Source organism: Streptomyces sp. WMMB 322 (genome assembly GCF_900090145.1).
GTDB lineage: Bacteria > Actinomycetota > Actinomycetes > Streptomycetales > Streptomycetaceae > Streptomyces.
In genome coordinates this window covers 54,707-219,009 of the sequence record NZ_FMHI01000012.1, presented here as the reverse complement: position 1 = coordinate 219,009, position 164,303 = coordinate 54,707, and the positions used below count along the sequence as shown (strand labels likewise).

Genomic DNA, 164,303 nt, shown 5'->3' with positions numbered 1-164,303 from the left:
CTGACGCGCCGACTCACTGCGCACATACCCCAGCTGCTGGATGGCGGAGAGCACGCGGGCGCGGGTGGACTCGGAGACGGCGTCCGGTCTGTTGATGACGTTGGAGACCGTCCCGACCGAGACGTCGGCGGCACGCGCCACGTCCTTGATGTCCACCGGGCGGCCGTTCATCCAGGCCGGACCACGGTCAGTTCCAGGCCGGTCAGGTCAGCCAACGCACGCAGCCCGGGCAGCAGTTCACCTACGGCCAGGGCCCAGTGGTGGCCGACGCCGCTCGCGCTCCACGCGTCGGTCCACTCGCCCGGGTCGCACCCGAAACCGACGCGGGAAGTGGTGTTGCCGATCTTCAGCAGGGGGCCGGGAACGGCCTCCCCCTCCGCGGCCACGATCCGGTAGCGGCCGGCGCGGGTCTGGCCGATGCCCACGAGAGTGACGGGACCGTGTCGCGCGGTGCATTCGACGGAAACGCCCCAGCCGCGCTTGCCGTGGTAGACGCCGAGCCCGCGCAGCAGCGGGCGGCGCCCGCCCAGGCCGAGGTGAGCGGGGCCGTCGTGACCCATCTCGACGACGCCGTCGCGGAAGTCGAGCGCCTGGAACTCGGTGAACGAGCCCGGCACGCCGAGGCGTTCGCATATCAGCATGGCCAGCGACGTGCGCAGCTCGTACTCCCCGGCGGCCGGGACACCGCGGGAGGTCAGGAGCGAGGCGCCGAGGATCATCCCCGCTCCGAGCCTCTCGTGCACCTCTCCGTCCAGGCCGCGGTGGAAGTAGGCGAGCGAGTCCAGGCCGAAGTCGGCGACGAGGCGGTCGAGTCCCGCCGATACGCGTGCGGCCCAGGCCAGGTCGTCCTCGTCGACCGAGGCGTCGGACTCGAAGGTCTCCTTCGCCTCGGCGACGCGGGCGGCGGCCTCCTTCTCCCCCACGCCCTCGACCCTGACCCGCAAGTCGTCGAACTCCAGGACCTCCACGTGCCCGCCGAACGAGGCGGGCACCATCGTCAGATCCGTCGAGACGTCGTACATCCCCGGGTAGAGGTGTCCCATCAGGCCGTGACGGGAGGTGCGCAGGGCGCCGCTCACCCCCGCGGCGCGTATCCAGCCGCCGATGCGCTCCCAGGCGCGCTCGTCCTCCAAGTGACCTGAGACGGAACGGAATTCGACACCGACGCGCTCGAAGGCGTTGGCCATCTCGGGCAGCGGACAGGCGCCGCAGTAGGCCAGCCACTGCCCGGTGTCGAAGGTGTCGTGGTCCATGGCCTCGGTCGGCTGGAGGTTGATCAGCAGGACGGGCGCGCCGCTGCGCTGGGCGACGGGCACGAGCATCGTGGCCGTCATGTAGGTGGTCAGGAAGCCGACGATCAGGTCGCATCCGGCGGCGCGCAGCTTCTCCGCGGCCTGCGCTCCCTCCTGGGCGTCGGAGACGAAGCCGGCGTCGACCACGTCGGCGTCGAACCGGTCCATCCGCTCGGCGACCCGGGCCGCGGACCGGCGCAGCTGTGGAAGCAGGCCGGGGAGCTGGGGCCAGTAGGCGCCGAGTCCACCGGCGACGAGCCCGATCCGGGGCCGGTGAGCGGACGCCGGTCCCGGACCGGCGGGCGGTGTTGCGGGGACCGTGCCCGGCGTGGTGCCGGCGGTGGCGGATGTGTTCATGAGCGGACGCTCCTCGCTGTGTGTGCCGCTGCGTCAGTCGAGGTGGAAGACCTCGGTGAGCGGAGCCATCGCCTCGTCGGGCCGCGGGGCGCCTGTGATCTGCGGTGCCCCGGTCGTCTCCGGTGCTCCGGCGGGCTCGAAGAAGGGGGCCATCTCCCGCTGCCAGCGGTCGTTGACTTCCGTCTTCTCCATCGCGGCACGTGCCGCGCCGAAGTCGTCGGTCTCGAGGTAGCCCACGAGCAGTCCGTCCTCGCGCAGGAAGAGTGAGTAGTTGCGCCAGCCGCAGGCGGAGAGCGCTTCGAGCATCTCCGGCCAGACGGCCGAGTGCCGCTCGCGGTACTCGGCCACCCGGTCGGGGCGGACCTTCAACAGGAAGCAGACTCGCTGCACGGTTCCGGCCTCTTTCCAAGAGTTCCTAGAAGTCGTACTCGCCGATGTTCTTCTCGTCGAAGACGGTGGGCGGGCCCAGGATGACCTCGCCGTCCTTGCCGACGGTGCGCTCCCCGAGCTTCCCCGCCTCGAACTTCTCGCCCTCCTTGCCGGTGATCCGGCCGGAGGCGAGGGAGGCGGCGGCGTAGGAGCCGAGGTAGCCCAGCTTCTTGGGGTCCCAGAGGGAGAACTCCTCGACGGTGCCGTCCTTGATGTACTTGCGCATCTGGTTGGGAGTGCCGAGCCCGTTGAGGACGACCTTGCCCTTGTAGGAGGAGTCGCTGATGTAGCGGGCCGCTGCGGCGATGCCGACGGTGGTCGGTGAGATGACGGCCTTGAGCTTCGGGTAGGCCTTGAGCAGACCCTGGGTCTCCTGGAAGGACTTCTGGTCGTCGTCGTCCCCGTAGGCGGTCTTGACCAGCTTCATGTCCTTGTACTCGGGCTTCTTCAGCTCCTTCTTCATGAACTCGATCCACGCGTTCTGGTTCGTCGCGTTCTGCGTGGCGGAGAGGATCGCGATCTGGCCCTTGTGGCCGGTCTGTTCGGCGGTGCGGCGGATCAGGGAGCGGCCGATCTCCTCGGAGCTGGCCTGGTTGATGAACAGCTGCCGGCAGTCCTTGTCGGTGTCGGAGTCGTAGGAGACGACCTTGATGTTCTGCTTCATCGCCTGCTTCAGCGGCCCGCACACGGCGTTGGGGTCGTTGGCGGCGATGAGGATGGCGTCCTGCCGTTGCTGTACGAGGGTGTTGATGTAGCTGACCTGGGAGGAGGCCTTCGCGTCGGAGGGGCCGACCTCCTTTGCCTTTCCGTCGTACTCCTTGGCGGCGGCCATGCCTGCCTCGTCGACGATCTTCTCGTACGGATTGTTGATCTGCTTGGGCAGGAAGGCGATCTTCAGCCCCTTCTTCAGCGGCGCGTCGGGGTCGGCCTTCGCTCCCTGAGCCTTCTCCTCGGCGTCGTCCTGTGCGTCGCCCTTGGTGGTCCCGGAGCATCCGGCGAGGGCGATCGAGAGGGTGCAGACGGCCGCCACGGCGGTGCGAAGCGGGGTGCGTGAGCGTGTCGTGGGTCGCATGTCGGGGCCTTTCAACTGAGGGGCACGGAACGGAGGTTGAGCCCGGGCAGAGGAGGAGCAGCGGTTCGGTCTGCACGGGGCGGGGCGCGCGGCCGCGTCAGACGGCGGCCGACCGGCGTTCTCTCCGCTCGGTGACGAGGGCGATCACCCGCGGCGTGAGCACGGACGCCACCAGCAGCACACCGGTGACGATGACCTGGATCTCGTTGGAGATGTCGTTGAGGGTGAGCAGGTTGTTGAGAACGCCGATCAGCAGCACACCGGCGACGGCACCGCCGAGGGTGCCCCTGCCGCCGTTGAAGTCGATGCCGCCGAGAAGGACGGACGCGATGACGACGAGTTCGAGCCCGAGCCCGTTGTCGGCGCGTGCGCTGCCGTAACGCAGCGTGTAGACGATCCCGGCGAAGGAGGCGACGAAGCCGGTGACCGCGAAGAGCACGAGCTTGATCCGCCTGACGCGGATGCCCGCGAAGCGCGCCGCGTCCTCCTGCGCCCCGATGGCGAACAGAGCCCGCCCTGCGGCGGTGCAGTGCAGCACGACCGCCGCGAGAACGGCGAGCACGATGAACACGGCGACGGGGTAGGGGATGAAGGTGCCCGGCACGGGTTCGGTGTAGGAGGCCCACTGTGCGTAGGACTCGGGGAAGTCGGAGACGGCCTTGTTGCCGAGTACGACGGAAGCCAGTCCCCGGTAGAGGGTGAGGGTGCCGATGGTCACGGCGAGCGAGGGCAGCCCGATGCGGGTGACGAGCCAGCCGTTGAGCAGTCCGCCGAGCACACCGACGACGAGGCACAGCGGCACGATGAGCTCGAAGGCCCAGCCGGCGTCCCACAGCGCGCCCGCGAGCGCGCTGGAGAGGCCGAGCATGGACGCGACGGACAGATCGACCTGCCCGGCGACGACGAGCAGAGTCATGGGCAGGGCGATGAGGGCGATCTCCGCGGTGTCGTTGAGGGCCGCGGAAAGGTTGGTGATGTCGGCGAAGCCGTCGGTGGTGCCGGCCCCGGCGAGCATCACGGCGACCAGCAGAACGCCGACGGCGGCGTCCCAGCGCAGGAACCTGCCGGCGCGACCGGTGCCGCTGTCGCGGCCGCCGCCACCGCCCGGAGCCGCGGCGGCGTCCGTGGCGGCGTCCGTGGCGGCAGCCTCTTCCGCCGCTGGTGTCATGGGCGTCGGGGCGTTCAATTCCTGCTCCTCTTCCGCAGCGCCTCGGTCGTACGGCTGCGTACGACGCGGTCGGTGCTGATTGCCGCGAGCAGCAGCGCACCCGTGATGGCCTGCTCCCAGAAGGGGTTGACCTTGAGTACGACGAGGGCGCTGCCGATGGTCGTCAGCAGCAGGGCCCCGAGGGCGGCTCCCCACACGGTGCCCACACCGCCGGTGATGGCGATGCCGCCGACGACGACGGCACTGACGACGGTCAGTTCCCAGCCGTTGGCGGCATCGGCGACGACCGTGCCGAACCTGGCGAGCCACAGTGCGCCCGCGAACCCGGCGACGGCGCCGGAGAACGCGTAGGCGGCGAGCACCCGCCGCCGGATGGGTATACCGGCCAGGCGCGCCGCCTCGGGGCTGGAGCCGATGGCGTACAGTTCGCGTCCGCCACGGGCGTTGCGCAGGTAGTACGCGGTGGCGGCCAGCACGACGGCGGTGATCAGCGGAAGATACGGAACCCCGAGGAGGCTTCCGCTGCCGAGCCTCAGCACTCCGTCGGGGACGTCGGCAGCGTTGATCTGCCGGCCGTGCGCCCAGACGTGGCCGGCGCCCTGGATGACGTAGAGCATGCCCAGGGTCACCACCAGGGCGGGGACCTTCCCGAAGCTGACGAGCAGTCCGCTGACCAGCCCGCACAGCACCCCGAGTCCGGTGCCCAGCAGCAGCACGGTGAGCTCGCTGTGCTGCGTGCCGGAGACGAAGCTGCCGCAGGCGAAGGCGGTCAGGCCCACGACGGAGCCGACCGACAGGTCGATGTTCCGGGTGAGCACGACGACGGACTGGCCGGTCGCGAGCAGGACCAGAATCGCCGAGTTGAGCAGGAGGTCCCGCACGCCCTGCCCGTCGAGGAAGCCGGGGTTGACCAGCCAGGTGCCCAGTATCAGCAGCACCAGTGCGCCGCCGATGCTCAACTCCCGTATGCGCAGGACCATGTCGGCCAGGGCCCGGGCGGACCGCCGGGGCGGCGCGGGAGGGTCGCCGGGGGATGCTCCCGGCGGCTGCTGCGGCTTCTGCAGGGTGTCGCTCACGCAGCCTCCTTGGCGGTGCGTCCGGTGGCGGCGGCCATGACCGACTCCTCGCAGGCCTCCGCGCGGGGTATCTCCGCCACGAGCCGCCCCTCGTGCATCACGAGCACCCGGTCGGCCATGCCGAGGACTTCGGGAAGGTCTGAGGAGACCATGAGCACTGCGATGCCCTCCTCGGCGAGGGAGGTGAGCAGCCGGTGCACCTCGGCCTTGGTGCCGACGTCGATGCCTCGCGTCGGTTCGTCGACGATGAGGACGCCGGGCTCGGTGGCCAGCCACTTGGCGAGCACGACCTTCTGCTGGTTGCCGCCGGAGAGCACTCCGACGGTGTCGGTGAGGCGGTTGTACTTCAGCCTCAGCCGCACAGCCCAGCCGGCGGCGCGGGAGCGCTCCATGGTGCGCCGCACCATGCCCGCTCTGCCGAGCCTGTCGAGCCCGGTCAGTGCGATGTTCCGCTCGATGGACATCTCCATCACCAGTCCGCGCTGCCGCCGGTCCTCCGGCACGAGCGCGACTCCCGCGTCCATGGCGGCGCTCGGCGAACCGGGTTTCAGCGCCGCTCCGTCGACCTCGACCTCGCCGGCGTCGGCGCGGTCGACCCCGAAGACGGCCTGCACGACTTCGCTGCGTCCGGCTCCCACGAGGCCGGCGAGGGCGACGATCTCGCCGCGACGCACCTCGAACGAGATGTCGTGGAAGACGCCTTCGCGGGTGAGCCTGCGCACCGTGAGGGCTCGCGCCCCGGGTGTCGTGTCCTGCTTGGGGTACAGCTCGTCCAGGTCGCGGCCCACCATTCGGCGCACGAGGTCGTCCTCGGTGAGCCCGTCGAGGGATTCGGTGGCCACGAGCCTGCCGTCGCGCAGCGTGGTGACGCGGCGGCAGAGCCGGAAGATCTCTTCCAGCCGGTGCGAGATGAACAGCACCGCGGCGCCCTGCGCGCGCAGCGATTCGACGACTGAGAACAGCCGCGCGGTCTCGCTGCCGGTGAGCGCCGCGGTCGGCTCGTCCATGATCAGCACACGTGCGTCGAAGGAGAGGGCCTTGGCGATCTCGACGATCTGCTGGTCGGCGATGGACAGTCCGCGGGCCGGGCGGTCCGGGTCGAGGTCGACTCCGAGCCGCCGCATGAGCGCCGCCGTCGCCTCACGTACGGCCGAGTGGTCGATGCGTCCGAGGCCTCTGCGTGGCTGACGGCCCATGAAGATGTTCTCCGCTATGGACAGGTCCGCGAAGAGCGTGGGCTCCTGGTAGATCACGGCGATGCCCGCGTCGCGGGCGTCGGCGGGGCCGGCGAAGCCGACGGGACTTCCGTCGAGCCGTACGGTGCCCGTCCCGGGCGGGTGCACGCCGCCGAGGATCTTGATGAGCGTGGACTTGCCCGCCCCGTTCTCCCCGGCGAGCGCATGTGCCTCTCCCGCGTGCAGCGCCAGGTCGACGCCCTGCAGGGCGCGAAGGTTGCCGAAGGACTTGCTCACCCCCTCCAGGGCGAGGACCGGCACCGGGGCCGCTCCCGGTTCTGGCTGGGTCATGTCGTGCTCCTTCTTTGCTGCCGGTTCTGCACTACCGGTTCTGCACTGCCGGCCGCCGTTGCGCGGGGGGGGTGCGGCCGGGGTGTGATCCGCGTGGCCCCGGAGGGGTGGGCACCTTGCGTTCGGAGTGAGCGGGAGTGGAGTCGACCGCGAAATGAAATGTTTCAATCAGCTTCCGGGGAAGCTAGCCCCGCACTCCAGGTGCGTCAAGGGTCGGGCACCAGGTGATTGCCCTGCATTCCGGCCCTGTTGCGGCCCCTGACCGGGGGTTGGGGTCTTGCGGCAACGCACGGTTGAAACGTTTGCCTCACACCCGGTGAGCGGTGAGGCGGCACCCTCACAGGGGGTGCTCATCGACCAGCGGACGTGACCTGCTCCCGCCGGCGTCCATCTCCGGCGCCCCGGGCCGACCGGGGAACCGCCATGCCCGCCGCGCCCGCCGCCGGCGCCGGTTCCGCCGGGGGTGAAGGGAGGCGGGGACGGGAGGGCCTCGCTCCTCACCCGCACCACGACGGAGTCCGCGCAAGCGAGCGCGAGCCCGCGGCGCACGGGTGCCCGCATGCCCGGCAGGGCGGCACGGCCCTCACAGCCGGCCGGGGCACGTGCCGGTTCGCGCCGGACGACCGAGGAGCCCGGCCGCACGGCCGGGGGCGCGGGCTATTGACGGTGGTCACCTGTGCAAGTAGTTTTCCTGAAACGTTTCATGGCATGGCGCACGGCGGACGGTGCCCCGGTCCCCGCCCGCCGTGCCGCACAGAGGAGACGCATGTCAGAGCCGGACAGGGCGAGCGTGAAGGCCGCCCTCACCTCACAGCGGATCGAGACTCCCTCGTGGGCCTACGCCAACTCCGGAACAAGGTTCAAGGTGTTCGCGCAGCCCGGAGTGCCGCGCACGCCCGAGGAGAAGCTGGACGACGCCGCACGCGTCCACGAACACACCGGTGTCGCTCCCACCGTCGCCCTCCACATCCCCTGGGACAGGACCGCGGACTACGGAGCGCTGGCCTCGTACGCGCAGGAGCGCGGGCTGCGTCTGGGCACCATCAACTCCAACGTCTTCCAGGACGACGACTACAAGCTCGGGTCGGTGACCCACCCCGAGGCGGCCGTGCGCCGCAAGGCACTGGACCACCTGCTGGAATGCGTCGACATCATGGACGCGACCGGCTCGCGCGACTTGAAGCTGTGGTTCGCCGACGGCACCAACTACCCCGGCCAGGACGACATAAGGGCCCGTCAGGACCGGCTGGCCGAGGCCCTCACCGCCGTCCGCGACCGGCTCGGCGAAGACCGGCGGATGCTGCTGGAGTACAAGTTCTTCGAACCGGCCTTCTACACCACCGACGTTCCCGACTGGGGCACCGCCTACGCCCACTGCCTCAAGCTCGGGCCCAAGGCGCAGGTCGTCGTCGACACCGGCCACCACGCCCCGGGCACCAACATCGAGTTCATCGTGGCGCTGCTGCTGCGTGAGGGGAAACTCGGCGGCTTCGACTTCAACTCCCGCTTCTACGCCGACGACGACCTGATGGCGGGCGCGGCCGACCCCTTCCAGCTCTTCCGCATCATGTACGAAGTGGTGCGCGGCGGAGGGCTGGAGGAGGAGGCCGGGATCGCCTTCATGCTCGACCAGTGCCACAACATCGAGCCGAAGATCCCCGCCATCATCCGCTCGGTGATGAACGTCCAGGAGGCCACGGCGAAAGCGCTCCTCGTCGACCGCGGCGCGCTGGAGCGCGCTCAGCTCTCCGGTGACGTGCTCGGCTCCAACGCGGTGCTGATGGACGCCTACAACACCGACGTGCGGCCTCTGCTCGCAGAGGTGCGCGAGGAGAACGGGCTGGATCCCGACCCCGTCGCCGCATACCACCGCTCGGGATGGGCCCGGAGGATCACCGATGAACGCAAGAGCGGCCAACAGGCCGGCTGGGGAGCGTAGTTCAGCATGACGGCACAGCAGCACACCACGGTCGGCGAACTCCTCGCGCGCTCGCACCGCCTCGGCGCCGATCCCCGCAACACCAACTACGCGGGCGGCAACACCTCCGCCAAGGGCCTCGCGCCCGACCCCGTCACGGGGCAGGACACCGAACTGCTGTGGGTCAAGGGTTCCGGCGGCGACCTCGGCACACTCACCGAGAACGGTCTCGCCGCGCTGCGCCTGGACCGGCTGCGGGCGCTGAGGGACGTCTACCCCGGCGTGGAACGCGAGGACGAGATGGTCGCGGCGTTCGACCACTGCCTCCACGGCAGGGGCGGGGCAGCACCGTCCATCGACACCGCAATGCACGGTCTGGTGGACGCGCCGCACGTCGACCATCTCCACCCCGACTCCGGCATCGCGCTGGCCTGCGCCGCCGACGGGGAGAAGCTGACGCGCGAGTGCTTCGGCGAGACGGTCGTGTGGGTGCCCTGGCGCCGCCCCGGCTTTCAGCTGGGCCTGGACATCGCCGCCGTCAGGGCCGAGCACCCGCAGGCCATCGGCTGCGTACTGGGCGGGCACGGCATCACGGCGTGGGGCTCGACGAGCGAGGAGTGCGAACGCAACTCGCTGCGCATCATCGACGGCGCGTGTGCCTTCCTCGCCGAACACGGGGCGCCGGAACCGTTCGGCGCCGTGCTGGAGGGATTCGAGCCGCTTCCGCCGCAGGAGCGGCGGGAGCGGGCAGCGGCACTCGCCCCGCTGGTGAGGGGACTGGCCTCGGCGGACAGGCCGCAGGTCGGTCACTTCGACGACTCCGCGGCGGTGCTGGAGTTCCTCTCCCGCGAGGAGCATCCGCGGCTCGCCGCCCTCGGCACGTCCTGCCCCGACCACTTCCTGCGCACGAAGGTCCGCCCGCTCGTCCTCGATCTGCCCGCCACGGCTCCCCTGGAGGAGGCCGGGGCCAGGCTGCGCGTGCTGCACGAGCGGTACCGCGACGACTACCGCGCCTACTACGAGCGTCACGCCGGACCGGGCACGCCCGCCATGCGCGGCGCCGATCCCGCGATCGTGCTGGTGCCCGGCGTGGGGATGTTCTCCTTCGGCAGGGACAAGCAAACAGCGCGAGTGGCGGGCGAGTTCTACATCAACGCCGTCAATGTGATGCGCGGTGCCGAATCGGTGTCGTACTACTCCCCCATCCCGGAGCCGGAGAAGTTCCGCATCGAGTACTGGGAGCTGGAGGAGGCCAAGCTGCGCCGCATGCCGGCGCCCAAGCCGCTGGCGACGCGCGTCGCGCTGGTGACCGGGGCCGCCTCGGGCATCGGACGGGCGATCGCTCAGCGGCTGTCCGCCGAAGGCGCGTGTGTGGTCGTCGCCGACCGGAACGAAGCGAGCGCCGGTGAAGTGGCCCGCGAACTGGGCGGTCCCGACAGGGCAGTAGCCGTCGCCGTCGACGTCACCTCCGAGGAGGAGATCGCGGCGGCCTTCCGCGAAGCGGCGCTCGCCTTCGGCGGCATCGACCTCGTCGTCAACAACGCGGGCGTCTCCCTCTCCAGGCCCCTGCTGGAGACCAGCGCGCAGGACTGGGACACACAGCACAGCATCATGGCCCGCGGCTCCTTCCTCGCCTCCCGTGAGGCGGCTCGGGTGATGAAGACGCAGGGAATGGGCGGCGACATCGTCTACATCTCCTCCAAGAACGGCGTCTTCGCGGGCCCGGACAACGTCGCCTACGGAGCAGCGAAGGCCGACCAGGCACACCAGGTCCGGCTGCTCGCGGCCGAGTTGGGAGAGCTGGGCATCCGCGTGAACGGCGTCAATCCCGACGGCGTCGTGCGGGGTTCCGGGATCTTCGCGGGCGGCTGGGGAGCGCAGCGCGCAGCGGTCTACGGGGTGCCCGAGGAGAAGCTCGGCGAGTTCTACGCCCAGCGCACCCTGCTGAAGCGGGAGGTGCTTCCCGAGCACGTCGCGAATGCCGTCTTCGCCCTGACGGGAGGCGATCTGAGCCACACCACCGGACTGCACGTCCCCGTCGACGCCGGAGTCGCCGCGGCGTTCCTGCGCTGAGCAGCCCGCGGGGAACCGGCCGGCCGGAAACACAGACCCGCGGACCGGAACCGGCAGAACCGGCCCGGCGCCGTCCCGGCACCGAGAGCCGGCCCCGAACCCCGGAATTCCGGCGGCGCCCGTACCGGAACCGCCGCAGTGCACAGCCGAAGCCACCGTCCGATGCCACCGCCCGAAGCCACCCGCGAGGACCACCGCCGTGCCGCCTTCCGCATCCCCACTCCCCCTCCGGTCACCCGCCCGGTTCGCCGCCGTCGACCTCGGCGCGTCGAGCGGGCGCGTCATGACGGGCTCCGTCGGGCCGTCCTCGGTGGACCTGCGCGAGGTGCACCGCTTCCCCAACAGACCGGTCCGTACGGGCGGAACGCTGCACTGGGACATCCTGGTCCTCTACCGGGGCGTGCTCGACGGGCTGCGCGAGGCCGGGCCCGTCGCCTCGGTCGGAGTGGACTCCTGGGCCGTGGACTACGGACTGCTGGACGCCGACGGCGAGCTGCTCGGGAACCCCGTCCACTACCGGGACGGGCGGACGGAGGGCATGGCCGCCCGCCTCGCCGAGTCGCTGCCGCCGCCGGAGCTGTACGCCCGCACGGGCCTCCAGTACCTGCCCTTCAACACCGTGTACCAGCTCCTCGCCGCCCGCGGCTCCGCTCAACTGGCGGCGGCCCGGCACCTGCTGCTCATTCCGGACCTCGTCTCGTACTGGCTCACGGGCGAGCTGGGCACGGAGCTGACCAACGCCTCCACCACGCAGCTCATCGACCCGCGTACCCGCGACTGGTCACGGCCCGTCGCCGACGCCGCCGGCATCCGCCTGTCACTCTTCCCGCCGCTGCGCCGCCCCGGCGACCCGGCCGGACAGCTGCTGCCCGCCGTGCTGGACGAGACGGGACTTCAGGGCCCGGTACCGGTGACGGCCGTCGGTTCGCACGACACGGCCTCGGCGGTCGCGGCCGTCCCGGCCGTGACGGACCGCTTCGCGTACATCGCCACCGGCACCTGGTCGCTGGCAGGGCTGGAGCTGACCCGGCCCGTGCTGACGGAGGCGAGCAGGCAGGCCAACTTCACCAACGAGCTCGGCGTGGACGGCACCGTCCGCTACCTGCGCAACATCATGGGCCTGTGGCTGCTCCAGGAGTGCCTGCGCTTCTGGGAGTCGGAGGGCAGGCCCCTGGATCTGGGGCCGCTGCTGCGCGAGGCCGGATCCCGCGCTCCCCTGAAGTCCGTTCTCGACGCGGGCGATCCGGGCTTTCTGGCCCCGGGCCGGATGCCGCAGCGCATCGACGAGGCCTGCCGGCGTGCGGGGCAGCCCGTGCCGGACGGACCGGCCGGAACGGCCCGGTGCGTGCTGGACTCGCTTGCGGTCGCGCACCGGCTGGCGATCGAGGACGCCGGGCGTCTCGCCGGCACCGACATCGAAGTGGTGCACATCGTCGGCGGCGGCGTGCACAACGAGCTGCTGTGCCAACTCACCGCCGACGCCTGCGGGTTGCCCGTCATCGCGGGTCCCGCGGAGGCCGCGGCGCTCGGCAACGTCACCACGCAGGCACGTGCACACGGAGTGATCGGTGACGATGCGGGGCTGGTGCGGCGGCTGCTGTATGACACGCTGCCGCTGCGGAGGTACGAACCCTCCGGCGAGCACGGCAGCAGACAGGCCTGGGCCCGGGCCGCGGCGGCGGTCCGGGCCGGCAGCTGACACGGACGCCCCCGGCGGGCGAGCGGAGAGACAAGGAGGGACCGTGCGGGTCGCGCTCTTCATCACCTGCATCAACGACACGCTCTATCCCCGTACCGGGCAGGCCGTCGTCACCCTCCTGGAACGGCTCGGCGTCGAGGTCGGCTTCCCCGAGGCCCAAAGCTGCTGCGGACAGCCGCAGTTCAACACCGGCTACCGGAAGGAGGCCGTGCCGCTGGCCCGCCGCTACGCAGAGGTCTTCCGCGGCTACGACCACGTCGTCGTGCCGTCCGGCTCCTGTGCGGCGATGGTGCGGGACAACTACCCGCGGATCGACGCCGGGGCCACGCAGGAGGTCGTCGCCCGCACCTGGGAACTCACGGAGTTCCTCGTCGACGTCCTCGGCGTGACCGACGTCGGCGCGTACTACCCGCACACCGTCACCTACCACCCCACCTGCCACGGGCTGCGCATGCTCGGGCTCGGGGACCGCCCGCGGCGGCTGCTGCAAGCCGTGCAGGGGCTGCGGCTGGTGGAGCTGGAAGGCGCCGAGGAATGCTGCGGTTTCGGCGGCACCTTCGCGGTGAAGAACGCCGACGTGTCCGCCGCCATGGGTGCCGACAAGGCCCGTCACATCGAGCAGACCGACGCCGAGGCGGTCTGCACCGTCGACAACTCCTGTCTCATGCACATCGGCGGCACCCTCACGCGGCGCGGCGCCGCCACACGCCCCGTACACATCGCCGAGATCCTGGCGGGCACCGAGGAGGCACCACTTTGACGTCCTCCCCTCGCCCTCGACGAGGGGATTCCAACCCATCCCTCAGCCATTCATGTGACGGAGGAGACGAGTTGAGGTTCGCGGTTCTTCGGCCCGGCAGCCCGGGTACCCTCCCCGCGCTGCACCACCGCATGTCCTGCGGCTGTATCGATGTTCTTCGCCGAGTTCACATCCGCGTTGACCGCGTATCCACACGCGCGGCAAGCGAAGACCGATTGGCTCTCTCGGTTCTCTGCTGCCACGTGCCCGCATGCGGAGCAACGCTGGGACGTATAAGCCGCAGGCACCAAAATCACCCGGCCTGGTGCCTTGTTCTTGGTGCGCTGGAGCAGGCCGCCCCAGGCATGTTGCAGGATCGACCGGTTCAACCCGGCCTTCTGGCGTACATTCCATCCGGGCGCTTCGCTAGTGCCCTTCGCACTAGCCACCATCGCTGTCACCCTCAGATCCTCGAATGCCATCCGGTCGAATCGCCTGGCCAAGTCGGTGGAGATCTTCTCGGTCCAGTCCTTGCGCCGGTCTGTCTGGCGGGCCTTGGTGCGGCCGATGGCGGCCTTGAGCCGGGCTCGCCGCTTGGATCCGCGTGTGGCTTTGGCAAGGCGTCTCTGAAGCCGCGCCAGCCTTGCAGTCTCAAACTTCGATGGCACGGGGCAGGACAGCAGTTGTCCGGTCGACAACGCTGCAGAGACGGAGATGCCGCGGTCGATACCCACTGTCGCACCACTGTCAGGTGTCGTGATCGGGGCCGGTACCACTGCGAACGCAATGTGCCAGCGTCCGGCGCGATCCCTCGTCACTCGGTAGGACTTGGCCCCGGGTACGGCGCGGGACCAACGAAAGCGCACCCAGCCAACTTTCGGGACTCGAACCTCTCCCACTCTGCGGGACAGTCGCCGTACGTCGGAAGGCTTGACGGCGGTGATCCGGAAGCTCTCATGCCTGCCAGCCTTGCGCCACGTCGGCCTGCGGTGAGTCCCTGCGAAGAAATTGGACATCGCCTGACCGAAGTCTCGCAGCGCTTGCTGCTGCACCGTGACCGATCCCGCAGCCAGCCAGCCGAACACGGACCGGGCCTCAGTCAGTTGACGGCATCTCTCGGCGAAGCCCGGCGCCGCACCACGCCACTGTGCCCACCAAGACTGCTGCTCAACGCACAGATTCCACACGTACCGGGCATGACGGCAGTGCCCAACGAGCCCCATCACCTGATCGGACGTGGGCTGCAACCGGAAACGGGACATAGCAAGAATCTATGGCTTGGCAATGACAAGTCCCTCTGCAAGGACACCGAGGCACCCCGAATCGAATTCCGCTCTGGCCTCAGCGTTGGAGCTTCACCGAAAGGAGTCCGGTGAGCGGTACGTATCTGGGCATGCCCTCCTTCCCCCGGGCGGCGGCCTCCTCCACGCGGGACATGAGGCTGCGCGGCAACCTGCGGCACGCGACGCACACCATCCGCGCCAAGCGTGCACAAGCCGTCGAAGAGCTCGGCGACTGGGCGCAGTTGCGCGCGGCGGGCGCGGCCCTCAAGAACCGCACCCTGCGCCATCTCGACCACTATCTGGAGCAGTTGGAGGCCGCCGTGACCGCGGCGGGCGGCCAGGTGCACTGGGCTCGCGACGCGGAGGAGGCCAACAGGATCGTCACCGGCCTCGTCCGGGAGACGGGCGAGAGCGACGTCGTCAAGGTCAAGTCCATGGCCACGCAGGAGACCGGGCTCAACGAGGCGCTCGCGAAGGCGGGTATCTCCGCGTACGAGACCGACCTCGCCGAACTCATCGTGCAGCTCGGCGACGACCTGCCCTCCCACATCCTCGTCCCCGCCATCCACCGCAACCGCGACCAGATCCGCGACATCTTCCGCGAGAAGATGGGCAGTTGGGGGCGGGCGGCGCCGAAGGGCCTCAGCGACGACCCCGGCGAACTGGCGGAGGCCGCGCGCCTGCACCTGCGGGAGAAGTTCCTCAGTGCCAAGGTCGGCATCTCCGGCGCGAACTTCATGGTCGCCGAGAGCGGCACCCTCGTCGTCGTGGAGTCCGAGGGCAACGGCCGCATGTGCCTGACGCTCCCCGAGACACTGATCTCGGTCGTCGGCATCGAGAAGACCGTGCCGACGTGGCAGGACCTGGAGGTCTTCCTGCAGACGCTGCCTCGCTCCTCCACGGCGGAGCGGATGAACCCCTACACCTCCACCTGGACGGGCACGACTGACGAGGACGGGCCCTCGGCCTTCCACCTCGTCCTGCTGGACAACGGCCGCACGGACGCGCTGGCCGACACCGTCGGACGGCAGGCCCTGCGCTGCATCCGCTGCTCGGCATGCCTGAACGTCTGCCCGGTCTACGAACGCGCCGGCGGCCACGCCTACGGCTCGCCCTATCCCGGACCGATCGGCGCCATCCTCACTCCCCAACTGCGCGGAGTGCAGAGCGAACTGGACGCCTCGCTGCCGTACGCATCGTCGCTGTGCGGGGCCTGCTACGAGGTGTGTCCCGTCGCCATCGACATCCCGGAGGTGCTGGTGCACCTGCGCGAGCGCGTCGTCGAGGGCGGCACCGTCACCGTCCGCGGGCAGCGGACCTCCGTCAAACCGGCGAAGGGGCACGCCGCCGAGCGTGCCGCCATGCGCGCGGCGCGCTGGACGTTCGAGCATCCGGGTGCCCTGCGCGCAGGCCAGCGGATCGCCGCACGCACGCGGCGTCTGACGCCGCGGCGCCTTCCGCTGCCGGGACCGGGCAGAGCCTGGTCCGACAGCCGGGACATTCCGCGGCCGGCGCCGGAGTCCTTCCGCGACTGGTGGAGGCGGACCCGAGGCGGCGGAAGCGCCGCTCCGCGCACGGAAGGGGGCGGCGCCGAGTGAACAGCCGCGATGTCGTCCTCGGCCGCGTACGGCGCGCGCTCGCCGACGTGCCGCGCGACGAGGGACCGCAGGAGGCGGCGGTCCCCCGCGACTACTGGACCACCCACGCCGAGCGCAGCGACGCCCAGCGGCTGGACCTGCTCGCGGAGAACCTCGCCGACTACCGCGCCCTCGTGCACCGCTGCACACCCGCCCGGCTGCCCGCCACGATCGCGGAACTGCTGAGCGCGCGCGGTGCCCGCAGCGTCGTCGCGCCGCCGGGCCTCCCGGCCGGCTGGCTGCCGGGCGAAGTCGAACGCGTCGCCGACGACCCTTCGATGTCGCCACGCGAACTCGACGCCCTCGACAGCGTCGTGACGTGCTGCGCGGTGGCGGTCGCCGAGACCGGGACCATCGTGCTGGACGCGGGAGAGGACCAGGGCCGGCGCCGCATTTCCCTCGTGCCGGACCACCACATCTGCGTCGTACGCGCCCCGGAACAGATCGTGGATTCCGTGCCGCAGGCGCTCGGCAGGCTCGACCCGGCCCGTCCGCAGACCTGGATCTCCGGCCCGTCGGCCACCAGCGACATCGAGCTCGACCGCGTGGAGGGCGTCCACGGCCCGAGGACCCTGGAGGTGATCATCACCGCGCCGGGAGGATGACGGACGGGCAGACCGGCACGCGTCCAGCGCAGCACGTTGATATCCGCTGGACAGGTGCGGCGGACCTCAGAACACTGAGCCGGTGAAGTCAACTCTCAAGAACATCGCGGTCGATTGCGCCGACCCGTACGCCCTGGCCCGCTTCTGGGGCGAGGTCCTCGGCATCCCGGTCCACCCCGACGACGAGCCCGGTGAGGACGAGGTGGGCGTCCCCCTCGACGGAGGACGGGAGCTGCTGTTCCTCAAGGTCCCCGAGCCCAAGGCCGTGAAGAACCGCCTGCATCTGTGCCTGGAGCCCGACGGGCGGCGCGACCGCGAGGTCGAACGGCTGCTGGCGCTGGGGGCGACCATGTGCGATGACCGCCGGGCCGACGACGGCACCGGCTGGGCGGTGCTCGCCGACCCCGAGGGCAACGAGTTCTGCGTGCTGCGCAGCGCGGCCGAACGGCAGGCCACGCCGGCGACGCCGGCCACGTCGGCCACGGCACCGGATGAGGCCTGACGCCGCTCCGTCGAGGCCGCGCCGCCGCACCGGCGGTGTTCGCGGTGGATCGCCGTATCGCTGTACCGGTGCGAGGAGCCCCGAGACGAAGGGGAAGGCACCGCCTGCCCCGAGCCCGGGCGCCTGCCGCGGCCGGCTGAGCCCGGGGCGTTCTCCTGGTCAGCACAGAAGCTCCGGGAGGACGCCCCAGGTCTGCCTCCGCGAGGCCTACGCCCCGCGTCCCGCGCACACCGGTCCGGCGGCCCAGGTCGGCAGCCCGTTACGCACTGCGCGGCGGCGGCCTAGCGTCAGCCGGCATGGACACCCACCGAACCGACAGCAGCGGCACACTGGACGAGGCACTGGAGCGGCTGCACCGCAGCGGCCCCGAGCGCGAGGACTGGCTCAGCAACCACGCCCCCATGGCCGTCGAGGCGCTGGTGCGGCACGGTCAGGCCCCCGGTGTGCACCGCTGGCTGGACCGGTACGAGGACAAGCTGGAAGACCTGCCCGTCCCGTCGTCCCCCGTCACCGACGCCGGCTGGCGTGAGGCGCTGGGAGACCCGCGGCGCCTGGCCGACTGGATCGCCCGCTTCACGCGGGAGCTGGAGGAACGTCCCTGGCGGGAGGTGCTCGCCGAATGGTGGCCACGGCTGCTGCCGGGCATCAGCGCCGCGGCGACGCACGGCGTGATCCGCGTGGGCCACGCGGTGCGCACGCTTCTCGACGAGCGCGCCGCCGACGGCGGCCGGGGAGCAGTCGCCTCGCGCCCCCGGCTCGACGAGCTCGCCCACGCCCTCGGCTACTGGGCGGGCCGGCACCGGCCGCTGCCCCGCCTCAGCCTCTTCCCCGGGCCGGGTCCGGCCGCGGCGGGCCTCGACGCCGTCCCCCGCATCGGTGATCAGAGCGGCGGATTCCGGGACCGCGTTCCCCGGATCACCACGCTTCCCGCCCTTCCCGGCTCGTACGGGACCGGCACCGACGGTCCGGGCCGCACCGGCCCGGTGGGAACGGCCCCGGACGGAACGGACTCCGGACCGGCCGGCGCCGGTCGGGCACGTGCGCTCCTGGAGGACCTGGTGCGGGCGGCCACGCACCGGTACGCGACACACGCCCACGGGCAACCAGTGATGCTCGTGCACGCGGCGACCGCGCCGAACGCCGTGCTGCGGACGCTGCCCGCACTGCCCGAGGCACTGTGGTTGCCGAGCCTGGAGGCAGCATGGTCGGCGGCCACCGTGGTGACCGCGGCCTACGCGCCGGCTGCCGCGTCGCCCGCGCCTCTCGACGCCGCTGCGCGCCTCACCTCCGAGGAGGTTTTCGAGCGTGCGGCGGCACACGGGGACGAACACGCCATCAAACTCACCGACACCGCCCTGGACGTCGCGGCCCGGGATGCGGCCGCGACCGGCGGTGGAAGCGTGCACGCGCTCGCCGCGGCGCTGCGCTCCGTCGAACTCATCGACCCCGCCTGAGCAGAAGGCGGCGGGAGCGGACCCGGGCCGGGGAACGGACCCGGGCCGGCCCTACATCTCGGCCGCGAAGGTGTCGTAGGAACGCCGGTCGAAGAGTACGAACCGCACTTCGTCGAAGCGCCCGGCCTCCTCGCGCACGGTTTCGACGGCGATGCGGGCCCCGTCGTCGAGGGGCCAGCCGTAGACGCCGGTGGAGATCGCCGGGAACGCGACGCTGCGGGCGCCCAACTCACGGGCGACGCGCAGAGATTCGCGGTAGCAGGACGCCAGCAGCTCCGAGCGGTCCTCGCTCTTCGCCCAGACGGGACCGACGGTGTGGATCACCCAGCGGGCGGGCAGCCGCCCCGCCGTCGTGGCCACCGCCTGCCCCGTCGGCAGCCCTTCCTCGTAGCGGGACGAGCGCAGCTCGCGGCACTCGGCGAGGATGTCCGGGCCGCCCTTGCGGTGGATGGCGCCGTCGACTCCGCCGCCGCCCAGCAGCGAGGAGTTGGCGGCGTTGACCACCGCGTCGACGTCCTGTTCGGTGATGTCGCCCTGCACGATCGTGACAGCGGCATTCGTCGGATTCGGCATACGGGTCATCCTCGCACCGCGCCGCGGGCCCTAGTGCGCATCTCCGCGGCGCCGGCCCCGGGACTCCGGGTGGCCCAGGGCGCCGGCCTCCACGCACCGGCCTGAGGGAGCCGAGCTGAGAGAGCCCCCGCCGCGTCGGGCCTACTGGGGGAGAAAACCCGACGCGGCGGGGACCGGCCCTGAGGGCTGAATTCGAGAGTGCGCCCGTGATGTCCGGATAACAAGGCTTTGAGGGAAACTTTCACAGTCTGATGAGTCGCGCGCTTCTGTCCGAAGGCGGAGCAGGCTCCCCCGCTGCCAGGAGCTCTTCGCCGTCAGGACGGTTCCGCGGTCGGGGCGCACACCGCAGGCCCGTCGGCCGGTTGCTCCGCACAAGGGTGAGCGGGCCTTTCATTGCGCGTACCACTGGCGGCGTGCACGCACACTGGTAGGCGCTGTGGCCGTGGGATAACTTGCGTCACCTGCCGTGCCCTGAGCACCCGTCTCCGGAAGGACACCTGCCGATGTCCAGCACCCCCTCCCGCCGCTCGGTCTTCCTCGGCGGCACAGCAGCCGCTCTCGGCGCCCCGCTCCTCACCGCCGGCAGCGCCTCCGCCGCCGCTCCTCCCGGCGGCGCCGCGCACAGCCGGGTCACACCGGGTGCCGACGTGGCCGCGGCGTCCGGCTGGAAGATGCTGCGAGGCCGCAAGGTCGGGGTGGTCAGCAACCCGACGGGGGTTCTGCGGGACACCAGCCACATCGTGGACTCCATGGCGGCACGCAAGGAGCTGAACATCGTGGGGGTGTTCGGGCCCGAGCACGGCTTCCGCGGGAGTGCGCAGGCGGGCGAGTCCGAGCCCGAGTTCGAGGACCCGCGCACGGGCCTGACGGTCTACGACGCCTACGGCGCGGACGCCGCAAAGATGGCGCAGCTGTTCCGCAAGGCAGGCGCCGACACCATCGTCTTCGACATCCAGGACGTGGGAGTGCGCTTCTACACCTACATCTGGACGATGTATCAGGCGATGGTCGCCGCCCGCGACATCGGCGCCTCCTTCCTCGTCCTGGACCGTCCGAACCCCGTCGGGCGGAGGGCGGACGGGCCGATGATGACGAAGGAGTACACCTCCGGCGTCGGCCTGAAGCCCATCATCCAGCAGCACGGTCTGACGGTCGGTGAGCTGGCGGGCTACTTCAACGGCGAACTGCTGCCGGACGAGGGCAAGGGCGGCAAGGCGGAACTCGACGTCGTACGCGTCCGCGGCTGGGACCCCGAGGCGCCCGCGCAGGAGACGGGCCTGCCGTGGGTGCCGCCGTCGCCGAACATGCCGTTCCCGGACACGGCCACCGTCTACTCGGGCACCGGCTACTTCGAGGGCACGAATCTCTCCGAGGGACGGGGCACCACCCGGCCCTTCGAATTCATCGGCGCCCCCTACCTGGACCACCGTTACAGCGACCGGCTCAACGCCCGCAAGCTGCCCGGGGTGCGCTTCAGGGAGGGCTACTTCGTGCCCACCTTCAGCAAGTACCAGGGCAAGACCTGCGCGGGCGTCCAGCTGCACGTCACCGACCCCCGCAGCTACCGGCCCATTCCGACGGCCGTGGCGATGCTCGCCGAGGCGATGAAGTACGACGGCTTCGCCTGGCGCAAGGACAACGACCCGCGCCCGTACTGGATCGACAAGCTGTCCGGGTCGACGCGGCTGCGGACGATGCTCGACGCGGGCAAGAGCACGGACGAGGTCGTCGGCGCCTGGAAGGACGAGGTCCGCGCCTTCGACCGCACCCGCCGCCAGTACTTCCTCTACCGCTGAGGCCCACTGCCGGCGCCGAAACACCCGACGTGGCCGCGGCCCCGGTTCGCACCGGGGCCGCGGCCACGTCGGGTCGGCGTCGGAGTTGCCGTCGGGTTGCGGGCCCGGGCCCCTACCGGTCGAGCGGCTTTTTCGCACCCTCCGGCAGCTTCAGGTAGACGACCGCGGAGATGAGGCACAGCGCGGCCACGTACCAGGGAAAGGCGCCCGGCCGTCCCAGGTCCTTGAAGAGGGTTCCCATGTAGGGGGCGGTGCCGCCGAAGAGGGCCACCGTCACGGAGTACGGGAATCCGATGCCTGCCGCGCGCACGCGGGCGGGGAAGACCTCGGCGTTGACGGCCGCGGCGATCGAGGTGTAGCCGGTCAGCAGGACCATGCCCGCGCACTGCACGAGCAGCAGCGACATGAACGACGTGGTGATCGAGTTCAGCAGCGGGACGCACAGCACGGCGAAGCCCACGGAGAAGGTGAGCAGCAGTGGCTTGCGCCCGACACGGTCGGAGAGCAGACCGCCCAGCGGCTGCAGCAGCGCGAAGAACGCCAGCGAGATGGTGCCGATCAGCAGCGAATCGCCTTTGTCGAAGCCGACGTTGACCTGTGCGTACGTCGGCAGGTACGAGGTCCAGGTGTAGTAGGCGATGGTCGCGCCGGTCGTGATGCCGCAGATGAGCAGCGATTCTCGCGGGTGCGTGCGCAGCGCCTCGAAGAGCCCGGGGCGTGACGCGGCCTGCTGTTCGGCGCTGCGGGTCTCCTGCGAACCCCGCCTGATCCAGAAGCCCACGAGGCTCAGCACCGCACCGAGCAGGAACGCCGCCCGCCATCCCCACTGGTGCATCGCGGCGTCGTCGATGCTTGCGACCAGCAGCGCCGTGACGCCGGAGGCGATGAGCTGTCCCACGGTGGTGGAGACGTACTGGAAGCTGGAGAAGAACCCGCGCCTGCCGGGGCCCGCCGACTCCACGAGGAAGGTGGTCGCCGCAGCGAACTCGCCGCCCACGGACAGACCTTGCAGCAGCCTGGCGATCACCAGCACGACCGGGCCGAGCAGTCCGGCGGCCGCGTAGCTGGGGGTGAGCGCCAGCAGGAGGCTGCTGCCGCCCATCAGCAGGATCGTGGCGGTCAGTGCGGCCCGGCGTCCGCGGCGGTCGGCGATGGCTCCGAGCAGCAGCCCGCCGATGGGACGCATGAAGAAGCCGACGGCGAAGACGGCGAACGTCGAGAGCAGCGGAACGAGCGAGTTGCCGGCGCTCCGGGGGAAGATCTCGTCGGCGATGAATGTCGCGAGAAAGGTGTAGGCGAGCCAGTCGTACCACTCGACGGCGTTGCCTACGGAGGCGGCGAGAAGCTGGCGCCCGGGGCGCATCGGTGGGGCCTCGCCGGCTGCCTTCGCGGGCCCGGCGGCATCGGTCGGCTGCGTCATGGGCCGTCCCCTCCCCAGAATCCACCTGTGCACACGCGTGTGAACACATGCTCACCAAACCCGACGGGGCGTCTGCGGAGCGGTACCTTCCGTGCGTCGGGCCATCCCGGTGCCCGTGAGGCATGAGGGCACCGCGCCCGCTACCCCTCGGCGCCGTCCGCGAGCATCCCGGCCACCTCTTCCGCCACCGTGCGGTGCCAGTCGGCACGCCGCCGCAGCATCGCGTGGTCGCCGCCGGGTACCGGGACGAAGCGGGTCTGCGCTCCTGCCTCACGTGCCCGCACCAGCAGCCGGCGGGAGGCGCCGGGATCGGTCACGCGGTCCCGGTCTCCGTGCAGCACGACGACACGGCGCCCGGAGAGCTGACGCACGGGCTCACCCTCCGGGCACCACGGGGCCAGGGCCACCACGCCCCGCACCGCGGCGTCACCGGCGACGCGCAGCGCGGCCCGTCCGCCCATCGAGTGTCCGACGACCACGACCGGCAACCCGCCCACGGTCCGGGCCAGTTCGCCGAGGGCCCAGCGGGCGTCGCGCGAGGCGTCCTCCCGTTCTCCGTTCCAGCCGCGGCACCGGTACCTCACCCGGCAAAGCAGCACCGATCGTCCCGCAGTGGCCCTGATCAGGGACGGGACGAAGAGCCGCATGCGGGCGCCGGGAAGGTTCCACGGCGGCGGGGCCTCCAGCCCGTCGGAGCGGCCGCCGTGCAGCATCAGCACGGCGGCCTTCGGCTCCTCGACGGTGGTGTGCGGGAGCAGAGCCGGGGCCGCCTGTGCCTCACACTCCGTCACCGGGCCGCCCGGCGACGGCGAGAGGTGCGGAAGCCGGCGGAACCCCGCTCGCCGCGCCGGCCTCCGCGGGCGCACAGTCCCGCGACCGACAGCGAGGCCCAGCCCACCGAGACCGCGACGGCCTTGGCACGGGCCTGCTTCGGAAGGGTGGCTCCCAGAAGAAGGGCGTCCCCCAGGTCGGAGGCGATCCGCACGAGCGTGGCCGTGCGCAGCGCGGGCCCCTCCGGTGCGTATGCCATCGCCAGTCCGTCGGCCGCGTCGCGCAGCGCCAGCGGACGCAGCGAGATCCGTGTCCCTTCCGCGGCCCGTCCGTCGGCGCCGGTCAGGCCCGAGGGTTTCGCCAGCAGTTCGGGCCTGGCCGCCACCGCAATCCCGTACAGGGCGGTGGCCGCGCCCACCAGCCGCAGCATCTTCACGTGCACAGTCTCCGCCTCGCCGTTCCTCGCCGTCGTTGTCACCGTTCCTCTTCCCCCACGGGCCGGCGCGTGAGCCCGGCCGGACGCCGTCCGGGGACGTGTACCCCCAAGTCGCGGAGGGACGCCGAACGACGGCGGGCAGGCGTGTCCGATGCGTGCGCGGGCACGTGGCGGGGCAGGCGTCCGCCGTCGCCCTTGGGTGCCAGGGTGCCCGGGGCGCGGCCGGAGCCTCCTCCGGAAGCCCGGGTGGTCCCGCCGCATCGCGGGCCGGACAAGCGGGCCGGACAAGCAGGAATCGCACTCCGTCTTCACGGTGCCCGGGCTCGCCGCGCCCGTGGAGGTGCGCATCGACCGGTGGGGCGTACCGCATCTGTACGCCTCGTCCCGGCGGGACCTCTTCCTCGCCCAGGGCTTCAACGCCGCCCGTGACCGCCTCTTCCAGATCGACCTGTGGCGTCGCCGCGGGCTGGGACTGCTCTCGGAGGTCTTCGGCGAGCGGTACCTCGAACACGACCGCGCGGCCCGGCTGTTCCTGTACGGGGGTGCGATGGAGGAGGAGTGGCGTTCCTACGGTCCGGACGTGGAGCCGGCGGCCAGGGCGTTCACCGCGGGCGTCAACGCCTTCGTGGAGCTGTGCGGACGTCGACGACAGCTGCTGCCCGCGGAGTTCGGCCTGCTCGGCTACGAACCTGCGTTCTGGGAGCCGTCCGACGTGGCCGCATCCGCAGCCACGGACTCCACTACAACCTGGGCGAGGAGGTCGCGCGGGCGCTGACGCTGCGCGACTTCGGGCCGCAGGTCGAGGAGTTGAGGCGGGTGCTCCTCTACAGCCGCTCCGCGGTGGAGGAGCACACGGAAGCGACCATCACGCTGCGGCCCGCGCCGCACGGGGCGTAGGCATGCAGGCGTGACCGTGGCCGCCGGGCGGCTGATCCCCCCTTTGCCACCGGGCGCTCCACGGTGACGGCACACTCCGCCTGTTCCGGGCAACGGGCCGGGACCGCTCGCCCCCTGCTCAACTTCCTTTTCCCTGCCGGGTTTCAATGTCGCGCCTCCGCTGTGTACGCGGACGGAAGCACACGCGCCAAAGCACGCGGACAGGAGCACAAAGACGCATCGGCGTGCGACTGTGCGCCGGTCAAGCGGCTGATCATCCCGGCTACGCTCGTTCAATGGCAAACCTTCTGCCGGTTGCCCGCCCGTTGCCGCCCAAGGGGAGGCAGTTCGCCCTGACCTGGAGCATCCCCGACCAGTTCGGCGGCATGACGAGTGCGATACTCCACCGCTCGCGGGCTCTCGTCACCCTCGCGCGACGCCCCGTCGATGTCCTCACCTTCGACGACCGTCCCGACTACCCGTCAGTCGAGGCCGAGCTTCGCTCGTCCGGCGAACTCATCGACGGCATGCGGCTGATCAACCTCTACGACTTCTTCCGCGGCCGCGAACTCCCGGCCTCCGCGGCCGGTTCACCCGACCTGCGCCGGCACCTCTTCACACCGCTCAGCCCCGGCGGCTCCCATGTCCCGGCGCTGCGCGACGGTCACGTGCTCAGCCGGAGGCGGTGCGCCGCGGACGGGACGGTGCTTCAGACCGACCACTACCGGGAGGACGGCTCGCTGCTGCTGAGCGACCGGCGGGACATCCTCGTCCCCGGCAAGGAGGGCGGCAGATCCGTCGTCCTGTGCGACCGGGACGGGAACCCCGTGCGCTCCTGGAGCCGGATCTGGTCGTTCTACCGGTTCTGGCTGGACCTCGTCCGGAACCGCGAACCCTCGATCATGATCGTCGACAGCAAGACCGTTGCCGCGTTCATGCTCACCTACCGGCGCAAGCTCGCCACCACGATGCACGTGGTCCACAACTCGCACCTCGCTCCGGACGGCGGACCCACCGGGTTGCTGAAGGAGTCGCGGCGCCCGGTCTTCGAGCGCCTCCAGGACTTCGACTCCGTCGTCCTCCTGACTCCCCGCCAGAAGCAGGACGTCGAGTCTCTGCTCGGCCCCGCCGGCAACCTGTGCGTGATCCCCAACAGCAGAAGCCTCTGCCGTCACTCCCGGCCCGAACGCCCCAGGCCGGCGCGGCGAGGCATCGTCGTCGCCGCGCTCATCGGCCGCAAGCGCGTCGATCACGCCGTCCGCGCAACGGTCCGCGCCGGGCGGCTCACCGAGTGCGCGATCAGTCTCGACATCTACGGCGACGGACGGGAACGGGAGCGCCTGGAGTCGCTGATCGACGGACTCGGCGCGGCCGGCAGCGTCCGGCTGCACGGCCACCGGTCCGATGCCCGCGCCCGTCTCCGCGAGGCGTCGTTCATCGTTCTGACCGGACGCACTGAGGGCCTCCCGCTGGTCCTGGTGGAGGCGATGGCCGCAGGCTGCATCCCCGTCGCCTACGACATTCCCTACGGCCCCGCGGACGTCATCACTCACGGGCACAACGGGTTCCTCGTCGAAGCGGGCGACGAGCAGGCGCTGGCCGGGACGGTCGCCGCGCTCGTGACGACGGCGCCGGAGCGGCTGACGCGGATGCGCCGGGAGGCCCGCCGGGCCGCGGGGCGGTTCTCCGACGCCGCCGTGACCAGGCTCTGGGTCCGGGAGATGCGCGCGGCGCAACGGCGGCACCAGGCGGTCTTCGGCCGCCCCGCCGGCCGCGTCCGGAGGCTGGCGCGGCAGGGGCGGCGAGCCCTGGCGTGGCCGGTCCGGCGCCTCCGGCTGCGCACCGCGCGGCGGCGTGCACAGGCCGCTGCCGACGCGTGAGCGCGTCCTGTGTGCGCCCGTTGCGTGACCGGAAGACGCTGCCCGGGCGGCGCGGGACCGCGGTGGCCGGGCCAGGGCCGAGCCGGGCGAGGCCGGACCGGGCCCACAGCGAACGGAAGTTACCGTAGCGTAACCGACCGACGGGTTACCGCCGGTACGCCAGCACGGCTAGTTTTCCCTCGCCCGGCATCGCGAGCAGAGCGAGGAGAGAGCCATGGCAGAACCGTCGAGGCCCGCAGGGGACAGCCCGGCCTTCGGCCGCAGGGACCGTGGTCCGGTGACGGCGCGGCCGGTCGCTCCCACCGCCCCTCCGCGGAAGGCCGCAGGCCACGGCCGCCTCCTGACCACCGCCGTCGCGGTCGCCGCCTGCCTCGGCGCACAGGCCGCACCGGCCTGGGCGACGGGGGCGCAGCCCGACCGCGAGCAGCGGGACCGAACGGTCTCGCGGGGCGTGCCCGTCCCGGCGTTCTACGACCCGCCCGCGCAACTGCCGGAAACCGACGGCGCCCTGATCCGGACCGAGACGCTTCCGCTCGGCCTGAGCCTGCCCGGCCCGCACGGAACCCTCCCCGGCACCGCGACCCGCATGATGTACAAGTCCACGGACTCCGGCGGGGATCCGGTCGCGGTGACCGGCGCCTACATCGAGCCGTCGGCCGGGTGGAAGGGCGGCGGACCCCGCCCGCTGGTGGTCCTGGCGCCGGGCACGATGGGCCAGGGCGACCAGTGTTCGGCATCGCTCGCCCTCGAGCACCCGGTGACGCTGAACGGCCGGACCGTCTCCGTCGGTTACGAGGACGTGGCCGTCTACCGGCTTCTTGCGGCGGGCATCGCGGTGGCCGTCACCGACTACGCCGGCCTCGGCGCGACCGACCGGCTGCACACCTACGTCAACCGGCTCGACGAGGCCCACGCGCTGCTGGACGCCGCACGTGCGGCCCGCACCGTGGACGGATCGTCAGTCGTCTCCGCCTCACGCGTGGGCATGTACGGCTACAGCCAGGGCGGAGGCGCGACCGCCGCGGCGGCCGAACTTCAGCCCTCCTACGCTCCCGACGTGAAGCTGGCCGGCACCTACTCGGGCGCACCGCCAGCCGACCTGGCCGAGGTCGTCAAGGGCATCGACGGCAGTGCCCTCGCCGGCGCCCTGGGCTGGTCGATCAACGGGTTCGTCCAGTCGGATCCCTCTCTCCGGAAGATCGCGGACGCCAACATCAACGCGACGGGCAAGGCCGCGCTCGAGGACCTGTCGACGATGTGCGTGGGCGACGCGATCCTCAGGTACGGCTTCAGCAGGAGCACGCGGTGGACGACCAGCGGCAAGTCCCTCACCGACATCGTCGAGGCGGAGCCGGAGCTCCGGGCGACCCTCGACGAACAGCGGATCGGCAGGCTGAAACCGGCGGGCCCGGTACGTGTGGCGACCGGTGTGCAGGACGACATCGTGGGGCACGCCCAGGCACGCCGGCTGGCCGTGGACTGGTGCCACAAGGGCGCGGACGTCACCTACAAGCCGGTCGAACTGCCCAACCTGGGCGACGGACTGCTCACGAACCACCTCGCACCGCTCCTCGTCGACCAGGGCAGCGCCGTCTCCTGGCTGACCGACCGCCTCTCCGGCAGGCCTGCCTCCTCCAACTGCGGATCCCTGCCTGCCCGCAGGTGACGGAGCCTGCCCGGCGGTGGACGTGACGTGTTGTCTCAGCCTTCGTACTCGTCGGCGGGAGCCTTGACGGGGCGGGCCCGGCTGACGTCGAAGTAGGGAATGACGCCGTCGTTGACGGGGTCATCGGTGCGCTTGCGCGAGTACGTGCCGGTGACTTCGAGCCACGTGTCGGCCTGGAGCGTGGGAGGCAGCCGGCCCGCGAGGCCGACCTTGACCGGCGCGGCGTCCGCGGCACAGCAGTTGAGAACCATGCGGGTCAGGTACGGGGCGCCGCTGCGGTCGAGGGCGACGAACCCGGTCATCCTGATCCGTCGGTCGCCGAGCGAACGTCCGTGGTCGTAGACCGCCCGCGCGGCGTAGTCGCCGACGCCGAGCCGGAGGGGGCTGCCGTCGGGGAGGCTCGGGAAACCGGGAGGCTTCTGCAGGGCCGTGCCTGCGCGCATCGCACTGTAGGAGCCCGGTGCGGGCGGTGCGACCAGGATGAGGGCGAGCAGGGGGAGGACGAGAAGCCACGATATTCGCGGTTCCCGGTGCCCGTGCCCGCCCCCGTGCCGCTCGTGGTCCTCGTCTGCCGCGCTCCCTTGTTGCCCGCGCAGCCGCCGCAGTTCGTACCAGACGGTGGCCGCAGCCGTGATGACCAGGACGATGCCCGCGGCGAGCAGCAGCGGACGCAGACCTTCCTTGACGTAGCGCAGGTAGAGGTCGGTGACCCCGGCGCGCAGCACGGCCACGCCGGTGAGGAACAGCACCGCTGCTTGTGCGTACCGGTTCACAGGAGCACCGCCCCGGTCAGGACGGAGACGAGGACGGCCACGGCGAAGGTGACAGGCGCGAACCGCATCGCGAATCCGCGTCCGAACGTGGCGGCCTGCATGGCGAAGAGCTTCAGATCGATCACCGGGCCCACGACGAGGAACGTCAGCCGGGCCGTGAGTGAGAACTGGGAGAGGGACGCGGCCACGAACGCGTCGGCCTCGGAACAGATCGACAGCAGCACCGCGAGGAGGCCCAGGGCGAGAACTGCCACGACAGGGTTGCCGGCCGCGCTCTGCAGCCATCCGGCGGGCACCACGGCCTTGAGGGTGGCGGCAGCCATCGCCCCCACCACGAGGAAGCCTCCGGCGTGCACCACGTCGTGCCGCACGGAACCCCAGAACGCAGCCCCTTTGCCGAGGCCCTCGAACGAGGGGCGGTCCGGCGGCCGCAGCCAGTCGGTGCGGGCCCACCGCTGCCACATCCAGCCCATCGCGCACGCCACCAGCAGGCTCGCGGCGAACCGTGCGAGCACCATCTCCGGATTGCGCGGAAACGCAACTGCGGTGGCGGTCAGCACGATCGGGTTGATCGCCGGGGCGGAGAGCAGGAAGGCCAGGGCCGCAGCGGGGGTGACGCCCCGCCGCACGAGCGCACCGGCCACAGGAACCGAAGCGCACTCGCAGCCGGGCAGGACCGCCCCGCCCGCTCCGGCGACCGGAACCGCCAGGGCGGCCCGCCGCGGCAGCGCACGGACGAAGAACGAGGGCGGGACGAAGACCGCGATGGCCGCCGAGAGGAGCACGCCGAGCACGAGGAAAGGCAGAGCCTGTACGACCACCGCGACGAACACGGTCATCCAGCTCTGCATCACCGGGGCGGACAGGGCCCGGCCGACGGGTGCCTGCAGCAACATCACCAGGAGCAGCAGCATCGTCAGTACGAGCGAGGAGCTGACCCGCCGGGGCTGCGGAGTGTCCGCGTCGCGTCCGCCGGCCCGCGAGGGGGCTGCTTCGGTGGTCGGCACGGGTCGGGATACCTCCGGGTCGGGCGTTCGCGCCGCAACGGCCCGGGGTGCGGCACGCTCCGTCAGCGTAGCCGCGCCTCCTCGCTGCGTCCTTCGAACCGGATGAAGCGATGCGGGAGCAGGCCCGCGGCCACGGGCAGTGCCTCACGGCGGCGCGCCGGAGACGAAGCCCGACGAGCACCGGACTCCCTTGGATCCGGCTCCCGTTCAGCCGTCTGCGGACCGTCGGCGTACCGTCGCGACCACGGCTGCCCGCGGCACGGCAGCACGGGGATGTGACGCAGCTGTGAAGTCCTTTCCGTGCTGGTCAGCGATCTCTGTGAGGAGATCGGGAACCCGCCTGTCCCGTCGGGGATTTCGCGCCTGCGGAACAGTACGGTGCGGGCATGCGCATCGTCTCCCTGCTTCCCGCGGCGACCGACATCGTCGCCGAACTCGGCCTGGCCGGCGCCCTGGTGGGCCGTACGCACGAGTGCGACTGGCCGCCCGAGGCAGTACGGGACACCCCGGTCGTCACCTCTGCGGGCCTCGACGCGCAGGGCATGGGCAGCAAGGAGATCTCGGAGGCCGTCGGCGGCGCGCGTCACAGCGGCTCCTCGCTGTACGCGCTCGATGTCGGGAAACTGACCGAACTCGCGCCGGATGTGGTGCTGACCCAGGAGCTGTGCGAGGTGTGCGCCGTCTCGTACGGCAGCGTCGCCGGAGCCGTGCGCACGATGGAGAGCGGGCCGACGGTGCTGAGCCTGGAGCCCCGCACGCTCACGGACGTCCTCGGCTGCGTGGAACGCCTCGGCGCGGAGCTGGGGGTGCCCCTGGAGGGGTCGAGGCAGGTCTCGGCACTGCGGGGACGGCTGGAGCAGGTCCGCAGGTCCGTCGCGGGACGGCCCAGGCCCCGGGTGGCCGCGATCGAATGGCTGGACCCGCTGTGGCCGGCGGGCCACTGGGTGCCGGAGCAGATCCGCACGGCCGGCGGTGAACCGCTGCTCGCCGAGCCCGGGGAGCACACCGAACCGGTCGACTGGGAGACGGTACGGGCCGCGCAGCCCGAGGTCCTGCTGCTGATGCCGTGCGGCCTCAGTCCCGAACGAACCGAAGCCGAGCAGGAGTTGCTCACCGGGCTGCCGGGCTGGGCGGAGCTGCCCGCGGTGCGGAACGGGCAGGTGTGGGTGGTGGACGGCCCCGCGTACTTCAACCGCCCGGGGCCGCGCGTGGTGCGGGGCACGGAAGTGCTCGCGCACATCCTGCACGGCGTCACCACGGGCGAGGAGGTCACTCCTGCCGAGGCCCGGCGCGGAGACAGATAGGGCGACCACCCTCGGCGAAGGTGCGGTGGGGCTTCCGCACGTGGGCCGTGGGATACGAGCAAGTGTGCCGCCCGCCGAGCGGGCGCCGCCCTCGGCCCTCACATCAGCCGGACCTGCCCGTCCTGGACGCCGCCGTACCGGCCGGCGTCCAGGACGAGACCGCTGCTCACTACGGTGCGAGCGGTTCCCGGTGGTCGACCGTCAGTGTCGCCGCTCCTTGGAGTACGCCGCGACCACGTGGAAGCCGCGGTCCGTCAGTGTTCCTGCGGAGTTGAACGTCTGGATGTACAGGCAGTTGTCGGTGTTGACCCGGCCCACGACGCTGATCTCTCCGGCAGGGGGAACGCCTACGTTGCCGGGAATTCCGATGCTTGCGACGTAGGTGCCCTTGTTGATCGGGACGGCGAAGCAGACCTGGTAGACGCCGGTGCCGAGCTTGGTCGCCGAGGTGGCACCGAAGCTCTGCTTCTTGACGAGGGTCGCGTCGCTTTCCACGACGGCCCGGACGATCTTCTGCGACTTCCTCTTCTCGTGCTCACCGAGCCCCTTGGCGGGTGCCGCGGGCTTCGGGTTCGTCGTGTTGGGCGGGACGGGCTTGTCGGCTGCTGCCGCGGGCGAGGCGATGAGAACCCCGGCGATCACGGTTCCGGCAACCGCCGAAAGACCTCTTGCGGCCCAGGTGATGCTCCTGGACCGGCCGTTGACACGTCGTGAAGTCCTGACCTCGGATTCCATTCCTGCGCTCCTTGTTCCGTGCGTGCGTGAGCCACTCAGAAAAAGCGAGGGAAGTCTTCTTCCGGGCCGCCGTCCGCGTACCTCACACCTGGACGTTGCCCGGAGCACATCCCTCCGGAAGCCATGCGGAATTGGTTGAATGCCTGGCCGGCCCGACGGGCGCGACGCTCTATTGCTAAATCGACAATTACCCGGTCCGCGCAACCGGTTTCGCGCAGACCCGGCGTGCCACCTGTGCGGGCCATCGAAATGCGCCGAACGGGCAGGACGGCCGGCCACGGGCCGGGCCCTCGGCATGACGCACACCACCGGACCGACACTGCCGGGAACTTCGGGATCTGCCGGGCTCTGCGTTCACCCCGCCGGGTCGGCCTGGCCGATGCAGCCCCACGTCGGCGCCCGGCCCTTTCGCCGTGGACACTCCCCTGTGCCCGCACTCGGCCGACAAGTCCCTGGTGCGACCGCCCCGCGGCGGTTTCCCGACCGCGGGGCCGCAGATGCAGTTCGGGTACGGTGACGCCGCCCCGCCCGGACCAGCTCACCGGAGGATGCCGACCGTGCCTTTCGAACCTCTTGCCGCCACGCCCGTCACGCGGATCGGGCTCGGCCTGGCCGCTCTCGGACGTCCCGGCTACATCACCCTGGGACGGGACTCGGACCTGCCCGCCGAGCGGACGGTCGAGGCCATGGAGGCCCGCTCGCACGAAGTCCTCGACGCCGCGTACGCGCACGGGGTGCGGTACTTCGACGTCGCCCGCTCCTACGGAAGGGCGGAGCAGTTCCTCGCCGGCTGGCTGCGGAAGCGTCCGGAGGCCGACGATGTCGTGACCGGCAGCAAGTGGGGCTACACCTACACCGCCGAGTGGCGCACGGACGCGGCGGTGCACGAGGTCAAGGATCACGGCCGGGCCACGTTCGAGCGGCAACTGGCCCAGACGCGGCAGCTTCTCGGCGACCGCCTCGACCTGTACCAGGTGCACTCCGTGACGCCGGAGAGCCCCGCCCTCACGGACCGCGCGCTGCAGGACGAACTCGCCGCCCTCGCCGCCGAAGGCGTCACCGTCGGCCTGTCCACGAGCGGGCCCGAACAGCCCGCCGCCATCCGTGCCGCACTCTCGGTCGAGGTGGAGGGCGTACCGCTCTTCTCGACCGTCCAGGCCACGTACAACCTGCTGGAACCCTCGGCAGGCCCCGCCCTCGCCGAGGCGCACGACGCGGGACGCACCGTCCTGGTCAAGGAAGCCCTCGCCAACGGCCGTCTCGTGCACGAGGCCGTCCCGGAGTCGCCCCTCGGCATCCTCGCGAGGCAGACCGGCACCTCCCCCGGCGCCCTGGCGCTGGCCGCCGTCCTGCACCGGCCCTGGGCGGACGTCGTCCTCTCCGGCGCCGCCACGACGGCCCAGCTCGACGACAACGTCTCGGCCTCCGGCGTCCACCTCGGCGACGGCGATCTGGACCGGCTGGCGTCCATGGCCGGGCCGGCGCCCGCGTACTGGCAGCACAGGTCGGCCCTGCCGTGGACGTAGCCGGGATGCCTTGAACCGCCCCGTTCGGGGCCCGTCCGCGAGGTTCCGTCGATCCGCAACAGGTCAACTGAACGGTTTTCGCCATGCGTTGGCCATGTGGGCGGCGTCGCAGCGGGAGCCTCACACGGTCGCGCCCAGCCGGTCGCCTCCCGGTGCGGCCGCGCCCCGGCCGCACCCCGGCCGCCGCCCGGGCCGGCTCCGGAACACGCCGCGGGCGGCGGCACCTGCCGCCGCCCGCGCGGAAACCCGGCCCCGTGCCGGGTGAGGCTCAGCGGACCCCGAGGTCGCGCAGGACCTTGCGCTGCCCGGCCGTCAGGCTGGTCGGGAAGTACAGGTAACACACGCCGCCCGTACCGGACTTGACCTTGCCGTCCGCGTCCTTGCGCTTGGTGCGCAGCCAGATGTTCTCCCACTGGCGGCGCTTGTAGACGCGGCGCACGGCCTCGTTGTCTTCGGAGGCAGGGTCGTTGGCGATGACGTCACCGTCCTGCGTGAAGCCGATGACGGTCATCAGATGGCCGGCGGTGCCGTAGCCCGCCCCGTCCAGTTCCGACTCGATGAAGGACTGCGAAGTGATGACGGGGATCCCCGCCGCCACGAGACGCTCCACGTCGGTGAGGCTTCCGAGCCGGGTGACCACGGCCTCCATGTCGCGGTAGGTGGAGGCGTACGCCGCATTGAAGGGCCAGTTGCCGCAGCCCTCGTACTGGTAGTCGAAGGTGTAGCGCGCCGCGTGGCACACCTGCGGGTCGGCGAAGTCCGGGTCGACCCACTCCAGATCCTTCTCCGAGGGCGTGCGGCCCCAGTATTCGAGGATCATCGTCGACGAGGTCGGGCTGCACCATGCCTCGCCGCCGCCGTCGTACTCCGGGTACTGGCCCTTGTGCACCTCCTGCGAGAAGCGCGGGACCTCCAGCTCGATGCCGCGGCCCGGGCCCGGCTCGGAGGCCGGGACCTCGAAGCGGTCGGGAACATCCGAACTCATCGCGCTCAGCCGCCACACGGCAGGCTTCGCCCCGCCGGCCAGTGCCCGGTAGAGCGTCAGGCGCAGCTTGTAACCCATCAGCCGCAGGCCGCTGTCCAGTTCGTCGAGGGCGAGGGTGTCCGTCCACACACTGGACTTGCCGTCGCTCTGGTCGTCGACGGAGGTGCGCCGCGGAACGTCCTTGCCGTCGCCGGAGGTCCAGATCCCCATCGTGTACCAGGGCGTCTTCGTTCCGTCCGAGTAGCGGCCCTCGATCTCGACGCGCAGCCAGGTGCCCTTCGGGGTGTGCGCGTTCCACGAGGCGATGATTTCGCCCGCGGCCACTTCGGTCGGCTGCAGCGGCGAGGTCCAGGTGGCGTACTCCCAGGTGGCGACCTCGCCGGTGTGCGGGTCCTTGTACTTGGCGGTGCCCTGCGGGGTCTCGAAGACGACGGCGGGACGGCCCCGGCCGACCACGCGCGTGCCCTTCGCCGTGCCCGCCTTCCAGTCGCGCCGGGTGTTCCAGCTGTGCAGCGAGATCTTCGGCCTGGCGGCTGCGGTCCGGCCGGGCCCGGCGGCCCGCTCCGAGGCGGAGGCGGGCGGGGCGGTCGCCATGGCGGCTGTGGCGACGGCGGCGGCGAGTACGGTACGGCGCGTGGTGGGTCTGCTGTTCATGGCCATAGATCCCTCAACCTCGGTTCCCCTGCGGCAGGTGCGCGTCAGATTGCCACTATCCCCGCTCCGGCACCGACCCGGCCACCGGTCCGGCTGCGACGCACACACCAATATTGGAGTGGACCACTGACACGGCTGACGCCGCGGCACATCCCGGCGGACCGTAGGCTGGCAGAGTGTCCGGTTCCGACGCCCCTCACATACCCCTCCCCGTCCTCGCCGAACTGCTCCGGGAACTGCCGCCTTCGTGCGGGCCCGTACGGCTGGTCGCCGTGGACGGTCACGCGGGCTCGGGCAAGACCACGTTCGCGGGACGGCTCGCCGCCGGCCTGGGCGGAGCACCCGTGCTGCATCTGGACGACCTGGCCAGCCACGACGCCTACTTCGACTGGACCGGGCGGCTCGACGAGCAGGTCCTCACGCCCCTCTCCCGGGGCCGCACGGCGCACTACACGCGGTACGACTGGACACGCGCGGCCTTCCCCCGGGGAGAGCACGCGTCGACGCCGCTGCCGCCCGCACCGGTGATCCTCGTCGAGGGCGTCGGGGCGGGCCGTCACGCGCTGCGTCCGTACCTGTCCCGTCTGCTGTGGATGGACATGGCGCCGCAGGACGCGTGGCGGCGCGGCCGCATGCGGGACGGTGCGGAACTGGCGGAATTCTGGGATTCGTGGACGCGGAGCGAGAACAGGCATTTCGCGGAGGACCCCTCGTATTCGTCTGCGAATTACCTGGTGCGTCAGGGAGAGCTGGGGTTCGAGGTTCGGGTGGGACCTGCGGGAGACCGCTGACAGTCCCAACTCCTCACACTCAGTTACGCGTTGGCGGATTCCGGCCGCTCCTCACGGTGCCGGTCCCCGGAGTCGCTTGACCCGGGAGGCTCACAGGAATTACTTTTCCAACAGGCGCTCTGTACAGGTCGCCTGCAGACGCGAAGCCCCCGGTTGTTCCCCCGTGATCGGGGGCTTCGTTCTGTCTTCCTCCGCTCTCGCCGTATCCCCGCCCGCGGAACGCCGTTCACCGTATGTGACCGCATCCGACCGTACCGGCATCTCCCACGGCTTCCTTCCGTACCGCGTGCACCACCCTTCGGCCGCGACGATCTCGCGGGTACGATGCGTAGGGAAGCAGGACTTCGGGCAAACCAGGGTCAACGAGCCTCAAGTCCCGCCAGGAGTACGGACGTTCGTCCCACACCTCATCCGGCTGCCCGGCGCCGGGGTCCGGGGTGCCGATTCCCGGGGATGGAGCGGGCAGGCCGTCGGCGGATGACGGGGGACGTTTCGTGGGGGACGTGATGGATTACGGCACGCAGAGCGGCCCGCCTCTGCACACCCCTGCCGACCTTGCCTGGCTGCGGGGCGTGGACGCCTACACCGTGGGCCAGTACGCCCAGGCCGAGGAGGAGTTCACCACGGCGGTGCGGCTCGACCCCGGGATGGCCGACGCCTGGCTGGGGCTGCACGCGCTGCGCGCCGACACCGCGACGGCCCTGCTTCGCATGTACCACAACCGCAGCCGTTTCGGAGAGCAGCGCACACGCCACGGCCGCAACCTCAACTCCTGGTACTGGCTGGGCTGGTGGGTGCAGCCGGTACTCGAGAGCGAACGCGATCTGCTGCTGGCGCACGCGTCGCACTGGCTGGACGGGCGCCACGTCGCGGAGCTCGACAGGGCCCTCGCCGACTGCCCGCCGGTGGAGACCGATCCGCAGGTGCGTTTCCTGCACGCCTGCCGGGCGTATCTAGCCAAGGACTGGGAACGCCTCGTCGCACACACCGAACCCCTCGTCGACGACACGCTGCTGGGCATCGAGGCGGGTCTGTTCGCGGGTATGGCGCGGGTGCGTCTGGAGATGTTCGGGCAGGCGGAGCCGCTGCTGGCCGCCGCGCTGATGCGCTGCCGCAGCGAGCAGCCTCAGCGCAAGGAGCTGCGCTACTGGCTCGCGCGCGCCCGCGAGGGCACCGGACGCAGCGCCGCGGCCCTCCCGTTGTACCGCGCGGTGCACCGCATCGACCCGGCCTTCATGGACACCGCCGCGCGGCTGACCACGATCGCCGAGGGCGACGGCCTCGGCGACACCGGCGACCTCGCCACCGCCGTCACCCTCGCGGGAACCGACACAGGCGCCGGCGGCCGGGCCGGCACGGACGGCCTGGAGGGCGTCGACGGCGCGATCGAGGCCGGGGTGGACATGGACGGGCCGGCTGCCACGACCGAGGCGTCCGCCGCGGGGACCGGTCCGGGAGGCGGCGCCCCGGCCGCGGCGGGCCTCGACGGGCTGGGCGGCGGGCCCGCTGTGCCGGACCCGGCGGAGAGCGCCGACCCGGACGTCGACCCGGGTGCGGACGCCCTGCGGCTGGAGGACTCCGGAGATCCCGCGGAGCCGGTGCGGGTCGACTCGGACGCCGTACGGGACCGGATGGTGCCGCATGCCGCAGGCGCTGCGGCCGACCGTGTGCTGACCGGCCCGTCGGATCCGGTGCTGCTGGCGCAGGCGCTGGACGAGCTGGAGCGGATGGTGGGCCTGGAGCCGGTCAAGCGGCAGGTCCGGGCGCTCTCGGCGCAGCTGCACATGGCGCGGCTGCGGGCGGCCCAGGGGCTTCCGGTGCAGCCCCCGAAGCGGCACTTCGTCTTCTCGGGCCCGTCCGGCACGGGGAAGACGACGGTGGCGCGCATACTCGGCCGCGCGTTCTACGCGCTGGGACTCCTGGGCGGCGACCATCTCGTGGAGGCCCAGCGGGCCGATCTCGTGGGCGAGTTCCTGGGTCAGACGGCTGTGAAGGCCAACGAGCTGATCGACTCGGCCATGGGCGGCGTGCTCTTCGTCGACGAGGCGTACTCCCTGTCCAACTCCGGCTACAGCAAGGGCGACGCCTACGGCGACGAGGCGCTGCAGGTGCTGCTGAAGCGGGCCGAGGACAACCGGGACCAGCTCGTGGTGATCCTCGCCGGTTACCGGGAGGGCATGGACCGGCTGCTGGCCGCCAACCCGGGCCTCTCCTCGCGCTTCACGACGCGCGTCGACTTCCCCAGCTACCGTCCGCTGGAGCTGACCGCGATCGGTGAGGTCCTCGCCGCCGAGAACGGCGACGCCTGGGACGAGGAGGCCCTGGAGGAGATGCGCAGCATCAGCGGCCACGTCGTCGACCAGGGATGGGTCGACGAGCTGGGCAACGGCCGCTTCCTGCGCACCCTTTACGAGAAGAGCTGCGCCTACCGAGACCTCCGCCTCACCGGATACCCGGGCACGCCGACGCGGGACGATCTGGCCACGCTGCGGCTGCCCGACCTCATGCAGGCGTACGGTGAGGTGCTCTCCGGCCGGGGCCCGGACGGTCCGCGTCCGGATTCGCCGCCTCCGCTGTCCTGACCGGCTCCTCCCCGCTGGCCTCTCCGGCCGCCTCACGCCCGTGGGACGCGGCCGGTGCGCCGGGACGGGAGCCTGCGCTGCCCGTAGTGGCCGTGCTGCCGCAAGTGCCACCGCCGCTGCGCTGTTTCGGCGGGACGCCCGCCGACTCGTGCGCAGGGTCGTGCACTTCGCCGACGAGCATCTCCAGCACGTCCTCCAGCGCCGCCAGACCCAGCACCCGTCCCGACGCGTCGGCGACGGCAGCAAGGTGCGAGGCGGCTCCCCGCATCGCTGCCAGCGCGTCGTCCAGGGGCAGTTCGGCACGGAGCGTCGTCATGGAACGCCACAGGTGCTGCGGTACGGCGCGGTCGTGCTCGCTGGGCTCCTCCGTCAGATCGAGTATGTCCTTCACGTGCAGATAGCCCATGAAGGCCCCGTCGGGTGCGCAGATCGGGAAGCGTGAGAAGCCGGTGCGCACGGTGAGTTGCTCGACCTGCCGCGGTGTGACGTCCGGGCCCACCGTCACCAGGGAGTCCGTGGTCAGAAGCACGTCCGTGACCGGCCGGGAACCGAGTTCCAGGGCGTCGGAGAGGCGTTCGTGTTCCTCGTGGTCCAGCAGTCCCGCCTGCCGGGAGTCCGCGAGGAGGTCGGCGAGCTGTTCGCTGGTGAACGCCGACTCCACCTCGTCCCTGGGCTCGACGCGGAAGAGCCGCAGCACGACATTGGAACAGCTGCCGAGGCCGGCCGTCACCGGCCGGCACAGCCGGGCGAAGGCCACCAGCGCGGGACTCAGCCACAGTGCGGTCCGCTCCGGTGCGGCCATGGCGAGGTTCTTGGGCACCATCTCGCCGATCACGAGGTGGCAGGTGACGACCACAGCCAGCGCCACGACGTACCCGACGGGGTGTACCAGCGCCTCGGGCAGCCGCACCGCGTCGAAGAGGGGCTCCAGCAGATGGGCGATGGTCGGCTCGGCGACAGCGCCGAGCGTCAGCGAGCAGACCGTGATGCCGAACTGCGCGGCGGCCATCATCTGGGGCAGGTTCTCCAGGCCGTTCAGCACGCGGCGGGCGCGGGCCGATCCGGCCGCCGCGAGCGGTTCGATCTGGCTGCGGCGCACCGAGACCAGTGCGAACTCGGCGCCGACGAAGAAGCCGTTGCCGAGTACCAGCAGCGCCGCGAAGAGAAGTTGAAAGGCGCTCACAGGGTGCTCCCCTCCGCGTGCGGGGTCCGCGGGCGCGGCGCGCCGGCCCGCCCGCTCTCGTCGGTCCGTACGATGCGGACGCGTTCGGCTCGGTGGTGGTCGACGAGGCGCACCCGCAGCTGCCAGCCGGAGGCACCGGGACCGCCGGGAAGGTACGCCGTGTCGCCGGGCGCCGGGATGCGGCCCAGGAGATCGGCGACGAGTCCGGCGACCGTCTCGTACGGCCCCTCCGGCGCGTCGAGGCCGATGCGCCGCAGCAGGTCGACTCGGCAGCCGCCGGCGGCCTCCCAGGCGGGCCGGCCCTCCGGGTCGGGTGCGGCGGGGGCGAGCGCCGGCAGGTCGTCGCCGTCGTGCTCGTCGCGCACTTCGCCGACGAGTTCCTCGACGATGTCCTCCAGGGTGACGACCCCGGCCGTTCCGCCGTATTCGTCGACGACGACCGCGATGGGTGCCTCGCTGCGGAGCCTGGCCAGCAGCGGCTGCACGGGCAGCGTCTCCGGGACGAGCAGGGCGGGAGCGGTGATGTCGTCGACGGGCGTGCGCAGCCGCTCCTGAGCGGGAACGGCGAGCGCGTCCTTGAGGTGGGCGGTGCCGGTGATCTCGTCGAGGCGTTCGCGGCAGACGGGGAAACGGGACAGACCCGTGGCGCGGGTCAGGTTGACGACGTCCTCGACCGTGGCGCCGCTCTGCAGCGCGCTCACCCGCACCCGCGGCGTCATCACGTGCTGCGCGGTCAGTCCGGCGAGGGAGAGCGTCCGCACGAACAGGTCCGCGGTGTCCTGCTCGATGGCTCCGGCACGTGCCGAGTGCCGGGCGAGGGAGATCAGTTCGACCGGCGTGCGGGCCGAGGCCAGCTCCTCTGCGGGCTCCACACCGAAGGCGCGGACGATGCGGTTGGCGAGGGCGTTGAGCGTCGTGATCACGGGGCGGAGGGCGGCGGAGAAGAACCGCTGCGGCCCCGCGACGAAACGGGCGACGGCCAGCGGCCGCGAGACGGCCCAGTTCTTGGGGACGAGTTCCCCGATGACCATCTGCACGGCCGAGGCGAGGAACATGCCTATGGTCACGGCCGTGCCGGGCACGGCGTTCGCGGGCAGGCCCGCCGCCGTCAGCGGACCGCTCAGCAGATGGGCGAGCGCAGGCTCGCAGAGCATGCCGACGACGAGGGAGGTCAGCGTGATGCCGAGCTGGGTGCCGGAGAGCTGGAAGGAGAGTTCGCGCAGGGCCGCGGTGACGGAGCGCGCCCGGCGGTCCCCGTCGGCGGCGGCCCGTTCGGCCTCCGGGCGCTCCACCGTGACGAGGCCGAACTCGGCGGCGACGAAGAAGCCGTTGGCGAGGATCAGCACGAAGGCGGCGGCGAGGAGCGCGAGCGAAAGGGTCATGCTGTGTCTCCCCTGAGGTGACGGGGGGACACAGCGCAGGTACTACAGGACGATCCGTCCATCTCTGACGGGGGTCACTCCTCGGGTAGCGGTTGGTGGTCGAGGGCGGCTGGACGCGCCGTTCGACCAGAGTAGACACGTCCATGAGCCCTGCGGCAGAGGCAGCGGGCGGACGAGTTGGTTCCGCCGGGGGCGCCACAGCGGGCTGTGACGGTCCTGCGGCGGGGCGTGGCGGGGCGCCTGTCAGTGCATCAGCGCACCGTCTGCCCGGTGCCGCGGGTCTCGGCGAGTGCACGGAGCGCGCCGGCGTCGGCGATGGCCCGTTCCCTGGCGATTCCGGGCTGGATTCCCATGACGGGCAGGCTGGTGCCGTCGGCGAGGTCGAGACTCACCCACGGGTCGCCCTGGCGCAGGTTCACTCGGAGCACTTCCGCCCATTCGAGGCGCCGCCTGGTCGTCAGGTTGACGACGGTGACGCCGCCCTCGTCCGCGGTCACATGCGGACGGGACAGAAGCAGCAGCACGCCGAGGAAGAGCAGCCCGGTGAAGACGAAGCTGACCCGCTCCCCCGCGCCGATCGCCGGCACAGTCACTGCGACGACGGTGAGCACCACGAACAGCGCGACACCGACGGTGACGAGGACGGCACGCGTGCGCTTGGGGCGGAACGTCACGGGCAGAGGGGGCAGTTCGGTCATCCGGGGTCTCCTGGAGGACACACGGCAGTCAGATGCGGCAGGCGTGGATACCGGTGGTGAGGATGGCGCGGGCGCCCAGGTCGTACAGGTCGTCCATGATGCGCTGCGCCTCCTTCGTACGCACCATGGAGCGTACGGCGACCCATCCCTGATCGTGCAGCGGGGACACGGTGGGCGATTCGAGGCCCGGAGTCAGCGCGACGGCCGCTTCCAGGTGCTCGGCGCGGATGTCGTAGTCCATCATCACGTACCGGCGGGCGACGAGAACGCCCTGCATGCGGCGGAGGAACTGCTGGACCTTGGGGTCGTCGACGGGGGCGTCGGTGCCGCGCACGACGACCGCTTCGGAGTGCAGGATCGGCTCGCTGATGATCTCGAGCCCCGCGTTGCGCAGCGTGCTGCCCGTCTCCACGACGTCGGCGATGACTTCGGCGACGCCGAGCTGGATGGCGGTCTCCACGGCGCCGTCGAGGTGGACGACGGAGGCCTCCACGCCGTGCTCGGCGAGGTGCTTGCCGACGATGCCGGCGAAGGACGTGGCGACGGTCATGCCGCCGAACTCGCTCACGTCCTTTGCGGTGCCGGGACGGGTGGCGTAGCGGAACGTCGAGCCCGCAAAGCCCAGTTGGAGGATCTCCTCGGCCTTCGCCCCGGAGTCCAGCAGCAGGTCCCTGCCGGTGATGCCGATGTCGAGCTTGCCGGAGCCGACGTAGATCGCGATGTCGCGGGGGCGCAGGAAGAAGAACTCGACGTCGTTCTCGGCGTCGGTCAGCACCAGTTCGCGGCGGTCCTTGCGCTGCTTGTAGCCCGCTTCATGGAGCATCTCCACCGCAGGCTCGGAGAGAGAACCCTTGTTGGGGACGGCGATGCGCAGCATGGTGCGGGATTCCTTTGCGTGGGACGGTCTGGGTTGCGGGAGCTTGCGTCGGTGTGCCGGGCGGCGGGTGCGCCGGCCGGCGGCTGCGCAGCGGCGGCCGGGCGGTCTGTGGCCGTGGCCGCCGGGCGCGGGACGGATCAAAGATGAGCGTATACGTCCTCGAGGGTCACGCCGCGGGCGATCATCATGACCTGCACGTGGTAGAGGAGCTGCGAGATCTCCTCGGCCGTGCGCTCGTCCCCCTCGTACTCGGCGGCCATCCACACCTCGGCGGCCTCCTCGACGATCTTCTTGCCGATGGAGTGCACGCCCTGGGCGGCGAGTTCCGCCGTGCGTGAGGTGATGGGGTCGCCGTTGGCGGCCTTGTGCTGGAGCTCGGCGAAGAGCTCCTCGAATGTCTTGTTCGCCATGGTGTCCCAACTCTACGTGGAGGCCCGGCGGCCCCCCGCGCCCGGGTGGGGCCGCTCAGGCCACCGTGCGCAGGGCGGCGGCGGTCGCCACGGCGGCGGTGGCGGCCTCGTGGCCCTTGTCCTCGCGGGAGCCGGCCAGTCCGGCACGGTCGAGGGCCTGTTCCTCGTCGTCGCAGGTGAGGACGCCGAACCCGATGGGGACTCCGGTCTCGACACCGACCTGCGTCAGCCCCTGGGTGACTCCCTGGCAGACGTACTCGAAGTGCGGTGTGCCGCCGCGGATGACGACGCCGAGCGCGACGACCGCGTCGTACCCGGCCCGGGCAAGGGCCCCGGCCGCGACCGGCAGTTCGAAGCTGCCGGGGACGCGGATCAGCGTGGGTTCGGCGGTGCCCAGTTCCCGGGCGGCGCGCAGGGCGCCGTCCACGAGGCCGCCCATGACGGTCTCGTGCCACTGCGCTGCCACGACGGCCACGCGCAGATCGCCGCACTCCTCGACGGATACTTGGGGGGCGCCCTTGCCGCTCACGTTCCTCGCTCCTTGCTTCTGGCGGCCGATGTCCTCGGCGCCGTCGGTCCTTGTGATGCGCTGCGCCCTCGTCCGGGCGTCGCTTCGGTGGTCACTGGTTCCCGCAGGGTGAGGCGTTCCGCGCCTCCAGCCACGGCAGTTCGTGGCCCATCCGGTCGCGCTTGGTGCGCAGGTAGTGCAGGTTGTGCTCCCCGGCCTCCACGGGCATGGCCACGCGCTCGGTGACGCGCAGACCGTGGCGGGCGAGCGCGTCGGACTTCTCCGGGTTGTTGGTCATCAGCCGCAGCGACCGCACACCCAGGTCGTCGAGCATCCGGGCGGCTGCCGCGTAGTCGCGCGCGTCGGCGGGCAGCCCCAGTTCGAGGTTGGCGTCGAGGGTGTCGCGGCCGCGTTCCTGGAGCTCGTACGCGCGCAGCTTGGACAGCAGCCCGATGCCACGGCCCTCGTGTCCGCGCAGGTACACCACCACGCCTCGGCCCTCGGACTGCACGCGCTCCAGGGAGGAGTCCAGCTGCATTCCGCAGTCGCAGCGCAGCGACCCGAAGACGTCGCCCGTGAGGCACTCGGAGTGCACCCGTACCAGGACGTCCTCGCCGCCGCCCTCGGCGAGATCACCGGTGACCAGCGCGATGTGCTCCACGCCGTCGGCGGTGGAGCGGTATCCGTACGCCCGGAACTCGCCGTGGCGGGTGGGCAGCCGCGTGGCGGCCTCGCGCCGTACGGGGGGCTCCACGGTGGCGGCCGCGGGCACGGCGGGCTCCGCGGGCATTGCCCGGTGGGCGGCTTCCGCGGGCATCTCCGGCACGACGGCTTCCGCGGCCGCGGCCGGCTCCGCGGGGGCGGCGGGCCCTTCAGACACTGCGCCCTCGGCCCCGGCCCGCCCCTCGGTGGCTTCACGGTGGGCGACCAGGTCCTCGATGGAGATCACCGCGAGGCCGTGCTTGCGGGCGAACGGCAGCAGCTCGGGCAGCCGCAGCATGGTGCCGTCCTCGCCGGCGATCTCGACGATGGCCGCCGCAGGACGCAGCCCCGCCAGCCTCGCCAGGTCCACCCCGGCCTCGGTGTGCCCGGCCCGTTCCAGCACGCCGCCGGGCTTGGCACGCAGCGGGAAGACGTGCCCCGGGCGGACGAAGTCGGACGGCGCGGAACGCGGGTCGGCCAGCAGCCGGATGGTGGTGGCCCGGTCGGCGGCCGAGATGCCGGTGGTCACGCCGTGGCTGCCGGTGGCGTCCACGGAGACGGTGAAGGCCGTTCCCATCGCCTCCGAGTTCCGCTCGACCATCTGCGGCAGGTCGAGCCGGTCGAGTGCGGCGGGCTCCATCGGCGTGCAGATCAGGCCGCGGCACTCGCTCATCATGAAGGCGACGATCTCCGGGGTGACGCGCTCCGCGGCGACGATCAGGTCGCCCTCGTTCTCCCGGTTCTCGTCGTCCACGACCACAACGGGACGGCCGAGAGCGACGTCGGCTATGGCGCGCCCGACCGGGTCGAGGCTGAAGTCGTCGGGGCCGCTTCCGGGAAACCCGGGGTCCCCGCCGGTCTCTGCGTCCGTGTACCAGCCGGTGACGGCTGCGCTCATTCCTGCGCCTCCTTGCTGAGGCCCGCTCGGGCCGTTGGTGCCGGGCAGCGGCCCGGCGGTGCTGCCGGGCCCGTTCATGGACGTGCTCCTTCGACGGCGGACTCCCGCGTGGCGGAAGCCACGGGGGTGCTGATGCGGGTCCTCAGCCACCAGCTGCGCAGGCCCCACAGCACGAGCCCCAGGTAGAGGACGTAGACGAGGCCGGAGAAGGGAAGGCCGCTGCTGAAGGCCAGCGGGACGCCGACGATGTCGACCAGCAGCCAGGCGAACCAGAACTCCACGAGTCCGCGGGCCTGCGCCGTCATCGCGGCGAGGGTGCCGACGAATATGTAGGCGTCGGGCCAGGGGTTCCACGACAGTTCCGGCACGAGCGTGAAGAGCGAGCCGACGGCGAGGGTGCCCGCGACGGTGCCGGCCAGCAGCACCACGCGCTCACGCGGCCGCGCGAAGCGGACCGTGATCGCGCCGTCCTCGGCCGTGCGGTTGCCGCGGCGCCACTGCCACCAGCCCCACAGCGCGACGACGATGACCAGCAGCTGCTTGCCGACTCCGCCCGCGAGCTGCGCCGAGTAGTAGGCGCACACGAGGACGAGGCCGGCCAGCACCTGCACGGGCCAGGTGAGGACGGAGCGGCGCCAGCCCAGCGCGAGGGCGGCCAGGCCGATGACGTTGCCGATGAGGTCGGACCAGATGACGTCCTGGCCGAAGGCCGTGAAGGCCTCGGTGTTGAGCAGTCCGGGAGCGTTCACCGCACGGCTTCCTTCTCGCCGGAGGCCTCTTCCCCACGTTCCCCACGTTCCCCTCGTTCCCCACGTTCCCCTCGTTCCCCTCGGGCCACTGCCGCCGCCGTACCGGGCCCGCCGTGCGTCAGCAGCCGCTCGACGTACTTGGCCAGCACGTCGACCTCGAGGTTGACCGGGTCTCCCGGCTGCTTGATGCCGAGCGTGGTCAGCGCGAGCGTCGTCGGGATCAGGCTGACGGTGAAGTGGGTGTCACCGGCCTCGACGACGGTGAGGCTGACGCCGTCGATGGTGATGGACCCCTTCTCGACGATGTACCTGGCCAGGTCCGGGGGGATCTCGACCCGCACCGTCCCGTCCTCGGACCGCTCGGCGAGGGTGCCGGTGCCGTCGACGTGGCCCTGGACGAGGTGCCCGTCGAGCCGCCCGCCCAGCGCCATGGGCCGTTCGAGGTTGACGCGGGAGCCGGCGGTCAGGGCGCCGAGGCAGGAACGGGCCAGGGTCTCGCCGATGACGTCGGCCGTGAACTCGCCTCCGGACGTCTCGACGACGGTGAGGCAGACGCCGTTGACGGCGATCGACTCGCCGTGCCGCACGCCGTCGGTGACGAGGGGGCCGCGCAGCCGGAAGCGGGCTGCGCCCGGCAGTTCCTCCACGGCGACGACCTCACCCAGTTCTTCGACGATTCCGGTGAACACTCAGGACTCCTCGGTGGAAGCGGTGGAAGCGGGGGACGCGGTGGAAGCGGTGACCGCGGCGGAAGCGCCGGAAGCCCTGGCGCGCAGCGCCGTCGGGGGAACCGCGGTGATGCGCAGGTCCGGGCCGACGCGCACGGTCTCGGTCACCTTCAGCCGCAACGCCTGCGCGATGGTGGCGATTCCGGCGTCGCCGAGTGCGGCGGGCCCGGCGCCGAGCAGTACGGGAGCGACGTAGCCGATGACCTCGTCGACGGCTCCGGCCCCGACGAAGGCCCCGGCCAGCGCCGGACCGCCCTCGACGAGCACCGAGCGGACCTCACGCGCGTACAGGTGCTCCAGCAGCGCCGCCAGGTCGAGCCCCGGCCGGCCGCCCCCGGCGCGCGGCAGCCTCAACACCTCGGCGGTGCCTTCGAGTTCGACGGCGCCTTCGAGTCCGGCCGCGTCCTCCGCGACGGCGACGAGCGTGGGCGCGGCGTCGTCGAGGACGCGCGCACCGGGTCGTACGGCGGAGGCTTCCGTGTCGAGGACGACGCGCAGCGGCTGCACCGCCCCGGGCACGCCGCGCACGGCGAGGTGCGGGTCGTCCGTGCGTGCCGTGCCCGAGCCGACGAGCACCGCGTCGGTGCGGGCGCGCAGCCGGTGCACGTCAGCACGCGCCTCACCGGAGGTGATCCAGCGGCTCGAGCCGTCGGCTGCGGCGACGCGCCCGTCGAGCGTCGCCGCGTACTTCCAGACGACGTACGGGCGTTGCTCCCGCACGGAGGTGAGCCAGGCTGCGTTGCCGGCGGCCGCCTCGTCCGCGAGCAGTCCGTGCACCACGTCGATGCCGGCCCGGGCGAGGGTGCCCGCTCCGCCCGGCGCCGAGGGGTCGGCGACGGCGTACACGACGCGGGCGATGCCCGCCTCGATGAGGGCGAGTGAGCAGGGGCCCGTGCGGCCGGTGCGGTCGCAGGGTTCGAGGGTGACCACGGCGGTACCGCCGCGTGCGTCGTCGCCCGCTTCGGCCAGGGCGTGGATCTCGGCGTGCGGGCCGCCGGCACGCTGGTGCCACCCCTCGCCGACGGGATAGCCCTCGGAGTTGAGGACGACGCAGCCCACGACAGGGTTCGGGCTGGTGGAACCGAGTCCGCGGGAGGCGAGTTCGACGGCGCGGCGCATGGCTGCCCGTTCGGCCGGTTCGGCGGAAGGGCCTGACACTGCGGCTGCTGCGTCGGTTGCCACCGGGTCTCTCCTGCCTCTTCGGGCACGGACTCCGGGGCATGCACGGACCGTCGGGGCCGGGACACCACCACTGGGGAAGGCCGCTTCCGTGCAAAGCACGGCAGCGCCCGCCGGACGGGGCGGTGTACCGGTCTCGGCCCGCCGCGCACTGCCTCCCATCCGGACTTTCACCGTCGGTCCAGGAATTTCACCTGGTCAACCGGCCGCTGGAGGCGACCGGGTCGCGGACTGTAACCGCCGGTTCGGACTTTCACCGACCCCGGAGTGCGCTGACGTCACTGGTACGCATGCAAGTCTGCCACGGACGGGGGCGGGTCATGCTCCGGTCACCTGTGGGCTCACTCACAGCGCGTGCACGGAAGTGCATCGAGGGTGTGCGAGCGCTTTCAGTCTCTTGCAAAGACCTTGCGAAAACCCCTTGTTCGGACGGCCGAGGCCCCCCGTACAGTGGCCCGGATCGCGCAGGCCGAAGGAGTACGGGCGCGGGGGAAGGGCGCTGAAAAGGCAGCTGCCGGAGACACACGTACAGGCCGGAGGGTCCCGCATATGCAGCAGACCGCCATGGACGGCGAGACCCGCCGGGCACGGCGAGCGATCTCAGCCGTCTTCGCCGTCCACGGCGTGGTGAGCGGCAGTTTCGCAACGGCCATCCCGTGGATCCGTGAGCACCTCCAACTCGGCCACGGCTGGCTGGGGATGGCGCTGGTGTTTCTCACGGTCGGCGCCTCGGCGGCGATGCCGCTCTCCGCGCGCCTCGCTCATCGTCACGGTCCGCGCCGCTCGCTGGCGTGGCTGTCGCTGATGTGCTGTGCGGGTCTTGCGCTGCCCGCGCTCTCGCCCTCCCTGCTGTGGCTGTGCCTGATCCTCTTCGTCTACGGGTGCGGCCTCGGCCTGATGGACGTCGCGATGAACGCCCACGGTGTGCAGATCGAGGAGCGGTACGGGAAGTCGGTGATGTCCGGCCTGCACGGCATGTGGAGCGTGGGGACTCTGCTGGGCGGTGCCGGCGGCGCGCTCGCCGCGCACTCCGGTCTCGACGGGCGCGTCCATCTGGGCGTCGTGGCCCCGCTGGCCGCCGCCGCGGCGCTCGTCTCGTCCCGCTGGACGCTGGATGTGAGGGAGAAGCCGACCCCCGCGGCCGCGGAGTCGGGGGAGACCGCGGCGGCGGAGGAGCCGCCCCGGTTCGCCCTGCCGAGCCGCGCGGCGCTCACCGTCGGGCTCATCGGTTTCTTCGCGGTGTTCGCGGAGGGCTCGTCGATGGACTGGTCGGCCATCTACCTGCGCGATGTGACGAACGCCGATCCGGGCGTGGCCGCCTCGGCGTTCACCGCCTTCGCCTGCACGATGGCCGTCGCCAGGCTCCTGGGCGACGCGGTGGTGCGGCGGCTGGGGCCGGTGCGCACGGTGCGGATCAGCGGGCTGACGGCGGCTGTCGGCGCAGCGCTGGTGATGGTCGCGCGCACACCCGCGCTGGCGATCACGGGCTTCGCGCTGATCGGGATCGGCGTGGCCGTGGTGGTTCCGCTGTGCTTCGCTGCGGCGGGCCGCATTCCGTCGGCGTCGCCGGGTCAGGAGATCGCGGGCGTGGCCACGCTCGCCTACGCCTCGGGGCTGGCGGCTCCCGCCGCGGTCGGCTGGATAGCGGAGGCCACTTCGCTGTCCGCATCGTTCGGGCTGGTCACCGTGCTGCTGCTGGGGCTGGTGCTGGGCGCGGGCGTGCTGCGTCCCGAAGGGCACACGACGGCCCCGGTCGCGGGCGAGGGCTCCCCCGGGAGGCCGCAGAGCCGGCCGGCGTCCGCTCCCGAGACTTCCTGACTCCAGGGGCACTTCCCGGTCTCCCGCCCGAACGTCGCGGCCGGCCGGGCCCGTTCGCGCGCCGGTGTCCTCCGTCCGAGCGCCACGGACGCCGTATTCGCCACCGCACGCCACCGCGCCTGGCACGCTGCACCCATGACGTCAGCTGAACGGACACCCCTGCGGGAGACGGCGCCGTCGCGGCCGTACGAGACCCTCGGCCCGGTGGTGCGGCGCATGCGCGGCGTCGGTGCCCGGGTACCGCAGGGCGACGGTGTCGCGGTCTTCGGGCGGGTCTATCTCTCGGTGACGCTGGAGCTTCAACGGCGCCTGGAATCAGGCTGGTTCGGCGACCGCGCCTCCGCCGAGGACCTGGGCGCGCGCTTCGCGGGCCGCTATCTCTCAGCGGTGGAGGCGCACGGTTCCGGCCTCCGCCCTCCCGCGTCCTGGCGGCCGCTGTTCCAGATGCGCCGCCATCCCGATGTGCGTCCACTCCAGTTCGCCCTTGCGGGGATCAACGCACATGTGGGCTACGACCTGCCGCTTGCGCTGCTGGCCACCTGCGAGGTCCGGCAGGCCGAACCGTCCGCGCTGGAGGGCGACTTCGAGCGCGTCGGCGTTCTGCTGACGCTTCTGGAGGAGCGCATCCGTGAGGAGCTGATGCCGGGTCCGGACGTCCTGGACGTGGCCGATCCGCTCACGCACCTGCTCGCTTCATGGAGCCTGGAGATGGCCCGTGCGGGCGCGTGGATGGCTTTCCGCACCCTGTGGGGCCTGCGCGAACAGCCCGAACTGGCCGGGGAGTTCACCGAAGCGCTGGACGCGGGAGTCGGCCTCGCCGGGCGGTGTCTGCTCACTCCCCTGCCGCGCGGCCACTGACGGCCACGGCGGATGCCGGAGATGCGGGAAGGGGTCACCGGAGCAGAAGGGGGCTGAGGTTCTCTGGCTTCCATCTCGGATGTCCGGGGGGACTCACAACGCGCCGCGGCCATTGCCGGGCTTGCGGTTCAGCCCAGGTACGGCGCCTTGCGGTTCTCCTGGAAGTGCCGCAACCGAAGCTGCTGTGTGTGGTGCATAGGCAGCGAGTCAATGTCCTCCGGCGCGACGAACCGCAGCTCTTTGGACTCGTGCGAGACCGACAGTTCCCCTCCGACGATCCGCGCCGTGAAGCAGACATTGAACTGACGCCGCACCTCCCCATCGCTGTAGGCGATGATGTGCCGAGGGTCGGTGTAGGTGCCGACAAGGCCTGTGATCTCCACATCAAGACCAGTCTCTTCCCTGACCTCCCGCACAGCCGTTCCTGGCAGCGAGTCGTCCATCTCCATGCCCCCGCCGGGCAGGGCCCACAAGTCGTTGTCTGTCCTGCGCTGCAACAGGATGCGCCCTTGCTCGTCTGTCACGACAGCGGAGGCAGCGACGACCAGACTGTTGGGCGCTGGGGCATCGGGATCGTCATAGAACTCCGTGCGTGTCACTCGCTGCCTTCCTGTACCGGCTGCGCCGTCTCCCACACCGCGTCAAAACTCGCAGTGTAGGCGTCGAACATGCGGCTGCCCTTGTTCCGGCGAAGGTGCCACACGGGGGCCCCGTAGGCGTTGACGCCCCACATGTGCGCGTTGACCAACATCTGATCGTCAGCGCGATAGATGCTGTTGTAGAGCGTGGTGCCGTGCGTTCGCAGCTCGATGCCGGACACCCCTGTGAGCGGCCGGTAGTGCATGACGGCAAGGCGGCAGCGGGACTCGATTCCGTGCCCGAACTTCTCTTCCCTGCCGCGCTGCTGGATCTTTTCGCTGTCTGCGTCTCCCACGGCAACTCGCACGATGCAACCCTCCGCAGCACGCTCGCGCAGCAGCTCATTCAGTCCCGGGTACGCCTCGTGCAGGAACACAGCGGCGTAAACGAGAACGTCGATCCGCTCCCGTGCTGCCGCGAGCATGTCCACGAAGGCTGTCGTTGGCACGTCTGCGCGCTGCTCGTACAACGCAACCAGTTCAGGGCTCACCGCCCGTGCTGCGCGTGCCTGCCTCAGGGTCGGCCAAAGAGCGAACACGTCTTCCCCTATCGCCTCGGCGGCGCGCATGGCGGTCTCTCGGCGAGGGGTACGGCCCAAGTTCACCCAGCGCTCAACTGACTTTGGGTCAACGTCGACCTTCGATGCCAGGCCGGCATGAGTCCAGCCCCCTGCCGCCAAAGCGGCCCGCAATCTTTCGTTCGACACGCAGTCTCACCCCGGAGCACAGGACGTTGGTAGGGACGTTCTATCCACTGTGGGACGTCCCGAAGTGCCGATTGTCCATGGTTTCAACGTCCCTCGGAACCGCCGCAAGCTTGCAGCTGAGAGCGACCCGGAAGGCAAGCAGCGATGGATGCCAGCGGCAGGGGGTGCGCTGCATGCGCACGGATCACACAGCAGATGGACAAGGCAGCGCGGGAATGCGACAGGAGCGCGGAGGCGGACGCACGCGTGAAGCTGCGCCTGCACGTCAGGGAAGTGCATGGGCAGGAACTGCCGTGGCCGTGGTGAACCCGGGTTCCCTGTCCGTCCTCGCCACGCTGCTTGTCGTCGCCCTGATCCTCGCCAGTACGCCCGACTGATCAACAGGGAGAGAACATGGCCGATGTACGCGCACTACTTACGCCCGACCAGTTCGAGGACATTGCCGCGACTGTGCGGGACAACAACACCGGCATGTCCGAAGGCATGGCCGTCCGCATCGTGACGGAGGCGTTGAAGTACGTAGACGCCGTGACGCAGTTCCCTACGGTGCGCACAGCACCGTCCCGTGTCGTTGACGAGGGCTGGCATGCGCTGATCCTCCACACGGAGACGTACGCCGACCTGTGCGCACGTCTCGGTGGTTTCGTTCACCACCACCCGGAGCGCCCCGACGCTGAGCGGTTCGACCCGGACGTGCTCACGCGCACCGTGGCGGTCATCGAGCAGTCCGGGCACAGCGTCGATCAAGAGCTGTGGACGGGGCCGACCAAGGCACTCGTCGATGTTGCTGCGAAGTGCTCCCACACCCCCGTGCCGGGCGGATGCGGCCCTATCCAGCCGATGCCCAAGCCGAAGAGGGCCTAGGCTGACACTAAGGCGCAGCAGGAGAGAGGGACCGTGACGGCAGACGAGGCAGGACGCGTTGACAGGGTGATGCGCTCGCTGGGCATTCCGGGGGTAGTAGCGCCAATCGACCCGGAGGCGCCGTCCGGTGAGTGGCGCGTGTACGACCATGCAGACCCCGAGACCCGGAGCGACACAACGGCGGACGTGCTCGCTGCCATCGCTGAGCATGTGCCCGCGAAGGGTCCCGGAGGTGACGGGCCCACACGGGGCTTCATCGGCCTACCTCCCTACAACTGAGCACACAGACGGGCCCCCGGCCCCTGGTCACTTCCTCTGACCGGGACGGGGGCTCTTTGCCGTCCGGTTACTTCACGGTGCCCGTCCACACAGCTGTGCTCTCCGAACCCGTATGGGCCTGTAGGTCATGCTCGCGACTCCCGCACCGGGGCTGATGACCGCGCCGTCCTCGCGGCTCACGGTTGGCTAGGAGTCGTCCCAGGTCGAACCCCGTAACGCCCCCGTGCCAGCGTGATGAGCCTGCACATGCCTTCTGCGGAGAGAACCGGTTGTCGAACCGGAGCGGCGGGAGCGAGCCGGACGTGGATGCCTCAGTGATCTTGAAAGTGTGCTCTTGCCGGGTCCGGACGTCCTGGACGTGGCCGATCCGCTCACGCACCTGCTCGCTTCATGGAGCCTGGAGATGGCCCGTGCGGGCGCGTGGATGGCTTTCCGCACCCTGTGGGGCCTGCGCGAACAGCCCGAACTGGCCGGGGAGTTCACCGAAGCGCTGGACGCGGGAGTCGGCCTCGCCGGGCGGTGTCTGCTCACTCCCCTGCCGCGCGGCCACTGACGGCCACGGCGGACGCCGGAGATACGGGAAGGGGTCACCGGAGCAGAAGGGGGCATCCATGCAGGGCGGGAGATCCCCGTACGGACACGACCCTCACGGAGGACGACATGACGCTGCGACTGGGTCTGGGGCTGCCACAGATGAAGCACTACGCACCCGGACGCGATGTGACGGCCGTGGCACGGGAGGCGGAGGAGTGCGGCTACGACAGCCTGTGGGTCTTCGAACGCACCCTGATCCCGCAGGACCCGGTCGACGGCATGTACGGCATCGAGGGCCGCCCGTGGCCGGAGTCCTTCCGGCACGTCGCCGACCCGCTCGTCACGCTGGCCCAGGCCGCGGCGGTCACGGAACGGGTGCGTCTGGGCACGTCCGTGCTGGTGGGCCCGCTGCACGCGCCGTTCGACCTGGCCCGTGCTCTCGGCACGCTGAGCGCCGCGAGCGGCGGCCGCCTTCTCGCGGGCTTCGGCACCGGCTGGTCCCGCGACGAATACGCCGCTGCGGGCGCGGACTTCGGCCGGCGGGGCGCGCTGCTGGACGAACTGCTGGACGTGTGCGAGACGGTGTGGGGCCCCGGCACGTCGGCATACGAGGGCAGCCGCACGCAGATCGCCCCTGCGGACGTCGGACCCAAGCCGCACGACGGAGGCATCCCCGTGCTGCTGGCAGCGAGCAACTCCCGCACCCTGGAGCGGATCGCCCGGCGGGCCGACGGCTGGGCGCCCTCTCTCACGCCTCACCCCGTCGTGGCCCGCAACCGGGCGAAGCTGAGGGAGATGGCCGAGCGCAACGGCCGCGATCCGGACTCGCTCACCGTCGTGCAGCGGTGCAGCGTGAGCCTCACGGACAAGCCGCTCGAAGCCGGGCGCAGGACGCACCAGGGCACCGTCGAGCAGGTCGTCGAGGACCTCGCTGAGGGCGTGGCGGCCGGTGTGGACGAGGCGATCCTGGACGTGCAGGCGGTTTCGCGCGACACGACCGAACTCACGGACGCGGCACGTGCGTTGTTCGCGGCGGTGCGGGAGGCCGGCATGTGAGCGGGTGACGCCCCGCGCTCGCGTGGCCCACGCGCGTCGCCGCGGGCGCGGTCCGCACCGCGCCCGCCGCCGACGTGTGGTGGGCCATTCGAAGGGGCGGCAGTGATCGCCCGGTACGCAGTCGCACAACAGTCGAGTGACTGCTCGACCATCCACTCGTTTGGCGTGACACGACATCGACACGCCGCCCGAGGTGGCGAGGGCCGTGCGCGACTACCTCACTGTCTTCGATCTGACCTACGGGGCCTTCGACTTCGGGCTTGACGCCGTCGGCGTCTGGCACTGGCATGAGTGCAGTCCGAACGGGCAATTCGCATGGTTTCCCGAGCCCATCACCAGCCGGATCACTGCCGCCATCGCCGACCGACTCCAGCACCCCGACCGGGAGCACCCTGGATGAGCAGCACATCCTTCCGTCAAGACCTCGTCGACGAACTCAGAGCCCAAGGCCGGCTCACCGACCCGGCGTGGCAGGCCGCCGTTGAGGCCGTACCGCGCGAGGTGTTTCTCGGCGACGCGGTCTTCCGGCCCGACGGAACGCAGTGGAGGCCGGTGTGCCGCGAGGAGTTCGACGAGGAGGACTGGCTCCGCATGGTGTACGCCGATACGACCTGGGTGACGCAGGTCGACGGCATGAACGCCGCCGAGGCCACCGGCCGCCTGGCCGGGCGGCCCACCTCGTCGAGCACCCTGCCCTCGCTGGTGGTGCGCATGGTCGAGCTCGCCGAGATCGGCGACGGCGACAAAGTGCTGGAGATCGGCACCGGCACCGGCTATTCCACCGCTGTGCTGTGCCACCGGCTCGGCGACCACCTCGTGTACTCCGTGGAGTACGACGAGGAACTGGCGACGAGCGCGGCGCAGCACCTTCACGCCGCCGGGCGGGCACCGACCGCCGTGGTCGGTGACGGCCTGCGCGGTCATCAGGACGGCGCCGAGTAAGACGCCGTCGTCGCCACCTGTGCCGTGCGCAGCATCCCGCCGTCGTGGCTCTGGCAGCTCAAGGACGGCGGCAGCATCACCACCACGATCAGCGGATGGATGCTCGCATCCGGGCTCATCCGCCTCGCCCTCGACGACGAGGGAGTCGCCAGCGGCCGGTTCGCCGGCGACCCCGTCACGTACATGCTCGCCCGCCCCCATGAACGCCCGCCGCGTCCCACCTTCTACCAGCACCCCGGAACCACCCGGTCCGCCCGCGTGAGCCCGGACCTGCTGGAGGACTGGACTGCGCACTTCGTCGCGCAACTGGGCGCTCCGTCGGCAGAGTTGACGCGTTCGGAGGACGGTGTCGCCTTGGTCGACGCCGCTACCGGGTCACAGGCATGGACCGAGCCGGACGGCAACGGCTGGACGGTGCATCAGGACGGCCCGCTGCGCCTGTGGGATCAGGTCGAGGACGCGCTGATGGCGTGGCAGGCGGAGGACGCACCCGATCAGACGGCGTTCGGCATGACCGTCACGGAGTGGGACCAGGTCGTCTGGCTCGGCGACGCCGACGGCCCGCGCTGGCGTCTGCCGACCTGACGCACTGTCCGCGGGCGGCGGCGCCGTCGGCCTCGCCCCGTCACCTCAGTCCTCCGGCAGCAGCACCGGGGCGATCTCGTCGTAGACGTCGCCCGGACCCGGGTTGGCCGGGTCGGTGCCGCCGCCGAAGTGGTGCAGCACTCCCCACACGGCATTGAGCGCGGTCTGCACGGCGCCCTCGGCCCAGCCCGCCGTCCAGGAGATGTCGTCGCCGGCGAGGAAGAGCCCGCGCTTGTCCTCCGGCAGGGAGTCCTGCATGAAGTGCGTGAACAGCCGCCGCTGGTAGCGGTAGTGGCCGGGCAGGTTGGCTTTGAACGCGCCCATGAAGTACGGCTCGTTCTCCCAGGAGACGGTGACGGGGCTGCCGGTGATGTGGCTGCGGATGTCGACCTTCGGATAGATCTCCCCCAGCGACTTCAGCATCACCTCCATGCGCTGACTCGCGTCGAGCGGCAGCCACTTGAGGCTGTCGTCGCACCACGTGTACGAGAGGCAGATGACGGCGGGCCGGTCCGGGCCCTCGTCCAGCAGGTAGGTGCCGCGCGTCATCCGGTCGGTGAGCGTCATGCTCATCTTGTCGCGGCCGGTCGGCTCGCCGCGCTCATCGACGTCCTCGTCGAGCCAGAACGGCCGGTCCACGGGCACGAACAGCTTGGAGGACTCCATGTAGTGGGTGCGCTCCACGGCCGTCCAGTGGTCGATGGGCAGCAGGTCGTCATCGCAGTCGATCTTGCTCAGCAGCATCCATGACTGGGCCGTGAAGACGGCCGCGCGGTAGGTGCGGATCTCGCCTCCGGCGTCGGTGACGGTGATGCGGTTGCCGGCGATGCGGCGCAGCCGGGTCACGGCGGGACGGTGCCCGCCGCGGGTGCGGCCGCCGCGGTCGGCTCCCGCGTCCTGGTGGAGTGAGGCCAGGGAGGTGCCGGCGGGCCAGTGCACGAGCTTGTCGGGCTCCAGCTGCCACAGCCGCTCGGGAAGCTGCTGGCTTCCGCCGACGATGCTGCGGTGGTCGTCGTCGGCACCGGTGTAGACGACGCGCAGGATCTCCAGGATGGAGTTGGGGAAGTCGGTGTCCCAGCCGCCGGTGCCGAAGCCGACCTGCCCGAAGATCTCGCGGTGGCGGAAGGAGCCGAAGGACTCCGAGTCGCAGAGGAAACCGTAGAAGGTCTGGTTGTCGAGCCTGTGCACCAGGCGGGACCAGATCTCGCGGATGCGCGGCACGTCGCGCTCCCGCAGCGCCCGCTGCATGGCGGAGAATTCGGCGCCGTCCTCCAGGCAGGTGTTCCACGCGTCCATGACCTGGTGGAAGACCGGTGGCAGGTCCTCGAGCGTACGGGCGTAGTGCGAGGTGCCCTTGAGGTCCACGACCGTCGAAGGAGCCGCGGGCGAGAGGGGGTTGGGGAACGGCCGCGTCTGCAGGCCGGTCAGTTCGACGTAGTGCTGGAAGGCGGTGGAGGACGGCGGGAAGCGCATGGCTCCCATTTCGGCCGTCAACTCGCCCTCGCAGCCCTCGAACCGTTCGGTGCGCAGCCGCCCGCCGATCCGGTCGGCCTCGTAGACGACAGGCTTGAGGCCCGCCTTCATCAGCTCGTAGGCGGTGACCATGCCGGAGAGTCCGCCGCCGATGACGGCGACCTCGGTGCCGTGTTCGGTCGCGGGGACCGACCCCAGGCCTGCGGGGTGGGCGAGGTGGTCGTCGTAGGCGAAGGGGAAGTCCGGGCCGGACATGGTCAGCGGCCTGACGGCCGGCGGCTGCGGTTCCTCGTGTACGGCTGTGGGCACCGTGGACGTCATCGGCGCGCTTCTCCTCTCCCGGGTTCGGGTGACTGCTCGGGCAGGGACGGTGTTCGGCGTGCGGGTGCGGGACGCGGCGGCGCGGCCGCCGGCCGGGCGGCGTCGTGCGGGCCGGGCGGGGCGGCCCGTCAGGTGGTGTACAGCTCGGGCCGCCGGTCGGTGAGATAGCTGTTCCGCTCGCGCGAGGTGTGCAGCACGGCGGTGTCGGCGACGGCCGTCAGCAGCCCGGACTCCCGGCCGGCGCGCGCCGGGACGGTTCCGTCGGGGGCGGCGAGACAGCTGAGGCCCGCGAAGTCGAACTCCCCTTCGCGGCCCACGCGGTTGGCGTACGCCACATACAGCTGGCTCTCCCACGCCCGGGCGGGCAGGAGCGTCTCCGCCACCATGTCGTAGGGGCGCATCAGCGCGGTCGGGACGGCCAGCAGCTCGGTGCCCGCGAGCGCGTGGGCGCGCACGGCTTCGGGGAACTCCACGTCGTAGCAGATGAGCAGCCCGACGCGGACGCCGTCCACGTCGGCCTGCACCACGAGCCGGTCGCCCGGGGTGAAGTGGCGCTTTTCGTAGCCCCCGTAGAGGTGCGTCTTGCGGTACCCGGCCAGACGGGTTCCGTCGGGTCCGACGAGGGCGGCTGAGTTGTACAGCGCGCCGCTGTCCGGGTCGCGCTCGGGATATCCGTGGACGACGGCGATGCGGTGCGCGGCGGCGATGCCGGCGACCGCACGCGCGGAGGGGCCGTCGGCGGATTCGGCGCGTGCGGCGACGCCGTCGCCCAGCGCGTAGCCGGTGAGGGACAGTTCGGGCGTGACCAGGAGACGCGCGCCTTCGGCGGCGGCGGTGCGTGCGGCGTGGTCGAGCGCGGCGAGACCGTCCTCGACGGTGCGGGGAACGCCCGCGGGGCCCTGGTGCAGGGCGAGACGCAGCGACGGCATGGGACCTCTGGCTGTGCTCGGGCGTACGGAGGCGGGCGCGGACGCCGGGAGCCGCCGGTACGGGTGTGCTGGGAACACTTCGACGGTACGTTCCGGGAATCCGGCCGACAAGGCACATTTGTTGCGCATCGGAGGGCGTTCCGTTGCGCATCGGGGCTCGTTTGCGGGGTTTCGTTGCGCGACCCCGATGCCGTACCGGCGCGTGCTCAGCCCGGCGCCCCCGCCGGATAGCGGCGCAGCAGCGGCGAGAGCACCAGCACCGACTTGGTGCGTTCGACGAACGGCTCCCCCGCGATGCGTTCCAGCACCTGCTCGAAGTGCCGCATGTCGGAGGCGAAGACCTGCACCACCGCATCGGCCTCACCGGTCACGGTGGAGGCGGAGGCGACCTCCGGGTAGCGGGCGAGTGCGCGGCGGATGTCGTCCGGGCCGGTCTTGGAGCGGCAGTACATCTCGATGTAGCCCTCGGTCCGCCAGCCGAGCGCCGCCGGGTCCACGCGGACGGTGAAGCCGGTGATGGCGCCCTGGTCCCGCAGCCGGTCGACCCGGCGTTTGACGGCCGGCGCGGAGAGGCCCACTTCGGCACCGATGTCGGCGTAGGAGCGGCGGGCGTCCTGGGAGAGGAGGTGGACGATGCGCTCGTCGAGGTCGTTGAGAGTCACTGCGGGGCCGGTCACTCTTCCGTGCTCGCGGGGTCCGGTGCGGTCTTCAGCCGGGAGCGGCGCATCCCGTACCCGAAGTACACCACAGCGCCCACCGCCATCCAGACGCCGAACACCGCCCACGTGACGGCGTCCAGGGAGAGCATCATCCACAGGCACAGTCCCAGTCCGGCCAGCGGCAGGAGCGGCGAGAGCGGAACCCGGAAGGAGCGGCGCATCCCGGGCCGGGTGCGGCGCAGCACGATCACCGCGACGTTGACGAGTCCGAAGGCGAAGAGGGTGCCGATGCTGGTGGCGTCGGCGAGACCGCCGAGCGGCACGGCCGCGGCGAGCGTTGCGCAGAACGCGGAGACGATGACGGTGTTGGCGCGCGGGGTGCCGCTGCGGGGATCGACCCTGGAGAAGACGGCGGGCACCAGGCCGTCGCGGGACATCGCGAAGAGGATCCGGGTCTGCCCGTACAGCACGGTCAGCACGACCGACGCGATGGCGACGACGGCGCCGAAGGCGAGCACCGCGGGCCAGAAGTCCTGGCCGGTGACCTCGCGGAGGATGCCGGAGAGCGCCGCTTCGCCGCCCTCGAACCGCTGCCAGGGCATGGCGCCCACGGCCACTGCCGCGACGAGGCAGTACAGCGCGGTGACCAGGACGAGCGAGAGGAGGATGGCGCGCGGAAGGTCGCGCTGCGGGTCCTTCGCCTCCTCCCCCGCCGTGGAGGCCGCGTCGAAGCCGATGTAGGAGAAGAACAGGGTCGCTCCGGCGGCGCTGACCCCGGCCATGCCCAGCGGCATGAACGGCTGGTAGTTGCCGGCCCGGACACCTGCGGCCGCGACGGCGCAGAACAGCAGCAGCGCGAGGACCTTCACAATGACCATGACGGTGTTGGCCCGCGCGCTCTCCCGGGCGCCGCCGAGCAGGAAGGCCATGGCGAGCAGCACGACGAGGAGTGCCGGGACGTTGAAGAGCCCGCCCTCGCCCGGCGGGGCCGACAGCGCCTGGGGGAGGTTCAGCCCGAGGGTGGCGTGGAGCAGCTCGTCGATGTACTGGCCCCAGCCGACGGCGACGGCGGCGACGGAGACCCCGTACTCCAGCAGCAGGCACCAGCCGCACACCCAGGCGACGAGTTCGCCCATCGTCGCGTAGGCGTAGGAGTAGGAGGAACCGGCGACGGGGATGGTGCCGGCCAGTTCCGCGTAGGAGAGGGCGGAGAAGAGCGCCGTGAGGCCCGCGATGACGAAGGAGACGACGACCGCGGGCCCGGCGTCGGGCACGGCCTGCCCGAGGACGACGAAGATCCCCGTCCCGAGTGTCGCCCCGATGCTGATCATGGTCAGCTGCCACAGGCCGAGGCTGCGGCGCAGTTCGCCGCCGCCTCCGTGGCCGCCCTCGGCCAGGAGCATCTCCACGGGCTTGCGGCGGGTCAGCCGCGAGGCGCCGCCGTGCCGCCCGGTGGGGATCTTCGGGGTGTGCGGGCCTGCGCCCTGGTCCAGCACGGCAACGGCCTCCTCGCTGTCGGTCCTGCTACGGCGCACGACCCTACGAGCCGCGACCGGCGGCCGGTAACGGGGCAGCCTTGCGCGTTCGCGGCGATACGTTGCGCCCGAGTGGCCCTGGGAGGCGAAACGTTCAGGAGCCCGGCTGTGCACGCACGACGTGTGCGCGCACCCACGTCCGGTCGTCGGTGAGGTAGGCGTCGACGGCGAGCCCGGCGTCGGCGAGTGCCGCCTCGAACCGGGGCTCGGAGAGGTTCTGCGAGAAGAAGGTCTGCGTCCAGCGGGCGTCCTCGAAGGCGTAGCCGATGCAGGTGCGGGAGACCCCGCCACCGAGCGGTTCGATGGAGACGACGGATATCTTCATCGGGCCTCTGTCCCAGGTGTCCCCGGCGTTCAACGCCTCGTGCAGTCCGTCGCGTTCGCGCTGCAGCAGGACGCAGCCGCCCGGGGCGGTGTGCCGGCGGCACGCGCGCAGCAGCCGGCCGCGCTGTGCGTCGTCGGCGGTGTTGACGAGGAAGGACGCGAGCATCACGGCGTCGAACTGCCGCCCCAGGTCGAGGTCTTCGATGGCGGACAGCACCGTCGGCGCCGTCTCCCCGATCTGCGCGAGCATCTCGGCCGACTCGTCCACGGCGGTCACCGCCAGACCGCCCGCCACCAGGGGCCGGGTCACCCGGCCCGCTCCTGCGCCGAGTTCGAGGAGCGATGCCCCGGGCGGCACGGCCGACAGCACGACGTCCGGTTCGCCGTGGGTGGGGAGGCGGGAGTACATCTCCACCGAGCAGCCGTCGCGGGTGATCGCTCCGGGGCCGGTGCCCGAGTGTCCGTCACGCGTGAATGCGGTCATGGGGGCATGGCAGCACGGCCTCGCGGGGGCGGGTAGCAATTCGTCCGGGGACGAATCCCGGGGCGTACCCGGCACATCCCCGGATTCGCCGGGCAGAGCTCAGGCCGTCGGCCGGACGCTTCTTCACGTCCGGACATCTGCTCATCGTCACTGTCCGGGCCGGGCCGGGCCGGGCCGGGCCGGGCCGGGCCGGGAGTGCCTATTCCCGGGCCTGCCTCGGATCGACCGGAATCTCCCGCGCCGTGTCCTCGGCGCGCTTCTCGGCGGCCGACTCCCGCCCCGCGGTCCCGCAGCAGCGGTCGTACTGCTTCCGCCAGTCCGCCATGAACGTGTCGTAGGTGGACCGGCCGACCAGCTTCAGGGCCGTCTCGTCGTTGTGCCAGACGCCGTTGCTCGTCCAGTTCGAGGAACCGACGAACACGAGCCGGGAGCCTGCCTTCCCCGCGTAGGTTCCGTTGATCATCATGTACTTGTCGTGCGTGTAGTGCAGGGCGTTGCCGTTCGCGTCGGTGCCGCGGCTGGTGTCGTGCACGTGGATGTTCGGCCGGTTCCTCAGGTAGCTCTGCACGCTGTCATCGACCTGGGCGGCGGTGATCAGAATGTGGATCTTGACACCGGTTCGCGCCAGGCTCACCAGCTTCTTCGGCAGCTCAAGATAGTTCCGGCCGCCCGGCTTACCGTGAGAAGTCCACTGGAACATGGCGATGTTGACGGTGGCCGGCGCCTTGATGTTGTTCAGGAAGTCCACCCAGGTGTCGCTCCTGGAGCGGGCCTTGGGCCACTGGTAGGAGGGCGGGGAAAGTTTCCTGGCGGCCTTGGCACTGGCGGAGTTGTAGTGGTCGGGCGCCAGCGGACCCGGACCGTTGACGGCCCCCCTGGCCATGGATGCGAAGTGGCGGGCGTAGGAGTTGTACAGGGCGACGTTGCCCTTGACGGTGGCGCTGCTGTTCCACGCGGTGCCGACCTGGGCGGAGGTGGGGTTGGCGCTGCTGACGGTCACCGTCCTGTTCGCTTCGCTCCCGCCGCTGAACATGTAGTACTTCGCGTGCAGGGAGGAGCCGGCGAAGTGGGTGAGGCAGCCGCCGGGGCACATCGCGGCGAAGCTGGAGGCCCGCGGGTCGTTGCCCAGCTCGTCGACCATCGACTGCCAGACCGCGTTGTCGCTGTGGGCGTCCATCAGGGCCTTGACGACGACGCCGCGCCGGTGCGCGGCGATCAGCGCGTCGGCGAAGTCCGGGCCCGGCTGTGCCCTGCTGATCGAATACATGGCGACCCGGATGGTCTGCCCGCAGCCGGCGCTGTTGATCGACTCGATGATCGGGCCCATGACCTCCATCCGGGTGGCAGGGTCCTCGGGGTCGTTGAAGCGCGGGCCCGGACTGGAGGTGAACGTCCGGTACTCGCAACTGAGCGGGGACTTGGCCTTCTTGACCGCGGCGTGAGCCGTTGTCATCGGCAGCATGCTGACGATCAGCGCGATGATCACCGTGATGGTTCGCTTCATGTGCGGCCTTTCGCCGGGCGGTTGACGATGAGGAGTCGCGTCGCCGCAACAGGCGCGCGGGAGCGGTGCCGCCGGCGGCGGAAACCGCCTGCCGGCCGGAGGACCTCTGTCACCGCGGGCGGCGCCGGCCGCCTGGCGCAGCGATCCGGCCGCGTCGTCGCAGCGGCGCCGGCGCCCCTTCGGCCGCCGGCTTCCGGGGCGTCCGCGGGCACGACCGCGGCGAACGCTCCAACACGGAGCAAGGCCGGGAAGGGTGTACGAACTCTTCTGGCTTCTTCGGCATCAGGGCGCTGCCGCTCGCGCTGCGCCGAGGCTGTCGCAGCGATGGCGACAGCAACATGACGAACTTCAAGGTCCCCCCGGAATCTCCTGAAGGCTGCCACGGGCCGCCGTGACGACCGGCGCCTGCGCCCCCCTTGTCTTGCAACGAACCGACGGACGGAACCCAAGTGGTTCGCATACCATGACGAATTGGGCGCGCCGTCTTTCGGATGATTACCATGACAGCTTCACGTAAACTCTGCAATCGCCCCCAAGTGGGGACAACTAGGTTTTCAGCGGCTCCCAACATGACCGGTCGGCACGCCTGTTGGCGCGGGCGGCTTCGAGGAAGAGCGAAGCTCCTGGCAGGCGGCCCGTCTGCCGAGAGCAGCCTGTCGGCCCGGAGCTTCGCGAGCTTGCCCCCTGTCGGGAGCGGTCCGGTCAGCCCGACCCTGCGCCTGCCGGGTCCGGCCTGCACCCCTCCCGGCCCCCGGGGCGCCGTCGCCCGGGCGACCGGGATGTCACCAACTGGCGTGCAGCGGCTCGCCCTCCGCATATCCCGCGGCGCTCTGCACTCCGACGACGGCCTTCTCGGCGAACTCCTCCAGGGATGCCGCGCCCGCGTACGTGCACGAGGAGCGCACCCCGGCGATGATCGCGTCGATGACGTCCTCGACGCCGGGACGTGCCGGGTCGATGAACATCCGCGAGGTCGAGATGCCCTCCTCGAAGAGCGCCTTGCGGGCACGGTCGTAGGCGGACTCCTCGCTGGTGCGGTGGCGCACGGCACGCGCCGACGCCATGCCGTAGGACTCCTTGTAGGCCCGTCCGTCGGGGGTCTGCTGGACGTCACCCGGAGACTCGTACGTACCGGCGAACCACGAACCGATCATGACGTTGGACGCCCCGGCGGCCAGGGCCATGGCGACGTCCCGCGGATGCCGCACACCTCCGTCGGCCCAGACGTGCTTGCCGGACTTTCGTGCCTCCGCGGCACATTCGAGCACGGCGGAGAACTGGGGGCGGCCGACACCGGTCATCATCCGGGTGGTGCACATGGCTCCCGGTCCGACGCCCACCTTCACGATGTCCGCGCCGGCCTCGATCAGGTCGCGCACGCCCTCGGCGGAGACGACGTTCCCCGCGACGACGGGAACCCGGGGGTCGAGGGCGCGCACGGCGCGCAGCGCGTCGGCCATGCGTTCCTGGTGGCCGTGCGCGGTGTCCACGACGAGGGTGTCGACGCCGGCCTCCAGCAGCGCGCGGGCCTTGCCCGCCACGTCGCCGTTGATGCCGACGGCGGCGGCGACGCGCAGCCGCCCTGCCGCGTCCGTCGCCGGGGTGTAGAGCGTGGCGCGCAGGGCTCCCTTGCGGGTGAGGATGCCGACGAGCCGCCCGTCGGTGTCGACGGCGGGGGCGAGCCTGCGGTGTGCGCCGTCGAGCTGGTCGAAGGCCTCGCTCGGGTCGACGTCCGCCTTGAGCACAAGCAGGTCGCGGGACATGACCTCCGACAGCTGCGTGAAGCGGTCCACTCCCGTCAGGTCGGACTCGGTGACGATGCCCACGGGACGACCGTCCTGGACCACGACTCCCGCCCCGTGCGCCCGCTTGGGCAGCAGCGACAGCGCGTCGGCGGCCGTCTGGTGCGGCGTGAGCGTGATGGGGGTGTCCAGCACGAGGTGCCGGCGCTTGATCCAGGCGGTCACCTCGGTGACGACGTCGATCGGGATGTCCTGCGGGATGACGACGAGCCCGCCGCGGCGCGCCACGGTCTCGGCCATGCGCCGGCCCGCGATGGCCGTCATGTTGGCGACGACAAGCGGGATCGTGGTGCCGCTGCCGTCGGGGGATGCGAGGTCCACGCCCTGCCGCGAGGCGACCGCCGAGCGGCCGGGCACCATGAAGACGTCGTCGTACGTCAGGTCGTACGGGGGCTGCTGGTCGTTCAGAAATCGCATACCGGCTCTCTCACCTGCGTCGTCGCTCCGTGTGGGGCACTGCCCCGGCGGAACCGGGGGGACCCCGCCCAGCGGCAGCTGGGTGGGGGCACCTCCCAGCGGTAGCTGGGGGAGGGTGGGGAGTGAGTGCCGGAGGCGCCGTGTCCGGGCTGTTGCTCCTCCTCCATCATCCCCGAGGCGGCCCGCAAGCCGCACACCGGCCCTGCCGGGACGGTGGTCACAGCACCGCGGCCCCTCCTTTCCGGCCTGTTGCACGCCCGCCGGGGCCACATCTAGTGTCCCGCTTGGACTCAAGAATCCATCCATGGTGGGGGGCAGCAGGTGGGCAGGGCTCTCCCCACGTCCCAGCGCGCATACCGGTACGCGAAGGAACAGATACTCGACGGCATCCTCGCCGGGGGCGATCTGATCAGCGAAGGGACGGTCGCCGAGGCCCTGGGCATCAGCCGTACACCGGTGCGTGAGGCGTTCCTGCGGCTGGAGTCGGAAGGACTGCTGCGGCTCTACCCCAAGCGCGGCGCGGTGGTGGTTCCGGTCTCCGCGAAGGAGGTGGAGACGGTACTGGAGACGAGGGAGCTGATCGAGTCCTTCGCCGCCGAGAAGGTCTCCTCCCTCGCACCGGCGGTGCTGGCGCGGCTCGTCGAGGAGCTGCGCGGGCAGCTCCAGGAGCAGAGGAGGCTGCGCGAAGCCGGTGACGGCAAGGCGTTCGTCGCCGCCGACCAGCACTTCCACCAGCTGATCGTCCAGGCGGCCGACAATCCGATTCTGCTGGATCTCTACGCGGGGCTGCGCGACCGCCAGCAGCGCATGGGCCTGTACGCGGTCTTCAACGACAGCGACCGGCTGCGCGCCACCAACCACGAACACGTCGAACTCGTCGCGCTGCTCGAGAAGGGCGACCTCGCGGCCTACCGGAGCGCGCTGCGCGAGCACCTGCGTGGCACCCGCGCAGCGGTCCTCGGGTTTCAGGCCGGCAGCATCCAGCCCAGCACGGACGTGGACTGAAGGAAGACCAGGACGCACATCAGCAGCAGCAGAGCCAGGCTCCAGCCGACGACCTTCCTCAGCAGTTCGGGCTCCCGGCCGCCCAGTCCCGCCGCCGCGGCGGCGATGGCCAGGTTCTGGGGGGAGAGCATCTTGCCGAGGACACCGCCGGAGCTGTTGGCCGCTGCGAGGAGTTCCGGGGCGTATCCGGAGTTCTTGGCCGCGGTCACCTGGAGGATGCCGAAGAGGGCGTTGGCGGAGGTGTCGGAGCCCGTGACCGCGACTCCCAGCCAGCCCAGCACCGGGGAGAGGAAGGCCAGCGCCGCTCCGGCGCCCGCGATGAAGTTGCCGATCGTGGCCGTCTGCCCGGAGAGGTTCATCACGTAGGCCAGAGCCAGGACCGTGGCGACGGTGAGGATCGCCCACCGCAGCTGGTGCAGGGTGCGGCCGTAGGCGCGGGTGGCGACGCGGGGAGAGACGGCCAGCAGCACCGCCGTGATCACGCCGCTGAGGAGCAGCATCGTGCCCGTCGCGGGCAGCCAGTCGAACTTGAAGACCGTGGAGGCCGCCGGCTTTCCGCTCACGGGGTCGGCCACGTGCAGACCTGGCCAGTTGAAGAGGACGGTGCCCTTCTCCTCCAGCACGGTCTTCACCGCGGGCAGCTTGGTCAGGGCGAAGATGACGATGATCACGGCATAGGGCAGGTAGGCGTTGACTGCCGCGCGTGTGCTGTCCTGCGTTTCCGCGTACGGCTTCGTGCCTGTGTCCGCCGTGGTGTCCGCCGTTGTGCCCGCCGTGGTGTCCGCCGTGGTGCCCGTCTGCGGGCTCCTGGTCCGCGTCGCGGGCTCCGCGCCGGTGCCCGGTCCGGTGCCGGCGCCCGTACCGCCGGTCGCGGCGCCGCCGTCCGGGGTCGCGCCGCCCTTCGCCGGGGAGGGGCCGCCGGCCTCGTCGTCGCCGGAGATGTCCGCGGGCTCGGGTGCGGGGATCTTCGTGGTACGCATCACCAGCACCAGCATCCCGACGGAGACGAGCGCGGCGACGACGTCCGTCAGCTCGACCGACATGTAGTTGGAGCAGACGAACTGGGCCGCGGCGAAGGAGAGTCCGCACACCAGCGCCGGCCACCAGGTCTGCCGCACACCGCGCCGGCCGTCCACCAGGTAGACCAGCAGCAGGGGCACGACCGCGGCCAGCAGCGGCGTCTGGCGGCCGACCATGGAGGAGACGTCCTCCAGCGGCAGTCCCGTCAGTTCCGACAGCGTGATGACGGGGGTGCCCATGGCGCCGAACGCCACGGGCGCGGTGTTGGCCACCAGCGCGACCGTCGCCGCCTTGAACGGCTTGAAGCCCAGAGCGATGAGCATCACCGAACTGATCGCGACGGGAGCCCCGAAACCGGCCAGTGCCTCGAGGAGCGCCCCGAAGCAGAAGGCGACGATGACGGCCTGGAGGCGCTGGTCGTCCGACAGCTTGCCGAAGGAGCGGCGCAGCACTTCGAAGTGCCCCGTGTCGACGGTCATCTGGTACACCCACAGGGCGTTGACCACGATCCACATGATCGGGAACAGGCCGAACAGGGCGCCCAGGACAGCGGAGTTGAGGCTCTGCCCCACGGGCATGCCGTATGCGGCCACGGCGACGGCGATCGACGTGGCGAGTGCGGCGAGCCCGGAGAGCCACGCCTGGACGCGCAGCACTCCCAGCAGCACGAAGAAGACGACCAGCGGGAGCGCGGCGACGAGCGACGACAGTCCCAGCGAACCGCCCAGCGGATCGAGTACGGGTTGGAACACGGTGCCTCCGGTGGCGGGTTGGAACTCGGGACGGATCACCAGGGCCTGACGCCGCGTATGGAGGCGTCGATGACCTGGACGGGGTGCAGCACGGGGAGCTGTTTGTCGAGATGGCGCGAAATCTGCAGCAGACAGCCGGGGTTGGCCGTCACCACGGCGTCCGGCGCGGTGGAACGCACGTTGTCCGCCTTGCGGCGGCCGAGTTCCTCCGCGGGGCCGGGCTGGATGAGGTTGTAGACGCCCGCGGAGCCGCAGCACATGTCGGCCTCGGGGATGTCGACCACCTCGAGTTCCGGCACGCTCCCCAGGACGGCCCGCGGCTGCTCGCGCACGCCCTGCGCGTGGGCGAGATGGCACGCCTCGTGGTGTGCGAGGCGTGCGGCGACGGGGTGCCGGGGGGCGCTGGGCGTGAGTTCGGCGAGGAGTTCGGAGACGTCGCGCACCTTGGCCGCGAACGCCTCGGCGCGCTCGCGGTATTCGGGATCGTCGGCGAGCAGCCGTCCGTACTCCTTGAGCGTCGAGCCGCAGCCCGCGACGTTGACGACGATCACGTCGACGCCGAGCGGTTCGAAGGTGTCGATCAACTGCCGTGCCCGGCGGGCCGCTTCCTCCTCACGTCCTGCATGCTCGCTGAGGGCGCCGCAGCAGCCCTGCGCGGCGGGCGCGACCACGTCGCAGCCCTCGGCGGTCAGTACGCGCACCGTGGCCTCGTTGACCTGGGCGAAGAAGACCTGCTGCACGCAGCCGGTCACCATGCCCACGGTGCGGCGTGCGGTGGCAGGCTCCGTGCCCCGCTCCCCGGCGGCCGAGGCGGTCTCCGCGTGTGCCGTCCGGGTACGGCCCGTGTCCGCACGGGCCCGGCTTCGCTCGGGTGTGCGGCGCAGCGCGGAGCGCAGGGGCACGTCCGGCATCAGCGCCTCCAGCGCCCGCAGCCTCGCCGGGAGCCGCCGCAGCAGGCCCGTACGGTGCAGGGCGCGGCGGATGCCCAGCCGCTGGTAGACGGCGCCGAGGACCGCGGCGACGCGCAGCCGCCGCGGGTAGGGGAAGAGGCGGAAGATCAGTCCACGGAAGGCCCGGTCGGAGCGGGTGCGTGCCCAGTTGCGCTCGATCTGCGGACGCACCGACTCGATGAGCCGGTCGTACTGCACGCCGGACGGGCACGCCGTCACACAGGCCATGCAGCCGAGGCAGTTGTCGAAGCTGGCGACGGCGGCGGCGTCGAGCGCGGCGTCGCCCTCGTTGATGAGCTGCATCTGGTAGATGCGGCCGCGAGGTGAGTTCATCTCCTCGCCGCTCAGCGTGTACGTGGGGCAGGCCGGCAGGCAGAAGCCGCAGTGCACGCAGTCGGAGATGAGCTCGGGGGACGGCGGGTGGTGGGCGTCGAAGCCGCCGGGCGAGGCCGGCGTCCGGGGTGTTCCACCGTGCGGCGTGGTCATGCGGTGCTCCCTGGAGAAGTGCCGGGGCAGAGGAACCGGGGCGGACGGTCGGGGACGGTCGGTCGGGGACGGTCGGTCGGGGACGGTCGGTCGGGGACGGTCGGTCGGGGACGGTCGGTCGGGGACGGGGGTCGCGGCCGGGGGTCGCGGCCGGGTCAGAACCAGGGCGCGAAGCGCCCCGGTGCACACCTGTCGTCGGGGTCGAACCGCCGCTTGAGAGAACGCAGTACGGCGACCGCGGAAGGAGCGGGCCCCCACGAGGCGGCCGCGGTGTCCACACCTTCGCGGCGTCGCCGCAGCGTCACCGAGCCGCCCGCCTCGTGCACGGACTCGCGCCACGCAGTGAGGCACTCGGCGTGCTCCGCCGCGTCCCCGCCGCGCAGCACAACGGTGTGCAGCCCCTGCGCGACGCCGCTGACGAGGGCGGCCTCCACGCCTGTGCCCTCGGTCAGGTCGTGCAGCCTGCGTGTGAGGGCGGGCAGCCGCGCAGGATGCGTTCCGGCGCGCAGGACGGTCTCGCCGTCCGCCCCGTGCACGAGTGCGGACAGCCGCTGCCACGCGGCCCGTTCGGCCTCGGCGCCGAGCACACGCCCGGCCTCGAGCCCGGGGACCCGCGGGGCGAGGCGGCCGCGTTCCGTCGCGCTCTCCTCGGTGCCCTGGAAGCGGATGAGCAGTTGCTGCCCGTCCCACTCGACCGCGACCGGTTCCAGCGGGGAGCTCATCACGGCACGCGCCGCCGAGAGCGCGCGGCCGGCGTCGTCCACCGCGAGGGCGAGGGTCGTCGTGGCGGCGGGCAGGGGGTGGACGCGCAGGTTGAGCCGGGCGACGAGGCCGAACGCACCGAGCGAGCCGGCCATCAGCTTGACCAGGTCGTAGCCGGCGACGTTCTTGATGACGTCGCCCCCCGTGCGTGCCACGGTGCCGTCGGCGAGTACGAGGGTCGCTCCGATCACCAGATCGGCGAGGCCGCCGTACTTCAGGCGCCACGGCCCGGCGTCGCCGCACGCGAGCAGTCCGCCCAGCGTGGCGCCCCGGCTGCCGGTGGGCGGGTCGACGGGCAGCCACTGCCCGGCGGGGGCCAGCAGCTCCTGAAGGCGGGTGAGGGGCATCCCGGCCTCGACGCCGACCGTCCAGTCCTCGGGGGCGTGACTGATCAGGCGGTCCATGCCGGAGGTCTCCAGCACCAGACCGGTCCGCGCGACAGGCGCTCCCCACTCCAGCGCCGTGCCGGCCCCCTCGAAGAGCACCGTACGCCGCTCGCGTGCGGCGACGGCCAGCGCTTCGGAGGCCTCGGCAAGGCCCGACGGCCTTACGCGGACGGGCACTTCACCTGCGCCGCTCCCCCGCTCCGCGGCGGGCGGCGGTGCCCGGTCGGGTCCGGCGTCCGTGGGCGTGGTGGTCTCCACCGGCGTCCCGGAGGACTCCTCGGTCACCTCTGCTCACAACCTCTCGATCACGCCGGCTGCTTCCAGCGGGTGCGGGCGGTAGCGGCCGGGGGTCTCCCCGCACAGCCGTGGAGTGGGCAGCACCTTGCCGGGGTTGGCGAGTCCTTCCGGGTCGAAGGCGGCACGCAGCTGCCGCATCACCGCCAGGTCCGTCTCACCGAACATCTCCGGCATGGAGCACGCCTTGTCGAGGCCGATGCCGTGCTCGCCACTGAGCGAGCCGCCCAACTCCACGCACATCTCGGCGATTTCGGCGGCCAGCTTCTCGGCACGCTCCGCCTCGCCGGCCTGCTCGTCGAAGAGGACGAGCGGGTGCAGGTTGCCGTCCCCGGCGTGGAAGACGTTGGCCACACGCAGGCCTTCGGCGCCCGACATCGCGGCGATGCGGCTCAGCGCTTCCGACAGGCGGGTGCGGGGCACGACGCCGTCCTGCACGAAGTAGTCGGGGCTGATGCGGCCCACTGCCGCGAACGCGGCCTTGCGGCCCTTCCAGATCAGTGCCCGCTCCGCGGCCGTCGTGGCGATGCGCACGTTCGTGGTGCCCTTCTCGTGGCAGAGCGCGACGACCTTCTCGAACTGCTCGTCGCATTCGTGTTCCATGCCGTCGAGTTCGACGACGAGCGCCGCTGTGGCGTCGAGGCTGTAGCCGGCGTTCACCGCCGCTTCGCACGCCTCGATGGCGAGGGCGTCGAGCATCTCCACCGCTGCCGGCACGATTCCGGAAGCCATGATGCCGCTGACGGCCTCCCCCGCCGCCTCGACCGTCGGGAAGTCCGCGACCAGGGTGCGCACGCTCTCGGGGGTGCGCAGCAGGCGGACGGTGATCTCCGTGGCGATGCCGAGGGTTCCCTCCGAGCCGATGAACAGGCCGCGCAGGTCCGGCCCGGTACTCTCCGGCGCGTCTCCCCCGAGTTCGGCGACCGACCCGTCGGGCAGCACGACCCGCAGTGCGGTCACATGGTGCACGGTGAAGCCGTACTTGACGCAGTGGGCGCCGCCGGAGTTCTCTGCGACGTTCCCGCCGATGGTGCACACCACCTGGCTCGAGGGATCGGGCGCGTAGTAGAGGCCGTGGGGCGCGGCGACGCGGGAGATCTCGGCGTTGGTGACGCCGGGCTGGAGGACCATCCGCCGGTCGTCCGGGTCGACTTCCAGCACCTGGCGCATGCGGGCGAGAGAGATGACCACTCCCTGCGCCACGGGCACCGCTCCCCCGGAGAGCCCCGTTCCGGCCCCTCGCGCGACGAACGGCAGACCGGCCTTCGCGCACAACGAGACGGCCGCGGCGACCTCTTCGGTGCTGCGCGGCAACACGACCAGGGCGGGGACTTCACGGAAACCGGTCAGACCGTCACACTCGTAGGTCCGCAGCTGGAGCGGATCGGTCAGCACGGCGTCCGTTCCCAGTGCGGCTTCGAACTCCCGGAGCAGTGCGGAGTCGACCATGGCACCGTGCCTCCTGACCCGTAGACCCTCCGACGGAACGGCAGTTCAGCGAATTCCGGAGTCCGGTATTCAAGGACCGCGTCACGGAACCTAGGGTCCTTGTATCTATGGGTCAACCCTTCGTTGCATCTATGTCTCACAACTGCTCCGCCCAGGCCAGGGCCACTCGTTGCCCATGCGCATGCGCCGACCGGGCGCCAGGCCGTCGGCGGGCGTCGAGTCCTGTCCGCACTCCCGGCGCGGAACCGCGGGCGGTGGCGCGCGGTGCCGAGGTGCCGGCCGCCGGGCCGACCGGCCGTCCTCCCCTGCCGTCACCTGACCCGCCCGGACTCCCCCACGAGAGGCCGCCGGCCTCCGTGAGTCCCGTGAGAGGTGGCGCCGTCAGGCCCGTTCAACTCTCGCCGCACGCACGTCAGTTGGCCGCCGGACCCCTCGGACGCTGCGAGGCGGCACCCCTTCCGCGGACTCCGCCCGGCAGCCGGGGACGGGGCAGACCGGACGGCCCCTGGGTCACTCATGCGGCTCGGGGGCCTCAAGGGGCTCAGGGGCACTTCTGAGAGCCGCACGGCGACCCGTCGGCCCTGGGCCCGGAGGCAGACCTCCGCGGGGCGGAGAGAACCGCTCACGGATCGACCGTGACCGCACCGCCCGTTGGACGGGCCGCGCACGCTCAGGGCCCGCCTCCCCCGCACGCCCCGGGGGCGTTACGGGGGAGGCGGGCCCTGAGACGGGTTCCGGTGCTGCCGAGCGCCGGGCGTGCGGCCCCGGGAAGTCAGCGAGTCACGCCCGCCCTCTTGCCCTTGTCGGTGGCGGCGTGCCAAAGGCCCATCTTGCCCTGGCCGTTGATGTCGCCGGGCTTCTTGTCACCCTTGAACCAGTACAGCGGCCAGCAGTCGATCGTCATCTGCTCGGTGCCGTCAGGGCGCTTGAAGGTGGTGATCAGCTTCGGGTCGACGCCGCTGATCTTGTTCTTGTCGGCGGGCTTCGCGGGCACCCAGCTCTTGAGGCATTCGCCCTTGCAGTTGGTCTTCATCGGCCACGCCGAGTCCTTGTCGAACCGGTAGAGCGTACGGCCCTTCCCGTCGGCCAGGATCTTGCCGAGCTCCGGGTTGTCGACGGCCTTCACGTCCTTGACGTTGCGCGGGCTCGCCTTGCCGCCGTCGGGCGTGATGGCGTTCCACATCCCGCCGGAGCCGTGACCCTCCATCTCGCCGGGCTTGGAGTCCTTCGCGAAGCGGTACACCGGCCAGCCGCCGAGGGTCAGCTGCCAGGAACCGTCACTGCGCTTGACCTTGCCGATCTGCTCCTTGGAGATGCCCGCCGACGCCTTGGCGTCCTTCGCCGGCACCGGCGGCCAGGCCTTCTCGCATTTGCCGTTGCAGTTGGACTGCGAGGGGGAGGCCGTGTCCTCGTCGTAGCGGTAGAGCGTCCAGCCCTCCGAGTCGGTGACGACGTCGCCCAGCTTCGCCGTGGGTTTGACCTCCAGCGTCTTCGCCGGTGTCTCCCTCTTGCTGGTGCCGCTCGCGTCTCCCCCGCTGTCGGCGGCCTGTCCGGCCGGCTTGATCTTCTGACCGGAGTAGTCATCGCCCTGCGAGCCGCAGCCCGTAGCGAGCAACGCGACGGCGAGCGCGGTCCCGATCAGAGCCACGTGACGCTGCTTCCTCATGACCGCTCCTTCATGCTGGATATGTGTGGCTGGCATGTGAGTGTGGTGCAGGAGTGATCCAGGCGGCGGAAAGTTGTCCGATCGTGCCAATCGGACCGGTTCCGCCACGCGGCCAAATGTGCTGACCGGCCAACTTCCCTTTCACTGCAGCACGTTGAGCACCGCGCGGTCCCCCGTGACGTTCCGCCGCAGCCCCCGGCACGACCGGCCGGAGGGGACTCAGCGCTCCACGATCCGCAGCGCCAGCGCCGGGCACCGGCGCACGGCACGCTGCGCCTGCTTCTGCATGTGCGGGTGGATCGTCGCCGACGCACCCATGGGGTAGCCGTCGATGTCCAGCTCGATCATGTCCGGTACGACGCCCGCGCACAGCCCGTGCCCCTGGCACAGCGTCCAGTCCACGACGAGGCGCCGCTGCTTCTGCTGGAGCTTCGGCGCGGCACGCCGTGCGCGTTCCGGACGCGCCGGGGGCTCGTAGCCCGCGGCGAGCTGCACCTGTTCGGGAACCGCCAGGCTGCCGAAGACGGGCCTGCCGCACCCGCTGCCGAGGGCGTGCTCCTCGAAGTCCTCGGCGAAGCTCTCCAGCGCCGACTCGACGAACCGGGCCGTTCCGTCTGGGTGGCTGCACGCGCCGCGCTTCTTGACGCCCTTCGTGCGCGCCCGTATCGCCTCCAGCGCTTCCATTCCTCCGCCGTCCGCGGCCCAGGCAATCGTGTCGGCGATCGCCGGCAGCCCCAGGAAGCAGGGACCGCACTGCCCGGCCGACTCCTCCGCCATCCACCGGGCGACCAACTCGACCTCACCGACCGGGCAGGTGCCCTCGGGCAGCGCCAGTACCGCTCCGGCGCCGAGCGTGGAGCCCATCGCCTCCAGCGAGTCGCGGGAGATGCGGGCCTGCCAGCACGAGTCCCGCTCAAGGAAGCGGCCGTGGTAGCCCCCGATCAGCACACCCTGGCCCGGGTCGATGCCGCACAGCCCGAGGATGTACGGGAGCGGCGCACCGGTCGGCGTCTCCACGACCTTGTCGCCGCTCACCGTCAGGAGCACGGTGCCCGGTTCCGTGGGCAGACCCACGTTGCGGAAGTCGAGAGCTCCGAGGCGGGCACCGACGGCGAGCTGCGCGAACGTCTCGGTGTTGGACAGCAGCGTGGGCATTCCGGCGACACCGGCGTCGCTGGCGCGCACACCCGACCCCGAGGGCAGCACCGGAAGCTGGTTGAGACCACTGACGATGGAGCTGGACTCGCCCGTGACGAAGCGTTCCGGCATGCGCACGACGCGGATGCGCGGGCCTTCCGGGCCGCGCTCGGCGACGGCGTCCCGGACGGAGCGCTCGACGTCGGGCCGCGTCACGGCGACGCTGACCTCGTCCGAGTTGAGGGCTCGGGCGCAGAGCATCGCTCCGTCCAGCACCAGATGCGGGGTGAAGAGCAGCAGCGCGGTGTCCTTGAGACAACTCGGCTCGCCCTCGCTGCCGTTGACGACCACGGCCGCCCGCGCCTGCTGGCGCCGGTGGGCCGATTCGATGACGGCCTTGAGCTTCTTGGCGAAGGGGAACCCCGCGCCGCCGCGGCCACGGAGGTCGATGTTCTCCGCGAGATCGACCAGTTCCTCCAGCCGCAGCTCCGGCATCGTTCCGTGCACCGTCAGATGGCCCACGCGCTCCAGGCGCCTGGTCCATCCCGCGCCGGTGCCCAGGCCCGCGAGCAGCCGCGGCGGGCCGAACGAGGCGAGGGAGGGCACCGAGTCCGCGTTGCCCGCGGAGACGGGGGAGGGCACGAGAGCTGTCACTATTGCTCCTTCTTGCGCTTTTCGGCCGATGGGTTGCGCCCAGGGGCCAGACGCATCATCAGGACGACCGTCACTCCGGTAAGGGCCACGCCGTATCCCCAGTCCACCCAGTCGGCGACCGGACGGCCGGCACGCAGGCCGTGCACCAGCGAAGCGCCCCATGCCAGATAGGCGGTCATGTGCAGGGCACGCCACATCCGGGACTGGCCCTTGCGTGCGAAGGCGCCCCGCACGGCGCCGGTGACCATCACCGCCACGAAGAGATATCCGGCGACCGTGCCCAGGCCGATGAGGATGGGCTGGGCCCCGTCGAGCCCCGGTATCAGCGTCGCCTGCCAGGACGTGGACTGGAGCGCGAGCTTGGACCAGATGTGCAGGCCGAGGAAACCGATGCCGCCGACGGCAGAGCCCCGGTGGATCGCCTGAGCTATCAGCCGGTGGTTCGGGTCCAGCAGCATGCGGTCCGAAGCTGCGACGCCCCACAGGACGGCGAACGTGAGCAGCAGCAGGGAGAAGACACCCGAGCCGAACTCGACGAACGCCCACAGCCTCTGCATCGACTGATTGCTGATCGCAAAAACGATCGCAAGGGTCGAAACGATGATGAAGGCCGTGTAACGGGGGACGAAGCGGGCCGCGGTACCACGCCCGGGATTCTCGGCATCGAGTCTGGGAGCCGGGTTCGGGCGCTGACGGCCCTGACGAGGGGAGGAGTCACCCCGCCGCTCGTCCACGAGCGCCGTCGGGCGGCGCTTCGCCGGCGGGACACGGATCTGTTCTGGGGGCATCCGGATCTTCCGATCGCACTGTCGCCGAGTCCGACCTGACCCTCGGTCCCGCATCTGCCGTATACCGCAAAGCAGTTGAATCGGGAATGACCCGTCACGTTCCGGTGTGAAGCTCTCTACTTTGCGCGACCAGAATGCGGTGGTCGGGATGCAGAAGCATCTCGAAACTCCCCGGGACCTTCACAGGATTTATCGCTCTGTGACAAATTCTGGCAGTGGGATCGCCGCCGCACCCCGCGGTGTCGATGATGCCCCTTCAGGGGAAGCAGGGGGACCCTCAACTCCGGGACCGGGGCGGGATACCGGTTACCGGAGGCAACCTCCGCGGGCTTGTCCTCCCGTGCTCGGGCAGGCCCAACCCGGCAGGAACGAGGTAGAGATGAGCGACGTTCTCAACCGCACCCGCTCTCGCCCACGCGGCGAGTGGGTGCGTGTTCCGAGAAAGGAGCTGCCCGCCGTCGCAGACCAGGTGGTGGAAGCTCTACAGCGCAGCATACCGGCAATGTCCGCTTTTCTGCGGGAAATTGACCGCGAGGATGCCCAATGGGCCGTCGAGCAGGCATTGCTGGCGGCACTGGGACATCACTTCCCGGAGACAAAGGATACGGACACGGGAACCGCGAACCAGGCTGACAACGTCACAGCTGCGGTTCCCATCGACCGAGCCCGGCGTCAACTGTTCACGGCACTCATGGGAGAGGAGGAATTCCCGGAATCACGCCTGACGGAACTGGCCAGGTCAGCAAGGTGGCCCCTGCCCGAGACCGTGCGTGCGATAGCCCTCGCCTCACCCAGCGAGGTGCCCCAGCTCGCTGCGGCGCTCGGCAATGCGCTGGTCAGCCCCGTCGAGAGTGAACTGTGCCTTCTCGTACCCGACCCGGAAGAAGACCGCGAAGCACTGGAGAACGTGCTTCGCGGTCGTACGGCTGCGGTCGGGCACACCGTCCCGCTGAGCGATGCGGGTTCATCGGTGCGCTGGGCCCGGCGGCTGCTGGAACTGACACCCCCTCCGGCAGCACCACCGGGCGGCAGCGGCATCAACGGCGGTATCGGAAACAGCCAGGACGGCAAGGTCCTCTTCGTCGACGACCATCTGTCCATGCTTCTTCTGCTGCAGGACGAGTCACTCGCCTGTGCGCTCTCCTCCCGCTGGCTCGGCCCCCTCGCCGAGCTCACCCCGCGGCAGAGCGAGCGTCTCGAAGTCACGCTTCTGGCGTGGCTGGAGAGCGGCGGGGCACCTGAGGCGGCGAAGACGCTGCAGGTGCACCCCCAGACGGTGCGGTACAGGCTGCGTCAGATAGAGAAGCTGTTCGGCTCGGCGCTGCGCGACCCGCGTACCCGTTTCGAACTGGAGATGACCCTTCGCGGCCGCAGGCTGCTGGGGCAGATACGCCGGCAGCGCACCCGTGCAGGCCGCAGGGCGCGCACCACCACATCGGGCGTACGCCCGCTGGGTGTCGCACGTGAGGCCCGCGTCAACGGTCTGTGACCGCAGGCACCCGGTATTCGCGTGCCGGGTGCCTGCACGGGATCCACGAGTGAAGCCCTGACACAAGAGAACACCGGAGAACAACGAAGCGGCCCGGACACAGGATCTGTGTCCGGGCCGCTGTCGTGTGCTTCCGCCGCGGGGCCCGAGGCGGCCCCGCGGCGGAGTCCCTACATCAGCAGTCCTGGTCCTCGTTGATGCAGTTCACGGCTTCCGTCATCAGGTCCTCGGGCATGACGTTGATGAAGTCGCTGTGGTCGGTGATGGGCTTGTGCAGCTGCTCCGGGAAGGAGTCGACCGCGAACGGCGTATCCGCATTGAGGAGGTTCTCCTGCGGAATGTCGTACTTGATGGTCTGCTGCAGCTGCGGGACGTTCTGGAATCCCTCGGGGCAGTTGCCCTGGTCGTCCGAGAACGCCATGTGGTCGCGGTGGTTGCCGCTGTCCGTGTTCTGACCGTCCCAGCAGTTCTGGAAGTTGAAGGTACGGATCGTCGCGCTGCCCTCGGGGCAGATCGGGTACTTGTCCTCCAGCTGACGGTCCTCGAAGCCCTCGCAGCTCCAGGAGGCGTTGGCGTTCTCGTCGCCGTTGGTGAAGGACTTCGCGTCACCGGTGATGATGCGCAGGAAGCGCGGCATCTCGGCGACCTGGTCGGCACCGCCGGAGGTGAACTTCAGCGTGGCGTCGGGCGGGAGAATGGTCCCGACGTTCAGGTCGTTGGCACCGCCGTCGCCGGGCTGGGCCTCGGCCCCCTCGCCGCCGCCGACCTGGTCTTCCTCGCCTTCACCTTCGCCTTCACCCTGGCCCTGGTCCTGGCCCTGGTCCTGACCCTGATCCTGACCCTGATCCTGGCCCTGATCCTGGCCCTGATCCTGGCCCTGATCCTGACCCTGATCCTGACCCTGGTCCTGACCCTGGTCCTGACCCTGATCCTGACCCTGATCCTGACCCTGATCCTGGCCCTGATCCTGGCCCTGATCCTGGCCCTGATCCTGGCCCTGATCCTGACCCTGATCCTGACCCTGGTCCTGGTCCTGGCCCTGGTCCTGACCCTGGTCAGCACCCTGCCCGCCGTCGGCGAAGCTGTTGGTGCCGACCTCGTTCCCGGCCTGCTCACCCGAGACGTCGCTCTCCTGGACCGCGCCGCGCTGGTCTTCGTTCCCGTCCAGCGAACGGATCACGGGCCAGTAGTGCGTCGACTGGTCGCCCTTGGCGCAGGTGGTATCCGCAGCGGCGAGAGACTCGTCGCTGGAGGCCTGGTTGGTGTCCAGGTTGCCCACGTAGTCGTGGACGTGGTGGGCACCGTTGAGAACGCCCGGAGCTGCGATCACGTTGTCGGAGTTGAAGTGTTCCTCTTCGTTGTTGCCGCACTCCGTGGTGAAGCTGCCGCCCGGGTCCTCCTCCTCCGAGGCGTTGGGCTCGACGTCCTCGATGTTGACGAAGTCCTCGGCCACCGGGCCGGAAGCCTGCTGACCTTGGCCCTCGTCACCGCCCTCCTGGGCGGCCTGGTCCTGCATCATCTCGCACTGGGCCATCGAGCCCATGTCGGCGGGCTGCTGTGCGCCGGCCTGCTGCAGGTCCTGGCCGATGCTGCGGATCGTCTCGGAGCGCTGCTGATTCAGCTGACCCAGAGCCTCCTCGGAACTCTTCTCCTTGGAGCTCCACTGGCCGTAGGCCTGAGCGACCTGCTGATCCAGAGTGGCGAGCTTCTGACCCACTGACTCCTTCGCGCCCTCGGGCACCTGGTCCAGTGCAAGGCTCACATCAGGACAGTCGATCGTGCTCGCAGCAAGAGCGGGGTCTTCGTTCGACCCTGCGAAGGCACTTACACCTATCGCCGCCGCGCCACCACCACCGACCACCAGCGCTGCGACGATTGCTATCGTTTTATTCGCCGTGCGCGAGCGTTTGTGGCCTTTTTGTCTCATGTTGACTTCACTCCACTCATTTCACGTCGTTCAGCGCCTCGAAGTCCACGAGTCCCGTGTCCTCCAGGACTGTGATGTGGTCGAGGACAATGGCGTTGGCCCGGGTCGCCAACGACCGCACCATTGAGTTGCGGGTCTGATCACGTACAAGGCCGATGAGGCCGAAAACCACGCCGTGAGCCTGGCGCAGCCTTTCGACCAGCACCTTGTCGAATTCCTTGCCGTTCGCCCTGTTGATCTCGTCCAGGTAGTCCTGGTTCTTGCCGGAAGGCCGGTTCGGAAGCGAAACCTTCAGGGTGCGACCGGCATCGATGGCCCGCCGGTCCAACTCCGTGTGACCGTCGACGAGATGATCGCCCGCGATCCGCACCGACTTGGTCGTCCCGCGCTCCTGTGCGGATCTGCCGGCGGGCAGTTCCCACAAACCGGCATTCCGCACTTTGCGTATGAAGTCACGGTCCATCGGAGTAAGAGGCCCGTATTTCGTTGACCGGGTTCCCTTACCGTCGTCCTGCCATCCTGCCCGGGCGAGCGCGATGTTGCGGTTGCCGTCGAAGAACTGATTCGGCAGCAACAGCGCGCCCAGGGTTGCGACAAGCCCCAGAACGACCAGCACAGTGCCGATCGCCCGCCCGGAAGCCATGGCGGAACGCATCCGCCCCCTCCTCTCCACAGACATCTTCGAAGTGCGACGGACGCTAATGGTGTGTGTGAGGATGTGGTCGAGGCTTCGTCCCGACCTGACAAGAACCGGTCCTGCAGCGTTCAACACTGCTACATTGCCGAGTGGTAACTGCCGTGTGTTGGTGCCGTGATCGGTAAGGTCCACCGGCTCCCGGCAGACCTTCCCGGCCACAGCGCCGGGTGACGGCGGTCAGGCCGAGTAGAGTTCCTCGATCTCCTCCGCGTACATCCGCGTGATCTCCGACCGGCGCAGCTTCAAGGACGGCGTCACCAGCCCGTCGGCCATGCTGAACTCCTCCGGCAGGATGCGGAACGACCGGATCGATTCGGCGCGTGACAGGGCGCTGTTGGCCGCCACCATCGCTCGTCCCACCTCGCGTTCCAGTTCCTCGGACGGCGTGCTGCCGTAGCCGGGGCCCGAAGGACCCCACTGCTCGCGGCCCCTGCGCCACTGCTCGACGACTTCCGGGTCCAGGGTGACCAGTGCGGCGATGTAGGGACGGTCGTCGCCGACGACGAACGCCTGCGAGATGAGCGGATGGGCACGCAGACGCGTCTCCAGCATCATCGGTGACACGCTTCTGCCTGAGCTGGTGATGATGACGTCCTTCTTGCGGCCCGTGATGACGAGGTAACCGTCGTCGAGGTAGCCGAGGTCGCCCGTGCCGAGCCAGCCGTCGCGCAGGGTCTCCTCGTACGGACTCCTGGCGTGCGCGCCCCCGCCCCGGGACGAGTGGCGCCTGTCCTGCCCGTGCGCGGCCCCGCCCTCCGGATGGGCGGCGTGCCGCGTCCCGGCCTCCTCCGAGCGGCCCGTGTAGCCGGGAAAGACCATCGGGCCGCGCACCCACACCTCGCCGTCGCGGGCGATGTGCACCGAGGCGCCGGGCATGGGACGGCCCACCGTGCCGAACCGCGGCCGCCCCGGAGGCTGCGCGGTGATGGCGCACGTGGTCTCCGTCAGCCCGTAGCAGTCGTAGACGACGATGCCCGCGCCGGCGAGGGTCAGGCCGAGTTCACGGCTGAGCGGGGAACCTCCCGAGACCACGTTGCGCGTACGGCCGCCTAGCACGTCCCTGAGGTGCCGGTAGACCAGGCGGTCGTAGACCGCGTGCCGTGCCCGCAGCCCCGCGCGGGGACCCGGCCCGGCGCCCAGCGCCTGGGCCTCCGCCGCCTCCGCGTACCTCCTGGAGACGTCCATCGCCCGGGCGAACATCGCTCCGCGGCCGGCCGTCTCGGCCATCATCCGCGCACCGGAGTAGAACTTCTCGAAGAAGTACGGGACCGCGTACAGGCACGTCGGCCGGAAGGACCTGATCGCCGGCATCAAGTCCTTCGCGGAGACGGAGGGTTGATGCCCCAGCAGGTAACCACCCCGGATGCACATCACCGTCACCATCAGCCCGTACACGTGACCCACCGGCAGAAAGGCCAGCACGGAGGGCTGCTGGCCCGGTTCGCCCATCAGCGGGCCCCAGCCGGCGAGGATCGTGTCGCACTCCGAGGCCAGGTTGCGGTGCGTGATGACGCATCCGCGCGGGCGGCCGGTGGTGCCCGATGTGTAGATCACGGCGGCCGTCATCTCCGGTGTGACGGCCCAGCGGTGACGGTGGACGTCGTTGTCCTCGAGCGTGCGGCCCGCTTCCGTGAGCCACGCCACGCAGTCGGCGTCGAACTGCCAGATGTGACGCAGCCGCGGCAGCACGTCGACCACAGAGCCGACGGTCATCGCGTCGTCCTCGTGCTCGACGACGACGGCGCAGGCGTCCGAGTCGCCCAGGACCCAGCGCAACTGCTCCGGGGAGGACGCCGGATACAGCGGTACGACCTGGGCGCCGATCGACCACAGGGCGAAGCTGAAGAGGGTCCATTCGTGGCGCGTACGGGTCATGACGGCGACCCGGTCGCCGAAGCGTATGCCTTCCGCCAGCAGCCCCTTGGCAAGCCTGAGCACCTGTGAGGCGAAGGCGGCGGCGGTCATCTCACGCCACGGGCCGGTGTTCCCGTCGGGCCCCTCACGGCGTGCCAGCTGTGGCAGCCCCGGTTCCCGCGCGGCCAGTTCGTAGACCGAGTCGGCGAGCCCGCCCGATCTCAGCGGCTCCACGAGCGACGGAAGGCTGTAGTCCCGCACAGCACATCGCCCCCCACCCCGACCGCTCACATCACGACGTTCAGTGACTGACCGCGCAAATTACCTCGCTGCGCGGCCTGTTGCCTAGGGAATCCAGGATCTTCCCGTGCGTGGAATCGGAGGAGGGTGTGTGAGGGAATTCGGCCGCTCACCTGCGCAGCGCCTGTTCGGCTTCCCGTGCGGACGGCCTGCGGCGGGCACCCCGACGGGGGTAACCGCCAGTAAGCACGGTACGCCGGCGGCGGGTCCGGCGCGCTCCCGTCCCCGGGGGCCGGCACGCGGCAGACCGCACGTGGCTCCGCGCACGGGCAGGAACCAACCGCCCCTTCGTGTATGGGGGTTCGCACTCCTGACGCGCCGTCGGGCGACAGGACTCCCGCGGTGGACGAGCGTTGAGCCCGGCGAACCCCCGACGGGGGCGCATTCGCGTACGCGCCCCGAGGAGGAGATCCAGGTGACGCCGGCGAGCGCCGGGACCCCGGCGGGCCCCGGCCGAGAATCACGGCGCCCGGTTCGACCAGCAGAACGGTGGTGTCGTGCACGGGCTCGACGCGCTCCCGTCCGTGCCACCGGTCCTGCCGGGTCCGGGCTCCGGGAGGGGGCGGGAGCCGGCCGGGACGGCCCGTCCCGGGTGCGGCCCGTCAGGTGCCGCTGATGATGCGGGTGAGCTCGTCGACACCTTCGCGGGTACCGACGGCGACGACCGCGTCGCCCGCCTCCAGCCGGAACTCCGGCCCGGGAGACGGATGCGGCCCCGTGCGGCGGAGCACGGCGACGATGTAGGCACCGGTGCGGGTACGGGCGCGGGTCTCCCCCAGCGGGCGGCTGCGGAAGGGGGACTGGGTCGTGACCGCGATGCGCTCGGTGACCAGGTCGAGATCCATCTCGCTGGTGGCGAGTGCGGGCGTCTCGGGTGGTGCGAGCAGCTCGGCGAGGGATGCGGCCTCGTCGGAGTCGAGCGGCACGGTTGCCTGGCAGGCGTCGGGGTCGTCCGGCTCGTAGAAGCCGAGGAAGCGCCGCCCGTCCTGATGGGCGACGACAGAGATGTGGCGGCCCGCCCGGGTTTCGATGTCGTACTGCGTGCCGACTCCCGGCAGCTTGGTGCGCTGCGTGGTCATGGCTGCCTCTGCCTCCTCGGAGAGTGCGATACGGGCCGCACGACGCGGCGAGCACGAGAGTAACCCGTACCGCGCGCCCACCCCCAACCGCGTCCGCCGGTCCTCCGCCCGCCCAGCGGGGGGGGGAGAGTCGGGGGGACGCGTTCCGGCAAAGGCGCGGGCAGCCCGTGCCGGGCCACCGTCAAGTGACCGGCGCAGGCGACCCGTTGACGCCTACGAACCGTCCGGGTCGGCGCGCTCCAGGGCCGGCTTCGGTCCCGGCTCGGCCTCGGTCAGCAGGTAGTCGGCGGCAGCAGTGTCGGTCACGAGGCTCGTGACGAGGCCGGAGCGCAGGACCGCACCGATGGCCTCCGCCTTGCGCTGGCCGCCGGCGATGGCGACGACCTCCGGGATCCGGCGCAGCCGTTCGGCCTCGACGGTGATGCAGCGCTCCCCCAGGTCGCGGCCGATGCGCCGGCCGCTCTTGTCGAAGAGGTGCGCGGACATCTCCGCGGCGACCCCGAGCGACGAGTAGTGCTCGCGCTCGGTGTCGCTGAGCATGTCGTGGACGGTGGAGATGCCCGGCTCCCAGGATCCGATGGACACGGCGGCGACCGTCACCTTGTCGAAGTACTCGAAGGCGCGGGCGATGCCTGTCTGGCTGCGCAGCGCGGCGGCGGTCGCCGGGTCGGGCAGCAGCATCGGGGCGTAGACGGGGTGTGCCTCTCCCCCGGCGACCTCGGCCGCCCGCCGTACGGCCTCGACGGAGCCGCGGTCGGCGGTGCCCGCGTCGTAGACGCCGGTGAGCTGCACGACCGTGCACGGCGGCAGCTGGCGGAGCGCGGCGGCCATGTGGATGGTGGAGCGGCCCCAGGCCAGGCCGAGCACGTCCCCTTCGGTGACGAGCTCGCCGAGCAGGCCGGCGGCGACCTCTCCCAGGTTCTCCGGGTCGGCGCCGTCGTCGGCCGCCTCGGAGGGGGATTCGACGACGACGGCGTGCCGCAGTCCGAAGCGTGCCCGCAGAGCGTCCGAGCGGTCGGCGTCCAGTTCCGCGGGAATCCTGATCTCGATGCGGACCAGGTCGCGCTCCAGCGCCGTCTCCAGCACCCGCGCCACCTTGAAGCGGCTCACGCCGAACTCGTCCGCGATCTGGATCTTGGATTTACCCTCAAGGTAGAAGCGGCGTGCCATTGCTGCCGCCTGCATGAGCTCGGCGGGTCCCATTCGTGTGGTCCGACCCGACGACACCGCACTCACCTCACTGTCTTGCCGTACGTGCGCATCAGCGCTGGGCGTTCATCCTTGCAGATCCCGGGTGCCCCCGATCCCGTTCGTGCGCCTGCGGACAGCTCCGGCACCGTTTCCCGGAGCCTGATTCCAGTGTGCGCACACCGCGGACGCATGCCGAAGCGTCCTCAGCGGCACCGGCCTGCGGCGGGCCGCCGGGACCGCGTCCCTGGGAGAAAACCCGGGTCAGAGGGTCAGAGCCGGTCGCCGCCGGGGGCCGCGGCTGAGCGTCCGGCCGAGCGGCGGGCCGCCTCCTCCGCCTGCTGGCGCAGGCCCCGCACGGCCGCGGCCGGGTCGTCGGTCCCGTAGACGGACGATCCCGCGACGAAGACGTCCGCTCCGGCCTCGGCGCACTGCTCGATGGTCGACGCGGAGACCCCGCCGTCCACCTGGAGCCACATCTCCAGGCCGTGCCTGTCCATGAGCTGCCGGGCCCGGCGGATCTTCGGCAACATGATGTCGAGGAACGCCTGCCCGCCGAATCCGGGCTCGACGGTCATCACCAGCAGCATGTCCAGCTCGGGCAGCAGGTCCTCGTAGAACTCGACGGGGGTCGCGGGCTTGAGCGCCATCGACGCGCGGGCGCCGAGCGCCTTGATCTCCCTGGCGAGCCGTACGGGCGCGTCCGCGGCCTCCGCGTGGAAGGTGACGGAGCTGGCGCCGGCCTCGACGTACTGCGGCGCCCAGCGGTCCGGCTCCTCGATCATCAGATGGCAGTCCAGCGGGATGTCGCTGGCCTTGCTCAGCGCCTCGACGACGGGCGCCCCGATGGTGAGGTTGGGGACGAAGTGGCCGTCCATGACGTCGACATGGAGCCAGTCCGCGCCGGTCACCGCTTGGGCCTCCTCGGAGAGACGCGCGAAGTCGGCCGAGAGGATGCTGGGGCTGATCTGAGCCATGTGCCTGGTGCCTGCCTATCTGAACCGTCGGGCCGGGCCTGCCCGGCCCGCGCCCGCCTGTGCTGCCCTGAACCGTGCGGCGCGGGGCGTTCGGGGTGCCGCACGCCGGATCATGCCATCCGCGGGGCGCGGGCCCTCGCGCGGCCACCGGCTCGCACGCCCGTGCTTCCGGGGCGCGGGCCGCCATGCGGGCGGTGCGCGCCTCGGAGGCGCGGGCGGAGACGAACGCCGGGCGTGCGCCGCGGGTCCTTGTTCCGCGGCGCACGCCCGGGCGAAGGTGCGTACTCAGAGCCAGCCCGGGATGACGAAGAGCAGCCACGTCACGGGCGGCGCGACGGCGACCATGCTGAAGCCCCAGATCATCAGCTTCTTGAAGACCATCTCCCGTTGCTCCGCAGGCGCGTTCGCCGTCACGAGCGCACCGCTGGTGGAGAAGGGCGAGGAGTCGACGACCGACGAGGAGACGGCCAGCGCGATGATCATGCCGACCGCTCCGACGTGACCGCCCTGAAGGAAGGGCACGGCCAGCGGGATGAGCGCACCGAGGATTCCGGTCGTCGAGGCGAAGGCGGAGACCACCGCACCGATGAAGCAGATCAACAGGGCTGCCAGCAGCGGGGCGTTGATCCCCGCGACGCTGTCGCCGAGGAAGTCGATCGTCCCCATGTCCTCCATCATCGTGACGAAGGTGACGATGCCGCAGACGAGAAGCACCGTGGACCAGGCGCAGGCGTCCACTGCACCCTTGGCGGACGCGGGGTTCACTAGCGTGAGCACCACGCCGACGGTGAGTGCCATGAGGCCGGGGTCCAGGTCGAAGAAGAGTGTCCCGACAACCATCCCGACCAGCCCGAGCAGCGTGAGGGCCCGGATGCCGGTGAGCTGTGCGGCCTCTTCCTCCTCCTCGACGGCGGTGGTACCTCCTGCACCGGAGGGTGCAGTCACGGGCGCGGGGGCTCCGCCGCCCTTGACAGCCGTCGCTCCGGTGCCGCCGTCGGTCTCCTTTCCGGGCTTTTCGCCCGACCCGGCAGGTGCGCCCGCCGTCACCAGCGAACCGCCCTCGCCGTCCCCGGATTCCGTCGCATTCTGCGTGTCCTCAGCCCTGCGGCCCATGAGGCTGCGTCCACCGAACAGGAAGAAGACGACGAGGCTGAGAACCACGTTGAAGAGGAACGAGCTGACGAAGAGCAGCGTCGGATTTCCTGCCAGTTCGTTCCGCGACACGACGCCGTTCGTGATGCTGCCGAAGATGCTGATCGGGGAGAATCCGCCGGCGCTGGCGCCGTTGATGATGAGCAGCCCCATCAGCACCGGATTGATCCGGTAGCGGACGCAGAATCCCATGCCGATGGGAGCGATGATTCCCACGGCTGCGGGCACGACGGCCCCGGTCGCCGTCAGAACGGCCGTGACCAGGAACATCACCCAGGGTATGAGCGCGATCCTGCCGCCCACCGCCCTGGTTGCCGATTGGACGAGCCAGTTCACCGTTCCGTTGTTGTTGGCGATGGCGAAAAGGAATGTGACACCGACGAGAACGACGAACAGATCGCCCGGGAAGCCGCCGAATATGTCGTCCGCGGATCTGCCCACGAATCCACTTCCGATCACAAAGGCGGCGACGATGGCGAGCGCGCCCATGTGGACCGACGTGAAGGTGGCGACGGCGAACACCAGCACCAACCCGATGATGGCTATGACGTGATCTGGCACGAGGCTTCCTCGCCTTCGGTCGAATGGTCACTGCAAAGGCGTGCCGGCACATATCCGAACGGAAATCAGAAGCCTTTCGGGGGCCTGTGACTCCGCCCTTGCGAGCGCTTCTGGGGATTGCCCGCAAAACGCCACAGCATTCCGCGATGCGGAATCCGGTTTTCGCCTTGGGTGAGTATGTGAGGGGGGTCGGGACCCGTCAAGGGTTCGCGTGAGGATCCTTCAACTGCCGTCGGCCTCCTCGTGCGCGCGTCCCAGAGCTGTGCTGATTCTCTTGGCCGCCTCCCTGACGAGAGCGCCGTAGACGGGTCTCGACTCCTCCGTCATCCGGCTCGTGGGCACGTTGATGCTGATGCTCGCGACCGGAAGCCCACCCTCCCCGATGACCGCGGACGCGACGGCCGAGACGTCCGCGCGCCATTCGCCGCTGTTGGTCGCCCAGCCACGTTCACGGGTCCTGGCCAGTTCGGCGCGCAGCAGCTCGGGGTCCGTGATGGTCGTGCCGGTGAATCCACGGAGCCCCTGGGCGATGTAGCGCTCGACGACCTCCTCCGGATCGGCCGCGAGCACCGCCTTGCCGTTGGCGGACGCATGCACCGAGAGGTTCTGGCCCAGCGGCAGGATGATCCGTACGGGCTGCGACGTCTCCAGCCGCTCGACCAGCACCACCTTGCTGCCCTCGCGGACCGCGAGGTGGACCGTCTCGTCGGTACGGCGCCGCAGCTCCTCCATCACCGGCAACGCGATGTCGCGCAGGCCGAGTTCGTCCGTGGCGTGCCGGCCGACGTGCAGCGCCTTGGTGGTGACGACCCACCGGGTGGGGGCGGAGCCGGTGGAGCGGATCCACCCCGCCTCCTTGAGCGTGACCAGCGTGCGCTGCACGGAGGACTTGGGAAGCCCCATGGCCCGCGCCAGTTCGGCGACCCCGATCGGCTGGCGGGCGGCGACTTCTTCGAGGGCCCGGAGGGCGTTGAGGACGTTCTGCATCCATTGACTCGTTCCGTGGGGGAACCTTAGGCTCCAGCGTGCCGCGTGACGATACAGCGTGCCGCTCTACGGCACAAGCATTTGGGAGGAGCCGGACCATGACTCCGCGCACCGGTCGCCACTTCCTGCAGATCCCCGGCCCCACCAACGTCCCCGACCAGGTGCTCCGCGCCATGTCGGCGCCCACCATCGACCACCGCGGACCGGAGTTCTCGGCGCTGACGCTGCGTCTGCTGGACGCGCTGAAGCCGGTGTTCGGCACGGCCGGCCCCGTCGTGATCTATCCCGCGTCGGGAACCGGTGCCTGGGAAGCGGCCCTGGTCAACACCCTCAGCCCCGGCGACCGCGTCCTCAGCTTCGAGACGGGTCACTTCTCCTCGCTCTGGCGCGAGATGGCGACGTCCCTGGGCCTCGAGACGGGCACCGACTTCGTCCCCGGCGACTGGCGGCACGGCGCCGACCCGGACGTGCTGGCCGAGCGGCTCGCCGCCGACACCGGGCACGCGATCAAGGCGGTCTGCGTCGTCCACAACGAGACCTCGACCGGCGTGGCCAGCCGCATTCCTGAGATCAGGCGCGCCATGGACAAGGCGGGCCACCCGGCGCTGCTGCTCGTCGACACCGTCTCCTCGCTCGGCTCGATCGACTACCGCCACGACGAGTGGGGTGTCGACGTCACGGTGGCCGGCTCGCAGAAGGGTCTGATGCTCCCGCCGGGACTGAGCTTCAACGCCGTCAGCGACAAGGCGCTCGCGGCGAGCCGGACGGCCCGGCTGCCGAAGGTCTTCTGGGACTGGCGCCCTGTCATCGAGGCGAACCGGAAGGGCTCATTCCCGTACACCCCCGCGACGAACCTGCTCTACGGGCTGGAGGAGGCGCTGCGGATGCTGCGGGAGGAGGGCCTCCCGAACGTCTTCGCCCGGCACGCGCGCCACGCCGCCGCCACACGCGCCGCCGTGCGCGGATGGGGCCTGGAAGTGCTGTGCCAGGACGAGCGGGAGCACTCGGGCTCGCTCACGGCGGTGCTGATGCCGGACGGGCACGACGCCGACAAGGTCCGCGAGATCATCCTGCAGCGGTTCGACATGTCGCTGGGCGCAGGTCTCGGGCGGCTGGCGGGCCGGGTCTTCCGCATCGGCCACCTCGGGCACCTCGGCGACCTCACCCTCGCGGGCACGCTCGCCGGGGTGCAGATGGGCCTCCAACTCGCCGGGGTGCCCGTGGAACCGGAGGGTCTGGGCGCGGCCCTCTCGACGCTGCGCGACGCCGAGTGAGGGCGCCCGCACCGGAATCCCGCCTTCGCCCACGCCCCGGACCCTCGCAGCCCGACGTCGCGCCCTTGCTCCGCCGCGGCGCGCGGGCACCGGTTCCGCAGCGTCCACGAGCACTTGGAGTCCGCACCACATGACAGCGATCAGCGGCGACGCACCGTCCCCGGCCGGGACGGCTGAGACCGCCCGTCACGTCGAGGCCCGTCTGCGCGGCGAGATCGAGGGCGACGTCCTCTTCGACGAGTACACGCGGCACCTCTTCTCCCGCGACGCGAGCATGTACGCGATCGAGCCCCTGGGCGTCGTCTTCCCCCGGCATGCCGGTGACGTGCAGGCGGCCGTGACGGCGGCCGCCGAGGCGGGCATACCCGTAGTGCCCCGCGGCGCCGGGACGTCGCTGGCCGGGCAGACCGTCGGACCCGGCCTGGTCCTGGACCTCTCCCGCCACATGAACCGCATCGTGGAGATCGACCCGGAGGGCCGCACCGCGCTGGTCGAGGCGGGCGTCGTGCAGGACCAGCTCAACCGGGCCGCGGCCGCGCACGGCCTGATGTTCGGGCCCGACACCTCCACCAGCAACCGCGCCACCATCGGCGGGATGATCGGCAACAACTCCGCCGGCAGCGGTTCGATCCGCTACGGCATGACCATCGACCACGTGCGCGAACTCGACGTCGTGCTCTCCGACTCGGCCACGGCCCGCCTCGGCCCCGTCGACGAGGCCGAACGCGGACGCCGCGCCGGACTGCCGACGCTGGAGGGCCGCCTCTACCGCGAACTCCCCCGGATCGTCGAGGAGAGCGCCGAGGCGACCGCCGAGGGCATGCCGCAGTTCTGGCGCCGGGCGTGCGGCTACCGGCTGGACCGGCTCGCGGCCACCGGAGCGGAGTTCGACCTGGCGAAGTTCGTCGTCGGCTCGGAGGGCACTCTCGTGCTGGCCACCCGCGCCCTCGTCGACCTCGTGCCCAAACCCTCCCGCACGGTGATCGCGGTCGGCCACTTCACCTCCGTCGCCGGTGCGATAGCCGCCACGGACGACGCCCTGGCGTGCGACCCGTCCGCGGTGGAGATGATGGACCGTACGATCCTCGACCTGTCGCGGAAGAAGATCGAGTACGCCTCGCTCGGCTCGATCCTCGAAGGCGACCCGGAAGCCCTGCTGTTCGTCAGCTTCACCGGCGACGACGAGCACGAACTCGCCGGCCGGCTGCAGCAGCTCACGGCGCTCTGGCAGCGCCACGGCCACGGCTACCACACCCTCCAGGCCGTCACCCCCGCCCAGCAGGGCTCGCTGCTGAAGGTCCGCAAGTCCAGCCTCGGGCTGCTGATGGCCGCCAGCGAGGGGACGCGCCGCCCGCTCGCGTTCATCGAGGACACCGCCGTCGACCCGGTTCATCTCGGCGACTACACACGGCGGTTCAAGCAGGTCCTGGACCGCCACGGCCTCAACGCGGGCTTCTACGGCCACTGTTCGGTCGGCTGCCTGCACATCCGTCCCTTCGTCGACACCGCCGACCCGGTGCAGGTCGCGACGATGCGGTCGGTCGCGGAGGAGATCAAGGACCTCGTGCGGGAGTACGGCGGTGTCAACTCCAGCGAGCACGGCGACGGCCTGGCCCGCAGCGAGTTCAACCGCGAGATCTTCGGCGACGACCTGTACGAGGCGATGCGGCGCGTCAAGGGCCTCTTCGACCCGGACAACCGCCTCAACCCCGGGAAGATCGTCGACGCTCCCTCCATGACGGACAACCTCCGCGACCCGGCGCTGCCACCGGCCGGGCCGCTGCGCACCCGGCTGGACTTCGAGGTCGTCGGCGGCATGCGCGGCGCCGCCGACCGCTGCATGAACATCGGGCTGTGCCGCAAGGCCGGAGCCGGCACCATGTGCCCCTCGTACATGGCCACCCTCAAGGAGGAGGACTCCACGCGCGGCCGCGCCAACGCGCTGGTCAAGGCCCTCTCCGAACCCGACCCGCACCGGGCGCTGGGCGACGGGCGCCTCCACGAGGTCCTCGACCTGTGCCTGATGTGCAAGGCGTGCAAGAGCGAGTGCCCGCTCGGCGTCGACATGGCCACTCTCAAGGCCGAGTCGCTCTCCCACCACCACGACGAGCACGGAATCCCCCGCAGATCACGGGTGTTCGCCTCGATCCGCCGGCTGAACCGGATCGGCTCGGCCACCGCGCCGCTGTCCAACCTCCCCGGACGCGTCCCGTTCCTGCGGGCGCTGATGGACCGGTACCTGGGCATCACCCCCGCCCGGCCGCTTCCGGCCTTCGTCCGGGGCAACCTGGTGCGCTGGTTCCGGCGGCGAGGGCGGGCGGCGGCCTCCCCGGCGACGGCGACGGGACCGGCCGCGCCCGGATCCCAGGGCACCGTCACCTACCTCGCCGACTCCTTCACCACCTACACCGAGCCCGGCATCGGCCGGGCGGCTGTGGAACTCCTCGAACTGGCGGGCTGGCACGTCACGTTGGAATCCCGGGGCTGCTGCGGGCGGTCCGCCTTCTCCAAAGGGCTGCTCGACGAGGCCAAGGACCAGGCGCGCAAGCTGACGAAGCTGCTGGCGCAGAACTCGCCGGCCGGCTCACCGGTCGTCGGCTGCGAACCCTCGTGCCTGATGACGCTCCGGGACGAGCACCGCGCCATGCTGCCGCAGGACCCGGCGGTCGCGGACGTCTCCGCCCGTGTGCGCCAGGCCGAGGAACTGCTCGCCGAGGCCGTCGACGACGGGCGGCTGCGCCTGTCGCCCGACGCGTGGCCCGCCGGCCGCCGCATCCTCTACCACGGCCACTGCCACCAGAAGGCCGAGGTGGGCACCGCGGCGACCGTCGCGCTGCTGAAGCGGATTCCCGGCGCCGAGGTCGTCGAACTCGACGCGGGCTGCTGCGGCATGGCCGGCTCCTTCGGTTTCGAGTCCGAGCACTACGAGACGTCCATGACCGTCGGCAGCGACCGTCTCTTCCCCGCCGTCAGGGCCGAGGACGACACGACGGTCATCGCCGCGAGCGGGGTCTCGTGCCGGCAGCAGATCTTCCACGGCACGGAGCGCAACGCCTGGCATCCGGTCGAGCTGGTGCGCGCCGCGCTGCTGACCGGTTCCCCGGACACCGGCGGCACCGGGGACGAGACCCCCGCGACCGCCACGGAAGGAGAGGCGCCGCGGTGACGACAGGCCAGAACACGGGCGCCCTCGAAGGCGTACGCGTCATCGACCTCACGCAGGTGATGGCGGGCCCGTACTGCACGATGCTCCTCGCCGACCTCGGCGCGGACGTGATCAAGGTCGAACCGCCCGGCACCGGCGACCAGACCCGCAGTGGCTGGGACGCGCCGGCGCCCGGCCACGACAGTGCCTCCTTCCACGCACTGAACCGCAACAAGCGCAGCGTCGCCCTCGATCTGCGCTCCGACGAGGGGCAGCGGCACTTCCACACACTCGTGGCAGACGCGGACGTCCTGGTGGAGAACTTCCGTCCCGGAGTCGCCGACCGGCTGGGCGTCGGCTACGAGGCCGCACGCAGGACCAGGCCGGACATCGTCTACGCGTCGATCTCGGGCTTCGGGCAGTACGGCCCCTACGCCCAGCGTCCCGGTTACGACCTCATCGCCCAGAGCATGGCCGGCGCCCTCAGCGTCACGGGCGAAGGAGACGGCGCCCCGGTCAAGTGCGGCCTGCCCGTGGGCGACCTGGGTGCCGGGATGCTGTGCGCGGTCGGCATCCTCGGGGCGTACGTGCACCGCACGCGCACCGGAGAGGGCCAGTACCTGGAGACCTCGCTGTACGAGGCGGTGCTGGCCATGTCGGTGTGGGAGTCCACGGAGTTCTTCTCCACAGGACGGGCGCCGCGGCGCCTGGGCTCGGCGCACCGGATGACGGCCCCGTACCAGGCCGTGCGTACCGCGGACGGATACGTCACCGTCGCCGCCAACACCCAGCGCCTGTGGGAGCGGCTCTGCGGCGCGCTCGGCCTCGGACACCTCGTGGAGGACGAACGGTTCGTCACCAACACCGCGCGCATGGAGCACCGGGCGGAGCTGATCGCGATGCTGGAGGGACGCCTGGCGGCCGAGTCCACCGGCGAGACCGTGGCCAGGCTCCTCGACGCGGGCGTGCCCGCCGGGCCGATCCTGGACTACGAGCAGCTGCTCGGAGACGATCCGGACCCGCACGCCGCAGCGCGCGGCATGGTCGAGGAGTACGAGCATCCCGTGTCCGGACGCAAGCGCGTCCTCGGCTTCCCCGTCAAGCTGGGACGCACCCCGGCGCGGATGCGGCGTCATCCGCCGCTCCTCGGCGAACACAACGACGAACTCCTGGGGGACGCATGAGCGTCGAGGAACAGGCTCCGTCCGTCAGCTGGCAGGAGGAGACCGTGCCGGGGGGCGACACGTCCGTCGCCTGGCTCACCCTCTCCAATCCGCGCCGGCACAACGCCCTGACGCTGGAGATGTACGACCAGCTCCACCGGGCGTGCGAGGAGATCGACGCCGCCTGCGACGTCCGCGTGACGGTGCTGCGCGGGGCGGGCGGCCGGGCGTTCGCCGCGGGCACCGACATCCGCGAGTTCCGCGGCTTCACCGGCCGCGACGGCGTCGAGTACGAGCGGCGCGTGGGGAGCGCCGTCGAACGCCTGGCCGCCCTGCGGATGCCCGTCGTCGCCGCCGTCGAGGGTCCCGCCGTCGGCGGCGGACTGGCGCTGACCGTCTCCTGCGACATCGTCGTGTGCACCCCGGACTCCGTCTTCGGCGCGCCCATCGCACGCACCCTCGGCAACTGCCTCTCCCCCACCGTGATCGCCCGGCTCCATGCGTCCCTGGGCAGGGCCCGCACACAGCACGCCCTGCTCACCGCCCAGCTGATCAGTGCGCAGGAGGCGCACGAGGCGGGCCTGGTGGCGCAGATCACCGACGCCGAAGGGCTCGACGCACACCTCGCCGGGCTCACCGCCCGCATCGCCGGGTGCGCACCGCTGACGCTCGCCGCGCTGAAGGAGGCCGACCGGCGCGTGATCAGCGCCTCGGCGCCCGGCACGGCCGACGACCTGTACGAACTCTGCTACGGCAGCCGTGACTTCCGCGAAGGCGTCTCCGCCTTCCTCGACAAGCGGCCCCCCGAGTGGGAGGGCCGCTGAGATCCGGCGCTGCGCCTCAGCTCACGCGCCGTTCGCTGCGTCCGTGCGCCGCAGCAGCGCCAGGTACATCGCGTCGGTGCCGTGCAGGTGCGGCCAGAGCTGGACGTCGGGGCCGTCACCGAGGCCGGGCATGTCCGGCAACAGCGGGCGGGCGTCGAGGAGTTCGGCCCCGGTCTCCTTGATCAGGTCGTCCACCACGGCCCGGGTCTCCGCCGGGTGCGGCGAGCACGTCGCGTAGCCGACGACCCCGCCCGCACGCACCGCGTGCAGTGCCTGCCGCAGCAGATTCCGTTGCAGCGGCGCGAACCCGGGCACGTCCTCCGGCCGCCGCCGCCAGCGGGCCTCGGGCCGGCGGCGCAGCGCCCCCAGCCCGGTGCACGGCACGTCGACGAGGACCCGGTCGAAGGTGCCGGGCCGCCAGGCGGGCCTTGTCGAGTCCGCCGTCACCACGGCGTACGGGCCCGGGTTGCCTTCCAGCGCCCGGCTCACGAGCCCCGCACGGTGGGGCTGCTTCTCTGCGGCGACCAGCCGGGCCCCGCGCTGCGCGGCGAGGGCGGCGAGCAGCGCCGCCTTGCCGCCGGGCCCGGCGCATCCGTCCAGCCACAGCTCGTCCCGGACCGCCGCCTGCGCTCCGCCGTTACCTGCGCCGGCGGGCGCCAGCGGAGCGGCCGCCAGGGCGAGGGCGACCAGCTGACTGCCCTCGTCCTGCACGCCGGCGCGTCCTTCCCGCACGGCCTGCACCTCTCCCGGGTCGCCGCCCTCGGCGAGCCGCACCGCGTACGGCGACCAGCGTCCCGGCACTGCGTCGCCGGTGAGCAGTTCGCCGGGGGTGGCCCGGCCGGGACGGGCGACGAGCGTGACCTCGGGCCGCTCGTTGTCCGCCTCGAGAAGTTCCTCCATGCCGGCGCTGCCGCCGCCGAGCGCGTCCCACAGCGCGGAGACGATCCACCGCGGATGCGCATGGCGGATGCCCAGATGCTCCTCGGGGTCCGCGTCGTAGGCGGGGGCGACCTTCTCCAGCCAGCCGTCCAGGTCCTCGGCGGCGATCTTGCGGAGCACGGCGTTGACGAACTTGGCGCGACCGTCGCCCAGTACGACGCGGGCGAGTTCGACCGTGGCGCTGACCCCGGCGTGCGTGGGGATGCGGGTGCCCAGCAGCTGGTGGGCACCGAGCGCGAGCACGTCCAGCACGGGAGGGTCGACGTCGCGCAGCGGCCGGTCGACGCACTCGGCGATGATCACGTCGTAGGTGCCCTGCCACCGCAGGGTGCCGTAGACCAGTTCGGTGGCCAGCGCCGCGTCCCGGGCGTCGAACTCCCCCTTGGCGCGGGCCTTGTCCAGCAGCGGCGGCAGTACGAGGTTCGCGTAGGCGTCGCGCTCGTCGACGGCGCGCAGTGCCTCGAAGGCGAGGATGCGGACGGGGTCCTTGCGGGGGCGGCGGTACGGCTTGGAAGGGCGGCGCGGCCTATTGCTCACGGGGAAGGTGCTCCGGTGCTGCGATGACGAGGTGTCCGGCCGTGCGGCCGGGGTTCACGGGCCGGCGGTGCCGGCAGAGGTGCTGCCAGCGTACGCCCGCCCCGGTGGCGCGGCGGATACGGGAGGGGCCGCCCGCCGGCGCCCGACGCACCGCGGACGCCGGCGCCCGGTGTGCCTTCCGCCGGCAGCCGACCCCGCCCGGCCGCTACTCCCCCAGGCGCTCGCCGTCGCCGACGCGTACTCCGCGTGCCCAGTCCGCCGCTGTCATCGGCCTCTTGCCCTGCGGCTGCACCCACAGCAGTTCGACGGGGTGCGAACCGGTGCCCACCCACACGGAGTTCTTGTTCGCGAGCAGTTCGCCCGGGCCCGGGCCGCCGTCTCCGGCGGTGCCGCCGCCGTCGCCGCCGGGAACAGGGTGTTCCGGGTGCTGCGTCAGCGACCGGATCTTCAGCCGCTCTCCGCGGAAGAGCGTCCATGCGCCCGGCGCGGGCGTGCAGCCCCGCACGAGCCGGTCCACCCGCAGCGCCGGCGCCGTCCAGTCGACGCGGGCGTCCTCGACCTCCAGCTTGGGTGCGAGCGAGACGCCCTCCTCGGGCTGCGGAACCGCCCGCAGCGTGCCGTCCTCGATCCCGTCCATGGTGGCGGCGAGCAGCCCGGCGCCCGCGAAGGCGAGACGGGTGAGCAGGTCGCCGCTGGTGTCGGTCTCGCGCACCTTCTCCGTGATCACGCCGTACACGGGCCCGGAGTCCAGGCCCTCCTCGATGAGGAACGTGCTGGCGCCGGTCATCCCGTCGCCGGCCAGTACCGCGTGCTGCACCGGCGCCGCGCCGCGCCAGGCGGGAAGCAGCGAGAAATGCAGGTTGACCCAGCCGCGGGCGGGCACGTCGAGCGCGACTCGCGGCAGCAGCGCCCCGTACGCGACGACGGGGCAGCAGTCAGGCGCGATCTCGCGGAGCCTGGCGAGGAAGTCCTCCTCCCGTGGCCGCGCCGGCTTGAGGACCTCGATGCCCGCCTCCTCCGCCCGCTGTGCGACGGGACTGGGCACCAGCCGGCGTCCGCGTCCCGCGCGGGCGTCGGGCCGCGTCACCACGGCTGCCACCTCGTGCCGCTCCGAGGCGATCAGTGCGTCGAGCGCGGGCACGGCGACCTCGGGGGTACCTGCGAAGACCAGCTTCATCGGTGGGGAACACCTCTCACATTGCAACGGCGCCGCGTCCTGCGCCGCCGCGGACGACGACGCGCCAGTCTACGGTCCTCACGTTCCGTCACTTTCCGCCGCCAGAGGGGGCGTACGGGCCCCCGCGCACCCCTCCCCTCCCAACAACGCCCCGGCCGGGCGTGACCCGGGCCGCTGTTACCGCGTTGGTCAAGTCATATTGACCGAAACGAGCCGTTCGCGGCTCCTATCCCCTGCAAGACGGTTCGAGAGGCTTGTTCATGGCCGACCACGCAACCCACGACGCCCAGGCGAGGGCCAGCCTGCACCTGCTGGTACGGGACATCGAGCGGGTCCGCCGCCAGGTGGACGCGCTGCGTACCCTCACCGCCCAACTCGGCAACGTCTACCGCCCCCGGCGGTCAGCTCCGTCCGCGGGCTTCGTCGTCTACGGACGTGCTCCCGCCCCCACGGTGCGGCTCGCCCAGGAACTGCGGGACAGCGTCGAGACGCTGGTCACCGCCGCGGTGGACTTCGACCGGTCGCTGGGATTCTCATGGGACGCGGTGGGGTCCGCCCTCGGAGTCACCAAGCAGGCGGTGCACCGCCGTTACGGATCGCGCCGCAACGCCTCACGTGAACTGGCCGAGGCGGGCGGGCAGTCCGCCGATGCGCCCTCCTCGCCCGACGCCGTGCCGGCGTTGCCGGCTGCGGCCCGCAGCGCGAACGCGCTCCCGTCCGCAGCCACCGCCCCTCCGGGTGCTCCGGCCCGGACCGCCGCGTCGGCAGGCTCGCTGCCCGCCTCACGTCCCGTACCCGGCCAGCCCGGGCGCGACCGCGATCACAGACCGGGGGCCCTACCCGGCCCTCGCAACGGCTGACTCCTCCACGGCCGTTGCCACACCGCCCGGTGCGCGTTCCGTACGCCGCCGGGCGGTGTCATCTCCGCCCGGCACGGCGGGGCGGCGGCTCAGCCGATGTCCAGCGGGTCCACGCGGATCCACACCGGCGTCCCCTCGCGCCGCGTCAGCCGCGCCACATGCGCCGTCTTCAGCGCCGACGCCATCGCCGCACCCGAGCCCTGGGGCACCCGCACCAGCGCACGTACCCACTCCTCCCCCGCCGGCGGATCCCCGGGGCGGCGCGGCCGGCCCGGCTCGATCACGGGGACCGGCACCGGGCCGAGGACCTCGGCGTCCCCGGGCAGCCGGGCCTGGGAAAGCAGCCCGTCCACGGCCTCGGCCCTTCCGCTCACCGACGCCATCCTCGCGACCGGAGGGAAGCCGAGCTCCGCGCGGTCCGCGAGCTCACGCACCGCGAAGCCCGCCGGGTCCCAGCGCACGAGAGCCTGAACCGGACGCAGAGCGGGCTCGGCCACGACCAGCACCGTGCCCTCCACCTCCTCACCCTCGCCCCCGGGCCGTACGAGCGCGGCGGCCGAGAGCCATCTGCGCAGCGCCTCCTCCCCGGCCCGCAGATCGGGGCGGCCCAGCAGCGCCCAGCCGTCCAGCAACAGCGCCGCCGCATAACCGGGGCCCTCCGCGACGGGTTCCGCGCCCGGCGTGGAGACGACGATCGCCGGGGCGCCGGGAACGCTGTCCAGCACATGGTCACGCCCCGACGTACGCACCGGCACCGACGGAAAGGCCCGCCCCAGCTCCTCGGCCGTGCGCCGCGCCCCGAAGACCCGGCCGCGCACCCGTGTGCCGCCGCACTGGGCACAGTGCCAGTCGGGTGCCTCGCGGGCGCACCACCCGCAGCGCAGCACGGCGCCTTCCTCCAGCGCCTCGAGCGGGCCCGCGCAGTGGGCACACCGTGCGGGAGCGCGGCACTGTTCGCACGCCAGGCCGGGTACGTAGCCGCGCCGGGGCACCTGCACCAGCACGGGGCCCCGTTCCAGCGCTTTGCGGGCCGTGTTCCAGGCGAGGCTCGGCAGCCGTGCCGTGCGCGCCGCGGCGTCGCGTGCCTCGTCGAACTCGCCGACCGTGCGGATCAGCGGCGCCGTCCTGCGCAGGGTCTCCCGGTCGGCCTCGACGGGCCTCGCCCACCCGGACTCGACGATCTGCGCCGCCTCCACGGTGCAGCTGTGCCCGCCGAGCAGGAAGGCCGCGTCCTCCGTGACGGCGCGCTGGAGCAGCACTTCACGCGCGTGCGGCTGGGGTGCGTGGTCGTCGCTGTGGGCCGCGTCCCCGTCGTCCCACAGGACGGCCAGGCCCAGATCTGCCACGGGCGCGAACATCGCCGCCCGGGTCCCCACCACGGCACGTACCGATCCTCTCTTGACCGCCAGCCAGCGCGTGTAGCGCTCCTCGGGGCCGGCCCCGGCGGTCAGCAGCACGTGCTGCCCCTCGCCGAGCAGCGAGGTCAGCGCGGCATCGACCCGCTGCGCCGCGCGTCCGTCGGGCAGCACCGCAAGGGCACCCCGCCCGGAAGCGAGCGCGGACCCGACCGCACGCGCCAGTTCGCCGGGCCAGTGCGGACCGGGCAGCGCCGTCCAGACGGCGCGGGGGTTCCCTCCGCCGGCCAGGGCGCCCAGAAATGCGGGGCCCTCCGCGTACCGCTCCCAGCTCCCCGGTGCGGGCGGCTCCGGCGGCGGCTGCGGCTCCGGGGAGGGCCGCTTCTCCGCCCGCGCCATGCGTGGCGGCACCGCCAACTGCACGACGTCCGCGAGCGATCCCGCGTACCTGTCCGCGACGGCGCGGCACAGCCGCAGCAGCTGGGGCGTGAGCACACGCTCCGGCGAGAGCACCTGCGCGATGGGAGCGAGGGCGCCCGGGTAGTCGCTGCGGGCCACCCGCTCCACGACGAAACCGTTGATCAGCCTGCCGCCCTCGCGCCGGCCCTCCTTCTCGCCGGCGCCGAAGCGCACCCGCACCCGCACACCGGGCTGAGCCTCTTCGTCCATGGCGGCGGGCACCGCGTAGTCGAAGTAGCGGTCGAGGTGCACCAGGCCCTTGTCGACCAGCACACGCGCCACGGGCAGCTCCGAGGCGAGCTCCGCACCACGCCATGTGCGCGGTTTCGCCTTCGGAGACTTGCGCCTGCGCACGGTCTCCCGCAGCAGGGCAAGCTGCTCCGGCGCCTCACCGGAGGGCTCCCCCTGCTCGTTGTCGCTGCTCACAGCGTTCAGTCATAGCAGACGGCTCGGACAGCGAGGGGGCCGCGGGCGCGGGAGCCGGGCAGGCCGGCCGGGAGTCCTCCTGCTGCGTGCGATCGTGTTTCGCCGGAGTTCACTCCGGCCGGGCGCCGCCGCCGGCCGGAGCCCTCCGGCCGCGTGTCCGTTCGCGCCGACGGATCAGGTACCGCCGCAGTTCGTCCGCTCCCCACACGACGAACGGGTAGGGCAGCAGGAGCAGAAGGGTGCTCGGGGGGAGCGCGGCCGTCCCCAGCAGAGCCTGGAAGGGAGGCGCGTAGACGAAGACCGCGGCGAGCAGGAGTGCGCCCGCGATGCCGGCCAGGAGCGGCCGGTTGGACAGCACGCCGACGGAGCGCAGCGAGGCGTGCTGGGTCCGGACGGCGAACGCGGTGCCGACCTGACCGGCGATCATCCCGAGCAGCGTCATGGTGGTGGCCTGCTGGTAGGCGTGGTGCAGGGGCGTGCCGGGGCCCGTGGGATCGCCGGGATGCCACCCGGCCTCCACGAGGACGTAGAAGAAGCCCGCCATCTGGAGGGCGGCCACCAGCACCCCGAGGAAGAGCCAGGCCCGCAGCAGCATGGGGGTGCGGATGACTCCTTCGGAGCGGGGACGCGGGGGACGCCGCATGAGACCGGGTTCGGCCTTCTCCCGGCTGAGCGCCAGTGCCGGCAGGGTCTCGGTCCCGACGTCGAAGGCGAGCAGCTGCAGGATCGTCAGTGGCAGCGGCACGAGTCCCCCGGCGAGGGCGTAGACCAGGAACGGGACCACGTCGGGAGTGGAGTGGGTGAAGATGTAGACGATGAACTTCCGGACGTTGTCGTAGATGCGGCGTCCGTCCCGCACCGCCTCCACGATCGAGGCGAAGTTGTCGTCCGTGAGGACCATCGTGGACGCTTCACGCGCCACGTCGGTCCCGGAGCGTCCCATCGCCACGCCGATGTCCGCCCGGTGCAGCGCGGGGGCGTCGTTGACCCCGTCGCCCGTCATGGCCACCACGTGACCCTGGCTCTGCAGCGCGTCGGCGATGTGCAGCTTCGCCTCCGGCGAGGCCCTGGCGAAGATGATCTCCGGTTCGCTGCTCGTCAGTTCGGCGATCCGGTGCTCGTGCAGGCGGTCCAGTTCTTCACCGGTCACCACGCGGGGACGGTCGCCGGTGATACCCACCCGGCGGGCGATCGCCGCAGCGGTCAGGGGGTGGTCGCCGGTGATGACGATGATGCGGATCCCGGCCGTACGGCATGCGGCGACGGCGTCGGCCACCTCGGCTCGCGGCGGGTCCAGCAGGGCCATGAGGGCGACGAAGCACAGGTCGTACTCGGCCTCCTCCCGCCGGTGCGGGGCCGGGCGCCCGGCCGGCAGGGTGCGTCGGGCCAGGGCCAGCACGCGCAGCCCGTCCGAGGCGAAGGCGTCGGCCTGCACGGTGATGCGGCTGCGGCCGTCGTCGTCCAGCGCGGTGGGGGTGCCGCGCTCGTCCAGCATCGACGTGCAGCGTGGCAGAACCGCTTCGGGAGCGCCCTTGGTGTGCACCACGATGTCGCCGTCGCACTGGTCGAGGGTCGACATCAGCTTCAGTTCGGGGTCGAAGTGGAACTGCCACCGGCGGGCGGCCTCCCGCCGGCCCGCGTCCGTGTCGGCGCCCAGTGCCTGTGCCCCGAGCAGCAGGGCCACCTCGGTGGGGTCGCCGCTGGGCTCGTCGTCCTGCCGGATGTCGGCGTTGTTGCAGGCGGCGGCGATGCGGGCAGCGGCGCGGAGGTCCGGTCCGTCCCGGCGGGGGCTCTCGCCCGCGCCGGGCTCCGGCTCCAGGCCCGTGAGTCCCGCCGGCGTCCACACGGCCACGGGACGCATGCGGTTCTCGGTGAGCGTGCCCGTCTTGTCGGTGCAGATGACGTCCGTCGAGCCGAGCGTCTCCACCGCGCTGAGCCGTTTGACCAGCGCACCACGGGCGGCCAGCGCCCGCACGGCGAGCGCCAGGGCGAGCGTGATCACGGGCAGCAGTCCCTCGGGGACCATGCCCGCCAGCAGTCCCGCAGCGAAGATCACGGAGTTGGTCAGCGACAGGTGCGCCCCGAAGACCGCGAGGGGCACGAATGCCAGCGCCAGCACCACCGAGACCGCCGCGATCAGCCACGCCACCCGCCGGACCTGGCGCTCCAGCGGACTCGTTTCCTGCTTGACGCGCTGGGAGAGCGCCGCGATACGGCCCAGTTCGGTCGTCATCCCGGTGGCGAACACGACTCCGTGAGCTTCGCCCCCGGTGCAGTTGGCGCCGCTGAGGACCAGATCGTGAGCCTGCATCACGGGCACTTGCGTGTCCATGAGGGCGGCCGAGCGCAGCTCTGGGACGGACTCGCCCGTCAGCGCCGACATGTCCGTCTCGATCGCGCCCGCCAGCAGCCGCACATCCGCCGCGATGCGGTCGCCCTCCTCGATCACGACGATGTCGCCCGGCACCAGTTCGACCGCGTCGACCTCCACCCGCTCGCCGTCGCGCTGGACCTTGGCGCGCTGCGGCAGGTACCGGGAGAGCGCCTCCACCGCCCGTTGGGCCTGCAACTCCTGCACGAAGGCGAAGGCGGCGTTCAGCAGGATGATCAGCACGACCGCCGCGGCCACCACCTTGGAGCCCACGGCCAGCAGCAGCGCGGCCGCCAGCCACAGCAGCAGGGCCAGCGGGTGGGTGAGCTGGCGGGCCAGCTGAACCGGCCACCGCCGGCCGCGGGCACGTCGCAGCTCGTTGGGCCCGTACTGATGCAGCCGCCGCCGGGCCTCGGCACTCGAGAGCCCTCGCCGGGAGCTGTGCAGATCGCGCAGCAGCAGCTCCGCCGCCTCTTCAGGGTCCACTCCCGGTGGGCGCAGCCAGGTCTCGTGCCGACTTTTCACCGCACGAGGGTATCGGCCGAAAAGTGAACAACCCGGCACTCGGCGCTGGTCAGGTGAGGCCGTCCACGCCGTCACCGGGTCGGCTGAGGACCGGGGACGGCCCGCCGGGCGGCTGCGGACACGACGAGGCCCGGCCACCCCGTGAAGGGCGGCCGGGCCCGTGAGTCCGTGCGCGGGTGCGCGAGCTGTGGGTTACAGACCGGCGGCCTTGCGCAGCGCGTCCACGCGGTCGGTGCGCTCCCAGGTGAAGTCCGGGAGTTCACGGCCGAAGTGGCCGTAGGCCGCGGTCTGGGCGTAGATCGGACGCAGCAGGTCCAGGTCGCGGATGATCGCGGCCGGGCGGAGGTCGAAGACCTCGCCGATCGCCTGCTCGATCTTCTCCACGTCGACGGCCGCGGTGCCGAAGGTCTCGACGAAGACGCCCACCGGCTCGGCCTTGCCGATCGCGTAGGCGACCTGGACCTCGCAGCGGGTGGCCAGTTCGGCCGCCACGACGTTCTTGGCGACCCAGCGCATCGCGTACGCGGCCGACCGGTCGACCTTGGAGGGGTCCTTGCCGGAGAAGGCGCCGCCGCCGTGGCGGGCCATGCCGCCGTAGGTGTCGACGATGATCTTGCGGCCGGTCAGGCCGGCGTCGCCCATCGGGCCGCCGATCTCGAAGCGGCCGGTGGGGTTGACCAGCAGCCGGTACCCGCTGGTGTCGAGCTTCACGCCGTCCTCGTCGACGAGGCGCTTGAGCTCCGGCTCCACGACGTACTCGCGGATGTCCGGGGCGAGCAGCGAGTCGAGGTCGATGTCCGCGGCGTGCTGCGAGGAGACCACGACGGTGTCGAGACGGACGGCCTTGTCGCCCTCGTACTCGATGGTGACCTGCGTCTTGCCGTCGGGGCGCAGGTAGGGGATCGTGCCGTTCTTCCGGACGTCGGAGAGGCGCTCGGAGAGCCGGTGCGCCAGCTGCACCGGCAGCGGCATGTACTCGGCGGTCTCGTCGCAGGCGTAGCCGAACATCAGGCCCTGGTCGCCGGCGCCCTGCTTGTCGAGCTCGTCCTCGTCGCCCTCGACACGGTTCTCGTAGGCGGTGTCGACGCCCTGGGCGATGTCCGGGGACTGCGCGCCGATGGATTCCGAGACGCCGCAGGAGGCACCGTCGAAACCCTTCTTCGAGGAGTCGTAGCCGATGTCGAGGATCTTGTTGCGCACCAGCGAAGAGATCGGGGCATAGGCCTTGGTCGTCACCTCACCCGCAACGTGCACCAGGCCGGTGGTGATCAGAGTCTCGACGGCGACCCGCGAGTGCGGGTCCTCCTTGAGCAGCGCGTCGAGGATGGTGTCGCTGATCTGGTCAGCAATCTTGTCAGGGTGACCCTCGGTCACGGATTCCGAGGTGAACAGACGGCGGGACACATCGCTCCCTGGGGTTGCAGCGGCTGCTGGCTATTCATGGGCGGACCGGCCGGGGGCTGTGCACAGGGGCAAGAGCCCAAGCACGGTCCGCCGCCAGTTTATCCATCTACGGCCGCATCCAATCACGTCGTCTCGAACTTCGATACCACGGTGACCTGCGCAACCCTGTCCCGGATCGCCGCCGAGGCCCTCTTGACGCGACGCCGGAACAGCGGCCACCTCGTGACATACCACACAAGCCGGACCGCACGGAACCGTTGGTTCCGCACTGCCGCCCGGCCACCGTCCGGGTCAGGGAAAACGCAGTGCGACCAGGTCCCAAACCGTGTCGGACAGCACCTCTTTGGGGCCGTACGGAACGGGGGTCTCGCTGCCGTCGGCACCGAGCACCACGGCCTCGTTGTCCTCGGCCCCGAAAGTCCTGTGCTCCCCCACCTCGTTGACGACGAGGAGGTCGCACCGTTTGCGTGCGAGCTTGGTCCGGCCGTTGGCGAGGGCGTCCTCCGTCTCGGCGGCGAAGCCCACGACGATCTGGCCCGCGCGCGGACGGTCCGTGGACAGTTCGGCGAGGATGTCCGGGTTCTGCACGAGGGCGACCGGTTCCGGCTCGGCGCCGCCCTGCTTCTTGATCTTGCCGGCCGCGTAGACAGCGGGCCGGAAGTCCGCCACGGCGGCCGCCATCACGACGGCGTCGGCGTCGCCGGCGGCCTTCACGACCGCCTCGCGCAGCTGGGCGGCCGTCTCGACGGGGACCACGTCCACGCCGGCCGGGTCGGGGAGCGCGGTGTTCGCCGCGACCAGCGTGACGCGTGCGCCGCGGGCGGCTGCCGTACGGGCCAGCGCGTAACCCTGCTTCCCCGACGAGCGGTTGCCCAGGAACCGTACGGGGTCGAGCGGTTCGCGCGTACCGCCCGCGCTGATCACCACGTGGCGCCCGGCCAGGTCGGCCGGCACCTCGGCGCTGCCCCGGGTGAGCACGCGGCGGCACAACTCGAATACCCTCTCGGGATCCGGGAAGCGCCCCTTGCCGGTGTCGGTGCCGGTCAGCCGCCCCACGGCCGGCTCGACGACGAGCGAGCCCCGGCGGCGCAGCGTGGCGACGTTCTCCTGAGTGGCAGGGTGCTCCCACATCTCCGTGTGCATGGCAGGGGCGAAGATCACCGGACATCGCGCGGTGAGAAGGGTGTTGGTGAGCAGATCGTCCGCGAGGCCGTGCGCGGCCTTGGCGACGATGTCGGCGGTGGCCGGGGCGACCACCACGAGGTCGGCCTCCTGGCCGATCCGTACGTGGGGGACTTCGTGCACCGACTCCCACACGTCGGTGGCCACCGGCTTGCCGGACAGAGCCGCGAAGGTGGCGGCGCCCACGAAGTGCAGCGCAGACTCCGTCGGCACGACCCGTGCGTCGTGACCGCTCTCGGTCAGGCGCCGCAGCAGTTCGCACGCCTTGTAGGCGGCGATGCCGCCGGTGACTCCCAGGACGACCCTGGGCCTGTCCTGCTGGCGCTGCTCCATCGTTCGCCTCTCCCCATGCGGCGCCCGTCGCTCGGCGCGGGCCTGTCGGTGCTCAGCGTTTCCGCTCACTCGCCATGACACACCAAGAGCCCGGCAGCCGCGCTGCCGGGCTCCTGCGACAAGCCGTGTCCGCCGACTGCCTGCGCATCGCGGACGGGCGAAGTGCTACTGCGTGACCGGCATGTCGACGGCCTCGGAGGTCAGCAGGCCCGCGTTGATCTCGCGGAGAGCGATCGAGAGCGGCTTCTCGTGGACGTGGGTGTCCACCAGGGGGCCCACGTACTCGAGCAGGCCCTCACCGAGCTGCGAGTAGTACGCATTGATCTGACGGGCGCGCTTGGCCGCGTAGATCACCAGGCTGTACTTCGAGTCGGTGGCTTCGAGCAGCTCATCAATCGGCGGGTTGATGATGCCCTCGGGCGTGGAGATGGAAGAGGACACGCTCTGCCTTCCGGAGGGTGTGTGGAGGTCGTAAACAGATCAAGAATCAAGCGATCCGCATCAAGGCTAGCAGCTCGGCGCTGACGTCCTCGACCGAGGTATTGACAAGAGTGGTGTCGAACTCTTCTTCAGCCGCCAGCTCCGTGCGGGCCACCGCAAGACGGCGCTCGATCACCTCAGGAGCCTCGGTGCCGCGGCCGGTCAGGCGGCGCACCAGCTCGTCCCAGCTGGGGGGTGCGAGGAAGACGAGCCGGGCGGAGGGCATCGCCTGCTTCACCAGGCGTGCCCCTTGCAGATCGATCTCCAGCAGCACGGGCTCACCGCGCTCCAGGTGCTCCAGTACGGGCCCCCGCGGCGTCCCGTACCGGTTGCCGGCGAATTCGGCCCACTCCAGCAGTTCACCGTTGGCGACCAGCTTGCCGAACTCGTCGTCGCTCACGAAGAAGTACTGCACACCGTGCACCTCGCCGGGGCGCGGTCTGCGCGTGGTCGCGGAGACGGACAGCCAGACCTCGGGATGGACCTTGCGCAGATGCGCGACGACCGTGCTCTTGCCGACGCCCGAAGGGCCGGAGAGCACGGTCAGCCGCGGCGTGCCGGCGGGAGGTTCGGGGGTGGCCCCCCGGGGAGCTGCTGAACTCATGCAGCGATTATCCCGGTTCTCGGCGGTGCCTTGCCACCACGGCACCGCGGGCCGGAACCCACGGTGCCTCACGGGGCGGGGTCAGGCGGATGCGCCGCCGAACTCCCGCTCCAGGGCGGCGATCTGGTTGGAGCCGAGGCCACGCACCCGGCGGCTCTCGGAGATCCCGAGACGCTCCATGATCTGCTTGGCGCGGACCTTGCCGACGCCCGGCAGACTCTCCAGGAGAGCGCTGACCTTCATCTTGCCGATGACGTCGTTCTCCTGGCCCTGTTTGATCACGTCGTGCAGGGTCGCACCGGAGTGCTTCAGCCGGTTCTTGACCTCGGCGCGCTCCCGGCGAGCCGCGGCGGCCTTTTCGAGCGCGGCTGCGCGCTGTTCAGGGGTAAGGGGCGGAAGAGCCACGCCTACGTCACCTCAGTTAGAACTGTCGGAAATGGATTCTGTGAGGAACCTCGTAGCCCCGCACAGGCGGAGCAGCGAGCAACGTGCCTGTTCACGCTGCTCCCGACGGAGACTAGCGGGCGAGCGCGCCTGAGTCAGCGAGAACTGCGGAAAAGTCCTGGTCAGACTCAAGTCGATCGGTGCATAACGAGACAAATCGCTCCAGTTTTTTGCCCAACTGCGCGTTTTCGTACGGCCGTCGGGGTCACTGCGGGGCATCTCCGCAGGTACGGAGCGGGTGCGGGGCAGTCCCGCAAGCGGAGTCGCGAAGGGGCGCCCGGGGGTGGTCCGCACTCTCACGTGCGACCGCCCCGTACGGGTTCACGCACGTTCGATCGAGGGGTTCACCCGGGACCGGTCGCCTTCACGCGAGGGCCCCGGCCATCATGCGCGCCTCGGCTGCGGCGGCCTCGCGGAGTGCTCGGGCCGACGGACCGTGCTTGAGCACCCCTCTGCTGATGCTCGGCAGCACGTTGCCCACCGCGGCACCGAAGACACGTGGCAGGTCGGCCGCGGTCGCGCCCTGGGCGCCGATCCCCGGTGCGAGCAGCGGCCCGCCCATGTCGAGGCCGACGCCCTGCACGCCGGAGAGCGAACCCCCGAGTGTGGCGCCGACGACCGCGCCGAAGGAGCCGAGCGGCGTCTCCCCCGCGTTCTCCCGCGCGAGGTGGGCGAGAACGGCGGCCGCGACGCTGCGTCCGTCCGCGACGACGGCCTGCTGCACCTCGGCTCCTTCCGGGTTGGAGGTCGCAGCCAGCACGAAGAGGCCGCAGCCGGACGCGCGGGCACGGTCGACGGCCGGGCGCAGGGAACCGAAGCCCAGGTACGGGCTCACGGTCAGCGCGTCCGCGAACAGAGGGGAGGCCGGGTCGAGAAAGGCGTCCGCGTAGGCGCTCATGGTCGACCCGATGTCCCCGCGCTTGGCGTCCATGACGACGAGCGCGCCCGCCTCGCGGGCCTCGGCGACGGCCCGTTCCAGGACGGCGACACCGCGGGAGCCGAAGCGTTCGAAGAACGCCGACTGCGGTTTGAGGACCGCGACCCGGTCCGCCAGCGCCTCGACCACGGTGCGGGTGAAGCGTTCGAGTCCGGCGACGTCGTCGCCGAGTCCCCAGTCGGCCAGGAGCGCCGCGTGCGGATCGATGCCGACGCAGAGCGGGCCCCTGGTGTCCATGGCGCGGCGCAGCCGGGTGCCGAAGGGTTCGCGGCGGACGGTGTCGCGGGGGTTGCCGTTCCCGGGGCGCGCGGCGCCCGGATTCGTGAGGCTCATGCGGCTTCGGCCCTTCTGTTTCCGGCTCCGACGGCTTCGGAGAGCGTCTCGTACGGGCTCGCCGCGAGCCGCTCGGCCAGGCCCTCATGCAGTTTCCGGGCCCAGCCGGGGCCCTCGTAGACGAAGGCGCTGTACCCCTGCACGAGCGTCGCGCCGGCGAGGATGCGCTGCCACACGTCCTCGGCCGTGGTCACCCCGCCGACGCCGACGAGGGTGACCCGGTCGCCGACCCGTGCGTACAGGCGTCGCAACACCTCCAGCGAGCGCTCCCGCAGCGGGGCGCCGGAGAGGCCGCCGCTCTCCTGAACGACGGCAGGGTCGCCGGTCAGGCCCAGTCCCTCGCGGGCGACGGTGGTGTTGGTGGCGATGATGCCGTCCAGGCCCAGCTCGACGGCGAGGTCGGCCACGGCGTCCACGTCCTCGTCGGCGAGATCGGGTGCGATCTTGACCAGCAGCGGCACGCGGCGGTCCGGAACGGCCTCGTCGGCCGCCTCCCGCACCGCGCCGAGCAGCGGGCGCAGCGTCGCGGTGGCCTGAAGGGCGCGCAGGCCCGGGGTGTTGGGCGAGGAGACGTTGACCACGAGGTAGTCGGCGTACGCGGCGAGCCGCCGCGCGGACGTCACGTAGTCGCCGGCCGCCTCCTCCTCCGGGACGGCCTTGGTCTTGCCGATGTTGACGCCGACCACCGCTGTCCGTCCCGCGGAGCCGCCGCGGCGGCGCACACGGGCGGCGAGCCGCTCGGCGACCGCGGCCGAGCCGTCGTTGTTGAAGCCCATGCGGTTGATCAGGGCCCGGTCCGCCGGCAGCCGGAAGAGCCGCTTGCGCGGATTGCCGGGCTGCGCCCGCCCCGTGACCGTACCGACCTCGACGTGGTCGAAGCCGAGCATCGCCAGGCCGTCGATGCCCTCGGCGTTCTTGTCGAACCCCGCGGCCAGCCCGAACGGCCCTGGCATGCTGCACCCCAGAGCCCGCACGGCCAGCTCCCGGCGGCGGGGCGCGAACCTGGCGGCGGCCAGGCCGCGCACCACCGGCAGGCGCGCGGCGAGACGGATCAGCCCGAAGGCCGTCCGGTGGGCCGCTTCGGGGTCCATCCGCGCGAACACGGTCTTGAACAGCAGGGAGTACATGCGGGCGGGCCTTCGGTGTGGGTACGGGCAGCGGGGTCGGGTCCGGTCGGGGCGTCGGGGAGCTCCGGCCGGGACGGAGGAACGGTTCAGCCGGAGCGGCGGGCCGCGGTGAGGTGGTCGGCGTGCTCCTGGAGCGAGCGGACACCCACCTCGCCGCGGGCCATCGCCTCGATGCCCTGCACCGCCGCGGCCAGTGCCTGGACGGTGGTGAGGCAGGGTACGGCGCGGGCGACTGCGGCGGTGCGGATGTCGTATCCGTCGAGGCGGCCGCCGGTCCCCCACGGAGTGTTGACGATGAGGTCGATCTGGCCGTCGTGGATGAGCTGGACGACCGTCGGCTCGCCGTCCGGGCCGGGGCCCTGGCTGTGCTTGCGTACGACGGTGGCGTTGATCCCGTTCCGCCTGAGCACCTCGGCGGTGCCGGAGGTCGCCATCAGCTCGAAGCCCATTGCGGCCAGTTCGCGCGCCGGGAAGATCAGCGAACGCTTGTCGCGGTTGGCGACCGAGACGAACGCCCGTCCCTTCGTGGGCAGAGCACCGTACGCGGCGGCCTGCGACTTGGCGTAGGACGTGCCGAAGACGGCGTCGATGCCCATCACTTCGCCGGTTGAACGCATCTCCGGCCCGAGGACGGTGTCCACGCCGCGTCCCTGCACGTCGCGGAAGCGCGTCCAGGGCAGCACCGCTTCCTTCACGGAGATCGGCGCGTCCAGCGGCAGGTCGCCGCCGTCGCCGGCGGCGGGCAGCATGCCCTCGGACCGCAGCTGCGCCACGGTGGCGCCGAGGGAGATGCGGGCTGCGGCCTTGGCCAGGGGGACGGCCGTCGCCTTCGAGGTGAAGGGGACGGTGCGCGAGGCGCGCGGGTTGGCTTCCAGGACGTAGAGGATGTCGCCGGCCATCGCGAACTGGATGTTGATCAGTCCGCGCACGCCGACTCCGCGCGCGATGGCCTCCGTCGAGGAGCGCAGCCGCTTGATGTCGTGGCCGCCGAGGGTGATGGGCGGCAGGGCGCAGGCGGAGTCGCCGGAGTGGATGCCGGCCTCCTCGATGTGCTCCATGACCCCGCCGAGGTAGAGCTCCTCGCCGTCGTAGAGCGCGTCGACGTCGATCTCGATGGCGTCGTCGAGGAACCGGTCGATCAGGACGGGGTGTTCGGAGATCAGCCCGGCGTGCCGCTCCAGGTAGGCGGCGAGCGACTCCTCGTCGTAGACGATCTCCATGCCGCGCCCGCCCAGCACGTACGAAGGACGCACCATCACCGGGTAGTTGATGCCGGCGGCGATGTCCTTGGCCTGCCCGAAGGAGTAGGCCGTGCCGTACTTGGGCGCGGGAAGCCCGGCCTCCTCCAGGACCCGGCCGAACGCGCCGCGTTCCTCGGCGAGGTTGATCGCCTCGGGCGGCGTGCCCACGATCGGCACTCCCGCGTCCTTCAGCGCCTGGGCCAGGCCGAGCGGCGTCTGCCCGCCGAGTTGCACGATGACGCCCGCGACCAGCCCGGCCTCCTGCTCGGCGTGGACGATCTCCAGTACGTCCTCCAGGGTGAGCGGCTCGAAGTAGAGCCGGTCGGAGGTGTCGTAGTCGGTGGAGACGGTCTCGGGGTTGCAGTTGACCATGACGGTCTCGTAGCCCGCCTCGCCCAGGGCGAAGGAGGCGTGGACGCAGGAGTAGTCGAACTCGATTCCCTGGCCGATGCGGTTCGGCCCGGAACCGAGGATGATCACGGCCGGCTTCTCGCGCGGCGCGACCTCGCTCTCCTCGTCGTAGGAGGAGTAGAAGTACGGCGTACGCGCGGCGAATTCGGCGGCGCAGGTGTCGACGGTCTTGTACACGGGGCGGATTCCCAGTGCGTGCCGCACCTCGCGCACCACGTCCTCGCGCAGCGAGCGCACCTGTGCGATCTGCGCGTCCGAGAAGCCGTACCGCTTGGCCTCGGCCAGCAGTCCGGGGCTCAGCTCCCGTGCCGCGGCGAGCGCTTCGGCCACCTCGTGGATCAGGAAGAGCTGGTCGGTGAACCACGGGTCGATCTTCGTGGCCTCGAAGACCTCCTCCTGGGTGGCCCCGGCACGGATGGCGTCCATGACGGTGTTGACCCGGCCGTCGGTGGGGCGGGCGGCCTTCTCCAGCAGCGCGCTCTTCTCTCCCACCGGGGAGGTGAAGTCGAACTGGCTGCCCTTCTTCTCCAGCGAGCGCAGCGCCTTGTTGAGCGCCTCGGGGAAGTTGCGGCCGATGGCCATCGCCTCGCCGACCGACTTCATCGTGGTGGTGAGGCCGTCGTCCGCGGCCGGGAACTTCTCGAAGGCGAACCGGGGGACCTTCACCACCACGTAGTCGAGCGTCGGCTCGAACGAGGCCGGAGTCTGCTCGGTGATGTCGTTGGGGATCTCGTCGAGCGTGTAGCCCACGGCGAGCTTCGCCGCGATCTTGGCGATGGGGAATCCCGTGGCCTTCGATGCGAGGGCGGAGGAGCGGGAGACCCGCGGGTTCATCTCGATCACGACGACGCGGCCGTCGGACGGATCGACCGCGAACTGGATGTTGCAGCCGCCGGTGTCGACGCCCACTTCGCGGATCACGGCGATGCCGATGTCCCGCAGGACCTGGTACTCCCGGTCGGTCAGGGTCATCGCGGGCGCGACGGTGATCGAGTCACCGGTGTGCACGCCCATCGGGTCGAAGTTCTCGATGGAGCAGACGACCACGACGTTGTCGTTCTTGTCGCGCATCAGCTCCAGTTCGTACTCCTTCCACCCGAGGATCGACTCCTCCAGCAGCACCTCGTTCGTCGGGGAGAGCGCGAGCCCCTGGCCGGCGATGCGGCGCAGCTCCTCCTCGTCGTGAGCGAAGCCGGAGCCCGCGCCGCCCATCGTGAACGAGGGCCGTACGACGACGGGATAACCGCCCAGCTCCTCGACTCCGTCGAGGACGTCCTGCATGGAGTGGCAGATGTACGAGCGGGCCGATTCCCCGTGCCCCGTGCGGGCGCGGACGGCCTCGACGACCTCCTTGAACTGGTCCCGGTCCTCGCCCTTGTTGATGGCCTCGACGTTGGCGCCGATCAGCTCGACCCCGTACTCGGCCAGGGTTCCGGACTCGTGCAGCGAGATCGCCGTGTTCAGGGCCGTCTGGCCGCCGAGCGTCGGCAGCAGCGCGTCCGGGCGCTCCTTCGCGATGATCTTCTCCACGAACTCCGGGGTGATCGGCTCGACGTACGTCGCGTCCGCGATCTCCGGGTCCGTCATGATCGTCGCCGGGTTGGAGTTGACGAGGATCACCCGCAGACCCTCCGACTTCAGCACCCGGCAGGCCTGCGTACCGGAGTAGTCGAACTCGGCCGCCTGGCCGATCACGATCGGGCCGGAGCCGATCACCAGAACGGACTCGATGTCGGTGCGCTTAGGCACGCCGGTCCTCCATGTGCGCCTTGGTGCTGTGCTGTTCGTTTCCGCTGTGCCCGCCGTCCGCCGCACCGCTCATGAGGGCGGTGAAGCGGTCGAAGAGGTAAGCGGCGTCGTGCGGACCGGCCGCCGCCTCGGGGTGGTACTGGACGCTGAAGGCGGGCCGGTCCAGAAGCCGCAGCCCTTCGACCACGCCGTCGTTGAGGCAGACGTGGGAGACCTCCGCGCGTCCGTACGGGGTCTCGCTGACGGTGTCCAGCGGCGCGTCGACCGCGAACCCGTGGTTGTGCGCGGTCACTTCGACCTTGCCGGTCATGCGGTCCTGCACGGGCTGGTTGACGCCGCGGTGGCCGTACTTGAGCTTGAAGGTTCCGAAACCGAGGGCCCGCCCGAGGATCTGGTTGCCGAAGCAGATGCCGAACAGGGGCGTCCCGCGCTCCAGCACCGCGCGCATCAGTGCCACTGGGTGTCCGGCCGAGGCGGGGTCGCCGGGCCCGTTGGAGAAGAACACCCCGTCCGGGCGGACCGCGTAGACGTCCTCGACGCTCGCGTCGGCCGGCAGCACGTGCACCTCTATCCCGCGCTCGGCCATCCGCTGCGGCGTCATGCCCTTGATGCCGAGGTCGACGGCGGCGACGGTGAAGCGCCTGGTGCCGTGCGCGGGCACCACGTACGGCTCCCGCGTGGCCACTTCGCCGCACAGGTCGGCGCCCTTCATCGCGGGCGCGGAGCGCACCCGCTCCAGCAGTGCCGCCCCACCCGCCGAGGCCGCGTCCCCGGAGAAGATCCCGGCGCGCATCGCGCCGCGCTCACGCAGATGCCGGGTGAGCGCGCGCGTGTCCACGCCGCTGATCCCGACGACGCCCTGAGCGGCGAGCTCCTCGTCGAGGCTGCGCACTGAGCGCCAGTTCGAGGGCCTGCGGGCCGGGTCGCGCACGACGTAGCCGGCGACCCAGATCCGTGCGGACTCCGGATCCTCGTCGTTGACTCCCGTGTTGCCGATGTGCGGGGCGGTCATCACCACCACCTGACGGTGGTAGGAGGGGTCGGTCAGCGTCTCCTGGTATCCGGTCATGCCGGTGTTGAAGACGGCTTCCCCGAAGGTCTCCCCCACCGCTCCGTACGCGCGTCCGCGGAAGCTGCGGCCGTCCTCCAGCACGAGTACGGCGGAACTCCCGGCCGTCCGGTCGGTGCTCGTCATCATGTGTCCCTCTCCGGGGTTACTGCAGTGTGGTGCCTCCCGGCGACGCCGCTGTCGCCGGACGCCATTGCGCTGATGCGGTCCGCCCAGGCCCTGTGCCCGGCGGCGGTGTCGAAGCGGAAGCCGGAGTCGAGGCGGCGGTCGCCGAGCTGCCAGGTGATCACCAGCAGGCCCCCTTCGGTGAGGACCTTGCCCGCGATGCCCTTGTCGAGGCGGGCGCCGCGCAACCGCCCGGCCGGGATGAAGAAGTCCCGCGCCCCCGGCCGCACGACGTGGAGGCCCTGCGCCGTCAGCGCGAGCTCGGCACGGCTTCGCGTGCCCAGGCCGTGAGCGACGATGCGATCCAGCCACTGCCCGGCCGTGGTGGAACCGTGGTAGCGGCCGGCCGCATGAAGCAGCGTCTCTCCGGCCTCCTCGGGAGCGGGTGGGGACTCGGGCTCCGGCAGGTCGCCCTGGAGGGTGCCGCGCCACTTCCAGCCCTGCCGCATCAGCCAGTACAGCAGCGCCACGAAGAGTGCCAGCCCGACGACCCAGCCGATGCGGGCCGCCCAGTCCGTGACCTCCTGCGACCTGGGTTCGGCCGCCGCCCCGGCGGCCAGCGAAGCGAGAGATTGTGCGATCACGCCAGTTTCCCGTCGACGAGTGTTGCCCGTCCCCGCAGCCAGGTGTGCGTCACACGTCCCGGCAGTTCCCGGCCCTCGTAGGGGGTGTTGCGGCTCCGGGAGGCGAAGCCGGTGGGGTCCACCGCTCCACGGTAGTCCGGGTCGATGAGCAGCAGGTTCGCGGGTTCTCCGGCGGCGACGGGACGGCCCTGGCCGCTGAGGCGGCCGATCGCGGCCGGGCGGTGCGACATCCGTTCGGCGATGCCCGCCCAGTCCAGCAGACCGGTCTCGACCATCGTGTGCTGGAGCACGGACAGCGCCGTCTCCAGGCCGAGCATCCCCATGGCGGCCGCGCCCCACTCGCAGTCCTTGTCCTCGTGCGGGTGGGGGGCGTGGTCGGTGGCGACGCAGTCGATGGTGCCGTCCGCGAGCGCCTCACGCAGCGCACGCACGTCGGTCTCGGTGCGCAGCGGCGGGTTGACCTTGTAGACGGGGTCGTAGGAGCGCACCAGCTCGTCGGTGAGCAGCAGATGGTGCGGGGTGACCTCGGCCGTGACCTGCCAGCCCTTGGACTTGGCCCAGCGCACCAGTTCGACCGAGCCGGCCGTGGAGAGGTGGCAGATGTGCAGGCGCGACCCGACGTGGGCGGCGAGGAGCACGTCCCTCGCGATGACCGACTCCTCCGCGACGGCGGGCCAGCCGCCCAGGCCGAGTTCGGCGGAGACGGTGCCCTCGTTCATCTGGGCGCCCTCCGTGAGCCGCGGCTCCTGCGCGTGCTGGGCGACGACGCCGTCGAACGCCTTCACGTACTCCAGCGCCCGCCGCATGATCACGGCGTCGTCGACACACTTGCCGTCGTCGGAGAAGACCCGCACGCCCGCCGCGGAGTCGTGCATGGCTCCCAGTTCGGCGAGTTTCTTGCCCTCCAGGCCGACGGTGACCGCGCCGACGGGCTGCACGTCGCAGTAGCCGGACTCGCGGCCCAGGCGCCACACCTGCTCGACGACGCCGGCGGTATCCGCGACGGGGAAGGTGTTGGCCATGGCGTGCACGGCGGTGTAACCGCCCTTGGCGGCGGCCCTGGTGCCGGTGTGCACGGTCTCGGAGTCCTCGCGGCCCGGTTCGCGCAGATGTGTGTGCAGATCGACGAGGCCCGGCAGCAGAATGCGACCCCCGGCGTCGATCACCTCCGCACCCGCGGCGTCGATTCCGCTGCCGGTCTCCGCGATCTTCTCCCCGTCGATCAGGACGTCCTGGGGCTCGCCGCCGAGTACGCGGGCGCCGCGGAGAAGCGTGCGGGCGGTGGTGCTGTTCTTGCCTGCCATGGTCACTCGTTCTCCTCGGTGCGGGCGGCTTCCGTGCGGACGGCGTCCGTGTGGGCTTCCGGGTGGGCGGCGGAGGGGCCGGAGACGGCGGGTTCGGATCCGCCGAGCAGCAGGTAGAGCACCGCCATCCGGATGCTGACGCCGTTCTTGACCTGCTCGACGGCGGTGCACCGAGGCGAGTCGGCGACCTCCGCGGTGATCTCCATCCCGCGGTTCATGGGACCGGGGTGCATCACGACGGAGTGCTCCGGCATGCGGGCCATGCGCTGCCCGTCCAGCCCGTAGCGGCGTGCGTACTCGCGCTCGGTCGGGAAGAAGGCCGCGTTCATGCGCTCCCGCTGGACGCGCAGCATCATCACCGCGTCGGACTTGGCGATGACGGAGTCGAGGTCGTAACTCACCTCGCAGGGCCAGCTGTTCACGCCGACGGGGACGAGCGTGGGCGGCGCCACGAGCGTGACCTCGGCGCCGAGCGTGCTGAGCAGATGGACGTTGGAGCGCGCCACGCGGCTGTGCAGGACGTCGCCGACGATCGTGATGCGACGCCCCGACAGGTCGCCCTCACCGCCGGCGAGGCGCCGGCGCATCGTGAAGGCGTCCAGCAGGGCCTGCGTGGGGTGCTCGTGGGTGCCGTCCCCGGCGTTGACGACGGAGCCGCCGATCCAGCCGGAGGTGGCGAGGCGGTGCGGCGCCCCGGAGCCGTGGTGCCGGATGACGACGGCGTCGGCGCCCATGGCCTCCAGCGTCAGTGCGGTGTCCTTGAGCGACTCGCCCTTGGAGACGGACGAACCCTTCGCGGAGAAGTTGATGACGTCGGCCGAGAGGCGCTTGGCTGCGGCCTCGAAGGAGATCCGGGTGCGCGTCGAGTCCTCGAAGAAGAGATTCACGACGGTGCGGCCGCGGAGTGTCGGCAGCTTCTTGATCGGCCTGTCGGCGACGCGGGCCATCTCCTCGGCGGTGTCGAGGACGAGCACGGCGTCGTCGCGGGTGAGATCGGCGGCCGAGATGAGGTGACGCTTCATCTGTTGCCTTCCGTGGGTCAGTTGTCCGCGGGCGTGACGGACGGGCAGGGGTCGGTGGGGAGGGCGTGGGACGCCGGCCGGACCGGGGCGGGCGGCGGTGTGCCGCCGCGCCGTGCCGGGGCGTCGCTCGGCGGGTTCGGGGGCCGGCGGCGGGCGGCGCGAGGGACACGTCGTGGCCGGCCGGACGGTCGTGCGGTGCACCGAGGGCTCGTGCTCGTCCGGGGCGCTAGCGCTCCGCCTGCTGTGCGGGCCGGGCTCCGCCGCCGTGCGGCCGTTCACCGCCGGGCGCCGACCCGAGGAGCACCCCGTCGCGGCCGTCCTCCTCCGTGAGCTGGACCCTGACCGTCTCGCGCAGCGAGGTGGGCAGGTTCTTCCCCACGTAGTCGGCACGGATGGGCAGTTCGCGGTGGCCGCGGTCGACGAGCACGGCGAGCTGGACCGCCCGGGGCCGTCCGATGTCGCCGAGTGCGTCCAGGGCGGCACGGATGGTGCGCCCGGAGAAGAGGACGTCGTCGACCAGGACGACCAGGCGCCCGTCGACCCCGTCGGGCGGGATGTCCGTGTGCGCCAGCGCGCGGGCGGGACCGAGTCTGAGGTCGTCGCGGTACATGGTGATGTCCAGCGCCCCGTGCGGAACCGGGCTGCCGGTGATTTCCGCGAGCTTCGCCGCCAGGCGCCGTGCCAGGAAGACGCCGCGGGTGGGAATGCCGAGAAGCACCACGTCGTCGGCGCCCTTGGCGCGTTCGACGATCTCGTGTGCGATGCGGGTGAGGACGCGCGCGATGTCCGGCGCCTCGAGTACGGGGCGGCCCGCGGCCGTGCCCCTGCTGCCGTCGTCCGTACGGCTGTCCATACGAAAGGGACCTCCTTCCCCGCCTCACGGGACGGGCCTTAAAGGACGTCTGAACTGTCAGCGCAACGGTACCAGGGGGCCGGAGTCCGTCCGGATGGGGGCCGAATTCGCTCGGAAGAGTGTTCGGTATCGGAGCGAAGCCTTCAATTCCGCTCTACCTCGCAAAGCTGATCGCCGTTCGGCTTGACGGCAGACATTACGCTGCGTAACCTCACAGTGAGTTACCACTTTCTCGTCCGCGGGGAGCGATATGTCCAGCGAATACGCCAAGCAGCTCGGAGCGAAGCTCCGGGCCATCCGCACCCAGCAGGGACTCTCCCTCCACGGGGTCGAGGAGAAGTCCCAGGGCCGCTGGAAGGCGGTCGTGGTCGGTTCCTACGAGCGGGGGGACCGCGCCGTCACCGTCCAGCGCCTCGCCGAGCTCGCCGACTTCTACGGCGTGCCCGTCCAGGAGCTGCTGCCGGGCACCACCCCGGGCGGCGCCGCAGAGCCGCCGCCGAAGCTCGTGCTCGACCTGGAGCGCCTGGCACACGTGCCGGCGGAGAAGGCGGGCCCCCTCCAGCGGTACGCGGCCACGATCCAGTCCCAGCGCGGTGACTACAACGGCAAGGTCCTCTCCATCCGCCAGGACGACCTGCGCACCCTCGCCGTCATCTACGACCAGTCCCCCTCCGTGCTGACGGAGCAGCTCATCAGCTGGGGCGTCCTCGACGCGGACGCCCGCCGCGCGGTGGCCCACGAGGACGCCTGACGGCCTGACCGGCGGCTTCCGCCGGCTCCGCCGAAACGTGCCGCCGCCGGTGGTGCCTCCCTTCGGGGAGGCCCACCGGCGGCGGTTTCACTTTGCTGTCCCACCGCCCGCTACGCCCTCGGAGTCGTGAGCACATCACCACGGAAAGTGACCAACTGCTCCGGCCCAGGCCTCCGTTCACACGAACGGGGGAACGCGCCGAAACAAACTCAAATAAGCCTGCGCCGCAGGGGGCGGCCTCCTCGCGCTGCGAGCGCAAATGGCGGGTCCGGCCGAGGCGGCGAAGCGCGTCTGTGCGGAAACGAGATGCGCGACAGGGGGTGCGGAACGGGGGCCGCAGAAGCGGCCCCCGTCAGCGGCGGAGCGTCGGCTTGAGGTCCTGCAGCCGGCCGAGCAGCCCGTTGATGAAGGGCGGTGACTCGTCAGTGGAGAACTCCCGGGCGATGTCCAGCGCTTCGTCTATGACGACCGCTTCGGGAACCTCTTCCGACCAGATCAGTTCGTAGGCCGACAGCCGCAGGATGCAGCGGTCCACCGCCGGCATACGGTCAAGCGTCCAGCCCACCGAGTAGGTGGAGATCAGCTCGTCGATGCGCTCGGCGTTCGCCGCATAGCCCTCGACGAGCTGCATCGTGTACTCGCTGACGGGCGGCTGCCGCTCGTCGGTCCCGGCATGCCGGATCCAGTCCTGCATGACGGCCGTGGGGGCACTCCCCCGCTGGTCCGCCTCGAAGATGATCTGGAAGGCCCGTTTACGGGCCTTGTTACGGGCTGCCACGGTTAGCTGTTCACCCGGCCGAGGTATTCGCCGGACCGGGTGTCGACCTTGATCTTCTCCCCCGTGGTGATGAACAGCGGCACACCGACCTCGTAACCGGTCTCCAGGCGCGCGGGCTTGGAGCCGCCGGTGGAGCGGTCGCCCTGGACACCCGGCTCGGTGTGCTCGATGACCAGCTCGACCGCGGCGGGCAGTTCGACGAACAGTGCCTCGCCCTGGTACATCGCGACCGTGGCCTCGAAGCCCTCCATCAGATAGTTGGCGGTGTCGCCGACGATCTCGGGGGTGATGTGGATCTGGTCGTAGGTCTCCATGTCCATGAAGACGAAGTACTCGCCGTCCTTGTACGAGAACTGCATTCCGCGTCGGTCCACGGTGGCCGTATCGACCTTGGTGCCCGCGTTGAACGTCTTGTCGACGGTCTTGCCGGACATGACGTTCTTCAGCTTCGTACGGACAAAGGCGGGCCCCTTGCCGGGCTTGACGTGCTGGAACTCGACGACGGACCAGAGCTGGCCGCCTTCGAGCTTGAGCACCATGCCGTTCTTGAGGTCGTTCGTGGATGCCACGGTTGCGGAATCTCCTGAGACTGCTGCTGCGGAGACCAGAGGGCTGCCCGGCTCCGTCGCCCCGTCAGGAACTAGAGGGCGAGCAGCTCTTTGGTCGTGATGGTGAGTAGCTCGGGTCCGCCGTCCGCAGCGGGGCGGACGACGAGCGTGTCATCGATCCGGACACCGCCCTGGCCCGGAATGTGGACCCCGGGCTCAATGGTGACCGGCACACAAGCGTCCAGTTTACCCATGGCCCCAGGTGACAGCCGAGGGTCCTCACCGATTTCCAGTCCCACCCCGTGGCCCGTCGCCGGACCGAGCGCCTCGGCGTGGCCGGCGCCCCTCAGTACCTGGCGCGTGGCCCGGTCGACGTCACTGCAGGCCATGCCGGGCGTCAGCGCCTCCCGTCCGGCCCGCTGGGCGGCGAAGACGAGGTCGTACAGCTCGACCTGCCAGTCCTCCGGAGCGGTGCCGATCACGAACGTTCGGCCGATCTGGCACCGGTAGCCGTGGTACTGGGCGCCCAGTCGCACGGAGAGGAAATCGCCCTCCTCGACCCGCCGGTCGGTGGGACGGTGCCTGGCGAGGCCCGCGTTCCGGCCGGTCGCCACGCAGGTGGGGAAGGCGGAGCCCTCAGCACCGTGGTCGATGAGCCTGCGCTCCAGTTCGAGGGCGAGGTGCCGCTCGGTGCGTCCGACGAGGATCGACTCCAGCAGTTCACCGAGCGCCTGGTCGGTGATCTCGGCCGCGATGCGCAGCGCGGCGATCTCCTCGTCGTCCTTGATGACGCGCTGGGCCTCGACGGGGCTGTCGAGTGCGGCCAGGCGGAGCCCTGCCGCGACGGATGCCATGGCCCGGTGCCTGGCCACCGTCAGATGGTGCTCCTCGACGGCGAGAAGCCGTGCGCCCGCCGTTGCGGCCAGGTCGGCTGCGGCCACCGCCGTGTCCCCCTCCGGGTTGGAGAGGCGGCCGGTGCGCAGTTCGTCGTCGTGGTGGCTGCCGGACTCGTGCTGAGGGGTGTCGTCGCAGGAGGGGCCCAGCAGCGTGTCGATGCCGTCCGGGCCGATCAGCAGCGCGGCTCCCTGCGGCGGACGGCCGGTCAGATAGCGGATGTTGGCCGGCCGGGTGACCAGCACCGCGTCGGGAGGGCCGTCCTTCGCCGCGGTCGCGGCGCAGCGCTCGCGGAGCAGGGCACGGCGAGCCACATGGACTTCGGACATGGTTCCGAGCCTACGGAGGGCCCAGGGCGGCGGCAGTCCGTGCGGGGCCGTGCGAGCGACATCGCGTGCCGCACGGGGAGGACGGCCGCGCCACGGGCAGGTGCCGTACGGGCCGGCCCCTCCGCCGGTCCGGCGTCACCAGCGCGGCGGGCTTGCCAGGCTGCGGGCCACCACGTCGTCGAGCATCCGGGCCGTGGTTGCGACGTCCTGCCGGGAGTTGTCGATGATGGGCAGGCCCGAGCCGTACCAGCCCGCCATCCGGCCGTGGATCTGTGCGACCTCTTCGTCGCTGAGCCTGCGGTTGCCGCTGCGGGCGGCGTTGCGCTCCAGCACGATCTCCAGCCCGGGCAGCAGCACGACGGGGATCAGGCCGGGCCCCACGTGGCGTTTCCAGCCGCCCAGCCCGACGACGGGACGGTCGGGGAAGACGGCGTCGTCGAGGATGCAGGAGATGCCGTTTGCGAGGAAGTTGCGGGCGGCGAAGCCGCAGGTGCGGCGCGCCAGCCGGTACTGGGCCTCGGAGTGGTCGTTCCAGCCGCTCTGCGGGTCGGCGAAGCCCGAGCGAACCCATTCACGTACGTCGTCGAGGCTGATGTGGGACGTCGGCACGGCCCGCCGGTCGGCCCAGTAGCGGGCCACGGTGGTCTTGCCCGCACCGGCCGGGCCGATGAGCAGTACGGCCACGGCCGCCCGCGTCGCGTCGAGCTGTGCCGGGTCGGCGTCCGGTGTGGGGATCTCCACGGGAGCACCGCGGGAGAGCAGCAGGTGTCCGGTGGACTCGGTGGGGTGGACGTCGGGGTCACCGTGGTGCACCTGACCGGGCGGCCGTGCCGGAGCTGTGGGCACCGGTGGCGGCGCGGGCGCCGGGGGCCGGGCCGGGGGCGGCGGGCCCCCCGCCGGCGGCTGCGCGGGCGGTCGCGCCGGCGGCTGGAGAGGGGGCTGCGGAGGCTGGGAGTGTGCACCCGGCCAGGCCGGCTGCGGCACCGCTCTTCCGGGGCCCGGGGCGGGAGCGGGGGGCGGAGGAGGAGGCACCTGACCGTCGGAGTGCCCGTTGTACGGGGGACGCGTTTCCTGATGTCGGCCCGGAGCCGACTCCGGAGGTGGCACGGGTTGTTGCGCCCCGTACTGCTGCATCCGCTCCCCAACTCCGCTCGGGTCCGCAGGCACTGCCCCCGCAGCGCCATGATTGTGTGACAGTACCGGAAGGTACCGCCCAGGTCGTTCCTGTTGGAACGCCGGAGGACAACGGCAAGTGCCCGGTATCCGCTGCCGGCGCGGGTGCCTGCCCGCGCCCCGCCCCGGGACGCGGTCGCTACGCGGCGATCTCCGCGTGCGCGGCGAGCAGCATCGCCGGGTCGGGCCCCTCCAGCACCGAGGGTTTGGCCAGCCCGTCGAGCACGATGAAGCGCAGCATGTCGCCGCGGGACTTCTTGTCGACGCGCATCGTCTCCAGCAGCTTCGGCCACTGGTCACCGCGGTATGTGACGGGCAGGCCCACCGACTCCAGTACGGCGCGGTGCCGTTCGGCGGTGGCCTCGTCCAACCGCCCGGCGATGCGGCCCAGTTCGGCCGCGAAAACCATGCCGACGGAGACGGCGGCGCCGTGGCGCCACTCGTACCGCTCGTTCTTCTCGATGGCGTGGGCGAGCGTGTGCCCGTAGTTGAGGATCTCCCGCAGCCCGGTCTCCTTCAGGTCGGCGGAGACGACCTCCGCCTTGACCCTGATGGAGCGCTCGATCAGCTCGGCGGTGTGCGGGCCCTCGGGGCTGCGCGCGGCGGCCGGGTCGGCCTCGATCAGGTCCAGGATGACCGGATCGGCGATGAAGCCCGCCTTGATGACCTCCGCGAGGCCGCCCACGTAGTCGTGCACGCCCAGCGACTCCAGTGCGGCCAGGTCGCACAGCACCCCGGCCGGCGGGTGGAAGGCGCCCACGAGGTTCTTGCCCTCTGCGGTGTTGATGCCGGTCTTGCCGCCGACGGCGGCGTCCACCATGCCCAGGACGGTCGTCGGCACGGCGATCCAGCGCACCCCCCGCAGCCAGGTCGCGGCGACGAATCCCGCGACGTCGGTCGTGGCGCCTCCGCCGACGCCGACGATGACGTCGCTGCGGGTGAAGCCGGTCTGGCCCAGCGCCTTCCAGCAGTAGGCGGCGACCTCGGCGGTCTTGGACTCCTCGGCGTTCGGGAGCTGGACGGCGATCGCCTCGTAACCCTGCTCCGCGAGATCCTCGCGGAGCACCTCGCCGGTCTCGGCGAGTGCCTCGGGGTGGAGAACGGCGACGCGCTTGGCGGCCTTGCCGATGAGCCCGGGGAGCTCCCCGAGCAGCCGGCGGCCGATGAGCACGTCGTAGGGAGTGGTGCCGGGGTCTCCGCCGACGGTGATGCGGGTGTGGGCGTCCGGCCCGTCCGATGCCGTGGGGGCAGGGGTCTGGCTGGTCACTTCTGCTTCAGCTCCAGGACGTCGAGGATTTCGCCGGCGACCTCGTCGGGCGTGCGGTTCTCAGTGCTGACGACGGCCCTGGCAACCTCCGTGTAGAGGGGGCGGCGTGCGTCCATCAGCTCCCGCCACTGCTTGCGCGGGTTCATCATCAGCAGCGGGCGCGGTGCGTCGAGCCCGACCCGCTTGACGGCTTCCGCGACGTCCATGTCGAGGAAGACGACGGGGGTGCCCGCCAGCAGCTTCCTGGTCTCCTGGGCGAGGACGGCGCCGCCGCCCAGCGCGAGGATTCCGGTGTGCTCCGCCAGCGCCGTGCGCACGGCCTCGCGTTCCAGCGCGCGGAAGTGCGGTTCGCCCTCGTCGAGAAAGATCTCGGAGATCGGCTTGCCAGCGGCCTCGACGATGTCGTGGTCGGTGTCCCGGCAGCCCACGCCCAGCCGCTGCGCCAGGAGTTCGCCGACGGTCGACTTTCCCACGCCCATCGGGCCGACGAGGATGACGAGGGGCCCGCTCACTTGATCTCCAGGCTGTCGAGGAAGCCGTTCACGTTGCGGCGGGTCTCGGTGACGCTGTCGCCGCCGAACTTCTCGGCCACCGCGTCCGCCAGCACGAGCGCCACCATCGCCTCGGCCACGATCCCCGCGGCCGGCACGGCACACACGTCGGAGCGCTGGTGGTGTGCGCGGGTCTCCTCGCCGGTCTGCACATCGACGGTGGCCAGTGCGCGCGGCACCGTCGCGATGGGCTTCATCGCGGCCCGTACCCGCAGGAGTTCACCGGTGGAGAGCCCGCCCTCGGTGCCGCCGGACCGGCCGGAGCTGCGGCGGATGCCCTCGTCCGTGGAGACGATCTCATCGTGGGCCCTGGAGCCCGGCACCCGTGCCAGCCCGAAGCCGTCGCCCAGCCCGACGCCCTTGATCGCCTGGATGCCCATGAGGGCTCCGGCGAGCCTGGAGTCCAGCCGCCGGTCCCAGTGGACGTGCGAGCCCAGCCCGACCGGAACGCCGTGCGCGGCCACTTCGACCACGCCGCCGAGGGTGTCCCCGTCCTGGTGCGCCTGGTCGATCTCCGCGACCATCGCCTTGCTCGCGTCCGCGTCGAGGCAGCGCACCGGGTCGGCGTCCAGCCGCTCCACGTCGCCGGGCTTCGGGACGAGGCCGTAGGGGGCCTTGGCGGCGCCGAGTTCGACCACGTGGGAGACGATCTCGATCCCGGTGGTCTCCTTCAGGTACGAGCGGGCGACGGTTCCCAGGGCCACACGCGCCGCCGTCTCCCGCGCGGAGGCCCGCTCCAGTACGGGGCGCGCCTCGTCGAAGCCGTACTTCTGCATGCCCGCGAGGTCGGCGTGGCCGGGCCGGGGACGGGTGAGGGGGGCATTGCGGGCCAGGCCGGCCAGCTCCTCCGGGTCGACCGGGTCGGCGGCCATGACCTGCTCCCACTTGGGCCACTCCGTGTTGCCCACCATGATCGCGACGGGCGAGCCGAGGGTGAGGCCGTGCCGCACGCCGCCGATGAAGGTGATCTCGTCCCGCTCGAACTTCATCCGCGCCCCGCGCCCGTAACCGAGACGCCGCCGTGCCAGCTCGTCGGCCACCATCTCAGTGGTGACGGGCACGCCGGAGGGCAGCCCTTCCAGCGTCGCCACCAGTGCGGGGCCGTGCGACTCCCCAGCGGTCAGCCAGCGCAACCTGCTCAACGGTGCTCCTCGATCTCGCGCCTGGGCGCCTCTTGCGGTACGTGTTCGGCTCTGGCTCCGATCTTCCCACGTGCGCGGCCCGGAGCCCGCCCCGGTCCACTGGCCGGACGGCGCGCCGGGGCCCGCCCGGCGCGTTGTTCTCCACGCGCTGCTGTGCTTCCTCGGGGCGGGCGGGCGCGGCGGTCAGACGGTGCGCGCGTGCAGCGCCGCCTCGCCGGCTGCGCGCATGGCTTCGAGCGGCGCGGGAGCATGCCCCGTCATGAGCTCGACCTGGAGCACGGCCTGGTGCACGAGCAGGTCGAGCCCGGAGACGACGGTGCCTCCTTGTGCGGACCACTGAGCCGCAAGCCGCGTGGGCCACGGGTCGTAGAGGACGTCGAAGAGGGTGCCCGGTTCCGCGGGCACGTGCGCGGAGAGCACATCGGTGGCCCCCGCCGGGGTGGTGGCGATCACCAGGGGTGCGCCGAGCGCCTCCGCGGCGTCGGCCCACTCGGCAGTGCGCAGGTTCAGCCCGAGACGGTCGCCCCAGGCGCGCATCTCACGGGCGCGCGCGTCGCTGCGCACGTACGCCGTGACCACGCCGTCGCAGATCTGGGAGAGGGCGGCCAGCGCGGAGGACGCGGTGGCACCCGCGCCGAGGACGGCCGCGTGCTCCACGCCCATGATTCCGCGCTCCTGCAGGGCGGCCACCATGCCGGGGATGTCGGTGTTGTCGCCGATGCGCCTGCGGCCCCTGAAGACAACGGTGTTGACGGCCTCGACGGACTCCGCGGTGGGGCTGACGTCGTCCAGATGCGGGATCACGGCCCGCTTGAGCGGCATCGTCAGCGAAAGGCCCGCCCACTGCTCGTCGGTGGCGCCGAGGAAGGAGGCGATGTCCTCCTCCCCCACCTCGTACCGCTCGTACGTCCAGTCCTCCAGGCCGAGTTCCGCGTACGCGGCGCTGTGCAGCACCGGCGAGAGGGAGTGGGCCACGGGTGAGCCGAGGACGGCGGCGCGCCGTACGGACGGCGAAGCCGCGGGAGCCGGCCGTACGGGGTGGTGCCGGTCCATCAGCCGCCGCTCTCCTTCTTCTTGCGCTGCTCCCTGTTGAAGTCCTGGACGTTGCGGTCGTGTTCGGCCTTGCTCTCGGTGAAGCGGGTGTCACCGGGCTTGACCGTGACGAAGTAGATCCAGTTGCCCTTGGTCGGGTTCAGGGCTGCTTCGATGGCCTGGTGGCCGGGGTTGTCGATCGGGCCGGGCGGCAGACCGCGGTTGAGATAGGTGTTGTAGGGCGACTTCAGCCTGGTGTCCTCGACCGAAGTGTCCAGCGAGGAGCGGCCCTTGGCGTAATTGATGGTGGAGTCGAACTGGAGAAGTATGTTCTTGCCCAGCCTGTTGTAGATGACGCGGGAGACCTTGCCGAACTCGCTGTCCTGCTGCGCCTCTGCCTGGATGAGCGACGCTATGGTGACGATCTCCTCCGGGGTCTTGCCGGCCTTCTTCGCCTCGCCTGCCAGATCGACCTTGGCGTGCTCGGCCTTGGCGCGTTTGACCATGTCCCGCAGCACCTCGAGCGGATCGCTGTTCTCACCGACGCTGTAGCGCGACGGGAAGAGGAAGCCCTCCGGGTTGCCCTTGGCGAAGGCAGGAAGCCCCAGATCGGTTGAGTCGGCCTTCTTGGCCACCTTCTCCGTGGTGCCTTCGGCCTTGCCGAGCTTCTTGTCGATCAGTTCGTAGATCTTCTTCGCCCGCAGCCCCTCGGAGATGATCAGTGCGTTCTGACTGGCCGGGTCGAGCATCAGCTTCACCGCTGCGGCGCCGGACATCTTCTTGCGGAGGCTGTATGTGCCGGGCTGGATCCCGCTCGCCTTCTTCTCCGCCTGCGCCGCCTCGACGAACGCACCGGCGCTCTTGACGACTCCGGCCTTCTGCAGCTCGTTCCCCATGTCGGCGATGGAGGCGCCGTCCGGGATCCTCACCTGGGCCTGGCCCGAACCCTTGCCCGGGTAGTCGGGGGCCGGAGCGAGGTAGGTCTGGTAGAGGTCGTACCCGAAGTAGGCGGCGGTGCCGAGGCCTCCCGCGAGGAGCACCGAGACCGCCAGGCACGCGCAGCCGCTGCGGCGCTTGGTCTCGCCGCTGCCGTTGCGGCGGCCGGACCGCTTGCCTTCGTCGAGGTCGTCGTCCTCGTCGTCGCGGTCCGAGAAGAACGCGTGCTCGCCCTGGTCGGGGCCCGGATCCCAGCCGGTCTCCGGGTCGGCGTCGTGACGGGCGGGAGGCGGTGCGTCGAATCCTTCCCGGCCCGGCTGCGCGTACGGGCCGGAGTAGCCCTGGCCCTGCTGCGGGTGGTGCTGCTGCGGGTGGTGCTGCTGCGGGGGGTGCTGCTGAGGCTGGTGCTGCTGCGGGAAGCCCTGCTGACCCGCGTAGTAGCCGGGCTGCTCGCCGGTGTTGTACGGGTCCTGGACGGTCGGCATCCCGTGCGGGTCCGTCGCCCCCGGACCGTAGCCGGAATCGTAGGACTGTCCCGCTCCGGCTGTCTCGTAGCCGCCGTGGCCGTAGTACTGCTGCTGCTGTTGCCCGTAGTAGCCCTGCTGCTGCGGCACTTGATGCTGACCGGTGCCGTACGGGTCGGCGTACTGACCGGCATAGGGGTCGCCGTCGCCCTCGTAGGCGCCGTCTCTGCCACCGTCCCACCCCTTGTCTCCGAAGAGAGGGTCATCGGGATGCCACGATGGGAGGCTCTGCCCCCGGCCATACTCAGTCATCGATCCCCTAGATCCGCCGGACGGCAGTCGTCTGCCGTACGCAATTCGGGCAGTGCACCCACGGCACCCGGGGTGGGCCGACCCCCTCGGCGGTTGCGCGTGTCGCGGGAACGTTACCGTATCGCGATCAGACAACCACTTCGACGCATTCGCCGGGTGGACTGCCCGAGATCCGTTCAGTCTCCAGGGCGTTCTGCAGGATGACCACCGCCGCAGCCTGGTCGATGCGGGAGCGGCCCTTCTTGGAGTTCACGCCGGACGCACGCATGCCGTGTGCAGCCGTGACTGTACTCATACGCTCGTCCACCAGCCGAACCGGCACCGGTGTGATCTTCCTCGCCAGCTCCTCGGCGAACGCACGGACCTTGGCCGCGGCCGGCCCCTCGCCCCCGTTGAGGGAACGCGGCAGGCCGGCCACGACCTCGATCGGTTCGTACTCCTCGACCAGCGCCGCCAGCCTCCGCCACGCAGCGGGCAGATCGCGCCCCGGCACCGTCTCGACCGGCGTCGCGAGCAGTCCGTCCGGATCGCTGCCGGCGACGCCGATGCGGGCATCACCCACGTCGACGGCGAGACGGCGCCCTCGGCGCATCAGGCGCTGCCGCTGTCTGTGACGAGCCGCTCGACGGCGGCGATCGCGTCCTCCACCGCCTCCGGGTTCTGCCCGCCGCCCTGGGCGACGTCCGGCTTCCCACCGCCTCCGCCGCCGAGTGCCTTGGCGGCGGCGCGCACCAGGTCACCGGCCCTCAGACCGCGGTCCCGGGCGGCGTCGTTCGTCGCGATCACGGTCAGCGGGCGGCCACCTGTGACGGCGAACAGAGCGACGACGGCGGGACGCGAACCCGGGATGCGCTGACGGACGTCGAGCACGAGAGTGCGCAGGTCCTCCTGGGCGGTGCCGTCCGGGACACGTGCGGCGGCGAGCGCCACGCCCCGTACGTCCGTGGCGCCTTCGGCGATGCCGGCGGCGGCCTGGAGGACCTTTTCCGCGCGGAAGCGCTCGATCTCCTTCTCGGCGTCCTTCAGCCGGGTCACCATCGAGGAGATCCGCTCCGGCAGCTCCTCGGGACGGCCCTTGACCAGGTCCGTGAGCTGGGAGACGACCGTGTGCTCACGGGCGAGGAACTTGTATGCGTCGACGCCGACGAGCGCCTCCACACGCCGCACCCCGGAGCCGATGGAGGACTCGCCCAGCAGCTTGACCAGGCCGAGCTGCGCGGTGTTGTGGACGTGGGTGCCGCCGCACAGCTCCTTGGAGAAGTCGCCGATCGTCACCACACGCACCCGCTCGCCGTACTTCTCGCCGAACTCGGCCAGCGCGCCCTGCTTCCTGGCGTCGTCGATGCCCATGTACTCGGCGGAGACGTCGAGTTCGCGGGCGAGAACCTCGTTGATCCTCTGCTCGACGTCCGTGAGGACCGTGCCGGGCACGGCCGACGGCGAGCCGAAGTCGAAGCGGAACCGGCCGGGCGAGTTCTCCGAGCCGGCCTGGGCGGCCGTCGGCCCGAGGGCGTCGCGCAGCGCCTGGTGCGTGAGGTGAGTGGCGCTGTGGGCGCGGGCGATGGAGCGGCGCCGGTCCACATCGATCTGCGCGTGCGCGGACGAGCCGACGGTCACCTCGCCGACCTGGACCACGCCCTTGTGCACGAAGACGCCGGTGACGGGTTGCTGCACGTCCCGGACCTCGATGACGGCGCCGCTCTCCAGGCGGAGGCGGCCGGTGTCGGCGAGCTGGCCGCCGCCCTCGGCGTAGAACGGAGTGCGGTCGAGGACGACTTCGACCTCGTCGCCCTCGTGGGCCGCGGGCGCCGAGACGCCGTCGACGAGGAGACCCACGACCGAGGCCTCGCCGGCCGTGTGCTTGTAGCCCGTGAAGTCGGTGGTGCCGCTCCTGTCGGCGATCTCGCGGTACGCGGAGAGGTCGGCGTGGCCCTGCTTCTTGGACCTGGCGTCGGCCTTGGCACGGTCGCGCTGCTCCTGCATCAGCCGCCGGAATCCCGACTCATCGACGGAGAGGCCCTGTTCGGCGGCCATCTCCAGCGTGAGGTCGATCGGGAAGCCCCAGGTGTCGTGGAGCAGGAACGCCTTCTCCCCCGGGAGGACCGTGCTGCCGGAGGCCTGGGTCTCGGTGACGGCGGTGTCCAGGATGTTGGTGCCGGAACGCAGGGTCTTGAGGAACGCGGCCTCCTCGGCGAGAGCGACCGTCTCGATGCGCTTGCGGTCCGTCTCCAGCTCCGGGTACTGCGGCGCCATGGCCTTGATGACGGTGTCCGTCAGCTCGGCGACCGTCGGCCCGCTCGCGCCGAGGATACGCATGTTGCGGATGGCGCGGCGCATGATGCGGCGCAGGACGTAGCCGCGGCCCTCGTTGCCGGGGGTGACGCCGTCGCCGATGAGCATGATCGCGGTACGGATGTGGTCGGCGACCACGCGCAGCGAGACGTCGGTCTTCTCCGCGTCGCCGTAGCGCACCCCGGTCAGTTCGGTGGCCTTGTCGAGCACCATGCGCGAAGTGTCGATCTCGTACATGTTGCGCACGCCCTGCAGCACCATCGCCAGGCGCTCGAAGCCGAGTCCGGTGTCGATGTTCTGGCTGGGCAGGTCGCCCAGGATCGGGTAGTCCTTGCCCTCGCCCGGCCCGCGCTCGTACTGCATGAACACCAGGTTCCACAGCTCGACGTAGCGCTCGCCGTTGACGGCGGGGCCGCCCTCGGGGCCGTACTCGGGGCCGCGGTCGTAGCTGATCTCCGAACAGGGGCCGCAGGGGCCCGGGACGCCCATGTCCCAGTAGTTCTCGTCCTTGCCGAGGCGCTGGATGCGCTCGGCGGGGACTCCGACGACGTCGCGCCAGATGCGCTCGGCCTCGTCGTCCTCCTCGTAGACGGTGATCCACAGACGCTCGGGGTCCAGACCGTAACCGCCCTTGTCCTGCGGGGTGGTCATCAGCTCCCAGGCGTACTTCGCGGCGCCCTCCTTGAAGTAGTCGCCGAAGGAGAAGTTGCCGCACATCTGGAAGAACGTGCCGTGGCGCGTGGTCTTGCCGACCTCTTCGATGTCCGGCGTGCGCACGCACTTCTGCACGCTCGTGGCACGGTCGTACGGCGCCTTGACCTCGCCGAGGAAGTACGGCTTGAAGGGGACCATGCCTGCCGGGACCAGCAGCAGCGTCGGGTCGTCCGCGATGAGCGACGCCGACGGCACGACGGTGTGCCCCCGCTCCTCGAAGAAGCGCAGCCAGCGGCGGCGGATTTCAGCCGACTCCATCAGTGGTCCTCGTTTCGGTCGTGTGGTCGGTCGGGGCCCTGCCGGTGGTGCGCCGGGCCCAGTTCTGCCCTGCGGGCCTGGGCGGGGAGCCCGCGGCCCTGGCCGGCCGGCGGTGCGGACAGCCCGAGAGCGTCGTTCAACTCGCCTTCGCGCTGGGCCATTCCGGCCCGTACGTCGAGAGCGAAGTCCTTGAGGCGGTGGCCGCCCTGGACGGCCTTGTCGGCGGCACGCACCGCGAGCGCGTCGGGCGCGAGGGAGCGCAGCTTGCGCTGGACCTTGGCGGTCGCCCACACACCGGCTGCGGCGCCGGTGGTGAACCAGAAGGCTCGGCGGAACATCTGCGGATCAGCCCTTCCCTCGTTCACGCCCGCGCCCGCCGCGCCGGGCACCCGGCAGCGTGCGGGAGACGACGACGGGCGGCGGCGTCTGCTGTGCGGAGCCCTTCGCCTTCCGGCCGAGCGCACGCCGTACGCCGTAGCCGAAGGCCGCGACCTTCACCAGCGGTCCGCCGAATGTGGTCGAGACGGTGGAGGAGAGCGCAGAGGCGTTGGAGGCGACCTCCTGGACGTCCGTCGCGATCGCGTCCACCCGGGCCAGCTGGGTCTGCGCGGAGCGCACCGTCGCGGACGCCTCTCCCAGCAGGGGGACGGCCCGTTCCGTCACACCCGTCACCAGCTTGGTGGCCGCCTTGAGCGTCTGTGCGAGCCTCACCAGCACCACGGCGAGGAACGAGACCAGAATCGCCCAGAAGACCGCCACGAGGAGGCCGGCCACTTCTCCACCGGACACGCTGCACCGCTTCCCTCGGGTCGTTCGGGGTCCGCCTCCGCTCCGGGACGCGCTCGCTCGCGGACCGCGTCCGGCACCCGCTGCGGGCAGCGGAGGCTGGTACCGAGCCTATCGCGCCCGCGAGTGCCGCTCGTACCGCATAAATGACGGCATCGGAGCAGGAGGGAGGGCGTGCTCCGCCGGCGGAGCAGGTGCGGCCGTGACGGCACAGCCCGCGACGGACGCAGCGGACAGCCCCGAAAGGGCCCGTGCGGCAAGGGCGTTGCACCAGGTCGGGGTGAACATGTGCACGCCCGGGGCGGGTTGAGGCCTCACGGGTGCGCGGCAGCCCGCCGCGCCGGCGCCGGGCGCACAGGGCCCGGCGCACGCGGCAGGCGGGCTGTGCCGTCCTGTTGCGCGCTCCGCGGGCTCAGCGACGGCGAAGGGCGCCGCACGCGCGGTCCGGGCGTGCCGCCCGGCTGTGCCGCCCCCGTCGCTCCCGCGGGCTCAGCGTGCGTAGTACTCGATGACCATCTGCTCGTCGCAAACCACAGGAATCTCCTTGCGGTTGGGCGTGCGGTCCAGGCGGAACGCGAGCGCCTCCAGGTTGACCTCGAGGTAGCGCGGAGTCTCACCGTCGGGCGCGTAGCCGCCCTCGCGTGCGACCAGGAAGGGGTGCTTGGTGCGGCTGCGCTCGCGGACGCGCACCACGTCGTCCGGCTTGAGCCGGTAGGAGGGCTTGTCGACCTTCCGGTCGTTCACGGCGATGTGCCCGTGCACGACCATCTGACGGGCCTGGTAGATCGTACGGGCCAGGCCGGAGCGGAGCACGAGCGCGTCGAGGCGCCGCTCGAGCTCGATGACGAGCGCGTCGCTGGTCTTGCCTTCCGTCTTGCGGGCGCGGTCGTAGGCGCGGACCATCTGGCGCTCGCTGATGTCGTACTGGGCACGCAGACGCTGCTTCTCCAGCAGCCGGACCTTGTAGTCACTGTTCTGCTTGCGGCCCCGGCCGTGCTCCCCCGGCGGGTAGGGCCGGTGCTCGAAGTACTTCACGGCCTTCGGGGTCAGCGCGATGCCGAGCGCACGCGACTTCTTGACCTTGGGACGCGACTGGTTCACTGAACAGACCTCCATGTAAGTTAGGTGAGGCTTACCTTAGCGGAGGAGAACGTATGTTTCGACCTGGGATTCCCCGCTCCGGCATTGACACCGGCCGGGGACAGCCGCGTCCCGTGGAAGACGCCCGGGCACCTACTGCCGCAGAGCGCGTACGAACTCTCGTGGAATCCAGCGTATCGGCCGTGCTGGACATTCCCGGAGTCCGGTCGGCGGACCCGGCGCCGTCCGGACACGGCAGCCCGGAGGCCCGCGCCGTCACGGACGACGGTGACGTGGTCCTCCTCGTCCCCGCCTCCTCGCAGGCCGCACAGGTCGCGGAACACGCAAGCGGCGACGAGCTCGTCGCGGTGATGGAAATCACCGACGTCGCCCCCGTCGCGGTCCCGCGCCGCATACGGGGCAGGGCACGGGTGGCGGGCTGGCTGACCGCGGCGCGGCCCGGTGAACGTGCCGCGCTCGCACGGCTGCTGTCCGAGCGGCACCCGGCCGGGCCACCCGCCGCCGAGATGGCGTGGGTCCTGCTGCGGCTGGAGGTCGGCGAGGCGCACATCGAGGATCTGTGGGGCTCCGACGCGGTCGAACCCGACGACTTCGCGGCGGCGGCACCGGATCCGCTGGCGCCCCACGAGGCGGAGCTGCTCCAGCACCTGGCCTCCTCGCACGACGATCAGATGCGCACCCTGTGCTCGCTCCTGGGCGACTCCGGGCCGGCCTGCGCGGCCGAGGGCGCCCGGGCGGTTCCACTGGCTCTGGACCGCTACGGGATGCGGGTGCGGTTCTGCGACCTCGAGGGGCAACCCCCTTCGGCGTGCTTCGACGCCCGGTTCGAGTTCCCGGAACCGGTCGACGAGGTCGCTGGGCTGCGGCGGGCGATGCGTCTCCTCTTCGAAGCCGCCGCACAGTAACGGGCGCCGGCGCATGCACGGGGGAAGGTGTGCGGTGGTGCGCAAACCCGGCCGGCGCCCGTCCCGTCCGGCTCAACCCTCCTGCGGCTTGCGGGACTTGTGGGCCTCCTCCGCGGCCCGTGGTTCCTCGGACGCCGGGGCGGCGCCGCGCAGCCGCTCTCGAACCCGCTCGGCCACCTCGGCGTAGCGGGCCTCGGCGCCGTAGCGCGTCGGTTCGTAGTAGCGCTTGCCGTGGATCGCGTCCGGGGCGTACTGCTGTGCCGCGATGCCGCCCGGCAGGTCGTGCGGGTACTGGTATCCCTTGCCGTGGCCGAGCTTCGCCGAGCCCTGGTAGTGGGTGTCGCGCAGATGTGCGGGGACGGGCCCTGCCGCCCCGTTCCGTACGTCGGCGAGGGCTGCGTCGACGGCGAGATACGCGGCATTCGACTTCGGGGCGAGGGCGAGTGCGACGACCGCGTGGCCCAGGGTGATGCGGGCCTCGGGAAAGCCGATCATGGCGACTGCCTGGGCCGCCGCCACCGCCGTCTGGAGCGCTGTCGGATCGGCCAGGCCGATGTCCTCGCTGGCAGAGATCATCAGGCGGCGGGCGATGAACCGGGGGTCCTCCCCCGCCTCGATCATCCGGGCCAGGTAGTGCAGCGAGGCGTCGACGTCCGAGCCGCGGATGGACTTGATCAGAGCGCTCGCGACGTCGTAGTGCTGGTCGCCGTCGCGGTCGTAGGTGACGGCCGCCCTGTCGACCGCCTCTTCCAGAGTGGCGAGAGTGACGGCCCGCTCCCCCTTGGCGAGCGCGGCGCCGGCACCCGCCTCCAGCGCGGTCAGCGCACGCCGCGCGTCGCCTCCCGCGATGCGCAGCAGATGGCTCTCCGATTCGGGCGGAAGCGTGACCGAGCCGCCGAGGCCGCGTTCCTCTTCCACCGCGCGGCGCAGCAGGGAGCGCACGTCCTCGTCGGTGAGGGCCTCCAGCGTCAGCAGGAGCGAGCGCGACAGGAGCGGGGAGATCACCGAGAAGTACGGGTTCTCGGTCGTCGCCGCGATCAGGGTGACCCAGCGGTTCTCGACGGCGGGCAGCAGGGAGTCCTGCTGGGCCTTGCTGAACCGGTGGATCTCGTCGAGGAAGAGGACGGTGTCCTTGCTGTACGCACCGGTCGAACGCCGCGCGCTCTCGATGACCGCCCGGACTTCCTTGACGCCCGCGGTGATGGCGGAGAGTTCCACGAAGCGCTTCTCCGTCGCCTGGCTGACGACGTACGCCAGGGTGGTCTTGCCGGTGCCCGGCGGGCCCCACAGCATGACCGACGAAGGCCCGGCGGGGCCACCGCCGCCCTCCCCGACCAGGCGGCGCAGCGGAGACCCGGGCCGCAGCAGGTGCTGCTGGCCCACGACGTCGTCCAGAGTGCGGGGACGCATCCGTACCGCCAGCGGGCTGGCCGACGGATCCTTCTCCCGGCGTTCCTCTGCGGCCGCGGTGAACAGGTCGGGTTCCACGTCAGGAACCCTAAATCAACCCTCCGACAGCGGTGACGGGAGTGCCTCGGCCCGCGGCCTCAGCCCGTCCAGAACTCCCACCAGCGCATGAGGACCAGGAGGCCGATGACACCGATGTGCAGGACCGGCAGCACCCAGGGGAACTCGTCGAGAAAGCCCCGGGCGGGCGCCGGCGCGGGCAGGAAGCCGTGCCGCACGTTGTGCGCCGTCACGTACCAGAACATGACGATGGTGGCGACCCATGCGAGGCAGCACCACAGGCACAGGGCACCGATGTCGTACAGCGACTGGTACATCAGCCAGGTGCAGAACCCGACGCCGAAGAGCGTGCCGGCGTTGAACGTCAGCCAGTACCAGCGCGGGAAGCGAGCGCCCGCGAGCAGGCTCATCCCGACGCCGATCACGATCCCGTACGCCACGAGACCGATCATCGGGTTCGGCACCCCGAAGGCCTCGGCCTGCTCGCTCTTCATGATGTTGCCGCAGGAGATGACCGGGTTGAGACTGCACGCGGGTGTGAAGTCCGGATTCTCCGCCAGCTTGATCTTGTCGAGAGTGATCACCCAGGCCGAGAGCAGTCCCGCGGCCCCCGTGACCAACAGCATCCAGGCGAAGGCACGTCCGGCGCCGACGACGCTCCTGGGAGACTCGTCCGTGCCCGTGCGAGCGTCGTCGAGGGGTGCCGTCATGGTCATGAGCCCTAGTTCCCGTCCTCGGTCGTGTTCTGCCCCGTCTGCCGCTTCATTCTGCACCAAGGCCCACCGTCTCAGCGGAGTTTCGCGGCCACCTCGGCCACGACTCCGTCGAGCGCCACGGCGGTCTGCTCACCGGTGTGCAGGTCCTTCAACTGCGCCACGCCCTGAGCCAGGTCCCGCTCCCCGACCAGCAACGCGTAGCGCGCGCCGGAACGATTGGCCGACTTCATCGCGTTCTTCATGCCCTTGCCGCCGTACGCGAAGTCGGCCGCGACGCCCTCCCGGCGCAGCTCGGTGACCACCCGGAAGAGCGCGCGACGCGCCTCGTCACCGATCGGCACCGCGAACACGTCGGTGGTCGCAGGCAGTTCGAGCTCCACGCCCTCCGCGCGCAGCGCCAGGACGGTGCGGTCGACGCCCAGGGCCCAGCCGACGGACGGCAGCGCCGGGCCGCCGATCATCTCGGACAGCCCGTCGTAGCGGCCGCCGCCGCCGACGGCGGACTGCGAACCGAGTCCGTCGTGCACGAACTCGAACGTGGTGCGCGTGTAGTAGTCCAGGCCGCGCACCAGACGAGGGTCGTCCACGTAGGCGACGCCCGCCGCCGTCAGCAGCTCCCGCACCTGCTCGTGGTACGACTTGCACGCCTCGCACAGGTGGTCGCGCATCATCGGCGCCTCCGCGAGCTGACGCTGGACACTCTCGCGCTTGTCGTCCAGGACCCGCAGGGGGTTGATCTCGATGCGGCGGCGCGTGTCCTCGTCGAGTTCCAGACGCCTCAGGAACTCCTGGAGCGCAGCGCGGTAGACGGGCCGGCACTCCTTGTCCCCGAGGGAGTTGAGCAGGATGCGGAAGTCGCGCAGCCCGAGCGAGCGGTACGCGTCGTGCGCCAGGATGACCAACTCGGCGTCCAGCGAGGGGTCTTCGGCGCCGATCGCCTCGGCGCCCACCTGCGAGAAGTGCCGGTAGCGGCCCTTCTGGGGACGCTCGTAGCGATAGTACGAGCCCGAATACCACAGCTTCACCGGGAGGTTGCCGCTCTTGTGGAGGCTGGCCTCCAGGGCGGCGCGCAGCACGGAGGCGGTCCCCTCCGGGCGCAGAGCGAGCTCGTCGCCGCCCTTGGTGGTGAGGGTGTACATCTCCTTGGTGACGATGTCGGTGGACTCGCCGACACCGCGCGCGAACAGCTCGACCTGCTCGAAGCCCGGCGTCTCGGTGTAGCCGTACCCGGCCCGGCGCAGCGGCGCCGATAGCGCCTCACGCACCGCCAGGTAGTCCGCGGACTCGGGCGGGATGAGGTCGTAGGTGCCCTTGGGGGCCTTGAAGGTGGTCACGGAAGGTTCTCGTCACATTCCTCGTCGCGGGGCGGCGCCCGTAATGCCGCCGCCCGGCCCGGCGGCCACCTGCCGCATGAAGGGGTTGGTGGCACGCTCCCGGCCGATGGTCGTCTGGGGGCCGTGGCCCGAGAGCACCACGGTCTCGTCCTCCAGCGGCAGGCACACGCGCGCCAGCGACTGGAGGATCTCCTCGTGGTCGCCCCCGGGAAGGTCGGTGCGTCCGACGGAGCCGGCGAAGAGCAGGTCGCCCGAGAAGAACACCGGTGGCACATCGGCCTGTTCGGGCATCCTGAACGTCACCGACCCCTTGGTATGACCCGGTGCGTGCGTCACGGTCAGCTCCAGCCCGGCCAGATGCAGCGTGGTGCCGTCGGTCAGCTCCTCCACGTCATCCGGCTCGCCCACGGTCAGCTCTCCCATGAGCGGCTGCCCGATGCTGCGCCCCAGGGCCTTCTCGGGGTCGCTCATCATGTAGCGGTCCTCGGGGTGGATCCAGGCGGGCACGTCGTGGGCGCCGCACACGGGCACGACCGAGGCGACATGGTCGATGTGGCCGTGGGTCAGCACGACGGCGACCGGCTTGAGCCGGTGCTTGGCGACGGCCTCCTCGACGCCCTCGGTGGCCTGGTGGCCTGGGTCGATGATCACGCACTCCTCGCCGGCGGCGGGGGCGACCAGGTAGCAGTTGGTCCCCCAGGCCCCGGCGGGGAACCCGGCAACGAGCACGATCGTCCTTCAGTCGTCCGGAAACGGTCACGGCGCCCGGGTGTCCTGCCCGGGGGCGCCGGAGCCTGCGGCGGTCCGGCGCAATCCGCCCCGCCGATCAAGCTGGTCACAGCCTACCGGCGGCGGCAGCGCAGCGGCGAACCCGTATACGGTACGGGCGGACTCTGGTAGGTACGCACGCATCCCCACGCACGCACGCCCGAAGGAGAAGCTTCCGGTGGTCAGCAGCGAACAGCGCAGAAAGCAGCTCGCACGCGAGAAGTACCTCAGACAGCAGGAGCGCCGGGCGCAGCGCCGGCGCCGGGCCCGTCTGCGCACCATCGGGATCCTGGCCGGCAGCGCGCTCCTGATCGGGGCAGGCGCGGCCTACATGGCCTCCGGCGGTTTTGGGGGCGGCGAGAAGAAGGAGTCGTCCGCGGGCAAGGACCCGGATCCCTGCCGCAAGGCCGCGCCGGGCAAGCCGAACGGCAAGAAGTGGGAGAAGGAGCCCGCCCTCCGCATCGACGACTCCGCGACGTACGCGATGACGCTGCGAACGACTTGCGGGGACATCAGCTTCGAGATGGACGCGTCGAAAACCCCGCGCACGGTCAACTCCTTCCGCTTCCTTTCCGGGGAGAAGTTCTTCGACCACACCAAGTGCCACCGGCTCGTGAAGCAGGGTCCCTACGTCCTCCAGTGCGGCGACCCGACGGCCACCGGCAAGTCCGGCCCCGGCTACACGCTCCCGGACGAGAACCTGAAGGATCCGCGGGTGAAGGACGGCACCTACCCGGCGGGCACCGTCGCGATGGCGAACAGGTACCAGGCACAGACCGGGAAGGGCCGGGACACCGGGGGCAGCCAGTTCTTCCTGGTTTTCAAGGACAGCAAGCTGCCGCCGGACTTCACACCGTTCGGGAAGATCACCGAGGGCATGGACGTGCTGAAGAAGATCGCCGACGCCGGTTCGAGGCCGGAACCGGAGAACCGGAACACCGCCCCGATCGCGACCGTGGTGATCGAGGAGACCTCCGTGCGCAAGTCCTGACCGGCCCGGGCGTATACGCACAAGGGCCTTCGCGTGCACAATTTCGCTCCACCGGCATGCGGACAGCGCGGGCGCCGTTCGCCTATGTTGGCAGTGACGAGATCTGTGGACGATGCCGGGGGGCCCGCACCCAGCCTGGGCATCTTGTGGAGGAGGCGCTGTGAGCAGCGACCCGTGGGGCCGCGTCGATGAGGCGGGGACCGTATACGTGCGTACAGCCGACGGCGAGAAGGTCGCCGGATCGTGGCAGGCAGGCTCCCCGGAGGAAGCGCTCGCCTACTTCACGCGCAAGTACGAGGGCCTGGTCGTGGAGATCGGCCTCCTGGAGCGGCGTGTGCAGACCACCGATCTGTCCGCCAAGGACGCCACCACTGCGATCGAGCACCTGCGCGAGCAGGTTGACGCGCATCACGCCGTGGGTGACCTGGAGGCGCTCAGCAAGCGCCTCGACGCCCTGACGGTGGCCGTGGAAAAGCGCCGCGAGGAGCGCAAGGCCGAGAAGGCACAGCAGAACGAGCGAGCGCGCCGTTCCAAGGAAGAGCTGGTCAGCGAGGCGGAGGAGCTGGCGCAGAGCGAGCAGTGGCGGGCCGCCGGCGAGCGGCTGCGCACCCTGGTCGAGAACTGGAAGCGCCTGCCGCGGCTCGACCGCAAGACCGACGACGAACTGTGGCGCCGCTTCTCCCATGCCCGTTCGGCCTTCTCCAAGCGGCGCAAGGCCCACTTCGCCCAGCTCGACGCGCAGCGGGAGGAGGCCCGCCGGCGCAAGGAGAAGCTGGTGGCCGAGGCCCAGGCGCTCTCCGACTCCCGCGACTGGGGTCCCACGGCGGCCAAGTACCGCGAGCTGATGCAGGAGTGGAAGGCCGCCGGGCGTGCGCAGCGGGAGAACGAGGAGGACCTGTGGCAGCGCTTCCGCGGCGCCCAGGACGTCTTCTTCCAGGCCCGCAGCGAGGTGTTCGCCGAACGCGACGTCGAGCAGCGGGAGAACCTGGCCCGCAAGGAGGAGCTGGCCGCCGAGGCGGAGAAGCTGCTTCCGGTCACGGATCTGAAGACGGCCCGGGGCTCGTTCCGCGCCATCAACGAGCGCTGGGACGCCGTGGGACATGTGCCCCGTGACGCCCGGCCCCGGATCGAGGCCCGCATGCACGCGGTGGAGCGGGCGATCCAGGAGGCCGAGGAGGCCGAGTGGCGCCGTACGAACCCCGAGGCGCGGGCACGAGCGGCGGGGCTGACGGGCCAGCTTCAGGACGCCGTCGAGAAGCTGCGCGGCCAGGCCGAGAAGGCCCGCGCGGCGGGGAACACGGCCAAGGCCGAGAAGCTGGAGAAGGAGCTCGCCGGCCGCCAGGAGCTGCTGGACCAGGCCATGAAGGGCCTGGAGGAGTTCGGGGGCTGACCGGGAACCGGAGACTCCGCAGCCGAGAGCCGATGCGCCGTCTGCCGTGGCAGGCGGCGCACCGTCGTTGTACGCGCACCTGGGGCCGAGGGCCGAGGCACCGCGGCCGGGCCGACTCCGGGGGTCAGGACGGCCGTCGGGCCGAGGTCACCCGGTAGACGTCGTAGACGCCCTCCACGCTGCGGACCGCCTTCAGCACGTGCCCGAGATGCTTCGGGTCGCCCATCTCGAAGGTGAAGCGGGAGGTGGCGACCCGGTCCCGGGACGTCTGCACGGCCGCCGAGAGGATGTTGACGTGCTGGTCGGAGAGGATGCGCGTGACGTCCGAGAGCAGCCGCGAGCGGTCGAGCGCCTCGACCTGGATGGCCACGAGGAAGACGGACGACTGGCTGGGCGCCCACTCCACGTCGATGATCCGCTCGGGTTCCTTCGTCAGGGAGTCCACGTTGACGCAGTCCGTGCGGTGGACGGAGACGCCGTTGCCCCTCGTGACGAAGCCGATGACGGGATCACCGGGTACGGGCGTACAGCAGCGGGCCAGCTTGACCCACACGTCGTCCACGCCCTTGACGACGACGCCCGGGTCGGAGTTCGCCCGCCGCTTGGCACGGCGAGTGGCGGCCGGCATGGGCGGCGCCGTCTCGGCCAGGTCCTCGTTGGCGGCGTCCTCCCCGCCGAGGGACTGCACGAGCTTCTGAACGACGCTCTGCGCCGAGACATGGCCCTCGCCGATGGCGGCGTACAGGGCGGAGATGTCGGCATAGCGCATCTCGTGGGCGAGGGTGACGAGGGAGTCGCCGGTGAGGATGCGCTGGATCGGCAGGTTCTGCTTGCGCATGGCGCGGACGATGGCGTCCTTGCCCTGCTCGATGGCCTCGTCGCGGCGTTCCTTGGTGAACCAGGCCCGGATCTTGTTGCGGGCGCGGGGCGACTTGACGAAGCCGAGCCAGTCGCGGGAAGGCCCGGCGCCCGGTGACTTGGAGGTGAAGACCTCGACCGTGTCGCCGTTCTCGAGCGTCGACTCCAGCGGTACGAGTCGTCCGTTGACGCGGGCTCCGATGGTGCGGTGCCCGACCTCGGTGTGCACCGCGTAGGCGAAGTCGACGGGCGTGGCCTCCGCGGGCAGCGCGATGACGTCGCCCTTCGGGGTGAAGACGAAGACCTCGTTGCGGGAGAGGTCGAAGCGCAGCGACTCCAGGAACTCGCCCGGGTCCTCGGTCTCCTTCTGCCAGTCCAGCAGCTGGCGCAGCCAGGACATGTCGTTGACGTGCTCGTCGCCCTTGCCGGTGCCCTTGGGGACGTCCGTGCGCACCTTGGAGGCCCCGGCGACGGCCTGCTGCTTGTACTTCCAGTGGGCGGCGATGCCGTACTCGGCGCGGCGGTGCATGTCGAAGGTGCGGATCTGCAGCTCGACGGGCTTGCCCCCGGGCCCTATCACCGTCGTGTGCAGCGACTGGTACATGTTGAACTTCGGCATCGCGATGTAGTCCTTGAACCGGCCGGGGACCGGGTTCCACCGGGCGTGCACGGTGCCCAGCGCCGCGTAGCAGTCGCGGACGGTGTCCACCAGGACGCGGATGCCGACCAGGTCGTAGATCTCCGCGAAGTCCCGGCCACGGACGATCATCTTCTGGTACACGCTGTAGTAGTGCTTCGGACGGCCGGTGACCGTGGCCTTGATACGGGCGGCGCGCAGGTCGGCCTGGACCTCGTCGGTGACGACGGCCAGATAGTCGTCCCGCTTCGGCGCACGCTCGGCGACGAGCCGCACGATCTCGTCGTACATCTTCGGGTAGAGGATCGCGAAGGCGAGGTCCTCCAGTTCCCACTTGATGGTGTTCATGCCGAGGCGGTGCGCGAGCGGAGCGAAGATCTCCAGGGTCTCCCGGGCCTTCTGCTCCTGCTTCGCCCGCTTCAGATAGCGCATGGTGCGCATGTTGTGCAGGCGGTCGGCGAGCTTGATGACCAGCACCCGCGGGTCCTTGGCCATGGCGACGACCATCTTGCGTACCGTCTCCGCCTGCGCCGCCTCGCCGAACTTGACCTTGTCCAGCTTGGTGACGCCGTCGACGAGGAGGGCCACCTGCTCGCCGAAGTCGCGCCGGAGGGCCTCCAGGCCGTACTCGGTGTCTTCGACGGTGTCGTGGAGCAGCCCCGCCATGAGCGTCGCCGGGTCCATCCCGAGCTCCGCGAGAATGGTGGTGACGGCGAGCGGGTGCGTGATGTACGGGTCGCCGCTCTTGCGCTTCTGACCGCGGTGCCAGCGCTCCGCGACCTGGTAGGCGTGCTCGATCTGGCGCAGCGTCGCCGACTCGATCTTCGGGTCGTTGCCGCGCACTATCCGCAGCAGCGGTTCCAGGACGGGGTTGAAGGGACTGGAACGCTGCACGCCGAGACGCGCGAGACGGGCCCGTACGCGGTTGGAGGAGCCGGAGCGGCCCGAGACACCGGAGACGGCGCGGGCGGGGGCCACACGCTCGCTGTGCGCCTTGCTGTCCGAGGGGTCCGCCGCGGCGGCAGTGCCGTGCTCCTCCACGGTGGGACCGGCGGGATTGGCGCCGCTTGCGTCCTCGTACGCGGAACCGGTCGTGCCGCGGCTGCCGTGCTGCCGGCCGGCAGGCGTACGGGAAACGCGATGCTCGCGCTGCTCAGCGGCCTCGGCCCCGTCCCGAGGCAGCTCGTCCGGGGCCGCGGCGAGTGCGCCGGGCCCGCCGGGCTCGGCGTCGTGACGCTGTGCCGCCGCGTACGGCTGGGCCTCGTCTGGCAAGAGCACTCCTCGTTGGACCCCAGGTCGGACTGCTGCCATGGTATCGACCCCGGAGGCGACCCCGCCCGCCACCGGCGGTGCGGCCACAGCACGAAGGCGGTCACCCGCGTCTCCTGGGGAGAACGTACCGGGTGACCGCCTCGTTGCGTCCTGCCGTGGTCAGACCGTGACCAACGCGTCCAACGGGGCATCGTGCAGCGCGGGCTTCAGCCTGTCCCGGCCGCCGAGGAATCCGATCTCCATCAGGACCGCGATGCCGGCGACCTGCGCTCCGGCCCGCCTCACCAGCTCCAGCGAGGCCTCGGCGGTGCCGCCCGTCGCCAGCACGTCGTCGACGATCAGTACCCGGTCCTCCTCGGTGAGGTCCTCGGCGTGCACCTCCATCTCGGCGGTGCCGTACTCCAGCTCGTAGGACTGCGAGAGCGTCGCTCCGGGGAGCTTGCCGGCCTTCCGGACGGGGACGAAGCCGAGACCCGCACGCACCGCCGCCGGGGCGGCGAGGATGAAGCCCCGCGCCTCGAGGCCCACGACCTTGGTGGCCCCGCGCCGGGAGCACAGGGCGCCGAGCGTGTCGGTGAGCACCGTGAACGCCTTGGGGTCGGCGAGCAGCGGAGTGATGTCCTTGAACATCACGCCGGGCACCGGGTAGTCCGCCACGTCCCGGATACGGCCGAGCAGCATCTCCCGGACGGCCTCGGGGGCCGCGGCCTCCGGCTCACTGATGCCGGTCATCGGATCACCTGCGCTTTCCGGAGGGACGGTTGCGGCTGCGGTTCCGGGAGGGCGGCTGGCGCCGCTGGCCGCGGGAGCCGGAGGTCTCGCTCCCGCCGCGCGGGCCGACGACCCCAGCACCGGCTGCCGCGGGGGCACTGCCGTCCAGGACGGGCACGCCGCCGTCGCCGGGGCCCTCGAAGCCGTCGGGCTGCCCGTCCTCCGGCTCGTCCTCGCCGCTCGTCTCACGGTCCTCGTTCTTGAGGCGCTTGGCACGCACACGGCGGGCCAGCGCCTTCATCTCCGGCTGACGCTCCTTGAAGTCCGCGACGAGCGGCGTCGCGATGAAGATCGAGGAGTACGCCCCGGCCGCGAGGCCCACGAAGAGGGAGAGGGCGATGTCGTTGAGCATGCCGCCGCCCAGCAGACCGCCGCCGATGAAGAGCAGCCCCGCGACGGGCAGCAGCGCCACGACCGTCGTGTTGATGGAGCGCACCAGGGTCGAGTTGATGCTGCGGTTGGCGACTTCGCTGTAGGTGTAGCGCGTCTGTTTGGTGACGCCCCGGTTGCTCTCTCTCAGGCTGTCGAAGACGACGACGGTGTCGTAGAGGGAGTAACCGAGAATCGTCAGCAGACCGATGACGGTGCCCGGAGTGACTTCGAACCCGACGAGCGAATAGACGCCGACGGTGATCGTGATGTCGTGGATCAGCGCGATCAACGCAGCCAGAGCCATCCGCCACTCGAAGGCGATGGCCAGATAGATCACCACGAGGACCATGAAGATCCCCAGACCCTGCCACGCCTTGTTGGCGATCTGCTCACCCCAGCTGGGCCCGACGAGCTGGGTGTCGATCCGGTTGGGGTCGACCTTGAGCTCCTTGGCGATGGACTCCTTCACGTCGGTCGACTTGGCCGTGTCCAGACCGGCGATCTGGATGCGCATGCCGCCGTTGCCCAACTGCTGCACGATGGCCTGACGCCCGGAGTCCTTCTCGACGACCTCGGTCGTGTGCTGCACGCTGGCCGTCGTCTTGGGCGTCGTGAGGACCGCGCCGCCCTCGAACTCGATGCCCATGTTGAGGCCGCGTACCACGAGACCCACGATGGCTGTGATCGTGATCAGGATGGAGACGCCGTACCAGAACTTGCGCTTGCCGACGAAGTCGTAGCCGATGTCACCGCGGTAGAGCCGGGCACCGACGTTGCCGAGTCGCGACATCTCAGGCCTCCTTCGGGTCGGTGCGGACGGCGGACGGGCGTCGGCCGCGGCGCAGTGGAGGTTTGGCCCCGAGCCGTGTCGGATCGAGACCGGACCACGGATGGCCGCTGGCGAAGAACTTCGTGCGTGCCAGCACCGTCATCAGCGGCTTGGTGAAGAAGAAGACCACGACGACGTCGAGCAGCGTGGTCAGTCCCAGCGTGAACGCGAAGCCCTGCACCTTGCCGACGGTGACGATGAACAGCACCGCGGCGGCGAGGAACGACACGAAGTCGGAGACCAGGATCGTTCGCCGGGCTCGCGGCCAGCCGCGTTCCACGGCGGGCCGCAGCGTGCGGCCCTCGCGGATCTCGTCGCGGATGCGTTCGAAGTAGACGATGAACGAGTCCGCGGTGATACCGATGGCGACGATCGCACCGCACACGGCCGGCAGGTTGAGCGCAAACCCGATGGCCGGTCCGAGCAGCGACATGAGCGTGTACGTCATCACCGCGGAGACGAGCAGGCTGACAATCGCGATCAGGGACAGCCCGCGGTAGTACGCCACGAGGTAGATCACCACGAGTGCCAGCCCGATCGCACCCGCGATGAGACCGGCCTCCAGCTGATCGCTGCCCAGTGCGGGAGTGACCGTCGTGACGTCCGACTCCTCGAAGGTGAGGGGCAGGGCGCCGTAGGAGAGGATGTTGCCCAGCTCCTGGGCGGACTCCTGGGTGAAGCTGCCGGAGATCTCGGCGTTGGACGACAGCCGCTGGCTCACGGAGGGAGCGGAGACGACCTCGCCGTCCAGGGCGATCGCGAACTGGTTCTGCGGCTGCTGCTTCTTGGCGAGCTCGCCCGTGGTGTCACCGAAGTCGTCGGAGCCCTTGCTGTCGAAGGACATCGTGACGATCCACTGACCGCGCTGCTGGTCGAACTGGGCCTTGGCGTCGGAGACGTTCTTGCCCTCGACCCCGACGGGCCCGAGAACGTACTTGATCTTCTCCTTCGAGTCGCAGGCGAGGACCGGCTCGCTCGACTTGGCGGCGGAGGCGCGCTCGCTCACCTTGGCCTTGGCCCGCTTGCTGTTGCAGTCCAGCTTCTGCAGCTTCTTCGCCAGCTCCGCCGGGACGCCCGGCGGTTGCTGCTGCTGCGGAGGCGCGGTGGGCGGTGCGGTGGGCTTGTCCGGCTTGGGACTGGGCTTGTCGTCGGCGGGCGCGGCCTTCGCCTTGAGCCCGTCGGTGACGGCGCGGCCCTGGTCGCCCTTGCTGCCGTCCTCCTGGCCCTGGCCGCTCTCGGGACCGCTGGAGGGCGGCTTGGAGGGTGACTGCGAGGGCGACTGCTTCGGCGGCTCGGGCTGCTTGGTGGTCGGCATGTACGTCAGCACCGGCCGGAAGGCCAGCTTGGCGGTCGTGCCGACCTGTTCACGCGCCTGCTTCTCGTTGGTGCCGCGGGGGATGTTGGCGATGATGTGCCGGTCGCCCTGGGTCTGGACCTCGGCCTCCGAGACACCCAGACCGTTGACCCGCCGCTCGATGATGCCCACGGCGGTTTGCATGTTGGTCTGGTTGATCGCGTTCGGTTTCCCCGGCTGGTTCTTGGCCTCGAGCGTGATGCTCGTACCTCCGGCGAGATCGATGCCCAGCCGGGGGGTGTGGTGACCGGAGAAGATCGTTCCCCCGGTCAGGCCCACCAGGGCCAGCAGGATCAGCAACAGCGAACGCCACGGTTTCGCGTGGGTGCCCGGGCTCCTGCGGCCTTTCTTCGGTGCTGCCACCTTCTCGTCTCTCCTGTCCCAGCAGCCGGTGCCGGCCCGGGAGTTGAGGGGGGCCGCCACGCGGCGCACAAATGGTCTGCGGACGTGCTCCGCCGCCGGGCCCGGTCAGTGGCCCGGCGGCGCCGACATTACTCGGAGTCGGTGCCCTTCCGCTTGGCATCCTCGGGCCGGTCGTCGCCCTTTGTCTGCTCGTCCTTCGCGTCCGCCGCAGTCGTGGCGTCCTCGGCGGACGAGGAGTCCGCGCCGTCCTCCTTGGCGAAGTCCACCTTGGAGCCGTCGGCGTCGTCGTCCGAGGTGAGCGAGGAGGCGTCGTCCGGGACGACGGTCTCGCCGATCCCGAGCTCGCCGGACGTGCCGTTCACGATCCGCTCGTACTCCTCCTGCTCGAGCACGGCGCCGACGGCGTTCTTGGCGTAGAGGGCGTGCGTACCGGGAGCCACCTCAAGGAGGACCGTGTCGTCGCGGATCTCCTTGACGGTGGCGTACATGCCGCCGATCGTCCGGACACCGGTGCCCGGCGTCATCGCGTCACGCATCTTGGCGGCCTGACGCTGCTTGTTCTTGGCGGACCGGGTCATCAGGAACATGGCCCCGATGAGCACGATGAAGGGGAGGAGAGTAACGATATTCACGGCGGGAGAAAGTCCTTCGACGGACCGCGGGTGAAGCGGCCTGGATTCGGGGTGGGCGTGCCGCCCGTGAAGGCGCGGCGTCGGCGGAGTCTAAGCGAGCCCTCGCCAATGGAACAACGTCAAGCGTGCCACGGGGGTTCCTGGTCGGGCGAGGCTGTCCGCGTCACTCTCCGAACAGCCCCGGCTGTCCCGGTCCCGCCGCGGGATCCGGGCGGCCTGGAGCGGGCGCCGGGCGGGCCGTCCCCAGATGGTCCCAGGCGGCCGGGGTGGCGATGCGGCCCCGCGGTGTGCGGGCCAGCAGTCCCTCCCGCACGAGGAAGGGCTCGGCCACCTCCTCCACGGTCTCCCGCTCCTCCCCCACCGCCACCGCGAGCGTGGAGAGGCCGACGGGGCCGCCTCCGAAGAGCTTCACCAGTGCGCCCAGGACGGCACGGTCGAGCCTGTCCAGGCCCCGCTCGTCCACTTCGTAGACGCCGAGGGCGCGCGAGGCGATCTCGCGGTCGATGACGCCGTCCGCCTTGACCTGGGCGTAGTCACGCACCCGCCGCAGCAGGCGGTTGGCGATGCGCGGCGTGCCGCGTGAGCGGCCCGCGATCTCGGCGGCGCCCTCGGCGTCCGTGCGCACCTCCAGCAGGCGCGCGGAACGGTGGACGACCTGCTCCAGCTCGGCCGGCTCGTAGAACTCCATGTGGGCGGTGAACCCGAACCTGTCGCGCAGCGGCGGAGGCAGCAGCCCCGCCCGCGTCGTGGCCCCCACGAGGGTGAAGGGCGGCAGCTCGAGCGGGATGGCGGTGGCTCCGGGGCCCTTGCCGACGATCACGTCGACGCGGAAGTCCTCCATCGCCATGTAGAGCATCTCCTCGGCGGGGCGCGACATCCGGTGGATCTCGTCGAGGAAGAGGATCTCCCCCTCCTGCAGCGAGGAGAGGATCGCGGCGAGATCCCCGGCGTGCTGGATGGCCGGGCCCGAGGTGATGCGGATGGGGGCGCCCATCTCCGCGGCGATGATCATGGAGAGCGTGGTCTTGCCGAGGCCGGGGGCGCCGGAGAGCAGCACGTGGTCCGCCGTCCCGTTGCGCTGGCGGGCGGCCTTGAGCACCAGGTCGAGCTGTTCGCGCACCTTGGGCTGACCGATGAACTCGCTCAGCTCCCTGGGGCGCAGCGCCGCCTCCACCGCGCTCTCGTCGCTCTCGGCCTCCGGGCCGACGAGACGGTCCGTGCCGTCGTCCGCCGCGCCGGCTCCGCCGTACTCCTCACCGCTCATGGCGACTGCCTCCGACTGTGGTGGTGCACGGGCCGTGCGTGTGGTTCCCGGGCGGCGGCGGAAGCGGGACCGCGTCGCGGTGCCGCAACTGCGGCGCTCCCGGCAAAGCCTCCGCGAGGCTCCTGCGCGGCGTCACCGGGCGGCTCACCGCGCCCGGTTCAGCGTCTGGAGCGCGGCGCGCAGCAGCTGGGGCACCGGGGGTTCCGCGCCGGAGGCCGCCGCCTCCTCGGCCTGCGGGGCGACGGCCTCGACTGCCTCGTCCGCCTCCCGTCCCGCATACCCCAACCCCACGAGCGCGGAGTGCAGTTGGCCGCGCCAGCCACCGGCGCCCGCCGCACCGGCTCCCTGCCCCGGAAGGTGGGCCGCGGCGGCGGAGACGGGCTCGCCGAGGCGGTCCTTCAGCTCCAGCAGCAGCTTCTGCGCGCCCTTCTTCCCGATGCCCGGAACGGCTGTAAGAGCCTTCTCGTCGCCGCTGGAGACGGCTGCCCGCAGCGCGTCGGGCGGGTGGACGGCCAGCATGGCCTGGGCCAGACGCGGCCCGACACCGCTCGCGGTCTGCAGCAACTCGAAGGTCTGCCGGGCGTCTTCGTCGTCGAATCCGTAGAGGGTCAGCGAGTCCTCCCGTACGACGAGGGAGGTTGCGAGCCTGGCGTGCCGCCCGACACGCAGCTGGGCGAGCGTGCCCGGCGTGCACTGCACGGCCATGCCCACGCCGCCCACTTCGACGACTGCGGTGTCGGGGGCGAGTGAGGCGATCGTGCCGGATACGAAGGCGATCATCGGGCGGTGCCTTTCGGGGCTCGTGCGGTGCCGTCCGCGACGGCAGCCTGCGCGCCGGGCGTTCGGGAGGAGGCAGTGGAGTGCCTCGCGTGCGCCTGCTGGAGGCGGTTGAGGCGCTGCTGCACCGGAGCGCGCCAGATGTGGCAGATCGCGAGCGCGAGGGCGTCGGCGGCGTCGGCCGGGCGGGGTGGTCCGTCGAGCCGCAGAAGCCGCATGACCATCGTGCCGACCTGCGCCTTCTCCGCCCTGCCGGCGCCGGTGACCGCGGCCTTCACCTCACTGGGAGTGTGGAGTTCCACGGGCAGGCCGCGGCGTGCGGAGCACAGCATCGCGACCGCGCTCGCCTGAGCCGTCCCCATCACGGTGCGGACGTTGTGCTGGCTGAACACCCGCTCCACGGCGACGGCTTCGGGCCGGTGCGCGTCGAGCCACTGCTCGACCCCCTGCTCGATCAGCACGAGGCGCTCGGCGACGGAGATGTCGGCCGGCGTGCGGACGACGCCGACCGCCTTCATCGTCAGCGGCCTCCCGGCGACGCCCTCGACCACTCCGAGGCCGCAGCGGGTCAGTCCCGGATCGACACCGAGCACACGCACGCCCGTCCTCCTCGCTCACGCCTCGCGCTCCGACTGTGTTCCCGCAGGTTATCGGCAGGCACCGACAATCCGGCGGCAACCTGCCGGTACGGGCACGCCAACAGGCCCGCTCCCGGCGGCAGTTGCGGGACGTCGGCGACGGCGCGGCGCACGCGGCGGGCGGTGGCGGCACGCCCGCGCGGCGGCCGCCCGCGCGGCGGCCGCGCGGTGCCTCAGGCGTCGACCTTCGCCATGACCTCGTCGTCGACGTCGAAGTTGGCGAAGACGTTCTGCACGTCGTCGCTGTCCTCGAGCGCGTCGATCAGCTTGAAGATCTTGCGGGCGCCGTCCTCCTCCAGCGGCACCTGCACGCTGGGCAGGAAGCTGTTGTCGGCGGACTCGTAGTCGATTCCCGCGTCCACCAGGGCGGTGCGCACCGCGACGAGGTCGGTGGCCTCGCTGATGACCTCGAAGTTCTCGCCCAGGTCGTTGACTTCCTCGGCACCGGCCTCGAGGACCGCCGCGAGCACGTCGTCCTCGGAGAGCCCGTCACCGCCCTTGGGGACGATCACGACGCCCTTGCGGTTGAAGAGATACGAGACCGAGCCCGGGTCGGCCATGGAGCCGCCGTTGCGGGTCATGGCGACACGCACGTCGGAGGCGGCGCGGTTGCGGTTGTCGGTGAGGCACTCGATGAGCACCGCGACACCGTTCGGGCCGTAGCCCTCGTACATGATCGTCTCGTAGTCGGCACCGCCCGCCTCGAGGCCGGCGCCGCGCTTGACCGCGCTGTCGATGTTCTTGTTGGGGACCGAGCTCTTCTTCGCCTTCTGAATGGCGTCGTAGAGCGTCGGGTTGCCGTCGGGGTCGGCCCCTCCCGTACGGGCGGCGACCTCGATGTTCTTGATCAGCTTGGCGAAGAGTTTGCCGCGCTTGGCATCGATCACGGCCTTCTTGTGCTTGGTGGTTGCCCACTTAGAGTGGCCGGACACAGCCTCGCTCCTTCGACGTCACCGACATGAACCGACGCGGAGATCCTACCGCCAGCGGCTCAGCGCACCGACCGCCCCGCTCCCCGGCCCGGGGCCCGCGCACCTTCAGGCACGAGCGGTCGAAAACCGGCGCGCACACCGGGTGGTCAGCCCTGCGCGCTGCGCACCATCTCCACGAACATCGCGTGCACGCGGTGGTCACCCGTGAGTTCGGGATGGAAGGACGTCGCCAGCAGGGCGTCCTGGCGCACAGCGACGGTGTGCCCGTCGTGTACGGCCAGGATCTCGGCGCGCTCTCCCGTGGACTCCACCCATGGGGCCCTGATGAACACGCCCTCGACGGGGCCGCCCTGCACGCCCTTGACGTCGAGCGGAGCCTCGAAGGACTCGTTCTGGCGCCCGAAGGCGTTTCGGCGCACGAGCATGTCGATTCCGCCGATGGTCTCCTGCTCCTGCGCGCCGGATGCGACGGGGGCGGCGCCCAGGATCTTGTCCGCGAGCAGGATCATGCCCGCACAGGAACCGTAGGCCGGCATTCCCGCCCGCACGCGCTCGCGCAGCGGCTCCATCAGGCCGAAGAGGGCGGCCAGCTTGGAGATCGTGGTCGACTCGCCGCCGGGGACCACCAGGCCGTCGACCGAGGCCAGTTCCTCGGGCCGCCGCACGGCACACGCGCGGGCGCCCGCTGCCGCCAGGGCGGCGAAGTGCTCGCGGACGTCGCCCTGCAGGGCGAGGACGCCGACGGTGGGGGTGCTCACGAACAGGTCCCTCTCGTGCGGGTGTTGAATTCCTCGCCCGGGTCCGAGGGCGGGTGCGGGGCCGGCGGCGCGAAGCGCCTCACCAGCCGCGGGAGGCGTACCGCTCGCCCTCGGGAAGGGTGTCGCAGTTGATGCCCACCATGGCCTCACCGAGACCGCGTGACGCATCGGCGATGATCTTCGGGTCGTCGTAGAAGGTCGTCGCCTTCACGATCGCCGCGGCACGCTTGGCCGGGTCGCCGGACTTGAAGATCCCGGAGCCGACGAAGACGCCCTCCGCGCCGAGTTGGCGCATCAGCGCGGCGTCCGCGGGGGTGGCGACACCGCCGGCGGAGAAGAGGACCACCGGCAGCTTGCCCAGCGCGGCGACCTCCCTGACCAGCTCGTACGGTGCGCGCAGCTCCTTGGCGGCGCCGTACAGCTCGTGGCTGTCCAGCGACTTGAGCCTGCCGATGTCGCCGTTGATCTGGCGCATGTGCCGCACGGCCTCGACGACGTTCCCCGTGCCCGCCTCCCCCTTGGAGCGGATCATGGCGGCTCCCTCGGAGATGCGCCGCAGGGCCTCTCCGAGATTGGTGGCGCCGCACACGAAGGGCGTGGTGAAGGCGAACTTGTCGCTGTGGTTGACCTCGTCGGCCGGGGTGAGGACCTCGGACTCGTCGATGTAGTCCACGCCCAGCGCCTGGAGGAGCTGGGCCTCGACGAAGTGGCCGATGCGGGACTTGGCCATGACCGGGATGGTGACGGCCTCGATGATGCCCTCGATCATGTCGGGGTCGGACATCCGCGCGACACCGCCGTCCTTGCGGATGTCGGCGGGGACCCGCTCGAGCGCCATGACCGCGACGGCACCGGCGTCCTCGGCGATCTTCGCCTGCTCCGGCGTCACGACGTCCATGATCACGCCGCCCTTGAGCTGCTCGGCCATGCCGCGCTTGACACGCGCGGTGCCGGTCTCGGGGGACTGGGCGGCCGATGTGACAGAGGGCACGGAAGACGGGCTGGACACGTATGACCTCACTCGACAGGAAAAGTACGACAGGACCATGGTAGGTCCGCTGCATACACGGTCCCGGAACGGGGTGGCCTTGGAAAAGGGCCAATTCGGCTGCGGTGGACTGCCCGCCGGGCGCCCCGAAGTACCAGGCGGAGCTCCAGCCCCGCGCCCCTCTGCCCCTCTCGCCCCCTCGCCTCCCTCTCGTCCCCTGCTCGCCCCCTCGTCCGCCTGCCTCTCGCCGAGCAGCCGCCCGCCGCGGCGTCCGCCGCGTCTACCCGGGCGCTCCGTTGCCCCGGTCGGCCAGGGCCGGCGGTGGCTCGTCGTCCATCTCGAAGGCGAGGGGGAAGGGCGCGTAGCCGGCGAGGCGGAGCCAGCGGACGGTGCGGTGGCGCCGGAGCGCACGCGCGGCGCGCACCGCGTCGTTGTGGAAACGGCGGGCCATCGGTACCCGCCGTACGGCCGCGGCGAGTTCGACGGCCGCGTCCTCTCCGCCCGGCGCCGCACGTACGGCCTCGACCTGGGCGCCGGTGTCGAAGACGGCTCGCAGCGCCTGGCTGAGTTCGCTCTCGGCGACCTCACGCTGCTCCTCCGGTGCCTGTCTGGCGTCGTGCGCGGCCTGGTACAGGACCATCGACGCCGCCGGGTCGAGCACCCCGGCGGTCGCCAGCTCCTGTGCGATGGAGGCGCGCCGGAGCAACTGCGCGTCCAGCGCCGCACGCGCGGCGTCGATGCGGGCGTGCAGCCGGTCGAGGCGTCCGGCGGTCCAGCTGAGGTAGACGCCGATGAGCAGCACGGCTACGACGAGCAGGATCACAGTGGTCATGGTGGGCATCGCTGCCGCGCTCTCCCTCGTTCGTCAGCTGTCTGCGGGCACTTCGGCCGTCACCGGCCGCACGCGTGCGGGCCGCCGGGCCGCCCGGCGCGGTCCGGACCGGCGGCACACGCCCCGGGCCACCCGGCGCGTTCAGTCACGGGCCAGGCCGAAACGGGCGCGGAATCCGATGCGTTCGTCGGGCGCCACGGCGGCTGCGCCGTCGGCGACGGTCTCGTAGACGGAGAGGATGTCGGCGCCGACAGTGGACCAGTCGAAGCGCCGGACGTGGCGGCTCCCGTATGTGCGCAGCCGCTCCCGCCGCTCCGTGTCGCTCAGCAGCCGCACGGCGGCGTCCGCGAGGGCGTCGGGGTCCTCGTTCGGGAAGAGTTCGCCGGCCCCTCCCCCGTCGAGCACCTGGGCGAAGGCGTCCAGGTCGCTGGCGAGCACCGGCGCACCGGCCGACATGGCCTCGACGAGGATGATCCCGAAGGACTCGCCTCCGGTGTTGGGCGCGACGTACAGGTCGACGCTGCGCAGCAGGCGCGCCTTGTCCTCGTCGCTGACCATGCCGAGGAACTCGACCCGCTCCCGCACGTGTTCGGGAAGGCCGCCGACCGCCTCCTCCTCGTCGCCCCGCCCGGCGACCAGCAGCCGCGTACCGGGCAGCGATCGGAGAATGCGGGGCAGGGCCTTCATCAGGACGGGAAGTCCCTTGCGCGGCTCGTCGATCCGTCCGATGAAGCCGATCGTGCCGCCCTGCCATTCGGCCTTCGGCTGGGCGCGCGCGAAGAAGTCCACGTCGACGCCGTTGGGGATGACGACGGCGTCGCCGCCGAGGTGCTCGACGAACGTGCGCCGCGCGTACTCGCTCACCGCGATCCGCGCACTGATCTTCTCCAGCGCCGGCTGCAGGATCGGGTACGCCGCGATCATCGCCCGCGAGCGCGGGTTGGAGGTGTGGAACGTGGCGACGATGGGGCCCTGCGCCGCCCAGCAGGTGAGCAGCGCGAGGGAGGGCGTGGCCGGCTCGTGGATGTGCAGCACGTCGAACCGGCCGTCGTGCACCCAGCGCCGTACGCGGGCCGCGGAGAGGAAGCCGAAGTTCAGCCGCGCGACGGAGCCGTTGTAGGGAACGGGAACGGCGCGGCCCGCGGAGACGACGTACGGCGGCAGCGGAGTCTCGTCGTCCGACGGCGCCAGCACGGACACCTCGTGCCGCAGACCGTCCAGGTGTTCCGCCAGGTCGCGCACGTGAAACTGCACGCCGCCCGGGACGTCCCAGGAGTACGGGCAGACGATGCCGATCCTCATCTCTCCCGCTCCTCCCCGTACTTCGCGTGCCCGGCCGCGCCGTCCTCCTCCGGGGCGGTGGCCGCACCCCCCGCTCCCGGACGGGCCGGCAGGTCCGCGAGCCACAGCCGCTGCAGCATGTGCCAGTCCTGCGGGTGCTCGGCGATGCCCCCGGCGAATGCGTCCGCCACGGACTGCGTCATGACGGCGGACTTCTCGGCCCGCGTGCCCTGCGAGGGCACCGGGACCGGCGGATGCACCCTCCCTTCCATCCTCGGCGACTCCCCGTACCAGAGGGTCACCGGCAGCAGCGTCGCTCCGGTCTGCTGTGCGAGCAGGGCGGGACCGGCGGGCATCCGCGTCCGTTCGCCGAAGAAGCTCACCTCGATCCCGGACGAGGACAGGTCCCGGTCGGCGACGAGACACACCAGGCCGCCGTCCCGCAGCCTGCGCGCGAGCGTGCCGAAGGCGGCGCCGCCCGAGTGCGGGAGCACCTCCATGCCGAGCCCTTCCCGGTAGGCGACGAACCGGTCGAAGAGCGACTCGGGCCTGAGGCGTTCGACGACGGTGCTGAAGGGCGTCTTCAGGACGGTGGTGACGTACGCGCCTGCCAGGTCCCAGTTGGCCAGGTGCGGCAGGGCGAGGATCACTCCGCGCTCCGACGCGATGCCGTCGGTGAGCAGGTGCAGGTCGTGGATGTGCACGCTGTCCTGTATGTGCCGCTCACGCCAGACGGGCAGCCGGAACGATTCCATCCAGTACCGCAGGTACGAGCGCATCCCCGCCTGTGAGAGCTGCCTGAGGCTCTGCTGCGAGGCTCCGGGCACCACACGCGCCAGGTTCGCCTCGAGCTGCCGCACGCCCCTTCCGCGCCGCTTCCAGACGGTGTCCGCGATGCTCCGGCCCAGGGCCGCCGCTGCGGGTTCCGGGAGTCGGCGCACGCCGGCCCAGCCCAGCCCGTACAGCGAATCGGTCAGCCGGTCGCGGGCGCCGCTCACGCCGCACCCGTCCCTTCCGCCTCGGCGGCCTCGCGCCGCACGGTCACCATCCGCTGGCCGAGCGTGACGAGGCTGCCGAGCGCGACGACCCACAGCGCGACGGGCAGCAGCACGCCGATGTAGGGGACGCCGAAGGTCGTGAAGCCCGAGAAGCCGGCCAGGACGAGCGTGATCACGAGCCGCTCGGCGCGCTCCACCAGGCCGTTGACGTTCACCGGCAGCCCGATGCTCTCCCCTCGGGCCTTCGTGTAGGAGACCACCTGGCCGCTGGCGAGGCAGAAGATCGTCACGCCGCACATCAGGACGCTGTCGCCGCCTCCCGCGTACCACAGCGCGATGCCGCCGAAGACGGCCGCGTCCGCGACGCGGTCGAGGGTCGAGTCGAGGAAGGCGCCCCACCGGCTGGAGCGGCCCAGCTGCCGCGCCATGGTGCCGTCGACGAGATCGGAGAAGACGAACAGCGTGATGACGACGGTGCCCCAGAAGAACTCGCCGAGCGGGTAGAAGACCAGCGCTCCCGCAACGACCCCTCCGGTGCCGATCAGCGTGACCGTGTCCGGGCTCACTCCCAGTCGCAGCAGCAGCGTCGCGAAAGGAGTGAGAACACGCGTGAAGAACGCACGCGCGTACTTGTTCAGCATGGTGGTCCCGTTGATCGATGGCGGGCCCGGCGGCGGATACGGCCACCGGCGGGCCCATGTTAGCCAGGCGCGCCGAGCCGTGTTTCCAGGGTCCGCGGCACCGTCCCTTCCTACGTATGGACGCGTGCCGGGAGCGGTGGAAAGCTCGAAGTACCGCGGTTTTCGCGACGAAGCCAGATGAGCCGGCACGTGTCGACCGGAAGGCGGGACACATGGGCGACAAGGCGAACACACACCCCGGAGCCGCCGGCAGGGCAGCGGCGGCCGACCACCCCTCCCAGCTGCGGAACGTGGTCCTGGTCGGCCACAGCGGATCGGGAAAGACCACGCTCGTCGAAGCACTCGCCCTGGCCTCCGGGGCGGTGACGAGAGCAGGAAGGGTGGAGGACGGCGGATCCCTCTCCGACTACGACGAGATCGAGCACCGCCAGCACCGGTCGGTGCAGCTCTCACTGGTGCCGGTCGAGTGGGAAGGCATCCGGATCAATCTGCTGGACACCCCCGGATACGCGGATTTCGTCGGGGAGTTGAGGGCCGGTCTGCGGGCAGCGGACGCGGCCCTTTTCGTCGTCTCGGCGGCCGACGGTCTCGACGGCGCGACGCGGCTGGTGTGGGAGGAGTGCGCGGCGGTCGGGATGCCGCGCGCCATCGTCGTGACTCATCTCGACGCCGCACGGGCCGACTTCGAGGAAATGGTCTCGGTCTGCCAGAGCGTCTTCGGCGGGGACGACCCCGACGCCGTCCTCCCCCTCTACCTGCCGCTGCGCGGCGCGGAGGGCTCCGACGGGCACGCACCCGTGGAGGGCCTGACGGGGCTGCTCTCCCAGCGCGTCTACGACTACTCGTCCGGGACGCGCACCGAGCGGGAGCCGGGGCCCGAACTGCTGCCGCAGATCGAGGAGTCCAGGAACCGGCTCATCGAGGGGATCATCTCCGAGAGCGAGGACGAGACCCTCATGGACCGCTATCTCGGCGGCGAGGAGTGCGACGTCCCGACGCTCATCCAGGACCTGGAGAAGGCCGTCGCGCGCGGCGTCTTCCATCCCGTGCTGGCGGCGGCGCCCGCCGCCGACGGCGCACGGCACGGCCTGGGCACCGTGGAACTGCTGGAGTTGATCACGGGCGGCTTCCCCTCGCCCCTGGAGCACGAGATCCCCGCCGTCACCACGCCGGAGGGCAAGCCCCGCCCGGCGCTGACCTGCGACGCCGACGGCCCGCTGGTCGCCGAGGTCGTCAAGACCTCCTCGGACCCGTACGTCGGCCGCATCTCACTCGTCCGTGTCTTCTCCGGCACGCTCCGTCCCGACGAGACCGTGCACGTCTCCGGTCACGGACTGGAGGACCGTGGGCACGAGGACCACGACGTCGACGAGCGGATAGGGGCGCTGTCCGCACCGTTCGGCAAGCAGCAGCGTCCCCTGTCCAAGGCCGTGGCCGGCGACCTCGCGTGCGTGGCCAAGCTGACCCGCGCGGAGACGGGCGACACTCTGTCCGCCAAGGACGACCCGCTTCTGATGGAACCGTGGGTGATGCCGGACCCGTTGCTGCCGGTCGCCATCAAGGCGCACACGAAGGCCGACGAGGACAAGCTCTCGCAAGGGCTCTCCCGGCTCGTCGCAGAGGATCCGACGATGCGGCTGGAGCAGAACCCGGACACCCACCAGCTCGTCCTGTGGTGCCTGGGCGAGGCGCACATGGGCGTCGCACTGGAGCGGCTGCGTGCCCGCTACGGCGTCAACGTCGATTCCGTGCCGCACAAGGTGTCGTTGCGGGAGACGTTCGCCGAGAGCGCGGAGGGCCGCGGCAGGCACGTCAAACAGTCCGGCGGACACGGGCAGTTCGCGATCTGCGACATCAAGGTGGAGCCGCTGCCGGGCGGTTCGGGAATCGAGTTCGTCGACAAGGTCGTCGGCGGGGCCGTGCCCCGGCAGTTCATCCCCTCGGTGGAGAAGGGCATTCGCGCCCAGGCCGCAAAGGGCCTCGCCGCCGGCTACCCCCTCGTCGACTTCCGGGTGACGCTGTACGACGGCAAGGCCCACTCGGTGGACTCCTCCGACGCCGCATTCCAGACGGCGGGTGCGCTCGCGCTGCGCGAGTGCGCGTCCAAGGCGCGCATCCATCTGCTCGAACCCGTCGCGGAGTTGCAGGTGGACGTCGAGGACGAGTACGTCGGTTCGGTGATGAGCGACCTGTCCGGCCGGCGCGGAAAGGTCTCCGGCACCGAGCAGGCCACCGACGGGCACACCCTCGTACGGGCACAGATCCCGGAGATCGAGATCAGCCGCTACGCCGTGGAATTGCGCTCGCTCTCCCACGGGACGGGCCGCTTCGCCCGCTCGTACGCCTGCCACGAACCGATGCCCCAGCAGCTGGCCGGCAAGATCCTGGAAGCCGCGCAGAACGGCGGCTGACTGCGGCTACGCTGGACAAAGCACGTGAAGAGGTGTGCCGGCCACGGCAGTTGGGAATGTGCTGTGGTCGGCACCGCACGTGGGCGGGCAGCGCCGAGGCTTGACGAAGTGGGGGCTCAGTGGCCGGGTTCGAGGATTTCGAAGGGATCGAGGCCGCGTCCGATTTCAGTCCGGGCGCCCAGGTGCCCCTCTCGGGTTCGGGCGGCCAGACCGCGGCCACCCAGGCCCTCGCCTCCGCCGCGTACCGGGACGGCCCGATAACGGAACTGATCAAGGCGAACGACGGCGCGAAGGTGAAGCCCCCGCGCGTCTCGCTGTTCGAGCCGAACCTGGGCGAGGCGTTTTCGCGCGCCGTGCAGGTGCGGCTGCTGGGAGGGGCCCGAAAGGCACTCATCCAGTCCTTCGGCATCGAGCCGCAGACGGTCGTCGAGCACTGCCTGGCGGCCACCCGCATCCGTAAGGACCGCGACACCCGGCTGACCGTCATCATGGTCATCTTCGGGGTGCTGTTCCTGCCGGGGACGCTGCTGTGGCTGCTGGCCTTCCAGCTGCGCCGCGCCCTCGCCGGAGCCCAGGACAAGCGGATGGGCGCCTTCGGCATCGCCGCCATGATCGCACTGGGCGGTCTGGCGGTTCTGTTCGTACTCAAGCTCCCCTTCGACGGAGTGCTCGGCATCTACCTGCGCGGCATGCTCATCGTGCCGGTCGTCGGCTGGCTGTGGGCGAAGCAGGTCTGCGAGCGCTCGGCCAAGATGCTCCGCGGGCAGTGGGAGCAGCTGCTGGGCGGCAGCGGCGTCGGGGCGAAGATCCCCGAGGCGGTCCCGCAGGACCCGGGGGACGCGAGCGCCGAACGCATCCGGCTGGGTCTGGCCAAGCTCAGCGCCGAGCAGGCCAGCAACCTCGTCTACTACGCGGGCCCCAAGGGGATACTCGGCATGGGCACCCGCTGGGGCAGCTGGCAGCTCGCCGAGGAGCTGGTCCCGAAGGACCCGGCGGCCGACATCAACCCCTTCCGCAGCTGGGACGTGGTGCGCGCCATCCACGACCAGCTGCGCAGGCTCGAGCGCGGACCGCTGCACACCGGCGGCTTCCCCACACCGTCGATACGGCACTGGATCGTCTCCCCCATCGGCGAGGGCGCCGGCGAGGTCAAGCGCCCCGAGGGCCAGGAGGTCGAGGGGTACCGCATCAAGGACTTCGAGATACAGCGCATCTGCAACGAGCAGCAGTTCGGCGCCGGCGACAGGCACTACCTCGGCGTCCAGTTCGTCCTCTGGGACGGGCAGTTGGTGATCACGCTGCTGATCACCGTGACCGTGCTCCACCACACGCTGCGCATCGAGGTCACGGGGCATGCCCTGGGCCCCGTGCATCCGCTGTTCACCACGAAGCCCAAGGCCAAGACCAAGGAGGTCTCCAAGAGCGTGAAGTTCTGGGAGACCAAGGAGGTCAACCTGCCGCTGGTGGAGGCCAAGGAAGTGGTCCGGCTCACGGCCCGCGCGCCCTTCACCTGGTTCCCCCCGGTGCTGGACTTCCTCGGCGGCAAGCTGACGCTTCCGGAACCGTTCGGTCTGCGCCACGCCTGGGCCGACAAGCCCTGGCGGCACCGCTTCATGGCCGACGACGCGCTGCGCGCGGCCACTCCGGTGCTGCGTGTCGTGCACGCGGCGGCGATGCGCATACTCGACGAGAACGGCTGCGACACCCAGCAGTTCGGCACCCGCTCCCTCTTCCTCAGCTCTCAGGTGCAGGGCGCCGAGCCGACGAAGGCCGACGTCTACGACGCGTGAACCGGCGGCGGCGCGGCAGCCCCGCCGGCATCAGGGGCGTCGTGGCCTGCGGCCGGTCCCGGGCCGCGCGGGCGTTCGCGTCGCCCGCCGCCCGCCCCGCTCACACGTCGAGAGTGACCGAACAGATCCAGCCGTGCGGGCCGCGGCGGAAGACCAGCTCGTGCAGGGTCACCGCCTTCGGCGCTGCCCCGGTGACCGGCAGCGGGGCGACCTCGGCCATGTGCAGGGCGGCCCGCAGACCGCCGGGGACCTGGGTCAGCGTCATCTGCACCGGGATTTCGCCGTCGGTGTCGAGCCGGTAGACCAACTCCTCGAGCAGCGTTCTGAGCAGGTCCTCGTCCGTCTCCGGCCGCACCGTGACCTCCCGCTTCCGCACGGGGGCCGTCCCTCTCACGTCCAGGAACGACTCGCACACGCCACGCACCGCGTGCGCCAGGCACTCCTCACGGGTGGGGCCCCATGCCTCCACCCGCAGGTCCGCCGTGTGCGGGACGGTGCGGTGCCCGCCCCGCCCCTCGGCACTGCCGGGTGACACCATGGCGCGGCCTCCTCGTGAGTTGCCCGTCATGGTCAATGCTCCGCCGACGGGGGCGGGGCCGCGGCAGCGCGTTACTCCGGATGCGTGGCGGGAGTGGCGAGCTGAGAATGGAGTCTGGTTGAGGGCCTCAGGGGACATACGAGACCCGTGTGCCTCTGGGAACGCCGCCCTCTGTGCCTGAATCGAGGAGGCTGCCATGACCATCGCCCGAGACGTCATGCACACCGGCGCCCACTGCGTGGGCGAACACGAGACGCTGGAGACCGCGGCGCGCCACATGCGCGACAAGGACGTCGGTGTCCTGCCGATCTGCAGTGACGACGACAAGCTCCGCGGCATCGTCACGGACCGCGACATCATCGTGAAGTGCATCGCGGCCGGCGGGGATCCGAAGAAGATGACCGCCGGGGAGCTGATAGCCGGCAAGCCGGTCACGGCGACGGCGGAGATGGACATCAGGCAGGTGCTGGAGACCATGGAGGAGCACCAGGTCCGGCGCATGCCGATCCTCGACAACGACAAGCGGCTGGTCGGGATCATCAGCGAGGCGGATCTCGCCCGCAACCTGCCCGAGAGGGAGGTCGGCCGCTTCGTCGAGGCCGTGGTGGCCCGCAGCATCTGAGCCGCGAGCCGGGCCCCCAGCGCGTGCGCACACCGTGGCGGCAAGTCGCGGACCAGTTCGCGTTCGCGCGGGCCCGGTCTGCGTCATGCCGGGTGCCGGAGCGCTGGAGGCCCGGGATTCACCGGCCCGCCTCTTCGGCAGCCCGGCAGTGTCCGGGGGGCGGGCGGGGCGGCCCCGCACGTGGGCCCTTCGGCCCCTGCACGGATGACCTCCGGGCGGCCAGGGTGGAACCAGCACTCAGTGACAGGAGGCTGGCATGAGGCGAACGGTGCAACAGCGGGCTCCCGAGATCCAGGTGGCGACCCGGGGCGAACTGTCGCCGGACGCCGCCGACTACGCGC

Annotated in this window: 137 protein-coding genes, 2 pseudogenes and 1 riboswitch (1 of these 140 cut by a window edge); of the genes and pseudogenes, 38 read left to right on the top strand and 101 right to left on the bottom strand. The window is 71.2% G+C overall.

Going from position 1 to position 164,303, the window contains the following annotated elements; genetic code table 11:
- From H180DRAFT_RS19785 to H180DRAFT_RS19755, 7 genes are all read right to left on the bottom strand, one after another.
- Positions 1 to 171, bottom strand: a 171-nt coding sequence (locus H180DRAFT_RS19785; protein WP_139151412.1) for a LacI family DNA-binding transcriptional regulator, incomplete at its 3' end; no start/stop codon positions are given.
- Complete coding sequence (locus tag H180DRAFT_RS19780) at positions 168 to 1,649, bottom strand: L-fucose/L-arabinose isomerase family protein (RefSeq protein WP_079100243.1); 1,482 nt, start codon at positions 1,647 to 1,649, stop codon at positions 168 to 170. The genes H180DRAFT_RS19785 and H180DRAFT_RS19780, both read right to left, overlap by 4 nt.
- 33 nt (positions 1,650 to 1,682) lie before the next feature.
- Positions 1,683 to 2,039, bottom strand: coding sequence for an L-rhamnose mutarotase (locus H180DRAFT_RS19775; protein WP_055487418.1), 357 nt, complete (start codon positions 2,037 to 2,039; stop codon positions 1,683 to 1,685).
- 25 nt (positions 2,040 to 2,064) lie between these two features.
- Positions 2,065 to 3,150 (bottom strand): rhamnose ABC transporter substrate-binding protein, encoded by a 1,086-nt coding sequence (gene rhaS / locus H180DRAFT_RS19770; protein ID WP_055487417.1) that lies wholly within the window; start codon positions 3,148 to 3,150, stop codon positions 2,065 to 2,067.
- Between the two features lie 97 nt (positions 3,151 to 3,247).
- Positions 3,248 to 4,165: an ABC transporter permease gene (locus H180DRAFT_RS19765; protein ID WP_254666087.1), complete on the bottom strand. Its 918-nt coding sequence runs from the start codon at positions 4,163 to 4,165 to the stop codon at positions 3,248 to 3,250.
- A 167-nt stretch (positions 4,166 to 4,332) separates the two neighbouring features.
- Positions 4,333 to 5,382, bottom strand: coding sequence for an ABC transporter permease (locus H180DRAFT_RS19760; RefSeq protein ID WP_055487441.1), 1,050 nt, complete (start codon positions 5,380 to 5,382; stop codon positions 4,333 to 4,335).
- An 8-nt stretch (positions 5,383 to 5,390) separates the two neighbouring features.
- The gene (locus H180DRAFT_RS19755; protein WP_055487416.1) at positions 5,391 to 6,920 is read right to left on the bottom strand and encodes a sugar ABC transporter ATP-binding protein; all 1,530 of its coding nucleotides are present in this window, start codon (positions 6,918 to 6,920) and stop codon (positions 5,391 to 5,393) included.
- A 766-nt stretch (positions 6,921 to 7,686) separates the two neighbouring features.
- Here H180DRAFT_RS19755 and rhaI point away from each other — a divergent pair.
- The 4 genes from rhaI to H180DRAFT_RS19735 all read left to right on the top strand — a co-directional run bounded on the left by rhaI (position 7,687) and on the right by H180DRAFT_RS19735 (position 13,370).
- A complete protein-coding gene (rhaI, locus tag H180DRAFT_RS19750) occupies positions 7,687 to 8,859 on the top strand; it encodes an L-rhamnose isomerase (RefSeq protein WP_055487415.1) in 1,173 nt (390 codons plus the stop codon).
- 6 nt (positions 8,860 to 8,865) lie between these two features.
- Entirely contained in the window at positions 8,866 to 10,911 is a 2,046-nt protein-coding gene (locus H180DRAFT_RS19745) for a bifunctional rhamnulose-1-phosphate aldolase/short-chain dehydrogenase (RefSeq protein WP_055487414.1), read from the top strand.
- Between the two features lie 283 nt (positions 10,912 to 11,194).
- The gene (locus H180DRAFT_RS19740) at positions 11,195 to 12,610 is read left to right on the top strand and encodes a rhamnulokinase (RefSeq protein ID WP_079100249.1); all 1,416 of its coding nucleotides are present in this window, start codon (positions 11,195 to 11,197) and stop codon (positions 12,608 to 12,610) included.
- Positions 12,611 to 12,653: 43 nt separating this feature from the next.
- Positions 12,654 to 13,370, top strand: coding sequence for a (Fe-S)-binding protein (locus tag H180DRAFT_RS19735; protein WP_055487412.1), 717 nt, complete (start codon positions 12,654 to 12,656; stop codon positions 13,368 to 13,370).
- A 50-nt stretch (positions 13,371 to 13,420) separates the two neighbouring features.
- Here the strand turns inward: H180DRAFT_RS19735 and H180DRAFT_RS19730 are convergent, their stop codons facing one another.
- The gene (locus H180DRAFT_RS19730; protein WP_074466883.1) at positions 13,421 to 14,572 is read right to left on the bottom strand and encodes an RNA-guided endonuclease InsQ/TnpB family protein; all 1,152 of its coding nucleotides are present in this window, start codon (positions 14,570 to 14,572) and stop codon (positions 13,421 to 13,423) included.
- A gap of 149 nt (positions 14,573 to 14,721) precedes the next feature.
- Here H180DRAFT_RS19730 and H180DRAFT_RS19725 point away from each other — a divergent pair, with 149 nt between their 5' ends.
- From H180DRAFT_RS19725 to H180DRAFT_RS19710, 4 genes are all read left to right on the top strand, one after another.
- Positions 14,722 to 16,230: a lactate utilization protein B gene (locus tag H180DRAFT_RS19725; RefSeq protein WP_055487411.1), complete on the top strand. Its 1,509-nt coding sequence runs from the start codon at positions 14,722 to 14,724 to the stop codon at positions 16,228 to 16,230.
- Positions 16,227 to 16,874, top strand: a complete 648-nt coding sequence (locus tag H180DRAFT_RS19720) for a LutC/YkgG family protein (protein WP_055487440.1) — start codon at positions 16,227 to 16,229, stop codon at positions 16,872 to 16,874. The genes H180DRAFT_RS19725 and H180DRAFT_RS19720 overlap by 4 nt, the downstream gene beginning before the upstream one ends.
- 82 nt (positions 16,875 to 16,956) lie before the next feature.
- Positions 16,957 to 17,376, top strand: coding sequence for a VOC family protein (locus H180DRAFT_RS29900; RefSeq protein ID WP_055487410.1), 420 nt, complete (start codon positions 16,957 to 16,959; stop codon positions 17,374 to 17,376).
- 296 nt (positions 17,377 to 17,672) lie between these two features.
- Positions 17,673 to 18,830 (top strand): questin oxidase family protein, encoded by a 1,158-nt coding sequence (locus H180DRAFT_RS19710; protein ID WP_055487409.1) that lies wholly within the window; start codon positions 17,673 to 17,675, stop codon positions 18,828 to 18,830.
- A gap of 51 nt (positions 18,831 to 18,881) precedes the next feature.
- Here H180DRAFT_RS19710 and H180DRAFT_RS19705 read toward each other — a convergent pair whose 3' ends face one another.
- Positions 18,882 to 19,403: an O-acetyl-ADP-ribose deacetylase gene (locus H180DRAFT_RS19705; protein WP_055487408.1), complete on the bottom strand. Its 522-nt coding sequence runs from the start codon at positions 19,401 to 19,403 to the stop codon at positions 18,882 to 18,884.
- 503 nt (positions 19,404 to 19,906) lie between these two features.
- Here H180DRAFT_RS19705 and H180DRAFT_RS19700 point away from each other — a divergent pair.
- The gene (locus H180DRAFT_RS19700) at positions 19,907 to 21,199 is read left to right on the top strand and encodes an exo-beta-N-acetylmuramidase NamZ family protein (protein WP_055487407.1); all 1,293 of its coding nucleotides are present in this window, start codon (positions 19,907 to 19,909) and stop codon (positions 21,197 to 21,199) included.
- Positions 21,200 to 21,311: 112 nt separating this feature from the next.
- Here H180DRAFT_RS19700 and H180DRAFT_RS19695 read toward each other — a convergent pair whose 3' ends face one another.
- From H180DRAFT_RS19695 to H180DRAFT_RS19685, 3 genes are all read right to left on the bottom strand, one after another.
- Positions 21,312 to 22,619 (bottom strand): MFS transporter, encoded by a 1,308-nt coding sequence (locus H180DRAFT_RS19695; RefSeq protein WP_055487406.1) that lies wholly within the window; start codon positions 22,617 to 22,619, stop codon positions 21,312 to 21,314.
- 140 nt (positions 22,620 to 22,759) lie between these two features.
- Positions 22,760 to 23,332: an alpha/beta fold hydrolase gene (locus H180DRAFT_RS19690; protein WP_079100248.1), complete on the bottom strand. Its 573-nt coding sequence runs from the start codon at positions 23,330 to 23,332 to the stop codon at positions 22,760 to 22,762.
- A gap of 74 nt (positions 23,333 to 23,406) precedes the next feature.
- Positions 23,407 to 23,832 (bottom strand): hypothetical protein, encoded by a 426-nt coding sequence (locus H180DRAFT_RS19685; RefSeq protein ID WP_055487405.1) that lies wholly within the window; start codon positions 23,830 to 23,832, stop codon positions 23,407 to 23,409.
- 307 nt (positions 23,833 to 24,139) lie between these two features.
- On the opposite strand from H180DRAFT_RS19685, the gene H180DRAFT_RS30525 reads away from it, so the two are divergent.
- The 3 genes from H180DRAFT_RS30525 (at position 24,140) to H180DRAFT_RS19670 (ending at position 28,248) form a co-directional block, all read left to right on the top strand.
- Entirely contained in the window at positions 24,140 to 24,601 is a 462-nt protein-coding gene (locus H180DRAFT_RS30525; protein ID WP_055487404.1) for a penicillin acylase family protein, read from the top strand.
- A 397-nt stretch (positions 24,602 to 24,998) separates the two neighbouring features.
- Positions 24,999 to 26,582: a glycosyltransferase gene (locus H180DRAFT_RS19675; protein ID WP_139151411.1), complete on the top strand. Its 1,584-nt coding sequence runs from the start codon at positions 24,999 to 25,001 to the stop codon at positions 26,580 to 26,582.
- Between the two features lie 214 nt (positions 26,583 to 26,796).
- Positions 26,797 to 28,248, top strand: coding sequence for a lipase family protein (locus H180DRAFT_RS19670; RefSeq protein WP_079100239.1), 1,452 nt, complete (start codon positions 26,797 to 26,799; stop codon positions 28,246 to 28,248).
- 35 nt (positions 28,249 to 28,283) lie between these two features.
- Here H180DRAFT_RS19670 and H180DRAFT_RS19665 read toward each other — a convergent pair whose 3' ends face one another.
- Both H180DRAFT_RS19665 and H180DRAFT_RS19660 read right to left on the bottom strand, forming a co-directional pair.
- On the bottom strand, positions 28,284 to 29,021 hold the full coding sequence (locus H180DRAFT_RS19665; protein WP_055487402.1) for a TIGR03943 family putative permease subunit: 738 nt from the start codon (positions 29,019 to 29,021) through the stop codon (positions 28,284 to 28,286).
- Positions 29,018 to 30,028: a permease gene (locus H180DRAFT_RS19660; RefSeq protein ID WP_055487401.1), complete on the bottom strand. Its 1,011-nt coding sequence runs from the start codon at positions 30,026 to 30,028 to the stop codon at positions 29,018 to 29,020. The genes H180DRAFT_RS19665 and H180DRAFT_RS19660 overlap by 4 nt, the downstream gene beginning before the upstream one ends.
- Positions 30,029 to 30,414: 386 nt before the next feature.
- Between H180DRAFT_RS19660 and H180DRAFT_RS19655 the strand changes: the two genes are divergently transcribed.
- Positions 30,415 to 31,332: a cobalamin-binding protein gene (locus tag H180DRAFT_RS19655; protein WP_055487400.1), complete on the top strand. Its 918-nt coding sequence runs from the start codon at positions 30,415 to 30,417 to the stop codon at positions 31,330 to 31,332.
- Positions 31,333 to 31,533: 201 nt separating this feature from the next.
- Here H180DRAFT_RS19655 and H180DRAFT_RS19650 read toward each other — a convergent pair whose 3' ends face one another.
- Complete coding sequence (locus tag H180DRAFT_RS19650) at positions 31,534 to 32,067, bottom strand: hypothetical protein (RefSeq protein ID WP_055487399.1); 534 nt, start codon at positions 32,065 to 32,067, stop codon at positions 31,534 to 31,536.
- 557 nt (positions 32,068 to 32,624) lie between these two features.
- Between H180DRAFT_RS19650 and H180DRAFT_RS19645 the strand changes: the two genes are divergently transcribed.
- Positions 32,625 to 33,593 carry an aldo/keto reductase gene (locus H180DRAFT_RS19645; RefSeq protein WP_055487437.1) on the top strand — a complete coding sequence of 323 codons (969 nt, stop codon included), beginning with the start codon at positions 32,625 to 32,627 and terminating at the stop codon, positions 33,591 to 33,593.
- A 268-nt stretch (positions 33,594 to 33,861) separates the two neighbouring features.
- Here the strand turns inward: H180DRAFT_RS19645 and H180DRAFT_RS19640 are convergent, their stop codons facing one another.
- Complete coding sequence (locus H180DRAFT_RS19640; RefSeq protein WP_055487436.1) at positions 33,862 to 35,232, bottom strand: peptidase C39 family protein; 1,371 nt, start codon at positions 35,230 to 35,232, stop codon at positions 33,862 to 33,864.
- 176 nt (positions 35,233 to 35,408) lie between these two features.
- Between H180DRAFT_RS19640 and H180DRAFT_RS19635 the strand changes: the two genes are divergently transcribed.
- Together H180DRAFT_RS19635 and H180DRAFT_RS19630 are read left to right on the top strand one after the other, a co-directional pair.
- Complete coding sequence (locus H180DRAFT_RS19635; protein WP_079100238.1) at positions 35,409 to 36,023, top strand: uridine kinase family protein; 615 nt, start codon at positions 35,409 to 35,411, stop codon at positions 36,021 to 36,023.
- Between the two features lie 506 nt (positions 36,024 to 36,529).
- Complete coding sequence (locus tag H180DRAFT_RS19630) at positions 36,530 to 38,605, top strand: AAA family ATPase (protein ID WP_074466882.1); 2,076 nt, start codon at positions 36,530 to 36,532, stop codon at positions 38,603 to 38,605.
- On the opposite strand, the gene H180DRAFT_RS19625 is transcribed toward H180DRAFT_RS19630, so the two are convergent.
- From H180DRAFT_RS19625 to ribD, 10 genes are all read right to left on the bottom strand, one after another.
- Complete coding sequence (locus H180DRAFT_RS19625) at positions 38,526 to 39,788, bottom strand: hemolysin family protein (protein ID WP_055487397.1); 1,263 nt, start codon at positions 39,786 to 39,788, stop codon at positions 38,526 to 38,528. The genes H180DRAFT_RS19630 and H180DRAFT_RS19625 overlap by 80 nt on opposite strands.
- Positions 39,785 to 41,170 carry a hemolysin family protein gene (locus H180DRAFT_RS19620; protein ID WP_079100237.1) on the bottom strand — a complete coding sequence of 462 codons (1,386 nt, stop codon included), beginning with the start codon at positions 41,168 to 41,170 and terminating at the stop codon, positions 39,785 to 39,787. The genes H180DRAFT_RS19625 and H180DRAFT_RS19620 overlap by 4 nt, the downstream gene beginning before the upstream one ends.
- Positions 41,171 to 41,421: 251 nt before the next feature.
- Positions 41,422 to 41,868: a PH domain-containing protein gene (locus tag H180DRAFT_RS19615; protein ID WP_055487396.1), complete on the bottom strand. Its 447-nt coding sequence runs from the start codon at positions 41,866 to 41,868 to the stop codon at positions 41,422 to 41,424.
- A gap of 28 nt (positions 41,869 to 41,896) precedes the next feature.
- Positions 41,897 to 42,745, bottom strand: a complete 849-nt coding sequence (gene hisG / locus H180DRAFT_RS19610) for an ATP phosphoribosyltransferase (protein WP_055487395.1) — start codon at positions 42,743 to 42,745, stop codon at positions 41,897 to 41,899.
- A 137-nt stretch (positions 42,746 to 42,882) separates the two neighbouring features.
- Positions 42,883 to 43,155 carry a phosphoribosyl-ATP diphosphatase gene (locus tag H180DRAFT_RS19605; protein WP_028435962.1) on the bottom strand — a complete coding sequence of 91 codons (273 nt, stop codon included), beginning with the start codon at positions 43,153 to 43,155 and terminating at the stop codon, positions 42,883 to 42,885.
- A 55-nt stretch (positions 43,156 to 43,210) separates the two neighbouring features.
- Positions 43,211 to 43,684: a 6,7-dimethyl-8-ribityllumazine synthase gene (gene ribH / locus H180DRAFT_RS19600; protein ID WP_055487394.1), complete on the bottom strand. Its 474-nt coding sequence runs from the start codon at positions 43,682 to 43,684 to the stop codon at positions 43,211 to 43,213.
- Positions 43,685 to 43,775: 91 nt separating this feature from the next.
- Positions 43,776 to 45,263, bottom strand: coding sequence for a bifunctional 3,4-dihydroxy-2-butanone-4-phosphate synthase/GTP cyclohydrolase II (locus H180DRAFT_RS19595; RefSeq protein ID WP_074466878.1), 1,488 nt, complete (start codon positions 45,261 to 45,263; stop codon positions 43,776 to 43,778).
- Between the two features lie 74 nt (positions 45,264 to 45,337).
- Positions 45,338 to 46,012: a nicotinamide mononucleotide transporter family protein gene (locus H180DRAFT_RS19590; RefSeq protein WP_055487393.1), complete on the bottom strand. Its 675-nt coding sequence runs from the start codon at positions 46,010 to 46,012 to the stop codon at positions 45,338 to 45,340.
- The gene (locus H180DRAFT_RS19585; protein WP_079100236.1) at positions 46,009 to 46,701 is read right to left on the bottom strand and encodes a riboflavin synthase; all 693 of its coding nucleotides are present in this window, start codon (positions 46,699 to 46,701) and stop codon (positions 46,009 to 46,011) included. The genes H180DRAFT_RS19590 and H180DRAFT_RS19585 overlap by 4 nt, the downstream gene beginning before the upstream one ends.
- Complete coding sequence (ribD, locus tag H180DRAFT_RS19580) at positions 46,702 to 47,859, bottom strand: bifunctional diaminohydroxyphosphoribosylaminopyrimidine deaminase/5-amino-6-(5-phosphoribosylamino)uracil reductase RibD (RefSeq protein ID WP_055487433.1); 1,158 nt, start codon at positions 47,857 to 47,859, stop codon at positions 46,702 to 46,704.
- Between the two features lie 204 nt (positions 47,860 to 48,063).
- A riboswitch (FMN riboswitch) is annotated at positions 48,064 to 48,194 on the bottom strand.
- 274 nt (positions 48,195 to 48,468) lie between these two features.
- On the opposite strand from ribD, the gene H180DRAFT_RS19575 reads away from it, so the two are divergent.
- The gene (locus tag H180DRAFT_RS19575; protein ID WP_055487392.1) at positions 48,469 to 49,737 is read left to right on the top strand and encodes an MFS transporter; all 1,269 of its coding nucleotides are present in this window, start codon (positions 48,469 to 48,471) and stop codon (positions 49,735 to 49,737) included.
- Positions 49,738 to 49,872: 135 nt separating this feature from the next.
- Positions 49,873 to 50,595, top strand: a complete 723-nt coding sequence (locus H180DRAFT_RS19570; protein WP_055487391.1) for a DUF5995 family protein — start codon at positions 49,873 to 49,875, stop codon at positions 50,593 to 50,595.
- A gap of 128 nt (positions 50,596 to 50,723) precedes the next feature.
- Here the strand turns inward: H180DRAFT_RS19570 and H180DRAFT_RS19565 are convergent, their stop codons facing one another.
- Together H180DRAFT_RS19565 and H180DRAFT_RS19560 are read right to left on the bottom strand one after the other, a co-directional pair.
- A complete protein-coding gene (locus H180DRAFT_RS19565) occupies positions 50,724 to 51,194 on the bottom strand; it encodes an NUDIX domain-containing protein (protein WP_055487390.1) in 471 nt (156 codons plus the stop codon).
- Positions 51,191 to 51,940 (bottom strand): helix-turn-helix domain-containing protein, encoded by a 750-nt coding sequence (locus H180DRAFT_RS19560; RefSeq protein WP_055487389.1) that lies wholly within the window; start codon positions 51,938 to 51,940, stop codon positions 51,191 to 51,193. The genes H180DRAFT_RS19565 and H180DRAFT_RS19560 overlap by 4 nt, the downstream gene beginning before the upstream one ends.
- Before the next feature lie 393 nt (positions 51,941 to 52,333).
- Here H180DRAFT_RS19560 and H180DRAFT_RS19555 point away from each other — a divergent pair, with 393 nt between their 5' ends.
- From H180DRAFT_RS19555 to tgmC, 5 genes and pseudogenes are all read left to right on the top strand, one after another.
- Positions 52,334 to 52,804 carry a glycine-rich domain-containing protein gene (locus H180DRAFT_RS19555; RefSeq protein ID WP_055487388.1) on the top strand — a complete coding sequence of 157 codons (471 nt, stop codon included), beginning with the start codon at positions 52,334 to 52,336 and terminating at the stop codon, positions 52,802 to 52,804.
- A gap of 607 nt (positions 52,805 to 53,411) precedes the next feature.
- Positions 53,412 to 53,636: pseudogene (locus H180DRAFT_RS19545) on the top strand (DUF5995 family protein); the annotation flags it as partial.
- A gap of 107 nt (positions 53,637 to 53,743) precedes the next feature.
- Positions 53,744 to 54,673, top strand: coding sequence for an LLM class F420-dependent oxidoreductase (locus H180DRAFT_RS19540; RefSeq protein ID WP_055487386.1), 930 nt, complete (start codon positions 53,744 to 53,746; stop codon positions 54,671 to 54,673).
- Between the two features lie 205 nt (positions 54,674 to 54,878).
- Positions 54,879 to 55,073 (top strand): hypothetical protein, encoded by a 195-nt coding sequence (locus H180DRAFT_RS19535; protein ID WP_055487385.1) that lies wholly within the window; start codon positions 54,879 to 54,881, stop codon positions 55,071 to 55,073.
- Positions 55,070 to 56,200: pseudogene (tgmC, locus tag H180DRAFT_RS19530) on the top strand (ATP-grasp peptide maturase system methyltransferase). Before H180DRAFT_RS19535 ends, tgmC begins: the two are co-directional and overlap by 4 nt.
- Before the next feature lie 45 nt (positions 56,201 to 56,245).
- Here tgmC and H180DRAFT_RS19525 read toward each other — a convergent pair.
- From H180DRAFT_RS19525 to H180DRAFT_RS19495, 7 genes are all read right to left on the bottom strand, one after another.
- Entirely contained in the window at positions 56,246 to 57,994 is a 1,749-nt protein-coding gene (locus tag H180DRAFT_RS19525) for a flavin monoamine oxidase family protein (protein ID WP_055487384.1), read from the bottom strand.
- Between the two features lie 128 nt (positions 57,995 to 58,122).
- Positions 58,123 to 58,923: a carbon-nitrogen hydrolase family protein gene (locus H180DRAFT_RS19520; protein WP_055487383.1), complete on the bottom strand. Its 801-nt coding sequence runs from the start codon at positions 58,921 to 58,923 to the stop codon at positions 58,123 to 58,125.
- Between the two features lie 206 nt (positions 58,924 to 59,129).
- Positions 59,130 to 59,585 (bottom strand): Lrp/AsnC family transcriptional regulator, encoded by a 456-nt coding sequence (locus H180DRAFT_RS19515; RefSeq protein ID WP_055487432.1) that lies wholly within the window; start codon positions 59,583 to 59,585, stop codon positions 59,130 to 59,132.
- Positions 59,586 to 59,596: 11 nt separating this feature from the next.
- On the bottom strand, positions 59,597 to 61,078 hold the full coding sequence (locus tag H180DRAFT_RS19510) for an amino acid permease (protein ID WP_055487382.1): 1,482 nt from the start codon (positions 61,076 to 61,078) through the stop codon (positions 59,597 to 59,599).
- 133 nt (positions 61,079 to 61,211) lie between these two features.
- The gene (locus H180DRAFT_RS19505; protein WP_055487381.1) at positions 61,212 to 61,925 is read right to left on the bottom strand and encodes a class I SAM-dependent methyltransferase; all 714 of its coding nucleotides are present in this window, start codon (positions 61,923 to 61,925) and stop codon (positions 61,212 to 61,214) included.
- A 199-nt stretch (positions 61,926 to 62,124) separates the two neighbouring features.
- On the bottom strand, positions 62,125 to 63,429 hold the full coding sequence (locus tag H180DRAFT_RS19500) for a phospholipase D-like domain-containing protein (protein ID WP_055487380.1): 1,305 nt from the start codon (positions 63,427 to 63,429) through the stop codon (positions 62,125 to 62,127).
- Between the two features lie 782 nt (positions 63,430 to 64,211).
- Positions 64,212 to 65,648 (bottom strand): GuaB1 family IMP dehydrogenase-related protein, encoded by a 1,437-nt coding sequence (locus tag H180DRAFT_RS19495; RefSeq protein WP_055487379.1) that lies wholly within the window; start codon positions 65,646 to 65,648, stop codon positions 64,212 to 64,214.
- A 321-nt stretch (positions 65,649 to 65,969) separates the two neighbouring features.
- On the opposite strand from H180DRAFT_RS19495, the gene H180DRAFT_RS19490 reads away from it, so the two are divergent.
- A complete protein-coding gene (locus tag H180DRAFT_RS19490) occupies positions 65,970 to 66,653 on the top strand; it encodes a GntR family transcriptional regulator (protein WP_055487378.1) in 684 nt (227 codons plus the stop codon).
- Here H180DRAFT_RS19490 and H180DRAFT_RS19485 read toward each other — a convergent pair.
- From H180DRAFT_RS19485 to H180DRAFT_RS30520, 7 genes are all read right to left on the bottom strand, one after another.
- Entirely contained in the window at positions 66,614 to 68,425 is a 1,812-nt protein-coding gene (locus H180DRAFT_RS19485) for an L-lactate permease (RefSeq protein WP_055487431.1), read from the bottom strand. The two genes, H180DRAFT_RS19490 and H180DRAFT_RS19485, sit on opposite strands and share 40 nt — an antisense overlap.
- 35 nt (positions 68,426 to 68,460) lie before the next feature.
- Positions 68,461 to 69,861 carry a (Fe-S)-binding protein gene (locus H180DRAFT_RS19480; protein ID WP_055487377.1) on the bottom strand — a complete coding sequence of 467 codons (1,401 nt, stop codon included), beginning with the start codon at positions 69,859 to 69,861 and terminating at the stop codon, positions 68,461 to 68,463.
- A gap of 155 nt (positions 69,862 to 70,016) precedes the next feature.
- Positions 70,017 to 71,294, bottom strand: a complete 1,278-nt coding sequence (locus H180DRAFT_RS19475) for an FAD-binding oxidoreductase (RefSeq protein ID WP_079100235.1) — start codon at positions 71,292 to 71,294, stop codon at positions 70,017 to 70,019.
- Positions 71,295 to 71,300: 6 nt separating this feature from the next.
- Positions 71,301 to 72,752 (bottom strand): FAD-linked oxidase C-terminal domain-containing protein, encoded by a 1,452-nt coding sequence (locus H180DRAFT_RS19470; protein WP_055487376.1) that lies wholly within the window; start codon positions 72,750 to 72,752, stop codon positions 71,301 to 71,303.
- Between the two features lie 772 nt (positions 72,753 to 73,524).
- Positions 73,525 to 74,418 (bottom strand): SCO0930 family lipoprotein, encoded by an 894-nt coding sequence (locus H180DRAFT_RS19465; RefSeq protein ID WP_055487375.1) that lies wholly within the window; start codon positions 74,416 to 74,418, stop codon positions 73,525 to 73,527.
- A 219-nt stretch (positions 74,419 to 74,637) separates the two neighbouring features.
- The gene (locus H180DRAFT_RS19460) at positions 74,638 to 76,209 is read right to left on the bottom strand and encodes an NADH-quinone oxidoreductase subunit NuoF family protein (protein WP_055487374.1); all 1,572 of its coding nucleotides are present in this window, start codon (positions 76,207 to 76,209) and stop codon (positions 74,638 to 74,640) included.
- A complete protein-coding gene (locus H180DRAFT_RS30520) occupies positions 76,209 to 76,766 on the bottom strand; it encodes a hypothetical protein (RefSeq protein ID WP_055487373.1) in 558 nt (185 codons plus the stop codon). The genes H180DRAFT_RS19460 and H180DRAFT_RS30520 overlap by 1 nt, the downstream gene beginning before the upstream one ends.
- 922 nt (positions 76,767 to 77,688) lie before the next feature.
- On the opposite strand from H180DRAFT_RS30520, the gene H180DRAFT_RS19450 reads away from it, so the two are divergent.
- Positions 77,689 to 78,486: a PucR family transcriptional regulator gene (locus tag H180DRAFT_RS19450; protein WP_254666085.1), complete on the top strand. Its 798-nt coding sequence runs from the start codon at positions 77,689 to 77,691 to the stop codon at positions 78,484 to 78,486.
- 175 nt (positions 78,487 to 78,661) lie between these two features.
- Here H180DRAFT_RS19450 and H180DRAFT_RS19445 read toward each other — a convergent pair whose 3' ends face one another.
- The 8 genes from H180DRAFT_RS19445 to H180DRAFT_RS19410 all read right to left on the bottom strand — a co-directional run bounded on the left by H180DRAFT_RS19445 (position 78,662) and on the right by H180DRAFT_RS19410 (position 89,208).
- Positions 78,662 to 80,248: a DUF1996 domain-containing protein gene (locus H180DRAFT_RS19445; protein WP_254666084.1), complete on the bottom strand. Its 1,587-nt coding sequence runs from the start codon at positions 80,246 to 80,248 to the stop codon at positions 78,662 to 78,664.
- Between the two features lie 181 nt (positions 80,249 to 80,429).
- Positions 80,430 to 81,068, bottom strand: a complete 639-nt coding sequence (locus tag H180DRAFT_RS19440) for a DUF4142 domain-containing protein (protein ID WP_055487370.1) — start codon at positions 81,066 to 81,068, stop codon at positions 80,430 to 80,432.
- Between the two features lie 219 nt (positions 81,069 to 81,287).
- Positions 81,288 to 83,225, bottom strand: coding sequence for an AMP-dependent synthetase/ligase (locus tag H180DRAFT_RS19435; protein WP_055487369.1), 1,938 nt, complete (start codon positions 83,223 to 83,225; stop codon positions 81,288 to 81,290).
- Between the two features lie 641 nt (positions 83,226 to 83,866).
- Positions 83,867 to 84,343, bottom strand: a complete 477-nt coding sequence (locus H180DRAFT_RS19430) for a cation:proton antiporter regulatory subunit (protein WP_055487368.1) — start codon at positions 84,341 to 84,343, stop codon at positions 83,867 to 83,869.
- A 213-nt stretch (positions 84,344 to 84,556) separates the two neighbouring features.
- The gene (locus H180DRAFT_RS19425; protein ID WP_175437799.1) at positions 84,557 to 85,546 is read right to left on the bottom strand and encodes a sugar-binding transcriptional regulator; all 990 of its coding nucleotides are present in this window, start codon (positions 85,544 to 85,546) and stop codon (positions 84,557 to 84,559) included.
- Positions 85,547 to 85,803: 257 nt separating this feature from the next.
- Entirely contained in the window at positions 85,804 to 86,508 is a 705-nt protein-coding gene (gene rpe / locus H180DRAFT_RS19420) for a ribulose-phosphate 3-epimerase (protein WP_055487366.1), read from the bottom strand.
- Positions 86,509 to 86,793: 285 nt separating this feature from the next.
- Positions 86,794 to 88,221, bottom strand: coding sequence for an SLC13 family permease (locus tag H180DRAFT_RS19415; RefSeq protein WP_055487365.1), 1,428 nt, complete (start codon positions 88,219 to 88,221; stop codon positions 86,794 to 86,796).
- A 222-nt stretch (positions 88,222 to 88,443) separates the two neighbouring features.
- A complete protein-coding gene (locus H180DRAFT_RS19410; RefSeq protein WP_055487364.1) occupies positions 88,444 to 89,208 on the bottom strand; it encodes an IclR family transcriptional regulator in 765 nt (254 codons plus the stop codon).
- A 98-nt stretch (positions 89,209 to 89,306) separates the two neighbouring features.
- Here H180DRAFT_RS19410 and H180DRAFT_RS19405 point away from each other — a divergent pair, with 98 nt between their 5' ends.
- From H180DRAFT_RS19405 to H180DRAFT_RS19390, 4 genes are all read left to right on the top strand, one after another.
- Complete coding sequence (locus H180DRAFT_RS19405; protein ID WP_055487363.1) at positions 89,307 to 90,482, top strand: pyridoxal-phosphate-dependent aminotransferase family protein; 1,176 nt, start codon at positions 89,307 to 89,309, stop codon at positions 90,480 to 90,482.
- A gap of 130 nt (positions 90,483 to 90,612) precedes the next feature.
- Positions 90,613 to 93,648, top strand: a complete 3,036-nt coding sequence (locus H180DRAFT_RS19400; protein ID WP_055487362.1) for an FAD-binding and (Fe-S)-binding domain-containing protein — start codon at positions 90,613 to 90,615, stop codon at positions 93,646 to 93,648.
- A complete protein-coding gene (locus tag H180DRAFT_RS19395) occupies positions 93,645 to 94,811 on the top strand; it encodes a CaiB/BaiF CoA transferase family protein (protein WP_055487361.1) in 1,167 nt (388 codons plus the stop codon). Before H180DRAFT_RS19400 ends, H180DRAFT_RS19395 begins: the two co-directional genes overlap by 4 nt.
- A complete protein-coding gene (locus H180DRAFT_RS19390; RefSeq protein WP_079100232.1) occupies positions 94,808 to 95,614 on the top strand; it encodes an enoyl-CoA hydratase in 807 nt (268 codons plus the stop codon). The genes H180DRAFT_RS19395 and H180DRAFT_RS19390 overlap by 4 nt, the downstream gene beginning before the upstream one ends.
- A 21-nt stretch (positions 95,615 to 95,635) precedes the next feature.
- On the opposite strand, the gene H180DRAFT_RS19385 is transcribed toward H180DRAFT_RS19390, so the two are convergent.
- Both H180DRAFT_RS19385 and fmt read right to left on the bottom strand, forming a co-directional pair.
- Positions 95,636 to 97,090, bottom strand: a complete 1,455-nt coding sequence (locus H180DRAFT_RS19385; RefSeq protein ID WP_055487360.1) for an RsmB/NOP family class I SAM-dependent RNA methyltransferase — start codon at positions 97,088 to 97,090, stop codon at positions 95,636 to 95,638.
- A 205-nt stretch (positions 97,091 to 97,295) separates the two neighbouring features.
- Complete coding sequence (gene fmt, locus H180DRAFT_RS19380; RefSeq protein WP_055487359.1) at positions 97,296 to 98,267, bottom strand: methionyl-tRNA formyltransferase; 972 nt, start codon at positions 98,265 to 98,267, stop codon at positions 97,296 to 97,298.
- A 260-nt stretch (positions 98,268 to 98,527) separates the two neighbouring features.
- Here fmt and H180DRAFT_RS19375 point away from each other — a divergent pair, with 260 nt between their 5' ends.
- Positions 98,528 to 99,127 (top strand): hypothetical protein, encoded by a 600-nt coding sequence (locus tag H180DRAFT_RS19375; protein WP_055487358.1) that lies wholly within the window; start codon positions 98,528 to 98,530, stop codon positions 99,125 to 99,127.
- An 89-nt stretch (positions 99,128 to 99,216) separates the two neighbouring features.
- Here the strand turns inward: H180DRAFT_RS19375 and H180DRAFT_RS19370 are convergent, their stop codons facing one another.
- The 15 genes from H180DRAFT_RS19370 to pyrR form a co-directional block, all read right to left on the bottom strand.
- Complete coding sequence (locus H180DRAFT_RS19370) at positions 99,217 to 101,367, bottom strand: primosomal protein N' (protein WP_055487357.1); 2,151 nt, start codon at positions 101,365 to 101,367, stop codon at positions 99,217 to 99,219.
- Positions 101,368 to 101,476: 109 nt separating this feature from the next.
- Positions 101,477 to 104,263 carry a cation-translocating P-type ATPase gene (locus H180DRAFT_RS19365; protein WP_079100231.1) on the bottom strand — a complete coding sequence of 929 codons (2,787 nt, stop codon included), beginning with the start codon at positions 104,261 to 104,263 and terminating at the stop codon, positions 101,477 to 101,479.
- A 192-nt stretch (positions 104,264 to 104,455) separates the two neighbouring features.
- Complete coding sequence (gene metK, locus H180DRAFT_RS19360; RefSeq protein WP_055487356.1) at positions 104,456 to 105,667, bottom strand: methionine adenosyltransferase; 1,212 nt, start codon at positions 105,665 to 105,667, stop codon at positions 104,456 to 104,458.
- Positions 105,668 to 105,958: 291 nt separating this feature from the next.
- Positions 105,959 to 107,182 carry a bifunctional phosphopantothenoylcysteine decarboxylase/phosphopantothenate--cysteine ligase CoaBC gene (gene coaBC, locus H180DRAFT_RS19355; protein ID WP_055487355.1) on the bottom strand — a complete coding sequence of 408 codons (1,224 nt, stop codon included), beginning with the start codon at positions 107,180 to 107,182 and terminating at the stop codon, positions 105,959 to 105,961.
- A gap of 165 nt (positions 107,183 to 107,347) precedes the next feature.
- Entirely contained in the window at positions 107,348 to 107,623 is a 276-nt protein-coding gene (rpoZ, locus tag H180DRAFT_RS19350) for a DNA-directed RNA polymerase subunit omega (RefSeq protein ID WP_055487354.1), read from the bottom strand.
- Between the two features lie 46 nt (positions 107,624 to 107,669).
- Positions 107,670 to 108,266: a guanylate kinase gene (gene gmk, locus H180DRAFT_RS19345; protein WP_055487353.1), complete on the bottom strand. Its 597-nt coding sequence runs from the start codon at positions 108,264 to 108,266 to the stop codon at positions 107,670 to 107,672.
- A gap of 81 nt (positions 108,267 to 108,347) precedes the next feature.
- Positions 108,348 to 108,671, bottom strand: a complete 324-nt coding sequence (gene mihF, locus H180DRAFT_RS19340) for an integration host factor, actinobacterial type (RefSeq protein WP_028431629.1) — start codon at positions 108,669 to 108,671, stop codon at positions 108,348 to 108,350.
- Between the two features lie 403 nt (positions 108,672 to 109,074).
- Positions 109,075 to 109,980 carry an orotidine-5'-phosphate decarboxylase gene (pyrF, locus tag H180DRAFT_RS19335; RefSeq protein ID WP_079100230.1) on the bottom strand — a complete coding sequence of 302 codons (906 nt, stop codon included), beginning with the start codon at positions 109,978 to 109,980 and terminating at the stop codon, positions 109,075 to 109,077.
- Entirely contained in the window at positions 109,977 to 111,107 is a 1,131-nt protein-coding gene (locus H180DRAFT_RS19330; protein WP_055487352.1) for a quinone-dependent dihydroorotate dehydrogenase, read from the bottom strand. The genes pyrF and H180DRAFT_RS19330 overlap by 4 nt, the downstream gene beginning before the upstream one ends.
- Before the next feature lie 86 nt (positions 111,108 to 111,193).
- Positions 111,194 to 114,508, bottom strand: coding sequence for a carbamoyl-phosphate synthase large subunit (carB, locus tag H180DRAFT_RS19325; RefSeq protein WP_055487351.1), 3,315 nt, complete (start codon positions 114,506 to 114,508; stop codon positions 111,194 to 111,196).
- Positions 114,501 to 115,703 carry a glutamine-hydrolyzing carbamoyl-phosphate synthase small subunit gene (gene carA, locus H180DRAFT_RS19320; protein WP_079100229.1) on the bottom strand — a complete coding sequence of 401 codons (1,203 nt, stop codon included), beginning with the start codon at positions 115,701 to 115,703 and terminating at the stop codon, positions 114,501 to 114,503. The genes carB and carA overlap by 8 nt, the downstream gene beginning before the upstream one ends.
- Entirely contained in the window at positions 115,703 to 116,326 is a 624-nt protein-coding gene (locus H180DRAFT_RS19315) for a PH-like domain-containing protein (RefSeq protein WP_055487350.1), read from the bottom strand. Before H180DRAFT_RS19315 ends, carA begins: the two co-directional genes overlap by 1 nt.
- The gene (locus tag H180DRAFT_RS19310) at positions 116,323 to 117,630 is read right to left on the bottom strand and encodes a dihydroorotase (protein WP_055487349.1); all 1,308 of its coding nucleotides are present in this window, start codon (positions 117,628 to 117,630) and stop codon (positions 116,323 to 116,325) included. Before H180DRAFT_RS19310 ends, H180DRAFT_RS19315 begins: the two co-directional genes overlap by 4 nt.
- 2 nt (positions 117,631 to 117,632) lie before the next feature.
- Complete coding sequence (locus H180DRAFT_RS19305; protein ID WP_055487348.1) at positions 117,633 to 118,652, bottom strand: aspartate carbamoyltransferase catalytic subunit; 1,020 nt, start codon at positions 118,650 to 118,652, stop codon at positions 117,633 to 117,635.
- Between the two features lie 226 nt (positions 118,653 to 118,878).
- On the bottom strand, positions 118,879 to 119,505 hold the full coding sequence (gene pyrR, locus H180DRAFT_RS19300; RefSeq protein ID WP_055487347.1) for a bifunctional pyr operon transcriptional regulator/uracil phosphoribosyltransferase PyrR: 627 nt from the start codon (positions 119,503 to 119,505) through the stop codon (positions 118,879 to 118,881).
- A gap of 250 nt (positions 119,506 to 119,755) precedes the next feature.
- On the opposite strand from pyrR, the gene bldD reads away from it, so the two are divergent.
- Complete coding sequence (bldD, locus tag H180DRAFT_RS19295) at positions 119,756 to 120,256, top strand: transcriptional regulator BldD (RefSeq protein ID WP_028431622.1); 501 nt, start codon at positions 119,756 to 119,758, stop codon at positions 120,254 to 120,256.
- A 352-nt stretch (positions 120,257 to 120,608) separates the two neighbouring features.
- Here the strand turns inward: bldD and nusB are convergent, their stop codons facing one another.
- The 14 genes from nusB to rpsD form a co-directional block, all read right to left on the bottom strand.
- Entirely contained in the window at positions 120,609 to 121,034 is a 426-nt protein-coding gene (nusB, locus tag H180DRAFT_RS19290; RefSeq protein ID WP_055487346.1) for a transcription antitermination factor NusB, read from the bottom strand.
- A gap of 2 nt (positions 121,035 to 121,036) precedes the next feature.
- Positions 121,037 to 121,603, bottom strand: a complete 567-nt coding sequence (efp, locus tag H180DRAFT_RS19285) for an elongation factor P (protein ID WP_055487345.1) — start codon at positions 121,601 to 121,603, stop codon at positions 121,037 to 121,039.
- A gap of 71 nt (positions 121,604 to 121,674) precedes the next feature.
- Positions 121,675 to 122,805 carry an aminopeptidase P family protein gene (locus H180DRAFT_RS19280; RefSeq protein WP_055487344.1) on the bottom strand — a complete coding sequence of 377 codons (1,131 nt, stop codon included), beginning with the start codon at positions 122,803 to 122,805 and terminating at the stop codon, positions 121,675 to 121,677.
- Between the two features lie 135 nt (positions 122,806 to 122,940).
- Positions 122,941 to 123,789 carry an AAA family ATPase gene (locus H180DRAFT_RS19275; RefSeq protein ID WP_175437798.1) on the bottom strand — a complete coding sequence of 283 codons (849 nt, stop codon included), beginning with the start codon at positions 123,787 to 123,789 and terminating at the stop codon, positions 122,941 to 122,943.
- A 328-nt stretch (positions 123,790 to 124,117) separates the two neighbouring features.
- Positions 124,118 to 125,245: a 3-dehydroquinate synthase gene (aroB, locus tag H180DRAFT_RS19270; protein WP_055487342.1), complete on the bottom strand. Its 1,128-nt coding sequence runs from the start codon at positions 125,243 to 125,245 to the stop codon at positions 124,118 to 124,120.
- Positions 125,242 to 125,757: a shikimate kinase gene (locus H180DRAFT_RS19265; RefSeq protein ID WP_055487341.1), complete on the bottom strand. Its 516-nt coding sequence runs from the start codon at positions 125,755 to 125,757 to the stop codon at positions 125,242 to 125,244. The genes aroB and H180DRAFT_RS19265 overlap by 4 nt, the downstream gene beginning before the upstream one ends.
- Complete coding sequence (gene aroC, locus H180DRAFT_RS19260; protein ID WP_055487340.1) at positions 125,754 to 126,938, bottom strand: chorismate synthase; 1,185 nt, start codon at positions 126,936 to 126,938, stop codon at positions 125,754 to 125,756. The genes H180DRAFT_RS19265 and aroC overlap by 4 nt, the downstream gene beginning before the upstream one ends.
- Positions 126,939 to 127,121: 183 nt before the next feature.
- Complete coding sequence (locus H180DRAFT_RS19255; RefSeq protein ID WP_055487339.1) at positions 127,122 to 127,991, bottom strand: shikimate dehydrogenase; 870 nt, start codon at positions 127,989 to 127,991, stop codon at positions 127,122 to 127,124.
- Positions 127,991 to 129,682 carry an endolytic transglycosylase MltG gene (gene mltG, locus H180DRAFT_RS19250; protein ID WP_055487338.1) on the bottom strand — a complete coding sequence of 564 codons (1,692 nt, stop codon included), beginning with the start codon at positions 129,680 to 129,682 and terminating at the stop codon, positions 127,991 to 127,993. The genes H180DRAFT_RS19255 and mltG overlap by 1 nt, the downstream gene beginning before the upstream one ends.
- A 127-nt stretch (positions 129,683 to 129,809) precedes the next feature.
- Positions 129,810 to 130,274, bottom strand: a complete 465-nt coding sequence (gene ruvX, locus H180DRAFT_RS19245) for a Holliday junction resolvase RuvX (protein ID WP_055487337.1) — start codon at positions 130,272 to 130,274, stop codon at positions 129,810 to 129,812.
- Entirely contained in the window at positions 130,274 to 132,946 is a 2,673-nt protein-coding gene (gene alaS, locus H180DRAFT_RS19240) for an alanine--tRNA ligase (RefSeq protein WP_055487336.1), read from the bottom strand. Before alaS ends, ruvX begins: the two co-directional genes overlap by 1 nt.
- Positions 132,946 to 133,284: a DUF6167 family protein gene (locus tag H180DRAFT_RS19235; RefSeq protein ID WP_055487335.1), complete on the bottom strand. Its 339-nt coding sequence runs from the start codon at positions 133,282 to 133,284 to the stop codon at positions 132,946 to 132,948. The genes alaS and H180DRAFT_RS19235 overlap by 1 nt, the downstream gene beginning before the upstream one ends.
- Positions 133,285 to 133,291: 7 nt before the next feature.
- Positions 133,292 to 133,735: a DUF948 domain-containing protein gene (locus H180DRAFT_RS19230; RefSeq protein WP_055487334.1), complete on the bottom strand. Its 444-nt coding sequence runs from the start codon at positions 133,733 to 133,735 to the stop codon at positions 133,292 to 133,294.
- Positions 133,736 to 134,221: 486 nt separating this feature from the next.
- A complete protein-coding gene (rpsD, locus tag H180DRAFT_RS19225; RefSeq protein WP_055487333.1) occupies positions 134,222 to 134,848 on the bottom strand; it encodes a 30S ribosomal protein S4 in 627 nt (208 codons plus the stop codon).
- Between the two features lie 146 nt (positions 134,849 to 134,994).
- On the opposite strand from rpsD, the gene H180DRAFT_RS19220 reads away from it, so the two are divergent.
- Positions 134,995 to 135,738, top strand: coding sequence for a DUF2470 domain-containing protein (locus H180DRAFT_RS19220; protein ID WP_254666083.1), 744 nt, complete (start codon positions 134,995 to 134,997; stop codon positions 135,736 to 135,738).
- A 72-nt stretch (positions 135,739 to 135,810) separates the two neighbouring features.
- Here the strand turns inward: H180DRAFT_RS19220 and H180DRAFT_RS19215 are convergent, their stop codons facing one another.
- The 4 genes from H180DRAFT_RS19215 to H180DRAFT_RS19200 form a co-directional block, all read right to left on the bottom strand.
- Positions 135,811 to 137,226 carry a replication-associated recombination protein A gene (locus H180DRAFT_RS19215; protein WP_055487331.1) on the bottom strand — a complete coding sequence of 472 codons (1,416 nt, stop codon included), beginning with the start codon at positions 137,224 to 137,226 and terminating at the stop codon, positions 135,811 to 135,813.
- Between the two features lie 59 nt (positions 137,227 to 137,285).
- A complete protein-coding gene (locus H180DRAFT_RS19210) occupies positions 137,286 to 137,921 on the bottom strand; it encodes a vitamin K epoxide reductase family protein (protein ID WP_055487330.1) in 636 nt (211 codons plus the stop codon).
- Positions 137,922 to 137,992: 71 nt separating this feature from the next.
- On the bottom strand, positions 137,993 to 139,255 hold the full coding sequence (gene hisS / locus H180DRAFT_RS19205; protein ID WP_055487329.1) for a histidine--tRNA ligase: 1,263 nt from the start codon (positions 139,253 to 139,255) through the stop codon (positions 137,993 to 137,995).
- A 12-nt stretch (positions 139,256 to 139,267) separates the two neighbouring features.
- Complete coding sequence (locus H180DRAFT_RS19200) at positions 139,268 to 139,984, bottom strand: MBL fold metallo-hydrolase (protein WP_055487328.1); 717 nt, start codon at positions 139,982 to 139,984, stop codon at positions 139,268 to 139,270.
- Between the two features lie 217 nt (positions 139,985 to 140,201).
- Here H180DRAFT_RS19200 and H180DRAFT_RS19195 point away from each other — a divergent pair, with 217 nt between their 5' ends.
- Both H180DRAFT_RS19195 and H180DRAFT_RS19190 read left to right on the top strand, forming a co-directional pair.
- Positions 140,202 to 141,014: a peptidylprolyl isomerase gene (locus H180DRAFT_RS19195; RefSeq protein ID WP_055487327.1), complete on the top strand. Its 813-nt coding sequence runs from the start codon at positions 140,202 to 140,204 to the stop codon at positions 141,012 to 141,014.
- A gap of 160 nt (positions 141,015 to 141,174) precedes the next feature.
- Positions 141,175 to 142,404: a DUF349 domain-containing protein gene (locus H180DRAFT_RS19190; RefSeq protein ID WP_055487326.1), complete on the top strand. Its 1,230-nt coding sequence runs from the start codon at positions 141,175 to 141,177 to the stop codon at positions 142,402 to 142,404.
- A 124-nt stretch (positions 142,405 to 142,528) separates the two neighbouring features.
- On the opposite strand, the gene H180DRAFT_RS19185 is transcribed toward H180DRAFT_RS19190, so the two are convergent.
- The 15 genes from H180DRAFT_RS19185 to pgsA all read right to left on the bottom strand — a co-directional run bounded on the left by H180DRAFT_RS19185 (position 142,529) and on the right by pgsA (position 158,601).
- Complete coding sequence (locus H180DRAFT_RS19185; protein WP_107097697.1) at positions 142,529 to 145,177, bottom strand: RelA/SpoT family protein; 2,649 nt, start codon at positions 145,175 to 145,177, stop codon at positions 142,529 to 142,531.
- A gap of 153 nt (positions 145,178 to 145,330) precedes the next feature.
- The gene (locus tag H180DRAFT_RS19180; protein ID WP_055487325.1) at positions 145,331 to 145,903 is read right to left on the bottom strand and encodes an adenine phosphoribosyltransferase; all 573 of its coding nucleotides are present in this window, start codon (positions 145,901 to 145,903) and stop codon (positions 145,331 to 145,333) included.
- Positions 145,904 to 145,907: 4 nt separating this feature from the next.
- Entirely contained in the window at positions 145,908 to 147,104 is a 1,197-nt protein-coding gene (gene secF, locus H180DRAFT_RS19175; RefSeq protein WP_055487324.1) for a protein translocase subunit SecF, read from the bottom strand.
- A gap of 1 nt (position 147,105) precedes the next feature.
- Positions 147,106 to 148,860: a protein translocase subunit SecD gene (gene secD, locus H180DRAFT_RS19170; protein ID WP_055487425.1), complete on the bottom strand. Its 1,755-nt coding sequence runs from the start codon at positions 148,858 to 148,860 to the stop codon at positions 147,106 to 147,108.
- A 128-nt stretch (positions 148,861 to 148,988) separates the two neighbouring features.
- A complete protein-coding gene (gene yajC / locus H180DRAFT_RS19165; RefSeq protein ID WP_055487323.1) occupies positions 148,989 to 149,492 on the bottom strand; it encodes a preprotein translocase subunit YajC in 504 nt (167 codons plus the stop codon).
- A 163-nt stretch (positions 149,493 to 149,655) separates the two neighbouring features.
- On the bottom strand, positions 149,656 to 150,756 hold the full coding sequence (ruvB, locus tag H180DRAFT_RS19160; protein WP_055487322.1) for a Holliday junction branch migration DNA helicase RuvB: 1,101 nt from the start codon (positions 150,754 to 150,756) through the stop codon (positions 149,656 to 149,658).
- 144 nt (positions 150,757 to 150,900) lie between these two features.
- Positions 150,901 to 151,536: a Holliday junction branch migration protein RuvA gene (ruvA, locus tag H180DRAFT_RS19155; protein WP_055487321.1), complete on the bottom strand. Its 636-nt coding sequence runs from the start codon at positions 151,534 to 151,536 to the stop codon at positions 150,901 to 150,903.
- Positions 151,533 to 152,132: a crossover junction endodeoxyribonuclease RuvC gene (ruvC, locus tag H180DRAFT_RS19150; protein WP_055487320.1), complete on the bottom strand. Its 600-nt coding sequence runs from the start codon at positions 152,130 to 152,132 to the stop codon at positions 151,533 to 151,535. The genes ruvA and ruvC overlap by 4 nt, the downstream gene beginning before the upstream one ends.
- Positions 152,133 to 152,344: 212 nt before the next feature.
- Positions 152,345 to 153,103 carry a YebC/PmpR family DNA-binding transcriptional regulator gene (locus H180DRAFT_RS19145; RefSeq protein ID WP_055487319.1) on the bottom strand — a complete coding sequence of 253 codons (759 nt, stop codon included), beginning with the start codon at positions 153,101 to 153,103 and terminating at the stop codon, positions 152,345 to 152,347.
- Positions 153,104 to 153,249: 146 nt separating this feature from the next.
- Complete coding sequence (pdxT, locus tag H180DRAFT_RS19140) at positions 153,250 to 153,861, bottom strand: pyridoxal 5'-phosphate synthase glutaminase subunit PdxT (protein ID WP_055487318.1); 612 nt, start codon at positions 153,859 to 153,861, stop codon at positions 153,250 to 153,252.
- A 79-nt stretch (positions 153,862 to 153,940) separates the two neighbouring features.
- The gene (gene pdxS, locus H180DRAFT_RS19135; RefSeq protein WP_074466875.1) at positions 153,941 to 154,870 is read right to left on the bottom strand and encodes a pyridoxal 5'-phosphate synthase lyase subunit PdxS; all 930 of its coding nucleotides are present in this window, start codon (positions 154,868 to 154,870) and stop codon (positions 153,941 to 153,943) included.
- 259 nt (positions 154,871 to 155,129) lie between these two features.
- A complete protein-coding gene (locus H180DRAFT_RS19130) occupies positions 155,130 to 155,690 on the bottom strand; it encodes a LemA family protein (protein ID WP_175437797.1) in 561 nt (186 codons plus the stop codon).
- A 132-nt stretch (positions 155,691 to 155,822) separates the two neighbouring features.
- Positions 155,823 to 156,983: a glycosyltransferase family 4 protein gene (locus H180DRAFT_RS19125; RefSeq protein WP_055487316.1), complete on the bottom strand. Its 1,161-nt coding sequence runs from the start codon at positions 156,981 to 156,983 to the stop codon at positions 155,823 to 155,825.
- Complete coding sequence (locus H180DRAFT_RS29215) at positions 156,980 to 157,960, bottom strand: phosphatidylinositol mannoside acyltransferase (protein ID WP_055487315.1); 981 nt, start codon at positions 157,958 to 157,960, stop codon at positions 156,980 to 156,982. The genes H180DRAFT_RS19125 and H180DRAFT_RS29215 overlap by 4 nt, the downstream gene beginning before the upstream one ends.
- A complete protein-coding gene (gene pgsA, locus H180DRAFT_RS29210; RefSeq protein WP_055487314.1) occupies positions 157,957 to 158,601 on the bottom strand; it encodes a phosphatidylinositol phosphate synthase in 645 nt (214 codons plus the stop codon). Before pgsA ends, H180DRAFT_RS29215 begins: the two co-directional genes overlap by 4 nt.
- Positions 158,602 to 158,813: 212 nt before the next feature.
- Between pgsA and H180DRAFT_RS19110 the strand changes: the two genes are divergently transcribed.
- Both H180DRAFT_RS19110 and H180DRAFT_RS19105 read left to right on the top strand, forming a co-directional pair.
- Positions 158,814 to 161,012, top strand: coding sequence for an elongation factor G-like protein EF-G2 (locus tag H180DRAFT_RS19110; RefSeq protein ID WP_055487313.1), 2,199 nt, complete (start codon positions 158,814 to 158,816; stop codon positions 161,010 to 161,012).
- Positions 161,013 to 161,131: 119 nt separating this feature from the next.
- Positions 161,132 to 162,802, top strand: coding sequence for a hypothetical protein (locus H180DRAFT_RS19105; RefSeq protein WP_055487312.1), 1,671 nt, complete (start codon positions 161,132 to 161,134; stop codon positions 162,800 to 162,802).
- A 100-nt stretch (positions 162,803 to 162,902) separates the two neighbouring features.
- Here the strand turns inward: H180DRAFT_RS19105 and H180DRAFT_RS19100 are convergent, their stop codons facing one another.
- Positions 162,903 to 163,340 carry an archease gene (locus H180DRAFT_RS19100; RefSeq protein WP_055487311.1) on the bottom strand — a complete coding sequence of 146 codons (438 nt, stop codon included), beginning with the start codon at positions 163,338 to 163,340 and terminating at the stop codon, positions 162,903 to 162,905.
- A gap of 196 nt (positions 163,341 to 163,536) precedes the next feature.
- Here H180DRAFT_RS19100 and H180DRAFT_RS19095 point away from each other — a divergent pair, with 196 nt between their 5' ends.
- Both H180DRAFT_RS19095 and H180DRAFT_RS19090 read left to right on the top strand, forming a co-directional pair.
- Positions 163,537 to 163,962 (top strand): CBS domain-containing protein, encoded by a 426-nt coding sequence (locus H180DRAFT_RS19095; protein ID WP_055487310.1) that lies wholly within the window; start codon positions 163,537 to 163,539, stop codon positions 163,960 to 163,962.
- Between the two features lie 256 nt (positions 163,963 to 164,218).
- A protein-coding gene (locus tag H180DRAFT_RS19090) for a sigma 54 modulation/S30EA ribosomal C-terminal domain-containing protein (RefSeq protein ID WP_055487309.1) crosses the window boundary here: on the top strand, positions 164,219 to 164,303 show its 5' end (the start). The gene runs 716 nt beyond the window's last position; only the first 85 of its 801 coding nucleotides appear in the window; the start codon lies at positions 164,219 to 164,221; its stop codon lies off the right edge, out of view.

Excerpts from the sequence above, each read along its gene's own strand:
- H180DRAFT_RS19780 (WP_079100243.1), bottom strand. The coding sequence starts at position 1,649 with ATGAACACATCCGCCACCGCCGGCACCACGCCGGGCACGGTCCCCGCA.
- rhaS (WP_055487417.1), bottom strand. The coding sequence starts at position 3,150 with ATGCGACCCACGACACGCTCACGCACCCCGCTTCGCACCGCCGTGGCG.
- H180DRAFT_RS19765 (WP_254666087.1), bottom strand. The coding sequence starts at position 4,165 with ATGCTCGCCGGGGCCGGCACCACCGACGGCTTCGCCGACATCACCAAC.
- H180DRAFT_RS19755 (WP_055487416.1), bottom strand. The coding sequence starts at position 6,920 with ATGACCCAGCCAGAACCGGGAGCGGCCCCGGTGCCGGTCCTCGCCCTG.
- rhaI (WP_055487415.1), top strand. The coding sequence starts at position 7,687 with ATGTCAGAGCCGGACAGGGCGAGCGTGAAGGCCGCCCTCACCTCACAG.
- H180DRAFT_RS19745 (WP_055487414.1), top strand. The coding sequence starts at position 8,866 with ATGACGGCACAGCAGCACACCACGGTCGGCGAACTCCTCGCGCGCTCG.
- H180DRAFT_RS19740 (WP_079100249.1), top strand. The coding sequence starts at position 11,195 with ATGACGGGCTCCGTCGGGCCGTCCTCGGTGGACCTGCGCGAGGTGCAC.
- H180DRAFT_RS19730 (WP_074466883.1), bottom strand. The coding sequence starts at position 14,572 with ATGGGGCTCGTTGGGCACTGCCGTCATGCCCGGTACGTGTGGAATCTG.
- H180DRAFT_RS19710 (WP_055487409.1), top strand. The coding sequence starts at position 17,673 with ATGGACACCCACCGAACCGACAGCAGCGGCACACTGGACGAGGCACTG.
- H180DRAFT_RS19705 (WP_055487408.1), bottom strand. The coding sequence starts at position 19,403 with ATGCCGAATCCGACGAATGCCGCTGTCACGATCGTGCAGGGCGACATC.
- H180DRAFT_RS19700 (WP_055487407.1), top strand. The coding sequence starts at position 19,907 with ATGTCCAGCACCCCCTCCCGCCGCTCGGTCTTCCTCGGCGGCACAGCA.
- H180DRAFT_RS19695 (WP_055487406.1), bottom strand. The coding sequence starts at position 22,619 with ATGACGCAGCCGACCGATGCCGCCGGGCCCGCGAAGGCAGCCGGCGAG.
- H180DRAFT_RS19690 (WP_079100248.1), bottom strand. The coding sequence starts at position 23,332 with ATGCTGCACGGCGGCCGCTCCGACGGGCTGGAGGCCCCGCCGCCGTGG.
- H180DRAFT_RS19675 (WP_139151411.1), top strand. The coding sequence starts at position 24,999 with ATGGCAAACCTTCTGCCGGTTGCCCGCCCGTTGCCGCCCAAGGGGAGG.
- H180DRAFT_RS19670 (WP_079100239.1), top strand. The coding sequence starts at position 26,797 with ATGGCAGAACCGTCGAGGCCCGCAGGGGACAGCCCGGCCTTCGGCCGC.
- H180DRAFT_RS19655 (WP_055487400.1), top strand. The coding sequence starts at position 30,415 with ATGCGCATCGTCTCCCTGCTTCCCGCGGCGACCGACATCGTCGCCGAA.
- H180DRAFT_RS19650 (WP_055487399.1), bottom strand. The coding sequence starts at position 32,067 with ATGGAATCCGAGGTCAGGACTTCACGACGTGTCAACGGCCGGTCCAGG.
- H180DRAFT_RS19640 (WP_055487436.1), bottom strand. The coding sequence starts at position 35,232 with ATGAACAGCAGACCCACCACGCGCCGTACCGTACTCGCCGCCGCCGTC.
- H180DRAFT_RS19630 (WP_074466882.1), top strand. The coding sequence starts at position 36,530 with ATGGATTACGGCACGCAGAGCGGCCCGCCTCTGCACACCCCTGCCGAC.
- H180DRAFT_RS19620 (WP_079100237.1), bottom strand. The coding sequence starts at position 41,170 with ATGACCCTTTCGCTCGCGCTCCTCGCCGCCGCCTTCGTGCTGATCCTC.
- H180DRAFT_RS19615 (WP_055487396.1), bottom strand. The coding sequence starts at position 41,868 with ATGACCGAACTGCCCCCTCTGCCCGTGACGTTCCGCCCCAAGCGCACG.
- hisG (WP_055487395.1), bottom strand. The coding sequence starts at position 42,745 with ATGCTGCGCATCGCCGTCCCCAACAAGGGTTCTCTCTCCGAGCCTGCG.
- H180DRAFT_RS19605 (WP_028435962.1), bottom strand. The coding sequence starts at position 43,155 with ATGGCGAACAAGACATTCGAGGAGCTCTTCGCCGAGCTCCAGCACAAG.
- H180DRAFT_RS19595 (WP_074466878.1), bottom strand. The coding sequence starts at position 45,263 with ATGAGCGCAGCCGTCACCGGCTGGTACACGGACGCAGAGACCGGCGGG.
- ribD (WP_055487433.1), bottom strand. The coding sequence starts at position 47,859 with ATGCGCCGCGCCGTCGAACTCGCCTCCCGCGGACTCGGTTCCACCAGC.
- H180DRAFT_RS19575 (WP_055487392.1), top strand. The coding sequence starts at position 48,469 with ATGCAGCAGACCGCCATGGACGGCGAGACCCGCCGGGCACGGCGAGCG.
- H180DRAFT_RS19570 (WP_055487391.1), top strand. The coding sequence starts at position 49,873 with ATGACGTCAGCTGAACGGACACCCCTGCGGGAGACGGCGCCGTCGCGG.
- H180DRAFT_RS19555 (WP_055487388.1), top strand. The coding sequence starts at position 52,334 with ATGGCCGATGTACGCGCACTACTTACGCCCGACCAGTTCGAGGACATT.
- H180DRAFT_RS19540 (WP_055487386.1), top strand. The coding sequence starts at position 53,744 with ATGACGCTGCGACTGGGTCTGGGGCTGCCACAGATGAAGCACTACGCA.
- H180DRAFT_RS19525 (WP_055487384.1), bottom strand. The coding sequence starts at position 57,994 with ATGACGTCCACGGTGCCCACAGCCGTACACGAGGAACCGCAGCCGCCG.
- H180DRAFT_RS19520 (WP_055487383.1), bottom strand. The coding sequence starts at position 58,923 with ATGCCGTCGCTGCGTCTCGCCCTGCACCAGGGCCCCGCGGGCGTTCCC.
- H180DRAFT_RS19505 (WP_055487381.1), bottom strand. The coding sequence starts at position 61,925 with ATGACCGCATTCACGCGTGACGGACACTCGGGCACCGGCCCCGGAGCG.
- H180DRAFT_RS19500 (WP_055487380.1), bottom strand. The coding sequence starts at position 63,429 with ATGAAGCGAACCATCACGGTGATCATCGCGCTGATCGTCAGCATGCTG.
- H180DRAFT_RS19495 (WP_055487379.1), bottom strand. The coding sequence starts at position 65,648 with ATGCGATTTCTGAACGACCAGCAGCCCCCGTACGACCTGACGTACGAC.
- H180DRAFT_RS19480 (WP_055487377.1), bottom strand. The coding sequence starts at position 69,861 with ATGACCACGCCGCACGGTGGAACACCCCGGACGCCGGCCTCGCCCGGC.
- H180DRAFT_RS19470 (WP_055487376.1), bottom strand. The coding sequence starts at position 72,752 with ATGGTCGACTCCGCACTGCTCCGGGAGTTCGAAGCCGCACTGGGAACG.
- H180DRAFT_RS19465 (WP_055487375.1), bottom strand. The coding sequence starts at position 74,418 with ATGAGGAAGCAGCGTCACGTGGCTCTGATCGGGACCGCGCTCGCCGTC.
- H180DRAFT_RS30520 (WP_055487373.1), bottom strand. The coding sequence starts at position 76,766 with ATGCAGAGGCTGTGGGCGTTCGTCGAGTTCGGCTCGGGTGTCTTCTCC.
- H180DRAFT_RS19450 (WP_254666085.1), top strand. The coding sequence starts at position 77,689 with ATGGGAGAGGAGGAATTCCCGGAATCACGCCTGACGGAACTGGCCAGG.
- H180DRAFT_RS19440 (WP_055487370.1), bottom strand. The coding sequence starts at position 81,068 with ATGCGTTCCGCCATGGCTTCCGGGCGGGCGATCGGCACTGTGCTGGTC.
- H180DRAFT_RS19430 (WP_055487368.1), bottom strand. The coding sequence starts at position 84,343 with ATGACCACGCAGCGCACCAAGCTGCCGGGAGTCGGCACGCAGTACGAC.
- H180DRAFT_RS19425 (WP_175437799.1), bottom strand. The coding sequence starts at position 85,546 with ATGGGACCCGCCGAGCTCATGCAGGCGGCAGCAATGGCACGCCGCTTC.
- rpe (WP_055487366.1), bottom strand. The coding sequence starts at position 86,508 with ATGGCTCAGATCAGCCCCAGCATCCTCTCGGCCGACTTCGCGCGTCTC.
- H180DRAFT_RS19410 (WP_055487364.1), bottom strand. The coding sequence starts at position 89,208 with ATGCAGAACGTCCTCAACGCCCTCCGGGCCCTCGAAGAAGTCGCCGCC.
- H180DRAFT_RS19405 (WP_055487363.1), top strand. The coding sequence starts at position 89,307 with ATGACTCCGCGCACCGGTCGCCACTTCCTGCAGATCCCCGGCCCCACC.
- H180DRAFT_RS19400 (WP_055487362.1), top strand. The coding sequence starts at position 90,613 with ATGACAGCGATCAGCGGCGACGCACCGTCCCCGGCCGGGACGGCTGAG.
- H180DRAFT_RS19390 (WP_079100232.1), top strand. The coding sequence starts at position 94,808 with ATGAGCGTCGAGGAACAGGCTCCGTCCGTCAGCTGGCAGGAGGAGACC.
- fmt (WP_055487359.1), bottom strand. The coding sequence starts at position 98,267 with ATGAAGCTGGTCTTCGCAGGTACCCCCGAGGTCGCCGTGCCCGCGCTC.
- H180DRAFT_RS19375 (WP_055487358.1), top strand. The coding sequence starts at position 98,528 with ATGGCCGACCACGCAACCCACGACGCCCAGGCGAGGGCCAGCCTGCAC.
- coaBC (WP_055487355.1), bottom strand. The coding sequence starts at position 107,182 with ATGGAGCAGCGCCAGCAGGACAGGCCCAGGGTCGTCCTGGGAGTCACC.
- gmk (WP_055487353.1), bottom strand. The coding sequence starts at position 108,266 with ATGAGTTCAGCAGCTCCCCGGGGGGCCACCCCCGAACCTCCCGCCGGC.
- pyrF (WP_079100230.1), bottom strand. The coding sequence starts at position 109,980 with ATGAGCCTCACGAATCCGGGCGCCGCGCGCCCCGGGAACGGCAACCCC.
- H180DRAFT_RS19330 (WP_055487352.1), bottom strand. The coding sequence starts at position 111,107 with ATGTACTCCCTGCTGTTCAAGACCGTGTTCGCGCGGATGGACCCCGAA.
- carA (WP_079100229.1), bottom strand. The coding sequence starts at position 115,703 with ATGACGAGCACCGACCGGACGGCCGGGAGTTCCGCCGTACTCGTGCTG.
- H180DRAFT_RS19310 (WP_055487349.1), bottom strand. The coding sequence starts at position 117,630 with ATGGCAGGCAAGAACAGCACCACCGCCCGCACGCTTCTCCGCGGCGCC.
- H180DRAFT_RS19305 (WP_055487348.1), bottom strand. The coding sequence starts at position 118,652 with ATGAAGCGTCACCTCATCTCGGCCGCCGATCTCACCCGCGACGACGCC.
- pyrR (WP_055487347.1), bottom strand. The coding sequence starts at position 119,505 with ATGGACAGCCGTACGGACGACGGCAGCAGGGGCACGGCCGCGGGCCGC.
- bldD (WP_028431622.1), top strand. The coding sequence starts at position 119,756 with ATGTCCAGCGAATACGCCAAGCAGCTCGGAGCGAAGCTCCGGGCCATC.
- H180DRAFT_RS19280 (WP_055487344.1), bottom strand. The coding sequence starts at position 122,805 with ATGTCCGAAGTCCATGTGGCTCGCCGTGCCCTGCTCCGCGAGCGCTGC.
- H180DRAFT_RS19255 (WP_055487339.1), bottom strand. The coding sequence starts at position 127,991 with ATGGACCGGCACCACCCCGTACGGCCGGCTCCCGCGGCTTCGCCGTCC.
- mltG (WP_055487338.1), bottom strand. The coding sequence starts at position 129,682 with ATGACTGAGTATGGCCGGGGGCAGAGCCTCCCATCGTGGCATCCCGAT.
- ruvX (WP_055487337.1), bottom strand. The coding sequence starts at position 130,274 with ATGCGCCGAGGGCGCCGTCTCGCCGTCGACGTGGGTGATGCCCGCATC.
- alaS (WP_055487336.1), bottom strand. The coding sequence starts at position 132,946 with ATGGAGTCGGCTGAAATCCGCCGCCGCTGGCTGCGCTTCTTCGAGGAG.
- H180DRAFT_RS19235 (WP_055487335.1), bottom strand. The coding sequence starts at position 133,284 with ATGTTCCGCCGAGCCTTCTGGTTCACCACCGGCGCCGCAGCCGGTGTG.
- rpsD (WP_055487333.1), bottom strand. The coding sequence starts at position 134,848 with ATGGAGGTCTGTTCAGTGAACCAGTCGCGTCCCAAGGTCAAGAAGTCG.
- H180DRAFT_RS19210 (WP_055487330.1), bottom strand. The coding sequence starts at position 137,921 with ATGACCATGACGGCACCCCTCGACGACGCTCGCACGGGCACGGACGAG.
- H180DRAFT_RS19180 (WP_055487325.1), bottom strand. The coding sequence starts at position 145,903 with ATGACCGGCATCAGTGAGCCGGAGGCCGCGGCCCCCGAGGCCGTCCGG.
- secF (WP_055487324.1), bottom strand. The coding sequence starts at position 147,104 with ATGTCGCGACTCGGCAACGTCGGTGCCCGGCTCTACCGCGGTGACATC.
- ruvB (WP_055487322.1), bottom strand. The coding sequence starts at position 150,756 with ATGAGCGGTGAGGAGTACGGCGGAGCCGGCGCGGCGGACGACGGCACG.
- ruvA (WP_055487321.1), bottom strand. The coding sequence starts at position 151,536 with ATGATCGCCTTCGTATCCGGCACGATCGCCTCACTCGCCCCCGACACC.
- H180DRAFT_RS19130 (WP_175437797.1), bottom strand. The coding sequence starts at position 155,690 with ATGCCCACCATGACCACTGTGATCCTGCTCGTCGTAGCCGTGCTGCTC.
- H180DRAFT_RS19125 (WP_055487316.1), bottom strand. The coding sequence starts at position 156,983 with ATGAGGATCGGCATCGTCTGCCCGTACTCCTGGGACGTCCCGGGCGGC.
- pgsA (WP_055487314.1), bottom strand. The coding sequence starts at position 158,601 with ATGCTGAACAAGTACGCGCGTGCGTTCTTCACGCGTGTTCTCACTCCT.
- H180DRAFT_RS19110 (WP_055487313.1), top strand. The coding sequence starts at position 158,814 with ATGGGCGACAAGGCGAACACACACCCCGGAGCCGCCGGCAGGGCAGCG.
- H180DRAFT_RS19100 (WP_055487311.1), bottom strand. The coding sequence starts at position 163,340 with ATGGTGTCACCCGGCAGTGCCGAGGGGCGGGGCGGGCACCGCACCGTC.
- H180DRAFT_RS19095 (WP_055487310.1), top strand. The coding sequence starts at position 163,537 with ATGACCATCGCCCGAGACGTCATGCACACCGGCGCCCACTGCGTGGGC.